The sequence below is a fragment of the Streptomyces sp. NBC_00400 genome (genome assembly GCF_036048035.1).
Lineage (GTDB): Bacteria > Actinomycetota > Actinomycetes > Streptomycetales > Streptomycetaceae > Streptomyces.
Window position 1 is genome coordinate 3,296,696 of record NZ_CP107940.1, and the last position, 228,850, is coordinate 3,525,545.

Sequence of the window (228,850 nt, forward strand, 5' to 3'; positions counted from 1 at the left end):
ACGGAGGTAACCGCCTGATGGCACGGCAACAGTTTGCGCAGCGGCCCTCGGACCCCGGGCGCACCGTTCTGACCGGCGCCCGGATCGCCCGGCCGTCCGGCGTCGTCGAGCGCGGCCGGATCACCGTCGAGGGCGGCCGGATCGGCGATGTCCACAGCCGGGACCTCGACCTGGACGAGGCGGTGGCCGGACGGGTGGTGGACCTGACGGACCACCTCATCGTCCCCGGCTTCGTCGATATGCACGTCCACGGCGGAGGCGGCGGCTCGTTCTCGTCCGCCGATCCCGAGGAGTGCATGACGGTGGCCGAGACCCACCGCCGGCACGGCACCACCTCGATGGTCGCCTCCACCGTCACCGGCGAACTGGCCGACCTCGCCCGGCAGGCCGGGGTGCTCGCCGAGCTGGTCCAGCAGGGCGAGCTGGCCGGTATCCACTTCGAAGGCCCGTTCATCTCCGCGCACCGCTGCGGCGCTCACCAGCCGGAGCTGCTGCGCGATCCGGACCCGGCCGACGTCCGCAAGCTGATCGACGCCGCGCACGGCACCGCGTCGATGATGACCGTCGCGCCCGAACTGCCCGGCGGCCTGGAGTCCGTACGGCTGCTCGCCGACGCCGGGGTGATCGCCGCCCTCGGCCACACCGATTCCGACTACGACGCCACGCGCCGGGCCATCGACGCCGGCGCCACCGTCGCCACCCACCTCTTCAACGCGATGCCCCCGCTGGGCCACCGCGCGCCGGGCCCGGTCGCGGCCCTCCTGGAGGACGAGCGGATCACCGTCGAGCTCATCAACGACGGCACCCACCTGCACCCGGCGATCCTGCAGCTGGCGGTCCGTGAGGCCGGCGCCGGACGGGTCGCGTTCATCACCGACGCCATGGGCGCGGCCGGGATGAACGACGGGATGTATCCGCTCGGCCCGATGCAGGTCGAGGTCAAGGACGGCGTCGCGCGGATCAGCGCGGGCCCCACGGCCGGTTCCATCGCCGGCTCCACCCTCACCCTGGACCGGGCCTTCCGGCGCGCGGTCACCCTCGACGGTCTGACGGTCGACCAGGCCGTACAGGCACTTTCGGCCACCCCGGCCCGCCTCCTGGGCATCGACGACCGGACCGGCTCCCTGCAGACCGGCAAGGACGCCGACCTGGTGGTGCTGGATGCGGCATACGAGCTGGTGGGGGTCATGCGCCGGGGCGAGTGGGTGGTGCGCCCGAAGGGCGTCTGACGCTCGGCAAAAGCGGCGGGCAGGGGTAGGGCGGCGGGCAGGGGCACGGTCGGCCGACCGGCCCTCCGGCGGCCCCGGTCCACCCGGGAGCGGGCCGGGTCTGGGCCAACGACCACCAGCGATGGCATGATCGCTCGCGCACTTGTCCGTATGTCACCGCCGTGCGCGGTGGCCCGACGCCCGGCCGCCCGGCCATGACTGCCCGGAGGGGCGACCATGATCCTCACGGTCACGCTGAACGCCGCCCTGGACATCACCTACCGCGTTCCCCGGCTCCGGCCCCACGCCACGAACCGGATCACCGAGGTGTCCGAACGCCCCGGCGGCAAGGGCCTGAACGTCGCCCGGGTGCTGGCCGCCCTCGGCCACCGCACGGTCGCCACCGGCTTCGCGGGCGGCGGCACCGGCGAGGCGCTGCGCGCGCTGCTCGCCGAGACCGACGTCACCGACGCACTGGTCCCGGTCGGCGGCGCCACCCGCCGCACCGTCGCCGTCGCCGACACGAGCAGCGGGGACACCACCCAGCTCAACGAGCCCGGCCCGACCGTCTCCCCCGCCGAATGGGACGCCTTCCTCGGCACCTACCGCGAACTGCTGGGCGAGGCACGGGCGGTGGCGCTGTGCGGCAGCCTGCCGCCGGGCGTCCCGGTCGACGTCTACGCCCGGCTCACCCGGGCCGCGCGCAGCGCCGGCGTCCCGGTCCTGCTGGACACCAGCGGCGAACCGCTGCGCCGGGGCCTGGCCGCCCGCCCCGACCTCGCCAAGCCCAACGCCGACGAACTCGCCGCCCTCACCGGCAGCACCGAACCGCTGCGTGCCGCCCGCGACGCCCGCCGCCGCGGCGCCCATGCGGTCGCCGCCTCACTGGGCCCGGACGGCATGCTCGCGGTGACCGCCGACGGCGCCTGGCAGGCCGCGCCGCCACAGCGGATCGCCGGCAATCCGACGGGCGCCGGCGACTCGGCGGTGGCCGGTCTGCTGTCGGGGCTGGTGGAGGAGCTGTCCTGGCCGGACCGGCTGACCCGCGCGGTGGCGCTGTCCGCGGCAACCGTACGGGCCCCGGCGGCGGGCGAGTTCGACGCGGCGACGTATGAAGAGCTGTTGCGGACGGTGAGGGTGGCAGCTTCACCGGAGGCACGCGGTATGTGAAGTGACGCCCCTTCAATTGCGCTGGCCGGTATGCACCTTGTTGCGAGCTTCTCGGCCGGTTAGCGTCACCTCGCCTTGATCATTATCTCTGGGAGGCGAAGATGAAGACCACGAGGAAGCTCGCACGCATCGCGGCGACGGGGGTGGCCACACTCGGGATCGTGTCCGCGACGACGGCAGGCGCGGTTGCCGCGGACCGAGCCGGTGTTTGGGCAGTGGACGGGCATTCCTTCACCATCCGAGCCGGCGCAAGCACGTCATCAGCCAAGCTAGCGACCATCAGCAACCCTGGGACGAAGATTGCTTGCACTCACACCCCGTGCGTAAGGAACAGCAGCGGCGGTTCTTACACCTGCTGGCGTGGGGGACCGTCGGACAACGATTGGCTGAAGGTGGTGTGGGGCAACAGGTCGGGGTGGGTCGCCGCCGCCTGCGTGGAGGGTGGCCGCATCTAGTCTGACCGAGCGGACGCCACATTGGACGAGAAGGCGCATCCCCCACGCTTGGGGAGCTCGACCGTCCAAGTGGCCAACGCACCTACCTTGTTGAGCGTCGCGGGGACATCTCTCAGCGGCGCAGCCACCGGCCCGTCACTTTCGGGCCAGCCACACCTTGTCCAGGTTCACGTCGCACTGGTTCCCGCTCTCGCAGGACAGCTTGACGGTGTTGGTGCCCTTGTTGAGCTGCACATACGACCAGGTCCTGGTCCAGCCCTTGTCCCAGGCGCCTTCCGGGGCGTGCGCGAAGTTCTCCATGTTGATCGGCCGGCTGTCCGCAGCGCCGTTCACGTTCAGCGTGAGGTTGGCGTCCTTGCCGGGAACGCCGTAGCCGACCCAGAGCTTGTACTTGCCGGGAGCGTCGACGTCGAGCGTCCACGTGGCCGCCGCGCCGGGGGTGTTCATACCCGCCACGTACGTCCCGCCGGGCGAGCGCGCGCCCGGGACGTCCTTCGACGTCGTCGCCCCGCCGTCCAGCCGCAGGCTTCCCGCGTCCTCCTTGGGCAGCTTGCCCGGAGCCGGCTTCTTGGGCTTGTCGCCGGGGGACACCGTGTCGCCGGCCGTCGGGCCGGGCTTGCCGGCGGTGTCGTCCTTGCTGTTCTTGCCATTGGTGAGCATCGCGACGCCGATGCCTATGCAGACCACCGCGACCACCGCGACGGCACCGATCAGCAGGCCGTTGCGGCCGCGCCGCGGCTCCGCACCGCCCTTGGCCGGGGCCGCGGTGGAACGCGTACGGTCCCCGCCGGGCAGCGTTTCCGGCGCGGCGTAGTGGGCGTTCTGCTGCCCGTACGTCACCTGCTGCGGGGCCTGCTGCCCGTACTGGCGCTGGCCGACCGCCCGCACCTGGTTGTAGGAGGTACGCGGGACGCCCGGCTGCCGCGCCGCCGCACCGTCGCCCGACGGGCCCGATGCGCCGCCCTCGCCGCCTTCCGAGCGGTAGAGGTAGCCGAACGGGTCGTCGTTCTCCGGCGTGTCCGCGCCGTTGTTGCCGGCCGTCATTCCGTGTCACTCCCAAGCGATCTGTGCGCGTCTGTACGCGTCTTCCCGCGTGCGCTGTCATCTGCTGCGCGAACTGTCTGTCGGGCCCCCGGCGGCACCGCGCCGCATCGGCGCAGCCTACCCTCTCCGGGCTCACGCACACCGGCCCCGGAGGGCCACAAGATCGCTACGGATCGGTGAACTGCTGGTGCGGAGGCCGCGGCGCGCCCGGTGTGAGATACGCGGCACCGGGCCCGGCCGCCGCCGCGGCGGCCCGCCCGCGGCTCACCCTGCCGCCCGCCGGTTCGCCTTCGAGCGGGAGCGCTTTTCGACGTACATCCGCTGATCGGCCGACTCCAGCACTTCCTCGGCCGTCATCCCGCAGCTCGCCCAGCCGATGCCGAAGCTGGCGCCCACCCGGACCGCCCGGCCCTCCACCCGGATCGGCGGGATGATCGCGTTCCGCAGCCGGACCGCGAGATCCTGGGCGTCGGCGGTGCCGAGACCGTCGGCGAGCACCACGAACTCGTCGCCGCCGAGCCGGGCGACCGTATCGCCGTCCCGGACGCCGCTGGTCAGCCGGCGGGCGACCTCGATGAGCACCGCATCGCCGGTGTTGTGCCCGAAGCGGTCGTTGATCGACTTGAAGCCGTCGAGATCGCAGAAGAGGACCGCGAGCCCCTTGGAGCCGTCGTCGGCCGGCCCGTCCGCGGGGGCGACGAGATGGACGTGGTGGTCGAACGGGGCCGGAGGCCCGCCCTCGAAGCCGTCGAGTCCGTCGAAGGGCTCCTTGCCGTCCGGCCGGAAGCCGGGCGCCTCGTGGGGATCGGTGTGCAGGACGCGCGAGGAGGCGAAGGCGTCCGCCATCGAGCCGGGCGCGCGGGAGCACAGCCGGGCACCGAGCCGGGCCCGCAGCTCCGCGCTGTTGGGCAGCCCGGTCAGCGAATCGTGGCTGGCGCGGTGTGCGAGCTGCAGCTCGTGGCGCTTGCGCTCCTCGATGTCCTCGACGTGGGTGAGCAGGAAGCGCGGCCCGTCGGCGGTGTCGGCGACGACGGAGTTGCGCAGCGAGACCCACACGTAGGTGCCGTCCCGGCGGGCCAGCCGCAGCTCGGCGCGGCCGCCCTCGGCGGAGGTGCGCAGCAGCGTGCCGATGTCCTCGGGGTGGACCAGGTCGGAGAAGGAGTAGCGGCGCATCCCGGAGGCCGGGCGGCCCAGCAGCCGGCACAGCGCGTCGTTGGTGCGTAGCAGCCGCCCGTGCTGGTCCCCGCCCATTTCGGCCACGGCCATCCCGCTCGGCGCGTACTCGAAGGCCTGCCGGAAGCTCTCCTCGCTGGCGCGCAGCGCCTGCTGCTCGCGCTCCAGCCGGACCAGAGCGCGCTGCATGTTCGCCCGCAGCCGGGCATTGCTGATCGCGATGGCGGACTGGAAGGCGTACATCTGCAGGGCTTCCTGGCCCCAGGGGCCGGGCCGCCGGCCGTTGCGCGGCCGGTCGACGGAGATCACTCCCAGCAGCTCGCCGCCGCCGTTGGACGCGGTGTACATGGGCGCGAACAGGCGGTCCATGGGGTGCCACTCGTCGGGGAAGCGGGGCGCGGGCCCGGCCGTGTGCCACTGCGGTACGTCGTCGTCATCGAGCACCCAGCCCTCGGTGTGCGGGATGAAGACCAGGTCGCCCCAGCGCTCGCCCATGGCCAGCCGGCGCTCCCAGGAGGTGCGGGAGCCGGCCCGCCCGGCCATCAGCGCCTCGGCGCCCGCGCTGCCGGCGACCGCGGCGACCACGAGATCGCCGTCGGGGCGGACGAGATTGACCGCGGCCAGCTCGTAGCCGAGCCCGTTGATCGCGCCGTCGGCGACCGTCTGCAGGGTGTCCGCGAGACTACGTGCGGTATTCAGCTCGGCGACCACTTGGTGCAGCTGCCGCAGGGTCGCAAGACGGACGTATGGCTCCGACTCGGTCTCCATCGCTCGCTCTCCCTGAGACCTCGACAGCAAACTCCACGATTCTTTGTCGTCCGATTCCACGCTCACTGAATCACAGTGAGCTGTTCACTCGGTACACAGGGTCAACAATTAGCGCCTCCTGTGACTCAAGTCACAAAGACTGAGGGATGTTTGGCGATCTTCCATAAACCCGCCACGGGAGCGCGCCTTCACTCTTTCTACACTTGCTGAACGCAAATTTCCGAGTGTTCCGGACTTCCGTCGTCAGACCTAGGACGCGGCTGGTCCCCGGGCCCGATGCGTGGCGGGGGCCGACGAAGTTAGCGTTTATGGCGTGTTCACGAAAAGCCCTGCCGATACGGCGGCCTCCGGGCCCACCACCCCTTCCGCCCCCGTCGTCGCCCTCACTTCCACGCCGGACGGGGCGCCCATCCCGCATTCTGTGGGAGTGAGTGACGACGAATTCCGTGCCGCCCTGTCCCGCCTCGCCGCAGGCGTGGTGCTGATCACCGCCCGCGACCCGGACTACGGGCCGCACGGCGAGGACGTCGGCATGACCGCCACGGCATTCCTGTCGGTCTCCCTCGACCCGCCGCTCGTCATGGTGAGCGTTCGCAACGATTCACGGATGGACGACCTGCTGGCGCTGCAGCCGCTCTGGGCCGTGTCGGTGCTCTCGGGGCATCAGCGGCAGATTGCCGGGCGGTTCGCGATGAAGGGGCGGATCAGCGACCGGCTGCTCTTCGAGGACCTTGGGTTCGTACGGGGCGAGGTGTCCGGTGCCCCGCTCATCGGCGGGGCGCTCGCCACCATGGAGTGCCGTACCGAGCAGCGGGTGGTGGCCGGCGATCACACGCTCGTCATCGCGCGGGTCCTGGCCACGACGCTGCCCAGCGAGGACGACGGGCCGCTGACGTACTTCCGGGGGAAGTACCGGCAGTTGGGGTGAGGGGCGCGGGGCGGCCTGCCGGGGCGGGCGGGGCAGCCGGGGGGGGGCGACGTCCGCGGGGCCAGGCGGGGGCAGCCGGGGACGGCGCCTGCGGGACGGGCCAGGACAGCCGGGGGACAGTGCCTGCGGGCCGGTCAGCCCCAGTCGCGGCCCGAGCGGCCGCGCTTGGTGTCGCCGCGCTGCTTCTTCTCCCGCAGCCGCCGCTCGTTGATGCCCCGTGGGATCCGTGACTTGCGGCGCGGCTTGGGCGGTGGCGCGGTGGCCTCGGCCAGCAGCGCGGCCAGCCGGACGGCGGCGGTTTCGCGGTTGCGCCACTGGGAGCGGTGCTCCGAGGCCCGTACGGACAGCACGCCGTCGGTCAGCCGGCCTGCCAGCCGCTCCAGGGCGCGCTCCTTCCACACCGGCGGCAGCGCCTGCGTCCTGCCGAGGTCGAAGCGCAGCTCGACCTGGCTGTCGCTGGTGTTGACGTGCTGGCCGCCCGGACCCGAGGAGCGCGAGAACCGCCAGACGAGCTCGGCCTCGGGAAGGACGACCGCACCGCGGATGACATGGGGCCCGGACATGCGTCCTATGATCTCGCGCGCCACGGGACCCGTCACCCGCTTTTCCTGGTCCATTGCGGCACATCCGCCATCAGGATTCGGCAAAGAAAGTAAAGAGAGCTGGAACCTCCTGGTCCCCTGATGGCGTTGTGGTGGGTGACGGTAGCTTCGTCCGCAGTACGGAGCCCGACGCTTCGACGAGTCGACAAGGAAAGGGACATCCCATGGCTGTAAGCCTGTCCAAGGGCGGCAACGTCTCCCTCACCAAGGAGGCCCCGGGCCTGACCGCCGTCACGGTGGGCCTCGGCTGGGACGTCCGGACCACCACCGGCACGGACTTCGACCTCGACGCAAGCGCCATCGCGGTCAACGGCAGCGGCAAGGTCTACTCCGACCAGCACTTCGTCTTCTTCAACAACAAGGCGACGCCCGACCAGTCGATCGTGCACACCGGCGACAACGTCACCGGCCAGGGCGAGGGCGACGACGAGCAGATCAACATCAACCTGGCGGCGCTGCCGGCCGACATCGACAAGATCGTCTTCCCGGTCTCCATCTACGACGCCGAGAACCGCAGCCAGAACTTCGGCCAGGTGCGCAACGCGTTCATCCGCATCATCAACCAGGCCGGTGGCACCGAGATCGCCCGCTACGACCTCAGCGAGGACGCGGCCACCGAGACCGCCATGGTCTTCGGTGAGCTGTACCGCAACGGCGCGGAGTGGAAGTTCCGCGCGGTGGGCCAGGGCTACGCCTCGGGCCTCGTCGGCATCGCGCAGGACTTCGGCGTCAACGTCTGAGTCACGCCTGCACCCGGCGCGGCCGGGTCAGGGCAACGGAGGGCCGGTTCCCCATGGGGGGCCGGCCCTCGGCTCGGCTACCAGCCGTCCTTCGCCCCGGCCCCTTTCCCCGCCGTGCTCTGCGTCTCCGTCAACGACGCGATCGTGCACGGCATCCCGAACGCCGCTCGGCTGCGCGACGGCGACCTGGTGAGCATCGACTGCGGCGCCCTCGTGGACGGCTGGGCCGGCGATGCCGCCCTCAGCTTCACGGTCGGCACCGCCCGCGCCGAGGACCAGCGGCTGATGGACACCACCCGGCAGGCGCTGGAGGCGGGCATCGCGGCGGCCGTGGTCGGCGCCCGGATCGGCGACATCTCCCATGCGATCGGCAGCATCGGACGCGCGGCCGGCTACGGCATCCCCCGTGACTTCGGCGGCCACGGCATCGGCCGCCAGATGCACGAGGACCCGTCGGTCCCCAACGACGGCCGCCCGCACCACGGCTTCGTCCTGCGCCACGGCCTGGTCCTCGCCATCGAGCCGATGTTCCTGGCCGGCGGCAAGGACGCCTACGCCGAGGACGGCGACGGCTGGACGCTGCGCACCACCGACGCCTCCCGCGCCGCCCACTTCGAGCACACGGTGGCGGTGACCGAGGAGGGGCCGCGGGTGCTGACCGCGGCGTAGCGGGAGTGGCGGGTGGCGGAGTGGCGGGTGGCGGAGGGCGCACCAGGGGGGCTCCGGCGGGGCACATGCGGGCGGGGCGCCGGGCGGGCGGGGCACGGGCGGGCGGGGCACGGGCGGAGACCGGCGGGGGCGGGCCGGGCGCGGGTGTCTCTCCGTACGACCGGTGCGGGCATCTGCGCGCCGCACCGGCGTGACACCATCAAGGCGTGATCGACCTCGGCTACTCCCTCTCCCGCCGCTTTCCGGACCCGCCACAGATGGACTACCGGACCGCGGACGTGCGCACGCTGCGCCACGACCTCTTCTGCGGCGATGTCTACCTCGCCGACACGAAGACGGACCGCGAGCTGTCCACGGCCTGGGGCTGGGTGCCGGTCCTCGACTTCGCCTGGGCGCTGTGCGACATCGTCGAGCAGCTCGACACCGACCCCCGGGGCAACCGCTCCGCCCGCCCCGTCCACGCCGAGCTGGACTTCACCGAATCCGCGGACCGGATCTTCTTCGAGCGCCGCTTCGGATGGGTGGACGTGGACGCCGACTGGATGCCGGCCGACGAGGACCCGCTCACCTTCAACCACTCCGCGCTGCGCCGCGAGGCCCGCGACTTCCTGCACGACCTGATCGCCGACCTCACCGATATGCACGACGGCCTCGGCGACAACCCGGCCATCTGGGACCTCCAGGCCCGCTTCCCCCGCGTCTGAGCGCCCGGCCGGCCGGGCGGCTCACTCCACCCGCACTCCTATCTGGGCCGCGAACGCCGGGGCCAGATCGAGCAGTTGGGACGCGCTGATCACCGCGCCCGACAGCCGGTCGATCCCCCGGGCGATATCCAGCGCGGCCGCGCCCCGCAGATCGACGTCCTTCATCCGCGCCTCGGAGAAATCCACCCGCGCCAGCGTGCAGTCGTCGAACGTCACCCGCTCCAGCTCCGCCCCCGCGAAGTCCGCCTCGACCAGCACACAGCCCTCGAAGGCGACATCCCGCAGCTTCGCCTTCCGCAGATTCGGGAAATCGATCTTCCCGCCGCGCACCACGACGCGCTGCAGCACCGCACCGTGCAGCTGGGTCCCGCCGAGCCGGGCGTCCGACACCTCCACATCGCGCAGGGACGCCTGGGAAAGGTCCGTGCCGACGCCGCGTACGCCGCTCAGCACGCTGTCGATGATCCGCGCCCGGCTGAGCACGGTGTCGTCGAGCGCGCAGCGCCGCAGCGCGCAGTCCAGGAAGCGCGCGCCGCGTGCCGACTGCCCGGCCCAGTCGGCGTCCGCGAACTCCAGCCCGTCGTAATCCCCCTCGGCCTCCAGCTCCCCGCCGTCGTACGCCGCCAGCTCCGGCAGCCGCACCTCCGGCCGCCGCACCGCCCGCACCGTCTCCTCACCGCGCCCTGCCACCGGGCCACCGCCTTCCTGCCGTCCGAGCCCGTCCGCCGTTCCGGCCCGTGCCCGCCGTTGCGGTCCGCGCCCGGGTTCCGGTCCACGCCTGCACACCCCATCGTGAACCACACCACTGACAACGCACCCTGACCTGCAGAAATAGCCTGGCAGTCCGCGGCGGCAGCCCACAGCGGGAGCCCCTGCGGCAGCACCCCGGCAGCAGAGGCTCCCGGCCGCAGCGCCGCGGCCGCAGCGGCCGGACCCCTACCGCACCACCGCCATCTCCCGGGCCGTCTCGTTCAGCCGCCGCCCGCCCGACTCCGTACACGTCACGATGTCCTCGATTCGGACCCCGAACCGCCCCGGCAGATAGATCCCCGGCTCGATCGAGAAGCACATCCCCGGTACCAGCGGCAGATGCTCGCCCTCCACCAGATACGGCGGTTCGTGCGTGGTGACCCCGATCCCGTGGCCGGTGCGGTGGATGAAGTACTCGCCGTACCCGGCAGCCTTGATGATCTTCCTGGCCACCCGGTCGATGTCCTGGCACGCGACGCCCGGCCGCACCGCCTCGAACGCCGCCTGCTGCGCCTCCCGCACGATGTCGTGCACCTTGCGCTCCTCGGCGCCCGGCTCCCCGACGTGCACGGTCCGCGAGGTGTCCGAGCCGTACCCGTCCTTGAGGCCACCGAAGTCGAGCACGACCATGTCGCCCTCCTCGATGACCCGTTCCCCGGCCTCGTGGTGCGGGTTGGCGCCGTTGGGGCCCGACCCGACGACCGTGAAGTCCACCTGGCTGTGCCCGTGCTCGGTCAGCAGCCGCGCCAGGTCCGCCGCCACCTCCTGCTCCCGGCGGCCGCCGAAGCGCACCCCCAGGATCTCCTCGTACGTCGCGTCCGCGGCGGCGCCGGCCGCGGCCAGCCGCGCCACCTCATGGGCGTCCTTGACCGCGCGCAGCATCGGCAGCGCCTCCGTCAGCGCGGTGTAGGCGGTTCCCGGCAGGCACCGCTGCAGCCCCAGCAGATGCAACGCCCACGTCGCGTCGGACACCCCGTAACGCCCTTGCGGATCCACCCACTTGGCGACCTCCGCATACGGTTGTGAGCCGTCGGTCCACCCCGACACCTCCATCGCCCGAGCCCCGGGCGAGTGCTCCGCGTCCGGATACTCCAATACGGGCACCAGCAGCCGCGGGCGCCGCCCCGGCTCGATCACCAGGGCGGTCAGCCGCTCGGTGGCCGCGGGCGGCCGGTAGCCGCACAGCCACACCAGATCCGGACCCGGCGTCACGATCAGCCCGGCCAGCCCGGCATCGGCGGCGGCCCGGCCCGCCCGGTCCATCCGCCGCTCGTAGTCCTCGTGCGTCATCGAAGTCACCATGCCGGTGAACTTACGCCGGTACGCCCCTTCCGGCCCGTCAAAAAACCTTTCTGGCCGGCCTCTTCCCCTTCCGGTTCACCCGGCCGTCCGCCCCTCATCCCGGCCGTCCGCTCCTGGTAGCCCCGGCGGGCGCCTCGCCGATCCGCCCGCCGGGCCTGCCCCCGTTTACTCCGGCACCCCCTCGCCGATGCGGCCGCGGTAGGCGTGCAGGGCGCGTGCGCTGTTCCAGCCGAGTACGCCCACCACGCGGCCACCCTCCTGGTAGAGCGCGACGAACCTGCCCGTCTGCGGATCGCCCTCGACACAGGTGACCCGGGCATCCGCGGGACACCGGCCGTGGAACTGGATCTTGGCGTCGTACTGGTCGGTCCAGCCGAACGGGACCGGCGCGTAGGGCACCGCGTCCTCAGGCTCGGCGAGGAGGTTTCTGGCGACGGCGATCGCCTGGGTGGTGGCGTTGGTGCGTTGTTCGAGGCGGACGCGGTCGCCGGTGACCGGGTCCGGCCAGTTGGCGACGTCTCCTGCCGCGTAGACCCCGGGGGCGGCGCGGCAGTAGCTGTCGCAGAGCACCCCGTCCCCCAGGGGGATCGTGGAGTGGGCCAGCCAGTCGGTGGCCGGCACCGAGCCGATCGCGACCACGACCACATCGGCGGGGAGCCGGGCGCCGTCGTCGAGCACCACCTCGGTGACCCGGCCGTTCCCGCCGGTCAGGGCGGCGACGCCGCGGCCCATCCGCAGCCGGACTCCGTGGTCCCGGTGCAGGCCGGCCACCAAGTTCCCGACCCAGGGGCCGACTTGCCCGGCCAGCGGGGTGGGCGCGATATCGACGAGGGTGACGTCCAGGCCCAGCCCCCGTGCGGTGGCGGCGATCTCGCTGCCGAGGAATCCGGCGCCGATCACCACGACCCGCGGGCCGCCCAGCAACTGCGCACGCAGCGTCAGGGCGTCGTCGAGCGTGCGCAGTACGTGCACCCCGGCCAGGTCGTGGCCGAAGGGCAGTTCGCGCGGCCGCAGCCCGGTCGCGATGACCAGGCCGTCGTAGCGCAGCCGGTCCCCGTCCGCCAGGGTGACGGTGCGGGCCGTCGTGTCCACGCCGGCCGCCCGGCAGCCCAGGCGCAGCTCGGCCTTCAGGCGCCCGAGGTCCGCGTCCTGGCGCAGCACGGTCGTCTCCGGTTCCCGCTCACCGGCCAGGACCTGCTTGGACAGCGGCGGCCGGTCGTAGGGCACCCGGGGTTCCTCGCCGACCATGGTCAGCGTTCCGGCGAACCCCTCGCGGCGAAGGGCCTCGGCCGTGGTGAGCCCCGCGGCCGAGGCGCCCACCACGACGATCCGTTCCCTCTCGGGCACTACTTCAGCACCTCGATGGCCAGCGCCGGGCAACGGGCCGCGGCGTCCTCCACCGAGGAGTGCAGCTCCTCGGGCGGGAGGGCGTCCAGGAGGACGACGATGCCGTCGTCCTCGCGCTGGTCGAAGACCTCGGCGGCGGCCAGCACGCACTGGCCTGCGCCGACGCACTTGTCCTCGTCGATGATGACCTTCATCGGGATTCCTCTTCTTCCGTTTCTTCCGTGGATGGGGTGCCGGATGGCGGCCGGTGCGCCGGCTACCAGGTCACGGGCAGTGCGTGGACGCCGTAGATGAGCATGTCGTCGCGCATCGGCACCTCCTTTGCCGGTACGGCCAGCCGCAGGGAGGGGAACCGGCCGAAGAGGGCGGACAGCGCGGCCTTCATCTCCACCCGGGCCAGCTGCTGGCCGATGCACTGGTGGGGACCGTGCCCGAACGCCAGGTGCGGGCTGGAGGGCCGCTGCACGTCCAACTGGTCGGGGTCGCCGGTGAACTGGGCGGCGTCACGGTTTCCCGACGTCAGGGAGGCGAGCACCGTGGTGCCGGCCTCGATGCGGTGGCCGTCCAGCTCCAGGTCCTCCCGCACCACCCGGCGCAGACCGAACTGGATGATCGTCAGGTAGCGGAGCAGTTCCTCGACGGCGTTGTCCCAGAGCGAGGCGTCCGCGCGCAGCGCCGCCAGCTGGTCGGGGTGGTGCAGCAGGCACATGGTGCCCAGCGCGATCATGTTCGCCGTCGTCTCGTGCCCGGCGAGCAGCAACAGCGCCCCGACACCGGCCATCTCCTCGTCGGTGAGCCGGCCGTCCTGCACCAGGCCGCTGAGGATGTCGTCGGTGGGGCGGGCACGCTTGGCGAGGACCAGTTCGTGGATGTGCTGGTTCATCGCCAGGTGCGCCTGCTGGACCTGCTCCTGGCTCGCGTCCAGCCGGAGCATGTTGCTCGAATTCCGCTGGAAGTCCGCACGGTCCGCGTACGGCACCCCCAGCAGCTCACAGATCACCAGCGAGGGGATGGGCAGGGCGAAGTCCCGGACGAGGTCGACCGGCTGCTCGGCGGACGCCATGGCGTCCAGGTGCTCGGCGACGATCCGCTCCACCGCGGGCGCCAGCTGCCGCATCCGGCGCACCGTGAACTGGCCGGTGAGCAGCCGGCGGATCCGGGTGTGCTCCGGGCCGTCCATCATGATGAACATCCCCGGCGGGGGCGGCGGCACCGGTGTGCCGGCGGGCGCGAAGGCACCGGTCCGCGCAGGCCGGCGGTTCGCGCCGAACCGCGGGTCGGCCAGCACCGCCCGTACGTCGGCGTGCCGGCTGACCAGCCAGCCGTCCGTACCGTCCGGGAAGGTCACCGGCGTGATCGGGGCCTCTTCGCGCAGCGTCCGGTACCCCTCGGGCGGGCTGAACGGGCAGGTCCGCTCGGTGGGCTGGGTCCGGGCGTCGGGCCGGGGCCGCGTGGTGGGCTGGGTGTCGGTCATCGGACGGTCCTTTCCATGGGGGCCGGGTCGGTGGTGGGGGTGTGGGGTCAGTGGGAACGCGCCGGGTCGGTGGCGTGTGCCGGGTCGGTGGGGCGTACGGGGTGAGCAGGGCGTGCGGGGTCCGCGGGGCGTGCCGGGTCCGCGCTCAGGCCGGCGTCCGCGGGGAGGGCGGCCTCGCAGCGGTGGCCGCCGAGGGCGCGCAGGTAGACCCGCCAGCCCAGCAGGGCGCCGAGCGCGAAGACGAGCGGCCCGAAGACATCGACCGAGCCGAGGGCGACGGCCTGGCCGGACAGGAACAGCGGGAGCTGGACGGTCAGCATTAGGACGTTCCCCGCGAAGAGGACGAGGCTGCCCCTGGCGAAGGCCCGGCGGCGCACCGCGCAGCGGCGCCACGCGGTCCGCTCGCCCGTGAGCAGCCCCACCATCACCCCCAGCGGCGGCCACCCGAGGAGGATCAGCACCGGCGCCGCCACAGCCATCGCGCAGTGCAGCACCAGGTGCGGGAGGAAGAAGCTGGTGGCCTGCCCGCTCCGTGCGGCCAACGCGCCCTGGACACAGACGAAGCCGAGGATCCCCAGCGCACGCCCCACGGGCTCCTTGCGCACCAGCCGGTGGACGAAGGCACCGGCCCCGGCCGCGAGGGCGAGCGTCAGCGCGACGCCGAGCCGGTGGGTGAGGGCGAAGGTCAGGGTGAATCCGAAGACGGGCGCGATATCGATCACGGTGCCGCGCAGCCGGCTCCGCACGGCGGCCCGGACGGCATCCACACCGCCGGCTTCCTCATGTGCGGCAGGGTCCACGGGCTCTCCAGGCTTTTCGGCGGACGGTGCTCTCTCCGGTGTCGTGGCTCAAGAGAAACCGCCCTCGCTGACCCGTCGCGGTCAGCAACCTGACCGTTTCCTGACAGCCTCCGCGGGCCGGGGTAACGTCTGCCGCGCCCGGGGCCGGGGCCAGGGGCCGGGGCCGTGGAACCGACGGCCGCGGAACCGACGGTCAGGCAACCGCCGGCCAGGGAACCGGCAACCGGGGCGACTCGTTGTCGTGACCGCAGACTCCGTGACCGATTGGTGCCCGCCATGCCCTCCGCCTCGCCGACGAGTGACGCACCATTGCCCCGGGGAACGGGGCAACGGCTGCTCGTCGTGGAGGACGACCCGCGGATGGCGGAGCTGCTGGAGACCACCTTGGGCCTCGCGGGCTACACGGTGGCGACCGCGGGCTGCGGTGCGCAGGCCCTGAGCGCGTACCAGGCGCAGCCCCCGGACCTGCTGGTGCTGGACGTCATGCTGCCCGACATGGACGGTTTCCGCTTGTGCCGGCGGCTGGTGGAGAACGGGGCGCGGCTGCCGGTGCTGTTCCTGACCGCGCGGGATTCCGTCGAGGACCGGGTGACGGGCTTCGCCATGGGCGCGGACGACTACCTCACCAAACCCTTCAGCCTTCCCGAGCTGCTGGCCAGGGTGCACGCCTTGTTGCGGCGGGCCGGCCGGTCCGCCGAGGAGAGCCCGATGCTGCGTTTCGCCGACCTGAGCGTGGACGAGCGCAGCCGGCGGGTGCGCCGCGGGGACCGGCTGATCGCGCTGTCACCGACCGAGTACAAGCTGCTGCGTTACCTGCTCATCAATGCCGACCAGGTGATGTCGAAAGAGCAGATCATGGACCACGTCTGGCAGCACCGCTTCGGAGCGGGCGTCGTCGAGAAGCTGGTGTCCCGGCTGAGGGCGAAGGTGGACGACCGGTCCCCTGCCCTGATCCACACGATGCGCGGTTTCGGCTACAGCCTGCGCCTGCCCGGCGGCGGCTGAGGTGGCCGCCGCCTGGCGCGGTTCCTTGCGGGCGCGGCTGATGGTCGGGGTCGTCCTGCTGGCGGCCGGGGGCATGGTGGCCGTCAACGCGGTGTCGCTGATCGGGCTGCGCCTCAACCTCGTCGACGTCGCCGACGCCACGCTCGCCAAGGCCCGCACCACCGTGCAGCAACGGGTGAGCGACCGGGCGGCCCCGGTCAACTCGGCCGGCCTCAACTCCCTCATCCCCGACGGCGCGTACGTCGCGCTGGTCGACGACCGCGGCAAGGTGGTCGCCCAGACCCCGGCGCGTGACCTCAACGGGCAGCTCCGGGCCCGCCCCGACCTGCCGGCGCCGGTCCCGGACAGCTTCGCCGACCAGCCCCTCACCCTGTCGGCGAAGGGTGCGCCCGTACCGCGCTACCGCGTCCTGAGCTTCCCCGTCGGCCCGTCCGCCACGGTCCGGCCCGCGCCCGGCGCACCGCCCCAGCGGTTCAGCACGGTCGTGGTCGCCAAGAGCCTCCAGCCGGCAGAGGACGTCGTCTACTGGCTGATCGGCGCCGATGCCGCCGCCACGCTGGCCGCGCTCGGCGGCATCGTGCTCCTCAGCCGCGGCGTACTCCGCGTGGGCCTGCGGCCGTTGCGCGACATGGCCGCCACCGCGACCGCCGTCGCCGACGGCGACATCGACCAGCGCATCGAGGTCGCCCGGCGCCACTTTGAGGTGGGAGAGGTCGCCACCGCCCTCAACCGGGCGTTCGACGAACGGCAGCGGTCCGAGGAACAGCTACGGCAGTTCGTGGCCAACGCCTCGCACGAACTGCGCACCCCGCTGACCACGATCCGCGGCTGGGCGCAACTGCATCTGCACGGTCTGGCCCAGGATCCCGAACTCATCGAGCGGGCGATGGCGCGCATCGAGGGCGAGGCGGCCCGGATGCATGCCACGGTCGAAGAGCTGCTGCTGCTCGCCCGGCTCGACCAGGGCCGCCCGCTCGCCGACGCACCGGTGAACCTCGGCACGCTCGCCGAGGAAGCCGTCGGCGATGCCCGGGTCCGGGACCCCGGCAAGCCGGTCACCGTCGAGGTGGCGGGCGAGGTCTTCGCCTGCGGCGACGAGGACCGGCTCCGGCAGGTGCTGCAGAACCTCCTGAGCAACGCCCTGCGCTACACCCCGCCGGGCACGCCGATATCGGTGGGCGCCCGTGCGCTGCCCGGCGACACGGTGGAGCTGACGGTCCGCGACCAGGGCCCCGGTATGCCCCCCGAGACCGCGGAGCGCATCTTCGAACGCTTCTACCGCGGCGAGGAGTCCCGCGACCCGGCGGCCGGCGGCACGGGCCTCGGCCTGAGCATCGTCAAGTCGATCGCCGAAGCACACGGCGGCACGGTGACGGTCCGCACCGCACCGGCCAAGGGCAGCACCTTCACCGTCACCCTGCCTGCGGCACGGTGAGCGGCCGGCGCGGTCCGCACCTCAGACGAGATAGCGCTGGTCCAGGCTTTTCGGCGAGAGGGCCGGATAGCCGAGGAAACGCCGGCGGGGTGCGGGCTGGGGCGGTTCGGCGGGAGCGGGGACGAGTTCACGGACGAGGGGGTCGACCGTCATCGCCCTCGGCGCAAAGGAGACGTGGAACTTCTGGGCCGCTGCCTCGAGGTGGTAGACCACGCCCTCGTGGACGACGTTCTCCTCCCGGGTCGCCAGATAGACGAACTGCGGATCGATCTCGCGCAGCAGCGGCTTCGGTATCCGCGCCGGAAGTGTCAGAGCGTAGTAACGAGGCCAGTCCTTCAGCCGGTGGCGTTCCAGCCAGGAGCGGCCGAAGGGGCGGAGGCTGGTGAACATGGCGAAGCTCCATTCGAGCTTCACCCCTGCTACGACCAGCGCGAAGTTCAGGACGAAGGCCAGTGCGACCAGTGCGTGGACGAGTGTGTCCCGACCGCCCGAGGGCGTAGGGCCGAGTGCCTGGGACGACACCGCGACCGCGCACAGCGCCCCGTAGACCGCTCCCTGGTAGAAGTCCTTGTACAGCCAGCTGTGTGACCGGCGGCCGGTGGCCGTGCGCCCGGCCGCCAGCGCGAGCAGGCCGGTGAACAGCGCCGCGAGCCCGACGGCACCGGAGCCACCGGACAGCTCGACCCGGCCGTCCGGGGAGAACGCGGTCACCCACAACGCGATGGCCACCACCGAGAAGGGGAAGTTGCCCGAGACTCCGAAGACCAGGTGCATGAGGATCGCGAGCCACAGACTCCAGCGCACCCCGCCCGGAACGCACAGCAGGAGGCCCGCGGCGAGCTCTGCCACGATCACCCCGGCCGGCACGGCCTTCAGCAGCCGTCGGTGGATCGGCACGCCGAGCAGACGGAAGTAGTGGGCGGTGACGACGCGACCCGCGCTCCGCTCGGTGAACAGGTACTCATCATTGACCTTGAGCAGCGCCGCGGTCAGGTAGACGCCGGCAAGGACGTCTTGCGCAAAAACGGGATGCAGGTGCACCGGAGTGAACGCCATGACCGCTGCCACCACCGCCCCGAGCCAGGAATGGTCGGAAAGGCGCCGGTGCGTCGCGAGCATCCAGTAGAAGGCGAGTACGGCAGCGAGGGCGCGCCCGCCGAGCGACGGGACCGTCAGGACGGCCAGCAGAGCCAGCGGAAGCGCCACCACTTGACCGAATATCGCTGCCGCGCGGGGCAGCCTTATGCCGAACACCGGCGCAAAGTGATGCCCCAGTCCGGAGAATCCATATTCCCAGTGCCTATTGACCTGATGAAAGAGCAGACTGGCCACAACAAGAGCCATGGGCGTGATTTGGAAAGCCATTCCGAGCCCCCCGATGGGTTACCTTTTGCGCCTTCGGGGTGAATGCCATATGGCGGCACACGGGAGCCCTTCGGCTGCACGCGCATGCTCCAAAACCCCGCGTGGCTGATGCTCGACTTCCACGACTTCAAGATCCTGCATGGAGTTGCGCCGGCCGTCAAGAGCCCTCCGAACCGCCCGCGGACTCGCCCGCCCCGCTGCCGGCACACCTTGGCTCAGGCCCGATGGAGACCTACTTGAGGCCTGCCGTGGCCCGCCGAGGACCGGCCGAGACCCGCCGAGCCCCGCCCGAAACCTCACGATGCCGCTGACCTGCAGAGTCATCGAATTCTCCCGCTTACTCCTTCTGTCAATTACCACGGAATGGAAGATTCCCACCAAGAGAAGAGCACCGATCCGCAACTTGGGCAAACAACTCCAAAACTGCGTCACCATTTTTTTTAGACGTGCTATTCGCGCGAAATAGGCGGAACACGAAAACGGAATATTAACGTCCATCAGCGGGCGGGAACAGGTATCCGATAAATCCTCTGGACGAGTGATCAGAGCGCGAGGTAGCGTGCCATCGGCGCTTACGGAAGCGTCGGCACTTCCCTCAATTAATGATTGGGAGAAAGACATGGCTGAGGTAATTCTCGACACCGCCAGTGACGTTGCGGAGCTCTCCGGCGAGGACTTCGAGGGCCTGTTCGCGGACGCCCCGCTGGTGATCACCGACAGCGAGGTTCGTGACTGATCACGTCACGCCAGGCGGTTCGTGCTGATTGAACTGCCCTATTCGGTTCGACCGGCACAGCGCTGAAACAAGGGGGGCAGGGCATGGCGGTTCATGTGTTCGTTGGGCCGTCGTGCCCTGAACCTCTCGTACGGCAGAGCCATCCGGACTTTGTCCTGCACGGGCCGGTCAAACACGGCGACCTCTTCTCGGCCGCGCTCGCCGAGGGGGATGTCGCCGTGATCGTGGACGGCATCTACCACCACCGTCTGGCGCTGCGCCACAAGGAGATCCTCGACGTCCTGGCGCGGGGCATCACCGTGATCGGGGCAGCCAGCATCGGCGCCCTGCGCGCGGCCGAACTCGACGGGTCCGGCATGATCGGCGTCGGCCGTGTCCACCACTGGTACCGCACCGGCGTGTTCGAGGGCGATGACGCGGTGAGCGTGGCCCACAGCGAAACGGGCTCGCCGGCCGGCCTCAACATCCCCCTGGTCAACCTCCACACCGCGATGCTGGCCGGCCGCGACGCCGGAGTCCTGGGACGGGACTCGGCCCAGCGCCTGATGGCGCGGCTGGAGAGCGAGTACTACCCACTGCGCACCCCCGAGCGCGTGCTCTCCCTCATCAAGCAGTGCGAGGAGACCGCGTTTGCCGACTGGTACGCGCAGCGCCTGGGCGCCGAGCCGGACGCCTTCGACCAGAAGCGGGCCGACGCCCTCGAGGCCTTCGCGCTCGCCGAACGGCTCGACTCCCTTGCGCAGCCCTCGCCGCCCGGCGTGGCGAGCGGCGCACGCAACTGGCGCACCGAGTACCACCGGCGCTGGCGCAACCGCTTCGCGACGGCGACCCCCGACCTGCACCACCGCCTCGCCTACCAGCAAATATTCGACCCCGGCTTCCCCGACGTCTGGTGGGACTTCCTGAACGCCTCGTCCGCCGCCGGGTCCCCCGCCGCCTCCGACGGGTTCCGGGGCCATGTGCGGCGCGAGCTGGGCCCGGTGGCCGTCCAGTGGCTCGACGACCCCGCGTTGCGAACCCGGATCACCGCGGTCATCTGCCCGCTTCCCGACCTGGCTGACCCCCGGGAAGCCGAGCTGCTGCTGCGCCGTGAGTCGGCCGACGACCGGGCCCGGGTCGCCGACTGGCTGGAACAGCTGCGGCAGCACCTCGAAACCCATCCCGGCCGCAGCCTCGGCCAGATCCCAGAAGCGGTGTGCGCCCGCCTGCTCGCGCGGATCTGGGGCGTGGACACCGGCGACGAGCTGGCCATGGAGTGCGGCCGGAGGGGGTTCCCCGCGCTGCGCCAAGCGGCCGGTGCCTTCCGTCCTTTCGCCGTCGCCTACTTGTCGGACCAGACGGCCGGGACGGCCGGGACGGCACCAACGACACCAGCGGCCCCAAAGGCATCAACGGCATCAGCGGCATCAGCGGCATCAGCGGTCCGGACGAGCGGAGAGCGCCGCCATGACTAAGGTCAGACTGCCCGGGACGCACCGTGCGGTGGCGCCGGAAACCACCTGGGCCCGGCTCGCACCCCGGCTGCGTCGGTACGGCATCAGCCGGGTCGCCGACGTCACCCGCCTCGACAACATCGGCATCCCCGTCTTCCTCGCCGTACGGCCCGAGTCCGAGACCCTGGCCGTCTCCCAGGGCAAGGGCGCCTCGCCGATGCTCGCGAAGCTCTCCGCCGTGATGGAATCCATTGAGCTGTGGTACGCCGAGCGGCCGACGCTCGACACCTTCACCGCCACGGCCGGGAGCCTCGGTCTCCCGTATTGCCTGACCGATCTGAACCTCCGCACGACGGGCGAGTGGATCCAGCAGCTCGAACTGGACTGGGTCTGGGCCTCTTCACTGGCCGACGACCGGCCGGTGCCGGTTCCCCTGGACCTCGTCCGGCTCTCGTACAGCGGAGAGCACTACTGGCGCCGTCGCCTCTTCGAGACCAGCAGCACCGGGCTCGCCTCCGGCAACACCTTCCCCGAGGCATGTCTCCACGGACTGTACGAAGCGGCCGAACGGGACGTGCTGGCCGCCCACCCGTCCCGTACCGACCCCGGACGCCTCTTCATCGACCCGGCGACCGTCCGCGACGCACATCTGCGCTCCTTGATGCGCCGGCTCACCGACGCCGGAGTCGCGTTCGAGATCACCTGCATTCCGAACCGGTGGGGAATACCCACGTTCGCCGCCTTCGTCTGGTCGCCGCTCTTCCCTCTCGTGTGCGCCGGTTCCGGCAGCCACATGGACCCCGATGTCGCGCTGTCCCGTGCGCTCACCGAGGCCGTGCAGAGCCGGCTGACCGAAATCAGCGCCACCCGCGATGACATTCCGTCGGACCAGGACACGGCGCGGGACGCGAGTGCGGACCCCGGCTTCCGCCCCCGTGCCGAGGGGGTGAGCGTCGACGACGCGCTGAGCGGTCACGGCGGCAGCTACGACGACATGGAGGAGGAGCTGGCGGTGGTCACACAACGGCTGACGGACGCAACCGGCCACGCCCCCCTCGCGGTACGGCTGTCCGGGCCGGCCGATCCGTTCAGTGTCGTACGGGTCGTCTGCCCCGGACTCTCCTATGCGGAAGGGCGCACTCTCTCCCCCTGACCGCCAGGGCCATGACGCGCAGGATCAGTGATGCGAGGTTTCCAGTGAACATTCAGCGGGGCAGCTTCCAGCACTCGGAAGGCTACGTTCTCGAGTACGAGGTGACCGAACCCGAGTGCCCTTCCAGCCCCTATCTGCACATCCTCTTCCACGGCTTCAGCCGCATCGAGAAGCACGTCCCCCCGGTGTTCGCGCGCAAGCAGTGGAAGCAGGCGGACCGGTCCGTGTGCCTCTCCTTCTCCGACCCCATCCACCGCTTCACCCGGGACTCGTGCTGCGGCTGGTTCCTGCTGGGCGAGGAGGAGTTCGTACCGAAGATGTACGAGCTGCGCGCCTCCCTGCTGGAGCGCCACGGGCTCAAGGGCACCGTGTGGCACGGCCTGTCGTCCGGGGGATACGCCGCACTCAAGCACTGCATGCGGGCGGGAGGCGACGACCTCGCGTTCGTCATCTCGCCGCACAACGATCCGACCATCCTTCCCCAGTGGGAACAGGAGGCCGTGCCGTTCCGCCACCTGTCCGGCATGGCCGCGCCGGAGACCATGACCGACATCATCAAGAACTGGGCCGGTCCCGGCAGTTCGCGCGCTCTGCACGCGCTGGTGTCGGAGAAGGACTCCTACTTCGCGCTGGAGCACCTGCGCCCCCTCCTGCGGAGCCTGCACGGTCACGAGAGCGCCCGGGCGGTCATGCTCCGTGACGGCCGGGGTCACGGATTCATCAAGGACGCCGATTACGACTCCCAGCTCAACGAGGCGATCCACCGCTGGGAGACCTACCGGGCGCGTCACTCCGCCGCCGCGGCAGCCACCGCCGAATGACACATCCGCCGGATCGCAGAGAGGAGTACGCAGTGTCTGAGGTAAAGGTCATCCTTTCCACCCCGCTCGCCCGGTTCGCCGACGGCGAGACCAAGTTCCAGGTGCCGGCCGGCACCTTCCAAGAGGTCATCGACAAGGTGTACGAGCGCCACCCGGCGCTGCGCCTGCGCCTGGCGGACGGCGCGGGGGCACTCCTCCCCTTCGTCAGCGTCTACGTCGGTGAGGACAACATCCGCGATCTCGGCACCCCGGACATCGAGGTGCCCCCGCGGACCACCGTGATGATCATGTCGGCGGTGGCCGGTGGATAGCCCCGGAAACCGGCGGGCCATCCGCCAGGCCGCCGCCGGCGACGCCGCAGCCGTCCGCGAGCTCTACGGAGCAGGCGAGGTCGAGGAGTTCACCCTCCGGCTGGCGGACCGGCACACAGCGCCCGGCACCACGCACTACGTCGTCGAGTCGGACGGCCAGATCGTCGCGGCCTTCGCGCTCACCGAGCTCGGCCGGCTGCGGCCCGGTGGCAAGGTCCGGCTGATGCTGCACGAGATCAAACTCCGGCCCAGCTACCGGGGCACCAGCGTCGCCGAGGACATCCTCGGCTGGCTGGCGACCAGCCTCGGGGTGGGCACCGAGCGGGAGCTGCTCGCGCTGGCTCCGCTGGGCCGGCCGCCTTCCAGCTTCCACCGGTTCGGGCTGGCGGAGTCCCATCAGACGTTCAAGTGGCCCGTCCGGGACGGAGGCATCCCCACATGACGGAGGATCGAGAGCTCCTGCACAGCCAGGAGTTCACCCACTGGCTGGCGGGGCTGAGGTCCTGGGCCGGGAAGGCCCCCGAAGAAGCCACCGCGTGGCGCGCGGCGGGCGATCAGGGGCTGCTGTCCCTGGCAGTGCCCGAGGCCGCCGGCGGCGCCGGGGCCGGCTACGCGGCGGCCTGTCTCGCCCTGGAGGCGTTCGCCGAGGAGAGCGGGCTGAGCGGGCTGCCCTTCTCCATGTCGGCACAGATGTGGGCCTGCCAGGAGCCCCTTCTCGAATTCGGCAGCGCGGCCCAGCACGCCAGTTACCTGCAGCCCCTCATGGCGGGCACGGCAGTGGGTGCCTTCGCCGCCACCGAGTACGACGCGGGCTCGGACCTGCTGTCCCTGCAGACCCACGCCGAGCAGGACGCCGAGGGGCGATGGCGGCTCAACGGCGCCAAGACGTTCGTCACCAACGGCCCGACCGCCGATATCTTCGTGATCATCGCCCGCACCGCCGAAGGCAGCTCGCTCTCCGGCCTCACCGCCTTCCTGGTCCCCCGGGACACCCCGGGCCTGCAGATCGGCAAGGTGATCGAGAAGTCCGCGCTGGCGGGCGCCCAGCTGTGTTCGCTGCTCATGGACGACTGCGTGGTCGAGGACACCGACCGGCTGGGCGGCACCGGCGGCGGATTCGCCGTCCTCATGCATGCGATGCGCTACGAGCGCGCCTTCATCCTGGCACCTGCCCTGGGGCTGATGGCCAGGGCGCTGCGCCACGCGGTCGAACACGCCCGCTCCCGCCGCCAGTTCGGCAGCCCGCTCAGCTCGTACGACACGATCCGCCGGCGTCTGGTCCGGATGCACCTGAGCCTGACCAGTGCGCGGGAACTGCTCCACTCCACGGCCCGGGCCGCCGACCGAAACCGGCTCGAACACAGCCGGTCGTCCCTGACGAAGCTGCACGTCAGCACGGAGTTCAACCGGTTCTGCCAGGAGCTGCCGGACCTGTACGGCGGCTACGCACTGCTGCCGGAGACGGGCGCCCTCGCGCTGACGGCCGACGCGGTGGCCAGCCGCTACTACTCCGGCACCTCCGATATGCAGATGAAGATCATTGCTGAAGGGCTGGGTTTGTGATGACAGAAGATTCCGTACTCAAGGCCGTCCTCGCCGCGGTCCGCGAGGTGGCGCCGGGAGCCGAGATCTCCGGCGACACCGCCCTCATCGCCCAACGGGTCATCGATTCGCTGTCCCTGCTCAGCCTGGTCTCTCTCCTGGAGAAGGAATTCTCCGTCACCATCAGGGACTCGGAAATCCTCCCGGCCCACTTCGAGACCCCGCTCGCCGTCCGGGACTTCCTGAAGTCCAAGGGCTGCTGATGGCGGCCGGCCGATCCCTCGCCGACGACCTGCACACGACCGCCGCACGCCACGGCGACCGTACCGCCGTCATCGACGGAACCCGCACACTCAGCTATGCCGCACTGGACGGCATCGCGGAACACCTCGCACAGGCACTGCGCACCCGGGGCGTCACTCCCGGCGATTGCGTCGTATGGCACGGGGCGAAATCCTCGCTGGCGGTCGCGGCCGTCCACGGCATACTCCGCTCCCGGGCGGGCTACGTCCCGATCGATCCCGACGGGCCCATCGCCCGCGCCGAGCTCATCGCCGGCCGCTGCCTCCCCCGGGCCATGGTGGCGGACGCCGCGGCCCGGGACCAGTGGCGCACGGTCGCCCCCGGGCTCGTATGGGAGAAGCTGCCGCTCGGCCCCGAGCCGGTCGGTGAACTGTGGTGCGCAGTCCCCACCGACGCGCCACGCGCCCCTCTGGAAGATCTCGCGTATGTGCTCCATACGTCCGGCAGCACCGGTCATCCCAAGGGCGTGGTCCACACCCACGCCAGCGCCTCGGCGTTCGTCGACTGGTCGGTCCGGGAGCTGGGGCTCACGGAGCGCGATGTCATCATCAACTCCGCACCGCTGCACTTCGACCCGACGACGCTCCACCTCTTCGGTGCCGCCCGCGTAGGTGCCGCGGTCGCCCTGATGCCCGCGTCGGCCGCGCCCTTCCCCGCCGCGCACATCGACTTCTGCCGCCAGGTCGGCGGCACCGTCTGGTACGCGGTGACCTCGACCCTCACCTGGCTCACCCGCAGGGGCACGGAGCTGCTGCCGGAACTGCGCGGGCTGCGTGCGGCCGTGGTCGGCGGCGAGGTGCTGCCGCCGGACCAGGTGAATGTGCTGCTCTCAGCCCTGCCGGGGATCCGGCTGCTCAATGTGTACGGACCGACCGAGAGCAACGTCTGCACGTTCCACGAGATCCGTGGCCGCCAACGGCCCGATGCCGTCATCCCCATCGGGCGGGTGCTGCCGGGCGCGGAGATCACCGTGGTGGACGAGCGGCTGGAAAGGGTGGAGCCCGGTTGCCCGGGGCAGCTCCTGGTCCGCGGCAGCATGCTGATGGAGGGCTATCTGGACCCCGGGCAGACCGCCCGCGCCTTCGTCCGCACCGCTGACGGCGGACGGTGGTACGCCAGCGGCGACCTGGTCCGGGAGAACCCCGCGGGAGAGCTCGAATTCATCGGCCGCGAGGACGCCCAGATCAAGTCGCGTGGCTTCCGGGTCGAGCTGGGGGAGATAGAACGGCACCTCCACTCGCTCGACGGCGTCCACGAGTGTGTCGTGGTGGCGACACCGGACGCCGTCTTCTCCAACGTGATCACCGCCTTCGTGACGGCGGATCACCTCGACGACGTCAAGGCGCTGCCCGAGGTGCTGCGGACCCGGCTGCCGCACTACATGGTGCCGGAGCGCCTTGTCCTGGTCGCGGACGAGCTGCCCAGGAACGCCAACGGGAAGGCCGACCGGAAGGCGCTGTCGGAGCTTGCCGCCCGGCCGCAGCTCGCCGAGATCCCCGGGCTGACGGTCGTCCACTGAAAGAAGACAGAACTGTGACGCTCCCCTCCGCCGACGTCAGCGCCTCCGCCGATGAGACCGTCGAGGTCCTCAAGGTCCCGGACTTCCGGCTGCTGTGGGCCGCGAACGGATTCCGGTACGCGGCCTCCGAGGTCGCCGGGTTCGCGCTGCCCCTCACCGCGCTGCTCCTGCTGCACGCACCGCCGCTGATGATGAGTCTGATCTTCGTCTGCAGCCGGGCCGGGTTTTTGGTGATGGGGCTCCCGGCCGGCGTCTGGATCGACCGCTGGCGCAAGAAGCCGGTGTTGATCTGGGCGGATGTGGTCTACGCCGTGGCGTTCGGCAGCGTGCCGGCCGCCTACTTCCTCCATGTCCTCACCGTGGCCCAACTGCTCGTGGTGGCACTGCTGGTGAGCCTGGCCGGCGTCTTCTTCGACGTGGCGCACAGCAGTGTGCTGCCCTATGTGCTGCCCAGGCGCCGGGTCTCGGACGGCAATGCCCGGCTGCAGACGTCCGAGACCACCCTCCAGGCGGTCTCCCCCAGCGTTGCCGGTGCCTTGACGCAGAGCGTCGCGGCCCCCGTTCTCTACTGCTTCGCCGCTGTCTGTCACCTGACGTCGGTCGTGCTGCTGCGCCGTATCCGGCCGGACGGGGACATCGCCCGCGGCAAGGGCGAGCCCGAGCGGAAGTTCCGGCGTGAGATCGCGGACGGCATCGGCATCCTCTTCCGGCAGCCGCTGCTCCGCCTGCTGCTCCACCAGGCGGCCCTGAACAACATCGGCGCGGGCATCATCCTGGCGATGCTGCCGGTGTTCCTCCTCAAGGAGATCGGGGTCGCCCCCTGGCAGTTCGGGCTGCTGTCGACGCTCGGTGCGCTGGCCGGGCTCGCCGCCTCCCTGGTGGCCCCCCGGTTCCGGCGCCGGTTCGGTGAGATACGGATGACGCTGGTCTTCTCCGCCCTGGCCCCGGTCGCCGTCCTGGCGGCACCGCTGGCCGGCGTCTTCCGGGAGATCGCCGTGCCGCTGATCGCGCTGGCGGAGATCCTGATCGGCTTCGCCATCGTGGGCCGGTCGGTGTCCACGGCCGGACTGCGGGCCCGGGTGACACCGAACGCCTACATGGGCCGGGTCACGGCGGCGTACAGCGTCGTCGTGCAGGGAGCCACCCCCCTCGGCGCGCTGGCCGGCGGCCTGATCGCCAACCAGTGGTCCACGGGTACGGCCCTGTGGGCGGGCGGGCTGGCCATGGGCGTCCCCCTGGTCCTGCTGCTGCTCTCCCCGCTGCGCCGCTACCGCACCCTCCCCGCCGAGTGGGAGGTCTGATCCCCCGCTTCGCCGACCAGCCGCGTCCCCCCACCACCGCATAGTTCACCTGGAGAATCCCGTATGACCGCACTGGATCAGGCCGCTGCCGCATATGAGGAGCACGGCTTCGCCATCATCCGCAATGCCATCCCCGAGGACCTGCTCGACGAGGCACGCGCCCATGTCGAGTGGCTGACGGCCAAATACCCGGAGCTTCGGCCCGAGCACTTCCATCACCCGCTGATCCGCAATGACGCCTTCTGGGTCCGTCTCATATCGGACCCGCGGCTCGTGGACATCGGTGAGCATTTCCTCGGCCCGGACCTGGCCTGCTTCACGGCGCATTACGTCTGCAAGCCGCCCTACGACGGCCACCCCGTGCTGTGGCACCAGGACGGCGCGTACTGGAAGCTGGCGCCGATGAATGCCCTCACGGTGTGGCTGGCCATCGACGAGAGCACCACCCGGAACGGCTGCCTGCGCATGATCCCCGGCAGCCACAAGCTGCCGCTGTACGAACCGAGCCTGCGCACCGACCGGCCCAATATGCTCTTCTCGGAGGCAGACAGCGGGCTGGTGGGCGAATGGGCCGGGAAGCAAGGCATCGTCGACATCGAGCTGAACCCCGGCGATGTCTCGATTCACCATCCACACCTGCTGCACTGCTCGGAGGCGAACACGTCGCCGAAGCGGCGCTGCGGACTCGACATCGGCTATATCTCCACCGCCACCCGCATTGAGAGCGACGGGCTCTACCTGGACCCCGTGCTGGTGCGCGGCACGCCCGTCGAGGGCGTCAACAATTACCGTGACCTGCCGCGTTACTCACCCGGGGAAACCATTCCCTTCGCCGGCCATGAGACGTGGAACGACCGGCCCGGCGTCGCCCCGGCCGGCCCCCCGGCCGGGGAAGCGCCCCTCGCCACCACCGAGCGCATGATCGAGCGGCTGCGGGAAGGCACTGTCGCGCGCTGAACCGGGCGTGCACAGCGGACGTGACGAACGCACAGATGGCTCCGCGGCGGGGCCCGGGAAAGGGCGGACCAGGAAATGCAGAGAGTTGTCTATATGCAGGACCGAGACGACGGCCAGCGGATGAAGGACGTCGTCTATGTCCATCCGCCCAGCTACAAGGGCGAGGAGTTCCCGAACCCCGCCGGACTGCCGCGTCCCGTGGTGGGCGGGCTGCCCTTTCCCTGGGTCACCCCCATGGCGGACGGTAAGCCGCTCTTCCGTGAGATCGAGCGGGTGAAGGCGGAACTCTGCCGCCGGCTGTGGGGCTGCCAGGTCTGCGGGAACGACCTCGACAGCACGGCCTGGGTGGCGCTCAAGGAGCCCGCGGAGGGTTCGGCGGTGGTCTCCTCCGCCGCCATCCATCCCGCGTGTCTTCGTCTGGCGGTGCAGTACTGCCCCGTGCTCGGCGACCCGGCCATGGGCTATGCGTTCACGGAGGTGTACGAGGACGACATCGTCGCCGTGACCGACGAGTCACCGGACCGCAACGACCGGGCACCGGCGGCCCGCTGGCATCTGCGTCCGGCCGCGGAGACCTCCCGGCCCGACCGGGTCCGTACGTTCCATTCGCTCTCCGATGTGCGGGGCTGAATCCTCCGCAGCCTGCGCAGTCTCCGCGGCCCCGGATACCGGAGGAGAGCCCTGATTGCCGGCCCGCGACCGGGTGAATCCGATTCAATTCACTCGCGGAAGCCGCTTGCTCGTCGACCCCACGACGATTCGGGATGAGCATCTGATCTCGCTCCTTGACCGACTGGACCGCGCCGGGGTCGATGTGCAAATCGCCTGCCTCCCGAACCGGTTCGGGGTGCCGACTTTCACCGTGTTGATCTGGTCGCCGCTCTTTCCTGTCGTATGTGCCGGTTCAGGCACACACATGGATGCGAACGTCGCGCTGTCCAGGGCGGTGACCGAGGCCGCTCAAAGTCGTCTCACCGAGATCAGCTCCACAAGAGATGACATACCGTCCGGCTTCGAACTTTCGAGAGATGCCTCTGCGGCCCCTGGCTTTCGTCCCCACCACGAAGGCATCGATTTCGTGGACGCCGTACGTGGCCAGGGCGGGGACTTCGACGACATGGAGTGGGAACTCAAAACGGTTGTGGGGCGAGTCAACGACGCCGTGGGCCACGAACCCTTGGTCGCCGATCTCTCGACACAGCCCGATCCGTTCAGTGTCGTGCGCGTGGTCTGCCCGGGGCTCGCCTATGCGGAGGGGCGCACTCTCACCTAAGGGCTGCCCCCGTGGTTCCCGGAGCCGCGGTGTGGTCGGCGGTGTCGGTCAACGGTCCGCAGGCCACCACCCCGCCACGGTCAGACCCGCCCTGCCCCCGGATCCCGGCCCTCGCCCTCCCCCGGCTGCTGCTGCTGCTGCTGCGCCAGCGTGGTCCAGGAGCGCAGGAGCAGGTCGAAGGCGTCGACGACGACGTCGTCCTGGATGCCGGCAGGGGCCAGCAGGCGCTGGATGAGCAGGCCGTCCTCCAGGGCGTGGACGATCAGGGCGAGGAACGCGGGGTCTGCGGGCGACTCGACCCCGCGGGCGGCGAACGCCTGCTCCAGGCCGGCGGCATGGGCGTCGCGGGCGAGGAGTTCCCGTTCCGCGAGCAGCGGCCGCAGTTCCTCGTTCCGCAGCGCGTGCAGGACGAGCTCCATGCGCAGGGCGAGCCATGCGGGCAGGTGCCGGGCGCGGTCGCGGTTCCAGGCCCGGAGCTTGTCGAGGGCGTCGGCGAAGGAGGTGGCGCCCTGGGTGAGAGCGCCGACTTCGTCCAGTTCGCGGCGGGTGCGGCGCTGCAGCAGCTCGGCGACGAGGGCGTTCTTGTCCTCGAAGTTCCCGTAGAAGGCGCCGCGGGTGTAGCCGGCGCGCTCGGCGATCTGCTCGACGGAGGTGCCGTTGACACCGCGTTCGGTGAACAGCTCGGCGGCGGCGTCCAGCAGGCGGCCGCGGGTCTGCTGCCGGCTCTCTTCGCGGGTCAGGCGCTTGCGTTCGGGTGTCACGACGGCATCCTACGGTGCACCCGGCCCGGATATTCAGTTCTGTATCCAAATACAGACCTGTATCTTCAATCTGAATCATCACTGACAGAGCGAAGGGAGGGCCCGATGGGGACGACCACGGAACTGTGGGCACTGAAGGCGTCGGAGCTGGCGGAGCTGGTGGGTCGGGGAGAGGTGTCGGCGGCGGAGGCCGTTCAGGCGCACCTGGAGCGGATCGCCGCGGTGAACCCGCAGGTGAACGCGGTGACCCGGCTACTGGAGGACAGCGCACGGCAGGCGGCGCGGGAGACCGACCGGCGCCGGGCCGCCGGGGAGCGGCTGGGCCCGCTGGCCGGGGTGCCGTTCACGGTGAAGGAGAACATCCACGTCGCCGGTTCGGCGACCACGCACGGCGTGCCGCACTTCCGCGACTGGGTGGCGCCGTCGGACGCACCCCCGGTGCGGCGGCTGCGCGCGGCCGGGGCGATTCCGGTCGGCCGCACCAACATGCCCGACCTGGCGATCGCCGGAGTGCACACGGTCAGCCAGCTGTTCGGGGACACCGTCAACCCGTGGGACCCACGGCGCACTCCCGGCGGCACCAGCGGCGGCGATGCGGTCGCGGTGGCGACCGGCATGGCGCCCCTGGGCCTGGGCAACGACTCCGGCGGGTCGGTGCGCAACCCGGCGACGTTCAACGGCGTCGCGGGGCTGAAACCGAGCTACGGACGGTTCCCGGCCGACCACCGGATGAGCGATCACGAGCCGGTCCTGGGCCACCAGCTCTTCCCCGCGGACGGGCCGCTGGCCCGGTCGGTGGCGGATCTGCGAGCGGCATACGAGGTGCTGGCGGGCACGGACTGGCAGGACCCGCGGGCGGTCCCGGCGCCGCTGTACGGACCGCGGCCGGACGCGCCGCTGCGGGTCGGCGTGGTGATGGACCCCGGCGGCCACGGTGACGTCCACCCGGACGTGCGCGCGGCGATCGAGGCGGCGGCCGCCGCCCTGGAGGATGCCGGGCACCCGGTCGAGGAGGTCGAGGTGCCACGCCTGCAGGACGCCCTCGACGGCTACGACGCGCTTCTGCGGGCCGAGTTCAGCCTGGCCTGGCCTATGCTCAGGCGGCTGCTCACCGACGACAGCGCCCGCCACATCGAGCTGGACATCCAGCGCCACCCGGCCGTCGGCCTGGAGGAGTACCTGCGGCAGACCGGGGTGCGCCTCGGCGTCCAGCGCGCGTGGGCCCGCTTCTTCGAGCACTGCCCGCTGCTGCTCGGGCCGGTGTCCACGCAGCCGGCACCGGAGCCGGTGATACCGCGGACCCCGGAGGAGCGCGACGCGATGATGTCGCCGATGCGCCTGCTGACCGCCACGACGTACGTGGGGGTGCCGGCCGTGGCCGTGCCCACCGGTCTCGCGGCCGGACTGCCGCAGGGCGTCCAGGTCGTGGCGGGGATGTACCGCGAGGACCGGTGCCTGGACGCGGCACAGCGGATCGAGGAACGCCTGGGCGTGCTCACGCCGCTGGACCCGCGCGCCCACCGGACCGACGGAGACCGCCAGGTCGACTGAGACCACCAGACCGACGGAGAGGAGAACTGGCAGAGAGGAGAACTGGCAGAGAGGAGAGCTGACGGGAGTGGGGAAGGCGCACTCCCGCCGAAGGGCCCGCGGCAGCCGGAGAGGCCCGGCCGCACGGAAGCCCAGGTTCCACTCAGATGGTCAACTACCGCCCCTGCACTGCAATTTGGCCATAAGTGGCTCAGAAGCGCCGCAATGACATCTTTGAGCCACCTGGACCGCCCAAATTCGGATGGCGATCGACGATCAGCTGCCTAGAATCAGCCACATCGGCCGGTCGCCCGCCTGGCCGATGCCGTGCACCGGTTCCGGGGGAGAACCACCGGGGTGCCGCCGTTCCTGGAATGGCGGCACCCAATGACGTGTGCGGAGAACCACTGCGGGCGGGGTGCGCCGTCATCTCGGCACCTGGGTACGGAAGGACCGGGCCGGCGAACGGGCCGGCGCGACCGTCCGAGAACAGCCCCGTACTCCTTGCTTCATGGAACCCACCGGCCCCCACCGGCCTTGATCGGGAGGGACGCCCGTGGCGCGCCGTCGCGATCGCCGACCTGCTGCTTTTCATGATCTGCTGGAGGCCTCTGTGACATCTCGCCCCGTCATCGCCGTTATAGGCGGTGGTGCCGCCGGAACCGCCTTCCTGGCCGCCTGCGCCCGCGAACTCTCCGCCGACAGCCGGGAGTTTGCCGCGGACATCCATGTCTTCGACCCGACCGACCGGTTCGGTCCGGGCGTCGCCTACGCACGGGACACCCACGCCGCCCTGTTAAACCGTCCGCTGTCGGCGATGTCCGTGGACTACAACGATCCTGGCCAGTTCCGCCGATGGCTCAATCGCTCCGCGGAGCAGCTGCGTTCCACCGCCATCCCGCTGGACTGGAAGGCCGCCTCGGCCTTCGCCCCCCGCGCCGCCTTCGGCCACTACCTGGAAGGGGTTTTCGCCGGGGCGTGCGACGACCTCGAACACCTCGGCGCCCGGGTGACGACCGTGCGCAGCTCGGTCACGGAGATCACCGAGGTCACGGAGGCCACCGGGGTTGCCGGAGCCGCCGGGGTTGCCGGAGCCGCCGGGGTTGCCGGTGCCTCCGAAGGTCCGGACGCCTACGCCATCACCACCGCTGACGGCATGACCTTCACCGCCGACAGCGTGATCCTGGCAGTGGGAACGCTGCCTCCCGTCGACGTTTTCGGCCTGGCCGGCGCACCGGGTTTCATCGCCCAGCCCTATCCACTGGCACCGTCACTGGCCTGCGTGGATCCCGCGGACCGGGTACTGGTCCTGGGCACGGGGCTGACGGCCGTCGACAGCGCGCTCGTGCTCACCGAGCAGGGCGTTGGGGTCACCCTGGCCTCCCGCTCCGGCTTCGTACCGGATGTGAGGTCCAGTCCGGTATCGCGCTGGGACGGTCCGGAACACTCCTTCGGCGGCCTGGAACTCGCCTCCCGGGGTGCGGTGACGCTCCGGGACATCTACGCCCTCATCGATTCCTCGCTCCGGGACCACGGCACCAGCCTGCGGGACGCGGTGCGCCCGTACGCGGAGCGGTGGCCCGCGGCGGAGCTGCTGCGGTCGCGGCTGGCGGACCCCGGCCCCGCCGCCCTGCTCCAGCGCTGCGTCACCGCACTCACTCCTGCGTACTCCGCGCTCTGGCGTGCGCTGCCCCCAGGGGAGCAGCGGGCCTTCCTGCGAAGACACCACCGTGCCTTCGCCTGCCTGCGGAACCCCATGCCGCCGGTGAACGCGCGCAAGCTGGTCGCTCTCGCCGAGGCAGGGGACGTCAGCTTCCGGCGCGGCGTCACCGCGGTGCGCAGGGAACCGGGCGGCGGCTTCACGGCCGCGTTCGCCGACGGCTCCACCGAGCGGTACGACCGGATCGTCAACGCCGTCGGCCGCACCAACGACCTCACCGCCGCACCCGAAGGCTCCCTTCTGCGGGACCTCGCGCGCCGGTCCCTGGTGGCCGCGCACCCGGCAGGGGGCATCCAGGTGGAACCGGAGAGCAACCGTGCGCTCCGTCCGGACGGCACCCCCCGGCCGGGCTTCCATGTGGTCGGCGACCTGGCCTCGGGCGTCCACTTCCATTCCAGCTCCATGGAGTACGTCGCCCGGCAGGCGGCGCGGGTCGCCCGGTACAGCGTCGACGAACACGACCGGTACGCCCTGCAGGCGGTCTGATGACCGACATCCGCCTCTCCCGGGGGCTCACCCTGTGCCTGATGTCACTGGTGTGTGTGCCCCAACTCGCCCTCGCCGCCTTCGTTCCGGCCATCCCGCAGATCGGGGCCCACTTCGGCGCGGGCGAGTCGGACCTCAGCCGCTCGATGGTCGGCTACATGGCGGCGTACGCCCTCTCCATGCTGGTCACCGGCCAGCTGGCCGACCGGTACGGAGCGAAGCGGACCCAGCTGGCGGCCCTCGCCCTGTTCGCGGGCGCCTCCGCACTCTGCCTGCTGGCCCCGAACGTCGCCGTCTTCATCGCCGGCCGGGTCCTCCAGGCCCTGGGCGCCGGCGCGGGTACGGTCATCGCCCGGCTCTGGGTGCAAAAGGACCTGCCGCAACGGGAACGGCTCAATGTGCTCACCGCGCTCACGACGGTGATCGCGGTGACCCCCGCCGTCTCGCCGCCGCTCGCGGGCCTTCTGGTGCAGTACGCCTCGTGGCGCGTGCTGTTCGTCTGTATGACGGCGGTCGGTGTCGCCACCCTCGTGGGCGCACTGTTCCTGCTGCCCTCCGACGAGCCGCGCAACAGACCGCAGACGCCCGCCGGACGGCAGACGACGGCACCGGGACCGGCAGCGGGACCAGCACCAGCAACAGCGACGGAACCCCCGCCCCACCCCTCCCCCGAAGGCCCCCTCACCGCGTACCGGCGCATCCTCGGCAACCGGGACTTCACCGTGTTCGCCACCGCCATCAGCCTCGCCTGGTGCGCGTACTTCACCTTCACCACCTACTCCAGCCACGCCATCCAGGTCGGCCTCGGTGCCTCCCCCGTCGAGTACGGGGCCCTGTACACGCTGGTGATCGCCGGTTACGTGACCGGGAGCAGCGTGGCCAAGCGCCTGGGCCGGGTGCGCTCCCTGGAGCTGGTCGCCCGGCTCGCTTCCTCGGTCGCGGCGGCCGCGGCGCTCGTGATGTCCGTCAGCGTGCGGATCTGGCCGGACGAGCCGCTGAGCCTGGTCGTCCCCATGGCGTTCTGCATGGTGGGAGTCGGGGCGATGTTCCCGACCTGCCAGGCCGGAATGATGCGCTACGACGGACCACACGCAGGCGCCGCCTCCGGCTTGTTCTTCGCACTGCAGATGGCCTCCGGCGCCGCCTACACCGGAGTGACCGGACTGGGCGGTGACCCGGAGTTCCCAGGACTCGCGGTGGCCATCGCACTGCCCGCACTCGCCCTGATGCTGGTATGCGCCGCCCTGATGCGCTCTGCCGCGGAACGGTCACCGCAAGGACCGGCGGACGCGCCGCGCCCGGTGCCCGAACGACAGCCGGCCGCGGAACCCGAGCGGACACCCGGACAGCCGGAGGCATCCGCGACGGCGGCAGTCCACCACGAGAAACAGGGCTCCTGACCGGCGGCGCCACACCTCGACGAAGGCCGGCACCGGACACATCCGCGTTGCTCAAAGAGCACCCGACCACGACACGTCGCGTCGTGGTCGGGTGCTCCCGCAACCGCTCCCCCACTCCCGGTCGCCACGCACACAAGCCTGCCGCCCATCGCTGAATCCGGGACCCACCGAAGTCAGCCGGCCCGTAGGGTCGCCTGCATGGGTGCCACGACAGCCGCCATGATCACTGCCATCGTCGGAGTGCTCGGCACACTCCTGGCGCCCTTGGTCGCCCAATGGGCGACGAAGCGCCAGCGCGCGCAGGAGCGCCAAACCGAGGAGAGCAGGCGGCTCTTCGAGGAACGACGTGCCGCGTACACCGCCATGAACCGAGCCTCCCGCCACTTCCACACCATGCTGAAGGACGCCCTGCACCGCTTGCGGGACGGGGTCTACACCGGCGACGACCGTGCCCGGGTCGAGGAGGCACGGCGGGACTACCGGGACCGCTACGCCGAGGCCCAGATGATCGTCCCCGAAACGGTACTCACGGCATCCCGCGAGCTGAACGTCGTCCTGGCCGGAATAGACGCCACTGCCAAGCGGATCGATCGCGGCCTCTCCAGAGAGGGAGAAACCGCCGATCAGGCACTCCTCGACCTGAAAGCCGCCGAACCCGCCCTCACCACCATGCGCCGGATCATGCGCGAAGACCTGGGCGTGGCCGACTGACCTGAATTCGCTCCAGCACACCCAGCACACCCAGCACTCCGAGCACGCCGAGCACGCCGGAGTGGCGGTCCCCTCCTACGTGCCCCGAGCGAGAGTCGGCCACTTGGCCATCGACCGATGAGCCGCTCCAGCAGGTGCTTGTTCGCGCACATGCGCCCCGTGCCAGGGATGACCGCAGGATCGGTTGCTCAGGTGGCGGAGAGTGCCAGGAGTGCGGGCAGGAGCACGCTTATTCCGTTGTTGACGGCGTGGACGCACACGCCGGGCCACACCGATCCGGTCTTGCGCAGCAGGAGTGCGGAGGTGGCGCCCACCACGAAGGCGATGGGCAGGATGACGTTCAAGCCGTGTGCGAGGGCGAAGATCGCGGAACTGGCGATGACGCCGACCCAGGGGCCGTAGCGCCCGAGAGCGTTGGCCAGTACACCGCGGAAGGCGAGCTCTTCGCCGATCGGGGTGGCGATCGAGCCGGAGAGGAGCGTGAGGGCGAACGAGAGTGCTCCCCCGCCGGCGGCGGCACGGTAATCACCCTGGGGGTTGCTGGTATCGCCGGAGAGGTGGACGTAGGCGATCGACACCACGATGTTCAGAAGGTATGCGCCCGCCCCGAGTCCGGCCCCGAGCAGGAGCCATTTCCAGGCCACTTGTCGCAGCCCGAACGCGCTCAGGTCCCGGACGCGGACGATGACGGCGGTCCCGAACGCACCGAGGCCGGCCAGCGCGGACACCGCATAGCCCACGACCCCACGGGCGACGGCCTGCTCGTCAGGCATCGAATCGAGCACGGCGATACCCGCGGCAACGAGTACGACGTACGTCACCGCCGCGACGGCGATCTCGGGCCATCCGGGCCGCTTCCTGGTGCGCGCCGGTGGTGCGACAGGCGGCGCCGCCGCGGGGACAGGGCTCAGGCGTTCGTTCCACATGGTGTTTCCCGTTCGTGGTCGGGCGGTGAGCAGTGAGAAGTGCAGGTGGCAGAGTCAGTGCGCGAGCACGTCCGCTCCGAGGGATGCGAGGGTGGCGACGACCGCTCCCGGACTAGTACGCCGTACCGGCACACCGTACCAGTACATCGTGCCAGTACGCCGTACCTAGTACGGCGTACTACTATGCGCACATGTCGAGACGGGATGAGATCATCGAAGCGGCGCTCCGGCTGGCGAAGGCCGAGGGCATCGGCACCCTGAGCGTGCGGGCGGTCGCGAACGCGACAGGCATCGGGCCGACGACGTTGCGCCACTACTTCCCGTCCCAGGCCGAGTTGCGCCAAGCTGTCGCGGTCGCGATCGTCAGCGGGTCTCTCGACGACCTGGCCATCGCGGACGACACGCGTGAGCCGGTCCAGCGGCTGTACGACTGCCTCCTGCAGTTCCTTCCCCGGTCCGAGCACCAGGAGGCGGAACTGGGCGGCTGGTTCGAGTTGCTCCGGCTCACCCTGGGCCCGGAGCCCCTCCCGGCGGTACGCGGGCTACTGGAGAGCGGGCACCGCTCGTCCGCGCAGGTGCTCCAGCGGTGGCTCGGAACGCTCGCCGACCAGGGGCACGTGGTGCCCGACGATGTCGACACGCACGCCACCCGCGCTCTCGCGCTGATCGACGGGCTCCATCTGAACCTCCTGATCGGCCCCGAGCGCTTCAACCTCACGGCGGCGAGGGAAGCCCTCCGGTGGTTCGCCGAGCGCGTGATCACGTAGCTTCAGGGGCCGACAGACCTGTGGCTTATCGCGGGGTCTGCCGGGATCCGCAGACGCCAGAAGCCCCGGGCCATCACCCACCGGCCCGGGGCTTCCTCCCTGTTCACGCTCAGATTCCGTACGTACGAGGCCGAGAGCTGTCGAGTAGCAGCGAGATCCACTGAGAGTGATCTTGCAGCTCAACGGCCCCATGCTTGACATCCTTGCAGGTCAGCGGCCTGCGAGGGGAATGCGCGTCAAGCGAAGGTCGTCGGTTCGAATCCGACAGGGGGCTCCCCGCAGGGGCATCCCTCAAGGGCGCACGTGCGCGTACAGATCGCACACGCCGTTCACAAAGCCCTCGGCCGACAGGTACTTCTCGGCCAGCAGGCGCACATCACGGCGGTCGGTCCGCAAGGCGTTCCGGACGTCCGCCATGATCTGCGTGGCGTCCTGACCGCAGTACGCGCCGGTGAGGTTGTAGTGCATCAGGGCGTCGACGTTGTCCTCGGTGACGAGGCCGGCATAGCCGTAGCCCGCGCAGATGGTCGGTATTCCCGTCGCCATCGCCTCCATGGCGCCACGGCCGAGTGAGACGACCACGTCCATTTCGCCCAGCAGGTTCGGTATGGAGTGGCAGGGCACGTGGTTGATCAGAATGATCTCGCTGCCGAAGCGGTCGCTGATGTCCCAGAAGCCCGGTCCGTCGCCGGCCGCGTAGACGAGGAGACCGGTCCGGTCGAGGTTCTCGATGACCTGGCCGACCAGTGCCTCACGTCCCGAATCCATACGGCAGTAGACGAGCACCCGGGGCCGTTCCGGAGTGCTCGCGCGGGAGACCTCCGGGAAGCGGTCCAGATCCACGCCCTGACGGACCAGTGCCGCCTTCCCCGCAGGGAGATATGCCTCCTGAAGGGTGCGCGCGTTCTCCGTCATGCAGAGGAAGCGTTCGCAGCGCGAGACGACGTAGTCCGACGAACGGCGCCCCGGATGGTGCACGATCCGGAAGGCGGGGACCGTGACAGGAAACTGACGGAGCATCAACTCGGCGTCCTCGTCGACGAGGATCAGGTCGGTCTCGTCCGACGGCCCGATGTCCTCGGTCACGGAGATCGAGTCCATGTCCCTGAGCATCGGCGCAAGGGGGAAGTTGCGCAGTTCGTCGACCACGAGGCGGACGTCGTGCCCCTCCCGGCCCATGACTCGGAGCAGGTCGAGGATGAAGCTGTGCTGGCCGTAGGTGTGGTACCGCCCGCCTTGCTTGTGCTTCCCGTCGTAGATCGAGTTGGAGCCGGCAGCGAGCAGATAGGTTATGTGCACGGTGTCCTCATGGATTGTCCTGTGCCGGCCGGACTGTGGCAGTGCCGACCAGGGTTGCCGTTGGTCTCGGAAGTACAAGTCGGAATCCCGTGTCGGTGCGCGTGACCGACAGGGCGCGGGCCATCACCAGGGCGATGCCGAGGACCAGCACGGTGACGGCCACGGCGCCCCCGCTGAGGCCGAGGACTACCCGGGGTCCCCAGAGACGTGCCAGCCAACCCGACGTCAGCGTGCCCAGCAGCCAGCCGACTCGGTAGACCGACAGGTAGAGCGCCAGCACACGACCGCGGAGTTCGGGGTCGGTCCACAGTTGCGCCAGAGTGAGGAGGGCGGTTCGCAGGACCACGGATATCACTCCGATCGGGAAGAGGACCGCGATCAGCGTGACGACGGTCGGCATCGCCCCGGCTGCTGATTCCAGGACACCGAGCAGCAGCGTGCCGACCAGCACGGTGCCGAGCGCGGGCTTGGCCCGCCACATGGCGCAGGCTCCGGTGAGCGCACCGACCGAGATGGCGGTCAGCAGCGTGCCGTAGGTGTCCGCCCCCTTCCCGAGCTGGTCCGACAGGAGCAGCAGCAACGGCGGAAGGCTGGTCGCGAAAACGCTCACCACCGCCGTGATGGCCAACAGCAGGAGGAGATCGCGCCGCGGTGCGAGGTAGCCCACGGCGCGCCACAACTGTGCCCGCTCCTTGGGTGCCTTCTGCCGCTCGTGCAGTTCTCCGGGCCGCATGAAGAGCAGTGCCGCGATGACCGCGACGTAGGACACGGCGTTTGCCGAGATCACTCCGGCCGTGCCCAGCCATCCGATCACGGGCCCCACCAGCGCGGCCCCCACGACCACCGAGAGGTCCAGTATCGCGTTGTTGATGGTGATCGCCTGGCGCAGATGACTGTCCGCCGCGATCTCGGACACGAACACCTGCGTGGTGGGCACCCCCACCGCGTTCACGGCACCCACGAGCAGAGCGCTGACGACGAGTTGCCACACGGTGAGCGCGTTGTGCGAGGCCAGCAGGCCGAGCACTGCCGACAGGACCCCCAGGGCCGCGCTGGTCCCGATCAGTACGGGACGCGCGGGCAGGCGGTCGGCGACAAAACCGCCGAACGGCCCTGCGACCAGCATGGCGAAGATGGGCGCGGCGGTGACGACTCCGAGCACAAAACCGTTGTGGCTCAGTCGCAGCGCGATCCAACCCAGCGCCACCACCTGCATGCTGGAGCCGATCTGGGATATCAGTTGGCCGATGAAGAAGAGCCTGCTGTTCCGGAAAGAGAACAGACTGCTCCTCTCCGTTCCCGGCCGCTGCGAACGCATACTCACCACAGTCAGGCGGCGGTTATTTGGAGCAGATCGCGCATTGCCCGGGTGGCTCTCGCTTCGCAAAGACGGGAGGAATCGCGGACGGTGGCGGTGAATGCGGGGCGAGTTGCGTGCATGGTTCCTCAGGCGTCGGGAGACTCCGGTCATCGAGGGCGCGTCGGCAGCCTCGCCTGTTCTCACGGATTCCAGCGCCGGTAGGTTCCATCCAAGCGCGTTAAGTTTTGGCAACAACGCGTTGAAGCACGCGCGTTGGCCACGACCGCCTTGCATCGGGCAATGACCTGACGGTCCGTCATGCGCAAGGTGTCGTCCGCCCAGGCATAGACTGCCCATCGGCGGATGCTTGGCCGTAACCTGTCGCCATGTCGTTCACGCACCATCTCCATCAGACACGCAAAGCGTTTTTCCCACTCGCACTGCCCGATATCGACGCCGAAGTGACCGTCTGCACCGATGCCGCTCACTTCAGGGCAGAGACCGGACGGATATACGACAGCGTCTTCCCGGAATCCGAGCGGTCCTTCGTCGTACCGCCGGAACGTCGCGAGGCGGTCGATCGGATTCGCGCGCAGCGCGGGGACATACACCGGGAGTACCTGCTGCTCCGGGACGGCCAAGGGGCCGTGGCCGGCTGGCTGACCGGGGAGGTGGAGGACCACGAGACGTTCTACGTGCGCACCGTGGGAATCGTTCCCGAGTATCGCCACACCGGAATCACCGAGCGTTTCTACCCTCATTTCCTCGGATACATCAAGGCATTGGGGTACGAACGGCTGACGTCCCAACACCACCCGAACAACAGGGCCATCATCATTCTGCAACTCCGCGCGGGATTCACCATAGAGGGCTACAACGTCGACGAACGGTGGGGCCCGCAGGTCAAGATGGTGCGCTATTTGCACGACGACCGTGAGGCCGAGTTCCACCGGCGGCTTCGGCTTCCGGTGTACGACCGGAGGCGCTGAGTGTTGACGCCGATCTCTCACGACGAGAGCACGCCGGGCTGGTCAGCTCCCGACTCCCTTCCTCCGGTGGTGCGGCACGGCCCTCGCACCAGGCGCGAGGTGGCGCTGACATTCGACGCGGACCTCACGGCGCACATGCGCAAGCGCCTCGCGACCGGCGAGGTCGCCTCGTACGCCAACATGCAGGTGGCCAAAGAACTTCAGCGGGCGAATGTGCCCGCGACGATGTTCCTCACCGGCCTCTGGATGGAGGAATACCCGGCCGAAACCCGCTATCTGGCCGCTGACGAGCGGTTCGAGCTGGGGACGCACTCGCAGACCCACCGTGCTTTCCAGAGGAACTGTTTCACCCTCGGATACGCGCCCCCCGAGGAGATGCTCGAAGAAGTCGTCCGGCCGATCGAACACCTCCGGAATACGACACCGCGGTACACCCGCTACTTCCGTTTTCCCGGTGGCTGTTACGACGAGACGGCACTGCGCGCCATCGCGCCGGCGGCCGTCACGGTCGTGGACTTCGACGTGGTGTCGGGCGACGCGTTCTGCGATTCCGCCGACAAGATCGTCGAACAGACCCTCGGCCGGGCGGCCAACGGCTCCATCATCCTCATGCACCTCGGGGGCCCCAACGCCCCACAGACCGCCCATGCTTTACCACGAGTGCTCGACGGCCTCCGCACCGCGGGGCTGACCCCGGTCACCCTCTCCCGGCTCCTCGACGGGACACCCGCTCACGCATCGGTTCCCCCGGGCGAACGGCCGGCCACGACCGAGCGATGACGTCACCCACCACGCAGTAGGCGGCAGCCCTTCACCACTTCGCCGACCGGCAAGCAGAAGGGCTGCCGCTACGGGCGGAACCGCCGCTGTCCGGCGTCGCCTCCGGCGGCTTTCACCATGCGTGAGCCCTTCATGGCCTGGTGCAGACGCAGACCGCTGGTCAGGGGGGTGGCACCGTCCCATTCGTTCTGGAGGATCAGGGCACTGACGTTGTTGTTCACGGTGGTGGCGGGTTCGCTGCCCTTGCTCCAGCGAGAGCCAACGGAGGTCGTCGCCCGTGAGCATCTTCCCGGCTTCGCAGGGGCGGGTCGCGGGTCCTCTCGTTGCAGGGTTCTCAGCCAGTGCGAATGCTTCTCGGCGCCAGGTCACGGAGCATCCACCCATGCGCCAGTTCCGGGTCATCCTCTGGGCTGACAGGCCCTGACAAGTCCCCTCTACCGGGGCCGGGTCGGCGCTGCCGGCCGCAGCCATGGAAACCGCCGCCGCCACATCCTGGACCGGTCAGGGTTCGGTGGAGATCCGTGTACGACTCGAGGAGGACACCGAAGGGTACGCAGGTGTGATGGTTTCGCACGGCGCGGAGTGCAAGATCGGCGCAGTGTCCCCAAGTACGCAGTGATGCGGGGCACGGTGACCGCCGATTCGCCGGCACGGGCCTCCCAGATCCCCACCACCCACCACCACGGAATCGTCCACCGGCTGAGCCGAACGGCTGAACAGGAAGACACCGATGCTCTCCTTCGTCCCGACCGCTGTCTTCCTCATTCTTTTCGGTATCGGTGTGCGGCAGGACCGTCGGCGTTTCCGCAACGCGGTCCTCTTCGGGCTGACTCTGATCAGCCTTTCTCTCGCCCTGCTCTTCGAGGCCCGCCACCTGCCCGCGGTCCTGGCCGTGATGGTCTACACGCTGGTCCTCCTGCTCCCCGCCCTCGGCGTGGTGGCGCTCGGCGGCTTCCTGATCGCCAACGGGCTCACCATGATCAAAAAGGAGGGTTGCCGACCGGCAAACCTGCTCGCCGGCCTGCTGGGCGTATCGGTCTTCGGCGTGACCTTCCTACTGTGGTCAGTGAACGACGAGGTGCCCGCCTACGCCGCCTTCGCCCGTGCTGTGCTCCTCCTCTCCGTCTACGTCTCCTTCCTCTTCCTTTGTTTCCTCACCTACGCCTTCCTCTACGGGCGGATCACAGTCCGGGGCGATGTGGACTTCGTGGTCATGCTGGGCTCCGGTCTGATCGGCGGCGAGCGAGTGCCGCCGCTGCTGGCTTCCCGGCTGCGTAAGGGCCTGGAGATCCACGACGCGCAGATCGCGCGCGGCGCCCCGGCCCCGGTCCTGCTCGCCTCCGGCGGCCAGGGCCCGGACGAAAAGCTGCCCGAGGCCACGGCGATGTCGCGCTGGCTCATCCAGCAGGGTGCCCCGGCCGGGCACATCCAAGAGGAGTGCCGCTCCCGCACCACCGACGAGAACCTTCACTTCAGCCGCGAGATCATGACAGTCAGCAAGACGGACTACCGTTGCGTGGTCGTGACCAACAACTTCCACGCCTTCCGCGCCGCCATGACCGCCCGCCAGACCGGGGTCAACGGTCAGGTGCTCGGCTCGCCGACAGCGAAGTACTTCTGGCCCAGCGCCACCATCCGCGAGTTCGTCGCCGTGTTCTGGGAACACAAGAAGGTCAATCTGAGCATCTGCGCCGCCTTGACCGTCCTGGCGGTGACGACAGTCGGCGTGTAGTCCGACGTTCCGCCGCTGTCCGGCCATGCGCCAGGGACGGGCATCGAGCCCTGCCGCGGCTTGGCGGCACGGCTGCCGCCGGCACGAGAAGCGGCGGGGGAGGCGAGGTCCCGCAGTTCGTTCAGCGGGAGTTCCAGGTGCAGCTGCCGAGTCCGGCTTCTCCTGCGCGATGGTCCCGTGGGCGGTGGCCACGACGGCCGAACTCCTGTGGGCGGCCGGCCGGTGGACTCTGGTCCGGCGCGCGTGCGTCGATGGCACCCGCCTCCCTCGCCCCTACCGGTCGGTACGACGATCGATTGATGCATGGGTAGCCGAAGTGCTGCATGCTGGTCCAACCGACCTGGCAATTCGTTGAGAACTGAACCACCTATGGGCGACCAGGCGGACGGGGCAGTGCACGGTCCCACTGCCGGTGACGACCCCCTCACACCCATGAAGGATGGAGCCGCCATGCGACTTCGCGATGTCGCACGGGCCGAGCCGCGCATTCCCGGACCGCCTCCCGCGCCGTCACCTCCCCCCGCAAAGGCACAGGGGTGTCGACGGCTCCCGGGGTTCCTTTGGGCACGGCCGCTGTGGTGGGACAGCCGCCGGAGCATGGTCTTCGACATCCTGGTCGCGCTGGCCGCGCTGGGCTATGCCCTGCTCCCCACCCTCCTCTTTGGCGACCCGGTGGACCATCCGCTCGGGCTTTCCGGACCGGTCTTCTTCGCGCTGTCGGCTTTGACCGGGCTGGCGCTGGTGGTGCGGCGGCGCTGGCCGGCGGGGCTGTGTGCCGCGGTGATTCTGCTCATACCTGCCGACATCTGCGACCAGGCGCTCCCCATCTGCCTGTACTCCCTGGCGAAGTACGGCCGCAGCCGGCGCACCCTGGCGGTGTTGTCCGCCGTTGCCACCGTCGCCACGGCCGCCCGCGTACTCCTCACCGGCCAGGGTGAGTTCACCGTCGTGGGCCTGGTGTCCGGCCTTCCGAACGTGGGTTTTCTCACGGTCGTGCCGGTCCTGGCCGGCATGTATGTGGGGGCGCGGCGGACGGTGGTGTTGAACCTGCGGGAGAAGGCCGAACGCCTCGAACGTGAGCAGCACTTGCTGGCGTCGCAGACCCGTATGGAAGAGCGGGCGCGGATCGCCCGGGAGATGCATGATGTGGTCGCCCATCGGGTCAGCTTGATGATCATCCACTCCGGAGCCCTGGAAGTCGGCATGGCGGATGGCGAGCACACCGGCCAGGTCCGGCTCATCGGCGAGATCGGCCGGCAGGCGCTGGACGAGCTGCGCCAGGTACTCGGCGTGCTGCGGGTCGACGAAGGCGAGGAGTCCGCGCCGCGTGCGCCGCAGCCGACCCTGACCGACCTGTCCAGGCTGGTCGACGAGTCGCGCGCGGCCGGTATGCGGATCGAACTGACCACGTCGGGCCCCTCCCGGCTGCTGGACGCGACGGCCGAGCGCACCGCGTACCGGCTGGTCCAAGAGGCGCTGACCAATGTGCACAAGCACGCGGGAGGAGCCGCCACCCACGTCCGGCTGCGGTACGTGCCCGGCGAGTTGCACCTCACCGTGGACAATGAGGTGCCCGGCGCGCCGTCGACCGCGCGTCTGCCCAGTGGGGGCCACGGCCTGGTCGGGCTCCGCGAACGCGTCACTGTCCTGGGCGGAGCCTTCGAGGCGGGCCCGAAGCCGGACGGCGGGTTCCGGGTCTCGGCCGTGATACCCACGAGGGAAGAAACACCATGAGCATTCGCGTCCTGCTGGCCGACGACGAGGTCCTGGTCCGGTCCGGCTTGAGCATGATCCTGCAGGCCGATCCGGGCATCAGCATGGTGGCCGAGGCGGGCAACGGGGTGGAGGCCGTGCATCTGACCCGTGTGCACCGGCCCGATGTGGTGCTGATGGATATCCGGATGCCGGTGATGGACGGGCTGGCCGCGACCGTGGAGATCGCCAAGCTGCCCTGCTCGCCCAAAGTAGTGGTGCTCACCACCTTCGACCTCGATGAGTACGTGCACGCGGCCCTGGAAGCGGGAGCGATGGGCTTCCTGCTCAAGAACATCCCGCCCCACGACCTCACACACGCCGTCCGGACCGTCCACGAGGGGAATGCCATGCTGGCCCCTTCGGTGACCCGCAGACTGATCTCCACCTTCTCCACCCGCGGCACGTTGCGGGGCACCGAGGCGCGCCGCCGCATCTCGGCCCTGACCGAACGCGAGGTCGAGGTGCTGGGGCTGGTCGGCCAGGGCATGTCCAACGCGGAGATAAGCGGCTTGCTGCACATGAGCGAGTCCACGGTGAAGACCCACATGACCCGCCTTCTCGCCAAGCTTGAGTGCACCAACCGCGTCCAGGCCGCGATCCTCGCCTACGATGCCGGGCTTTCTTGAGGCGTCGCGTCAGGCGTCGCGCTCGGCCAGGAGATACACGGCCCCCGCCGCCGCTACCTGGCGTGCGGGCCCGCCCGCCTGCTCCCTGGGAGGGGCAGGCGGGCGGGGAACGGGGAACAGGCCCGGTGAGCGGCGCCTATGCCCGTGGCGCGCTATTCGGCCTTGATGGCCGCGAGCATGTTCAGCTTGGCCGCGCGGCGGGCCGGCCACAGTGCGGCCAGGACGCCGACGAGTGCTGCCAAGGCGAAGAAGAGGCCCATCCGGCCCCAGGGCAGGACCAGTTCGTACTCCTTGAAGTCAACGGTGATCAGTTCACCGGCCGCCCAGCCGAAAAACACGCCCAGGCCGATGCCGAGCACCCCGCCGAAGAGCGAGATCACCAGTGACTCCAGCCGCACCATGCGCTTGACGCCGCTCCGGTCCAGGCCGATGGCGCGCAGCATGCCGATCTCCGGCGCCCGTTCGAAGACCGACATCGCCAGGGTGTTGATGACGCCGAGCACCGCGACGATCACGGCCATGGCCAGCAGCCCGTAGAGCATGTTCAGCATCAGGTTGAGCTTCTGCGAGAGGCTCTCGGAGATGTCCTGCTTGTCCGCGATGGTGATCGCCGGGTTCTTGCCGAGCGCCGTGACCAGCGAGTCCTTGGTGGCCTCGGTGGCACCGTCCCTGGTCTTGAGCAGTACCCGTTCATCGCTGGTCTGCTTCTGGTGCGGGGCCAGGGTGGCGTTGTCCAGGATGATGCCATTGATCATGTCATCGCCCTGGTAGATGCCCGAGACGGTCAGGGTGGCCTTCTTGCCGTCCTCGAACGTCACCGGGATGCGGGAGCCGGGCTGCCATCCCTTCTCCTTGGCGGTGACCTGCGGCACCACGGCCCGGTTGCCGTGCAGTTCGCCGAGCGAGCCCTTGGTGAAGTCGAGCTGGGTGAGCTTCCCGAAGTCCTTGCCGTTGACGCCGGTCAGGTAGTCGGTCTCGGTCCCGATCCGCGCCTGGGAGAGACGCATGGCGCTGGACGCGGTGACCTCGTCGAGGCCGCCGAGCTTCTTCGCCACGTCGGGCGAGAGCGTGCCGGTGGCCATGGAGACGACATAGTCCGCCTTCAGCGCCTCGGTGGCCCGCTTGTCCTGGCCCTTCTGCACGCTGCTCGCGATCACCGTCAGGCCGGTGATCAGGGTCAGCCCGACCATCAGCGCGGAAGCGGTGGTGGCCGTGCGGCGCGGATTGCGGAGCGCGTTCTGCCGGGCGAGGGTGCCCGGGGTGCCGAAGGCGCGCAATACGGGCGAGGCCAACGCGATCAGCGGACGGGACAGCAAAGGCGTCAGGACGAACACACCGATCAGCAGCAGCAGCGCACCGCCGCCCATCATGGCCTCGCCGTCCTTCATGCCGGTGGCGACCAGCACACCGGCCGTACCGGCGCCCGCGAAGAGCGCCCCGATGGTGTTGCGGACGACCAGGGACTTGGTGGTCGCGGTGGCGTGCACGCTGTTCATTGCGGCGACCGGCGGGATCTTCGCGGCGCGTCGGCCCGGCAGCCAGGCGGCCAGCACGGTCACGGCGATGCCGACGATCATCGAGATCAGGACCGTGGACGGCGAGATCACCAGCGGCCCGTCAGGCACCGTCGCGCCGAACGTGCCCATCAGGGCGCGCAGTCCGGCGCCGATGCCGATACCGGTGGCCAGACCCGTGACCGCGGCGACCGCGCCGACCACGAACGCCTCGATCAGCACCGAGCGGGTGACCTGACGGCGGCTGGCGCCGACCGCGCGCAGTAGCGCCAGCTCCTTGGTGCGCTGGGCGACCAGCATGGTGAAGGTGTTGGCGATGAGGAAGACACCGACGAACAGGGCGATACCGGCGAAGGCGAGCAGGCCGGTCTCGATGACCTTCATCCTCTTGGTGGTCATCTCGGCCTGGGTGTCGGCGAGCTGCTTGCCGGTGATGGCTTCGGCGCTGCCCTTGGGCAGAATCGCGTCGATCTCGGTCTTCAGGGCCGTCTGGGAGGTGCCCGGTGCGGCCTTGACGTCGATCTCGCTGAATGTGCCGGGTGCGGCGAACAGCTTCTGTGCGGTCGGGGTGTCGAACAGCGCGAGGCTGCCGCCGGCCACGACCGCGCCGTCGTCGGTGGTGAAGACGCCGGTCAGCTTCTGCTCACGGACCGGGCCGTCGACGGAGAGGCGGACGGTGTCGCCGACCTTGTAGCCGGCCTGGTCCGCGGTGCGGGCGTCGAGCGCGACCTCGTGGGCGCCCTTTGGGGTGATGCCGTCGCGCAGCGGGTAGCGGGCGTCCTTGCCGTCCTTGCCGGGGAAGTAGTTGCCGCCGAGGGTGGAGAGCCCGTCGCCGATCGGCTTGCCCTTCTTGTCGGCGATGGCGATGAAGCCGGTGACGGTGCCGGTGACGGAGGCGGCGCCGGGCACCTGGGCGGCCTTGTCGAGCAGCTTGCGGTCAAGCCGGGAGTCCGCGCCGGGCGCGCCGCTGCCGCTGTCCGAGGACTTCGGCTGGATGGCGACGTCGACGTTCTCATAGCCCTTCTCGGAGCTGGCCCGGTAGGCGTCGGAGAGGGTCGCGGTGAAGACCAGGGTGCCGGAGACGAAGGCCACGCCGAGCATCACGGCGAGGACGGTCATCAGCAGCCGGGCCTTGTGCGCAAGCACATTGCGCAAAGCGGTACGGAACATGGTGGTTCAGTCCTGGAGGAGTGGTCCGAAGTGAGGGTGGCGGCTGCTGGTCAGGTCGTACGGCCGTGGGTGCCGGGGCCGGGGGTCCGGGCGGAACCCCCGGAAAGGTGCCGCATCCGCTCCAGCACCGTGTCGGCGGTCGGGCCGGGCATGTCGTCGACGATCCGGCCGTCGGCGAGGAAGACCACCCGGTCCGCGTAGGAGGCGGCGACCGGGTCGTGGGTCACCATCACCACGGTCTGGCCCAGTTCGCGCACGGAGTCGTGCAGAAAGCCGAGGACCTCGGCGCCGGAGCGCGAGTCGAGGTTTCCGGTCGGCTCGTCGGCGAAGATGATCTCGGGCCGGGAGGCCAGCGCGCGGGCGACCGCGACCCGCTGCTGCTGGCCGCCCGAGAGCTGGCTGGGGCGGTGCTTGAGGCGGTCGGCCAGGCCCACGGTCTGCACCACGCGGTCCAGCCAGGCGCGGTCCGGCTTACGGCCGGCGATGTCCATGGGCAGCGTGATGTTCTCCAGGGCGGTCAGGGTCGGCAGCAGGTTGAACGCCTGGAAGACAAAGCCGATCTTGTCGCGCCGGAGCTGGGTGAGCTTCTTGTCCTTCAGCCCGGTCAGCTCGGTGTCGCCGATCCTGGCAGAACCGCCGGAGATCGCGTCCAGCCCTGCCATGCAGTGCATCAGCGTCGACTTGCCGGACCCGGAGGGGCCCATGATCGCCGTGAACTGGGCCTGCCGGAACTCGACGGAGACCGCGTCCAGGGCGACCACCTGGGTCTCGCCCTGTCCGTAGACCTTGGTGAGGTCCGTGGCGCGGGCGGCCGCCGCGGTGGCGCGGGGGGCGGTGGCGACGCCGGAGTGGTGGGTGGTCACGGGAGGGTGCTCCTGTCGGCAGGTAGGAAGAACCTGATCCGCCGCGGCCACAAAGGTTCCGGCCGCGAACGGGAGGCGGACGCTTGCCATCGTGGGCCAGAGAGCGGAGGGCGGGCGTCCATCCATCTGCCACTCCTCGACCACCCCTTGGTCGTATCCGTGGCCGCGTCCGGTCATCCCTGCGGAGGAGCCGGAGCCGGAGCCGGAGCCGGAGCCTGAGTCGGAGCCGGAGCCTGAGTCGGAGCCGGAGCCTGAGTCGGAGCCGGATGCTGTTGCCGCGCCCGCGGCAGCCGGACGGATGGCACATCGGGGTGACGGGCATGCGGAGGAGGCATCGAGTTCTGTCACTTCGTGTGCGACGCCGCCGAGTCGAGTCGGCCGAGCGCTATGAGGGCGCGGCCGGTGTCAAAGACCAGGCCGATGAGCAGGCGGCCTGGCTCTTTTCGGACGCGTTCCGTTCACGGGTGCACAGCCGCCGGCCATCCCTGACTGTGCGATGAGGGGCACATGAAATGCGCCTCAGGATGCGAGATGACACCGGTTGGATCGCCCCTAGGGGGCTTGCGCCCCTCAACTGAGCGCGTCAATCAGTGCGTTACGGCACGCTCCTGGCACGTGCCCTGGAAATGCTCCAGATAACGAACAAGCCCCGGGTCATTGACCTGGGGCTTTCGCAGGGAGCGGGTGACGGGAATCGAACCCGCGCTCTGAGCTCGGGAATCAGGGGGCTTTCGGGTGCCTGATGACTCCTTGACCAGGGAGAACGTTGTAGTGCGCATGCCGCCCGAGGGCGGGATCGCCACGAACCCGGGCAGCCATGTGGTCGATCCGAACAGTCTGACCATGCCCTTGGTGAAGGGGCCCACGTCGAGCGCAGTGCTGAACGCATCGTGATGCCGGTGGTGGCCTGGGACCGGCCCGCGGACGAGCTGCAGGCATTGGACCATGTGGCTCGGTCCAGCGCCTGGCGGTCCCCGCGCGGCGCCTCTACTGGGGCGCTCCCGCCAACTCCCGCTCCCGCTCCCCCGTTCGGCCCCCATCACCCCGCCCCCGGTCGCCGGAGGCGCGCCGCGGCAGGGCGAAGATCAGCAGGAAGATGCCGACCAGGATGCCCGCGGCCCACAGCAGCACGCTGTGGAAGCCGTCGATGAAGGCGGCGCTGCCCGCGCCCTGCCGCAGGTGTTCCTCGACGACGTTAAAGAAGATCACCGAGACCAGGCTGAAGCCGAGCGCGTTGCCCATCTGCATCACCGTGTTGATGAGCCCGGACGCCGAACCCGCGTGCTCCCTCGGCACCTCGGAGAGGATCGCGTTGGTCAGCGGGGCGATGATCAGTCCCATGCCGAGACCCATCACAACCAGCGGGAGCGTCATCTGCCAGGAGGCGATGGACAGGCCGTAGTGCCCGGACTCATACACGTAGATCAGGACGCCCGCCGCCATCGTGAGCGCGCCCGCCTGGAGGACCTTGCGACCGAAACGCGGCACCAGCCTCTGCACGGAGATACCGGCCGCGAACGAGACCGCGAGGGAGAACGGCACCCCGGTCAGGCCCGCCCGCAGCACGCTCCAGCCGAGGCCGAGTTGCATGTAGAGCGTCCAGGTCAGGAAGAAGATGCCGGTGATGACGCCGAAGACGGTCTGCACGGCGATGCCCGCCGCGAAGCTCTTGACCTTGAACAGGGACAACTCGATGAGCGGGGAGCCGTCGCGCCGGGTCTTCGCCCTCTCGTACGCGATCAGCACGCCGACGATCACGACGGACGCCGCCATCATGGCGTAGCCCCACAGTGGCCAGCCGTTCGCGCGGCCCTCGGTCAGCGAGTAGACGAGTGCCAGCATCGCGAGCGTGACGAGGACGACGCCGACCAGGTCCAGCTTGAGGGCCTTCGGCGCCTTCGACTCGGTGATGATGCGCGAGCCGAGCAGCAGCGCGGCGATGCCGACGGGCAGGTTGATCAGGAAGATCGGGCGCCATTCGAGCCCGGCGATGTTCCACTCGGTCAGCAGCGCGCCGAGCAGCGGCCCCGTGACGCCCCCAGCCCCACGATCGCGCCGTACAGGCCGAAGACCTTGCCGCGTTCGTGTGCCGGGAACGTCGTGTGCACGATCGACAGCACCTGCGGCACCATCAGCGCCGCCATGCCGCCCTGCAGGATCCGCGAGGCGACCAGCATCTCCGGGTTCGCCGCGAAGCCGCACAGCGCAGAGGCGACGGTGAACCCGCCGATGCCGAGGAGGAAGATGCGCTTGCGGCCGAAGATGTCGCCGAGCCGGCCGCCCGTGATGAGCAGGGCCGCGAAGGCGAGGGCGTACCCGGCGGTGTTCCACTGGATCTGCGCGGCCGAGGCGCCGTCGTTGTGCTGGATGGTCGGCAGGGCGACATTGGCGATCGTGATGTCGACGAGGTCCATGAAGGCCGCTGTCATGACGATGGCCAGGGCGAACCAGCGCCGGCGGTCGGGAGGGTCCACGGACGGCCCCGGCATACTGGCACTGGGTGCTGTGGTTGAGGTCATGCGGAGAACGTAAACGGGGTTGAGGTCAGGTCATGTCCTGGATGACCATCCTGGAGAACATGACGATGACCAGCACGGACACCCCGGCCCGCCCGGTTGCTCCAGCTCTTCTCCCTCCTGCAGATCCGCGGGAACGGCCCGGCGGCGGAGCATGTCCCAGAGGCGGCGCGAGTGGATGTCAGCGCGGTCGAGGAGGGGACGCCGCTGGAACTCGATCTCCTTCCCCAGGCCCTCGCCTCCCGTTCGCTTGTCAAAGACGGCCGTCAGCAGACCGGTATACCGCGCCCTGCGCAGCCGTCCTGTCCTGGCTGCCGAGGCAACCGCTGCCATCGTCCCCAGGGGCGCTGCCCGCCAGCCGAAGCAAGAGGCGGGCGAGGAGCCGCAGTCGGTACCGGTCGAGGTCCCGCAGCGGCAACTCGCTTCGGCCGTGGCCACCACAGAACGCGATGGCCTCACTTCGGCCTCACGCGAGGGCGCAAAGATCATCGCCTTCCCGTCCCGCAGGGCGCACGCATAAAGAAAGCCCAGGTCAGCAACTAGCCGACCTGGACTTCTCAGAGCCCCCTGTCGGATTCGAACCGACGACCTTCGCTTTACGGTTCGGCCCCAGCTTCGGGAGTAGTTGGCGGAACTACCTCGGCTTGGCAGCGGTGTAGTCGTCTTCGTGTGCTTGAGGTCGCGGCCGCCCGCTGCTGGTGATGTCAGCTGGTGATGTCAGACCGGTGCCGGCTGGCGTCATGCGCATGTGGTTGGCCTCGCGCGCTCCCGAACCGCAAATGATCCTCAGAGGTAGCCCCCTTCGCGGAGCAGCGTGTGGCCCGGCGGGCACACTTGCGACTGTGACTCCTTCGATGAAGAGACTGTTGTACGGACTTGGCGTCCTGCTGGCCTTAGTGATCTTCTCCGTGCTGTTCTGGCGTCTGCCGTGGTGGATCGACGGATCGCACCTGCATAGCAAAGACCTTCAGCCTGCTGACGGTGTAGTTATAACTGGCGTTCGCACTGGACTTGTTGCCCTTGGTGCAGCTGGCATTGCCGGAGCCGGGTTGGTCTACACGCATCAGACCTTGAAGCACACCCGGGAGAAAGACCGTGAACAGGCCGACTTGGTCCGCGAAGGGCAGGTTACGGATCGCTATGTTGAAGCGATCAAACTATTGGCATCTACCGGGACGACTGAACAGCTCGGCGGCATCTACGCGTTAGAACGCATCATGAAAGATTCAGAGAAGGATCACGAAACGATCGTTGAGGTCATTGCCGGGTTTATACGCGAGCATGCCCGACGTCCCGAGAATACCCCTCCCGACTACGAAGGAGTGAGCCCCAGCAGCATAGTTCAAGCCGCACTCACTGTGCTCGGGCGCCGCCCATCGAGAAGGGAGGCCAATCGTCTAGACCTGCGCAATCTGGACTTGCGCGGGGCCGACCTGTCAGCTCGCTACCTGGCCAAGACGGACTTCACTGGCTCCGATCTGCGAGGAGCTGACCTGTGCGCCTCGCACCTACATAAGGTGAACTTCAGGGAGACACTCCTCGATGGCGCCGCGTTCAACGAGGCCATCATGGATGGCGCTTTCCTCGACAACGCCAAAGGCATGGAGGTGAGCTTCGGTTCTACAGTCCTCAGGCATGCGCACTTCGGGGAGATCGAGCTGAGCGGGGTTGATTTCTCCTGTTGTGACCTGTGGAACTCCGTCTGGTACGGGGCCAAGGTGGTCGGCGCTGACTTCGAATTGGCCGACCTAAGGTACGCACGCCTCGTCAACGCGGAGATCCAGAATTGCACGTTTGATCGTGCGCGCTTCTCGCTCGCGAACATGGCGGGAGTAGATTTGATGGGATGTGAAATGAGTTCGGCAGATCTTGCTGGAGTGATGCTCCTTAGCGGGGATCTGACGGAGGTTGAAGGTCTGTCGGCGTCAAACCTCAAGGATGCCGCCATCGTCGGATCTGAAATCAAGCTACCGCAAGACCTTAAGGACGACGCGCAGGTGGCTGAGCGAATTTCTGCGTCAAGCGAACGAAATTGGCTGCCGATGTTGACAAGTAGATCCGAAACTCCGTCCGGGTGTTGCGTGGAGGGCTTCCGCTTGGACCATGGAACTGCCCTCACAGAGTCAGTCCCCACTGAGGAGGAGCGCGATCGTCTCGTAGACGAGGCTATGAGCGCCTTCCACGTAGAGTGATAGCCGCATCCTCAATGTGCGAGGTCCCCGGACTACTGGGGCCCAGGACGCCGAATGGCTCCGCACCCCACCCCCCTCGCAGCCTTCTGATCCGTAGCTCTGACGAGATCGGTCATTGGAGGTCATAGAGGCTGCGGGGAGGAGCACGGCGACCAGTATTGGGTGCTGGCGATTGCCGGGGTTGCTGTACTTCGTTGCTGTACAGCACCATCGGGGCCAGGGGTGAGAGCGTGCAACGAGAACAACTCGAACGGTTGCTCAGCGGTGACGACGAGACGACTGTGGCTGCTCTGTCTGCCCTCCGCGCCGACGCCTCTTATGTTGTCTGGGATGGCATGACGTCTGCCGTGTCTCTCGCCAGAGTTTATGGGCGCCGGCTCAGACACACCCTCCGGAAGGGCATCGAGACGTCCGGCCTTGAGCCGGCCGTGCAACGCCTCAACCGATACGACGGACCGGTCCGGCTGGGTCAGATCCGGGCTACTGATGGGTCGTGGATCTTCATGCTGTTCCTCGACCAGGACGGCGGCACGCTGGTGGCATGCACCGGGGTCCGGCAAAACCAACCGGGCCCGCCATCATCAGACGCCTGCTGAGGCTCTGCACCGCCAACGCGCTCCACGTCTGTTGGTGGCTTGCTGGATGTCGTTCGAGGCTGCTCACCTGCGTCCATGACTGTGCAGCCAGCGCGGCGATCTCCTTCTGCGCCTAGTCTGAACGATTGTGAACTCGGCTGAATGAGACGGAACCTGAGACGGCTGCCCGAGCCTCAGAGCTGACCTCGCTGCCATGGCATGTCCAGGCTGTCAGCCGGGATGCCTCTGGCTCTAGCCAGAATCTTCTCGTCGAGAGCCAACACGAGGGCGCGCAACTCGCGCGCACTCTTCCTGGGCAGCGCGTGAAGCACGACTTCGAGGTGACTGCGGAAGCCGACGCCGTAACAACCACACTCAAGGATGCCGCAGTCAGAAGCTTCGAGTTGGTCCACAAGTTGCCTGAGAGGGCCCTGGGCAAGTGCCTTCCAGTGCCAGAACGCCTCTTCCGTTGCTTCGGGCCAGAAGCGGGTTCGTTCTAGCTTACGGAGGTCCGCTTGGCAGGCCCCTGAAAGACAATCAATGTACGGGTATCGCCGCGACCTCAGGTAACGGAGCGGGAGGTCGCCTCGCAGGGCTGACGGGCGCCTACGCGGCATTGCCCCTTCGGTTGTCGGTCATGGGGGCAAGGTACAGAACCACATGTCAGGTGGCCAATGGATATCCGATGGACGAGTCCCTGAGCTTGAGAATCACCGGCAGTTTTGTCCTATTTGTGGGTGCTGACCAGGTGGAACGGCTCGTTGGGACACTGCTGCGAACCTTCGGATCGAACCCTTGTTGATCGCGGTTCTCCGCTACCACTGGTACGCGCCTTGCGGCAAAAACATCGGGCCGCGAGCGTCCACTCCACTAACGGCTGATGGGGATCTCGTAGACGATCTCGCACAGAGAGGCGGGGACGACGACGTCCGCTGTCTCCACGGGCCGCCCCTCGTCGCTGTAATACGTCCGCCGAATGTGCGTGACCGAACTGGCCCTCTGGACACCGAGGAGCGATGCCTCCTTGGCGTTCGCCTGCCGCGGCTCCGGTTGCTCCACGGCGTGGCTGACCGTGATGCCGATCGCGGCCATGCGGTTCACCACGCCCGCCCCGGCGTGTGGCCCACCCTCCGAAAGAACGACGAGCGTGCCGCCCGTGAGGTCGTACGGCTCCCAGCTCGTCGACAACTGCACCGGCTTCCCGTCGGCCAGGAACTCGTAGACGGTGCGAACGCACAGGTCGCCTTCGCCGATACCGAGGCGCGACGCGATCTCCGCCGGTGCCGGCACCTTCACCTCGGTCCGGCTTTCCCAATCCCCTTGCTTGCCCAGGGCCTTCATGTCCGCGCGAAACGGGGAGCCGTTGGGCTGCTCGTGTGCTGAGGAACGGACCATGCGTACGCGCTGACGAGGAGAGGCGACGTACGTGCCTGATCCGGCGTGGCCTTCCAGCACTCCCTGAGAGATCAGCAGCTCTTGAGCCCGGCGGATCACGTTCTCACCGACGCCGCTTTCCTGGGCGATCTGGGCGCGTGACGGGAGCCGGTCCCCCGGCGCCCACTCCTGCTCCGCGATGCGTCGCCGGAGCTCGTCAGCGATGCGGAGATACGGCGGCTGCTCAGGCATATGGAAAATCTAGTCCACTAGCTCTAATTTAGTTAACTAGCTTTACTCCAAGTGATCACCCATGACGGAGGCTGCCCTGTGCCTGCTTCGGAATTAAGAGCCGAAGGCATCGCAGCCCGGTTGTCCGCCGCCGGCCTCACCCCACGTGTGGAGCAGCACGCCCGGCTCACATCGATCGAAGCGGAGGTACCGGAACGCTCTCCGCCGACTCGTGGCGGGAGGTCTTGGAAGCAGCAGCGGAGGCCGACCGGTTCGGGCTCGTCGCCAACAGCTTGAACAGCCGCACCTTATGGGCCCCGTACGCACAACGGCCCCCGCGACGGGCGATGTCCGGGGGCCTGGCCATCAGCGATAGGAGCTGATCAGCGTGTTCAACCGTATCTGCCATACCGTCTCGCCCACCGATGAGCGCTGCGTCTTGATGAGCCGACGTCACCGTTCGCCGATGCTCGTCAGGCCGGCCGTCGCGCCTCGCGATCGCCTTGCGCACAACTGGTTCGCGACGGCGGAGGCCCTTTGATGCCTCCTCGCCAGCAGCTTCGCGTGGCCCACACGAAGGCCGTTCCCTACCGGTCGAGTTCCTGCCGGATCGGTACGCACTATGAGTGCGCGCAATCTTCACCCGCTACCGCACCGATCGGCGTCCCCGTGGTCTACGAGGCGTGCACTTGCGCCTGCCACACGGTGGCCGCCAACCGTAACGGCCGGACGGAGGTGCCCCGGTGAAAGGCTGGGCACCGGGCGATGCAATGGCCGGTCCTGTCGACATCACCTCAGCGAGCGTGCAGCGCGGCGACATCATCCAGATCGGCGGTCAGCCGTGTCGCGTGACCGACCTCCTCCAGCTGTCTGGTGGTGGGGCGAAGCGTCTGAGCTTCGAGTCGGGCGAACTGCTCACCATGCACTCGCACACTCGGCTCGTAGCCCTGCGAACGCTGAGAAGGTGGTGATGCAGTCCGTGCCCTCTCGCCGTCACGTCATCGCCGATGACATCCGGAACAAGATCTCGACCGGCCGGATCAAGACCGGCGAACGCCTCCCTTCCGAGGCCCAGCTCGCTTCCCGCTACGCGGTCAGCACGCCGACACTGCGGAGCACCCTCGCAGTCCTCCAGAGTGAAGGACTCGTCGGGAAGATCCACGGCAAGGGCAACTTCGTCCGCTACCCCCACCACAGAATCACGTACGTCGGCGGTGCTTGCACACTCAGGACGGAGCCCTGGCCCGAGTCGGTGTTACGCGTCAGCTTCCGCACCACCAACCTCCAGGCCCACGGTCAACTGATTGGCCTGCTGGGGGTGTCGCCAAGCAGCCCACTCACCGAATTCCTCTGCCTCAGCCACGAGGGGAAGTCACCTCACAGCCTCGCTCGCATCTACGTCCCTCGCGACCTGTCGCCGGCTGACGTTCCCGCCGAATCGCACTGTTGCAAGAGCGTTGAGGCGAAGCTGGCAGCGCTCCGCCCGCCCTTGGCCGAGGTGCGGGAACGAGTCTGCGCCCGTCCTCCGACACCAGAGGAAGCGGCGACCCTTCGCATCAGCTCAGCACTGGCAGTTCTCGCGATCACACGAGTGGCGGCTGGCAGCACGGGACGCGTGGTCAAGGCGGCGCTCCTGGTGCTACCCGACGACCGCACCGAGGCCTTCTTCACCACCCACCGCATGACCGACGAGAGGACAAACGGAGGGTGACAACCCACAACGAACTACGGCTCCTCCCGCGGTCAGGCCCCGAGGGCAACCCCTGCTATCGGAGCACCGAGGGCAGCGGCTTCCTGTCCCGCCTGACTGACAACACCGAAGCGGTGCAGCTGGAGATGGCTGGCGAACTCCTGGAGCACGCGCTCGAAGTGCTCGGTGACGGGGAGGCAGAGCCGAACGAGGTCCGGCTCCTGGCGATGGACATGACTGAAGCCCTGCGTGACGTGCGTCGTGTAGCGATCAGCCACGGCCACCGCCTGCCGCTAGCGGATCCTCCCGCTTGCAAAGGAGGCGACGAGGGTCCTCAGCTGCCGGCGGCGGCCTTCGGCTAGCAGCGAGACATCGAACGGTAGGGGAGCCCATACCCAATCGGGCCTCCCTTACCGTTCGAGTCGGCCCTCTGCGGTCCGCGCCGTCTCGGCAGCGCCTCCAAAGTCCGTAACGCGGAAAACCTGAGTACTGAAGAACCGCCCCGATCAGCTCCTACCAATCAGGCTTCGCGGACCAGTGGCATCAGTAGGTCATTTGGGATAATCTGCAACGTTCACCGTCAGGAGGGGGCGCAGTAGCACCATGCCAGTAGTCACGCCTGCCGATCTACTGTTGCTTCACATTTCAACCAGTAAGAGTGCTGCGATATCCGCCATCCCCTCTGGGAGAGGTAGGTATCCCTTTCCTGTCGCGCAATTGATGCAACAGGTCGTTGTTGACCGGTTACTGCTTGCTGGCGAGCACTTGAGAGCTGGGGATCACCTTCTCTTCAGTGTGCAATATAGATCGGCTATTAGCCGCCATTACTACGCGATGTACCACGCCGCTAGGGCGGTCGTCTTCGCCGAGAATCGTGGTGACGATTACGAACGGCACAACGTTCTTCCCAGGAATCTTCCGCCGAATCTACCCGATCAGGCAGCCCGCGAAAACGAGTTGACAGACGCACGTCTACTGCGCAATCAAGCCGACTACGATGCCTACCCACTCAACGAGATTGAGTGGGAAAATGATGCGCGTACGCTCGCCGTAACCGCCGCAAATTTTCTTCAGTCCTGTGAGTCGTTCGCCTCAACGAATGGGTATATCTGATGTCAAGTGTCAGCTACCAGTCCTTGATCTCCAGCGCCCTCGAAGAGGCCAGCATCTCTATCGTTCGGGTTGACGAGAGGTCTTTCCCTGGCGAGAAGTGGTTCGTGGTCTGGGTTGATGAACAGTCGTTGGTAACCGCTCAAAGTCTGGCAGGCTCAATTGAACAGGCGCTAAATGATGTATCGGATGTTGCAAATCATTCTGTGGCTGTGACTTTTAGGCCTCATAGGACTGAAGAGAAAAAAGCCGCCGATGAAGAATCTCATGGGCCTCTCTCGGGGCCCAAGATGGATCAGCTCATCCAATTGCTCGAGGCAAGATCTCGAACATCGGATGCACTTCCGAGCCTTAAGTACATGGAGGACCCTAGGGCCAGCCTCGCGGCTGTCGGCGCGTCAAGGCACCACCTTGTTTATGGTCGGCGGGGGGTGGGGAAAACTGCACTTCTTCTCGAAGCGAAGCGAAGCGCTGAAAGAGAAGGGCACGTTACGGCTTGGGTAAACGCCCATACGGTGCGGCGGCTTGGCGTAGCAAGCGCTTTTTTGGCGATTGCCGAGGTTGCCCTGAACTCTTTGATTCAGCATGCTGGATCGTCGCAAGGGGAGTCTTATGCTCGGGTCAAGGAATCTAATGCCCGACTAGCGCGGTTGCGTTCAGAGGGGCCCGTGTCCGATGCCGTTCTCGGCGAGATGGTAGCTGAGCTGAATAGGTCCCTTCGCGCCGTTCTGCGAGAAGGCCTTGTCCGTCTCTATCTGTACATCGATGATTTCTACCTCTTCCCGCAAGACGCGCAGCCCCACTTGCTAGACTGCGTAGCGGGAATGCTGCGTGATTGCGATGGATGGATCAAGGTTGCCAGCATCGAGAGGCTGACCCGACCATTCGAGCCGTCATCGAGGATCGGCATTGAGGTCCCTCACGATGCTTCGAAAATCGACCTCGATGTCACGCTGGAATATCCAGGCTCTACGCAGCGATTTCTTGAATCGGTCTTGTCTAATTACACAGCCACTGCGGGGCTGGCGAAGCCATCTAGTATCGCGAAGAGCGCTGCGCTAGGCAGGTTGGTTCTTGCATCAGGCGGCGTACCACGTGACTACCTCAACCTTTTCGCTTCCTCAATCGTGGCTGCGCGCTCCCGGCCGAAGGCGCGTGAAATTGGAAGAGAAGACGTTGCAGATTCGGCTGGCCGTGCCGCTAGGAGCAAGAGGAGAGATTTGGAGCAAGATGTTTCCTCTGATAGTGCAGTCAGCCTGACTGCCGCTTTGGATACTCTTGCTGCGGAAGTGCGTGGGGCGGGATATACTTATTTCAGGGTCGACGTTTCGCAGAAATCTCATAGTTTCTATGAGTTGCTAGGTCAACTTGTCGATCTGCGATTCGCACACTTGATTCAGTCGACACTGTCCGACCAGCACAGGCCGGGAGTTAAGTATGAGGTGTATATCCTTGACTTGAGTCAGTTTGCTGACGTCCGCTTGAAGCGTGGCTTGTCCATTCTCGATTTGAGGGATGGTAAATGGAGTTTCCGGGTGAGCGGAACGGCCGGTACGCAGAAGCCACTACCGGGAACGCTCCTGCGTGACGAACTGCGACGCTCCCCAGTTATCGATCTGGAACAGCTTGCAGTGAAAGCGGCTGAACGAGCCGAGGATTCCTGAGCTCCGGAGGTTGGCGGAGTGGGTTTGGCCGGTGTCCTGCCCGGTTTAGGGTCGAACATGATCAGGGGGCCGTACGCTGGCCGGCAACTCGGGCAGGCTTGTGAGCTGCCCGGAATTTGAACGAGTGGCCCCCTGGTCTTGCTCGGCGCGGGACCCGAACCGGGGAGGTGGGTAAAGCCGTGGAGCCGTCCGCCCCCACCCCGGCCTGGTCTTTCACCCCTTGTGGGCGCGGGCGTCGACGGCGCGCGGCCCCGGCGGCGAAGACGAGGAGGGAGCCGTGCGGCGGTGACGGCCGGCGCCGCCGCGCTGTGCGCGGCACCTCTGATCTGTGATCTGACTGCTTGCAGTTCCAGGAGGCCGGGAACGTCAGCGCTCCTGCGCCAACGAGTGGTGTGCTCCTGAACTGACCCTGCTTCGGGGCCGGGTAGCGAACGGAGCGAGCCTTGATGAAGTAGGGAAAGTTCTATCGCACCGGCGTCAGCCGCTTGCCGTCATGGCTTCGCACGTGAGGCCCCGCCCCGTCCAAAGCATCATCCAGGAACCGGACCGCGTAGAACAGGCCGTGGCCTCCTACGTCGCGAAGTACGCGACCAAGGCCGCCGAGACCACCGGCACTCTCGACCGCCGCATCGGCGAACTCACCGAGCTGGACCACCACCAGGTCCCCGACCACACACGCCGCCTGATCACCGCGTGCAAGACCTTGGATCTACTCTACCCGGACCGTCGCCTCTGGGCCTGGGCCCACATGCTCGGCTTCCGCGGCCACTTCTCCTCCAAGTCCCGCCGCTACTCGACCACCCTCGGGGAGCTCCGGGCGACACGCGCCGACTACCGCGCCGCCCAGGAACGCCAAGCCCTCGGCCTCGAACCCCCGGAGCCGGACACCGTCCTCGTCCTGACCGACTGGCAGTACGCCAGCCACGGCCACACCCCCGGCGAAGCCACCCTTGCCACCACCATCGCCCACGACATCCAGACCAACCGCGAGATCGCACGCCAAGCCTGCGCCGAACTCGAAGCCGAGGAGGACTGGACATGACCACCGACACAAGCCAGTTGCTGACCGTGCCTGAGGTCATGGCGCAGCTCAAGTTCGGCCGCTCCAAGGTCTACGACCTGATCCGTTCCAAGCGCCTCACCTCGATCACCGAGGGCCGCTCTCGCCGCATCCCCGAATACGCGCTGCAGGACTACATCCGCGACCGGATCGAGGAGGCCGCCTGATGTCGCAGCAGCGCAAGCGCAACCCCAACGGCGCCGGCACTATCACCAAGCGCAAGGACGGCCGCTACCAGTGCGCGGTCTACGTCCTCCAGCCCGACGGCACCCGCGCCCGCAAGTTCGCCTACGGCAAGACCTGGGCCGAGTGCGACGCCAAGCGCCGCGAACTCCTCACCAAGGTCGACAGCGGCGTCCCCGTCCCCACCCGCTCGGCCAAGCTATCCGAGTGGCTGCCGTACTGGCTGGACAACGTGATCAAGCCCAACCGGAAGCGCAGCACGTACAGCAAGTACGCGATGCACGTACGCCTCTACCTCGTGCCCCTGCTCGGCACAAAGCGACTGGAGACTCTCGGCCCGCGCCACGTCCGGGTGTTCCTCACCGACGTTGCTCGCAAGTCCTCAGCGGCGACGGCCAAGGAAGCTCACCGCGTGCTCCGTACAGCCCTGACAGCAGCCACCCGAGAGAGTTGGTCACGCGCAACGTTGCCTCGCTCGTGGAGGCTCCCAAGGTCGTCAGCCGCGAGACAACGCCCTGGACGCTGGACGAGACCCTGGCGTTCCTCAAAGAGGCCCGCCGCGATCCGCTCTACGCGGCCTTCGTCCTCGCCATCGCCATGGGTCTCCGCCGCGGTGAAGTTCTCGGACTGCGATGGTCGGACGTGGACCTCGACGGCCGGGTGATCCGGATCAGCAACCAGGTGCAGCGCATCGGTGGCGAGCTGTACCAGGACACCACCAAGACCGGGAAGATCCGCCCCGTACCGCTGCCCCTGATCTGCCTGGCCGCTCTCCGCTGGCACCGACTCCGCCAGGCCCACAAGGCAGATAAGCGGGCCACCAAGCTGGACCCGGCCGGGCTCGTCCTCAGCACGCGCTCCGGTCGCCCCATTGAGCCGCGGAACCTGAACCGCTCCTTCTCCCGGCTCACGGACTCGGCCGGCCTCCGCCCGATCCGCCTCCACGACGCCCGGCACGGCTGCGCCACGCTGCTCACCGCGGCCGGAGTGGCCCCGCGCGTGCTGATGGAAATCCTCGGTCACAGCCAAATCAGCTTGACCATGGATGTCTACACGCACGTGGCGCAGGACACACAACGTGAGGCGATCAGCCACATGGACCGGTTGCTCAAGCGGCGGGTCGCTCGTGAGTGACCGCCGACGCCGTTGATGTCACCCGTAGATGTCAGAAGCCCCAGGCCACTCCGGCCCGGGGCTTCTTCCCTGTTCAAGCTCAGAGCCCCCTGTCGGATTCGAACCGACGACCTTCGCTTTACAAGAGCGGTGCTCTGGCCAGCTGAGCTAAGGAGGCGTGCGTGAAGCAGTGTACCCAGGTGGGGCGGATGCCGGTTCCCGAATTGGTGAGTGCAGGGCTACTGACACCGGGGGCGGCTGCGGGTAGCGTCGCGGAGAGTCCATATCAGTGGACTACACCACTCCTTTTACTCGGATCGTCCGGCACGTTCCTGCCGGTGAAGGGACTTTCACCATGGCTACGGTCACGTATGACCAGGCAACCCGCATCTACCCGGGTTCCGACAAACCCGCCGTCGACAAACTGGACATCGCCATCGAAGACGGCGAATTTCTTGTCCTGGTCGGCCCCTCCGGATGCGGCAAGTCCACCTCGCTGCGGATGCTCGCGGGGCTGGAGGATGTCGACGGAGGCGCCATCCGTATCGGGGACCGCGATGTCACCCACCTTCCGCCGAAGGACCGGGACATCGCCATGGTGTTCCAGAACTACGCGCTCTACCCGCACATGACGGTCGCCGACAACATGGGCTTCGCGCTCAAGATCGCCGGGGTGCCGAAGGCCGAGATCCGGCAGAAGGTCGAGGACGCGGCGAAGATCCTGGACCTCACGGAGTACCTGGGGCGCAAGCCCAAGGCGCTGTCCGGCGGTCAGCGGCAGCGGGTCGCGATGGGGCGGGCGATCGTCCGGGAGCCGCAGGTCTTCCTCATGGACGAGCCGCTGTCCAACCTGGACGCCAAGCTCCGCGTCCAGACCCGTACGCAGATCGCGGGGCTGCAGCGCCGGCTCGGCATCACGACGGTGTACGTCACCCACGACCAGGTCGAGGCCATGACCATGGGCGACCGGGTGGCCGTGCTCAAGGACGGCCTGCTGCAGCAGATCGATTCGCCGCGGAACATGTACGACCGGCCGGCGAATCTCTTCGTGGCGGGGTTCATCGGGTCGCCGGCCATGAATCTGGTCGAGGTGCCGATCACGGACGGCGGCGTGAAGTTCGGCAACAGCGTCGTCCCCGTCAGCCGTGAGGCGCTGACCGCGGCCGCTGACAAGGGCGACACGACGGTGACCGTGGGCGTGCGCCCCGAGCACTTCGAGATCGTCGAGCAGAACGGCGCCGCCGCGAAGTCTCTGTCCAAGGAGGCCGCCGACGCACCGGCCGGTCTGGCCGTCATGGTCAATGTCGTCGAGGAGCTCGGCGCCGACGGCTATGTGTACGGCGCCGCGGAGGTCGGCGGCGAGGTCAAGGACCTCGTCGTACGGGTCAACGGCCGCCAGGTCCCGGACAAGGGCAGCCGGCTGCACGTCGTGCCGCGTCCGGGCGAGACGCATGTCTTCTCGACGTCGTCCGGGGAGCGCCTCACCGACTGACACGGGACTCGGCCGATACGGGATGAGTGACGTGTGAAAGCGGCGGCGGTAGCGGGTAGTACGCAGTACCCGCTACCGCCGCCGTTGCATTGTGCGGCCGCGGCATCGCGGCATCGCGGCATCGCGCCGTCGCGCCACCGCGCCACCGCGCCACCGCGCCACCGCGCCATCGCGGCACCATAGGGACATAACCGTGCTTTTCGTACCCGTGCGTCAACATCGAAACCGCACCGACGAGCCATTACATCCCTCGATAAGGTGACCAAATGTCGCCAAATCATCACTCCTCGCTACCATCTCGACCGTGAACTCCGCAGCCCGCCGCATCGGCAGAACTCTCGCCCTCGTCCTCCCCGTCGTCCTCGTGCTCTCCGGAACCCTCGCGGTCACCCGCGTCCCGTGGGCATCGACGACCACCGACTCCCAGGTGCTGACCGCATCGTCCGGAAGGGCCTCCACCAAGGCCGGCCCGCTCGCCCCCCAGGAGGCCCTGCGCAAGCGCCTCCTGGTCGAGCTCCAGGAGAAGGATCCGGGCGTCGCCCTGACCCACCTCCAGGAAGCGACCACCAAGCGGCCCTCGCTGGCCAAGCACTGCGTCTCCATCGCCCGTGACCTCGGCCGCGCCGCGGTCGCCAAGTACGGCGCCGCACACCGCGCCCAGGCCTTCTCCCGCCCGGTCTGCGACACCTCCTTCGCCACCGGCGTCGCCGCCGCCCAGTGACCCCCGCTCGCACCGCATAGGGTGCGAACCATGACAGGTGACCGGCATCCTCACCCCACGCAGGCCGTGGTCCTGGCCGGCGGCCAGGGCTCACGTCTCCGCCCGTACACCGACGACCGCCCCAAGCCGATGGTCGAGATTCCCGGCACCGGGACCCCGATCATCGGCCACCAGCTGAACTGGCTGGCCGAGGAGGGCGTCACGGACGCCGTCGTCTCCTGCGGGCACCTCGCCGGAGTACTCCAGGAATGGCTGGACCGGGCCCAACTGCCGTTGCGCGTCACGACCGTTGTCGAGTCCGAGCCGCTGGGCCGCGGCGGCGGCCTCAAGTACGCGGCCGGCTCCCTCCCCCGCCCGGACGAGCCCTGGTACGCCACCAACGGCGACATCTGGACCCGCTTCCCGCTCCGGGAGATGGCCGCCTTCCATCACGAGCGCGATGCCGAGGCCACCCTCGCGCTGGCCCGCCCCCGTATCCCCTGGGGTGCCGTGGAGACCGACGCGTTCGGACACGTCCTGGACTTCATCGAGTCGCCGCCCTCGCCGTACCTCATCAACGCCGGCGTCTATGTCTTCTCCGCCGCGTTCACGGAGCTCCTGCCCGACCGCGGCGACCATGAGCGCACCACCTTCCCGCGCCTCGCCCGCGAACGCCGGCTCGCCGGTTTCCCGCTCCCTCAGGGCGCCTACTGGCGTGCCATCGATACCGCCAAGGACCTCGCCGAGGCCGCCAAGGAACTGAGCGCGCACGGAGGTTGAGGGGGAAGGGGAGGGACCGGGGACCCAGGGACCGGGGACCCGGGGCATCAGCTCCCCTCAGGCCCCCAGGGCCCTCTCCAGGGCCCTCTCAAGGCCCTCTCAGGCACTTCTCAAGCCCCCTCAGCCCCCGCACCCCCGCAGCCCCCGCTGGCCCCCGCTGGCCCCCGGGCACGCTCCCGCCCTGCCGCCCTGCCGCCCGCCGCACTCGACGCGCCCGCCCCGCTCCCCACCAGCCCCGCACACACCTGTCCCCGACCGCTCCCCCTCCCCGTCACGGCCGGTGGATCCGAACCGTACGGAAAGCGGGGCGATCGGGGACAGGTGTGTGCGGGGGGCGCGCAATCGGCGTCAGCTGCCGGAACTCCGGTCAGCCCAGAAGCCCGCCGAGGCTCCCTCCCCCGGAGTCGCCGCCGGAGCCGCTGGAGCCGGAGCTGCCGGTGCCGGTGGTACCGCCGCCGGTTCCGCCCGCCGAGGTCGGCACATGGGTCGGTACCGGGTCGCGGGTCGGCACGGTCTGCTGGGGTGCGCTGGTGGTCGCGCCCGGCTGCTGGGAGAGGCCGCTGCTGCTGCCCGCCGACCGTCCCGTGCCGGAGGTCGACGCGGACGGGGTACCGGGCTTACGGGCCTTGTGCGAGGCGTTTGCCGAGGGGGTTCCGGGGCGCGGTGCGGCGCTGCCCTTGTGGCGCTGGCCGGGCCTGGCGGTGTGCTTGCCGGGGCGGGGCAGCGGGGAGCCGGGGAGGTTGTTGATGGCGGGCTCGCCGGGCCGCGGGACGGTCGCGACCGTCGCGGAGCGTACGGCGCCGCCGAGCAGTGAACCGATCAGCAGGGTCAGTCCGGCCACCACGGCGGTCATCACGGCACCGCGGCGCAGCACCCGGCGCCGCAGGTCGGCGACCTCGACGCGGGGCCCGAGACGCCGCCAGGCCTCGCCGGCCAGCCGCCCGTCCATGGAGTAGACGGGCGCACCCGCGATGATCAGCGGGCTCCAGGCGGCGAGGTAGATGATGTCGGGGGCGTCGTAGGCGGGGAGGGTCCGCCAGCTGACGGTCATCAGCAGCACCGCGGAGAGCAGCGCGCCGATGGACGCGGCGACCCGCTGCCACAGTCCGCAGATGGTCAGGACGCCGACGACGACCTGGAGGAAGGCGACGGTCAGACCGGCGCCGACGGGGTGCGAGACGGCGAAGTCGCGGAGCGGCACGGCCAGCGCCCAGGGGTCGAGCGACAGCAGCCACTTGACCATCGAGCCCCGCTCACCGCCGTCGAAGTAGACGGGGTCGCAGAGCTTGCCCATGCCGGCGTAGACGGAGATCAGTCCGAGGAAGATGCGCAGCGGCAGCAGGACGACGCCGAGGTTCATCCGGCGGCCCGGGTAGTACGCGTGCCGCACGCTGTCGGTGCCGCGCCGCTTGGCGCCGGGGTCGTAGCCGTCCGGCGCCTGGAACCGGTCGTCGTCCCAGCCGTCGTCGTAACCGTCGTCGGTGTGGCCGCGGTCGCCGTAGGGGCTGGGGTAGGGGTGGTCCTGGTAGGTGTCGCCGTACGCGCTGCCCACGGGGCGTACGCCGCGCAGCAGCGGGGTGCGGTCGGAGTCGGCGGGGCCGCGCTGGCCGATCACGGTCGTGCCGGGGGCGCCGTCGCCGAGGCGGACCCGGGGCAGGACCTGGGTCGTGCCGACGTCCTCGCCCTGACCGCCGTCGAGGCCGATGCCTGCGTTGCGCACCGCGTGCAGGAGTTGGGTGGTGGCGCCGGCCGTGCCGCCCGGTTCGGTGCGGCCGCTCCACACCACGGGCGCCCGGCGTCTGGCACCGGCGGCCGGGCCGCGGAGGGCGGGGATGTGCGCGGCGTCGGCCAGGGCGCCGCGTGCCGCGGGCGCGGCGAGCTGTACGCGGAAGCTGGCGTGGTTGACGATGACCTGCGCGGGATCGCACGGCACCTTGACCGAGCTCAGGCCCGGCTCGTCATCGAAGCCCGGCGAGCGTCCCCCCGTAGGCGTGCGGGGTGTTCTGGTGTCCACGCTCATCTAACCGAGTGACCCCCGGTTAAGACACTGCCTTGACCGGGTCGATCTGTCCGAGACCCGTCAAAGGATCACGAGAGACGGGACAGGCCCCTCACGGGACACGGGACAGACGCGCCCAACGGGATACGGGACAGACGCCCCACGGGACACGGGAGGACGCACAGAGGGTCAGGTCGTGCCCCGGGGTGTGGCGCAGGTGCGCACCGCCCCGGGGCACCCGGGGACTCAGCCGCGGCGGCGCGCCGCTTCCCACAGGACGACACCGGCCGCGACACCGGCGTTCAGCGACTCCGCGCCGCCCGGCATCGGGATCCGCACCCGTACGTCACAGGTCTCGCCGACCAGCCGCGACAGGCCCTTGCCCTCGCTGCCGACCACGATCACGACCGGGCCGTCCAGCGCCTCGACGTCCTGCAGCTCCAGCTCGCCGTCCGCGGCCAGCCCGACGACCGTCAGACCGGCCTTCTGGTACGACTCCAGGGTCCGGGTCAGGTTGGTGGCGCGCGCGACCGGCGTACGGGCCGCGGTGCCCGCCGAGGTCTTCCACGCGCCGGCCGTCATCCCGGCCGCCCGGCGCTCCGGCACGACCACGCCGTGGCCGCCGAAGGCGCACACGGAGCGGACCACGGCGCCGAGGTTGCGCGGGTCGGTGACGCCGTCGAGCGCGACGATCAGCGGGTCTACGCCGTCGTCGAAGGCGGCCGCGGCCAGGTCCTCGGGGTGGGCGTAGTCGTACGGCGGGACCTGCAGGACCAGGCCCTGGTGGTTGAGGCCGTTGGTCATCCGGTCCAGCTCGGGGCGCGGCGCCTCCATCAGGTTGATGTCGCCGCGCTCCGAGGCGAGCTGCAGTGCGGCGCGCACCCGCTCGTCGGTGTCGATGAACTGCTGGACGTAGAGGGTGGTCGCGGGCACGCCGTCGCGCAGCGCCTCGAAGACCGGGTTACGGCCGACGACCAGCTCGGCGGTGCCCTTGGCACCACCGCGGCGCGGAGCCGGGCGGCGCGATGCGGCCTGCTTCGCCTGGGCGTTGGCGACGCGGTTCTTGACGTGTCCCTTGCGCGCGGAGGCGGGCGGGGTCGGGCCCTTGCCCTCCAGGCCCCGGCGCCGCTTACCGCCGCTGCCGACCTGCGCGCCCTTCTTGTTGGACGTGCGGCGGTTCCTGCGCTGGCTGTTGCCGGCCATGGGTCACCTGTTTCTTCACTGCTCTCGACGTCTCGCGACGTGGAGTGGGTACGTACGTATGGATTGAGTGTCGCCCGCGGCCACCGTGCGAGGCGAATCCGGGTGGCCGGCGGGGCGCGGGGCCGGGGTCAGGACAGCGACCAGCGCGGGCCCGAGGGGGTGTCCTCGATGGCGAGTCCGGACTGCTGGAGCTGGTCGCGGATGGCGTCGGCGGTGGCGTAGTCCTTGCGGGAGCGGGCGGCCTGGCGCTGTTCGAGGACGAGGCGGACCAGGGAGTCCACGACGCCGTGGAGGTCTTCTCCGCGGTCGGTGCCGCCACCGGACCAGCGCTCGTCGAGCGGGTCCAGACCGAGCACCCCGAGCATCGCCCGCAGCTCGGCCAGCCGGGCCACCGCGGCTTCCTTGTCGTCGGCGGTCAGTGCGGAATTTCCCTGGCGGACGGTGGTGTGCACGATCGCCAGCGCCTGCGGGACGCCCAGGTCGTCGTCCATCGCCTCGGCGAAGGCCGGCGGCACCTCGGCCGCGGGCTCGACGACGCCGGCCTTCTCGACGACGCGCTGGATGAACCCTTCGATACGGGCGAACGCCGCCTCCGCCTCGCGCAGCGCTTCCTCGCTGTACTCGATCATCGAGCGGTAGTGCGGGGTGCCCAGGTAGTAGCGCAGCACGATCGGGCGCCAGTGCTTGACCATCTCCGAGACCAGCAGGGAGTTGCCCAGCGACTTGGACATCTTCTCGCCGCTCATGGTCACCCACGCGTTGTGGGTCCAGTACACGGCGAAGTCGTCGCCGAAGGCCTTGGCCTGGGCGATCTCGTTCTCGTGGTGCGGGAAGATCAGGTCGATGCCGCCGCCGTGGATGTCGAACGCAGCCCCCAGGTACTTGTGGGCCATCGCCGAGCACTCCAGGTGCCAGCCGGGCCGGCCGCGGCCCCACGGGGTCTCCCAGCTGGGCTCGCCCTCCTTCGCCGCCTTCCACATGGCGAAGTCGCGCGGGTCCCGCTTGCCGGTCTCGCCCTCGCCGGACGGCTGGAGGAGGTTGTCCAACTCCTGGTTGGACAGCCGGAGATAGTCGGGGAAGGACCTGACGTCGAAGTAGACGTTGCCGTCGGCGGCGTAGGCGTGACCGCGTTCGATCAGGCCGCGCATCATCTCGATCATCTCGGGGATGTGGCCGGTGGCACGCGGCTCGTAGGTCGGGCGCAGGCAGCCGAGGGTGTCGTAGGCCGTGTTGAAGGCGACCTCGTTCTCGTAGCCGATCGACCACCAGGGGCGGCCCTGCTCGTCGGCCTTCTTGATGATCTTGTCGTCGATGTCCGTGACATTGCGCACGAACGTCACGTCGTAGCCGCGGTACTCGAACCAGCGGCGCATGATGTCGAAGTTCAGTCCCGACCTGATGTGCCCGATATGCGGGGCGGCCTGCACGGTTGCACCACACAGGTAGATCGAGACACAGCCCGGCGTGAGCGGGGAGAAGTCGCGAATCTGCCGGGCGCTGGTGTCGTACAGGCGAATCGTCACGGAACCAGGGTAGTCGGAACGAGGCAGTGCCCCGCGACCCATTGGGCCACAGGGTGACGTATCCGTCACCGGCGTCCGATTCGCCGGATCTGTCGCCGCCTTTGATGCGGACGGCGAGCCCGTCAGATGCTGCCGACCACCTTGCGCGGCGTGATCCGGACGACCACCCGCTCGGCATCCTTGCCCGCCTCCGGGTTGAACTCGGCGTACGGCTTGCCGGTGTACTTCCGCGACAGCTCGTCGATCAGCTCCTGCCCGCCCTCGGTGGTGAGGGAGGCGGCGCCGCGGACCTCCGCGTAGGTGTACGGGGCGTCGAAGGGCTGGACGACGACCGTGACCCGCGGGTCACGGCGGAGGTTGGCCTCCTTGCGCCGGCCGACGGTCGTCGAGATCAGCAGGTCGCCGCCGTCCCGCTTCACCCAGACCGGGGAGACCTGGGGGCTGCCGTCGGGCTGGATGGTCGCCACGGTCACGAAGACCGGAGTGTCGAGGAGCTGCTTGAGGTCGTCGGACAGGGTGGCGGTCACGAGCGGTCCTTCCTGCGGGCCTTCCGGGGACACGGATACTCCGATCCTCCCCTCAACACCCGTGCGGCGCCCGGCATTCCCACGCCATACGGGGGATGCCGGGCGCCGCACACAGGCGCCGCACACCAAAGGACGGACGCGCCCGCCGGTTCAGGCCGTACGGAAGACGATCGCCGTGGCCACCGCGGCCAGGCCCTCGGCGCGGCCGGTCAGGCCCAGCCCGTCCGAGGTCGTACCGGAGACCGAGACCGGCGCGCCGACGGCCGCCGACAGCGCCTTCTGCGCCTCGTCCCGCCGCTTGCCGACCTTCGGGCGGACGCCGATGACCTGCACCGCGACATTGCCGATGGTGAAGCCTTCGGCCCGGACGATCCGGGCGGCCTCGGCGAGCAGCGTCACGCCGGAGGCGCCGGACCACTCGGGGCGGCCGGTGCCGAAGTGCGCCCCCAGATCGCCGACGCCGGCCGCCGAGAACAGCGCGTCGCAGGCGGCGTGGGCGGCGACATCGCCGTCACTGTGACCGGCCAGGCCGTAGCCGTCGCTCTCCGCCTCGTCCCAGAGCAGCCCGGCGCACCACAGCTCACGGCCCTGCTCGAAGGCGTGCACATCCGTGCCGATGCCGACGAAGGGGACGGCGACGGGCGCGCCACCGGCCGGGGCGGCCCCGGCGGGCTCGGTTCCGGTCTGCTCAGACATAGCCATCGGTGGCCCTCCTGCGGGCGAGTACGGCCTCGGCCAGGACCAGGTCCAGCGGCCGGGTCACCTTGAACGCTTCCTCGTGCCCCGGGACGACCACGACCGGCGAGCCGAGCCGTTCGACCAGCCCGGCGTCATCGGTGGCGCCCTCGCCCTCGACGACGGTGTCATGGGCCTTGCGCAGGGTCGCCAGGTCGAAGCCCTGCGGCGTCTGCACGGCGCGCAGCAGGGCCCGCTCCGGAGTGCCGACCACCGGCTCCGGGGTGCCCTGCGGCTGCGGGTCGACCTGCTTGACGGTGTCGGCGAGCGGCAGCGCCGGGACGACGGCGGGCGCACCGTCGCGTACGGCGGCGATCACCGCGTCGACGGTCTCGACCGGGACCAGCGGCCGCGCGGCGTCATGCACCAGCACGACGTCGATGGTGTCCGGGAGCGCGGCCAGGCCGAGCTGTACGGACTCCTGGCGGGTCTGGCCGCCGGGGACCACCTGGAGGTCGGTGCGCTCGGCGAGCGGGTGCTCGTGGAGCAGGTGGCTGACCTCGGCGGCGCCGTCGGGCGGGGCGACCACCACGATGAGCGAGACGGCACGTGAGGCGGCCATCGCACGGACGGCGTGCACCAGCATGGGGGTGCCGCCCAGCGCGCGCAGCGCCTTGGGGGTGCCGGGACCGAGCCGGACACCACGGCCGGCGGCGGGGATCACCACGGCGGTGCGGATCGGACGGGAGGAATCTGGCATCGACGGCTCCGGAGTCCGGGGCGAGCCCGGAATTGACGCAGACAGGTTTGTTTCCTCGGGAGAGGTGGGTATGGCCCTGGGGGTAGCCCCGGCCGGAGGCTGGGGACGTGCCGGGCGCGACGCCTTGACCGGCCCCTTCCGTGACACCGGTCGAGGCAACTGCCCGGGCCCGGCACACACCACAGGGGCCGGCAGTTGCCGGTCCCGGCAGGTCACAACCTCATAAGTCAAGGTCGCACAGCTCATGACCCGGTTCATGAGGCTCATGACCCAGCAGCTCGTGACACAACACTCGTGACACAGCAGCAGATATGCCGCAGCGCCCGGCAACAGGCCGTTTCACTGGGAAACGGTCGTCACTCGGGCACCGCGGCATTGCTACGTCGTCGCTGCGCTGGATCTCGCCGGCGCAGACGTCGTCAGGACGCGAGTACCTCGTCGAGCAGGGCCTCGGCCTTGTCCTCGTTGGTGTTCTCCGCGAGAGCGAGCTCGCTCACCAGAATCTGGCGCGCCTTCGCGAGCATCCTCTTCTCACCGGCGGACAGTCCGCGCTCCCGCTCACGCCGCCACAGGTCACGCACCACTTCGGCGACCTTGATGACGTCACCGGAGGCGAGCTTCTCGAGGTTTGCCTTGTAGCGACGGGACCAGTTCGTCGGCTCCTCGGCATACGGTGCGCGAAGCACCTCGAAGACCCGGTCCAGCCCGTCCTGGCCAACCACGTCGCGTACGCCGACGAACTCCGCATTGTCCGCTGGAACACGAACAGTCAAGTCGCCCTGGGCGACCTTCAGCACCAAGTAGGTCTTGTCCACGCCTTTGATCTGGCGAGTTTCGATGGCCTCGATCAGCGCGGCCCCGTGATGGGGATAGACCACGGTGTCGCCAACCTTGAACGTCATGTGACAGGTACCCCTTCCGTGGCTATCCATGCTAACACGGGAACGGGCCGTTCTGAATGGCGTTTTCGCAGGTCAGGGCATATCTCGGGGCTTGACAACCATGACCGGAACGTGCTGCGAAGGGCCCCGGAAGGCGGGTATTCGCAGGTCGGAGGGGCTGCACGGGTGAGCGGAAACCCGCCCGTCACATACCGGGAGTGCAGTGATCGACAGGCGGAATGTCCCGCTTTGTATGGATCCAGATGAGCGAGTTCCGCTACTCCGTTCGGCTGCTCCCGGTCCTTCGAGGACGATTCCTGAATTGATCACGATCCGGCACCCCGAAGAGGGTGATCAATTCCGCGGGGCCTTCACATTCCCTGCGAATACTGCTTTTCCCCGGCGGGAAACGCACGGGCCTCCACCCGAACGGCCGCTTGCCGAATATTCCTTCCCCGTTCCAGAGGGTCGATCTCGGTTCTTGAGAACGACCTCGGTGGGTGATCTCGGTGGGTGATCGCAGCCGGTGATCTCGAAGGGCGTGTTGGCCGGCGGGCCCTCCCGGCCGCTGCTCGGTGGAGCTTGGACCACCGTTCTTGATCCACCGTCAGCTTTCCGTGCGGGCTTCCGCTCCGGGGGCCGGGCAACCGGGTCCGGACGGCGGTGGCGGGCGGCCGATCGCGCTGGGGGCGGGTCGGGTGCGGCGGCGCGAGGACGGCTCGGTAACCTAGCGGCGCTGACACACCCTTAGGGCGGCTTTACGCACCCGTCGTCATGACGCGTACGCAGGGCCGTCCCAGCCGCCCATCCGCGACCGGGCACGAACGTTCGGCCGCCGTAGCTCGTCAAGGAGATGCCGCCGCCGTGAGCCGCAGCCTTCGACGCGGCGTCCTCGCCGCCACCGTCCTTTCGCTCTCGATCGCCACGCTGTCCGCCTGCGGGGCCGGGAACGAAGCCCAGACGCTGCAGGTCAAGCCGGACAACGCCGCGACCTCCGTCGACGGCATCAAGATCCAGAACATCAACGTGATCACCCAGCCCGATGTGAACGCCAAGGGCCCGGCCGTGGTGGCCGCGACGGTGTTCAACAACGGCGACAAGGACCAGAAGCTGACCGGGATCTCCGTCGACGGCACCGGCCAGTCGGCCAAGCTCTCGCCGGCCGCCGGTGGCTCGGGCCCGATCACCGTGCCGGCCGGGGGCTCCGTGGTGATCGGCGGCAAGGACAACGCCTCGGCCGTCCTGGCCAGCGGCCGCGAGGCCGTCAAGGACGGGAACGTGCAGCCCCTGACGTTCACCTTCACCTCGCTCGGCAAGGTGAAGGCCAGCTCCTTCGTCGTCCCCGCGAAGAACTTCTTCCAGGGCTACGGTCCCTCGCAGCTGCCGCAGCCGTCCGGCTCGGCGTCTCCGTCCGGCTCGGCGTCTCCGTCCGGCTCCGCCAAGCCGTCGCAGTCGGGCAAGCCGTCCGGTTCGGCCTCCCCGTCCGGCTCCCCCTCGTCGTCGGCGCACAGCGGTCACTGAGACCGCCCGCGCGACGCGTGACGCAACGCCTCAGGGGCGCCCGTCCGATCCGGAGGGGCGCCCCTGAGGCGTACGTGGGCAGAGCGCACGGGCGGGGCGGCCGGTGAGCGCCCGCTGCGCGCCTGGCCCCTGCTCTGTGCGGCTCGTGCTCGTACAGCTCGTGCGCTGTACGGCCCGGAGTTTTACGGCTCGAACTTGTAGCCCAGGCCGCGGACCGTGACGAGGTAGCGCGGCGCGCCCGGGTCGGGTTCGATCTTGGCGCGCAGTCGCTTGACGTGCACATCCAGGGTTTTGGTGTCGCCCACGTAGTCGGCGCCCCAGACCCGGTCGATGAGCTGCATCCGGGTCAGCACGCGCCCGGCGTTGCGCAGCAGCATCTCCAGGAGATCGAACTCCTTCAGGGGCAGGTCGACCTTGCCGCCGGAGACCGTGACGACATGGCGGTCCACGTCCATCCGGACCGGGCCGGCCTCCAGGGCCTGCGGGGTGACCTCCTCCGGCTCGCCGCGGCGGCGCATCACCGCGCGGATGCGGGCGACCAGTTCGCGGGAGGAGAAGGGCTTGGTGACGTAGTCGTCGGCCCCTATCTCCAGACCGACCACCTTGTCGATCTCGCTGTCCTTGGCGGTCACCATGATGACCGGGACGTTGGAGCGGCCACGCAGCTGGCGGCAGACCTCGGTGCCGGGCAGGCCCGGCAGCATCAGGTCGAGCAGGACGAGGTCGGCGCCGTTGCGCTCGAACTCGTCGAGTCCGTCGGGGCCCGTCGCCGCGATGGCGACCTCGAAGCCCTCCTTGCGGAGCATGTACGACAGTGCGTCGCTGAACGATTCCTCGTCCTCGACGACAAGCACTCGGGTCACGGAAGGACCTCCGGGGCTGGGTGAGCAGGGAGCGGATCGTTGAAGGTCTCGTACGGGCGGTCCTCGTCGTCGAGGCCCTCCGCGGAGGGGTCGGCGGGCCGTTCGCGGTCGCGTACGGCTCCGGCTTCCGGGAGACGCAGGGTGAAGGTGGAGCCCTGTCCCTCAGCGCTCCACACCGTGACCTCCCCGCCGTGCGAGGCGGCCACATGCTTGACGATGGCGAGGCCGAGGCCGGTCCCGCCGGTGGCGCGCGAGCGCGCCGGGTCCACACGGTAGAACCGCTCGAAGACGCGGTCACGGTCCTTTTCGGATATCCCGATGCCCTGGTCGGTCACCGCGATCTCGATCAGGTCGCCGCCGGGCGCGGAGACCCGGCGCCCGGCGATCCCGACGCGGGTGCGCGCCGGGGAGTAGTTGACGGCATTCTCGACGAGATTGCCCAGGGCCGCGGCGAGCTGGCCGCGGTTTCCCCATACGTGCAGTTCAGCGGCGCCGCCCTCCCGTCGCCCGGCACCGCCCCGAGCGGCGGAACCGCTGGGTCCGCTGAGGGAACTGGCCATGGTGATCTGCTTCGCGCCGGCCTGCTGGCGGCAGCGGTCCATCGCCTCGGCGACCAGCTCGTCGACCCGGACCGGCTCGGCGTCCTCCAGCGGGTTGTCGTTCTGCACCCGGGAGAGGTCGATGAGCTCCTGGACGAGGTTGGTCAGGCGGGTGGCCTCGTTCTGCATCCGGCCGGCGAAGCGCTCGACGGCCTCGGGGTCGTCGCTGGCGTCCATCACGGCCTCGGAGAGCAGCGACAGGGCACCGACCGGCGTCTTGAGCTCATGGCTGACGTTGGCCACGAAGTCGCGGCGGACCGCCTCTATCCGGCGGGCCTCCGTGAGGTCCTCGACCAGCAGCAGCACGAGCCGGGAGCCGAGCGGGGCGACTCTGGCGGAGACCGCGAGCGCCTCGCCGCGGCCGGTGCCGCGGCGCGGCAGATCCAGCTCGACCTGGCGTATCTCGCCGTCCCTGCGGGTGTCGCGCGCCATCTGCATCATCGGCTCGACCGCAAGCTTGCCGCCCCGGACCAGCCCGAGGGCGTAGGCGGCCGAGCTGGCCTTGACGACGGCATCGGCCTCGTCGAGGACCACGGCCGAGGAGCGGAGCACCGAGAGCACGGTGTCGACCCCGGGTGGCAGCACGGCCTCCGTGTGCAGGGAGGTACGGGTGGGTTTGGCCTGGTCGCGTTCGCTCCAGCGGAACGCCAGCATGGCGAAGACACCGGTACAGAGCCCGGCGATCGCAGCCACTGCGGCGACGGCCGCGTCCACGTTCATGACTCCAGGTTATGCGCCGGGTCGGACACTTCCCCAGCCTTGCGGGGCTCTGCTCGAACAGCCGTCGCCCAGAGTTCACCGTGCCGTCCGCGCTGGTTCACTCCGGAGGCCGGTGCGGGGCGGGCGGCTGCCCGGCGGATGCCCCTAGGGGGACCGGCGCGAGCGCCCTGCCGCTCCGGCACCCGGCCAGGTGAACCGCACCTCCGCCCCGGGGGCCGTGGATGCGTCGCCCAGAGTTCACCTTCACGTCGGCGCCGGTTCACCCCCGGTGGCACCGCAGGTCGCGCGGTGCCCGCAGGGTGACGGTGCGGGTGCCGGACGGTGTGCACCGGCACGCGGCCGGACACCCTGAGCGACCGCGGGGCCACGGCCCTCCGGAGCACCGGCACCGCGGCGGGCCGGCCCCGTGGAGCACCGTCCCTCCGGGCACGGGTCACGCGGGCACCGGCCGTGAGAGCGTGGGCACAGGTCACCCTGCACCCCGTTCCACCTCCCACCACGCCACACCACCACATCGATGCGAGAGAAGGTCACAGATGCGGGACGCGTACCACGAGGAGCTGGATTCGATCGGCGAGGGCCTGGTCGAGATGGCCCGGCTCGTCGGCTCCGCGATCGGGCGCGCCACCACGGCGATACTCGACGCGGACCTCAAGCTGGCCGAGAACGTCATCGCCGCCGACGAGAAGGTCGACGACCTCCAGCGCGATCTGGAGGCCCGTGCGATCGCCCTGCTGGCGCGGCAGCAGCCGGTCGCCACCGACCTGCGGATCGTCGTCACCTCACTGCGGATGAGCGCCGACCTGGAGCGCTCCGGCGACCTGGCCCAGCATGTGGCCAAGCTGGCCCGGCTGCGCTTCCCGCAGTCGGCCGTTCCGCAGGATCTGCACGCCACCATCCTGGAGATGGGGCAGCTGGCGCAGCGCCTGATGGCCAAGGCCGCCGAGGTCATCATCACCAAGGACGTCGATCTCGCGCTGCAGCTGGAGCAGGACGACGACGCGATGGACATGCTGCACCGCACCCTCTTCCAGCACCTGATGGACGACCGCTGGAAGCACGGCATCGAGACGGCCGTGGACGTCACGCTGCTGGGCCGCTACTACGAGCGCTTCGCGGATCACGCGGTCTCCGTCGCCAAGCGGGTCGTCTACCTCGTGACCGGCGAGCACGCCGACGAGATCGCCCCGCCGACGGCGGTGGAAGGCGCGTAGCCGCGGCGGGGCGGGAGACGTGGTCCCGGCGGCGGGAGGGTGGCCCCGGCTGCTCCCTCCGGCTGTCGTGCAGCTGATCGAGGCAGCGTGCGGAGGGCGCGGGTCCGCCCCGTGAGCCGTCGTGCGCCGTTGACGTGTGCCTCCACGCGCCGTTGACGCGCCTCGGCGCCCGGGCTTGCAATGGGCACCAGGTGACCCCTAGGAGGCAATGCATGGCACCCATGGCGGACTCCCCCAACCCCGCGATTCAGGACGCCCCGACAGCCGTCGGGCGTCCGCTGCTCCCTCTGCTCGGCGCCTGCGGCTGCGGCTCCGGCTGCAGCTGCGGCTGCCAGTCGGGCGGCCCGTGCCAGTGCGGCGGCGGCTGCTAGCCACCGTCACGCACGGCGCCACCACGACGGCACCACGACGGCACCAGGCACAGCGCCCATGCGGCCCCGGCCGGTTCTCTCCGGCCGGGGCCGTTGCCGTTCGGCCGGGACCGTTGCCGTTCGGCCGGGGCCGGGCCGTATGGCCGGGGCCGGTCGGCCGAGGTCGGTCGGCCGAGGTCCGGACCGGTCGGCCGGTGCTTCCACGGCCGGTCAGAGAGAGACCGACAGCGGGTGGATCTCGTCGGCCTTGTGGCCGGCCCGCTCGTGGATGCGCTGCACGGCCCCTGCCGAAGGCGCATCCGACAGGCAGAAGACATCCCCGGAGTCGGTGTCGGCCCAGGCGTGCTCGAACGTCACGCCCTCCTCACTCTGAATGGCGAGATCGGCCTGATGCGCCGCACTGAGCTCGTCGGGCGTCACGCCCTTCATACCGTGATGGATGTCCATGAACTTGGGCATCGAACTCATCCTTCCGGTCGCAGAGGAATACGTTCCCTCTCCCATGCTGCATCCGAACACCGCGGTCCTCGCCCCCAAGGCTCACCGCCCGCGGCGCGGCCCCCCGGCCGGCCCGGCCGGGGAGACGCGTGCAGCCGGGCTCCCCCGCCCGGGAACCCTCATCGGCCCGCCGCCCCGGCCCCGTAAGCTTCCGATGCACCGGGCAACCCGGCCCGCGAGGCGGGACCGAAGCCCTCCCCCGCAGGGTGGTCCCTCCCCGCAGGGTGGTCCCTCCCCGCGTGGTGGGTCTTCTCCACAGGCTGGGGGTTCGGCACCGAGGTTCGAGCGCCGTCTACGTCTAGGTCTAGGTCTACGGGCCGCCTCCCGCCACGATCGCGGAGATCCACATGCCCCTCGAAGGACCGCGCCACCTCCTCGTACAGGCCCGCTCCGAGCCCTCCCCGCTGTCCAGTTCGGCCCGCTGCGCTCCGAAGGATTCGGGGACTTCTTCCCCGATGACCCGGCCGCCGCCCTGAACCTGTCCGACGGCCTCGTCACCGCCCTGTACGGCTGGGCAGACGAAATCGACACCACCCTCAACCTCGACATCCGCGACCGGGTGGAGGGCAAGTACGACGACACCTGGCAGCGCCTGTTCCACGAGGGCAGAAACCTGGCCAGGCAGCTCGCCCACGAACTCGGCCCCACCCGGACGGTGACCTACAAGGGCCTGGCGAACGGCGGCCTCGCCGCGATGACGTGCGTGGCGTGGCGGGGGGACCGGGAATTGCCGGCGTGAGACGGGGCGTGGCGTGGGCCGGAGCACGGGCCGGTCCCGGGTGCTGCCTCTTCGCCAGTCCTGGCTTGTCCCCTGACCAGGGCCACCAGGTCATCGAGTTGCAGCACGGCTGGGAGGCGATCGGTGCTGCGTCGATGGGTGCGCCCCTCAGTGGCGCTGATGCCGCCTGCCGGTGTGCCTGTCCTGGAGTCGGTGCCGGGAAATGCTCCGATGCCGATCGGCTTCTCGCTCGCCCGGCTGCGCTGGATGCTCTGCGAGGCCTACAGCCCCTACGGGCACCACCGTTCGCCGGCGCATGCCGAACAGCTCGTGCGCGATTTCGTTCACGAGTTGCCCGGCCAGGGCGGTTCCGCTTGGTCGTTCGCTTCAGTCCAGCCCGATTTCTTGCGTTCGACCGGCTACTACAACCGCGAAGAGCCGCTGCATCCGGCGTATTTCGACGGCAGCGGCTCCGATACCGCGACGTTCCTCGACCGCGGCCTCGTCTGCTACTTGCTCCTGACCAACGGCTCTCCGTGAGTAAGCCACGCGGCCGGTGCATTCACCAGGGCCGTCACACTCCGCCCGCGGCTCGGGGCCGCAGGTGGTGGTGCATCAGCGCCGCCGCGCACACCACAACGGGGACTGCGACGGCGGGTACGGCCCACCACGGGATGCCGATCCACACGGCCGGGAGCCCCACCCCGAAGCAGACGCCGATGCTGGTGAGGAGCAGGCGTTTGCCGTACGGATTCCAGGTGAGCGGCTCGTGGCCGCGCGGTCTGGCAAGGCGTAGCGCGCCGAACGCGAACGCCTGAGCCGCGAGGAGCGCGGCGAGCGTGCCGACGGCGGCGTTCATCTGAAGCTCGTCACGGGGCGCACCGGCGCTGTTCTGCCGGACCCCGTCCTTGCTGAGCACCACGATGGCACGGCGCCAGACGGTGGCGGTGACCCGGTCGCCCGGCTCCAGCTGGTCGAGGAGCGGTCCCGCGTCACCGAAGCTCACGACTCCCCGCCAGGCGTCCTCATCTTTCAGGGTCGCCTCGAAGGTGGAATTCCTCCCGGTCTTGACGACCGTCTTCACGACGGTGAAAGGCCGGGTGCTCAGGCAGTCATTCGCTACCTGCACTTGCACCGTCGCACGAGCGGGACACGGCTCGGCTGCCTGGTAGTCCCGGTAGAGCTCCCTGTCGGCGGTCAACCACGCAGCGAACGCGACGTAGCAGAGCGCCGCCGGTATCAGAGACAGCAGGATCAGCAGCACGCCCATGAACCGCGCCCGCCCCGGCGGCCGTCGGCCGGCCCCGTCCTTGCCCGGCAGTCCGCCGAGCTGTGAGCCCTCGCCCGTGCCGTGAGCCCTTGCCCGCGCCGTTGTCATCGCCCAGCCCCCTCCGCCGAGCCTCCACCAACCGGAGACCGGAATGACAGGAATACACCCAGGCCGCACGGCATTCTTCGAGAATGCCGGCTTCCGCATTCCGGCAAACCCGGCACGGTGCGGTACTTCGCTGCCGCACGGCACGACGAAGCCCTCGTCCGGGTGCCCCGGCGGGGGCTTGACCTGCTGTGCGCTCGGCAGGATTCGAACCTGCCACCTTTCTGATCCGCAGAACCCTGCGCGGGACCGAACTCCCGCCCCTCGCTGCTGTTTTGGGCACCCTGCGGAAGGCCGTCTTCCGCTGGGCGGGTCCGAAAGATCATGCGAGAGTGGGCCCATGACGGCACCAGAAACCACGGTTGTGGGGGTCGACGAGGCCGAGGGACTCGCGGTGGAGGGCCTGCGGTGGCTTACCGGGGCGGCGCGGGAAACCGCTGGTGGAGGCCTCGCCTGGACGACCAGGCCCTCGGACGACGAGCTCGACCCGATGCTCTACAGCGGTACGGCCGGGATCGTCCCCGTGCTCCTTGAGGCGTGGCGGCACTTCGGCGATGACACCTATGCCGACCGCGCCCTGCGCGCGGCCCGCAGCCTCGCGGACTCCGTCGACGGCATCGACGACGACTCCCTCTACTTCGGCCGCACCGGAATGGCCCTCGTCCTGCGGTCCGTTCACGACGCACTCGGCGACACGGCCGCCGGCGCCGCCGCGGACCGCGCGCTGGAACTCGTGCGGTCACGCTTCGACGGGGCGCGCTGGGGCGAGCTGTACGAGCTGATGGGCGGCAACGCGGGGATCGGCCTCGGCGCGCTCGTGGCCGGAGACGCCGATCTGGCCGTTCTCGCCGTGGAGCCGTATCTCCGGACGGCTGAGCAGACCCCGGCAGGCGTCCACTGGGCCCACCGCACCGGCGTCGACGCCCGTCTGCACCACATCTCGCACGGCACGCTCGGCATCGTCCTGTCACTTGCCAGGGTCGGCCGGGCCACCGGCCGTGAGGACCTGGTCGAGCTGGCGCTGGCCGGTGCCGCAGACGTAGTGGCGCGTGCCGAAGCGGGACCCGAGGGCTTTCTGGTGCTGCACTCCACTCCGCAGCATCTCCCCGATGTGATCGAGCCCATCAGCTACGGCTGGTGCCACGGCCCGGCCGGCGACGCCCAGGTCTTCCGGCTGCTGCGGGACATCACGGCCGACCCCGTCTGGCCCGCCCTGGCCGACCGCTGCTGGCACACGGTCACCCACTCCGGCCTGCCCCAGCGGCTGCGCCCCGGCTTCTGGGACAACAACGGCCGCTGCTGCGGCACCGCGGGCGTTCTGGCCCTGGCCTGCGACCGGCTCGTCGAACAGCAGGACCCGTACGACTTCGCCCACGCCCTCGTCGCGGACCTCACCGCCCGCGCGATCCGGGACACCGACGGCGCCCGCTGGTCCAACTTCGAGCACCGGCCCACCCCGAGAGACCTGGAACCGGGCACCGGCTGGGGAATGGGCAACGCGGGCATCGTGCGCGAACTCCTGCGCTTCGTACGGCTGAGCCGCGGGGGCGATCCCCGCTACGCGTTCGCCTTGCCGGACCAGCCCCCGGTACGCGCTTAGGCCGGGCTCCGGCGCTGTGGTGCCGACGCCGTGTCGTGCTGGACCGGGCCCGTGGGGGCGCCTGTCTGCGAACCGTGTGGGTGTCAGCCGCCGGCCCTGAGGCGGCCCCAGGGCGGCGAAAAGCCCCCTACTCGCGGAAAGCCGCAGGTAGGGGGCCTATTGCGGGGGCCTACTTCTTCTTGCCCTGGTTCTTCACTGCCTCGATGGCGGCCTTGGCGGCCTCCGGGTCGAGGTAGGTGCCGCCGGGCTTGAGCGGGCGGAAGTCGGCGTCCAGGTCGTAGGCGAGCGGGATGCCGGTGGGGATGTTCAGGCCGGCGATGTCCTCGTCGGAGATGCCGTCGAGGTGCTTGACCAGGGCGCGCAGCGAGTTGCCGTGGGCCGCGACCAGGACCGTCTTGCCGGCGCGGAGGTCCGGGACGATGCCGTCGAACCAGTACGGGAGCATGCGGACGACGACGTCCTTGAGGCACTCGGTCTGCGGGCGCAGCTCCGGCGGGAGGCCGGCGTAGCGCGGGTCGGAGAACTGCGAGTACTCGGCGTCGCGGTCGAGGGCGGGCGGCGGGGTGTCGTACGAGCGGCGCCAGAGCATGAACTGCTCCTCGCCGAACTCGGCCAGCGTCTGCGCCTTGTCCTTGCCCTGCAGCGCGCCGTAGTGGCGCTCGTTCAGCCGCCAGCTGCGGTGGACCGGGATCCAGTGCCGGTCGGCGGACTCCAGGGCCAGCTGCGCGGTGCGGATGGCGCGCTTCTGGAGGGAGGTGTGCACTACGTCGGGGAGCAGGCCGGCGTCCTTCAGCAGCTCTCCGCCGCGGACTGCCTCCTTCTCGCCCTTCTCGTTGAGGTTGACGTCCACCCAGCCGGTGAACAGGTTCTTCGCGTTCCACTCGCTCTCGCCGTGGCGGAGGAGGATCAGCTTGTACGGTGCGTCGGCCATGGCGTCGAGCGTAATCCAAGTCGGCGCGGCGCCTTGCGTGGGTCCAGGACCTGGGCTTTCCGGCGTCGTGTGACGCTTCCCGTCAATTCGCTGGTGGCGGGGACCGTCCCCTGTGTAGGTTGCGCATGTCACTAGAGGCACTTACATGAGCCGCTTGCGTGCGCCCCTTACGTGGCGGGGAGCTCGCCTCGCCGCCGCTTCCCGCCCTCCCGCGCCCCTTCCCTGCACCGCATCACCGCCATCACCGCCATCACCGCTTCACGGGGGAACTGTCATGTCCGCATCCGCAGCGAAACCCTCCGGGCCGGCTGCTCGCCTCAAGCACGCCGCCCTTGAGAGCGTGTCCGGTCTCCCCCGGCAGTTCTGGTGGCTGTGGACCAGCACCTTGATCAACCGGCTGGGTGCTTTCGTCGCCACCTTCCTCGCCCTCTACCTGACCGTCGAGCGCGGCTACTCGGCCTCGTACGCGGGCCTGGTCGGTGCGCTCTACGGCCTCGGCGGGGTGATCTCGTCCGTGGGCGCCGGGGTGCTGACCGACCGGCTCGGCCGCCGGCCCACGATGCTGGCCGCCCAGCTGTCGACGGCGGCGTCCGTGGCGCTGCTCGGCTTCATGGAGAACCCGGTCGCGATCGCGGCGGTGGCGGGTGTGGTCGGCATGGCGACCAACGCCTCCCGCCCCGCCGTACAGGCGATGATGGCGGACATCGTCGCCCCGGAAGACCGCGTCCGCGCCTTCTCCCTCAACTACTGGGCGATCAACCTCGGCTTCGCCGTCTCCTCCACCGCCGCCGGACTCATCGCCCAGCACGGCTACCTGTCCCTCTTCCTGGGCGAGTCCGCGCTGGTGCTGGCCTGCGCGCTGGTCGTCTTCTGGAAGCTCCCCGAATCGCGGCCCGCCGCGGGGACACCGGGCCCGGACAACGGCCCGGACCACGGCGGCGGCGCGGCCCCAACTCCCGTCTCCATGCTGACCGTCCTGCGCGACGGCCGCTTCATGACCGTCGTCGGCCTCAACCTGCTGCTCGCCCTGCTCTTCCAGCAGGCGTACGTCTCGATGCCCGTGTCGATGGGCCGGGACGGCTTCTCCAGCGCCGACTTCGGCATGGTCATCGCGGTCAACGGCGTCCTCATCGTGCTGTTGCAGATCCCCGTGACGCGCTTCATCGAACACCGCAGCCCGGCCATGCTCCTCATCGGCTCGGCCCTGCTCGCCGGTTACGGCTTCGGGCTGACCGCGCTGGCGGACTCGGTCGCCGTGTACGCGCTCGCGGTCACCGTCTGGACCCTCGGCGAGATCATCAACTCCCCCACCCAGATGGGCCTGGTGGTGCGCCTCTCGCCGCTGCACGGCCGCGGCCGCTACCAGGGCATGTACGCGCTGTCGTGGTCCATTGCCTCCCTGACGGCCCCTCTCCTCGGCGGCATGGTGATCGACCACTACGGCGCCGATGCGCTGTGGGCCGGCTGCGCGGCCGTCGGCACGGTGGCGGCCATGGGCTACGGGCTGCTGCTGCGGAGCCTGCCGGGGCAGACGGCGGCGGTGGTCCGCTCACCGCAGCCCGCGGAGACGGCATCGTCCACGGAGGTGGAAGCGCCCCTGCACCTGGGAGCCCACGCGGACGCGGAAGCGCCCACGCACCGGTAAGCCCGCACGGACGCGGAAGCACCCACATACCTGTAAGCCCGCACAGATGCGAAAGCGCCCTCGGCCGCGCCCTTCTCGTAGCTGTCGCCGTCCGGTGGCCAGGCATGCGGCCGTGCCGCCACCCGTGTCGCTGTGGGTGTCGCCGCCGTGGGTGCCGTCGTTGGTGACGGTGATGCGCGTGCGGGCGTTGGCGGATGACGGCACGCGCCCCGACGTGTGACGTGGAGGAGTGGTGAGGGTGCGCGGTACAGGGGGGCGGAAGGCGCGGCGGTTCGTGGTGGTCGGGGCGCTGGTGGTTGCGGGGGCGCTGGTCGCCGTGCCGGCGGGGGTCCGGAAGACGGCCGGGGTGGATTGGGTGGCAGGGGTGGATTGGGTCGCCGGGGTGGCCGGGGTGGCCGGGCCCGGGGGCGGGCCTCCTCGGGTATCGGCCGACGGGCCTCCCGCCGCCGCCATGACGCTGCCCGCGCCCACCGGCCGGTACCAGGTCGGTACGGTCGCGCTTCACCTGACCCACTGGACGCGCACCGATCCATGGGCCGGCCGGCAGACGCACCGGGAATTGATGGTGAGCGTCCGGTACCCGGCGCGGGCGGGTGCCGGGCGGTATCCGACCGCGCCGCAGCTGTCGGCGCGCGAGGCGGCGGCGTTCGACGCGCGGAACACCTTCTCGGAGCAGGTGCCGCCGGGGAAGGTGCAGTGGGCGGCAACCCGCACCTCTGCGCACGTGGGGGCGCCCCTGGCCGCGGGCCGGCCTTCCCGGCAGTGGCTGCCGGTGGTGCTCTACTCCCCCGGCGTCGGCGACCCGCGCTCGTTCGGCAGCACGCTCTGCGACGAGTTGGCCTCCCGCGGCTACGCGGTGGTCACCATCGACCACACCTACGAGGCGCCCGCCGTGGAGTTCCCCGACGGACGGCTGGCGCGCAGCGTGCTGGCGACGGAGTTGGCGAAGGCGCAGAAGAGCGGGCGGATCACGGCGCTGCTGAAAAAGGTCAGCGGGGTGCGGGTGGCCGATACCCGTTTCGTCCTCGACGAGTTGGCCGAGCAGGGTGCCGCCTCGCCGTTGCCCCCCGGCCTCCGGCGGGCGCTGGATCTGCGTGCCGTCGGAATGTTCGGGCAGTCGGCCGGCGGGTTCACGGCGGCGCAGACGATGCATGACGACCGGCGGATCAAGGCCGCGGTGAACCTGGACGGGGTGATGGGCTACACCCAGCGGGATGACGACCCCTCGAACCCGTCGACGGTGGGACGTGACGGCGTGGACCGGCCGTTGCTGCTGATGGGGATGGCAGGGAACACCCATCACACGGTGGCGTCCTGGGGCGCGGTGTGGCGGCACAGTACGGGCACCTGGCTACGCGACCTGACGCTGCGCGGCAGCAGGCACGCCAGTTATACGGATGCGGAGGCGTTGGTGCCGCAGATCGCGCGGCGGTTGGGGCTGCCGCGCAAGGATGTGACGGCGCTGATCGGGGCGGTCGACCCGGCGCGGGCGGTCGCGGCGCAGCGGGCGTACGTTTCCGCGTTCTTCGACCGGTGGCTTCGCGGGCGGGACGATGGCGGGCTGCTGGACGGGCCCTCGGGGCGGTTTCCGGAGGTGCAGTTCGTGCGGTAGGCGGGGTGGCGCCGGGGCGAGGCGGGACGGGGTCGAGGCGAGGGGGACGGGGTCGGGGCGAGGCGGGACGGGGTCGAGGCGGGACGGGGCCGGGGACGGGCATGCGGCCGTGGGCGCGGCTCGCCCCCGGCCGGGGCCGGAGGCCGATCGGCATTCCGAACGGCCCCCGGGGCACGGAGGCCGCAACGCTCAGGCGGCCGTGCCGAAGTGCACGGTCTTCGCGGTCAGCAGGAACAGGGCCGTACGGCGGTCGATGCCTGCCGGGTCGGCCGGATCGAGGAGCCGGTCCAGGGTGGACCGGTCCTCGGCGTTCAGCATTTCGGCGAGCGTCTGGCGTGACCGTTCCAGGGCTTGCCGTGCGAACTGCCGGGGCCCGTCGGCCAGCGGCGCGGGGTGGTCCACGAGGAAGGTCCTGCTCCGGGCGTCGGTGAGCCCCGCGGCGCGCAGCATGCCGGGCCAGTCCTCGACCACCGCCACCGAGCCGGGCAGCTCGGCCCGCATCCGGCTGAAGCGGTCCGCCTGCGCCGCGTCGAGCCGTTCCTGCAGTCCGGGGCGTCCGAAACCGAGGTCGCGCGGGAGCCAGCGGGCCGGCAGTCCGCCCTCGACGACGGCCAGCACCCCGCCGGGTTCGAGCAGCCCGGCCAGCTGCTTCACCACGCCCTGCTGGTCGCCTACGTGGTGGAGAGCCTGCCCGGACCACACCAGGTCCGCCGGCCCGAGACCGGCCAGCCCCGCGGGGAAGTCGGCCTGCTGCGTGCGCAGCCGGACGCCGAGCCGTCCGGCCCGTTCCCCTGCGCGGGCGAGCAATTCCGGGGCACCGTCCACCGCGGTGACCTCGGCCTGCGGGAACGTCGCGGCCAGTTGGCAGGCCGCGACGCCCGGGCCGCTGCCGATGTCCAGGATGCGGCGGGGGGGGGTGAGGTGTGTCAGCTCGGCGAGGGCCTGCTGGACGTAGGGGCGGTGCGTCTCGCCCTCCAGCTCCAGCAGGTCGGCCATGGCGGCCCAGTCGAAGTCGGGGTCGGGGGTGTGGCCGTGGGTGTGGGTGTGGCCGTGGGTGTGGGTGTGGGTGTGGCCGTGGGTGTGGTTGCCGCTGTGAGTGGGGTTGCCGTCGTGGGTGTGGTCGTTGTCGGTCATCGCACCTTCTCCCGTGATTCGTGCTCCGCCGGTGCTTCCTCGATCAGGTCCGCGTTCACCGCGGGGACCTCCTGGCGCCGACCATGCGCCAGGGCCGCGGAGTTCGGCAAACATTGTTGCCGTTTCCGCAAAAGGCGGTGCGTACGAAGGGAGAAAAAGGGGGTGCGTGCGAAGGGGGCCGGGGCAGGGCGCAGGGGGCCTCTCCCTACCGGCTTCCCCGAGAGGCGCGCGCCGAAGGCCCGCCTCTCGGCGACCTACAACTCCGCGGCCTACGACTCCGCGGCGCTCCCCCGCGTCAGATGCGTGAACGCGTCCAGGTTGCGGGTGGACTCGCCGCGGGACACCCGCCAGGCGTACTCCTTGCGGATGGCGGTGGCGAAGCCCATCTCCAGCAGGGTGTTGAAGCTGCCGTCGGCGTTCTCCAGGACCGTCCCGAGGATGCGGTCGAGCTCGTCGGGGGTGACGGCGGCCAGCGGGAGCTTGCCGACGAGGTAGATGTCGCCGAGCTTGTCGATCGCGTAACTGACGCCGTAGAGGCGGGTGTTGCGTTCGAGGAGCCAGCGGTGCACGGCCTCGTGGTTCTCGTCGGGGTGGCGGACGACGAAGGCGTTGATGGAGAGGGAGTGCCTGCCGACGATGAGCGAGCAGGTCGTGGAGAGCTTGCGGGTGCCGGGGAGCTTGATGACGTAGGTGCCGTCGGAGGGCGATTCCCATTCGAGCTCGGCGTCGGTCAGGGTCCGCTCGATCACGGCCTGCGCCGTCGGAACCGTCCCGGCCTGTGCCGTCGGAACCGTACTGGCCGTGGTGCTGCCGTTGCCCACTGCACCGCACGTCTCTCGCTCGTCGCCCGTGGAGGGGTCGCGCTCGTCACCCATGGAGGGATCGTAGGTGACGGCGGTGTTCCTGCATGGCGGCGGTGTAGACGTCGCCCGTGGCCGCGGCGGCGGTGCCCCAGCCGAAGGACTGGGCGTGCCGGGCGGCGTCGGTGCCCATCCGGGCGGGCAGGGCCGGGTCCGCGACGAAGCGGCCGAGCGCGCGGGCGTAGTCGGCCGGGTCGTGGCCACTGACGAGGAAGCCGCTGACGCCGTCGCGCACGGCCACCGGCAGACCGCCGACCGCGGCCGCGATGACCGGGGTCCCACAGGCCTGGGCCTCGATGGCGACCAGTCCGAAGGATTCGCTGTACGAGGGCATGACCAGCACGGATGCGGCGCGGTACCAGTCGGCGAGCTGTTCCTGGCCGACCGGTGGGCGGAACTGCACCAGGTCGGCGATGCCGAGCCGGGCGGCCAGCTTCTGCAGCCCCTCGGGCTTGGCCAGGCCGCTGCCGCTGGGCCCGCCGACCACGGGCACGACCATCCGGGAGCGCAGCGAGGGGTCCTCGTCCAGCAGGGCGGCGGCGGCCCGCAGCAGGATGTCGGGCGCCTTCAGCGGCTGTATTCGGCCGGCGAACAGCGGGATGACCGCGTCCTGCGGCAGGCCGAGGCGGGCGCGGGCGGCGGCCCGGCTCTCGGCGACCTCGCCGCCGGTGGGCCGGAAGCGGTCGAGGTTGACCCCGGGGTGCACCACGGCGACCTTGCCGGGCTCGGCCTCGTAATGCCGGGCGAGTTCGTCCGCCTCCTCGGCGGTGTTGGCTATCAGGCGGTCAGCGGCCCGGACGATCTGTGTCTCGCCGATCACCCGGGCGGCCGGCTCGGGGGCGTCGCCGGCGGCCAGCGCGGCATTCTTGACCTTGGCCATGGTGTGCATGGCGTGCACCAACGGAACGCCCCAGCGCTCGGCGGCCAGCCAGCCGACATGGCCGGAGAGCCAGTAGTGGGAGTGCACCAGGTCGTAGTAACCGGGGCGGTGGCCGGCCCAGGCCTGCATCACGCCATGGGTGAAGGCGCACAACTGGGCGGGCAGCTCTTCCTTGGCCAGGCCCTCGTACGGGCCGGCGTCCACATGCCGTACGAGGACGCCCGGGGCGAGCTCGACGGCGGGCGGGAGGGTGCCGGTGGTGGCGCGGGTGAAGATCTCCACCTCGATGTTGATCGAGGCGAGCTTCCTGGCCAGCTCGACGATGTAGACGTTCATACCGCCTGCGTCGCCCGTACCGGGCTGGTGCAGCGGGGAGGTGTGGACGCTGAGCATCGCCACCCGGCGCGGGCGGCGCGCGCTACCGGGCAGGCGCAGGCGGGCCTGACCCGGGAACTGGCCGTGCGGCCGACTGCGGAGCCGGGACACGTGTGGGCTCACGTCGAGCTACCTCCTAGGCGGGGCGGGCGGCACGCCTCCGACCCCCTGCAACAATGCACCGCGGCCATCCATTTCCGTCCGGCATGCTCTGGCCGCACTTTGCCAAAGCGTGACCAAGCGAGGGCCATAGGTGCCTCAGGTGCCTCAGGTGCCTCAGGTGCCTCGGCAGGCGGCTTTCCCGCGGCCACCCCATACCCTCGAGGACATGGCCCGCCGCCCCAGCGTCTCCCACGTCCCCCAGGTCTCCCCCCGCTCCCCTGTCTCTCTCGTTTCCCCCGGCTCCGCCGCCGCTCTGATTCCCGCGCAGTCCCGGGCCGTCCCCGGGCAGTCCCGGTCCGCACCCGGACAGTCCCGGCCCGTCGGAAACGCCACCCGCGGGACCACCAACCCCAACCGGCTGCGCCGCATGGACCGCTGGATAGCCGCCGAGCACGGCGCCGCGCTGCGCCGCGCCGCCGACCCCGTGGCGGTCGATCTCGGCTACGGCGCCGCGCCCTGGACCGCGGTGGAGCTGCTGGGCCGGCTGCGGACGGTGCGCCCGGACGCCCGGGTCGTCGGCATAGAGATAGATCCGGCGCGGGTCGAGGCCGCCCGGCCGTACGAGCGGGCGGGGCTGGACTTCCTCCACGGCGGCTTCGAGGTGCCGCTACCGGGGCAGCGCAAGCGGGCGCCGGTCCTCATCCGGGCCGCGAATGTGCTGCGGCAGTACGACGAGGACGACGTGGCCGCCGTGTGGCAGCAGCTCTGCGCACGGCTGGCGCCCGGCGGGCTGCTGGTCGAGGGCACCTGCGACGAGATAGGGCGCCGGCACGTCTGGGTGGCGCTGGGCCCCGAAGGCCCGCGCACGGTCACCTTCGCCGCCCGCCTCAGCTCCCTCCACACACCCTCTGACCTGGCGGAACGCCTCCCCAAGGCGCTGATCCACCGCAATGTGCCGGGCGAGCCGGTGCACGCCTTCCTCCGGGACTTCGACCGTGCCTGGGCCACCGCCGCCCCGCTCGGCGCGCTCGGCGCCCGCCAGCGGTGGCGCGCCGCCGTACAGGCCCTGGCCACGGACTGGCCGCTGACCGGTGACCCGCGGCGCCGGCGACAGGGGGAGGTCACGGTGCGGTGGGAGGCGCTTGCGCCCAGGGGGAGCGCGGCGGGAAGCGCGGTGAGAAGCGCCGTCCGCTGAGGCGGGAACGCACGGTCCCGTCGGCTCGCGGCACGCCCCCAGCCCCCGGCCCCGCCCCCCGCCCCTGGCCGGCACCGCGGCCCTCCCTACGCGGTCAGCACCGGGTCCCCGAGTGCCGCCAGCTCCCGCAGCCGCCCCTCCGTCTTTGACCCCCGCGCGGCCGTATAGGTCACCAGCGCCTGGTCCGGGTCGCAGCTGAGCCGGAAGCTCTCGAAGGTGAGGACCAGCTCGCCGACGTGCGGATGCAGGAGGGTCTTGGTGCCGCGCAGGCACTCGAATACCGACTGGGTCTCCCAGATCCGCCGGAAGTCCCGGCTTTGCGCGAGGAGTTCATTGACCACCTCGCAGGTCCGCGGGTCCTCGGGGTGCCGCCCGCTCTCGGCGCGCAGATTGCCGACCACCTCCACGGCCTTCGCCTCCCAGTCCGCGTGCAGGGCACGCGCCGCCGGGTCGAGGAAGACCAGCAGCGCGGTGTTGCGCCGGTCCGGGGCGAGCGCCGGGAGGTCGAAGGAGATCCGGCCGCCGAGCGCGTTCCAGGCCAGGATGTCCAGGCCGCGGCCGAGGACCATCGCCGGGACGGTGGTCTCCATCGCGTCCAGGAGCCGCTGGATCTCGGGGCGCACGGTCTGCCGGGGAGCGGCGCACGCGCCGCCGTCCGGGCCCGGGGCGGCGAGGCAGTCCGCCGGGCGCCGCCGGGGTGCCGCGACATTGTGCAGGTACGTCATTTCACCGTCGGACAACCGCAGCGCCCGTGCGATCGCGTCCAGAACGGAGTCGGAGATGGCGGGCGCGCGGCCCTGTTCGATCCGGGTGTAGTAGTCGACGCTGATGCCGGCGAGCTGGGCGACCTCCTCGCGCCGCAGGCCGCGCACCCGGCGGCGGTTGACCCCGTCGGGCAGGCCGAGCTCCGCCGGGTCGAGCGCCGCCCGGCGCACCTTGAGGAACGAGCCGATCTCGATTTCCGCGTGCAGCATCGGTCCAGTATGCGACGCACCGCCGGTCGGGTGGTTCCGCCGGACCCAGGCTGCGACGGGCCTGGTCCGCGCCCCCTACGGGCACCAAGGTGGTGCAGGCACACCTCTGGGGCGCCCCCAGGCCGCGCCGGGCACGCCCCGGGGCGGCCCAGGAGAACTCGCATGCGACCCCTGAGAACACTCATGGCGACCCCGTAAGAACTCACCCGGCGTCCCCCTGAGAACTCACCTGGCGCCACCCACCGAACCCGCATCTCGACCCCTCTCGCACAAGGAGCAGCTAATGCAGCGCAGGATCCTCGGCGGTACCGGCATCTCGGTCAGCGAGTACGCGCTCGGCGCGATGATGCTCGGCGCCTGGGGCAACACCGATCACGACGACTGCGTACGGATCGTGCACCGTGCGCTGGACGCCGGTATCAACTTCGTGGACACCGCGGACGTGTACGCCGCGGGCGAGTCCGAGGAGATCGTCGGCAAGGCGCTCAAGGGACGCCGCGAGGACGTCGTCCTGGCCACGAAGTTCTTCCATTCGATGGGTCCTGACGCCAACCACGGCGGCAACTCCCGGCGCTGGATCATGCGTGCGGTGGAGGACAGCCTGCGCCGGCTGGGCACCGACCACCTCGACCTCTACCAGGTGCACCGGCCCGACCCCGCCACCGATATCGACGAAACGCTCGCCGCGCTCTCGGACCTCGTACGCTCCGGCAAGGTGCGGGCGATCGGCACCTCGACCTTCCCCGCCGAGCACATCGTCGAAGCGCAGTGGACCGCCGAACGCCGCGGCCATGTCCGCTTCCGCACCGAGCAGCCGCCCTACTCGATGCTGGCGCGCGGCGTGGAGAGCGCGGTGCTGCCGACCGCGCAGCGCTACGGGATGGGCGTGCTGACCTGGGGCCCGCTCAGCGCCGGCTGGCTCTCCGGCCGCGATCTCTCCGCCAGTTCGCGGGCCGGCCTGGAGAGCCGGAAGTTCGACCTGTCGGTCCCGGAGAACGCCCGGAAGGCGGAGGCGGTCGCCGCGCTGTCCAAGGTCGCGGCCGAGGCGGGCCTCGCGCTGCCGCACCTGGCGACCGCCTTCGTACGGTCCCACCCCGCGGTGACCTCCGTGATCATCGGCCCGCGCACCCTCGACCAGCTCGACAGCATGCTGGAGGGCGCCGAGGTCACGCTCGGCGCGGACGTCCTGGACCGGATCGACGCGATCGTGCCGCCCGGCACCGACCTCAACCCGGCCGACAGCTACTACGTACCGCCGGCCATCGCGGACCCGTCCTTGCGACGCCGCTGACCCGGGGCGGGGCCGGGAACGAAGCGGCCCGGCCCTATCTACCGCTGCCCCCTCCCCCTCCCACTGCCCCTCTCCTTCTGCCCCACAATGCACCGCAGCGGTGGCGACGTTCGGATTGTCCCCGGAAAAGAACGGCTTCTTGATTGTTCCTTTCCATTCCCACGACGCCGGGCAGCCGCCACCCACTACGGGCGGGCAGCAGCCTTGCCGGAACCGGACACAAAGAAGCCCCTCACTCGCGGTGAGGGGCTTCCGGTTTATCCAAAAAATTCACTTGGCCTTTTGGTACGCCTCACGAATCTCAGCGGGCACCCGCCCGCGGTCGCTCACGTTGTAGCCGCTCGACTTGGCCCAGGCCCGGATCGCGGCGGTGTCCTCATTGCCGGCCGCCGCCTTACGCGGCTTACGGCCCTTCCCGGTCTTGCGACCGGCCTTCAAGAACGGCCCGACAGCTTCCAGCAGCTGGTCGTAGCTGTCCGGACTCAAATCGATCTCGTAAGTCACACCGTCAAGAGAAAGCGTGTGCGTGGCGGCCTCGGTGGACTCTTCGCCCGTGAGGTCGTCCGTGAAGATGGTGATTACTTTCTGTGCCATGCAGGCAGTGTAAACCCATGAAATAGGCCCACCAGCCGTTTCCCCCGCCTGCTGGTGCGACTAACGGGTTGACGGGAAAAAACCCTCCGTGCCGGCCCACGTTGCAGCCGGCGCCCGCACCGGCACGAGAGCCGGCGCGGGCCGGGCACAAGGACCGTTCATCGCAGATACGTCTGCTGCCACTCGATCGACGGCATATTCAACGCGGCCTCCGCGAGGGCCTGCGCCGACGCCGTCTTGAGGCTCGCCAAGCTGGTGTCGATCCAGTTCTGAACGATGCTGCATCCCTGCTCGCGGTACTCGACGGCCTGTACGAGACATTCGAGTTTGTCGGCATCGTGGGCGACGACGACCTCGATGGCGTCACCGTTCTCGTACTCGTCGACGATGCGCTGAACTCCGGAGGCAACGGCGGGGTGAGCGGCAGACACCTGGTCCGCGGTGACCTTCTCGTTCGAAGCTGCTTTCAGGTAGCGCCGACCGATGTGCGGGATATCGCCGACGCGGGTTTCCTGGGTGTCGTGGAACAGGCACATCAGGGCAACCTTCGCCGGGTCGGCGCCTTCCATCATGGCCAGTACCGCGCCGATGATGCCCACCCGGAACGAGTGCTCGGCGATACTTTCGGGGTCTTTGACTCCGGCGATCCACCAGCCGGTCCGTTTGGCCCGCTTGAGCATCCCCATCTCCAGGAGGTACCCCGCCGTGCCCCGTGCGTTGATGGTCTCGTCCGCCATGGTGACCTCCGGTGTCAGTGCTGGTGATCGCGTAGAACGTAATGCACGACGCTCAGTTCGCGCCGGGATCGTGAGGAGATCAAGCCGTCGTCGAGTATCCGGGCGACGCGGTTGGCGAGCGCGCGAGCTAGTGCGGGCGATGCGTGCTGCAGCCACGGGTGAGCCGTCAGCAGCGCCCACAGAGAGTGGGCGTACAGGTCGACATAGCCCGGCGACTCATGGAAGCCCTGAGCCAGCCCTCGAAGGAGGGTTGCCGGGTCCCAGCCGGTCAGATCACGGTCAGACATGAAAGCGTCGTCGGCCTGGGGCTCCCTGAGGACACCCATCCAGTAAGCCCAGTAGTTCAGGTTCGCAGCCTCTGCGGCGTCGTCGTCGGCAATCGACCGGTCGATAAAGTCCCGCAAAGGCACCGGGTCGCCGCGGCGTGCAAGGGCGGTAGCGGTGGAACGGGCCTCCGCCCAACGCGGCGATCCTCCCTGTGCAGTGGCGAGTCCCCGGCGGGCATGGAGGGCGTGCGCAGTCCAGGAGTTGGCCTCTGGGCTGCGGTCGTAGCTGGTGAGATACAACGCCTGTCGATGAAGGAGCGCGCGACCGTCACCTGCTCCGGCAGCGGCTTCGACAGCGTTCCGCAGATTCGCGAAAAAGGCGCGCCGCTCTTGCGTGCCCATGAGCGGGGCCGTCGCTACTGGGCCGCGCCGGGAAGGAGACGGGCGGCGTAGCGCTGGGGGCGGAGCCCCGTCCACGGCCCAGGCGATCATGTGAGCGGTGTCGCGGGTGTGCACCCACCCGGCGAGGGGGTGAAGTTCGAGCCGCACCGAGGGATCGAGTGCGGCGCCGATGATCCGGTCAGCGTCCATCGCGGCGTCCAGAAGGCCCAGGGGTGTCCGGTCGGCACCGAGTGTCAGTAACCGACGCTTCAGGTCGAGGAACGCCCCGGCTTTCATGTTGGCGAGTGGGCGGCGCCCGGATTCCCTCCCTTGGACGGTGCCGAGATCAATGCCAAGCGCTTCGGCCATTCCCGTCTGCGTGAGCGGGATGGACTCCCTGGTCAGGCGCAGGACAAAGCCCGCAACGGTGCCTGTGACCGCGCGATTTCGCGCGGACGGCCTGGAAGTCATACAGCCCCCAATGCGCTCCGCCACCAAACGCGTACCCACAGTCAGTCCTACCGCACCGGGCATCACCGTAAGTTCGAGATGCGCCAACTCCAAGCCCCGTCTTGGGTTCGGGAGTTGGCCTTCACCGGGTCGGCTGTACAAGCACGCGCCCGGCGTAAGGCCCCGTCCTCACCCCCGCAAGGGGTGCGGGCAGGGCTCTCCCTCACCCCTCGATGAGGAGGAACACCGTGATCTCACACATCACCATCGATCAACGAGACGCCGCATACGACCCACGCGCCCAGCAGGCCGCCCTGTCGGTCACCGTCCACCACCGCGATGGCGACACCGAGCCGTCCGTCCTCGTCATGGACCCGGGGCAGGTGGAGCTCTACGCCATCCAGCTGGAACAGGCGATGGCGAAGCGGAAAGCCGCACAGGAAGCCGTGTCCCTGTGAATGCCCTCCCCAAGGAGGGGCGCGCACGTGCTACGGACACGATCAAACCGACCGAAAGGAACGACTGTGTTCAGTCCGATCATGATTGCCGACGGCGGCGACGAGGGTGACGGGCACCCGGGAACGCCCTGGACACCACCGCAGGAACCGCCATCTCCCGACGGCGACACGCCGCCTGGCGACGGGACACACCGGAAGTGACCGCGCACTCTGACCGACAGGGACGCCCCACTCGGGAGGAGTTGGGGCGCTCCCTTATCGCGTCTGGCGCCCTGTCCTCGGACTGGCTGCCGACATTCAGTGTCGTGGACCGCTCCCTGTTTTTGCCCGAGCTGATGTGGCCGTTCGACATGGATACCGGCAGGAGCGTCCCGGTCGACCGTGCCGAGGACCCCGACGCCTGGTACGGCTACGCCGACAGCGACATCCCCATCGTGACCCAGTGGGACGACGGCAAGCACCGGGGTACCGCCTCCGGCCACGTCTCGACAAGCTCCAGCTCGAAGCCTTCTGTCGTTTACCGGCTTCTGAGCGATCTCGATGTTCATCCGGATATGCGGGTGCTGGACGCCGGCAGCGGTACCGGCGAGACGTCCGGGGCTCTCACACACCGGCAAGGCGCCCGCTGCGTGACAACGGTCGAGGTCGATCGCGCGGTGTCCCGGCGTGCCCGAGAGCGGCTATGTGCGGCCGGACTGCATCCAGACGTCATCGAAGGGGATGCGACCCAGGGCTACCGGGACAACGCACCCTACGACCGGATCCTGGCAACGTTCGGGCTCCGGGAGATCCCCTACGCATGGATTCCTCAGACCCGCGCTGGTGGCCTGATTGTGGCACCGTGGGGCACGCACTACAGCAACGCGGACGCAGTGGTTCGCCTGCGCGTCGGCGACGGCATCGCGACCGGCATGTTCGGGCATCCGGTCGAATTCATGAAAGCCAGGGCGCAGCGCCGTCGGCCGATCAACCACAGCGACTACATCCCCGAGCGGGGAGTCGAGGCAGCCGACAAGTCCACCACGCCCCTCACGGAGGAGGAATTCGTCACGGGCCGCTTCTCGGCTGTGCCGTTCGCGCTGGGGCTCCGCGTCCCGCAGTGCGCGCAATCCGTCGCCGACAAGCGACAGCGCGCGCGGCCGGTGTGGTTCTACGGCCTCACCGACAGGTCATGGGCGTGCGTCATGTTCCGGGATGGCGCCGAAGCGACAGTGTGGCAGTCGGGACCGCGCCGACTGTGGGAGGAGGTGGAGACTGCGTACCACTGGTGGGTCGACAGCGGCCGCCCTGGACATGACCGGTTCGGCCTCACTGTGACCCCCGACGGCCAGCACGTCTGGCTCGACGAGCCGGACAACGCCTGGCCTCTGTGAGCGGTACTCGCTCTGCGGCCCGCGTCTTCCCGGCGCCGGCCGTCCACGCCCCGCAGCCCGCCCCGCGCCTCACGCCAGATGCAGCGCCGCGAGCAAGGCATCCACCAGGGGACGGTCCCGTTCCTGGGTGAGGCGGTGGCGGGCGTCGGTGGGCGAGAGCCAGACCATGCGGTCGACCTCGCTGTTCGGGGTGAAGGCTCCGGCGACCGCTTCTGCCGCCCAGTAGCGGACCTGCTTGGGGCGGCCGCCGGCCACGTAGTAGGAGGTGGGCAGCGGCGCGCCGGGGCGGCAGTCCATGCCGGTCTCCTCCGCGACCTCGCGCACCGCGCCGGCCAGGGCGTCCTCACCGCGCTTCAGCTTGCCTTTGGGGTGGGACCAGTCGTCGTACTTGGGGCGGTGGACGAGCGCGATCTCCAGCCCGTCCTCGGAGGCCGCGCGACGCCACAGGACGCAGCCCGCGGCTCGAATTGTCTTCTGAGGCACTGTCACATGATCACCCCTCTGCGTCTGCGTCTCCTCTGCGTCTGCGTCTCCTCTGCCCTTCCCTCTGTTCTCAGTTCGCCCGCTCCGGTGTCCTGGGCAGCCACACGCGGCCGAAGGCGAAGCGGGCCGCCTCCACTTCGTGTCGCTGGTCGGCGTGCAGCACCCCGAGGGCGTATGCCGTGGCCGGGGCGATCCGGGGGGTGCGGGCCGCGGCGGCGGCAGCGGCGGCGGCCTCCGCGGCGTCGCGGTGCCACTCCAGCGCCCGGCCGGCCTCCGCCAGCCGGAAGTCGGCGTACTCCGGCGCCAGTACCTCCCGGGCGTAGCGGCTCAGTCGCACCAGCAGCCGGACCTGGTGCCAGGGCGCGTCCTGGCGCTGGTCGGCGGCGAGCGCGGCGGCGTTGTACGGGTATCCGGCGCGGGACAGCGGCAGTGCGGCGACCGCCTCAGCGAGCCGGCGCTGGGCCTGCTCGGCGAGTGGCGGCAGCGCCTCGGCGGCGGGCAGCTCGGTGGTCGTACGGGCGAGTGGCGCCTCGGAGGCGAGTACCGCCACGGAGTCGGCGACGGCGTGGAAGCGGGAGGAGCCCAGGGCCTGCAGCGCGGCGGTGTGGGCGCGGGTGCGGGCGAGGGTGAGCTGGCGGTCCAGCAGCGCTCCGGCCCGCGCCGCACCGGCCGCCAGGGCGCCGTCGGGATCCGGGTCGGTGGCGGACGTCGCGGCGGAAGCGGTGGCCGAAGTTCCGGCGGAAGTTGCGGACGACGCGGTGGTCAGGGCGGCGGGGCCGGTGGCGGAGCCCGTGGCAGCGCCCCTTGCGGGACCCGTGGCAGTGGCCCTGGCGGAGCCCGAGGTGGAGCCCGTAGTGGAGCCCGTGGGCGTGCGGTCTCCCCGTTTGCTGCGGTCCGGCCGGCCCTGGCGGTCGCCTCGGTCGTTCCGGTCGGTGCCGCCCTTCCGGTCGGCTCGGTCGTTCCGGTCGGTGCGGCCGGTCAGTCGCTGCAGCGCCGTCATCAGCCGTTCGCGGCGTGCGGAGCAAGCCTGTTCGCGGGCCAGTGCGCCGGACAGCCAGCCCAGTTCGGCGGTGAGCTGGTCGGCCCAGACCTCCTCGGTCAGCGGGCGGAAGGTGTGCAGGGTGGCGCTGATCCGGCGGGCGGCGCGGCGCAGCTGACGGGCGGCCTCGCCGGCGCCCTCCGCGTCCGAACCGCTCTCCCGGTGCAGGCGCAGGCTGCGCAGGAATTCCGCCGACTGCTGGTGCAGATAGCCGGCCAGGACCTCCTCGGCCGTACGCCCGGCGAGGGCGGTGCCGATGTCGGAGAAGTCGTCAGTCATAAGCGGCCGGCCCCCGGCGCCGTCCCGGGCGCGGCTCGCGTCGTCCGGCCGTGGTGTGCCGTCGGCTCCTGGGTACGGGCCGTCCACCACTGCCGCACGGGCTCCGGGCGCTGGGCCGGGCTCGTATCCGGTGCCGATGAGACCCGCGGGTCCTCCGGTCGGCTGGTCATGTCGCTGGGCCACGCCGGCGCCTCCGGGCGTCGATGAGCATTTCCTGAATGTTGCGCAGCGGCGCGCCGTCCGCGTCCGCCGCATGCCGGGTCCAGTCGCCGTCCTGGCCGAGGTGCCAGGAGGACGTGGTGTCCGACATCCCCGTCTCCAGCATCCGGTTGAGGGAGGCGCGGTGCGCCGGGTCGGTGACCCGCACCAGCGCCTCGATCCGGCGGTCGAGGTTGCGGTGCATCATGTCGGCGCTGCCCAGCCATACTTCGGGCTCGCCGCCGTTGCCGAAGATGAAGACCCGGGAGTGCTCCAGGAAGCGGCCGAGGATGCTGCGGACGCGGATGTTCTCGCTCAGTCCTGCGACCCCCGGGCGCAGCGCGCAGATGCCGCGTACCCAGACGTCGACCGGGACGCCGGCCTGGGAGGCACGGTAGAGCGCGTCGATGACGGCCTCGTCGACCATCGAGTTGACCTTGATGCGGACGTAGGCCGGACCGCCCGCCCGCTGGTGCGCGATCTCCTTGTTGATGCGCTGTATCAGGCCGTCCCGCAGGGACTTGGGAGCGACCAGGAGACGGCGGTAGGTCTCGCGGCGTGAGTAGCCGGAGAGCCGGTTGAAGAGGTCGGAGAGGTCGGCGCCGACCTGCGGGTCGGCGGTCAGCAGCCCCAGGTCCTCGTAGAGCCGCGCCGTCTTGGGGTGGTAGTTGCCGGTCCCCACATGGGAGTAGCGGCGCAGCATCTCGCCTTCCTGGCGGACGACGAGCGAGAGCTTGGAGTGCGTCTTGAGGCCGACCAGCCCGTAGACGACATGGCAGCCGGACTCCTCCAGCTTGCGGGCCCACTTGATGTTGGCCTGTTCGTCGAAGCGGGCCTTGATCTCGACGAGGACGAGGACCTGCTTGCCGGATTCCGCGGCGTCTATCAGGGCGTCCACGATCGGCGAGTCGCCGGAGGTGCGGTAGAGCGTCTGCTTGATGGCGAGGACGTCCGGGTCGGCGGCGGCCTGCTCCAGGAACGCCTGCACGGAGGTGGAGAAGGAGTCGTAGGGGTGGTGGAGGAGCACATCGCGGGCGCGCAGGGCGGCGAAGATGTCCGGCGCGGACGCCGATTCCACCTCGGCGAGGTCACGGTGGGTGCCGGCGACGAACTTGGGGTACTTGAGCTCGGGACGGTCCAGCGCACCGATCCCGAAGAGGCCGGTCAGGTCCAGCGGGCCGGGCAGCGGGTAGACCTCGGCGTCGGAGATCTTCAGCTCCTGGACGAGCAGGTCGAGCACGGCCGGGTCGATGGACTCCTCGACCTCCAGGCGGACCGGCGGCCCGAAGCGGCGCCGCATCAGCTCCTTCTCCAGGGCCTGGAGAAGGTTCTCCGCGTCGTCCTCCTCGACCTCCAGGTCTTCGTTGCGGGTCACCCGGAACATGTGGTGCGCCCGCACCTCCATGCCCGGGAACAGCTCCTCCAGATGGGCGGCGATGACGTCCTCGATGGGGACGTAGCGCTGCGGGGAGGCCTCCAGGAAGCGGGAGAGCAGCGGTGGCACCTTGACCCGGGCGAAGTGGTCGTGGCCGCTGACCGGGTTGCGTACGACGACGGCCAGGTTCAGCGAGAGGCCGGAGATGTACGGGAAGGGGTGCGCCGGGTCCACCGCCAGGGGCGTGAGCACCGGGAAGATCTGCTGGCGGAAGAGGGTGAACAGGCGGGCCTGCTCCTTCTCGGTCAGCTCGGGCCAGCGGATCAGATGAATGCCCTGGTCGGCGAGCTCGGGGGCGATGTCCTGCTGGAAGCAGGCGGCGTGCCGGGCCATGAGTTCGCGCGAGCGGGTCCAGATCAGGTCCAGCACCTCGCGGGGCTGGAGTCCGGACGCGGAGCGGGTGGCGACGCCGGTGGCTATCCGTCGCTTGAGTCCGGCCACCCGGACCATGAAGAACTCGTCCAGGTTGCTGGCGAAAATCGCCAGGAAGTTAGCCCGTTCGAGGAGGGGGGTGGCCGGGTCCTCGGCCAGTTCGAGCACCCGCTCGTTGAAGGCCAGCCAGCTGCGCTCACGGTCCAGGAACCGTCCGCTGGGCAGTTCCTCGCCGTCCGCGCCGACCACGCCCTCGTCCTCGTACGCGTCGGGATCGGCGTCCAGGTCGGGCTCCAGGCCGGGCACCGTGCCCCGGACCGCCTGCGGGCGGTGCGCGGCGATGGAACCCACGGAAGGCTGGGCCGAGGGCGCCGCGGCCCGCGGGGGCTGCGGGGTGGGCACCTCGGGCTGAGCCTGTGCCTGAGCGCTGGGCTGCTGGTTCATGAACCTATTCTTCCGCGTCCGGGGGGTTCCAGGCGCGTCAGACGGAGGCGGCGGCGCGAGATGGAGCCTCGGGTGGGGGCCGTTCGGCACAGCGGGCTGCATTCACCGATGCTCGCAAGCGATATTGAATCGCCGGTAACGCGGATATGGCGGCCAGGCAAGCGGGGTGCTACTGCCCGGCGTTGGGCGTGAGGCATGAGGCGTTGTCCGGGGCGGCCGGGGGCCGGCGTCACGGGTGGGCGGCTCCTGGGGCGGTACGGCCCAGAGGCCGGGCCCGGGGGCCGCCGCCGGGGCGCGCCCCCCTGTGCCTCCCCCGGGGCAGCCTTTGTCACACGCATGGTGCCGCCCGGGTTGCGGGCCGCTGCGAAAGGCGCCTGTGCACCCGTGGGCCCGTGCGCCCGGTTCAGCCGTGCCGGCGCCGCATCACCCGGAAGGCGGTCACCGTCAGCACCGCCGCCACCGCCAGCACGATCCCGGCCTCGATCCAGGCCAGCGGCCAGTGGTGCGACGCCGGGTGGTGATCCATGTACTGGCCGGCCACATCGTGCTGCCGCAGACAGGTCTCGTAGGTGGGAGCGGGATTGCACGGGGCGTCGGCCAGCCGGGCGCCGGAGCGGGTGTAGTTGCCCTGGCCGACAACCCAGGCGTCGTCCGGCAGCTGGGGCGAGCGGCGGTTCGGGAACTCGGTCGTCACGACCGGCAGCAGATAGGGCCTGAGCTGGGCCAGCACCACCTGCAGCGCCACCACGGCGGCGAGCGTGACGCCCATCGACAGCACCGTACGGCGCAGCAGCAGACCGGCCAGTGCGCCGACCGCCAGGGCCAGCAGGGAGTAGGCGACCGGCACCGGGCCGAGCGAGTAGAAGCCGAAGGTCGAGTACCAGTAGAAACCGGAGACCTCGTCGCCGGCGACCTGCCAGAGCCAGCTGAAGGCCAGCGAGAGCCCCGTGGTGGCGGTCAGGACGACCAGCGCGGGCAGGCAGGTCTTCGCCGCCAGCCAGCGCAGCGGGCCGACCGACTGGGTCAGGACGAGCTTGTGGGTGCCGGCCTCCAGCTCGCGGGCGATCAGCGGGGCGCCGAGGAACAGCCCGACCAGGGCGGGCAGCAGCACCAGGCCCATTTCGACGAGCCGCAGGGGCGAGCGGTAGGTGTCGCGGAAGGTGGTGACCGCCTCCTGGGTGTGGGCGCAGCGCGGATCGAGGGAGATCTGCGAGCAGCCGGCGATGTGGTGGGCGTCGATGAATCCGGCCATCTGGCCGCGCAGCACCGCGCACCAGACCGCGCCGCCGGCCGCCGCGGCCAGCAGCACGCCGAAGACCAGCCGGTGCTGGCGCCACACCAGCCAGGCGAGGCCGCCCAGCGGTGCCAGGCCCGCCTCCCGGGTCCCGCCCGGATCGCCCGCTGTGCCGCGCCCGTTCGTGCCGGGGTGTGCCGTGGTGGTCATGCTGCCGCTCCCTTGCCGCTGTGGTGGTCGTGCCGTGTGCCCGCCGCGCCGCCCGGCGGGCTGTTCCATCCGCTCCATCCGCTCCATCCGCCCGTACTGCCGGCCGGGCCGGGCGGCCCGTTGCGCGGCATCCCGGGGATCCCCGGGTTGTTGCCGGGCCGGCGGCGCCACCGCGCCGGGACCGGCTCCGCGCTCGGCGCGATCAGCGCGGGCGCGTCGGGCGCGCGCAGATAGGCCAGCAGAAGTTCCTCCAGGGACGGGTCCGCGGTCTCCCAGGGCCCGGCGGCGACCGTGCCCTTCCGCCGTACGACGGTGGTGAAATGACGCCCTGACGTCTGGGTCTCGACGACCGTGTGCGCCGCGATCGCGGGCGGCAGCGCGCCGTCCCGGTGCGCCCCCATCACCAGGGCGTGCGCTCCGATGACGTCATCGACCTCGCCCGCGAGCCGCACCCGGCCGCCGCCCAGTACCAGCAGGTAGTCACAGACCCCGTCGAGCTCGGCGAGCAGGTCCGACGACAGCACGACGGTGGTGCCGTGCTCGGCGGCCTGGGCCAGCAGCAGTGCGGTGAACCGGTACCGGGCGATCGGGTCGAGCCCGGCCAACGGCTCGTCGAGGAGGAGGAGTTCGGGGCTCCTGGCGAAGGCCAGGGCGAGCCCGAGGCGGGCGCGCTGCCCGCCGGAGAGGGTGCCGGCCCGGGCGTCGAGGGGCAGCCGGCCCTCCCGGACGATCCGTTCGGCGCACGCCCCGTTCCAGCGGCCGGGGTTGAGCGCGCGGCCCATCCGCAGCGTCTCGGCGACCGTCAGCCGCGGGTAGAGGGGCTTGCCCTGGGCGACATGGGCGGTCCGGGCGCGGACCGCGGCGCCGGCCGGGCCCTCGCCGCCGATCCGTACGGCTCCCTCACTGGGGCGGGTCAGGCCGGAGACGAGCGAGAGCAGGGTGCTCTTTCCGGCGCCGCCGGGTCCGACCAGTGCGCAGATACGGCCGGCCGGCAGCCGGAAGGTGCAGTCGCGCAGGGCCCAGCGGCGGCGGTGGCGCCTGCCGAGGCCGATCGCCTCGACGGCGGTGCGCCCCGAGGCCCGGCCGGCCACCTCGTCCGTACCCACTGGCCGCATCACTCGTCCCCCTGAGCCATTCCACTAATTAAGTAGTGAAAGGGTGGGGGAAATGGGCTGCGCCTGTCAACCTCCGCTGTCTACGCTGCCGGCGTGCCCCCGCTTCCCGCGCCCGCGACGCCGCCGCTGCCGTACACCCCCGACTACCCGATACGCACCGAACGCCTGGATCTGCGCCCGGTCATCCACGACGATTTCGCTGCGGTCCACGCCTACCAGCGCCGCCCCGAGGTCTGCCGCTACCTCTACTGGGGCCCCCTCGACGAGGCCGGGTCCCGGGCCTCCGTCACCGCCAAGACCACCCGCACCACGCTGCGCGAGTCCGGCGACGTCCTCCAGCTCGCCGTCGTCGTCCGCGAGAGCGGCATCCTGGTCGGCGACGTCACCTTCTTCTGGAAGAGCCGCACCCACCGCCAGGGCGGCATCGGCTATGTCCTCCACCCGGACCACGCCGGCCACGGCTACGCCACCGAGGCGAGCCGGGCGCTGCTGAAGCTGGGCTTCGAGGAACTGCACCTGCACCGCATCCAGGCCGAGTTGGACGGGCGCAACACCGCCTCGGCCCGGCTGCTGGAACGGCTGGGCATGCGCCGGGAAGGCCATCTGCGGGAGAACGAATTCCTCGACGGGGAATGGACCGACGAGGTCGTCTACGCGATGCTGGCGCGCGAGTGGCGGGCGCAGCAGGAAGAGCGCGCACGGCAGCAATGACACAGCGGGGCGGACGAACGCGCCGGCAATGACACAGCGGGGCGGGCCCCGGTGGGCCCGCCCCGCTGCATGCTCGTCCGTCGCGCGTTCGTAGGCCGCGCGCTCACCCGCCGTCCGGTCTCGTGCCTCCGTCCGGGCCCACGTCTCCGGGCGGTCTCGCCTCTCCGCCCGGGCCCACGTCTCCGTCCGGGCTCACGTCTCCGAGCGGTACATCAGATCCGTCTCGTGCGTGGCGAACCCCATCCGCTCGTACACGCTCACCGCCGCCGCGTTGTCCGCGTCCACGTACAGCATCGCCGTCGGCAGGCCCTGGCCGGCCAGATGCCGCAGCCCCACCGAGGTCAGCGCCTTGCCCAGGCCGCCGCCCTGGGCGCCCGGCCGCACTCCGAGCACATAGACCTCGCCCAGGCCCTCGTCGGCGTGCACCTTGGTCCAGTGGAAGCCGACCAGCCGGCCGTCCTTCTCCGCCAGGAAGAAGCCCTTGGGGTCGAACCAGGCCTCGCCCTTGCGGTCGTCCAGATCGCGCTGGATCAGCGCACCCTGCTCCGGGTGGTGGGCGAAGGCCTCCGCGTTCACCTCCAGCCAGGCCTCGTCATCGGTGCCCGGCTGGAAGGTCCTCAGGGACACCCCCTCGGGGAGAACCGGCTCCGGCAGCTCCAGGTCCGTCAGCGAGCGCCGCATCTGGCGCAGCTCCCGGAACATCGTCAGCCCCAGGGTCTGGGCGAGATGCCGGGCGGCCGGATGCCCGCCGTGGGCCCAGACCCGCAGCCGGCGCCCGGACTGCTCCAGCAGCTCGCTGCCCAGCGCCCGGCCGTGCCCGCGGCCGCGGTAGCCCGGGTGCACCACCAGCTCGGCGGCCGGCGCCTCCACCGGGTCGGTGTCCTCCAGCTGCCCGTACGCGACCAGCTCCTCGTCCTCGTCGCCACGCAGGTACAGCAGCACATGGCGTACGCCGGGGCGCGGGCCCCCGCGCAGCTGCAGCCGCCCCTGCTCGGACACGGCGGGCTGCCCGTCCGTACGAGCCGCCCGCTCGATCAGCTCGGCGACGGCCGTGGCCTCTTCCGGCGCGAGCTCGTCGACCACCTGGATCCGGCGGCCGGCCCGGCCCATCTCCTGTGCAGCGTCAGTCATGTGTGAAGCGTACGACCCAGTCGGGTTTCCGGAGGGGCACCACCCACGTTCCCGGAGGGGCATCCCCCCCGTTCCCGGAGGAGCGCCGCCGCGTTCCCGGAGGGGCATCCCCCACATTCCCCCGCCCTTCCCGGCACCAGCCCGTCACCCGCCCGGCAATCAGCCCTTCACCCGCCCGGCGACCAGCTCGTCACCCGGCAACCCCTGTTGCACTACGCGCGTCGACAATAAGCTGCCGTCCGCTCAGGACCATCCAGGAGGGGAACACATGCCAGCGACACCGCAACGGGGCCGCGCCCTGCGAAGATTGACGATCGGCGCCGCCGTACTGGCCGCCGCCGGGCTCACCGCCGCCGCCCTGCCGGCCGGGGCCGACACCGGACACGCCGCCCGCGCCGGCCGCACCGTCGATGTGCAGCTGCTCTCCTTCAACGACTTCCACGGCAATCTCGAACCGCCGCAGGGCTCCTCCGGCACGGTCGAGGAGGCCCAGCCGGACGGCAGCAAGAAGAGCATCCCGGCGGGCGGCGCGGAGTACCTGGCGCAGTCCCTGCGGACGGCCCGTAAGGGCCACCCCTACTCGGTCACCGCCGCGGCCGGCGACCTGGTCGGGGCCAGCCCGCTGCTGTCCGGGCTCTTCCACGACGAGCCGACCATCGAGGCGATGAACAAGCTGGGCCTCGACGTCACCTCGGTCGGCAACCACGAATTCGACGAGGGCCGGACCGAGTTGACCCGCCTCCAGAAGGGCGGGTGCCACCCCAAGGACGGCTGCTACGAGAAGGGCAAGAAGTTCCGGGGCGCGGACTTCCCGTACCTCGCCGCCAATGTCACGGACGAGAAGACCGGCAAGCCGCTGCTCAAGCCGTACACCGTCTGGAAGCACAAGGGCGTCAGGATCGGCTTCATCGGGGTGACACTGGAGGGCACCCCGGACATCGTCAGCGCCAACGGCGTCAAGGGCCTGAAGTTCCACGACGAGGTCGAGACGATCAACAAGTACGCCAAGGTGCTGAACAAGCAGGGCGTGAAGTCGATCGTCGCGCTCATCCACGAGGGCGGTCTGCCCGCCTCCACCTCGTACAACTACCAGTGCGACAGCCCGGGCCCCGGCGACGGCATCTCCGGGCCGATCACCGACATCGCCAAGCACGTCACTCCGGCGGTGGACGCCCTGGTCACCGGCCACACCCACCAGGCCTACGCCTGCACCATCCCGGACCCGTCCGGCCGGCCGCGCACCGTCACCTCCGCCGCGTCCTACGGCAAGCTCTACACCGACACCACGCTGACCTACGACCGCCGCACCCGCGACATCGTGCGGACCAGCGTCAAGGCGCCCGGCGCGGTCAACCACGTCGTCGACCGCACCCAGCCCAAGGCCGCGGACATGACGTCGCTGATCACCCGCTGGAACAAGCTGGCCGCACCGGTCGCGGCCCGCCCCGTCGGCCACATCTCCGCCGATATCGCGGGCCGCGGCGCCGCCGCCCCCGAGTCACCGCTCGGCGATGTCATCGCCGACGCCCAGCTGGAGGCCACCAAGGCGGACGGCAAGGGCGGCGCCCAGCTCGCCCTGATGAACCCCGGCGGGGTGCGCTCCGACCTCGCCTTCAAGGCGTCCGGCTCGGAGGGCGACGGGGTGGTCACCTACGGGGAGGCCTTCACCGTCCAGCCCTTCACCAACATGATGAACGTCGTCGACCTCACCGGCGCCCAGCTCCTCACCGCACTGCAGCAGCAGGTCAGCGGCCCCAACGAGGCTTCCCCGAAGATCCTTCAGATCTCCAGGGGCCTCACCTACACCCTCGACATGACCAAGTCGGGCGCCGCCCGCATCGTCAAGGACTCGGTGAAGCTCGACGGCACCGCCCTCGACCCTGCCAAGACCTACCGCGTCGCGATGAACGAATTCCTGGCCGGCGGCGGTGACGGCTTCGCCGCCTTCAAGGACGGCAAGAACAAGTACGTCGGCCCCTCCGACCTGGACGCCTTCACCGGCTACCTGACCGCCCACTCCACGGCCGACAGCCCCCTCACCCCGCCGAAGGCGGACCGGATCACGGTCGTGAAGTAGACCGCGGCGGCGGATCGGTACCTCTCGACGACTTCGGGCACCGACTCGACTCCCTCGAACACCGCGTCCCCGCTCCGGACACGTGCCGGAGCGGGGACGCCCTCATCGGCGCGCGGGCCCTCACCGAGTGCAGAGGAGCATCCCGCCAAGACACCCGATCTCGAACGCACCGTTCCTCTCGATGTGCTCAGTCACGATCTCCCGGGCCCGCTCGACCGTTGCCTCGAACGGGACTGCATGGTGATCGGCCCACGCGCGGTACGACTTCATGTGAGCGATTACCGGCTCGGGACTGCGCACGGTGATGGTCCCCGGTAGCTCGATCAACTCGACCTTGTCGAACGCCGCGCCGAGCAGGCCTGGCGCCTGCTCCAGGGAGAAGCGGGCGCTAAGGGAAATCCTGGCCGGCCCCTTGTCCACACCGAGCACATCGCCCGCAGAGCGCTCCCACAGACGGTCAAGTTCTGCTTTGTCGCGGTCGCTGTTGGTGGACACCATCACGGCTCCGCCCGGCTTGACGACCCGGGCAAGTTCCTTGATCGCCGTCGGAATGTCCTCAACGTGGTAGAGCATGTGAAGGGCGAGTGCACCGTCGACGCTTGTCGACGCCAAGGGGAGCTGCGCGGCGTCTGCAACAGCCACTGGACGCGGCACTCCGGCGAGAATCCCGAGTGAGACGTCGAGGCCGAGCAGCCGCAGTTCGGGCCGGTCCCGACGCAGGCGCTCGATAAACTTGCCGTTGCCACATCCCACGTCGACGACCGTGCCTCGTGTCTCCTGCAACTGCTTGACGACGATGCCCGGCAGGTCATAGCGCGGCGTTTGCCACTGATAGATCGACTGCCGAGCGGAGAGGTCCCGCCCGGTGTTGTAGGCACTACCCGTAAGGATTGCGCGATCGGTCACGGCGGCGTCGTGCTCGGCGGAGGGGTCAGTCACGTCAGCGGCTCCGATGAGTCAGCGGCGGACACTGCTGCGGGCATAGCGGCGTTCACGATGCGTTCGCGTAGATGGGCGATCTGTGGTGAACCACGGTACTGCGGGGCTCCCAGCTCGCCAGCCAAAGCTCCCAGCCGGTTAAGGATGCTGGCGGAAAGCTGCCCCGGCCCGGAGTCCAGGACGACGCCGAGCAGCACCTCGGCTGCGTCGGTTTCGCCCGCGAGCATGTGCGCCCGAGCGAGGTCGAGCTTCGCAACAAGTAGGTCGAACGTCGAGCGGTCGTCGGCCGCGGTCACGCGGTACAGATCGACTGCCGTCTCAGCGCAGTCGATCGCTCGTTGCACATGACTGGTCCCACCAATGGCTAAGTGTGTGGTCCCGGCGTAGGTAAGTTGCTTGGCAGTCGGGAAGCTGAAGACACCGGGCATCACGTCTGGACTCTGCATCGCGTCCCTGGCCTGCTCCGCTGTCACCAGCGCCGCGACGGCGCCTTGAGCGTCACCGGCGACGGCGAGAGCTCTCGCCTCAAGGCTCGCGAGCCGAACACCCACGCTCCCTGAAGCCGAGTAGCACTGACCGTGCTGGGCGAGGAGCGCGGCTCGCTGCGGGTTGCCGTTCCAAAAAGCAATGAGCGATTCAACCGACCTGACCCACGCTTGCATCTCGTGGTGTCCGGCAGCCTCCGCGCAGGACCAGGCAGTACGCGCATGACTGCCGGCTGACTCGTAGTCGCCGGCGTCGAGACAGACGTGCGCCGACAGGCCGCACAGTCTGCTTGCGGCCACCAACAGGTCGGACGTCTGCCGTGGCCGTTGCCGCCCCCGCAGCAGTTCGAACGTCTCATCACGCAGCTCGTGAATCTCGGCGTACAGCTCTTTCAGCGGACGGCTGACGAAGTACCACCCGAAGGGTTCCCCTCGATTTCGACAAAGTGCGGTACACGATCAGGCGCGCACGAGGTCAGAGCAGTGTGCCGCTGCACTATGACGAGCTGACCGAGCTAGAAGCCGAACTCTGCAGCTTTATCGATCGGTTGCTGCCGACGGCCAAGGAAACTACCGACAAGCTGTGGCACGGCGGCACCGCATGGCACCAGCAGATTAGCCGTCTGGATGGCATCGAGCGCCAGGTCGGGCAGGGCCTGGGCACAGGTGCGCTCTCGGCGCACGTTCAAGTGCAGCAGCTCGCAAAAGACTGCCAATGGCTCATCGACCACCAAGGGCAGCAGCAATGACAGACCGGCCGAAGACGGACCTGCCAAAGGTCACCCCCGCTGGGCAGCGGGGAACGTCACACGGACCATGGTGCCCGCCCACGGGGACGCAGGTGGTCTCCATGCGAATCGGCAAGATCCTGGACGTGGTCGAGGCCCCCGACGTCATCGGCAAGGCGATGCACGCCCTGGGGACCACTCCTGTTCCACACATCGTCGTCCCGGATGGCGACACGGTGCATTGGCTGCTCCCGCGCGGCGCCGCCAACCGTCGCCCGTGGCCCTGGGCTCGCATCTCCCGTTACGTCAAGGTGCTGCCCAACGTCGCGGAGTTCGGCGTACCTGGAGCCGGCCTCACCGACGGGTTCGGCCCGCACTGGGCGTACCCGGACGGATGGGACGGCGGCCACATCGCTGATGAATGGCTCACGGAAGACCTCGCCGTCTGCACCCTCGCGCACCTCGGGCCGCCCGCGCAGCGCTGCGAGCTGTGCCCCAAGCCCCTGTGGCCCGAGGACGGGGTTCGAGTCGTTCGCCCGCGCGGCCCCTTTCGGAATCCCTCCAGTAACACCATCCGCGTGCACACGCAGTGCGCCCGAACGCAGGGCCTGACGTGACCGACGCTAAGCCCAACTCCCACCGCATCAACACCTGATCGCCTCGGCGGGCACAGGCCGAGAGCAGCAACCCCCGTGCTGCCACCGAGGCAGAACCCAAACTCCCGCCCTAACCGCCGTAAGAGGACAGCCGGCATCCGGGGCGGGTCAGCAACAGCACAACGGATCGGGGAAAGTCCCCGAACCGGACAGCTTGAGGAGGCGACAGTCTTGACTCTCAAGGAAGCGCTGAAGCGCGCAATCACCGTTCGTGGCGGTGGCGAGGACGACGACGGCGGGGGTGGCAACCCGCCTACGGGCGACTCTGACGACGGGCGCGACTACATGCACTGACCGGCAGTAGTCTCCCCTGACCTGTGGGCCGATCCTCTGACGCAGGGGGTCGGCCCCAGCCACCGAGAGGACGCAACTATGCCCGGCCAAGGACCATTCGAACTCCCCGGCCACGTGCAAAGCGTGGTCACACCCGTGAGCAAGCGACTCGTCGTCAACCGACGAGGCTCCACCGTCTGGGACGTACGAACTCCCGTTGGCCGCTTCGCAGTCAAGTTGGGCTACCCAAGCCAGACACACGCGTGGACGGCGTGGGCCCCCGCCCGAGAAGCCGCAATCCTTCGCCAACTCATTTCTGAGGAGGTGCTGTTTGGAGAATGGGAGGAAGGCACATGGAGCGCGCAGCCATGGCGTGATGGCAAGTCTCTCTACACATTGTGGGAGCCCCACCGACACGCTACGGAGCCCGCAGCCCCCCATCTCGATGAATCGCTGTCATGTGCCGCCGCACTGGCCAAGCTGCATCGAGACGGCTGGGCCCACGGCGACGTCCAGCCCAACCACTTCGTCATCGGACCTACCGAAACCTTCCTCATCGATCTGGCTCTCGCGCATGGCGGCGAGGTACCCGCGATCTACGACTTCCGCTACCGCGGCTGCCTGGTCCATTACGAAGCGCCGGAGATCTCGCGGAGCATCTTGGAGAGTGGCACCGCCATGCCGACGAAGGAAGCCGACGTATACGCGCTGGGCGCATCCTTGTTCATCTCCACCACCGGCTGGAGGCACGTCTCCTACCCGGATGACGCCAGCCGGAAAGACCAGCGACAAGCCATCGTGGACAAGCCACACCGGCAAATCAACGTGCCGGGCACGCAGGGCAAGCTCATTGAGCAGATGATGAGCCGCAACCCGGCCGACCGACCGAGCAGCTCCGAAGTCTGCCAAGAACTGCGTAAGGCACGCTCAGCTCTCTGAGTGCTGATTTCGGCCTCCGCTCTGCACCGCTGCCGCCCCTCCCAAATCACCGGGCGGCCAGCGGGGCTCCCCCAGGGCGAGTTGGGGCTCCGCCCTACGGGGGAAGCGGGCAAGCCCCGAGAAGGACGCCCGCCCGCCGCGGCGTTCGTGGCGTTCGGAGCATGACTTCTGTGCGGAGTACGGCTTCGGCGGGACCGGCGGTCGCGGTGTGGTCCCTGCGCCGGCGGACGGCGTTCTGGGCGTATGCCGGCTTTGGCTGGCTGGCGGTCTCGTTCGTCTGGCATCTGTGGATGGGCATCGACTACCGGTCGGCGATGGGCCGGCAGGTCGCCGCCCCCGTGTGGGTACTCCTCGCGTACGACGGGCTGATCACCGCGATGTCGGCGGCGGGTGCCGTGCTCGCCCTGGCGGCCGTACGGCCGTGGGGCCGCCGCCTTCCCCCGTGGACGGTGTGGCTGCCGCTGCAGTTCGGGGCGGTGCTGCTGGTCGTACGGGGCGTGCCGGGGCTCGTCGAGGACCTCACCACGGTCACCGGGCTCACCCCCTACGGCCTGCTGGGGCTCGCGGAGCGGCCGGCCGACCCGGCGTCCGGGACGTTCTGGACGGACATGGCGATCAATGGGTACTTCTTCGCGGGCGCGGTGGTGATGGTGCCGCTGACCGTGCTCCACAACTCCGGGCACCGACTCGCCTCCCCCGAACACCGCGTCCCCGCTCCGGCCCCACTGCCGCAGCGGGGACGCCCTCGTCGGGGCGCGGGCCATGAGAGCAGCAGCTGCCCCGAGTGCGGACACTCCGGCCCGTTCACACCGCAGGGCCGCCGCCGCAGACCGTTCCCGTGGCGGCCCGGTTCCCTCAGCTCAGCCGGGCCGTGGCGTACGCCTCGATGGCGTCCCGCTGGTAGGCGGCCAGGCCCGGCGCGATCGCCTCGTACGCCGCGCGCCACGGCTCGTTCTCCACGCAGGAACGCCCCATCGCGCGGTACTCCTCGGCGGATACGGCGCGGAGCCCGGCGAGCGCCTGGTACTGGGCGTCGGTCTCGGCCTGCACGGGTTCGCCGTCGGCCGGGGTACCTGCGGCCATCAGCTCGGCCAGCCGGATCATCCGGGCCGTGCGCTCGCGGTGTCCGGCCTCGATCTGGGCGTCGCTCATCGTCGCGGTGTGCCGGTCAATCGCCTCGGCCAGCTCCGGGAAGTCTCGCAGGCTCTCCTGGTACTGGGCGGGCTGGATCCCCTCGAAGAGGTTCTCCGGTCGGTTGATGGTCATGGGTCTGCCGTCCCTCCTGGAATGCTCCAGTTCAGCGATCGTGCGGGCGACGGTGCCGGCCAGGGCGTCGAGCCGGTCGCGCTCGGCGAGCAGGCGACAGTGGTGGCCCCGCAGGGCCTCCACCTCGTCGACCTGCGAGGACAGCACCTTGCCGATCTCGGGCAGCCCCAGGCCCAGCGCCCGCAAGACAAGGATCTGCTGCAATCGCAGCAACTCGCCTTCCTCGTAGTAGCGGTAGCCGTTGGTACCGATCCAGGCGGGCGGCAGCAGACCGATCTCGTCGTAGTGCCGCAGCGTCCGAGCCGTCACGCCCGACATCCGGGCGACCTCCGCAGTCGGCCAGGCCATCGCCGCCTCCCCTCACGAGTGCTTCACCGGGCCGGTGTTTCCGGCCCTGGTCAGGACGGTAGGAGCTTCCGCTGCGGCAGCTTCAACCCCCGCACCCAGGATCCCGGCGCATCGCCGTCGCCGCGGCCGTCCCGACGCCGGCCCGATCGGCCCCGCCGGGAACTCCCGGTGCTGTGCTCCGGCGGCAGGCCGTGCCGCCAAGGCGGCAGGGGCTCGGTCATCGAGACTCCTTCCAGGGCGAGTTGGGGGCTCCGCCCTACGGGGGAAGCGGGCAAGCCCCGAGAAGGACGCCCGCCCACCGCGGCGTTCGTAGCGTCCGGGGTATGACTTCTGTGCGGAGTACGGCTTCGGCGGGACCGGCGGTCGCGGTACGGTCCCTGCGCCGGCGGACGGCGTTCTGGGCGTATGCCGGCTTTGGCTGGCTGACGGTCTCGTTCGTCTGGCATCTGTGGATGGGCATCGACTACCGGTCGGCGATGGGCCGGCAGGTCACCGCCCCCGTGTGGGTATTCCTCGCGTACGACGGGCTGATCACCGCGATGTCGGCGGCGGGGGCGGTACTCGCCCTGGCGGCCGTACGGCCGTGGGGCCGCCGCCTTCCCCCGTGGACGGTGTGGCTGCCGCTGCGGTTCGGGGCGGTGCTGCTGGTCGTACGGGGCGTGCCGGGGCTCGTCGAGGACCTCACCACGGTCACCGGGCTCACCCCCTACGGCCTGCTGGGGCTCGCGGAGCGGCCGGCCGACCCGGCGTCCGGGACGTTCTGGACGGACATGGCGATCAATGGGTACTTCTTCGCGGGCGCAGTGGTGATGGTGCCGCTGACCGTGCTCCACCGAAGGCTCCTGAAAGTCGCCGAAAGCCCTTAGGGGAAGACTCCACCTGGGGCCGCCGAGGATACCGGCGGCCCTCCCCTCTTGCCGGTTGCCCGGGTAATGACGATCATGGAACGGCCTCCGTGCGACGTCATGGGATGGCTGCGCTCTTCGGATTGCGGGTCGAATGACTCGGACGGATCCCGGCAAGGCGCACGCTGTCGGTCAGGTCACCAAGAGGTGTGACGGTCGTTCAGGTCACCCCACAAGCGCGGCAAATTTTCATCAAGACCGGCGGGACAACCCACGCGTATCCGACGTACCGCCAGTACAACTTGCATTCAAGGGTCCCGACCGTGGTCAGATGTACGAATGCGAACCCCCACACGCATATCTTCACCCTCGCCCACGCCCGTCAGCCGGCCACACTCCGACACCGCCGCGACGGGCGCCCCGGACGGCCCCACGGGCGACACCAGAAAGCTCGACATGGTCAACCCGTACGCGGATCTGGCGGCCCTCGCCGACCCAGAGCCGGAGCTTGAACCGGAGTGGGGATCCGGCTCGTTGGACGCCGCCGACGCCCCCCACCGCCGCACCTACCTCAACGAACGCGACGACAGCGACGACCCGTTGGGCCTCGGCCTGCGCTCGGACGACGAGACGGACGGCGAGGCCTGGAAGCCGCCGAACCACCGCCGCAAGAAGCGCGGCCTCAGCCGGTTCGCCGCCATACCGCTCGCCCTGAAGCTGCTGGTCGCCGTCCTCGTCGGCACCTCCTTCCTCGGGCTCTTCGACCGGTTCGCGGTGCTGTACGCACAGAATGCCGCCGCGAAAAAGGTGAAGGATGCCCTGCATCTGAACGCCACTCCCGAGGTCGATATCAAGGGATTCCCGTTCCTCACCCAGGTCATGGACAAGCACGTCGACCAGGTGAAGGTCACCATTCCCGACCTGGCCGCCGACCGGGTTTCGCTGGCGAAATTCGAGGCCACCGCCAACGACGTACGTCTCGACGGCGATCTGCCCAGCTCCATCAAGGGCGCCACGATCGGCACCATGCACGGCAGTGTGCTGCTGGCCTTCGACGACATGAACCGCGAACTGGGCGCCTCGCAGGTGAAATTCAGCGAAATGGGCCCGAATTCCGTTCGCGCGGTCGGTCAACTGCCGGTCGCCGGACATGATTTGCGGGTGCAGGCCGAGGCACGCATTCAGCGGGCCGGCGACCGCGGCATCTCCACCGACATCAGCCGGATGCGCCTGGACATCGGTGACATCGCCGTCTACCGCCCCGGCACCGGCAAGGAAGAGGGCCTGCGGCTGACCCGCAAGACCGCCGCCGAGCTCAGCCGGCAGGCCGCCAAGGTCAAGGCGATGCTCGGCATCCCGGCGATCGTGGACCGGATCGGCATCCCCAAGGGGTACATCCAGGAGGCGCTGCACAACGAGGAGAAGCTGCACGAGCTGACCGGGTCGCCGCGCTTCGTCCAGAACCTGATGAAGGTCAACCTCGTCGATGTGGTCGCCGACCACCCCTGGCTGCTGCAGAAGGTGGGCATCGACCCGAAGATCCTCGGCACGCTGACCGGGCTCACCAAGCCGCAGCTCGCGGACCGGCTGTCGCTGTCCTTCCAGCTCCCCAAGACGCCCGGGAACGTCCGGCTGCGCCATATCTCCGTCGAGCGGGACGGCATCCGCGCCGACCTTTCGGGGTCGAACCTGCCGTTCGGGGACGCGGCGAAGAAGCCGGCGGAGAAGAAGTAGAGAAGCAGAGAAGTAAGGGCTCGCCGCCCCGGCAGGGGCGGCAGTAGGGGCGGCGTCTTGGGGGACGCCGCCCCTACTGCGCTCCCGGGACCGCCCCTACTGGGTTCCGCTCCCGGGACTCCGGCCCTACCGCGCCCCCGGCGGCGGGCCCTGGGGCCTCGGCGGCTCCGGTATCCCCGGCGGCGGCGTCGCCGCGCCCGGCAGCGTCAGTACCGCCTCCGTGCCGCCGAGGTCCGCGGACCGCAGCCGTACGGCGCCGCCCGCCTGTTCCGCCGTACGCGCCACGATCGACAGCCCCAGGCCGCTGCCCGGCAGGCTGCGGGCGGACGGCGAGCGCCAGAACCGCTCGAAGACATGCGGCAGTTCGTCCTGCGGAATGCCCGGACCGTGATCGCGCACGGTCAGCTCGCCACCCGCCAGCCGGACCTCGACGGTGCCGCCGGGCGGGCTGAACTTCACCGCGTTGTCCAGCAGGTTCACCACCGCCCGCTCCAGCGCGGCCGGCTCGGCCCGTACGTACCAGGGGGCGAGGTCCGCCGCGATGGTCAGGGACGGGCCGCGCAGCCGGGCCCGCTGCAGCCCGGAGCCGACGATCTCGTGCAGCGCCACGACCTCGATGGCGCTCTGCCCCGGCGCCGGGGGCCGCGACAGCTCCTGCAGGTCGCCGATCAGCGCCGCCAGCTCCCCCATCTGCGCCTTCACCGAGGCCAGCAGCGCCGCCTTGTCGGCTGCCGGGATCGGCCGTCCTGCCTGCTCACTGCGCACCAGCAGGTCGATATTGGTGCGCAGCGAGGTCAGCGGCGTACGCAGCTCATGGCCGGCATCCGCGATCAGCTGCTGCTGGAGATCGCGGGAAGCGGCCAGCGCGGCGGTCATGGCATTGAAGGAGCGGGAGAGCCGGGCGATCTCGTCCTCGCCGTCGGCCGGGATGCGGATGGTCAGGTCCTGGGTACGGGCGACATGTTCGACGGCGCCGGTGAGCCGGTCCACCGGCTTGAGGCCGGAGCGCGCGATGACCAGCCCCGCCGTGCCCGCGCCGATGACGCCCAGCCCCGCGACGGCCGCCAGCAGCAGCGCCAGGCGGTTCAGCGCGCTGTCGACCTCGGCCAGCGGGCGGGAGATGGACACCGCGAACTGCACGCCCTGGACGCCGATGTGCTTGGTCAGCACCCGGACGTCCGCGCCGTCGGTGGTGACGGCGTCGTGCAGGGTGTCGCGCTGCACACCCCGCGCCACGGCGACGTCCGAGCGCTGCACCTGCACGGGCTGGGAGTTGGGCCCGATGCAGCGTGAGCCGTCGACCTGGACGATCTGGACGTTGAAGTACGAGGGCGGAGCGTTCTTGTTCTCGGTCGGGTCGGTGGGCTGGCATTCGGTGTAGGTCTCCTGCAGATATCCCGCGGCGATGCCGACGTTCTGCAGCGAGTTGTCCACCTCGTCGCGCAGCTGGGCCCGGGTGAGCAGCCAGCAGGCCAGCGCGGAGACGGCCACCGCCACCGCCACCGCGGCCGCGGTGAGCAGGGTCAGCCGCGAGCGCAACGGCAGTCGCGCGATCCGGGCGCCGAGCCGGCTGTGGGCAAAGCCCGTGCCCTGTGCTCCGTGCGCGGGGACCGGCCCGGTCATTCCGCGCCGCCGTCCGCCCGCAGGACGTAGCCGACCCCCCGCACGGTGTGCACCAGCCGCGGCTCACCGCCCGCTTCCGTCTTGCGGCGCAGATACATCACGTACACATCAAGGGAGTTGGAGGTGGGCTCGAAGTCGAAGCCCCATACGGCCTTCAGGATCTGCTCACGGGTGAGGACCTGCCGTGGGTGCGCGAGGAACATCTCCAGCAGGGTGAATTCGGTACGGGTCAGCTCGACCTGCCGGCTGCCCCGGGTCACCTCGCGGGTCGCCAGGTCCATCCGCAGATCGCCCAGGCTCAGCGTCTCGCCCTCCTCGGGCGGAGCACCGGCCGCCGCCGCGTACGAGCTGCGGCGCAGCAGTGCGCGGATCCGGGCCAGCAGCTCGTCCAGCTCGAAGGGCTTGACCAGGTAGTCGTCGGCGCCGGCGTCCAGCCCCGTGACGCGGTCGCCGACCGTGTCACGGGCGGTCAGCATCAGGATCGGCACCCGCACCCCGCTCGCCCGCAGCCTGCGGGCGGCGGTCAGCCCGTCCATCCGGGGCATCAGGACGTCCAGCACGATCAGTTCGGGGTCAAAGGCCGCGACCTTCTCGACCGCGTCCAGACCGTCGACGGCCTGCTCGGTGATGTACCCCTCGAAGACCAGTGAGCGCTGCAGGGCCTCCCGGACCGCGGGCTCGTCGTCGACGATCAGGATGCGGGCAGGATGATCACCGTGCTCGGCGGGGCTCATGCGTGACTACCTCGGGTGGGAAACGGAACGGCTGGTGCTCAGCCTTGCACGGCGCGGGCCGTCTGACAGGGGGAGACGCGAGAGGGGCGTCCCGGACGGCATCCGGGGAGTCCCGTGCAGGGGTCGGGGCGGGGCCGGGGCGAGCCGGTGGCACGCGCCGGCGGCCGCCGGGGCACTTCCCGGCGACCGCTGGGGGAAAGGAAGGGGGGCGGTCAGACGCCGCTGTTGCTGCCACCGCTCCCGCCGTCACGCAGTGCGTCCAGATCGTCCTTGACGGTGTTGATCGGGATGGCGAAGCCGAGGCCGATACTGCCGGCCGTGCTGCTGCTCGCCGAACTCGGCGAGTACATCGCGGAGTTGATGCCGATGATCTGCCCCTGCATATTGATCAGGGCGCCGCCGGAGTTGCCGGGGTTGAGCGAGGCGTCGGTCTGTATGGCCTTGTACGAGGTCTTCGACGAGCCGGTGTCGCCGTTGTAGTGGTTGCCGCCGAACTCGAACGGCCAGCCACCGCCGTCGTCCGGCCCGCCCTGGCCCTGCCCCTGGCCCTCCTCCTTGGGGACGGTGACGTCCCGGTTGAGGGCGGAGACGATGCCGCTGGTCACGGACCCGGTCAGGCCCTCGGGCGAGCCGATCGCCACCACCTGGTCGCCGACCGTGATCTTGTCGGAGTCGCCGAGCGAGGCCGCGGTCAGCCCCTTGCCACCGCGCACCTTGATCAGCGCCAGGTCCTTGCCGGGGTCGGTGCCGACGACCTCGGCCGTCTTCCGGCTGCCGTCACTGAAGGTGACCGCGACCGTGCGCGCCCCCGCCACCACGTGGTTATTGGTGACGATCTCGCCGCCGCTGGTGACGACCACACCGGAGCCGGTGGACTCACCGCTGCCGGTCCGCGCCTTGATCTCCACGATGGCCGGGCTGACCGCCTTGGCCACCCCCGAGACGCCGCTGCCACTGGTCTTGCCCGCGTTGACGAGCGGGGTGGAGGGACCGCTCTGTGCCGCCTGGGTGGTGGCACCGGCGAACAGTGCCGCACTGCCACCCCCGATGAGACCGGAGACGAGGGCCACCGCCGCGATCAGCGCGACCGGCCGGCGGGCCCGCCGCCGCGGCTCGGGCGCGTACGGAGGCGGCGGCGGAAACGCCCGCTCCCCGGCACCCCCGGCGCCGGTCACACCCTGGCCCGCCCCGTGGCCGTACGGACGGCCGTAGTCGTTGCCGTAGTCGTTGCCGCGACCGTTGCCGTGGTCGTTGCCATGGTCGTTACCGGCATCGTTGCCGTACGCGTACGGCCGGTCCTGTGGCACCTCATCGCCGCTTCGGCGGTAGCTCTCGGTCATGGTGATCACTCTGCCGCCGGTCCATGAGAACGACCTGAGAATGCCCTGAGAGACCCGACAGAAGAGGGTATGACCGATATAAAGACGCCCGGATCAGCGGTACGCCGGCGGTGGCGGGGTCAGGCGCCGTCGCGCCCCGGCTCGGTCAGCCGCCACAGCCACAGGACCGCCGCACCACCAGCCGCGACGGGAACTGCCGCAGCCGCTCCCGCCGGGAGCCGACGATCCGCAGCCCGTCGTCCAGCACCAGATCCACCGCCGCGCGCGCCATCGCCTGGCGGTCCGAGGCGACCGTGGTCAGCGGCGGATCGGTCAGCCCGGCTTCCTTCACATCGTCGAAGCCCGCGACCGCCAGCTCGCCGGGCACATCGATCCGCAGCTCGCGGGCGGCCCGCAGCACCCCGATCGCCTGGTCGTCCGTCGCGCACATGATGGCCGGCGGCCGGTCCGGCCCCGCCAGCAGCTTCAGCGCGACCTGGTAGGCGTCGTAGCGGTTGTACGGCGCCTGGAAGTAGCGCCCGTCCGTCGGCTTCCCGGACTCCAGCATGGCCCGCCGCCAGCCCTCGACGTGGTCGGTGACCGGGTCGCCGGACTTCGGGGTCTGCTCCGTGCCGCCGAGGAAGGCGACGTAGGGATGGCCGTGCTCCAGCAGATGCCGGGTCGCCAGCTGCGCGCCCCAGATGTCGTCGGTCATCACCGCGACGTCGTCGATGGCGTCCGGCCGGCGGTGCAGCAGCACCACCCGGGCGTCCCAGGCGTCGATCTCGGCGGCGGCGTGCTCGCTGGGCCCCTGGCTGATCAGGATCAGCCCGGACACCCGCATCCCGAGGAAGGCGCGCAGATAGTGCACCTCGCGCTCGTCGAGATAGTTGGCGTTGCCGACCAGGACCATCTTTCCGCGCTCGGCGGCGGCCTGTTCGACGGCGTGCGCCATCTCCGCGAAGAACGGCTGCCGGGTGTCCGGCACGATCAGGCCTATGAGGTCGGTACGGCGGGACGCCATCGCCTGCGCGACACGGTCCGGCCGGTAGCCGAGCTCCTGGATGGCGGCGAGCACCCGCTCGCGCGTGGCCGGAGCGACCGGCCGTGGTCCGTTGTTGATGACGTAACTGACAACGGCGGTCGAGGTACCCGCCAGTCTTGCCACATCATCCCGCGTCACCTTGGCCACGCGCGGCAGTCTACGCGGGTGGTGCAAGGGCGTGTGCGGCAGTTCTCCGCGGGTTCACGGGCCTGCCGCACCACTCCGCTACCTGCGTCCGGCCCGTACGCCGTGGGAGTCCGCGCCGGCGGCGACCGCCTTCCCGGAGCCGTCACCGCTCTCCGGCGCACGGCGCTCGGCCGGCGCCGCGTCCGGGGCGGGCTTCGCCACCTTCGCCGCGTCGTCCTTGGCCTTGGCCTCCTTGGCCTTGGCCTCCGCCGCCCGCTCCACCTTCTCCGGCGTCACGAAGCGGTAGCCGACGTTGCGGACCGTGCCGATGAGCGATTCGTGTTCGGGGCCGAGCTTGGCGCGCAGCCGCCGGACATGGACGTCGACCGTCCGCGTACCGCCGAAGTAGTCGTAGCCCCACACCTCCTGCAGGAGCTGGGCACGGGTGAACACCCGGCCCGGGTGCTGCGCCAGGTACTTCAGCAGCTCGAACTCCTTGAAGGTCAGGTCCAGGACCCGCCCCTTCAGCTTCGCGCTGTAGGTCGCCTCGTCCACCGAGAGATCGCCGTTACGGATCTCCATCGGGCTGTCGCCGGTCGTGCTCTGCTGGCGGCCCATCGCCAGCCGCAGCCGCGCCTCGACCTCGGCGGGCCCCGCGGTGTCCAGCAGTACGTCGTCGATCCCCCAGTCCGCGGTGACGGCGGCGAGCCCGCCCTCCGTCACGACCAGGACCAGCGGGCAGCCGGGCCCCGTGGACCGCAGCAGCTGGCACAGCGACCGCACGTGCGGGAGGTCGCGGCGGCCGTCGATCAGTATGACGTCGGCGCCTGGGGTGTCGATGAGAGCCGGGCCTTCGGCGGGAGCCACCCGGACGCTGTGCAGCAACAGGCCGAGCGCAGGAAGCACCTCCGTCGACGGCTGGAGTGCGTTGGTCAGCAGCAGAAGTGAACTCACCTCCGACCACCTACCCGCATCTCGGGGTGTTCCATCCTCTGCGTGCGGTCCTGCCTGCTTCGCTCGCCCATGACGTCTGGTTCCTCCTCGGTCCCTGCGACGGGGCTCCCGGCCTCGGCCGGGGGAGTCTGCGGCACTGCTTCGTACGGTCCTGCCGGCCACGCCTCACGTGGCTGAAAGCACAAAAGGACCCGGGGGCAACGCTGCCCGGATCCTTCTTGCCCAGCAGAATAGCTCACGTGGCCTCCTGACCGGAGGCGGAGTTTGCAGCTTTTTGTGTTTCGCCGGTCACTTCGTGTGGTCGGCGGGTGCCGCCGTTGACCGCCGGCGGAGGTCGGAACCAGGGGCGCCGGCACCCCTCGGAAGCCCCCATCTGCAGCGGATCCGGCCTCCTCGGCCGGTGCTCCACCGACCGCCCTCGCCCCGGGCTTCGCGGGCGCGGCGAAAGGCCGGGCAATTCTTCTGGGCGTGTCCCACGATGTGGACGGCCGCCCGATCCCTGCACACTCCACGAGCCACCGGCGCACGCACCCGATGGTGATACACAGCCCGGTAACCCCCAGTCCCAGTTGAGCGAAGGCTTTGAGGATGCCGCCGCCATGGGGCACGGTCAGCGCTGCACCGGCGACACCACCCGACTTGTTCGGATTGCGCTACGCCCCTTCGCGCTGAGTGGCCGCGGCCGGCGCAACCTCGGACTCCATCCACTCAGCTAGCTAGCGCACAGCTCCGGCCGCGCGTACTTCGGCGAGCGCTTGCCGTGCCAGCGGACCGAAGCCCTCGCTGTTGTCGGTGTCGATCCACTGATCAAAGGCGATCTCCCAGACGAGCGCGCCCAGTTTCGCGGCCACGCGCGCGGTCAGGCCCGGGACTCCGCGGCGGTTGAGGGCCTCGATCATCGAGGCGGTGAGGTCGATCCTTTTCAGGGCTTCGCGTTCACGCAGTTCCGTATTGGCGTTCAGCACGGCCTGGCGCCGGCGGCTGAACTCGCGGCGGTCGGCGGTGAAGAACGTCCGGCCGAGCGCATCGAGGGCGTCCGCCACCGCGTCGAGCGGGCCGGCCACCGGCGGCGCCGAGGCGATCCCTTCGACGAGCAGACCGGTCACCGTGCCCCTGCCGAAGAGCACCTCGCGCTTGTCCGGGAAGTACCGGAAGAACGTGCTCTTGGTGAGCCCCGCGCGCTCCGCGATCTCGATCACGGTCGTGTTCTCGTAGCCGTGCTCCTCGAAGAGGTCGAGGGCGGCGGCGGCGAGTCGTCCTGGTGCGTCGGGTTGCCAGCGAGCCATGGGAGCAGTGTACGGGACTTCGTCCCATCACTGTTGTAGGGTCGATGAGACCAAGTCCCATCACTGGCCAAGAGAGGTCACCGATGAGTAAAGCTGTCCGTTACCGGCGATTCGGCGGTCCCGAAGTACTCGAACTGCAGGAGATACCCGAGCCGCACGCCGCACCGGACGAGGTTCGCGTCCGGGTCACGGCCGCCGGGCTGAATCCGATGGATTGGCAAATCACCACACAGCCCGACATGGCGGCGCGGTTCGGCATCACCTTGCCGGCCGGGTTCGGCAGCGACTTCGCTGGAGTGGTGGACGAGGTGGGCGCCGAAGCCACGGGATTCGCGACCGGCGACCGGGTGTACGGGGCTGCGATTGGCCGGTCCGTCGCCGATTTCGTGCTGGTCAAGACACCCGCGGCAGACCTATGGCCCACCCCGGAGGGCATCGGCGACGAGGTGGCGGGCACGCTTCCGGTGTCCGGCCTGACGGCCTCCGCCGCGCTCGCCGCGATCGGGCTCCGCACCGGGGACACCGTCCTGATCGGTGGGGCGGCGGGTGGCGTGGGCATCTTCGCCGTGCAGCTGGCGAAGCGTGCGGGTGCCCGGGTGCTCGGCACCGCCTCCGAGCGCACGTTCGGATTCCTGCGCGGGCTCGGCGCCGAACCCGTGGCGTACGGCCCCGGCCTGGCGGACCGGGTGCGGGCCCTGGCGCCCGAGGGGATCACCGCCGCAACCGACCTGTTCGGTAGGGAGGCGGCCGAGACCGCGCTCAAGCTCGGCGTGGCACCCGAGCGGATCTCCGTCGTAGCCGACGGCCCCGCCCCGCCGCCCGGTGTGCGCAAGACGGGCGCCCTCGACGCGGATCCGGGCGCCCTGGAACGGATCGCCGACGCGATCCATTCCGGCGAGATCACGGTGCCGATCGCGGCGACCTTCCCGGTCGAGCAGATTCGCGAAGCCGTGACGACGCAGGCCGAGAGGCATGTTCACGGCAAAATCGTGATCGCACTGTGAACCGGCACACGGTGGACTCAGCGACCAGGATTAACAGTCAAGCTGAATGCGCAAGCCGTGGACGCCGGGACCAAACGAGACCAGGCCACAACCCAAAAGCTGAAACCCCGTCACGGTAAACACCGTTGCAGTATGTGCCCCGCCCCCACCCACGTTCACTTACTCCCCCACGGGAGGGGACGGGCCGGAGGGGCCTGGTGTGTGGACGTAAAGCGAAGCAGTCCACACACCAGGCCCCGCAGGCCCGTCCCCGCACCCACAGCCCCGCGCAGCGGACCCGCCCGCCGCAGGCGAAACGGCGGGAAAGCCGAAAACGGGCCGAGGCAAAGCGCAGCGCAACGGCGAGCAACAACCACGGCGGGAAAGCCAAAAACGTGGGATTCAGCCCGTCATCGCCTCGGCGAACTGCGCCGCATACAAGCGCGCATACGCGCCGTTCGCCGCCAACAACGCATCGTGCGGCCCCTGTTCGACGATCGCGCCGTTCTCCATCACCAGGATGACGTCCGCGTCGCGGATCGTGGAGAGGCGGTGGGCGATGACGAAGCTGGTGCGGCCGGTGCGGAGCTGGGCCATGGCGTGCTGGATGAGGACTTCGGTGCGGGTGTCGACCGAGCTGGTGGCCTCGTCGAGAACGAGGATCGCGGGTTCGGCGAGGAAGGCGCGGGCGATGGTGATCAGCTGCTTCTCGCCGACGGAGACATTGCTGCCCTCGTCGTCGAGCACCGTGTCGTAGCCGTCCGGCAGGGTGCGTACGAAGCGGTCGACGTGGGTGGCGCGGGCGGCCGCCACGATCTTGTCCATCGGGGTGCCCGCGGGGGCTCCGTAGGCGATGTTCTCGGCGATCGTGCCGCCGAAGAGCCAGGTGTCCTGGAGGACCATGCCGATGTGCGCGCGCAGTTCCTCGCGCGACATCGCGGCGATGTCGGTGCCGTCGAGGGTGATCCGGCCGCCGCGTACCTCGTAGAAGCGCATCAGGAGGTTGACGAGGGTGGTCTTGCCGGCGCCCGTCGGGCCGACGATCGCCACCGTCTGGCCGGGGTGGACGGCCAGCGACAGGTCCTCGATGAGCGGCTTGTCCTCCGCGTAACGGAAGGAGACGTCCTCGAAGGCGACCCGGCCCTCGATGCGGTCGGGCCGGGCCGGCCGCTCGGGGTCGGGGGCCTGCTCCTCGGCGTCGAGGAGTTCGAAGACCCGCTCGGCGGAGGCGACACCGGACTGGACGAGGTTGGCCATCGAGGCGACCTGGGTGAGCGGCTGGCTGAACTGCCGGGAGTACTGGATGAAGGCCTGGACATCGCCGATGGACAGGGCCCCGGAGGCGACGCGGAGGCCGCCGACCACGGCCACCAGGACGTAGTTGAGGTTGCCGATGAACATCATCGCGGGCTGGATGATCCCGGAGATGAACTGGGCCTTGAACCCGGCGGCGTACAGGGCCTCGTTCTGTTCGCGGAACAGCTCGGCGGACTCCCGCTGGCGGCCGAAGACCTTCACCAGGCTGTGGCCGGTGTACATCTCCTCGATGTGCGCATTGAGCTTGCCGGTGGTCTTCCACTGCTGGACGAACTGCGGCTGGGCGCGCTTGCCGACCTTGGTGGCGACGACGACCGAGACCGGGACCGTGACCAGGGCGACCAGCGCCAGCAGCCACGAGATCCAGAACATCACGACCAGCACCCCGACGATGGTCAGCAGCGAGGCCACGATCTGGCTGAGGGTCTGCTGCAGCGTCTGCTGGATGTTGTCGATGTCGTTGGTCGCCCGGGAGAGCACTTCACCGCGCTGCTGCCGGTCGAAGTAGCTCAGCGGCAGCCGCGCCAGCTTCTCCTCGACCTGTTCGCGCAGGCGGAAGACCGTGCGCTGGACGACGCGGGTGGCGATCCTGGCCTGGACGAAGCCGAACAGCGAGGCACCCACGTAGATCAGGGTGACCCAGAGCAGGATCCGGCCGACGGTGCCGAAGTCGATGCCGTGGCCGGGGACGACCGGCATCGCGGCGATCATGTCGGCGAGACCGCCCTGGCCGTGGGCGCGCAGCTGGTCCGCCGCCTGGGCCTTGGTGAGGCCGTCGGGCAGCTGGCGGCCGATGATGCCGGACATGATCAGGTCGGTGGCGTGGCCGAGGACCTTGGGGCCCACGACCGTGAGCGCCACGCTCAGTACGCCCAGCGCCAGCGCGACGGAGATGACGGCGCGCTCGGGCCGCATCTGGGCCAGCAGCCGTTTGCCGGAGCCCTTGAAGTCCATCGACTTCTCGGCGGGCTGGCCGCCCATCATCCGGGCGGGCCCGACCGCGGGGGCCGGGCCTCGTCTCGGGGCCGCCTGGGGTGTCTCCCCGGTGGCCGCCGGGGTCTCGGCCCGGGGGGCCGCTCCCTTGTCCGCGGTGGTCACGCCGCCTCCTGCTCGGTGAGCTGGGAGAGCACGATCTCCCGGTAGGTCTCGTTGCCGGCCATCAGCTCGGTGTGGGTGCCGGTGCCGACGACCCGGCCTTCGTCGAGGACGACGATCCGGTCGGCGCCGCGGATCGTGGCGACCCGCTGGGCGACGATCACCACCGTCGCGCGGTCGGTCTCGCGGGAGAGCGCGGCCCGCAGCGCGGCGTCCGTCGCGTAGTCCAGCGCGGAGAAGGAGTCGTCGAAGAGGTAGATCTCGGGGCGTCGCACCAGGGCGCGGGCGATCGCCAGCCGCTGGCGCTGGCCGCCGGAGACATTGCCGCCGCCCTGCGCGATGGGCGCGTCCAGGCTGCCTTCCATCCGCTCGACGAAGTCCCGCGCCTGGGCGGTCTCCAGGGCGTGCCACAGCTCGTCGTCGGTGGCGTCCGGGTTGCCGTAGCGCAGGTTGGTGGCGACGGTGCCGGAGAAGAGGTACGGCTTCTGCGGGACCAGGCCGATGGCCCTGGCCAGCGTTTCCTGGTCGAGGGTGCGGACGTCCTCGCCGTCGACCAGGACCGTGCCGCCGGTCGCGTCGAACAGCCGCGGGACGAGCCCGAGGAGGGTCGACTTGCCGGAGCCCGTGGAGCCGATGACGGCGGTGGTCTCGCCGGGGCGGGCGATCAGCGAGATGTCCTTGAGGACCGGCTGCTCGGCGCCGGGGAAGCGGAACTCGACGCCGCGCAGTTCCAGTTCGCCGTGGCGGCGGAGTTCGGTGACGGGGTGCGGGGGCGGGGTGACGCTGGAGTCGGTCGCCAGCACCTCCTGGATGCGCTCGGCGCAGACCTCGGCGCGCGGCAGCATCATCACCATGAACGTTGCCATCATGATCGACATCAGGATGTACATCAGGTAGCTGAGGAACGCCGTCAGCGCGCCGATCTGCATGGCACCGCTGTCGATGCGCAGCCCGCCGAACCAGACGACGGCCACGCTGGAGAGGTTCACGATCAGCATGACCAGCGGGAACATCATCGACATCAGCCGGCCGGCGCGCAGCGACACGTCGTAGAGGTCGGTGCTGGCCCCGGCGAACCGCTCGCGCTCATGCCGGTCGCGGACGAAGGCGCGGATGACGCGGATGCCGGTGATCTGCTCGCGCAGCACGCGGTTGACGGTGTCGATGCGCTCCTGCACCCCGCGGAACAGCGGCCGCATCCGGCGCACGATCAGTGAGACGAGAATCCCGAGGACCGGGACGATGACCAGGAGGAGGCCGGACAGCGGCACGTCCTGGTTGAGCGCCATGATGACGCCGCCGACGCACATGATCGGCGCCGAGACCATCATCGTGAACGTCATCAGCACCAGCATCTGGACCTGCTGGACGTCATTGGTGGTGCGGGTGATCAGCGACGGCGCGCCGAAGGTGCCCATCTCGCGGGCGGAGAAGGACTGCACCCGGTCGAAGACCGCGGCACGGATGTCCCGGCCGAGCGCCATGGCCGTACGGGCACCGAAGTAGACGGCGCCGATCGCGCAGACGATCTGCAGCAGGGTGACGGCGACCATGAATCCGCCGACGCCGAGGATGTAGCCCGTGTCCCCCTTCACGACACCGTTGTCGATGATGTCGGCGTTGAGGGTGGGCAGATAGAGGGTTGCCAGGGTCTGGATCAGCTGAAGCAGCACGATCACGGATATCGAGCGCCGGTGGGGCCGCAAATGCGCCCGTGCGAGTCGGACCAACACGACATGAGCCTAGGCGAACACTTGCCCACGGCAATCGAATTTCCGGTGTACGTCCAGCACGGGCGCAGAGCCTTTGCCAGAACTTGCCCGGAGCCGGATCACCCGCCGCGTAGGCCATCATGGAGGCGGCAACGACGGGGCCCCGCCACCACGGGGGCGTCCCCCGACCGACACGACGAAGAGGCCGCCGTGACAACAACTGGCACCGTGCGCTACTGGGCCGCGGCCAAGGCCGCCGCCGGCACGGCAGAGGAGCCGTATGCGGCCGCGACGCTCGCCGAAGCGCTCGACGCGGCGCGCACGGCGCATGCCGCGAACCCCGAGTTCGCGCGCGTCCTGCTGCGCTGCTCATTCCTGGTGGACGGCGATCCGGTCGGCACCCGCGACCACCAGGCGGTGCCGCTTGCCCAGGGCGGCACCGTCGAGGTCCTGCCGCCGTTCGCGGGAGGGTGAACACACGACCATGAGCGACAACCAGCCGCAGCACCGCCATCCGTACGAGCCGCACGACCCCTACGCCCAGCAGGCCCCCTACGGGCAGCAGACTCCCTACGGGCAGCAGGCACCGCAGTCCGCGCAGGCCCCTTACGGGCAGCAGGCACCGTACGAGCCGCAGGCTTCGTACGGACAGCAGCAGCCCCACGGACAGCAGCAGCCGCACGGACAGCAGCAGCCGCACGGGCAGCAGGCAGCGCACGGACAGCCGTCGTCCTACGGGCAGGGTCAGCAGGCCTACGACCCCTATGCGCAGCAGCAGCCGAGGACCGAGCAGTACGGGTCCGGAGCGCACGGACACGGCCGGCCCGGGCCCGACCCGTACGGACGTGACCCGTACGGGCGCGGCCAGTACGGGTACGACGCCTACGGACAGCAGCAGCCGCAGCAGCACCGGCAGCCGCAGCAACCACACCAGCCGCAACCGCAGCCGCAGCCGCAGCAGCCGCAACGGCCGGCTCACGGCCAGGACGGCTACGGCGCCCCGCACCCGGCGGAGACCGCGCCGCTGCCCCTCCAGCACCAGACCGCCCGCCCGGGCGACGAACCGTACGCCCGCCGGCACCCCCAACACCCCCAGCAGGCCCGGCCGGCGGCCGCCGCACCCGCACCGGCCGCCCCCGCACCGGCCGCGAGCGCGCCGGTCTCCACCGCGTCGGTCTCCTCCGCGCCGCTCGCCCCCAACCAGCGCGCCCGCGCCGAGGGCCGCTCGCCGATCATCCCGCCCGGGATCCAGCCGGCCGCGCTGACCGCCGGGCTCGCCCTGCTGCTGGCGCTGACCGCGTCGCTGGGCCGCCCGGTGCTCGCCGTACCGGTGGCGCTGCTGCAGGCCGTCACCGCCGCCGGCTGGTTCCGGCTCAACGGCATGTGGCCGGCCCGCCAGGGCATCGCGCTCGCCTTCCTGGGCGGTCTGACCACCGATGTCGCGCTGCTCGCCACCGACCGCGCGAGCGCGCCGCTGGTCGGCATCGGCACGCTCGGGGTGTGGTGTCTGCTCGTCCTCGTCCTGCAACTGCGCAATCGCAGCAGCGCCGACGAGCGGATGTACGCGCTGACCGCGGGCCTGACCTCGTCCGCGCTCGCGGTGCTGGCCGCCGGCCACCTCGCGGCGAGCCCGCAGGCGGTGGTGGCAGGCGCCTGTGCGGTCGCGGTGGCCGCCCTCGCCCGTGCGCTGCCGCTGCCCTCCGCCGCCTCGATCGGCATCTGCCTGGTGGCCGCCGCGGGCGCCGGTGTCGCGGCCGGGCAGCTGACCGGCCTCGGCGCGTCCGGTGCGCTGCTGGGCCTGGCGGCCGGCGGCTGTGCCCTGATCGGTCTGCGGGTGGCCAGCTACGACTACCCGTCCCGCTTCGTCCACCTGACGGCAGGGGTGGCCCTGCCGCTGGCGCTGGCCGCGCCCGCGGTGTACGTCCTGGGGCGGGCGCTGGGGTAACTCCCGGGGTCCCTCAAGGCCGTGAGCGGCACCGGGCGGCGGCCGCCGGAAGCGTCCCTGGCGCGTTCCGGCGGCCGCCGCTGCCGTTTCCCGGACCACGTCGTCTAGGCTCCCCGGAGCGCAGGCAGGGGGCCTGCACGGACACGGCCGGGATCCGGCCCAGGTGGGGGAAGTGGTTCGATGCGTGCACTTCGTGTGCTGTTGGTCGTCCTCGTCATATTCGGCGGGCTGTTCGTCGCCGCCGACCGGGTGGCGGTGAACCTGGTCGAGGACAAGGCCGCGGACAAGATCCGCAGCAGCCAGGGGCTCGACAAGACCCCGGAGGTCTCGATCAAGGGCTTCCCGTTCCTGACCCAGGTCGCCGGTCGCAGCCTCGACGAGGTGGACGCCGAGCTCGGGGGGATCGAGGCCCGCGCCCAGGGCCATGCGCTGCGTATCGACCGGCTCTCGGCGCAGTTCCACGAGGTCGGGCTGACCAGCGACTACACCTCCATCGAGAGCGCCGCCACGGCCACCGGCAACGCCCGGATCAACTACGCCGACCTGACCAAGGCGGCGGGCGGCGACGTCACGATCGGCTACGGCGGGCAGAAGGCCGGCCGCGGCCAGGTCAAGATCTCGCCGAAGATCCCGGTCCTCAGCTCGCTGGACGTGACCGGCTCCATCACGATCGTGGGCGGCAACACCGTCCGGCTGCGCGCCGACGGGCTCCCGGCGGTGTGCCGGGCCCTGCCGGGCTGCGAGAGCAAGGTGCGCGCCCAGACCGACCACGACTGGAAGCTGGACCAGCTGCCCGGCAACCTGAAGCTGGAGAAGGTCGTGACCACGCCCGAGGGGCTTTCGATCTCCGCCGCCGGCAAGGACGTCAAGCTTCCCGGCTGACGGCCGTACCGGACTGACCGGTCGTCCGAGACTGACCGGTCGTCCGAGACTGACCGGACCTCCCCGGCTGACCGGACGTCCGCGGCGGGCCGCCCCACCGGCCCGTCGCCCGGTTCACCGCCCCACCGGCCCGTCGCCCGATTCACCGGCCGACCGCCGGCCGATCCAGCCCTCGTCCACTTCCTGAGACGACCGAGTCCGTACGCCAGACCCCCCACCGGTGTACGGACGCCCGGGGCCCGTGGGCCGCCACGTGCCGACACCACCGATCCCACATCGCGGACAAACGCGTCTCGCCATTCGACACGCCGGTGACACGCCCCGCTCCGCGTCCCTACGATCGGTCCCATGCAGAGCTCATTGAGCGGTCTCCGTCCACGGGGACGTGCGGTACTGACGAAGCGGCGGGCAGTAGACCTGTGCCGCGTCGCCGCCATGCTCTGTCGCCCTGTCTGACGGGCTCTTCGCACCCTCCCCCAGCTCCGCTGGGAGGGGTCACCGGCCCGGCCGGCCACTGCGGCCGCACCCTCACGCGTCCCGGCGCAGCGCCGCCCCGGAACCCCGTCCGGAAGTCACCGGCGCGCACCCGGCGTACCCGCGTGCCACTCTGCCACCGCCCCCCGTAACTGCCCCGGAGGAGAACACCATGAGCCGTAGCGACGTCCTCGTAGACGCCGACTGGGCCGAGGCCCACCTGGAGGACCCGAAGGTCGTCCTCGTCGAGGTTGACGAGGACACCTCGGCCTACGACAAGAACCACATCAAGAACGCCGTCCGGATCGACTGGAAGCAGGACCTCCAGGACCCGGTCCGCCGCGACTTCGTCGACCAGGAGGGCTTCGAGAAGCTGCTCTCCGCCAAGGGCATCGCCAACGACGACACCGTGGTCCTCTACGGCGGCAACAACAACTGGTTCGCCTCCTACGCCTACTGGTACTTCAAGCTCTACGGCCACAGCAGCGTCAAGCTGCTCGACGGCGGCCGCAAGAAGTGGGAGCTGGACTCCCGCGACCTGGTCGACGGCTCCGAGGTTCCCCAGCGCCCGGCCACCGAGTACAAGGCCAAGGCCCAGAACACCGCCATCCGTGCCTTCCGGGACGACGTCGTCGCCGCGATCGACAACCTCAACCTGGTCGACGTGCGCTCCCCCGACGAGTTCAGCGGCAAGCTGCTCGCCCCGGCGCACCTCCCGCAGGAGCAGTCGCAGCGCCCCGGCCACGTGCCCAGCGCCCGCAACATCCCGTGGTCGAAGAACGCCAACGACGACGGCACCTTCAAGTCGGACGACGAGCTCAAGGCCCTCTACGAGGGTGAGTCGGTGGACCTCGCCAAGGACACCATCGCCTACTGCCGCATCGGTGAGCGCTCCGCGCTGACCTGGTTCGTCCTGCACGAGCTGCTGGGCCAGAGCAACGTCAAGAACTACGACGGCTCCTGGACCGAGTACGGCTCGCTGGTCGGCGTGCCGATCGAGCTCGGCGCAGCCAAGTAAGCAAGCAAGCTTCTCCCTCACCCCTCAAGGAAGTACCCCTATGTGTGGAGCACAGGCAGGCGGCCCGGACGCCTCGACCATCAAGCCCGGTGAGACCACGATCCAGGGCAGCGTGACCCGCGACGGCGAGCCCGTCACCGGTTACGTCCGCCTCCTGGACAGCACCGGTGAGTTCACGGCCGAGGTTCCCACCTCCGCGACCGGACAGTTCCGCTTCTACGCGGCCGAGGGCACCTGGACGCTGCGTGCGCTCGTCCCGGGCGGCACCGCCGACCGCACCGTCGTCGCCCAGCAGGGCGGCCTGGCGGAGGTCGCCATCGCTGTCTGACGGCGGCGGGAGTGGCCGCGCTCCGCAGCAGGGGCCCTCGCCACGATCCGTACGGCCAAAGGGCCGCACCCCAGAGGTTTGGACGCCTTTGACTGGGGGTGCGGCCCTTTGCGCCGTCCGGGCGCGCACGGCGTTTCCCCCGCCGACTTCTGTCCTGCCCCGCGCGGACTTACCGTGGATTTATGGACGCGCACCACCGGTCGCCCGTACAGCGCCGCCATCGCAGGTACTTCGTCCTGATGGGCGTGTGCCTGGTGCTGTTCGTGCTGGCCTGGGGCGTGGTGCGGCTGTGGTCGGTGCCGGCCGCGGTGGGCATGTGTGTGGTCGCCATGGTCATTCCGCCGGTCGCGGCGATCATCGGCAACCGCCGGGAGCCCGGTGAGCGCTGGTGGGACGAGTCCGGCGACCCGGAATCCGACCGCTGGTGGCGCGAGCTGGACGACCGGGGCGACGACAAGCACAAGCAGTAGCCGCCCCGGGCGCCGCGGGCCTCAGTACACCAGCGCCTGGACGTCGTCCGGCATGATCTCGCTGACGAACAGCTGGGAACCGGCGATCCCGGCCCCCTCGATCAGGTCCTTCTGCTCGATGTCCCGCCGGGCCGCGCACTGGGTGCAGACGGTGATCGCGCCGCCACCGGCGCGGATCCCGTCGATCAGCTCCGGCAGGGGGGCCGCATGCGGCAGCTCGAAGTCCGCCGCCCGCCCCGGGAGCGCGAACCACACGGACTCCCCGGTCAGCCACAGCGACACCTCGACACCGCTGGCCACCGCCACCGCCGCCACCGTGAACGCCTGCGAACACCGCTCGGGCGCATCCGCACCCGCCGTCACCTTGATCACGAGCTTCTTCGCCATGAGGCAAGAGTAGGGGCGGTGGACCTCACAGCGCCGTTGTCACCGCCGCCGACTAGACTCTCAGGCGGTCCGTTACACCCTCACTCCGTTCAGGGAGCGCGCTCGTGCTTGAGGCATTCTTCACCACCCTGCTGGTTCTGGTCGCCATCGGCGTGATCGCGTTCGCCGGTCTGACCTGGAAGAAGCTGTACCAGGGCCAGCGCTGAGCCTTCGCTCCCCCAGCCACCGGCGGGTGGCAGCCCCACCCACCAGCCTCCACGGAGCGCCGTGCGCGCCCCTGTCGGTTCCCCTCCACATAGATCGCCTGAGCTCTCATGATCGAGATCCCGTCCGACCTGAACCCGGCCCTGGTGCCGCTCGCCTTCCTCCTCGGCAACTGGGAGGGCGCCGGCGTCGCCGAATTCCCGGGCACCGAGAAGTGCAACTTCGGGCAGGAGGTCAGCTTCACCCACGACGGCCGTGACTTCCTGGAGTACACCTCGCACAGCTGGGTGCTCGACGCCGAGGGCAAGAAGGTGCGCCCGCTGGAGAGCGAGAGCGGCTACTGGCGCATCGACGCGGACCGCAAGGTCGAGATCGTGATGTGCCGCGACCAGGGCGTGGTGGAGGTCTGGTACGGCGAGCTGGCCGACCAGAAGCCGCAGATCGACCTGGCCACCGACGCCATCGCCCGCACCGCCGCCTCCGGCCCGTACAGCGGTGGCAAGCGGCTCTACGGCTACGTCAACAGCGACCTGATGTGGGTCGGCGAGAAGTCCACCCCGGACGTCCCGCTGCGGCCGTACATGTCGGCGCACCTGAAGAAGGTCGCCGACCTCAAGGAGTGGGCGGAAAGCCTGCCCGAGGACACGCCGGACGGTGTCTCCTTCTTCCGGCCTGACGGCACGCCCTACAACCCGTAAGCACGACGGGAGAGCCCCGCTCTCCCTGCCAGCGCCCCGCGGGGGAAGCCGGTCGAAGTCCGGCGCTGACCCGCAACGGTAGGCGGAAGGCATCCTTCCGCAAGCCCGATTGCCCGTGGTGCGCGCAGCTTCCCGCACAACTCGCCGTGGACTGCGAGGGGACGCCACCGGACCGGCGCGGCCCGGGGCCGGCCCTTGGTACGTACGGACGCGGCCCGACCCCGAGGCGGCCGACCGACCGTGGCGACCCCCACCGCACACCCGACGACGGACCCGGCCGGCGCACCGCCGCCGCCCCGGCGGCTGCCCGTACCGCCCCTGCTCGCCGTCCTCACCGCCGTCCTGCTCGGCTCCCTGCTGTGCGGGACCGGCCTCGGCGCCGCCGGTCTGAGCTGGTCCGAGGCGCTGCGCTATCTGGGTGCCGGGCTGACCGGCGGGACGATCTCGGCGGACGAGGTCTCCGGCTACACCATCGTGTGGGAGCTGCGCTTCCCCCGGGCCGTCCTGGCGGCCGTGGTCGGCGCCGGGCTCTCCGCCATCGGGGTCGCCGTACAGGCCCTGGTCCGCAACGCGCTCGCCGACCCGTTCGTCCTCGGGATCTCCTCCGGCGCCGCCGTCGGTGCCAACGCCGTCCTGCTCTTCGGGGCGCTCGGCGGCCTGGGCGTCTGGGCGCTGTCGGCGTCGGCGTTCGCCTCCGCGCTGCTCGCCATGGTCCTGGTCTACGCGGCCGCCCGCACCGCCCACGGCCTCACCCCGCTGCGCCTGGTGCTGACCGGCACCGCGATGTACTACGGCTTCTCCGCCGTCACCACCCTCATGGTCTTCACCGCCGACCGCGGTGAGGCGGCCCGCTCGGCGATGATGTGGCTGCTCGGGAGCCTGAGCGGGGCCGGCTGGAACTCGGTGCCGATCGCCGCCGCCGCGGTGGCCGCGGCCCTGGCCCATCTGCTGCTCTCCGCCGGCCGGCTGAACGCCCTGGCGATGGGCGACGAGACCGCCGCCGCCCTGGGCGTGGACGCGCACCGGCTGCGCCGTGAGCTGTTCGTCGTCGCGGCCGCCGTCACCGGTGCGGTGGTCGCGGTCAGTGGCGCGATCGGCTTCGTCGGGCTGATGGTGCCGCATGTGACCCGGATGCTGGTCGGCGCCGACCACCGCCGGGTGCTGGCCGTCGCACCGCTGCTCGGCGCGGTGCTGCTGGTGTGGGTGGATCTGCTCTCGCGGGTGCTGCTGGCGCCCGTCGAGCTGCCGGTCGGGGTGCTCACCGCCGTCATCGGCGTGCCCTGCTTCGTGCTGCTGATGCGGCGGCGCGGCTACACCTTCGGAGGCGGCGCCTGATGCGGATCGAGCTCACGGACCTGTCCGTGGAGGTGGCCGGGCGGCGGCTGGTCCACGACATCACGCTCCGGGCCGGCAGCGGCCGGATGGTCGGCCTGGTCGGCCCCAACGGCAGTGGAAAATCAACCCTGTTGCGCTGTGTCTACCGCGCGCTGCGGCCGGCCGCCGGCACGGTGCGGCTGGACGGCGCCGACCTGCACGCCATGGACGCGCGCGAGGGCGCCCGGCTGCTGGCCGCGCTGCCCCAGGAGTCCGGTACGGAGTTCGACTTCACGGTGGCCGAGGTCGTGGCGATGGGGCGGCTGCCGCATCAGCGCGGCGCGGGCCGGGCGAGCGCCGAGGACACCGCGCGGTGCGCGCGGGCGCTGGCCCGGGTCGGCGCGGACCACCTGGCCGGGCGCGGCTTCCTCAGCCTGTCCGGCGGCGAGAAACAGCGGGTGCTGATCGCCCGGGCGCTGGCCCAGGACCCGCAGGTGCTGGTCCTCGACGAGCCGACCAACCACCTGGACATCGCCCAGCAGTTGGAGGTGCTGGCGCTGGTACGGGCCGGGGGCACCGCCCGGCCGGAGTCCGGGGGAAGGCTGACGGTGCTGACCGCGCTGCACGACCTCAACCTGGCCGCCCTGCACTGCGACGAGCTGTACGTCCTCGACGGCGGCCGGATCGTCGCCTCGGGCCCGCCCCACGACGTGCTCACCCCCGAACTGCTCGCCGGGGTCTTCGGTGTCCGCGCCCACCGCGTACGGCACCCCGAATCGGGCGCCGTCCAGCTGCTGTTCGACCGTCTCGCCGGCCCCGCCACCGCCCCCGCGCCTGCCCCTGCCCCTGCCGCCGACTCCTGAGGACCCCCGCCATGCGCCGCCCCACCGCCCCGCTCACCGTCCTCGCCCTCGCGCTCGCCCTGACCGGCTGCGGCGCAAAGATCTCCGGCGACGGCAGCAACGACGCACACGACACATCCGGCCGGCACCCCGCCGGAGCCGCCGGCCACTACCCCGTCACCGTCGAGAACTGCGGCACCCGCACGACCTACGACAAGGCGCCCCGCCGGGTGGTCACCAACGACGTCGGCATCACCGAGATCATGTTCGCGCTGGGCCTGGAGGACCGGATGGCCGGCTATGCCATGCCGGACGACAAGGGCGATCTCGACGGCCTGCCCTGGAAGGCCGCGTACGACAAGGTCCCCCGGCTCTCGAAGAAGCCGCTCACCAAGGAGATGGTCCTCGACGCCCGTGCCGATCTGGTCTTCGCCGGCTGGAACTACGGCTTCGGCGAGGACACCGGCCTGACCCCCGCCGCCCTCGGCAAGCTCGGCATCGGCAGCTATGTCCTGACCGAGTCCTGCCACCACGGCACGGACGGCACGGCCCGCGGCGTGATGCCGCCCCTGAAGGCGCTCTACACCGACCTGACGACGCTCGGGAAGGTCTTCGGCGTCGAGGACCGCGCCGCCGCCCTGGTGAAGAAGTACAAGAAGCAGGTGGCCGACGCCGCGGACCGCGCCCCCGCGTCCGGCGAACGCCCCACCGTCTTCCTCTACGACGACGGCCGCGACAAGCCGTTGACCTCGGGCAAGTACGCCGGACCGCACGACATCATCACCAAAGCGGGCGGCGAGAACATCATGAAGGACCTCAAGGACTCCTGGACGACCGTCGGCTGGGAGACCGTCGTCGCCCGCAGCCCCGACGTCATCGTGATCAACAACTACGGCGACACCTCCGCCGCGCAGAAGAAGGCGTTCCTGGAGTCCTACGCCCCGCTCGCCGACGTCCCGGCGGTCAAGCACCACCGGATTTACGTCATGGATTACGCCGAACTCGTCGAAAGCCCCCGCAACCCCGCCGCGGTCAGCGACCTGGCCCGCTACCTGCGCGGCGTACGGACGGGCGGCTGACGCGGTGTACGGCGGGGCGGCCGACGTGGCGTACGGGAGGCGGCCGGACGCGACAGCCCACGGCCGCCCGCCGTCCGTCCTCCTACACTGGTTGTGTGGTGACCACCGACTGGCAGAGCGACCTCCGCAGGCGCGGATACCGCCTGACCCCACAGCGTCAGCTCGTACTGGAGGCTGTGGACAGGCTGGAGCACGCCACCCCTGACGACATCCTCACCGAGGTGCGCAAGACCGCGGGCGGGGTGAACATCTCCACGGTCTACCGGACCCTGGAACTCCTCGAAGAGCTGGGCCTGGTCAGCCATGCCCACCTCGGACACGGCGCCCCCACCTACCACCTCGCCGACCGCCACCACCACATCCACCTGGTCTGCCGGGACTGCTCGGACGTCATCGAGGCGGATCTGTCGGTGGCCGAGCCATTCACGGCCCAGCTGCGCGGCCAGTTCGGCTTCGAGACGGACATGAAGCACTTCGCGATCTTCGGACGCTGTGCGGCCTGCCGTGAGAAGGCCGCCGAGGGCGACGGCTGAGACTGTCGCGGGCGGGTCGTAGGCTGGCCCCATGCTGCGACCATCACCCGCCAGCCCCCTGCTGTCGCTGCCCGGCGCCGTCCCCGCCGAGGCGCCGGACGAAGGCGTCGCCGCGCACTACGGAGACCTCTTCCGTGAGCAGCGCGCCCTCGCCGACGGCTCCGGCTTCGTGGACCTCTCCCACCGCGGCGTGGTCACCGTCTCCGGCGCCGAACGGCTGAGCTGGCTGCATCTGCTGCTCACCCAGCACGTCAGCGACCTCGCGCCCGGCCATGCCACCGAGGCGCTGATCCTCTCCGCGCACGGCCACATCGAGCATGCGGTGTACCTCGTCGACGACGGCGAGACGACCTGGATGCACACCGAACCCGGCAACCAAGAGGCGCTGATCGCCTACCTGGAGAGCATGAAGTTCTTCTACCGGGTCGAGGTCGCCGACCGCACGGACGAGATCGCCGTCGTCCACCTGCCGGCCGGCTCCATCGCCGAGGCGCCCGGCAGCGCCGCCGTCCGCGAGACCGCGCACGGCCGCGATCTGTTCCTGCCCCGTACCGAGCTGGAGCCGTTCGCCGCTGATCACGGTCCTGCGGCCGGCGTCCTGGCGCTGGAGGCGCTGCGCGTCGAGGCCCACCGCCCCCGGCTCGGCCTGGAGACCGACCACCGCACCATCCCGCACGAGCTGGGCTGGATCGGCACCGCCGTACACCTCCAGAAGGGCTGCTACCGCGGCCAGGAGACCGTCGCCCGGGTCCACAACCTGGGGAAGCCGCCGCGCCGGCTGGTCTTCTTGCACCTGGACGGCAGCGAGGTCCATCTGCCGCCGCACGGTGCCCCCGTCCGTCTCGCCTCGGACGGCGAGGAGGGCCGGCAGCTCGGCTTCGTCACCACCTCGGCCCGCCATCACGAGCTCGGCCCGATCGCGCTCGCGCTGGTCAAGCGGAATGTGCCGCTGGACGCGCAGCTGACGGCGGGGGGCACGGCGGCGGCGCAGGAGACCGTGGTCGAGCCGTAGGACGCCCCGCCCGGCGCGGTCAGCCCGCGCCGGGCTCCTCCGGGAGGCTGCCTACACCTCCACCAGCACCGTGAACGGCCCGTCGTTCGTCAGCGACACCTTCATGTCCGCGCCGAAGCGGCCGGTCTCCACCTGGGCGCCCAGCGCCCGCAGCTGCGCCACGACCTCGTCGACCAGCGGCTCGGCGACCGGCCCCGGGGCCGCGGCGTTCCAGGTGGGGCGGCGCCCCTTGCGGGCGTCACCGTAGAGAGTGAACTGGCTGATCACCAACAGCGGCGCGGCGGTGTCCGAGCAGGACTTCTCGCCCTGCAGAATCCGCACCGACCACAGCTTGCGGGCCAGCTGCGCCGCCTTCTCGGGGGTGTCCTCGTGCGTGACCCCCACCAGCACGCACAGCCCCTCACCGACGATCTCCCCGACCGTCTCGCCCGCCACCTCGACGCGTGCGCCGTCAACCCTTTGCACCACAGCTCGCATACCCGCCATCATGCCGGGCGGCCCACCGCCTTCGGACAGCCGTGCCCCTCCGGGGGCCGTTCGGGTGCCATGGCCCTGCAGAAGGACCGCCCAGAGTGGCACGATGCGTGCACGTGGTGCGTTTCATGGACAACATGCCCAGGAAGCGGCACCGGACGAGGGGACGGAACGACCCATGAGCACTCTCGGCGCCGGACAGACACCCGGTCCCGTACCAACCGCCCGTACGACACCGACCGGCCGGACGACCTCCACCGCCCCCACGCCGGACACCGCACGTCCGCCCGGCACCCCACCACCCCCCACCGCCCTGACGACGACCACGGCAGCGGCTCGCGTCGAGCCCCCCGGCACCGAGGACGGTCCCATGCTCCAGGCAGGCCAGGCGCAGCACCCCCGCCCCCCGCAGCAGCGCGACCGCTGCCGTCCGGCCACGGCGCCCGAGCTGTCCGGCCTGGGGCTGCCCGAGCTGCGGGTGGTGCGGCGCGACTCACAGCAGGAAGAGGCCGATCTCAGCTATCTGCGACGGCTGTTGCAGGGCCGGATCGACATTCTGCGCGCCGAGATCGCCCGCCGGTCCGCGCAGCACTCCCCGCTGCTCGACCGGCTGCCGGAGATCCTGACGGACCTGCCGTCCCGGCACCGCTCCTCGGCACGGCACGTGACGGTCGGCACGCCGCACAGCGAGGAGAACCGCAGGCTCGCCGAGGAAATCCTCGGTGAGGTGGAGCTGTCCGACCTCACCGCGCGCACCGACCAGGAACTGCAGGACGCCATGGGCCGGCTGATCCGCTACGAACAGCAGGTGTCGCGTCGCCGTCAGTCACTGCAGCGCACGGCCGACGATTGCAGCGCCGAAATTGCCCGCAGGTACCGTGAAGGCGAAGCGCAAGTAGACGACCTGCTGTCCTGACCGGGCCACAAGCCTTCGGGGGCGACGGGTCACTCCCCGGAAGGCCGCCGATGACCTCGCCCACTCCGATATCCGCACCGACCCCGGAAGCCGGCGCAGCAGCCGGTGCAGCAGCCGGCACCTCTTCGCCGGTGTCCCCCGTGCTCGCCGAGGTCGTCCGCTCCGGCTTCGTCGAGGGCCGGCACCGCGGGTCCCTGGTGGTGCTCGCGGCGGACGGCAGCGTGGAATGGTCGCTGGGCGAGGTGACCGCTCCCGTCTTCCCCCGCTCCACGAACAAGCCGATGCAGGCCGCGGCGGTGCTGCGGGCGGGGCTGGATCTGTCCGGCGAGCGGCTGGCGCTGGCCGCCGCGAGCCATTCCGGCGAGCCCTTCCACCTGGACCTCGTGCGGACCATGCTGGCCGAGCACGGGCTGACCGCCGAGCAGCTGCAGACGCCGGCGGACCTGCCGCTGGACCCGGAGGAGGCGGAGGCGTACCTCGCCGCCGGACGGGTCCGCGACCGCCTCACGATGAACTGCTCGGGCAAGCACACCGCGATGCTGGCCGCCTGTGCGCGCAACGGCTGGCCGCTGGGCTCGTACCTCGACCAGGCGCACCCGCTGCAGCAGCTGGTGGCCGCGGGGGTACGTGACGCGAGCGGCGAGGACGTCGCGCACATCGGCACGGACGGCTGCGGCGCACCGCTGCTCTCGCTCTCGCTGACCGGGCTGGCCCGCGCCTTCCGGTACTTCGTCATGGCCGGGCCCGGCAGTCCGGAGCGACGGGTCGCGGACGCGATGCGCGCCCACCCGGAGTACGTTGCGGGCACTCGGCGGCCGGACACCTGGCTGATGCAAGCCCTGCCGGGCACGCTGGCCAAGATGGGGGCCGAGGCGGTTCAGGCTCTGGCCCTCCCTGACGGCCGCGCCCTCGCCTTCAAGATCGACGACGGGGCGGGGCGCACTCTGGGCCCGGTTCTCGCCCGGACCCTGCGCCTCATGGGGGTCGACGCCGCGGTGCTGTCCCGGCTGGAGGATGCGCCGCTCTTGGGCGGAGCGGTACGGGTGGGGGAGATACGGGCTGCGTTTTGAGGGGTGGGTCTTTGCGGGGCTCGTGGTTGCCGCTGGGCCCCCGCCGCCATCCCGCCCTCGCGCCCGCTGCCCCCACGGCGCCGGCCTGCATAAGGTGGCGATGACACAGTGCAGGCACGCACCACCCACCACAGCAGGAGGCCGGCGACCATGAGCGACGCGAATTCCGAGCCGCAGGGGCCCGAGGCGATCGAGCACGCGCACGACCCCGAGGTGCTGCAGCTCGCGGCGAAGGTGTTCGACCTGGCACGGCACGGCGACACCGACACCGTCGCCGCATACGTGGACGCGGGTGTCCCCGCCAACCTGACGAACGACAAGGGCGACTCGCTGGTGATGCTGGCGGCGTACCACGGTCACCCCGCCACCGTGGAGGCCCTGTTGCAGCGCGGCGCCGACGCCGACCGCCCCAACGACCGTGGCCAGACCCCGCTCGCCGGCGCGGTCTTCAAGGCCGAGGACGAGGTCATCAAGGTCCTGACGGCACACGGTGCGGACCCGTCGGCGGGCACCCCCTCGGCCATCGAGACGGCGCGGATGTTCGAGAAGCCGGAGCTGCTGAAGCTGTTCGGGGCGGAGTGAGACAAGGGCTGCTCGCCCGTGGGCAAGGCCCAGGCATGACCTGCGCGCTTGACCTCAAGCTCACTTGAGGTCCTAGCGTCGGTGGTCGGCGGCGCTCCCGCCGCTCAGGTGTCACGCCACGAAGGGCCCCGCATGTCCGAGCACCCCTACCGCCTAGCAGTGATCATCGCCAGCACCCGGGAGGGCCGGTTCGCCCCCGTCATCGCGAACTGGTTCTCCCGGCACGCCGAAACCCACGCGCATATCGACCTGGACGTCATCGACCTCGACACCGTCCGCCCGTACGAACTCCGCCACGGCAGCGAGGAGTTCGAGTCGTTCGCCAAGCGCGTCGACGAGGCCGACGCATTCGTCGTGATCACCCCGGAGTACAACCACTCGTTCCCGGCCCCGCTCAAGCACGCCATCGACCTGCTGCACCGCCAGTGGCAGGCCAAGCCGGTCGGCTTCGTCTCGTACGGCGGGATCTCCGGCGGTCTGCGCGCCGTCGAGCAACTGCGGTTGGTTTTCGCCGAGTTGCACGCCACCACGGTCCGCGAATCGGTGAGCTTCGCGCTCTCCGGCAACCTCTTCGACGAGACGGGCAGCCTGCACGACCCGGCCCCCGCCGCACAGGCCGCCGACACCCTGCTCAACCAGCTGACCTGGTGGGCGGTGACCCTCCGCGAGGCCCGCGCGACCCGCCCGTACGGCGGCTGAGGCCCGCAGCCACCGAGCCGCTGCCGGACTACCGCCGCACCGCCGTCGCGAGATGCACGTTCATCGCGCACGGAATGCTGCCGTCCGGCAGCGCTGCCACCGCCGACTCCGCCTCGAAGCGGGCCCGTAGATCCGCGGTGACCGCGGCGTCGAGCGGTCCGAGGTCGTAGAAGGAGCCGACGGTGCGCCAGATCCGTTCGGGCGGCCCGGACAGGTCGATCCGTACGGTCTCCCACTCCACGCGGCCGAATCCGGCCGCCCCGAACACCTCGCCGAAGCCCTCGTGGCTGCGCAGCCGCCGGTCCCCCAGCGGCGGGGTCCGCCGCTCCGGCGGCGCCGCCTTGAACAGCGGCTTCGCCAGCCGCACAAACCTCTCGTACGCCTCACCGCCGGCCGGCCCGCCGCCCACGACGACGGCCAGCGTCCCGCCCGGCTCCAGCACCCGCGCCAGCTCCGCCGCAACCTGCTCCGCCTCGCTCATCAGCATCAGCGCCATATGGGAGACGCATCCGTCGAAGTGCGAGGCGCGAAAGGGCAGTTGCTGCGCCCTGCCGACGCGGAGGTCCGCCCGCTCGACGCCGGGGCGGCGGCGGGCCAGCGCCAATTCCTCGGCGGACAGGTCGATCCCGGCGAGCCGGCGACGGGCGCCCGCCTCTCCGGCGGCAAGGAGTTCCAGCAACAGCCCGTCGCCACAGCCGAGATCCAGCACCCGGCCGCACGCCGCCACCCGGTCCCGCAGGATGTCGTAACTGGAACGGCCGTCCCCGGCCCGCCCGTGAGCCATCGCCCGCGCGGTCACCGCGGGATGCGCGGCATGAAAGGCACGCAGAAAGTCTTCCCGGTCCATCGCCATGACGCCGACCCTAGAAGCCCAGCCGGCTCCGTGACCTGCCAGACCTGCCAGACCTGGCAGATCCGTCACACCTGTCACACCTGTCAGCCCGCGGACGGCCGCTCCTGCAGCGCCCATCCGTTGCCGTCCGGGTCGCTGAAGTAGACGAACGAATTCCACGCACCGCCGGGGCCGTCGACCATCGCCCCGTCCTCCACATGCTGCACGGGACCGGCCGCCACGCCCCGTTCGACCAGTTGCGCACGGGCCGCGGCGATATCGGAGACCACCAGCTGGAGCCCCCGCACGGAACCGGGCTCTCCCTCCATGACCCCGTCGCCCGCGCCGATCACGATCGAGCAGCCCGACCCCGGCGGTGTCAGCTGCACGATGCGCACCTCGTCGCCGACGCACATGTCGTGATCGACGGCAAAGCCCATCTGCTCGCCGTAGAAGTGCTTGGCCCGCTCCACATCGGCAACCGGAACCGGCACCAGTTCGAGCTTCCAGTCCATGGCGCGCCGCCCTTCCGTACGGCCAACGGCCCGGAACGGCGACCGTCGGCACCGGCCCCCTCACGCTGCAAAAAGTCTAAAGCCGCCTCATGAGGCAGTGCTCGCGGCGGGGCTACTCGGGCAGCGGGCGGTCGTCGACGACGTGCTTCATGACGAGGGTGGAGGTCAGGCGCTGGACGCCCGGCAGTCTGGCCAGGCGCTGGTCGTAGAGCTGCTGGAAGGCGGCCAGGTCGGTGGTGGCGATGCGCAGGAGGTAGTCGGGCTCGCCGAACAGGCGCTGGGCCTGGAGCACGTGCGGGACGGCGGCCACTGCCTCCTCGAAAGCGGTGACGGTGTCGCGGTCCTCCCAGCGCAGCGTGGCGAAGACGAGGGCTTCGAAGTCGAGGCCGACGGCGGCCGGGTCCACGACGGCGCGGTAGCCGCGGATCGCGCCTGCTCGTTCGAGGTCGCGCAGGCGGCGGTGGCAGGGCGACACGCTCAGCTGCACGCGGGCGGCGAGCTCGGTGACCGTGAGACGGCCGTCCAACTGCAGCTCGGTAAGAATCTTCCGATCCAAGGCGTCCATGGAGAAGATTCTCCCTCAACAAGCGCGATCATGAGGTAAATGCGGAAACATTTTCGGGCAGATCGGACCTAACCTTCCCCTCGTAGCGCAGAACGCGGAACGCGAGAGAAGGACCGGTCCATGGACACGACGACGCTGGCGGCTTTCCTGGCGGTGGATCTCCTGCTGGTGTTCACCCCTGGCGCGGACTGGGCCTATGCGATCGGGGCGGGACTGCGGGACCGGTCGGTCGTTCCGGCGGTCGCGGGACTGATAGCCGGGTACGCGGGATACACACTGCTCGCCGTCGCGGGTCTGGTGGTGATCGTGGCGAGCTCGACGACCCTGCTCACCGCGCTGACCGTCGCGGGGGCGGGCTACCTGGTGTGGCTCGGCTGCAGCGTGCTGAGGCAGCCGGCCACGCTGACGGCCTCCGGTGCGGCCATGGGCTCCTCCCGCTTGCAGATCATGCTCAAGGGGGCCGGGACCAGCGGCCTCAACCCGAAGGCGCTGCTGCTGTACTTCTCGCTGTTCCCGCAGTTCATCGACCCGGCGACGGGCTGGCCCGTCGCCGCGCAGACGGGGTTGCTCGGCACGCTCCACATGACCGCATGCGCCGTCGTCTACCTCGGCGTCGCCGTGCTCGCCCGGACCGTGTTGAAGACCCGGCCGTCGGCAGCCCGGGCGGTCACTCGATGCTCCGGTGCCATGATGATCGTCATCGGCGGGCTCCTGCTGGTGGAAAGCCTGGCAGGCTGACGGACCCGCTCGTTGCGAACGGCGCAGACGCCCATCTGCCTGATCAGCCCCGCTGTGACGCTCTGACGACGGCTGCGTCCGGGCCGGTTTACCGGTTGACGAAGGTCATGCTGGCCTCGTCGTACCGCGTACCGGCGATCCGGGCGGCCGGCGCCGCGGCGTCGATCGCGGCGAGTTCTTCGGCGGTCAGCTCGACGGCGAGCGCCCCGAGGTTTTCCTCCAGGTACTTCTCCCGGCGGGTTCCGGGGATCGGCACGACGTCATCCCCACGGTGCTGCACCCAGGCCAGCGCGAGCTGTCCGGCGCTGACGCCCTTCTGTGCGGCGAGCGCGTCCAACTGCTCGACGATGGCCAGGTTCTGTTCCAGGTTGCCGTCGGCGAAGCGCGGCTGGCTGCGGCGCAGGTCGGACTCCGGCAGGCCCTCGACCGAGGTGTAGCGGCCGGTCAGGAAGCCGCGTCCGAGCGGCGAGAACGGCACCAGACCGATACCGAGTTCACGGCACACCGGGGCGATCTCCTGCTCCAGATCGCGGGTCCACAGCGACCACTCGCTCTGCAGCGCGGCGATCGGATGCACCGCATGCGCCCGCCGCAGGGTCGCCGCGCTCGCCTCGGACAGCCCGAGGTGCCGCACCTTGCCCGCCGCGACGAGTTCGGCCATCGCACCGACGGTCTCCTCGATCGGTACGTCGGGGTCGACGCGGTGCTGGTAGTAGAGGTCGATGTGATCGACCCCGAGCCGGCGCAGCGATGCGTCGCAGGCCTCCCGTACATAGGCGGCATCGCCGCGGATCGCGGTCGGCTCACCGAGCCGGTTGGCGAACCCGAACTTCGTCGCCAGCACCGCCTCGTCCCGCCGGCCGGCGATGGCCCGGCCTATCAGCTCCTCGTTGTGCCCCGCTCCGTAGAAGTCGGAGGTGTCCAGGAGGCTGACACCGAGGTCGAGCGCCCGGTTGATGGTCGCGATCGACTGCGTGTCGTCCGACGCCCCGTACCCATGACTCATCCCCATGCAGCCGAGCCCCTGCGCGGAAACCACCAGCTCGCCGAGGCGACGCGACGGGATGTTCATCGTGGTCATGTTGCAGCTACCTCCTGGACGTACGGCGGACGGATCCGGGGCTCTGAGTCTCTGCCTCTGACTCTCTGACTCTGAGTCTCGGATTCTGAGTCTCTGCCTCTGATCCTGTCCTGATTGCTGAACTCCGGGCCCGGGTGGCGGGCTTGTACCGGAGTCACGTCCCGGACGGTATGAGTTGGAGCGCACTTCAAGTCAACACGGCATCGCTCTGGCGCTGCCTGAGCTGACGAGCCCCCGTGCTCCGAGAAGCCCGTCTGTTCCGGCGGGGCCGTCCTCCCTGAGCCATCGGCCGCCGTCAGCCGCCGTCCGTCGTCAGCCGCTGTCGCCCGCTATCGCCCGCAGGGCCTGACAGTGCGCCGCGAAAGCGGTGCGGCCGGCGGGCGTCAGGGCGAGCCAGGTGCGTGGGCGCTTGCCGACATACCCCTTTTTGACGGCGACATAGCCGGCCTTCTCCAGGGTGGCCACCTGCCGCGACAGGACCGAATCGCTCACCTCGACGGCGTCGCGGACAAAGGCGAACTCGGCCTTCTCGGCAGCCGCGAGGGTCGCCACGATGGAGAAGCGGACCGGCGCGTGTATCACGTCGTCGAGCGCGTGTCGCGGATGTGCCCCGTGATGCGGGTCGGTCACCGGCGGGCCTCCAAGTAAGCGCCTATCAGCCCGGGAAGGGCAACCACCACTGCGCCGGGAACCCACCACGCCAGGGCCCCCGGGAACCACATGGTGCCAGGGAACAGCACCGCGCCGTAGAGCAGCCCCCAGGACGCGATCATGATGCCGTGCCTCCCTCCGAACCCGCGCCGGGCCACGCGCTGCCGGGCCGCATAGACCGACAACCCGGTGATCGTGGCGCACCACGAGCCGATGCCGATCGCCATGCCGTAAGGCCAGCTCAGCAGTCCGATGCAGAGCACCAGGACCGCGGAAGCGCAGCCGTAGATCAGTTGGTATCCGACGTACCACCTCGTGCCGTCCCGCACCGTCGAGCTCAGTTTCTGCGCACGGTCCAGTGCGGCCGCTGCTTCCTGCGAGGCGTACTCCGCCATATCGTCCCCCCGACAACTGGTACTGCTCCGAATCTCTGCATTCAGCGTGACAAGTACTTTCCGATATGACAAGTACTTTCCAGCCATTCGCTGCCGACGCGAAGTCCCCTCCGCCCGGGAGCAGTTGCCCGGCTGCTCCGACGCTCCGTTGCTCTGCTGCTCCGCCTCGGCGCTCCCTCGCCCTGCCGCGCTGCCCACCTGTGCGCCGCGATCCAGGTCAGGTAATGTGGCGCCCTCAGAAGTGGACCGACCCAGGAGGTGAGACCGATTCCCCGCCAGACCAGGCAGGCGCTCCCGGCTCACGTCCCTGTGGTCCCCTCGATGCAGGTGACCGCCCGACACACGTGAACCCGGGAAGCGCCGTCGGCGCCCCGAAAGGCTCACATGTCGTCGTTTCAGATGTCGTCCCATCCGTCACCTCTTTCCTCTCCCTCCTCCCCCTCTTCCTCCTCTCCCTCCCCGGCTCCCGTTTGCACGCCGCTCTCCCGTTCCGCCGTCGTCGCCACGCTGCGCGCCGCCGGCTGTGTCTTCGCCGAGGACGAGGCGGAACTGCTCCTGTCCACCGCGCATACCGCGGACGAGCTCGCCGCCATGGTGGAGCGGCGCGCCTTCGGCCTGCCGCTGGAACACGTCGTCGGCTGGGCTGAGTTCCACGGGCGACGGATCGCCGTCGATCCCGGGGTCTTCGTACCGCGCCGCCGCACCGAGTTCCTGGTGGACCAGGCCATCGGCCTCGGTCTGCGGACCGCCGACCGCACCGGGCGGCCCACGGTCGTCGTCGATCTGTGCTGCGGATCGGGCGCGGTGGGCGCGGTGCTGGCCGCAGCCCTTCACCGGGTCGAGCTGTACGCCGCCGATATCGAGCCCGCCGCGGTGCGCTGCGCCCGCCGCAACATCACCGACGCCGGGGGCCGGGTCTACGAGGGCGACCTCTTCGATGCGCTCCCCGCGGGCCTCCGGGGCCGTATCGACATCCTGGTGGCCAACGTTCCCTACGTACCGACCGAGGAGGTCGGGCTGTTGCCGCCCGAGGCCCGCGAGTTCGAGCCGCTGGTGGCGCTCGACGGCGGCGCGGACGGGCTCGACGTCCTGCGACGGGTGACCGCGGCGGCCCCGCTGTGGCTGGCGCCGGGGGGCCATCTGCTGGTCGAGACAAGCGAACACCAGGCACCGCAGGCCGTCGAGGCCTTCACCCGCAACGGGCTGCTCCCCCGGGTGGCCGAGTCCGACGAGCTCTACGCCACGGTCGTCATAGGGGCCCGCGCGCGTCCAGCGCACCCGGAACCGCGTACTGACCGTCGCTCGTGAACTACTGCCCCAGGTAGGACCGACCGGGCTGACGTACGCGCTGCCGGCCGAGCACGCCGACGTCACCCGCCAGACCCTCTACCACCACTGGCCCAACCGGGCCGCGCTGCTCTTCGGCCTGATCCTGGAAACACCGAGCACACCCTGCTCTACGGGCCGGTGCTCGCCCGGCTCTTCCTCGACCGCGGCCAGGCAACCGCCGAGTTCATCGACGTCGTCGTCACCCAGTGGCTCCGCAGTCCCTGCAGTCCCTCAATCCCCCTAATCCACGGCGGCGGGTTCCGGCAAGGCACCCGGACGCGTGCGCGTGCCGGGGACAGCCGACCGTCGCTCCTCATGCCGCCCCAGCGCCGCGAGGGTCAGTGTCACGGTGACCGATCCGGCCGCCAGCATCGTCATCGCCGTGGCCGGGGAGGTCAGTTGGGCCAGCGTGCCCGCCAGGGCCGCGCCGACGCCCTGCAGGGTGGACATACCGACGAAGTGCAGGCCGAGGGCCTGGCCCGCGAGGTGGTCGGGCGTCAGGGACATCAGGCGTTCCTGCAGGACCAGGCTCGCGGCGAAGCCGACGGCGGCGACGGCAGCGGCCACGGCCGACAGCGCCACTCCCGGCCGCAGGACGAAGAACAGGTACGGCGCCGCCAGCAGCAGGCGCAGCGGGACCGCGAGGCGGGGGCGCCACGCGGGCGGCACCAGGCGGCCCACCGTCACATCGCCCACGAACATGCCCAGCGCCCCGCACGCGAACAGCGTCCCGGCCGCTCCGGGGGCGTAGGAGACGAAGAGCGAATCGCAGCCGACCACCAGGCCGTTGGGGATCCACAGGCCCAGGTACGTCAGGCGGCGGGGGCGCGAGGACCACAGGAGGGCGTTGGTGCGCCAGGTCGCCGAGACGGACGGGCGGCCGGAGAAGCGTGGCGGGCGGGCCGTGAGGCCGAGGCGGGTGCCGAGGGCCGACAGCACGTACAGCGCCGCCGCCAGGAGCAGGCACGTCCTCGGCGTCAGGAGCGCCAGCAGCGCGCCGCCCGTCGCGAAACCGGCCACCTGCATCAGGCCCCAGAGCATGTTGAACACGGAACGGCCCAGGACATAGCCGTCCTTCGGCAGGATGTCGTTGAGCAGTCCCGCGCGCACGCCCCCGCCCAGGGAGGCGATCAGGCCCTGCGCCAGTACGACGGCGAAGACCGCCCCGACCGGCAGGCCGGGCAGCGCGAGCACCGCCGTACCGGCCGCGAAGGCGAGGGCGAGGCCGGTGAGTGCCGCGCGCGGAGGCAGGCGGTCGGCCCCCGAGAGCAGGAACGCGGCTCCCAGCACCTGCGCCAGCTGTGGGCCGAACATGCTCACCGCCGACAGGAGCGGGGAGCCGGTGGCCCGGAAGACCAGCGTGCCGAGGGCCAGGCCGCCGATCGTCTGGGCCGCGCCGTGGGCGGCGAAGGAGAGCAGGAACGGGGTGAACTCCGGGGTGCGGAACAGGGTGCGGTAGCTGCGCATGCGTCGGAGTCTCGAAGCGGCCCGGAGGCTGTGGTTAATGTTTCGCCGACACGCCCACCCGGGCGAGGAGGCATGGCTGCGCGCACACCTGCCCGGATACCGCGCGCGCCTCGCGGCCGACCCGGTGACCGCGCTGCTGGTACGGGCGGCCCTCGGCACGTCCTGGATCGCCGACTTCATCTGCCCCACCTCGTGCGCCGGGGAGAGTTTCGAGGCGAGCGTGGCCCGGGTGCGGGCGGCCGGGGCCGAGGTGGCGCACGCCGACCTCCGGGTGTCCCTCCGGGGCCCGCTCCCCGCCGCCCTGGAGCGGGACGACCTGCCAGAACGGGCGACCGCGCTCTTGACGTACGTCTGGGAGGAGACCGTACGGCCGTACTGGGAGCGTCGGCGGCGCGTCCTGGAGGCCGACATGGTCGCGCGGACCACACGGGTGAGCCAGGGCGGCTGGGCGGCCGTGCTGGACGAGCTGCGGCCGGGGACGCGGTGGCTCGGGGAGAGCCGGTTCCAGGTCAACCTGCACGCGTATCCGCCGCGGGAGATCGCCGCGGGGGCCGAGCTGCTGTTCATGCCGGTGACGCCGAAGACCGGGTGGGTGTCGTGGGAGGGCAGGGAGCGGTACGCCGTCGTCTACCCATGCCTCGGGGTGCTCGCCGAGGACCACGACCACCGGCCCGTCCCGGCCGGCCTCGGGGCGCTCATCGGGCCCGCCCGGGCCCGCTTGCTGGTCCTGCTCGGGACTCCCCTGAGCACGACCCAGCTGGTCGCCGTCACCGGACAGGGACTGGGGTCGGTGGGGCGGCATCTGCGGGTGCTGCTGGACGCGGGGCTGGTGGGGCGGCGGAGAGCCGGGCGGTCGGTGCTGTACGAGCGGACGACGGCCGGGGAAGTGCTCGTGGAGGCGTCGGGGGCCGGGACGGGCCACCAGGAGCAGGAACCGGGGAGCCGTCCGGAACCGGCGAGTCACCGGCCAGGTGCGTCGTCCGGCCGTCGAAAGGGCACACGCTGAGAGGCGCCTGAACGGCGGCCGGTGGCCGGTGGCCGGTGGCCGGTGGCACCTCTCGTGCCCGGTCCCCTCGGCCACACCCACCCGCACCACTCCTGCTAGCACTCCGCTTGCAATAGTTAGCACTTCCGGGCACCATCGAGGTATGGCATCACTCAACGTCGGCAATCTCGGCGAGTTCCTGCGGGAGCAGCGGCGCACGGCGCAGCTGAGTCTGCGGCAGCTCGCGGATGCCGCCGGGGTGTCCAACCCGTACCTCAGCCAGATCGAGCGCGGCCTGCGCAAGCCGAGCGCGGAGATTCTGCAGCAGCTCGCCAAGGCACTGCGGATATCCGCCGAGACGCTGTACGTCCAGGCCGGGATTCTGGACGAACGGCAGGGTCTGGACGGGGTCGAGGTACAGACCGCGATACTCACCGACCCGGCGCTGAACGAGAGACAGAAGCAGGTCCTGCTGCAGATCTACGAGTCCTTCCGCAAGGAGAACGGGCTCGGGAGCGGCGGCAAGGACACCGCTGTGAGCGGACCTGAGGACGGGCGCGACACGGACTCCCTTGAGACAGAGGCCGACGGCGGCCCGCACGCCACCTGAGCAACCGATTACGTTTCCAGGAGGAATAACGTCATGGCCATCAACACCGATGACCTCCGCAAGGCCCTGACCGACGCGACCCCGCTGTACGCCCTGGCCGGCACCGTCGACCTGGCTGCCGAGAAGCTCGGCGAGGTGCCGCAGTTCGTCGAGAAGATCCGGATCGAGGCGCCCAAGCGCTTCGAGTCCGTCCGCAGCACCGACCCCAAGGACGTCCAGGCTCTGGTCACCAAGCAGGCCAAGGACGCCAAGGAGAAGCTGACCGAGCTGCTGGGCTCGCTGGACGGCGACATCAAGAAGGTCCGTGACCAGGCGCAGGAGCTGGCGCTGCAGGGCGTGGGCCGCGCGGCCGAGGCCGTCGTGAAGACCCGTGAGGGTTACGAGGAGCTGGCCGAGCGCGGTCGCGGCGCGGTGGCGACCTGGCGCGGCGAGGCCGCCGACCAGGTCGAGGACCTTGCGGTGGCGATCGAGCCGGAGCCGGCGCCGAAGCAGGCGGGCAAGAGCGGGGCGAAGCCCCAGACCGCCACGGGGACGAAGAACCAGACCACGAACGGCACCAAGGCGGAGACCAAGGCCACCCCCTCGGCGCAGCCCAGGCCGGCCGCGGCGAAGAAGCCCGTCGCGCAGCGCAAGCCGACCCCCGCGCCGCCGCAGCGCAAGCCGGCCCCGGCGCCGGCGAAGAAGAGCACCCCGCCGTCCGCCAAGTGAGGACACCGGGCGCACACGACGAGGCGAAGTGAGCTCGCTCACTTTTCCCCGAGGTCCCCGTTTCACGGGCCGGGCCGGGCACACTTCGGGTGCCCGGCCCGTTGTCCGGGTACGGTGGGGCCGCATGGGCGGCAGTCGGGCCGCCGCAGACCGAGACGACACGACTGGCGAACGGGCGGTGTAAGGCGTGCTGATTTACGGGTTCCAGAGCATTCTGAGCTGGGTGCAGCTCGCCCTGGGCGTCTATGCCGCCGTGATGCTGATCGACGCCGCCGTGCGCCGTGAGGACGCCTATCGCGCCGCGAGCAAGCAGACCAAGGGCATGTGGCTGATCTTCCTCGCCCTGGCCACGGCGCTGCTGTTCATTCTCCCGATCATGTCGTTCCTGCCGGTCATCGGCGTGATCGCAGTGATCGTCTACACCGTCGACGTACGCCCGGCGCTCCGGGAGGTCACCGGCGGCGGCCGCGCACCCCGGCGCGGGGGCTCCAGCTCGGACGGGCCGTACGGGCCTTACAACGGCGGGCGCTGAGCGGGACGACCGGGCGCTGAGCCGGACGACGACGGCGACCGGCTACCGCCGGTCCAGCAGCAGTACCGCCACGTCGTCCGTCAGCTCGCCGCCGTTCAGATCGCGCACCTCTCTGACCGAGGCTTCCAGCAGCTCCTCGCCCGTGAGGCCGGCGGCCATCTGCCGGCTCACCAGCTCAGTCATGCCGTCCTGGCCGAGGCGCTGGTTCCCCTCGCCGATCCGGCCCTCGATCAGGCCGTCGGTGTACATCATCAGGCTCCACGAGCCGCCCAGCTCCACCTGCCGGCGCGGCCAGCGGGCGTGCGGCAGCAGGCCGAGCGCCGGGCCGCCGAACTCGTACGGCAGCAGCTGCGGAGGCTGGCCGGCCTGGGCCAGCAGCGGTGCGGGGTGGCCGGCCAGGCACAGACCGGCGCGGCGGCCGTCCGCGGAGATGTCGACGGTGCACAGCGTCGCGAAGATCTCGTCGTCCGCCCGCTCGTGCTCCAGGACCTTCTGGAGCGTGGCGAGCAGTTCGTCGCCGGAGAGCCCGGCGAAGGTCAGCGCGCGCCAGGCGATGCGCAGTTCGACGCCGAGCGCGGCCTCGTCGGGGCCGTGGCCGCAGACGTCGCCGATCATCGCGTGGACGGTGCCGTCCGGGGTGCGGACGGTGTCGTAGAAGTCGCCGCCGAGCAGCGCACGGCTGCGGCCGGGGCGGTAGCAGGCGGCGAACCGCAGATTGGAGCCGTCGAGCAGGGGCGTCGGCAGCAGGCCGCGCTCCAGGCGGGCGTTCTCCTGGGCGAGCATCCGCGACTCGGTGAGCTGGCGCTGCGCAAGGTCGGCGCGTTTGCGCTCGACGGCGTAGCGGACCGCGCGGCTGAGCACCGCGCCGTCCAGCTCGTCGCGGAAGAGGTAGTCCTGGGCGCCGACGCGTACGGCGTCGGCGGCGCGCTCGGCGTCCGTCTCGTAGGTGAGGACGAGGACGGCGTGCGAGGTGGCCATCCGCAGGACGTCGCGCAGCATGCCCAGCTCGTCGTCGGGGGTGCCGCCGCGGTCCGGGTCACGTTCCGTGCGGTCGCCGGGCGCCCGCGGGGGAAGGTCGAGCAGGATGCAGTGCACATCGTCGGTGAGCAGCCGCCCGGCCTCGGTGAGGTTACGGGCGGTCCGCAGACGCACCTTGCGGCCCGCCCAGTCCCACATATCGGGGACATGACTGTTGGGGTCCTCGCCGATGAGGAGCAGGGTCAGACCCTGCTGGGCGGGCGCGTGGTCGGCCGGAACCGGCTGTGCGGCCGGCTGCGGCTGCTCGGGCTTCTGGAAGCCGTGGGATCCCAAAGGGGCCGACGGCCGGCCCACGGCGGTCGCCGGGGCGCTCACGCCCTGGGCCGTCGTGTCCCCCGCGCCCGGCGCGTCGGCGACCCGCGCGGTGTCCGCGCAGGCGTCGTCCACCGGTCCTGCCTGGTGCGGCAGCACGACCGCCCGCTGGTGCGGTACGGGTACGGGCATTGGTCTGCTTCCTTCCCTCCCCCCGAGGGGTGCGGCGGAGCGCCGACCGGCGCACCACCGTGCCCGGCTTCCCGCCGCTCGTCGGTCAGTGGAGCGGGGGCACACCGGGCACTGCCAGGCGACCATAGCGCCAGTACGGAGTGGGATGGAATGCCCGGTGGCAATCGGCCATCGTCATATGCCGCACCCGATAAGCCATTTGACCTGGGGAGGGCGGAATGCGGAATGACGAACATCACCCCGCCCGGGTGCTTTCCGCTACCCGACGACAACTCTCGGACAGGAAACAATCCGGTCATTTATCGCGCGTGTGATCCGCGCCATCGCGTCAGCCGTCACCATCCGGGCGGACGACACCGAGGATCGGCATCGAGCCGGCGCCGGTGATCGTGACCTGCCGGCCCGGCCGCGGCGCATGGACAATCGCACCGTCACCGAGATACATCCCGACATGGCTGGCATCGGAGAAATAAATGATCAGATCGCCCGGCCGCATGTCCTTGAGCGCGACCCGGGGCAGCTGGTGCCACTGCTCCTGCGAGGTCCGCGGAATGGTCCGGCCGCCGGCCTGCCACGCCCGCAGGGTCAGCCCGGAGCAGTCGAAGGTGTCCGGCCCTTCCGCACCCCACACATAGTCCTTGCCGATCTGTGCGGTGGCGTACGAAATCGCCTTCTTACCGAGCGCCGAGGCTTTGTTGCCGATGTCTTTCAGTACGCCCGAGTCCAGCCACTTCTGCTGCTGCTTGAAGGCCAGCTCGTCCTCCAGCTTCTTCAGCCGGTCCTTTTCCTTGGCGGCCAGCCGGGATTCGAGCTTCTTTGCCTCGTCGATCTTTTTCTTGATGTCCCGCTGGGCGCTTTCCTTCTTCTTGCGGTTCGCCTCCAGCTTCTCCCAGCGGTCCGTGGCCGCGTCCGAATAGCCCTCCAAGTCGCCTTCCAGGTGCGACAGTTGGCTGATCATTCGCTTGGCCGCCAGCTGACCCTTGCGCGCCAGGGTGGCATTGTCGAGAAAGCCCTCGGGGTCGACGTTGAGCATCAGCTTCGCCTCGGCGGGCATTCCGCCGCCGCGGTACTGGGCGCTGGCCAGCGCGCCCGCCCGCCGCTTGAGGGTGGCCAGCCGGCGCTGGGTGCTGTCGATGCTCCGCGCCAGCTTGACGATCTCCTTCTGCTGGAGCCCGACCTGTTCCTTGGCGGCGTTATAGGCGTCGGTGGCCTGCTCGGCCTTGCGATAGAGGGCGTCGATCTTCTTGCGTACCTCGTCGAGGCGCCGGGCGTCGGCGTCGGTGTCCGCGGCCTTCCCCGCGCCGGCGGCCCGTCCCGCGTCTGCGGACGGGTTCTTCGGGTCATCCGCGTAGGCGGCCGTCGCCGTACCGCCGAGCAGCCCCACCGCGCACAGGACGACGGCGGTGCACGCCACGAGCCGGCTGCCCCGTGGGCCCCAGGGCCCCTGTGCACCCCATGACCCCCGCCCGCCCTGCCCACCCCGTACGTCCCGAACGCCCTGCCGTGCCCCCTGGCTCCCCACCAGCCACCTCCGGTCGTTCCGCACCGATTCGCGTATTCCTACAGGCGCGGATGCTGCCATACCGGCCGGTAATTCAACAGGGCGACGGGCCGTTTCGCACGAGCAAGCGAGCACTTCTGCCCCGCACCCATCCGATGGCCGAGGTTCACCGTGCGTTCACTCCCCTCCATCGGCCGCTTCACCTGATCTGCCTAATTTCAGCCGTACCGAGTGCGCGTCTCGCCTGATGTGCAAGCGCGACACGGCTCTCCGGCATCGCAGACCGCGATAGCCCTCAGATCACTCTTCGCCTCGCACGCCGACGATGCGGCGCGCCCCAGGAAGGAACTTTCGACAGTGAAGCTTCAGCGCAAGAACCGGGTTCGCGCCCTCGCCGTTGGCGCTCTCGCCGTCTCGGGTGCCCTGGCCCTGACGGCGTGCGGCTCCGATGACACCTCCGGCGCCGGCGCCGGTGCCGCCAAGCCGTCGAACATCAAGTGCGAGGGCAAGGGCAAGCTGCTCGCGTCCGGCTCCTCCGCGCAGAAGAACGCCATGGACGTCTGGGTGCAGGCCTACTCGGGCGCCTGCAAGGGCACCGAGATCAACTACCAGCCGACCGGCTCCGGCGCGGGTGTCACCACCTTCCTGCAGGGCCAGACCGCCTTCGCGGGCTCCGACTCCCCCCTCAAGCCCGACGAGATCACCAAGTCGAAGCAGGTCTGCAAGGGCGGCCAGGCCATCGACCTGCCGATGGTCGGCGGCCCGGTCGCGATCGGCTACAACGTGCCCGGCGTGGACAACCTCGTGCTGGACGCCCCGACCCTGGCGAAGATCTTCGACTCGAAGATCACCAAGTGGAACGACCCCGCGATCAAGAAGCTGAACCCGGGCGCGAAGCTCCCGGCCCTCAAGATCCAGGCGTTCCACCGCTCCGACGACTCGGGCACCACCGACAACTTCACCAAGTACCTCAAGGGCGCGGCCCCCGGTGACTGGAAGCACGAGCCGGCGAAGAAGTGGGAGGGCACGGGCGGCCAGGCGGCCTCCGGCTCGGCCGGCGTCTCCTCGCAGGTCAAGCAGACCAGCGGCGCGATCTCGTACTTCGAGCTGTCGTACGCCACGGCCGGCAAGATCCCGACGGTCAAGCTGAACACCGGCGCCAAGGCCCCGGTCGACGCCACCGTCGACAACGCCTCCAAGGCGATCTCCGAGGCCACGCAGGCCGGCAAGGGCAACGACCTGGCCCTGAAGCTCAACTACACCACCAAGGCCGAGGGCGCCTACCCGATCACCCTGGTGACCAACGAGATCGCCTGCGACAAGGGCAACAAGCCCGAGACGCTGGCCGCCACCAAGTCCTTCCTGACCTACATCGCCAGCAAGGACGGCCAGAGCGCGCTCAAGCAGCTCGGCTACGCCCCGCTGCCCCCCGAGATCGCCGACAAGGTCCGCAAGACCGTCACCACGCTCTCCTGACCCACCGGGCGGCGGCCCGCAGACCGCCAGGCCAAAGGGGCCCCTTCACCAGGGCCCCTTTCGGGCCGCCGCCCGTCCGGTGCACCGCCGCGCCAGGAGCCCCCGCCGGGCTCCGCAGACCGGAGAATCCATGAATTCAGCTACCTCGCCAACCGATACCCCGCCCCTGCCAGGGAACGACGGCCGCTCCGCCGTCTCCGGCAAGGCGGTCCGCCCCGGTGACCGGATCTTCCTCGGGCTCTCCCGGGGCTCCGGGATCGCCCTCCTGGTGATCATGGCCGCCATCGCGGTCTTCCTCACCTACCGCTCCGTGCTCGCCATCTCCGGCGACAAGGCCAACTTCTTCACCACCCTGGACTGGAACGCCACCGGGTCGGACCCGAAGTTCGGCATCGCGGTCCTCGCCTTCGGCACCGTCGTCAGCTCGGTGGTAGCGATGGCCATCGCGGTCCCGGTCGCGGTCGGCATCGCGCTGTTCATCTCGCACTACGCCCCGCGCAAGCTGTCCTCGCCGCTCGGCTACGTCATCGACCTGCTCGCCGCGGTGCCCAGCATCATCTACGGCCTGTGGGGCGCGCTCTTCCTCGTCCCGCAGCTGACCGGCCTCTACACCTGGCTGGACGGCTACCTCGGCTGGACCGGCACCTTCTCCTACGAAGGCGGGGCGGCCCGTTCGCTGTTCACCGTCGGCATCCTGCTCGCGATCATGGTCCTGCCGATCGTGACCAGCGTCAGCCGCGAGGTGTTCCTGCAGGTCCCGAAGATGCACGAGGAGGCCGCGCTGGCGCTCGGCGCCACCCGCTGGGAGGTCATCCGGATGTCGGTGCTCCCCTTCGGCCGCTCCGGCATCATCAGCGCCTCCATGCTGGGACTGGGCCGTGCGCTCGGCGAGACGATGGCCGTCGCCACGGTCCTCTCGCCCAGCTTCCTCATCAACACCAGCCTGCTGGACCCGGGCGGCGGCACCTTCGCCCAGAACATCGCCAGCAAGTTCAGCGAGGCCGACACCTTCGGCCAGGACGCCCTGATCGCCTCCGGCCTCGTCCTCTTCGTGATCACGCTGCTCGTCAACGGCGCGGCCCGCCTGATCATCGCCCGCCGCAAGGAGTACTCGGGAGCCGCCGCATGAGTATCACCACCGACCGCCCTGCGGTCTCTCACGGCGACGCCCCGCTGCCCGTCTCGCTCCGGCAGGCCCGGCTCCCCCGCTGGACCCCGCCGGTTCTCGCGCTGGTCGCGGCCGGTGCGGGCTGCGGCATCGGGCTGGGCGCCGGCCTGGACAGCACCGTCCAGTGGGGCCTGATCGCCGCCCTGCTCTTCGTCCTCGGCACCTTCGCGCTGTCCGCGGCCGTCGAGGGCGGCCGGCAGGCCAAGGACCGGCTGGCCACCTGCCTGGTCTGGATGGCCTTCCTGATCGCCGTCGTACCGCTGGCCTCCCTCCTGTGGGAGACCGTCGCCCGCGGCACCAAGGTCCTCAACGGCTACTTCCTGTCCCACTCCATGGGCACCACGCCGGACGCGCTGCCCGGCGGCGGCATCAACCACGCGATCATCGGCACCCTGGAGCAGGTCGGCCTGGCCACCCTGATCGCCGCGCCGATCGGTCTGCTCACCGCGATCTACCTCGTCGAATACGGCCGCGGCCGGCTCGCCCGCGCCGTCACCTTCTTCGTCGACGTCATGACCGGTATCCCGTCGATCGTGGCCGGCCTGTTCATCCTCTCCGTGTGGATCCTGATCCTCGGCTTCGGCCCGTCCGGCTTCGCCGGCGCGATGTCCCTGGCGATCCTGATGATGCCGGTCGTGGTCCGCTCCACCGAGGAGATGCTCAAGCTCGTCCCGAACGAGCTGCGCGAGGCCTCGCTGGCCCTCGGCGTGCCCAAGTGGCGCACCATCCTCAAGGTCGTCCTGCCGACGTCGATCGGCGGCATCACCACCGGCGTGATGCTCTCCATCGCCCGGATCACCGGTGAGACGGCGCCCGTGCTGCTCCTGGTGTGGGGCGCGAAGACGATCAACAACAACCCCTTCGAAGACGCCCAGCAGTCGCTGCCGCTCTACGTTTTCCAGCAGTGGCAGCAGGGTTCCGAGGCCTCGTACGACCGCGCATGGGCCGCGGCACTGGTCCTCATCGCCTTCGTCATGATCCTCAACCTGGTGGCCCGCGGCATCGCCCGCTGGAAGGCCCCCAAAACCGGCCGCTGACCCAGCCCGGCGACAGAAAGAAGCAGTGATTTCCATGGCCAAGCGAATCGACGTCAGCGGCCTCTCCGCGTACTACGGCAGCCACAAGGCCATCGACGACATCTCGATGACCGTCGAGCCGCGCTCCGTGACGGCCTTCATCGGCCCCTCCGGCTGCGGCAAGTCGACCTTCCTGCGCACCCTGAACCGGATGCACGAGGTCACCCCCGGCGGCCGCGTCGAGGGCAAGGTGATGCTGGACGACGAGAACCTCTACGGCTCCGGGGTCGACCCGGTCGCCGTCCGCCGCACCGTCGGCATGGTCTTCCAGCGCCCCAACCCGTTCCCCACTATGTCGATCTTCGACAATGTCGCGGCCGGTCTGCGGCTGAACGGCTCGTACAAGAAGAGCGAGCTCAAGGACATCGTCGAGAAGTCCCTCAAGGGCGCCAACCTCTGGAACGAGGTCAAGGACCGCCTCAACAAGCCCGGCTCGGGCCTGTCCGGCGGCCAGCAGCAGCGGCTGTGCATCGCCCGCGCCATCGCCGTCGAGCCGCAGGTGCTGCTGATGGACGAGCCCTGCTCGGCGCTCGACCCGATCTCCACCCTCGCCATCGAGGACCTGATCGGCGAGCTCAAGGAGCGCTTCACGATCGTCATCGTGACGCACAACATGCAGCAGGCCGCACGTGTCTCGGACCGTACGGCGTTCTTCAACCTCGCCGCCGTCGGGCAGCCCGGCAAGCTGGTCGAGATCGACGAGACCGAGCGGATCTTCTCCAACCCGTCGGTCCAGGCCACGGAGGACTACATCTCCGGCCGCTTCGGCTGAGCGCCGAGTGCGGCCCGGCCGTCCCGGCCGGGCCGCCCCCACCACGTCCTGCGGTGCTGCATGGCGGTGCCACCGCAAGGCGAAGGGCCCGCCCCTCTTCCCGGGGGCGGGCCCATTCTGTGTGCTCTGTGTCCGTGCGCTCTGTTGCGGTGCGCCCGGTGGCCGGGTCGGTCAGCCGAAGGCCAGCCGGATCAGCCAGAACGCGAGCGCAGCGACCAGCGCCGCCGCCGGCATGGTGATGAACCAGCCCATCACGATGTTCTTGGCGACGCCCCAGCGCACCGCGCGCGGGCCCTTGGTCGAGCCGACGCCCATGATCGCGGAGGTGATGACATGGGTCGTGGAGATCGGCGCCTGGAACATGAACGACGCGGTGTACATGACCGAGGCCGCGGTGGTCTCCGCGGCGAAGCCCTGCGGCGGGTCCAGCTCGATGATGCGGCGGCCCAGGGTGCGCATGATGCGCCAGCCACCCGCGTACGTACCCAGCGAGAGGGTGAGCGCACAGGCCAGCTTGACCCAGATCGGGATGGCGTCGTTCGCGTCCTCGACATCGGCGATGACCAGGGCCATCACCACGACACCCATGGTCTTCTGGGCGTCCTGCAGACCGTGTCCGAGCGCCATACCGGCGGCCGAGACGGTCTGGGCTATGCGGAAGCCGCGCTTGGCCTTGTGCGGGTTGGACTTACGGAACATCCAGAGGATGACGACCATCACCAGATAGCCGAGCACCAGGCCGATGACCGGCGAGATGAACATCGGCAGGACGACCTTCTCGATCACGCCGCCCCAGATGACCTTGGTGCCACCGGCGAGCGCCGCACCGACCATGCCGCCGAACAAGGCGTGCGAGGACGAGGACGGCAGGCCGAAGTACCAGGTGACGAGGTTCCAGACCACCGCGCCGAGCAGCGCGGCAAAGAGAATGCCCATCCCCTGGTTGCCCTGGGGAGTGGCGATCAGCCCTTCGCTGACCGTCTTGGCGACCCCGCTGCCGAGGAACGCACCGGCGAGGTTCATCACGGCAGCCATCGCCAGCGCCGCGCGCGGGGTCAGTGCCCGCGTCGAGACCGAGGTCGCGATGGCGTTCGCAGAGTCGTGGAAGCCGTTGGTATAGGTGAATCCGAGCGCGACCGCAATGGTCACGACGAGCGCGAAGGTCTCCATGGGCGGCGCTCAGGACTCCTTGACCGCGATGGTCTCGACCGTGTTGGCGACATGCTCGAACGCGTCCGCCGCCTCTTCCAGGATGTCCACGATCTGCTTGAGCTTGAGGACCTCGATGGCGTCGTACTTGCCGTTGAAGAGGTGCGCAAGCAGCTTGCGGTGGATCTGGTCGGCCTGGTTCTCCAGGCGGTTGACCTCGATCCAGTACTCGGTGAGGTTGGTCATGGTCCGCAGATGCGGCATGGCCTCGGCGGTCAGCTCGGCCGCCCGCGCCAGCACCTCGATCTGCTGGTCGATGCCCTTGGGCAGCTCCTCGACCTTGTAGAGGACGACCAGGTCGACCGCCTCTTCCATGAAGTCCATGATGTCGTCGAGCGACGAGGCGAGGTTGTAGATGTCCTCGCGGTCGAACGGCGTGATGAACGAGGAGTTCAGCTGGTGGAAGATCGCGTGGGTCGCGTCGTCTCCCGCGTGCTCCGCCGCCCGCATCCGTTCGGCGATCTCTGCACGAGCGGAGGCGTCCGCCCCGAGCAGTTCCATCAGGAGCTTGGAGCCCGTGACGATGTTGTCCGCGGAGGCGGCGAACATGTCGTAGAAGCTCGTCTCCCTGGGGGTCAGACGAAAGCGCACGTGAAATCCTCGGGGTGCATCGGATTCGGTCGAGTTGATGCTAGGCGCATCATCCAGCCACAGCTAACCGGCATTCCTTCAGTGTCGCCCATCGTGCAGCATGCTCTGCACGGGGTACCACAGGTGCCCGCAAAGTTCGGTACCATATACCCACCAGGGGTATATAGATCGCCTAGATACCACGGGAGACGGCCATGACGACCACGGACGCCGACACCGCCGGCAGCGCCGCAGCCGCCGCGGCCTGCCACCCCCGGCAGCCGGACACCGACCCCCGGGACGCAGCTCAAACCGTGACCGATAACGCAGAGACTTCGGCGACATCCGGCCCCCACGGCTACGCACAGCAGAAAGACGCACACATCAAGCGACTGCGCCGGATCGAAGGCCAGATCCGCGGACTGCAGCGGATGCTCGAAGAAGACGTCTACTGCATCGACATACTCACCCAGGTCTCGGCGAGCACGAAGGGCCTGCAGTCCTTCGGCCTCCAGCTCCTGGAGGAACATCTGCGGCACTGCGTCGCCGCTGCGGTCCTCGAGAGCTCCGCTCCGGGGGCCGCCCAGGGCCCCGAGGCCATCGACGCCAAGGTCCGGGAGGCCACCAAGGCCATCGAGCGGATGCTGCGCACCTGAGCCGAGCTGCCCGGCGCACCCCGCGCTAGCCGGGAGGGCATCCCGCGGTCCCGGGCCGGTGGCACGCCCGGTCCGTGCCGTCGCCGCCCTCCCCGTCGACCTCCAGCACCTCGTCGATGCGGTCCGGGCTGAGCCGGTCCTCGCTCGCGGCCGCCGCCGCGATCATCAACTCACCGGTCAGGTCGATCTCGACGAGGGCTACGGGGTCCTGGACCGTCGTAGGGCGGTGTCCGGCCACGTACAACACCTCCTCCGTCGAGCGCCTTCCCAGGCCTTGGGTGGTTACCGTCAGCGTAAGGACGGGCGCACGCTCCGCGCATGGCACGGATGGACCATTTCCGCCATCCGGCAAGCGCCCCCGTCACATGCCTGCCGCCCCGCCGCACCCGGCCCTACGGCGCGGGCGAAGCGATCTTCCCCGTGTAGATGTCGCGTTCGTCCGGCAGGTGAACCACGACCCTTGTCCCGAAATCCGAAAGCTCCGTGGTGGACGTCACCGCGGCCCCCCTCGGCGCACCGTTGGCGTAGCGGAACCACTGGCGCACCTTGCGCAGCCGCCCGTCCTCGTCCAGATACACCTCGAACGGCACCGCGTCGGTGGTGAACCCCTGCTCCGCGGCGACCAGCGCGGGCCGCGCACGCGGTGACGCCTCCCGGGCGGCGGTCCCGATGTCCGTCGTCCCGCGGTAGTGCCGCACCCGCACGCCGTCCAGCCGCTCCTCGCCCTGGTACGTCACCTCCCGCGCGCCGCGCAGCAGTTCCGCTGCGGCCAGCGGATCGGTCGCCCCGCCGGTGACCAGATTCCCGTCGCTCAAGGAGGCGGTGGCCACCCGCACCCACTTGTCGGCGGGCACCCCGGCCCCGCGGTTCTTCATGAACAGCGCACCGGGCGCAAGGATCTCGGTGACCGGCTGATGGCCGCCGCCGGTCCGGCCCGCGGGATCGGGCAGGACGACCCGCAGCCGCCCGGTGCTCGTGGCGAAGTCGTAGCCGCCGGTACCCCGGATGGCGACCCGGGTGCCGCCGCTGACCGTCTCCATGGACGTACGGACCCTGGCGGAGCCGGCCCGCAGCAGGGCGGTGGCGCTGCCTCGGACCTCCGCGGCGGCAGCGGCCCGGCCGGACGGCTCCTGGTCGTCGGCCGCGGCCCCGTCCGGCGAACAGCCCGTCGTCAGCAGCCCGACCGCCAGACCCGTCCCGCACGCCACGGCCACGACGACCGCGCCGCCGCCTCGCCTGTCCTGCACCACCATCGCGTACGAGCCCCCTCGGCCGCTGTCTTCGGGAACGGCCTGGGCCGGCCGGTCCGCTCGGGAGGGTCACACGGTCCGCCACCGCCGTATCTGACGTTCCGTCGACCGCCCGGTTCAACGACCGTCGAAGGGGCTCGTCACGCAAGGGCACCTGGGACGCGTAGCGTGGCGGGGTGCCCCACCGAGCCCCCCATACGACCTCCACCACCGAGAGCGGTTCCTTCTGCACGGCCCGCTGCACCTGTGGCTGGCGGGGTCCGGCCCGCCGTGCCCGCTCCCAGGCGCGTACGGACGCCGAGCGCCATCTGGCCGAGGTGGCCGGCGGACCGGGTACGGGCACCACCCCCGAGCGCCCCGTGGAATGAGCGAGTCCGTTCCGGGAACCCTCAACGCCCTTACGGCATCTGCCTAGTGAGGGGAGTACGCGCACCGCACCGGTAACGGACGGCACGGACGACACCGGACAGTGCGGAGCAATCCCGGGCACAGCGGAACGCGAGGGCAGCACGCCGCCGCGGCCGCCCGGTGCGGCCTTCCCTGCACGCGCCCCGTGACCTGCGGCCGGGCCCGACGGCAGGCGGGGCAGGACCGTATCCACAACATCGAGGGGGACTCATCCCAGTGAAGCGGCGCACACTCCTGCAGGCGGGCGGCGGACTGGCGGCGGCCTCGGCGGCCTTGGCCACCGGCTGCGACAACAAGACCGGCAAGGCGGGTGCGGCGTCCTCCGCCTCGGACACCGGCGCCGCGACCGGCACCGCTGCGGCACAGACCAATGCGGCCTCCTCCGCGGGGGCCGCCGTCCACAGCCGGGCCTCCCAGGCCTCCTGGACCGCGCTGGGCAAGAGCCTGGACGGCAAGCTGGTGCGGGCCTCCGACGCCGCCTACGCGACCGCCCGCCGCCTGTACAACACCCGTTACGACACGCTGAAGCCGTCGGCCATCGCCTATGTCGAGCACCCGTCGGACATCGCCGAATGCCTCGCCTTCGCCCGGCGCAACGACACCCCGGTCGCCATCCGCAGCGGCGGCCACTCCTACGCCGGCTGGTCCAGCGGCAACGGAAAGCTCGTCATCGACGTCTCCGCGCTCTCCAAGGTCGGCGCGCCGTCCGGCGGTACCACCGCCATCGGCGCCGGCGCCAAGCTCATCGACGTCTACGAAGGCCTCGGGGCGCACGGCGTGACGATACCCGGGGGCTCCTGCCCCACCGTCGGCATATCCGGCCTCACCCTCGGCGGCGGCCATGGCGTGGTCTCCCGTGCGTACGGGCTGACCTGCGACAGCCTCGTCGGCGCCACCCTGGTCACGGCCGACGGCAAGACCGTCGACTGCGACAAGAGCCGCCATTCCGACCTGTTCTGGGCGCTGCGCGGCGCCGGCAACGGCAACTTCGGCGTGGTGACCGAACTCCGCTTCCGTACGCATCCGGCGCCCCGCGCGGTGATGGCGTACCTCACCTGGCCGTGGTCCAAGGCGGCGAAGGTCGTGGCGTCCTGGCAGAAGTGGGGGCCGGTGCAGGCCGACGAGATCTGGTCCGCCTGCCATCTCGACGCCCGCCCCGGCAACACCCCGTCCGTCTCCGTCGCGGCCTTCTCCCTGGGCAGCTACGGCGACCTGAAGAACGCCCTCGACAAGCTCGCCGACCAGCCGGGCGGCCCCGGCCCCGCCAAGAGCGTCCACCTCACGCCGACCGGCTACCTGGACGCCATGGAGTCGTACGCGGGCTGCTCCTCCAAGTCCACCGCCCAGTGCCATATGCCGGGTTCGCTGCCCGGCCACACCGGCGCCGGGCAACTGGGCCGCGAGACCTACGCCGCCCGCTCGCACTTCTTCGACCGCTCGCTGTCCACGGCCGGTATCCGCACGCTGATGGACCAGATCGAGGCGGGCGGCCGCAAGGGCGTCAACGGCAACGTGGCGCTGACGGCGCTGGGCGGCGCGGTCAACCGCGTCGGGCGCACCGACACCGCCTTCGTGCACCGCGGCTCGCGGTTCCTCGCCCAGTACTTGACGTCCTGGCCGGCGACCGGCTCGTCCGGCACCCGCACAGCGTGGCTGAATTCGTTCCATGACGCGATGCGCCGTTATTCCTCGGGCGCCGCCTACCAGAACTACACCGACCCCGGCCTGACCGACTGGAAGTCCGCCTACTACGGCGCCGCCGCCACCCGGCTCGCCCAGGTCAAGCGGACCTACGACCCGCAGCGGCTGTTCAGCACCTTCCCGCAGGCGCTCTGACACCGCCCGGCACACCGGCGGACACACGGACGGCCCGGCCCCGCGAGGGGTCCGGGCCGTCCGCATCCGCCAGGTCATCGCCCCCGGGGGCCGCCGGACCGGTGCGTCCCACCCGGTCCGGCAATCCCTCAGGCCGCCAGATCCTTGTCCCGCTCCTTCTGTCCCCGCCCCATCGCCGAGCCGGTGGCCACCACCCGGCCGCCCTCGGCGTCCGGCCCCGCGGAGCCGTCCGCGCCCGGTGCCCGCACCAGCCAGGCCAGCTTCGACCGGGCGATCGCCGTCGTCAGCGGCACCAGCAGCGCCTGCGCGAGCGGCGCGAGCAGCAGCGCGACGGCGGTGCCCAGCGCGAAGCCGCCGATCACGTCGGTCGGGTAGTGCACGCCCATGTAGACGCGGCAGAAGCCCTCCGCGAGCGCCAGCGCGATCCCGACCAGGCCGTACTTGCGGTGGGCGATGAACAGGCCGACGCCGACCGCCATGGTGAGCGTGGCGTGATCGCTCACGAACGAGAAGTCGCTCTTGCCGGGGATCAGGACTTCCAGCCCGGCATGGTCCTTGAACGGCCGGGGCCGCTCGACGAAGTTCCGGATCGGGATGTTGGCCAGCAGCGCGAGGCCCGCGGCCAGCGGCGCCCACACCAGGCCCGCGACGGCGGACGGCGCGCCCGGCCGGCGGCGCGCGGACCACCAGGCGATCAGACACAGCACCCCGAGGCCGGCGATGATGCCGTACTCGCCGATGTACTCCATGGCCTTGTTGGCCCAGTGGGGGGCGTCCTTCGCGAGACCGTTGATGCCGTCGAGCACGTCGACATCGGGGTTCGGCCCCTCGAGTGCGAGTCCAGCCATCTGCCGCGGCCCCTTATCTTTCGCGCGCGCGAGCGCCGTCGTGTGCTGCCTGCCCCCGTGGTCGTCGAGCGTGTGCTGCGTCGAGCTGCTCCGCTACGTCCCCACGCCAAGGAAACGCGATGTCCACCCCAGCCGTTCCACTCTCTACCGGATGATCACCAGGACGTTATCGAAGCTTGATTCATCACTGCAGTTCAGGGCCCTATGTTCACGCAGCGTTCGTACCGGGCAGCGCTTTTGCGCCATCGGACGTGACGCGGGTGGCACCGATGTAGTCCGGCGTATCGATCTTGTCGAACCGGATCACGGCCCCGGTGTACGGCGCATTGATCATGTACCCACCACCCACATAGAGCCCCACATGGTGGATCGACCGCGGGTCCTTCAGGTCGTAGGCGAAGAACACCAGGTCACCCGGCAGCAGCTCGTCCCGCTTCGGATGCGCCCCGGCGTTCCACTGGTCGTTCGCCACCCGGGGCAGCTCGATGCCCACGGAGCGGTACGCCGCCTGGGTCAGCCCCGAACAGTCGAACCGACCGCCCTGCGCCGCCGTTCCCGTACCACCCCACAGATAGCGCGTGCCGAGCTTTTCCTGCGCGAAATAGATCGCCCCCGCGGCCTGCTTCGACGGCGCCACCGGACCCGACGGCGCCTCGAAGCTCTTCGCGAGCGTCGTGATCGTCTTCACGTAGTTCCGGGTCTCGCGGTACGGCGGCACCCCGTTGTACTGGATCACGCGGTACGCCCCCGCGTTGTACGCCGCGAGCATGTTGTGCGTGGCGTTGCCCGGCGCACTCTTCACATAGCCGGCCAGCTCGCAGTCGTACGAGGCCGCCGACGCGATCGCGTCCTGCGGGTCCCACACGTCCTTCTTGCCGTCGCCGTTCCCGTCGACGCCGTGCGTCTGCCACGTCCCCGGGATGAACTGCGCCATGCCCTGGGCGGCCGCCGGGCTCTGCGCCCTCGGGTTCCACCCGCTCTCCTGGTAGAGCTGCGCCGCCAGCAGCGCGGGGCTTATCGCCGGACAGAGCGTCCCCCACTTCTGCACCAGGGGCTGGTACTCGGCCGGCACCGCGCCCTTCGCCAGCCCGAGCGCCCGTCCGCCGGCCCCGGCCAGCCGGGCCGCCACCGTGTACGTACCGATCACAAGCAGCCCGAGCAAGCAGAGCACCAGCCCTGTCCCGAGCCCTCCGGCCACCCAGAATTTCCGCACCCCCCAACCCTCCCCCATTCAGCCCCGGTTCACTGCCTTTTTCCGGTCGCTCCGCGCGCGCCGTGCCGCTCCGGCGCGGCACGGCGGCGCATGACGCGGCGCAGGGGGCGCTTCGCCCCGGGGACGGACGCTGCCCATGACAGCCCCCGGAACACCGCCGGATGAGCGACACTGCATCAAGAGCCCCGCGACGGAACGAGGTCCGCCGACCGGCACGACGACAGCAGATGACCGGCACCCGAACGGCCCCGGCCGCAACGGCACGCCGGACCGGCCACCACTATTTCCGATGATCATTGCCCAGGGGTGACCCCCGTGATACACACGGTGATACCGGTCGGTTCAATGGACGGCGTGCGCCCACACGTCCACGCCACCCCCACGGGATCCGTCAAAGAAAGCCGCCAAGACGACAGCTGACGGCCCGTTCGTCAGCGAAGATAGAGAGCGACCCGCGCCGCGTCGGCACGGGCATACAACTACCCATCAAGGGGCGGTGAGTTCACACATGTTCATTGCGGCCGAAAAAGGCGACATCACCACCATCATCGGCGGAATCGCCCCGGACTGGGGACCGTTCGGGAGCCTGGGCAACGAGGCCCGCGTGATGATCGAAGTGGTCATGGCGGTGGCGATCCTGCTCTGCCTCGGCATCGCGATCTGGGGCGCCGCCAAACAGCGCATCGGCGCCACCGCGCTGCGCGACACCTTCAGCGCCGAGCAGGGCAAGGGCCTGATCGTGGCCGGTCTGACCGGCGTCTTCATCATCGGCTCCCTGGGAACGCTGTTCACCATCGTCTACGGCATGGCGGTCTAGCGCGGCCACACCCGAGGGCCTGCCGGGGCCGGCCGAGCGGTGCACACCCGGCCCGCACCCGTCCCCGGGCCGCTCCCCCTGCGCCCCCGCCCGCCATCTCTCCGCCGTCCCGTGCCCCCACTCGCTCCCACCGGCCCCACCTCCCTGCCGAGGCCCCATGCTGACGCCCCCTCACGCCCGGCCCGACGGCCCCGCCTCCCGCGCCCCGGCCACCCCCGCCACCAGCGGACCGATTGGGCGGGCCGCCGCGCGGGGACAGGTGGACCCGGAAGCAACAAGGCGCAAGAAGGCGACGGCAACCGGGAAGCGGGCGATGAGCACAAATGACCCAGAGTCCCCCATTCGCCGCTGCCGTACCGCATCTGAGGACCCGTCACGGTGAGATGTACTCGTACCGCTGCACCCGAGCCGCCGCCCGCGCGGCTACGGTCATATGAGGGCGGCACAACTACGGCACGCACGGCGACGGCGGCAGAGGGGGCACAGGCGCGATGAGTCTCAGTGACGACGGCGGCTACGGCGGCGACGGCCACCGCGGTTCCGAGACGGGCCAGACACGGACCAGACTTCCCGACAACGACGGTGACATCTACGGCTCGGGACGACGGCCTCGCGCCGGCATGTCCAGCCGCAACCTCGTCACCATCGTCGGCGTGATCGTCCTGCTGCTCGCGGCCATCGCCTTCGCCAACCGCGGCGGAAGCGGCAACAGCGAAACCCCCTCCGGCGACTCCCCCAAGGACACCGACCAGGCCCAGCCCACCGCCCCCACCGGCACCAAGCCGGTGACGGGCAAGAACGGGGGGATCGCGTCGGGCTTCGCCAAGACGGAGCAGGGGGCGCAGTCGGCGGCGGCGAATTATGCGGCAGCGTTGGTCTCCGCCAACATCCTGAAGCCCAACGAACGCCAGGCGATCGTCAAACAGGCCTTCGCCCCCGCCAAGGTCAACGAGATGCAGGGCAAACTCGACGCCGCGTACTCGACCGCCTTCCTCAAGAAGCTCGGTCTCGACGCGAACGGCAACGCAGCTCAGGGCATGACCTACATCTCACGCACGGTTCCCGTCGGCACCAAGCTCGTGAAACTCACGGGCGACACCGCGAACCTCGAAGTGTGGTGCACAGGCCTGTTCGGTACGGCCGGCGCGAAGTCGACCACTCCGGTGACAAGTGACTGGTTCACCATGCGACTCCAGCTGACGTGGGCAAGTGGCGACTGGAAGGTCGAGGGCTTCTCCCAGCAGGACGGCCCCGCCCCGGTCAACGGGGACAACAAGACGTCCGGTGCCGACCAGATCGCCAAGGCAGTCGAGCAGTACGGAGGGTTCACCTATGCGCGGTAACCGAAGGCGTGCCCTCACCGTCACCGCGGCTTTGGCGTCCCTACAGACCACCGTGTTCCTGCTGGCCACACGCGTTTTGGCGGCGCCCAACCCCAGCCCGTCCCCCAAGGACAACTGCGACCTGATCGTCGGCCCCGCCAAGAACTACTGCCAATCCGGCGACAAAGCCGGCTCCGGCGCCCCCAAGCCCCCCGGCGGCCTCACCGACAACAACCCCCTCGACCCCCTCGACTCCCTCGCCAAGGGCTGCGCCAAAGCCGCCGCCTGGATCGTCACCAAGCTCTCCGACGCGGTGAAGGCCACCTCCCAGGTGGACTTCACCAACACCGCCTTCCTGCGGCAGTACGCGGTCGTCTTCGCCGCCTCCACCATCCTCACCCTCGTCCTGTGGCTCCTGGCGGTCGCCAAGCGCGCGGTGCGCGGGGTCCGGCTCACGGAGGCGATCAGTGAGGCGGTCGGGTTCCTCTGGCTGACCGTGCTCGCCTCCGCGTTCACCCCGCTGATCCTCTACACCATCGTCTCGGCGACCGACGGGGTCACCGAGATCATCGCGAAGGGGACCGGGGCACAGACCGACACCTTCTTCGGAGCGTTCTCGCAGGCGCTCACGAAGGGCACGGACATCGGCGGCGGCCCGATCATGCTGATCGTGGTGTCGCTGGTCTCCGTGCTCGCCGCCGGTGTGCTGTGGCTGGAGCTGGTGATCCGGGCCGCGCTGCTGTACGTCGGGGCGCTGCTCGGCACCGTCGTCTACGCCGGGCTGGTCGACAAGAACATGTGGGGGCATGTGCGCCGCTGGGCGGGCATCATGATCGCGGTGATCATGGTGAAGCCGGTCATCGTGATCGTGCTGGGCATCGCCGGTGCGCTCTCCCATGACAAGGGCCCGAACGCCTTCTCCGCCGTCGTCTCCGGCCTCGCGATCATCGTCCTCGCCATCTTCGCCAGCGCGGTGATCTACCGCTTCGTCCCCGGCTTCGGCGACGAGATGGTCTCGGCCCGTACGAACAAGGGCCGGGCCACCGACGGCAGCCAGGCCGCCGCGATGATCTCCTCGCCCGCCGCGCTGGTGTCCCAGGGCATCAAGACCCACAGTTCCCGCCGGTCGGGCGGGGACGGCGGCGGGCAGCCGCAGGGCGCGCAGGGCGGCCAGTCCCGGCCGGCCGACGCGGTGGCCGGCGGTGTCGCCGCGCACAGCTCCCGCACCGGCGGCGGCCGCTCCTCGGCCCCCGCCACCCCCGCCCCCCGTACGAACCCCGGCCCGGGCAGCAGCTCCCGCACCGGCAAATCAGCAGGAGGTGAGGGGCGTTGAGCGCGCAGTCCCACCCGATCGCCCCACGTCGCACATACCTGATCGGCCGCGCCCGGCCCAACGCGATCGTCGGCAAGAACCGCGAGACCGGTGAGATCGCGCTGATCATCGCGGGGGCGTTCCTCGGCATGATGTGCGGGCTGCTGGTGCCCATGCTGCCGCTGCGGATCGTGTCCCTCACCGGCTTCCCGGTGCTGGCGCTCGCCCTCGTCTACGTGCCGTACAAGGGCCGTACGTTCTACAAGTGGTTCGAGATCCGGCGCAGCTTCCGCCGTACGGTCCGCCGCGGCGCCACCTACCGCTCCGGCGCCGCCGAGGCGGGCGTCCGGCTGGACGGCCGGGAGATCGAGATCGGCCCGCCGCCCGGCATCGGCCGGATCAACTGGCTCTCCGCCCCGTTCGGCCCGGACGAGATCGCGGTGCTGCTGCACGCCGACCGCAAGACGGTGACGGCGGCCATCGAGATCGAGGGGCCGGGCGTCGGCCTGCGCGACAGCGAGGACCAGGAGGCGCTGGTCGACCGCTTCGGGACGCTGCTCAAGCATGTGGCCAACGGCGACGGCTTCGTGACCCGGCTGCAGATGCTGGCCCGGACCCTGCCGGCCGACCCGGACGCCCACGCCAAGGACGTCGCCCAGCGCGGCGACAAGAACTCCCCCGACTGGCTGCAGGACTCCTACGACCAGCTCCAGTCGATGGTCTCCACCTCCTCCGAGCAGCACCGCGCCTACCTCGTCGCCTGTATGCACTACACCCGCGAGCTGGCCGCCGAGGCGCACACCATGGCGCGCGCCGCCCATATGCACCGGGGCGGGCTGCTGCGCAAGAAGCTGGACCGCGACGCCGGTCTCGCCGTCGTCATGGCCCGTGAGCTGACCGATATCTGCGCCCGGCTCGCCGAGGCCGACATCCGCGTCCGCCAGCCCCTCGGGCAGGCCCGCCTCGCCTCCCTCGTGCACTCGATGTACGACCCGGACCACCCCATCGACCACATCCAGGCGATGAGCAAGCGCAACACCTGGCCGGCCGAGCTGGACGCGATGGAGCCGACGTATCTGCAGGCCAAGACGCGGGAGTCGACGACGCGCGCACCGTGGTGCCACGCCACCGCCTGGGTCAAGGAGTGGCCGCTGACCCCGGTGGGCGTCAACTTCCTCGCGCCCCTCCTGGTGCACACCCCGGACGTGATCCGTACGGTCGCGGTCTGCATGGACCTGGAGCCCACCGAGATCGCCATCGAGCGGATGCTCACGGAGAAGACGAACGACGACGCCGAGGCCAGCCGCGCCGCGAAGATGAACCGGGTGGTGGACCCGCGGGACGTCGCCCACCACGGCCGCGTCGACCAGCGGGGCGAGGACCTGGCCTCCGGTGCCGCCGGCGTCAACCTCGTCGGCTACCTCACGGTCTCCTCCCGCTCGCCCGAGGCGCTGGCCCGCGACAAGCGCACCATCCGCGCCTCGGCCGGCAAGTCCTACCTCAAGCTGGAGTGGTGCGACCGCGAGCACCACCGGGCGTTCGTCAACACCCTGCCGTTCGCGACCGGAATCCGCCGCTAAAGCCGCTGGGAGGCGCGTACGTCATGGCCATGCTCGATCCGCTCGGAGCGCTCACCGACGCGTTCACCAGCTTCCTGTTCGGGAAGGTGGAGACGACCCGGCTGCCCGTACGCACCTCCACCGGCCAGGCACAGGCCGTCTACCTGCCCACCGCGGCCCCCGGTCTCGGCGACTCCGGCGTGATCATCGGCCGTGAGGTCTACAGCGGCAAGGGATACATCTACGACCCCTTCCAGCTGTACGGGCAGCAGCTGCCGGCCCCGCACTGGCTGGTCCTCGGCGAGTCCGGCAACGGCAAGTCGGCGCTGGAGAAGACCTATGTCCTGCGGCAGTTGAGGTTCCGTGACCGTCAGGTCGTGGTGCTCGACGCCCAGGGCGAGGACGGCGTCGGCGAGTGGAACCTCATCGCCCAGGAGCTGGGGATAACCCCCATCCGCCTGGACCCGACCGCCGCCCTCAACGGCGGCATCCGCCTCAACCCCCTCGATCCGTCGATCACCACCACCGGCCAGCTGGCCCTGCTGCGTACGATCATCGAGGTCGCGATGGGCCACGGCCTGGACGAACGCTCCGGCTTCGCCCTCAAGGTCGCGCACGCCTATGTGAACGACACCATCACCAACCGGCAGCCCGTCCTGACCGACATCGTCGAGCAGCTGCGGCACCCGGAGGCCGAGTCGGCCGAGGCGATGAATGTCGACATAGACGACGTCCGGGCCTGGGGCCTGGACGTGGCGCTGGTCCTCGACCGGCTCGTCGACGGTGACCTGCGCGGGATGTTCGACGGTCCGACCTCGGCGGGCATCGACCTCGACGCACCGCTGATCGTCTTCGACCTCTCGCACATCGACCGCAACTCCATCGCGATGCCGATCCTGATGGCGATCGTCGGCGTCTGGCTGGAACACACCTGGATCCGCCCCGACCGCAAGAAGCGCATCTTCCTGGTCGAAGAGGCCTGGCACATCATCAACTCGCCCTTCGTCGCCCAGCTCTTCCAGCGGCTGCTGAAGTTCGGCCGGCGGCTCGGCCTGTCGTTCGTGGCCGTCGTCCACCACCTCAGCGATGTGGTCGACGGCGCCGCCGCACGGGAGGCAGCGGCGATCCTCAAAATGGCCTCGACCCGCACCATCTACGCCCAGAAGGCCGACGAGGCACGGGCCACGGGACGGGTGCTCGGCCTGCCGCGCTGGGCCGTCGAGATCATCCCGACCCTCACCCCCGGCATCGCGGTCTGGGACGTCAACGGCAATGTCCAGGTGGTCAAACACCTCATCACCGAGGCCGAACGCCCACTGGTCTACACCGACCGGGCGATGACCGAGGCTTCCGCGATCTCCGAGGCGTCCGCCATGCCGACGGATGAGGCGCGCGCCCTCCAGGCGGCGGCGGACGCCGAGGCCGAGGCACGCGCCGAAGCCATGGCGATGGAGCGGCAGTGGAGAGACGAGTCGAGCGAGACGGTGGCGTGACGCGCGGATACGACGACGAACGAGGCGCCGACCGGGGCTACCACCGCGACGCCGCCCCCCGCGGCCGGGGACGCGGCATCCCCGACTCCCTGCTGGTCGGACTGCTCGCCTTCCTGCTGGGCCTGACCCTGCTGGTGTGGACCGCAACCGGCCTGGCCGGCCTCTTCACCCACGGCGCCTGGCCCGACGGCGTCACCTACCCCGGTACGCCGATGGCGCTGCGGCATCTCGTCTCGGCGCCCCACGACATGGCCGCCGCCTGGCCCGACACCCCCAAGGACCAACTCTCCGGCTACGGCCTGTTCTGGGGCATCCTCATCGGCGAACTGATGGTGCTGCTGGTCCTGACGATCTTCACCTTGGGGACCGTCACCCGCTATCGCGCCGTACGGGCGGCACGACGGGCGAAGGCCAGGGAGATCCGGGAGACGGCGATCGGCGCCGGCGAGACGGGACGGAACCCGCGGCGGGCCGGGAAAGCACAGCAGGCCGGGGCGACACCGCGGGCCGACGAGGCACCGGCCCCCCACGGCACGGTCCGGGAAACGGCCTCCACCGCTCCGGGGCCCCCGGAGCCCCCGTCGCACAGCGAGCACGCACCGACCGGTCCGGCCGTACCGTTCACACCCGCCGCACCCGTCACACCGCCCCCTTCCCCCCTCGACCCCGCGGCCATGGCCACCGCCACCGGCCCCGTCCCCGAACAACGCACCGCTCCCCCGGCCGCCCCGGCGCTCCCTGGCACCGGTACCACCGACGCGCGCACCGAACCCGCCCTCCCCCGCCTCCAGTTCGCCACCGACCGCGCCGTCGCCCTCGCGGCGTCCCTCACCACCGCGGCCGCCGCCCCGGGCCCCCTGATCGTCGCCACGACGGACCCCACCCTCTGGTCCGAGACCAAGGACACCCGCGCCAAGCTCGGCCCACTGCTGACCTACGACCCCACGCACCGCCTCGACACCCCGGCCCGGCTGCGCTGGTCACCGGCCTCCGGCTGTACGGACCTCGCCACCGCCGCCGCCCGTGCCACGGCCCTGCTGGCCCCCGTACGCCCGGCCGGGGCGCTGGACTCGGCCGTCGCGGACGCCGCCCAGACCCTGCTGCGCTGCTGGCTGCACGCCGCCGCGGTGGACGGCCGCCCGTTCCGCCAGCTCCACCGCTGGGCGCACACCACCGGCGCCGCCCAGGAACCCGTACGCATCCTGCGCACCAGCGCCAAGGCCTCCGGAGGCCAGGCCGGAGAGCTGGAATCGGTGCTCACCGCCCACCCCGAACGCCGCGAAGCGGCCCAGCAGTTGGTGGGACGCGCACTGGCCTCCCTCTCCTCCATCCATATCCGGGACGCCTGCAATCCGCTTCGAACAGATTCGGCCATCCTCGAATCATTTATCGATGAGGGGGGAACGCTTTACGTGGTAGGCGACCCCATCGAGGATCCGCGTACCGACCCGGGTGCGATGCCCTTGCTCACCGCACTCCTCTCGCACGTGGTCGAGCACGGCCGCCGCATGGCCGAACGGTCATCTGACGGTCGGCTCGACCCACCACTCACCCTCGTCCTGGACGACATCGCGGCCCTCGCCCCGCTGCCCGCACTCCCCGGTCTGCTCTCCACGGGCGCCAAGAGCGGCCTGCTGACGCTGGCGACGATGCGCTCCCAGGAACAGGCCCGCGCCCGCTGGCCCCACCACTCCCTGCCGGCCTGACACCCGCCGCCACGGGGCCACCGCACCGCGCTACCCCCTCTTCAGCACCATCTCCCGCTCCAACGCGGCCGGATCCTTCGGATCGGCGTCGGTCCGCCCCGTCTCCACGAACCCCAGCGCCCGGTAGAACGCCTCGGCCCGCCCGTTCTCCTCGTGCACCCACAGCCGCACCCGCTCGACCACCGGATCGGCCAGCTCCCACGACCATGCGATCGCCGCCCGGAACAACTCCCGCGCCAGCCCGGTCCCCCGGTGCTCGCGCCGCACAAACACCCCCACCAGATGCGTCTGCGGCACCTCCTCGTCCGTCTCGACCAGGACCACCACCATGCCGCCCCACCGGCCGTCCGCGGCTTCCCCGATGAACGTCAGCGGCACGGCGCCCGCTTCGCTGCATGCCGCCCGGCCTTGCCAGAGCTCGTCGGACCGGCCGGCAGCCTCCTCCAGCGTCTCGTTGAACGCCACCCGGGCAACCGGATCCGCCAGGGCCGCCAGCCGCAGTTCCTTGAGCCGCTGCCACTCCTCCGCCTTCACAGGCCTGATCACATACGCCATACGGCACAGGATCCCAACGCCCGTCCCACCGGCCAGAGAATTCAGCCCCGGGAAAGAGAAACGGTCCCAAAACGCAGAAAAGCCCCGCACCATAAGGTGCGGGGCTTTCCCACAATGATTGTTCGGCGGCGTCCTACTCTCCCACAGGGTCCCCCCTGCAGTACCATCGGCGCTGAAAGGCTTAGCTTCCGGGTTCGAAATGTAACCGGGCGTTTCCCTAACGCAATGACCACCGAAACACTATGAAGTTGACCAACCCGGCACAATCACAGGTCGTTACTTCAGAACCTACACAGTGGACGCGAGCAACTGAGGACAAGCCCTCGGCCTATTAGTACCAGTCAACTCCACCCGTTACCAGGCTTCCATATCTGGCCTATCAACCCAGTCGTCTACTGGGAGCCTTAACCCCTCAAAGGGGGTGGGAGTACTCATCTCGAAGCAGGCTTCCCGCTTAGATGCTTTCAGCGGTTATCCTTTCCGAACGTAGCCAACCAGCCATGCCCTTGGCAGGACAACTGGCACACCAGAGGTTCGTCCGTCCCGGTCCTCTCGTACTAGGGACAGCCCTTCTCAATACTCCTACGCGCACAGCGGATAGGGACCGAACTGTCTCACGACGTTCTAAACCCAGCTCGCGTACCGCTTTAATGGGCGAACAGCCCAACCCTTGGGACCGACTCCAGCCCCAGGATGCGACGAGCCGACATCGAGGTGCCAAACCATCCCGTCGATATGGACTCTTGGGGAAGATCAGCCTGTTATCCCCGGGGTACCTTTTATCCGTTGAGCGACGGCGCTTCCACAAGCCACCGCCGGATCACTAGTCCCTACTTTCGTACCTGCTCGACCCGTCAGTCTCACAGTCAAGCTCCCTTGTGCACTTACACTCAACACCTGATTGCCAACCAGGCTGAGGGAACCTTTGGGCGCCTCCGTTACTCTTTAGGAGGCAACCGCCCCAGTTAAACTACCCACCAGACACTGTCCCTGATCCGGATCACGGACCCAGGTTAGACATCCAGCACGACCAGAGTGGTATTTCAACAATGACTCCACCATGACTGGCGTCACGGCTTCAAAGTCTCCCACCTATCCTACACAAGCCGAACCGAACACCAATATCAAGCTATAGTAAAGGTCCCGGGGTCTTTCCGTCCTGCTGCGCGAAACGAGCATCTTTACTCGTAATGCAATTTCACCGGGCCTATGGTTGAGACAGTCGAGAAGTCGTTACGCCATTCGTGCAGGTCGGAACTTACCCGACAAGGAATTTCGCTACCTTAGGATGGTTATAGTTACCACCGCCGTTTACTGGCGCTTAAGTTCTCAGCTTCGCCACACCGAAATGTGACTAACCGGTCCCCTTAACGTTCCAGCACCGGGCAGGCGTCAGTCCGTATACATCGCCTTACGGCTTCGCACGGACCTGTGTTTTTAGTAAACAGTCGCTTCTCGCTGGTCTCTGCGGCCACCACCAGCTCAGGAAGTAAATTCCATCACCAGCAATGGCCCCCCTTCTCCCGAAGTTACGGGGGCATTTTGCCGAGTTCCTTAACCATAGTTCACCCGAACGCCTCGGTATTCTCTACCTGACCACCTGAGTCGGTTTAGGGTACGGGCCGCCATGAAACTCGCTAGAGGCTTTTCTCGACAGCATAGGATCATCCACTTCACCACAATCGGCTCGGCATCAGGTCTCACCCTCATGTCATCCGGATTTGCCTGGATGACGGGCTACACCCTTACCCCGGGACAACCACCGCCCGGGCTGGACTACCTTCCTGCGTCACCCCATCACTTACCTACTACCACCTTGGATCAGCGGCTCCACCACTCCCCTTTGTCCGAAGACTCCAGGGCGGCTTCACGGCCTTAGCATTAATGGATTCGATATTGGGCGCTTCAAAGCGGGTACCGGAATATCAACCGGTTGTCCATCGACTACGCCTGTCGGCCTCGCCTTAGGTCCCGACTTACCCTGGGCAGATCAGCTTGACCCAGGAACCCTTAGTCAATCGGCGCACACGTTTCCCACGTGTGTATCGCTACTCATGCCTGCATTCTCACTCGTGAACCGTCCACAACTCGTTTCCACGGCTGCTTCACCCGGCACACGACGCTCCCCTACCCATCACAGCCTCCGTTGGGAGTATTGCTGCAATGACACGACTTCGGCGGTGTGCTTGAGCCCCGCTACATTGTCGGCGCGGAATCACTTGACCAGTGAGCTATTACGCACTCTTTCAAGGGTGGCTGCTTCTAAGCCAACCTCCTGGTTGTCTCTGCGACTCCACATCCTTTCCCACTTAGCACACGCTTAGGGGCCTTAGTCGATGCTCTGGGCTGTTTCCCTCTCGACCATGGAGCTTATCCCCCACAGTCTCACTGCCGCGCTCTCACTTACCGGCATTCGGAGTTTGGCTAAGGTCAGTAACCCGGTAGGGCCCATCGCCTATCCAGTGCTCTACCTCCGGCAAGAAACACACGACGCTGCACCTAAATGCATTTCGGGGAGAACCAGCTATCACGGAGTTTGATTGGCCTTTCACCCCTAACCACAGGTCATCCCCCAGGTTTTCAACCCTGGTGGGTTCGGTCCTCCACGAAGTCTTACCTCCGCTTCAACCTGCCCATGGCTAGATCACTCCGCTTCGGGTCTTGGGCACGCTACTCAACGCCCTATTCGGACTCGCTTTCGCTACGGCTTCCCCACACGGGTTAACCTCGCAACATACCGCAAACTCGCAGGCTCATTCTTCAAAAGGCACGCAGTCACGACGCACCGAGCAAGCTCGATGCGCGACGCTCCCACGGCTTGTAGGCACACGGTTTCAGGTACTATTTCACTCCGCTCCCGCGGTACTTTTCACCATTCCCTCACGGTACTATCCGCTATCGGTCACCAGGGAATATTTAGGCTTAACGGGTGGTCCCGCCAGATTCACACGGGATTTCTCGGGCCCCGTGCTACTTGGGTGGTTCTCAAACGAGCCGCTAATGTTTCAGCTACGGGGGTCTTACCCTCTACGCCGGACCTTTCGCATGTCCTTCGCCTACATCAACGGTTTCTGACTCGTCGACCGGCCGGCAGACCGATCAAGAGAACTCCCACAACCCCAACCACGCAACCCCTGCCGGGTATCACACGTGACTGGTTTGGCCTCATCCGGTTTCGCTCGCCACTACTCCCGGAATCACGGTTGTTTTCTCTTCCTGCGGGTACTGAGATGTTTCACTTCCCCGCGTTCCCTCCACACTGCCTATGTGTTCAGCAGCGGGTGACAGCCCATGACGACTGCCGGGTTTCCCCATTCGGACACCCCCGGATCAAAGCTCGGTTGACAGCTCCCCGGGGCCTATCGCGGCCTCCCACGTCCTTCATCGGTTCCTGGTGCCAAGGCATCCACCGTGCGCCCTTAAAAACTTGGCCACAGATGCTCGCGTCCACTGTGCAGTTCTCAAGCAACGACCAGCCACCCACCACCCCAACCCGAAGGCTGAGTTCACTGGGGCCGGCATCGCGAAGGTCCAGACTCACAGTCCGTACCCTCAGATACCCAACAACGTGCCCGGCCCACTCCATCAATCCCCACGTTCCACGCCGAAGCAGTACTAGTGACAACCAACCGAGTGTGCCGAATAGTCAACGTTCCACCCATGAGCTAACCACCGTCGAACGTTTGCCGACGTAGTGGCTCTGGACAACCTTGCGGCTGCCTAGATGCTCCTTAGAAAGGAGGTGATCCAGCCGCACCTTCCGGTACGGCTACCTTGTTACGACTTCGTCCCAATCGCCAGTCCCACCTTCGACGATTCCCTCCCACAAGGGGTTGGGCCACCGGCTTCGGGTGTTACCGACTTTCGTGACGTGACGGGCGGTGTGTACAAGGCCCGGGAACGTATTCACCGCAGCAATGCTGATCTGCGATTACTAGCAACTCCGACTTCATGGGGTCGAGTTGCAGACCCCAATCCGAACTGAGACCGGCTTTTTGAGATTCGCTCCACCTCGCGGTATCGCAGCTCATTGTACCGGCCATTGTAGCACGTGTGCAGCCCAAGACATAAGGGGCATGATGACTTGACGTCGTCCCCACCTTCCTCCGAGTTGACCCCGGCAGTCTCCTGTGAGTCCCCATCACCCCGAAGGGCATGCTGGCAACACAGAACAAGGGTTGCGCTCGTTGCGGGACTTAACCCAACATCTCACGACACGAGCTGACGACAGCCATGCACCACCTGTACACCGACCACAAGGGGGACCCTGTCTCCAGGGTTTTCCGGTGTATGTCAAGCCTTGGTAAGGTTCTTCGCGTTGCGTCGAATTAAGCCACATGCTCCGCTGCTTGTGCGGGCCCCCGTCAATTCCTTTGAGTTTTAGCCTTGCGGCCGTACTCCCCAGGCGGGGAACTTAATGCGTTAGCTGCGGCACGGACGACGTGGAATGTCGCCCACACCTAGTTCCCAACGTTTACGGCGTGGACTACCAGGGTATCTAATCCTGTTCGCTCCCCACGCTTTCGCTCCTCAGCGTCAGTATCGGCCCAGAGATCCGCCTTCGCCACCGGTGTTCCTCCTGATATCTGCGCATTTCACCGCTACACCAGGAATTCCGATCTCCCCTACCGAACTCTAGCCTGCCCGTATCGAATGCAGACCCGGGGTTAAGCCCCGGGCTTTCACATCCGACGTGACAAGCCGCCTACGAGCTCTTTACGCCCAATAATTCCGGACAACGCTTGCGCCCTACGTATTACCGCGGCTGCTGGCACGTAGTTAGCCGGCGCTTCTTCTGCAGGTACCGTCACTCTCGCTTCTTCCCTGCTGAAAGAGGTTTACAACCCGAAGGCCGTCATCCCTCACGCGGCGTCGCTGCATCAGGCTTTCGCCCATTGTGCAATATTCCCCACTGCTGCCTCCCGTAGGAGTCTGGGCCGTGTCTCAGTCCCAGTGTGGCCGGTCGCCCTCTCAGGCCGGCTACCCGTCGTCGCCTTGGTAGGCCATCACCCCACCAACAAGCTGATAGGCCGCGGGCTCATCCTTCACCGCCGGAGCTTTCCACCACCAGACCATGCGGTCGGTAGTCGTATCCGGTATTAGACCCCGTTTCCAGGGCTTGTCCCAGAGTGAAGGGCAGATTGCCCACGTGTTACTCACCCGTTCGCCACTAATCCCCTCCCGAAGGAGGTTCATCGTTCGACTTGCATGTGTTAAGCACGCCGCCAGCGTTCGTCCTGAGCCAGGATCAAACTCTCCGTGAATGTTTACCCGTAATCGGGTGAAACACACACGAGAGCGGAACAACCAGACGGAATAGGTCCGGTCGTTCACAGCGTCCTCGCTGTGTGTGCCACCCCGACCGCATGGGCCGTGGTGGACTTTCAAAGGAACCTCATCCCCCGGATGTTTCCGGTGGACGGGGTATCAACATATCTGGCGTTGACTTTTGGCACGCTGTTGAGTTCTCAAGGAACGGACGCTTCCTTTGTGCCTGTTTCACCAGGCTCTCCGGGCGCTTCCCTTCGGTCTTGCGTTTCCGACTCTATCAGATCCTTGCGGGCCCGATTTTCGCCGGTGCGTTTCCGCCTTTCGGCTTCTTCGCGTTTCCAACCTTACCAGATCCGTTTCCGTGTCTGGCTCCCTGTTGGAGCGGGTCGGCCGTTCCGCTTTCGCTTTCCGGCCTTTCCGACTCTAGCAGACCCGATTTCGTTCCGTTGCCGGTCCGAATTCGTTTCCGATTCCCCGTCGGAGGGGGTCCGCCTGGGGTGCGACTTCTTGCGTTGTCGCGCCTTTCGGCGTGATCACTACTTTAGCGGAATTCCTCGTTGACGCATAATCACGTCACGGTCGAATTTCGGCATGCCGAAATTGGTCCCGGTGAGGGGCCGTGCAGTAGTGGTGTGCCGCTGTTGCGGCGGGATGGCTGCCCGGCGCCTGTCGGCTCCGTGGCAACTCGGAGGACACTACACGAGGGGTCGGGCTTGTTCAAACCCGTGCCTGGGGAGGGTTTGCCGGGTACTTTGGGTGCATGACTACGCATGCGCTCGTACAGCTGTGGTGGCTCGCCTGACGGCGGCCGACCAGCAGCGCATGCATGACCACGGCCGCCGCTTCGGCGGCCGTTTGCGTTTCTCTCTCGTAGCCGGCCGGCGAGGTCGGCGGTCTCGGCACGCACTTTGCGGAGTGCGGGAGCTCGGGAGACGAAGGATGAACGAGAGGGCGATGGCCGCGGCGATGGCGACCGGTGCGCGTACGCGGATCTTCAGTGGGGTGCAGCCGACGGGACATCTGACGCTGGGGAACTACCTCGGGGCGATGCGGCGGTGGGCCGAGGTGGACCAGCACCGTGCGGAGGCGCTGTTCTGCGTGGTGGATCTGCATGCGCTGACCGTGGAGCACGATCCGGCGCGGGTGCGGCGGCTCAGCCGGCAGGCCGCGACGTTGCTGCTGGCCTCGGGGCTGGATCCGGAGATCTGCACGGTGTTTGTGCAGAGTCAGGTGGATGAGCATCTGCGGCTGTCGTATCTGATGGAGTGCACGGCCTCCGACGGGGAGATGCGGCGCATGATCCAGTACAAGGAGAAGTCCGCGCGGGAGCAGGCGCGGGGCGGAAGTGTGCGGCTGTCGTTGCTGACGTATCCGGCGCTGATGGCGGCGGACATCCTGGCGTACGGGACGGATGAGGTGCCGGTCGGGGAGGACCAGGCGCAGCATGTGGAGCTGACGCGGGATCTCGCGGTGCGGTTCAACCAGCGGTACGGGGCGACGTTCGTGGTGCCGAGGACCGTGCATCCGCCCGTGGCGGCGCGGGTGAAGGATCTGCAGGAGCCGACGTCGAAGATGGGGAAGTCGCAGGCCCGGACCGCGGGGGTCGTCTATGTGCTGGACGAGCCGGAGGCGGTGCGGAAGAAGGTGACGCGGGCGGTGACGGATTCGGAGCGGGACGTCTCGTACGAGCCGGAGCGGCGGCCCGGGGTCGCGAACCTGCTGGAGGTGCTGGCCGCGTCTGCGGGGGGTGATCCGGAGCGGTTGGCCGAGGAGTACGACTCGTGTGGCGCGTTGAAGAAGGATGTCGCCGAGGCCGTGGTGGAGATGCTCCGGCCGGTGCGGGCGCGGCATGCGGAGCTGGCGGCGGACCCGGGGCAGGTCGATGCGGTTCTGCTGGCCGGGGCCGAGCGGGCGCGGGGGCTGGCCAGGCCGCGGGTGGACGCCGCGTTCGAGGCGGTGGGGTTGCTGCCCAGGAGGTGAGGGGCGTGGGGCGGGGGGGGCGGGCGTCCCGTCGGGTCGTCCGCCCCCTCCCCCCGTTCCCGGCCTTGTGAGGGGAGGGGGCCGCCGCGTGGGCGGGTTCCTTCTCCCGTGGGGATCTCCCGTCGGTTCTTCCCGTCGGCGTCTCCTGTCGGGTTTCCCCCGCCGGCTTCTCCCGTCGGTTCCGCCGCGGGTCCTTCCGTCGGGTTCTCCCGCTGGTCCCGGTGCCCGCGTCGGCGTCAGCCGTTGCCGGAGGCGAGTTCGCGGCTGCGGTCGCGGGCGGCTTCCAGGGCGGCGATCAGGGCGGCGCGTACGCCGTGGTTTTCGAGTTCGCGGATGGCGTTGATGGTGGTGCCGGCCGGGGAGGTGACGTTCTCGCGGAGCTTGACGGGGTGTTCGCCGCTGTCGCGGAGCATCACCGCGGCGCCGATGGCGGCCTGGACGATGAGGTCGTGGGCCTTGTCGCGGGGAAGGCCCAGGAGGATGCCGGCGTCGGTCATGGCCTCGACGAGGAAGTAGAAGTACGCCGGGCCCGAGCCGGAGAGCGCGGTGCAGGCGTCCTGCTGGGACTCCGGGACGCGGAGGGTCTTGCCGACGCCGGAGAAGATTTCCTCGGCGCGGGTGAGGTGGGCGCCGGTGGCGTGGGTGCCGGCGGAGATGACGGACATCGCCTCGTCGACGAGGGCGGGGGTGTTCGTCATGACCCGTACGACCGGGGTGCCGGCGGCCAGGCGTTCCTCGAAGTAGGAGGTGGGGATGCCGGCGGCGCCGCTGATGACCAGGCGGTTGGTGGGGACGTGCGGGGCCAGCTCGGTCAGCAGGGTGCCCATGTCCTGGGGCTTGACGGTGAGGATGAGGGTGTCGGCGGACTTGGCGGCCTCGGCGTTGCTGACCGCTTCGACGCCGTAACGGGCGTGCAGCTGCTCGGCGCGTTCCCGGCGTCGGGCGGTGACCAGGAGGTCGGAGGGCGCCCAGCCACCTCGGATCATTCCGCTGAGCAGGGCTTCGCCGATTTTTCCGGTGCCGAGTACTGCGACCTTCTGGGTCATCGTGCGGGTTCACCTTTCCGCTGCGCTGGGCGTTTCCCGGCCATCCTCGCACCGTGGGGGTTCCGCTTCGGGCTCCGCACCGGGTTCGGCTGCCCGCCGTGAGGTGCCGTTGTGCCCACCCTCCAGGCGGGGTCATGTCGTCCGGCGGCGGAGGGTGGCGGCGCCGAGGGCGAGGACGAGGAGGGCGCAGCCGCTGACGACGATGACGTCGCGGAGGAAGTCGCCGGTGAGGTCGGGGTGGGTGAGGACCTGGTTCATCCCGTCGACGGCGTAGGACATCGGGAGGAGGTCGGAGAGCGTTTCCAGGGCCGGCTGCATGGTGTCGCGCGGGGTGAACAGGCCGCAGAGCAGCAGTTGGGGCATCAGGACGGCGGGCATGAACTGGACGGCCTGGAATTCGGAGGCGGCGAAGGCCGAGACGAACAGGCCGAGTGCGGTGCCGAGGAGGGCGTCCAGGACGGCGACGAGCAGGAGCAGCCAGGCGGAGCCGGTGATGTCGAGGCCGAGGACCCAGACGGACAGGGCCGTGGCGAGGGCCGACTGGACGATCGCCAGCAGGCCGAAGGCCAGGGCGTAGCCGCAGATCAGGTCGGCCTTGCCGAGGGGCAGGGCGAGCAGGCGTTCCAGGGTTCCCGAGGTGCGTTCGCGGAGGGTGGCGATGGAGGTCACCAGGAACATCGTGATCATCGGGAAGATGCCGAGGAGCGAGGCGCCGATGCTGTCGAACGTCTCGGGGCGGGTGTCGAAGACGTAGCGGAGCAGGGCGATCATCACGCACGGGACGACGAGCATCAGTGCGATGGTGCGGGGGTCGTGGCGGAGCTGGCGCAGGACCCGGGCGGCGGTGGCCAGGGTGCGGGACGGGGAGAAGGGGGCGGGGGCGGAGCGCGGCGCGGTGGCCGATCGCGGCGTGTCGGCGGGGAGGGTCCCGGTGGCGGGGAGAGGTTCGGGGCGCGGTTCGGGCAGAGGTGCGGTGGTCATCGTGCTGATTCCTTGGGGGTGGCGGGGCCGGGCGCCGTGGGGGCGGCCGCGGCCCCGGCCTCGTCGACCAGGTGGAGGAAGGCGGCCTCGACGGTCGGGGAGCCGGTGCGGTCGCGGAGTGCGTCGGGTGCGCCGTCGGCGAGGATGCGGCCCTCGCGCATCAGGAGCAGCCGGTGGCAGCGCTCGGCCTCGTCCATGACGTGCGAGGAAACGAGGAGGGTGGCGCCGCGGTCGGTGGCGAGGGTGTGGAACAGGTGCCACAGGTCGCGGCGGAGGACGGGGTCCAGGCCGACGGTGGGTTCGTCGAGGACGAGGAGTTCGGGGGCGCCGAGCAGGGCCACCGCGAGGGAGACCCGGCTGCGCTGGCCGCCGGAGAGGTTGCCGGCGAGGGCGTCGGCACGGCGGGTGAGGTCGACGTCCTCGATGGCGCGGGTGACGCTCTCGCGGCGCCGGGCGCGGGACGCCCGGCCGGGGTGCAGGACGGCGGCGAAGTAGTCGAGGTTCTGGCGGACGGTGAGGTCGTCGTAGACGGACGGGTCCTGGGTGACATAGCCGATGCGGGGGCGCAGCCGGGGGTCGCCGGCGGGCCGGCCGAGGACGTCGAGGGTGCCGGTGACTTTGGCCTGGGTGCCGACGATGGCCCGCATCAGGGTGGATTTGCCGCATCCGGAGGGGCCGAGGAGGCCGGTGATCCGGCCGCGGGGTACGTCGAAGGCGAGGGCGTCGAGGACGGTGCGGCCGCCTCGGACGACGGTGAGGTCGTGGGCGTGGACGGCGGGGACGGCGAAGACCGCGTGGTCGGCAGGGTCGGCGGTGCTGTTGAGGACGGTGGTGCCGTCGGGGTCGGCGGGGTCGGCGGTGCCGTTGAGGACGGTGGTGCCGGCGGGGTCGGCGGGGTCGGCGGGGTCGCGACCGTAATTCATCATGCGATGAATAATGCTCCGGGCGGGATGGAGCGTCAAGGGCTCGGACAGGGTGGTGGATGGGGCGGGGATGAGGGGTGTGCGGGGCGTGCTGAGGGGCGGGTGGAGCGGGGAGAGCGGCGTGCTCAGGAGGGAGGCGAGGGGTGGCCGAGACGTGGGGGTGGTGATGCGGCCGGGTGTGGTGCAGGGACGGCGCATGAGGAGGCACTGTGCACACCGGCGGGCGCCGTAGTGAAGAGAACCGGCCGTTCGTGGTCGATAACTCCGCGTTTACAGGGTGGTTACAAACCGACTCGTGGTCCTGCGCGTTGGCTTGGACACAATGGGGGTGACCTGTCCAGCCACGCCGGGAGGGGCGACGATGGCGAAGATCCGGGTCCGCGGCCTCGGCCGGCTCCTGTTGATCGTCGTGACCGTTGTGCTGGCCCTGTCCCTCGGCGCGGAAGCCGTGTACGGAGAACACCCGCCGGTCGCACCGGCCACGAACGGCGCCGGCCGTACCGCGCCCTCGGGCACCGACCCCCGGGCGTCCGACACCTCGACCTCGGAGAATCCGGAGTCCGGCGGTGACCGCTGCCCGCCGCGCCGCGACGGGCGTTCCACGGCCTCGGTGAGCGCGCCGACGCCACCGGCCACCACCGTCTCGACCGCCGGACGGGGACGGGGACGGGGACGGACCGAGGGCGGGCTGCGCCTGACCGCCCCGTTGACCGGACGGCAGGCCGTACCCCTGACGAGATCCGGCGAACTGCCGCTCCAACACGCCGTCTTCCGCTGCTGAGAGTGGAGAGCGGAGAGCTAGGAGCCGAGAGCCACCTCTAAGGGTCTCCTCGGCCCGCGTGTCCGAAGGGCGTTCCCGGCCCTCGTATCCGACGGATCCGGCCGTCGCCTCCTTTCCCCTCCTTTCGCCTCCTTTCACCTCACCGCCCTTCACCTCCCTTCACGTCCCGTCATGGCGCGCGGGCAACAGGCCGTCGGGCGCCGGGCGCTGGGCGCATCTCGCCATCGTCATCGCCATCGCCATCGCCATCGCCCGGCGTCTGCTCGTGCGCGTCAGTTCGTGTCCGCTTGCATCCGTGCGCGGCCGTGCGCGGCCGTGTGTATCCGTGCGTCACCTCATCTCGCACTCGTTGGAGGCATCCCCATGCGTAGGTTCCGTGTTGCCCGTCAACGTCCGTTCCGGCCGTCCATACCGTCACGGCAGGCGCTGTCGGTCTGGCGCGCCGATGTCACCGCCTCGCTCGTCGTCTTTCTCGTCGCCGTCCCGTTGTGTGTCGGGGTGGCCGTGGCGTCCGGGGTGCCGGCCGAACTGGGGCTGCTCACCGGGATCGTCGGCGGACTGCTGACCGGGTTACTGCCCGGCAGCAGTCTGCAGGTCAGCGGCCCGGCCGCGGGGCTGACCGTGCTGGTCTACGAGGCCGTGCAGGAGTACGGGCTCGGCACCCTGGGCGCGCTGGTGCTGATCGCCGGAGTGCTGCAGCTGGCCATGGGGGCGCTGCGGCTCGGGCGCTGGTTCCGGGCCATCTCCGTGGCGGTCGTCCAGGGGATGCTCGCGGGCATCGGGCTGGTGCTGATCGCCGGGCAGTTGTATGCCCTGGTGGACGCCAAGGCGCCGGGCGGCGGGCCGGCGAATCTGGGCGGGCTGCCGAAACTGGCGGCGGACACCGCCGGGTCCGGCGCCTCGCTCGTGGCGCTGGCGGTGGGCGCGGGGACCATTGTGCTGCTGGTGCTGTGGCCGAAGTGGCGGCGTGCGGCGCGGGTGGTCCCGGCGCCGCTGGTGGCCGTGGCGCTGGCGACGGTCGTGGTGTGGATGCTGGATCTGCCGGTGGCCCGGGTCGAGGTGGCGGGCCTGCTGGAAGTCGTCCAGCCGCCGGGCGGCGCGGACTTCCTGCGGCTGACGGAGGCGGGGGCGGTGGCCGGTGCGCTGGGCACCGTGCTGGCGTTCACGCTGATCGCGTCGGCGGAGTCGCTGTTCTCCGCGGCCGCGGTGGACCGGCTGCACGACGGGCCGAAGACCGATTACGACAAGGAGCTGATGGCCCAGGGGGCGGGCAATACGGTGTGCGGCCTGCTGGGGGCGCTGCCGATGACCGCGGTGATCGTCCGCAGCGCCGCGAATGTGCAGGCCGGGGCCCGCACCAAGGCCTCGCGGGTGCTGCACGGGGCGTGGCTGCTGCTCTTCGCGGTGGCTCTCCCGGCGGCACTGGGCGTGGTGCCGCTCGCGGCGCTGGCCGGTGTACTGGTGCATGCGGGCGGCAAGTTGCTGCCGGTGAAGCAGTGGCGTCCGCTGTGGCGTGAGCACCGGGGTGAGGCCGTGGTGCTCGCCGCGACGGCGGTGGCGATCGTGGCCACCAACATGTTCGAGGGGGTGCTGCTGGGGCTGCTGATGGCGGTGGCCAAGTCGGCGTGGGAGACCTCGCACGTCCACCTGGAGATCGTGGGGCTGGACGAGCCGGCGGCACCGGCCACCGGAGGCTCCACGGCCGGCGATGCCACCGCCGGTCTCGGTACGGACGGCTCCGGCCCCCGGCGCCCCATCCTCGTACGGGCCCTGGGCCATGCCACCTTCCTGCGGCTGCCGAAGTTGCTCGACCAGTTGGAGGCGCTGCCCAAGGACCGGGAGATCCAGCTCGATCTGTCGGGGCTGCGGCATCTCGACCATGCGTGTGCGGCGGCGCTCGGCAACTGGGAGGAGCAGCAGCGGCGCGGACCGGACGGGACCACCCGGCAGAAGACACCGTCCATCGCCCCGTAGGGCATCCCGGGCCCCGTAGGGCAGCTCAGGCCCGTAAGGCAGCTCAGGCCCGTAAGGCAGCTCAGGCCCGTAAGGCAGCTCAGGCCCGTAAGGCGGCTCAGGCCCGTAAGGCAACGCGGGCCCCCTGACGCAACCCGGGCCCGTGACGCAACCCAACCCGAGGGGAATGGCCCGGCGTTGCGGCGGAAATGACCGTAGGGTCGGCATGCCTGTGACCGCCGACCCTTGGAGCGCTGTGATTCGCCGGCCTTTCCGCTACTGCGGTGCGACCGCCGCCCTGTCCGTCGCCCTGCTGCTCTCCTCGTGCACGAACAGCGCCGAGGGTGTCAGCGGGGCGGCGGGCAGCGGCGGGGTGGGCGATCCGCTCTTCCCGGCGCTCGGCAACGGCGGCTATCAGGTGCGCCATTACGGGCTCGATCTCGACTACGACGTGAAGAAGAAACGGCTGGACGCGACCGCCGAGATCAGCTCCGAGGCCACCGAGAACCTGCGGTCCTTCCAGCTCGATCTGCAGGGGCTGCGGGTGTCGGACGTACGGGTCGACGGCAAGGACGCCGCGTTCTCCCGTAAGGGGCACAAGCTGATCGTCCGGCCGGCCGACGGCCTCAGGAAGGGCGCGCCGTTCCGTACGACCGTCGACTACGACGGCACGCCGCAGGAGCTGAAGGATCCGGACGGTACGACGGAGGGGTGGGTCAAGACCGCCGACGGGGCGTTCGTCTCGGGCGAGCCCGCCGGGTCGATGACCTGGTTCCCCGGCAACAACCACCCCGAGGACAAGGCGGCCTACGACTTCACGATCACCGTGCCGAAGGGCTATACCGCCGTCGCCAACGGGGACCTGCGGTCGGAGCGAACAGCCGGCGGCCGGACCACCTTCCGGTGGCACAACGGGCAGCCCATGGCCAGTTACCTCGCCACCGCCACCATCGGCCGCTTCGACGTCCACCGGTCCCGTACGCCCGACGGGCTGCCGCTGTACGTCGCGGTGGACCCGGCGGAGGCCAAGGCGAGCAAGGGGCCGCTGGAGCAGCTGCCGGAGATCCTGAAGTGGGAGAGCGGGCTGTTCGGCCGCTACCCCTTCTCCTCCGCGGGCGCGATCGTCGATGACACCCCGGCCCGGATCACGTGGATGGCGCTGGAGTCCCAGACCAAGCCGGTCTACGCCGGGGCGCCGGACACCGTGACCGTGGTGCACGAGATGGCCCACCAGTGGTTCGGCGACTCGGTGACCCCGAAGACCTGGAAGGACGCCTGGCTCAACGAGGCCTTTGCGACCTACGCCGAGTGGCTGTGGGAGGAGCACAAGGGCGGCAAGACCCCGCAGCAGCAGTTCGATGCGCTCTACAAGGACAAGACGGACCCGCAACGCTGGGCCTTCCCGCCGGGCAATCCGGGCAAGGCGAAGAATGTGACCGGGGTCCCCGTCTACGAGCGGGGCGCGATGCTGCTCCAGGAACTGCGGAACGCGGTCGGTGACAAGACCTTCTTCCGGATCCTCAAGGAGTGGCCCGCCAAGTACCGCTACCGCACCGCCGACGCGAAGGAGTTCATCGCCTTCTGCCAGGAACGCACGGATGTGGATCTGACCGGGCTGTTCGACAAGTGGCTGTACGGCAAGGGGAAGCCGGAACGGGAGTAGCGGGTGGGGCAGGTGGGGCGGGAAAGCGAGAGAGGCCGGGTGCGCCACGGCCGGGTGCCACCGGCCACCTGGCCACCGGCCGGGTGACACCGGCCAGGTGGCACCCGGCGCCCGGGAATGCCGATCACGCCGCCGGTCAGCAGCCGGACCTGCCACCCGGGGTGGGATTCGGCGACCTCGGCGGCCCTCTCGATGCCGGTCAGGCCGCCGCCGAGCACGGCCAGCGTGCCCGGGCCGTCCCGCAGCCGCTTGTGCAGGGCAGCGGCGCTCTCGGCGGTGAAGGCCCGCTCCCACGGCCCTCGGGCGGGGGCGCCCGAGGGCCCGGTGCCCCGCACCCGCGTAGCCACCCCCGAGAACCACGACCCGCAGCCGCTGCCGCGCCACGCTGCTCTTCATGCTGCCTCCTGCTCGTGCTCGTGCCTTGCTCGTGCTCGTGCCCTGCTCGTGCTGCTCCTGGGGACGGGGCGCCGCGCCGGGGTGTGCGGCGTCGGAAGGGGGCGACACAGGGCAGCGCGGTGTGACACCCCTAGAACCCGTCGGGGCCGGAGTCGGGGCCGGAGTCGGGGCCGGAGTCGGGGCCGAGGTCGAGAGGGAGGTCGAGAGGGAGGTGGAGGCCGAGGTCGAGGTGACCGAGCTTGTCGGGGTTGATGACGGCGTCCACCTCCGTGATCTGCCCGGCGTGGACGGTGAAGGCGAACACCCCGGACTGCTTGCCCGCCGGGTCGACGAAGACCAGCCCGGTGGCTCCGTTGACCTCCGCCAACGCGACCCGCAGCCCGGCCCGTTGGGCCCCTCGGGTGACCAGGCCCCGCACATAGCGGGCGACCTTCTCGCGGCCCAGTACCGGCCGGCGGGCGGTACTCACCTTGCCGCCGCCGTCCGAACGCCAGACGATCTCCGGGTCGAGGACGGACAGCAGCGCATCGAAATCGCCGCCCATGACGGCGGACAGGAAGGCCTCGACGGTGCGGCGGTGCTCCGCGCGGTCGACGGTGCGGCGCGGCGCCTCGGCCCGTACCCGCTTGCGGGCGCGGGAGGCCAACTGCCGTACGGACTCCGGAGTGCGGCCGACCGCCTCGGCGACCTCCGGGAAGGGGACCGCGAAGACGTCATGGAGGATGAAGGCGGTGCGCTCGGCCGGGGTCAGCCGCTCCAGGACGGTGAGCAGCGCCATCCCCACGGATTCGTCGAGCGTCACCCGGTCCTCGGGGCCGCCAGGGCCGCCGGCGCTCCCGGGGCTCACGGCGCCCGCCGCACCGAGGGGCAGCCGGCCGCCGCTGCCGTCGAGCAGCGGCTCCGGCAGCCAGGGCCCGACATAGGTCTCGCGGCGGGCGCGGGCCGAGCCCAGCAGGTCGTAACAGATGCGGCTCACCACGGTGGTGAGGAAGCCGCGCGGGCTGGCCACCGGCTGCTCGTCGGGCAGCGCCTGCCAGCGCAGCCACGCCTCCTGCACGGCGTCGTCGGCATCGGTGACCGTGCCCATGATCCGGTAGGCGATGGCCCACAGCCGCCCTCGCTGCTCCTCGAACTGCGCGAGCCGGCTGGCGTCGCGCGCGGGCCGGCCGGCGTCGCGCGCGGGCCGGCCGGTGTCCTGCGCGGGCCGGCCGGTGTCCTGCGCGCCCCTCGCTCCGGCCGTCCCGGTCTCCGGGTCCGGCTGCGTTTCCCGCTCCGGCTGCGTCATCGTCCGCTCCTCCGCTTCCGTTCCGGCCGTTTGGCCCTTCGCTCCTTGGCCCCGACGGCGCCCCGACGACCAGAGCCGATGGTCCGTGCGGCACGACGGCCGCCCGTCCGAGGGGGCATCCGCCCCTTACGACGAGGCAGGCGGCCGGAGTGTGACAGTCAGGTCGAGCGCGTAGGCCTACTCGACGATGCCGTCCGGGAAGACGGCCGGCAGCGCGGTCCGCTCGTCCTCCAGGACGCATCCGGCCAACGGCACCGGCGTGCAGGGGGCCGACGAAAATCCGGAGTGGGTTTCTTCAGCGGCACTCCCCTTCAGCTCTTCAGCGGCGCTTCTTGGGCCGGGACTGCTTGGCGGCCGGATTGCCGGTACGGGTGCCACGGCGACGCTCGTAGCGCTCACGGGCCGCGGTGTACTCGGCGCGGTGCAGCCTCTCCCCCGGGGCCTCGACGAGACTGCGGCAGAAATAGGCGAGCAGCGAGCCGATGAAGCCGATCAGCATCAGGCCCTGGGACGACGTGTCGGCCGCGCTCCGGGCGGCCGGATCGGGGCGGCGGACGAAGCCGTCCCAGGTGCGGCGGAAGGCCAGGGCACTGCAGATGGCGAAGCCTGCGACGACGAGGATGCCGACGAACGGGCCGACGGCGGCGATCTCCAGGCCCTGGAACGCAAAGCGCAGCACGACCGCCCCGGCGGCGGCGAGCGCGAGCGAGCCCACCGAGACACCGGCCCGGCGCAGGCCGTAGCCGCCGTCGTGGTGGACCCAGGTGGTGCCGAAGAACCGGATCTCCGCCGGCTCGGGGCCGCCCCGCTCGGGCGCCCCGGGCCCGGGCGTCCCGGGCCCGGAACCGCCGGGCTCCGGGCTTCCGGCGGGCGTCTGCTCATCGCTCATGACAGCGATTATCTCCGGCGGGTCCGGTGTCCGGCGGTGTGGTGGCGGCGGGTCCGGTGTCCGGCGGTGTGGTGGCGGCGGGTCCGGTGTCCGGCGGTGTGGTGATGGCGGTGTGCTGATGGTGCCGCGGCGTGCGCGGCCGCGGGCCTGTGTGCGCCCGCGGCCGCGCGGCGCTCCGGTCCCGCGCCTCAGCTCGTGCAGCGCGGCGCGACCATGCCGCTGCTGCCCGTCCGGACGTACGCATCGGAGACGTACTGACCGGCCCCGATGCTGTCCCAGATGTCCGAGGTGCCGTATGGGCCGCTGACCGACTGCCCGTGGCGCTGGCAGCGGATCTGGATCCGGGCCCCCTCCGCCAGCTGGCGGACGACCGGGTAGTTGGTGCCCGGTCCCTGGCGGACCTTGACGCGGTAGCCGGGTGCGACGGGATAGGTGGGGCTGCCGGCCGCGGCGGCGAGCACCTGCTCCCCGGCCGGTTCCGCGGAGCCGAGATCGTCCTGAGTCGTCATGCTGTTCTCCCCCGTTGCCGAAGCGCGTGACGGCGCTCCTGATGATGCCCGCGGCCAAGCGGCGGCGCGGTTCTGCCACGGCACGCTAGCAAGCCTCACTCCTTTCGTACGCGCCATCGACTAGGCTCCGCGCGTCGCGTCTGCGACCGAATGGCAAGGGAACAACACGGGGGTGGAACCATGCCATCGCTGCGCAGTTCCGGGGTCGGCCCGGAAGCGGAACATCCGGAATACGCCGGTCAGTACCGCCTGGAGGCGAGGCTCGGCTCCGGCGGTATGGGCGTGGTCCACCTTGCGCGCTCGGCGTCCGGACTGCTGCTCGCGGTCAAGGTCATCCATGCCGAATTCGCCCAGGACCCCGAATTCCGCGGGCGGTTCCGGCAGGAGGTGGCCGCCGCCCGGCGGGTCAGCGGGGCCTTCACGGCACCCGTCGTGGACGCCGATCCGGACGCCGGGCGCCCCTGGATGGCGACCCTCCACATTCCCGGTCCGACCCTCTCCGATCATGTGAAGCGGAAGGGCCCGCTGGCGGTCGACGAGGTGCGGCGGCTGGCCGCGGGGCTCGCCGAGGCGCTGCGCGACATCCATCGCGCGGGGGTGGTGCACCGCGATCTCAAGCCGGGAAACGTGCTGCTGGCCGCGGACGGGCCGAAAGTCATCGACTTCGGTATCTCCCGGCCGTCCGACAGCGAAATGCACACCGAGACCGGCAAGTTGATCGGTACGCCGCCCTTCATGGCGCCCGAACAGTTCCAGCGGCCGCGTGAGGTGGGGCCGGCGGCGGATGTCTTCGCGCTGGGTTCGGTACTGGTCCATGCCGCCACCGGCCGTGGCCCGTTCGACTCGGAGAGCCCGTATCTCGTCGCGTATCAGGTGGTGCACGACGAGGCCGATCTGGCGGGCGTACCGGCGGAGTTGGTGCCGCTGATCGAGAGCTGTCTGGCGAAGGACCCGGCGGACCGGCCGACGCCCGGCACGCTGATGGAGCTGCTGCGGACGGATGCGCCGCACGGTGCACCGCTGGGCGCGCCGCAAGGTGCACCGCTGGGCGCCGCGCTGCCGACGGGCACGCTGTCCGGCGGATCGGTGCCGGACGCGGCGGCGACCGGTGCGGCGGCGACCGGTGCGGCAGGCACGGACGGCGCGGACGGCGCGGACCACGCGGTGCCGGCGGTCCGGATACCGGAACAGCGCCAGCCGGAGCAGAGCCAGCCGGCACATCCCGGCGCCGAGCGGCCCGCGCCCGCACCTGCGCCCGACCCCGCGCCTATTCCTTCCTCGCCCGCGCCCCCGCCCGTCGGGAGCCTGGCCGCTGCCGGCCCCCCGGCCGCACAGGGACACCACCCCACCACCGACCGCCCCACCGACCCCCGCCACCCCACCCGTTCCCATTCCCGTTCCCAATCCCATTCCCATTCCCGGCGCTGGCCCCTCTGGGCCGCACTCGCCCTGGTCGTGACCGGCGCCGGAGCGTTCGCGGGCGTCCGCGCACTGGCAACGGGCGAGCACGGGGCGGACCCTGCCCTGCAGACCCGTCCGTCGCACCCCGACCGCACTGCCTTCCACCCGTGGCGGACCACGCTCGTCGAGCGCGCCACGGGCCACGACTCCGAAATGCCGTTCTGCACCACCGGATCCGGTGCCCTCTTCTGCGGCCAGTCCGGCATCCAGGCCGCCCGGCTCGATCCGGACACCGGCCGGCGGGCCTGGCAGCGCACGGACCGCCGCTCCCAGGGCAAGAACGCCGCGCAGTTCGCCGCGTCGCCGACCCCACCGGTGCTCTCCGGCGGTCTGCTGTACGTCTTCTCCGCCGACGCCAAGCAGCTCAGCGCCCTCGACCCGTCGGCCGACGGCAAGGGCGCCACCCGCTGGACGAAGGACGTCTCCGGATACGAGGGCCAGACCCGGATCGTCGGGAACCGCATCCTGCTGACCGCGGCGGACGGCACGGTCACCGCGCTGGACAGCACGACCCACCACCAGCGCTGGCGCAAACGCTTCTCCGGCCACCACCTGCCGCTCTTCTCCTCCTTCGGCGACGCGCACACCGCTTACGCGGCCGAGGGCACCCCCGACGGGACCGGCACCCAGGTCACCGCCATCGACCCGGCGGACGGCAAGGTCCACTGGACGCGGCGGCTGCCCGGGACAATCACGCCGGCCGGTACCGGAACGTCCGGGGCGCTCTATCTGACCGCCACCGACCCGACGTTCACCAACCGCACCACCGCCGTCGTCCGCTACGACCCGGCCACCGGGCACACCCGGCGCCTCCCGCTGACCGCGCCGCTCGACCAGGTGGCCGCCGTGGTGCACGGCGAGTCGGTGTATCTGCTCGCCGAGGGCGGCGCGCTGCAGGCCGTCGGCGAGCGGAAGTGGGACACCGAGACCTCGGTCAGCCGGGGCTCGGCGCCGGTGGTGAGCGGCGACCGGCTGTATTTCACCGCGGCGGACGGCCGGCTGCTGGCGGTCGACACCCGCAACGGCGGCCTGCTCGGCCAGACCCCGCCACGGCTCGACGGCCGCCGCCACAACGGCTACCTGCAGATGCTGCCCGCCCCGCAGGTGGACGCGCCCCACGACCGGATCTACGCGGCCGCCCCGAACGGCACGATCTTCGCCGCCGCGTCCGGGGACCCGGCCGCCTGGTGACCGCCGGGCCGCGCACCGCCCGGGGCGTGGCAACCACAGGTACAGGCTTCCCGCCGGACTCCCGGCACGGCGGCGGCCTCGGCCGTCCCCTTGTTGCACCTCGCGTGCCTGCCGACATGGCAGGCAGGGGACACGTACGGGACGCGCCCGGTCACCGGGCCGCCCGGTCGAGCACGGCGATGAGCCGGTGCGTCGTCTCCAGGTTGCAGCGCCCCAGCTCGATCAGCGGACGTGGCTGCGCGTAGCCGTACGACACGGGGTCGACGCCGAGTGACGGCAGCACGATCCCGTTCCGCTTGAGCGCGGCCGCCAGCTCGGCGCAGGCCGTTTCGGCCTCTTCCCTCTTGCCGCCCGCCGCCCGTCGTTCCGTCGTTCCGTCGTCATCCTTGCCGCTCCCGTCTGCCGTTTTCCTGCCCGGAGGACCGGAGCGCAACTACTGTGTGTGTTCCGGCCCTTACGAGAATGGGCCAGGAAAAGGGCGCGAATGCCGCTTGCGGGCCGTATTTCGCGACCACGCACCGTTAGTTCCACACCTTCCACGGAGGAGGTCGCGATGCCGCCGAGGCGAGCGGTCACCGGTCGGAGCCAGGAGCCACGCCAACGATTCATCGAAGAGCTGCGATTACTGCGCGCGCAGAAGGGTGTCAGCCTGCGGCAGGTCGGCGAGGCCCTGGGCTGGGACTGGTCACTGTTCGGCAAGATGGAAGGCGGACAGACGATCGGCAGCCCGGAGGTCGCGCAGGCGCTGGACCAGTACTACGGGACGAAGGATCTACTGCTGACGTTGTGGGAGTTGGCGGCGGCAGATCCCACGCAGTTCCGTGAGCGGTACCGGCGGTACATGACGCTCGAAGCGGAAGCATTGAGCGTGTGGCACTACGGAGTCAGCACCATTCATGGGCTGCTCCAGACGGCGAGTTACGCACACGAACTGCTTTCGGCCGGTGGCCTCAGCGGTGAACAACTGACGCGGCAGGTCGAAGCGCGCAAAGGACGCCGGGCACTGCTGGAAAGTAATGACACGCCACGGTTCCGAACGATCCTTTCCGAGGCTGTACTACGTACACCGTTGGAAGATTCAGTGGAGTGGCAGAAGCAGCTTGAACTCCTCCTCGACATGGGCGAGCGACCGAACGTCATGGTTCAGGTCGTTCGCCACACAGTCGGACTCCATGCTCTATCGAACACCGACACCACGTTCCTGCGGCTCTCGAACGGCCGTACCGTGGCATGGGTGGAGACCGGATATTCCGGCGAACTCGTCCAGGAAACGGCAGCAACCGAACGACTTCAGCTCAGCTACGATCTGGTTCGTGACCTAGCCCTATCCCCGGCTGAGTCAAGGAAGTTCATCAGGCAGATGTTGGAGGAAGCCTCGTGCGAGCCATCGACCTGAGCACCATCACCTGGCGCAAGAGTTCGTACAGCAACCAGGACGGCGGTGCCTGCATCGAGGTCTCCGATGACCTCCTGACCACTGCTACCTGGCGCAAGTCCAGCTACAGCAATTCTGACGGCGGTGCGTGCCTCGAAGTCTCCGACGACTTCCCCGCCCTCGTCCCCGTCCGCGACAGCAAGCACCCCCACGGCCCCGCGCTCCTCTTCCACGCCTCCACCTGGTCATCCTTCGTCACCGCCGTGAAATGCGGGCAGCTCCCAAGCGACTGACACCGCCCTCCCCAAGCGAGACCGGCCCCCGTCGGTCACCGTCACCCGCTACCAGCCGATCTCTCCCGTGGAGTCGAAGAGCCGCCCGCTCGGCCCCCTCACCGAGAGGGCGAGCCGCACGATCGTTGTGGCGCTCCGCTCGGGAGTGCTGGTGCCTGTGTGTCCGTTCAGCGCGGTCGCGGTGAAGCCCGGGTCGACGGCGTTGACCAGGAACTCCGGCAACGCGCGGGCGTATTGGTACGTCAGCATGTTGAGGGCCGTCTTCGAGACGGGGTAGACCAGCCCCTCCAAGCGCGATTCCATGCGCTCCGGGTCCGCGTTGACCGTGAACGATCCCCGTCCGCTGGACACGTTGACGACGCGCGGGTGCTCCGCTTTGCGCAGCAGGGGCAGGAGGGCGTGGGTCATGCGGACCGCGCCCAGCAGGTTCACGTCCATGACGGCGGCGAAATCGTCGGCCGTGGTCTCCTCCACCGCTGGACGGCTGCCGCCGATCCCCGCGTTGTTGATCAGCACATCGACGCGGCCGTGCTCCTCCCCGACCTGCCGTGCCACTGCGTCGACCTGCGACTGGTCCGTCACATCGAGGGGAACGAACCGCACATCGGCTCCGTCGGCCGACAGATCACGCGCGGCGGCGCGGCCCCGTTCCCGGTCGCGCGCACCGAGGTGGACGATCATCCCCTCGGCAGCCAGCAGCCGGGCGACTTCCCGGCCGATCCCCTGGTTGGCTCCTGTCACCACGGCTATTCCCGAACTGGTCATAGCTCAGCATGATCTCTCCGCTTCCGGCTTCGCGTCCATGCGTCAGGCCATACGAAAGCAGTGCCTGCCCCCAAGACCGGCCCCCGGTCTCTCGCCCGCACCGCCGGCTCCTCGCCGACGTGATCGCCATCGGCACGCCCTACCCCCTCGTCGTCAGCGGCGGATACGCCGTCCAGGCCCTACGACGACTGAGCGTCAGGGTGGGAACGGAAGGATGGCCCGACCGCACGCCTCGTCTCTCCCCTCGGGGCAGTCACCCAGCAGAAGACCCCCGACACACGACGGGGGTCTTCTCGCTCAGCCGCAGGCGGATGCGGCCTCAGCCCAGCTTGCTCACGTCACGCACCGCGCCCTTGTCCGCGCTGGTCGCCATCGCGGCGTACGCGCGCAGGGCCTGGGAGACCTTGCGCTCGCGGTTCTTCGGCGCGTAGACGCCTTCGAGGGCCAGCCTGCGGGACTCCAGCTCCACCTCGCCGACGAGGAGTTCGATGGTGCGGTTCGGGATGTCGATCTTGATGCGGTCGCCGTCCTCGACGAGGGCGATGGTGCCGCCGGAGGCCGCCTCGGGGGAGGCGTGGCCGATGGAGAGGCCGGAGGTGCCGCCGGAGAAGCGGCCGTCGGTGACCAGCGCACAGGTCTTGCCCAGGCCGCGGCCCTTGAGGAAGGACGTCGGGTAGAGCATTTCCTGCATGCCGGGGCCGCCCTTGGGGCCCTCGTAGCGGATGACGACGACGTCGCCCTCCTTGACCTGCTTCTTGAGGATCTTGTCGACGGCCTCTTCCTGCGATTCGCAGACCACGGCCGGGCCCTCGAAGGTCCAGATGGACTCGTCGACGCCGGCGGTCTTCACGACGCAGCCGTCCTCGGCGAGGTTGCCCTTGAGGACCGCCAGGCCGCCGTCGGCGGAGTAGGCGTGCGCCAGGTCGCGGATGCAGCCGCCCTCGGCGTCGACGTCGAGGCTGTCCCAGCGCTCGGACTGGGAGAAGGCGGTCGCCGAGCGCTTGCAGCCGGGGGCCGCGTGCCACAGCTCGACGGCCACGTCGGACGGGGAACCGCCGCGCACGTCCCAGGTCTTGAGCCACTCCTCGATCGAGGCGCTGTGCACGGTGTGCACGTCCTCGTTGAGGAGTCCGGCGCGGTAGAGCTCGCCGAGGATGGCGGGGATGCCGCCGGCCCGGTGCACGTCCTCCATGTAGTACGTGCCGCCCGGGGCGACGTTCGGGGCGACCTTGGCCAGGCAGGGCACCCGGCGGGAGACCGCGTTGATGTCGTCCAGGTCGAAGTCGAGACCGGCTTCCTGGGCGGCGGCGAGCAGGTGCAGGATCGTGTTCGTCGAGCCGCCCATGGCGATGTCCAGGGCCATGGCGTTCTCGAAGGAGGCGCGGGTGCCGATGTTGCGCGGCAGGACGGTGTGGTCGTCCTCGTCGTAGTGCCGCTTGGTGATCTCGACGACCGTGCGGCCGGCGTTCTCGTACAGCGCCCTGCGGGCGGTGTGGGTGGCCAGCACGGAGCCGTTGCCGGGCAGCGAGAGGCCGATCGCCTCGGTCAGGCAGTTCATGGAGTTGGCGGTGAACATGCCGGAACAGGAGCCGCAGGTCGGACAGGCGTTCTCCTCGATACGGAGGATGTCCTCGTCCGAGATCTTGTCGTTGACGGCGTCCGAGATCGCGTCGACCAGGTCGAGGGTGCGGACCGTGCCGTCGACGAGGGTCGCCTTGCCGGACTCCATCGGGCCGCCGGAGACGAAGACCGTCGGGATGTTGAGCCGCATCGCGGCCATCAGCATGCCCGGGGTGATCTTGTCGCAGTTGGAGATGCAGATCAGCGCGTCGGCGCAGTGCGCCTCGACCATGTACTCGACGGAGTCGGCGATCAGGTCGCGGGAGGGCAGGCTGTAGAGCATGCCGCCGTGGCCCATGGCGATGCCGTCGTCGACCGCGATGGTGTTGAACTCGCGGGCGATGCCGCCGGCCGCGTGGATCGCCTCGGAGACGATCCGGCCGACCGGCTGGAGGTGGGTGTGTCCTGGCACGAACTCGGTGAAGCTGTTGGCGACGGCGATGATCGGCTTGCCGAAGTCCTCCCGCGCTACGCCGGAGGCCTGCATAAGGGCTCGGGCGCCGGCCATGTTGCGGCCATGGGTAACGGTGCGGGACCTCAGCTCGGGCACGATGGTCACTCCCTCGGGATTACGTCCGTACGACCGCCGGTGCCGGTACCCGGGCTCTGCCGCATGGCTCTGCCCCGTACCGGGTGGCGTCATATATCAGCTCCCGTCGAGATTACGCCTCTGATCCAAGATCTGGACAGTCTCTCCGGGATGTGAGACGGGTGACCGTAGTACGGACAGTGGGGGTGCGCGCCGTTCTTCCAGGTGAGGGTGGTGATCGGGCGTCGGCCGGGCTCCTGGAGCGACACTGAAGCCGATTGTCAGGGCCACGTCGGGACCGAATCGGGTCCGGTCGTCACGCCAGGCCGCCGGAGCCGCCTCGGACCTCGCCTGTCAGGGCTGCGTCAGATACCGCTGGAGGGTCGGTGCGACCATGGCGATGATCTCCTCGGGGTCCGCCGAGGCGACCGGGTCCATCTTGATCACATAGCGCAGCATGGCGATCCCGATGAGGTGCCCGGCAGCCAGCTGGACCCGGAACTGCGGGTCGGGGACGTGCAGTTCGCCCGCCACCCGCTGCAGCATCCGCCGCTCGATGAGCCCGCGCAGCACCCCCGCGGCCTTGTCGTTGGTCAGCGCCGAACGCATGATCGCCAGCAGGGCCGGCCGGCTGACCGGGTTCTCCCAGACGCCGAACATGAAGCGGGCCATCCGCTCGCCCACCCCTTCGCCGCCGCCCGCGAGGGCTTCCGGCATGGTCAGCGCGGGCGCGAAGGTCAGCTCGATGGCGGCCTCGAAGACCTGTTCCTTGGTGCCGAAGTAGTGATGCACCAGCGCCGCGTCCACTCCGGCCGCCTTGGCGATGCCCCGGACCGAGGTCTTGTCGTAGCCGCGCTCGGCGAACTCCGTACGGGCCGCGGCCAGAATCCGTTCCCGGGCGCCGGGACCGGCCCCGTCGGCGGCGCGGGCCGGGCGGCCCCGGCGGCGGGCCGGTGCGGGCGGCGTACCGGGCGCGCGGGCGTCGTCCGGGCCGGGCCCGCTGCCGCTCACGAGCCCGGGACCCAGGTCGGCGAGGCGAGATGCAGCCGGGTGAAGGCCAGCGCCTCGGCCAGGTCGGCCTCGCGTTCGGCCGCGGACATCGCCCGCCGGGTGTTGACCTCGACGACCACATGGCCCTCGAAGCCGGTGGCCGCCAGCCGCTCCAGCATCGCGGCGCAGGGCTGGCTGCCGCGCCCCGGCACCAGGTGCTCGTCCTTGGCGGAGCCGTTGCCGTCGGCGAGATGGACGTGCGCCAGCCGGTCGCCCATCCGCTCCACCATCTCCAGGGCGTCACTGCGGGCGGTGGCGGTGTGCGACAGATCGACCGTGAAGTGCCGGTAGTCGTCGTTGGTGGGGTCCCAGTCCGGGGCGTACGCGAGCATTTCGCGGTCCCGGTAGCGCCACGGGTACATGTTCTCGACGGCGAACTTCACATCCGTCTCGTGCTCCATCCGCCACACCCCGCGGACGAACTCCCGCGCATAGCTGCGCTGCCAGCGGAACGGCGGGTGCACGACCACCGTCGAGGCGCCCAGCTTCTCCGCGGCGGTGCGGGCGCGCTGGAGCTTGACCCAGGGATCGGTGGACCAGACCCGCTGGGTGATCAGCAGACACGGGGCGTGGACGGCCAGCACCGGCACGCCGTGGTAGTCCGAGAGCCGGCGCAGGGCCTCGATGTCCTGGCTGACCGGGTCGGTCCACACCATGACCTCGACGCCGTCGTAGCCGAGGCGCGCGGCGATCTCGAAGGCCGTCGCCGTCGACTCCGGATACACCGAGGCCGTGGACAGCGCGACCTTCGCATCCGGGATGCGCACCACTGGCTCTGTCACGAAGGACAGCGTACGGGCCGGGGCCGGGCGCGGGGCAGGAGGTCCGGCGACCGCGGCCCCCTGTCGGAGGAGGCGGGGGACGGTGCGACAGGGGGCGACGGGTGGGGCGGGCCCCGCCGGGGCGTGACGAGTCTCACGAAGGCCGGCGCGGCCCTCCTTACGGCCAGGGGCCCTGTGGCAGCCCCTACGGCAAGTGGTCCAGCCGCCGCAGGATGACGCCCTCGCGCAGCGCCCACGGGCAGATCTCCAGCGTCTCGACCCCGAACAGGTCCATCGCCGCCTCGGCGACCAGCGCCCCGGCGAGCAGCTGCCGCGAGCGCCCTTCGGAGACGCCGGGCAGCGTGCCCCGCTCCGCCGCGGACATCCCGGCCAGCCGCGGCACCCACTCCTCCAGCTTCTTCCGGGTCAGCTCCCGCTGGACGTACAGCCCCTCCGCCGAGCGCGCGGCGCCCGCGATCCGGGCCAGCTGCCGGAAGGTCTTGGACGTGCCGACGACCCGGTCGGGAGTGCCGTGGCGGCTGAATTCGCTCACCACCTTGGCGATCTCGGCGCGCACCCGGCGGCGCAGCGTCCGGACGTCATCGGCCTCCGGCGGGTCGCCGGGCAGGTCGCCCGCGGTCAGCCGGCCGGCGCCCAGCGGCAGCGACACCGCCACGTCCGGGTCCTCGTCCAGGCCGTAGGCGACCTCCAGCGAGCCGCCGCCGATGTCCAGCACCAGCAGCCGGCCGGCCGACCAGCCCAGCCACCGGCGGGCGGCGAGGAAGGTCAGCCGCGCCTCGTCCTCACCGGACAGCACCTGCAGCTCGACCTCGGTCTCCAGGGCGACCCGGCGCAGCACGTCCTCACCGTTGGTGGCCTCGCGGACCGCCGAGGTGGCGAACGGCAGCACGCTCTCGACGCCCTTGTCCTCGGCCACCTGGAGCGCTTCGTGGACCGTGGCCACCAGCCGCTCCACCCCCGCATCGCTTATCGCGCCCGCCTCGTCGAGGAGTTCGGCGAGGCGCAGCTCCGCCTTGTGCGAATAGGCGGGCAGCGGGCGCGCGCCCGGGTGTGCGTCCACCACGAGCAGATGGACCGTATTCGAACCCACATCGAGGACACCGAGTCTCATACGGGGAAACCTACTGCGCGCACCCCTCACTCCTGTCGGCACGGTGCGCACCGCAACGCGCCTTAGGCTGGAGTCGTGGCAAAGACGAAAAAGGCGAAGCACGAAAAAGCGCGCACCAAGGAAGAAAAGCGGCGCTCTCAGGCGACTGAGGGGGCGCGGTCCCCGGAGCAGGCCCCGGCCGACGAGGTCGGCCTCGACTTCGCCCGCGCCTGGGTCACCTTCCCGGACCCGGCCGACGACGAACAAATCTTCCGCTGCGACCTGACCTGGCTGACCTCCCGCTGGACCTGCATCTTCGGCAGCGGCTGCCAGGGCATCCAGGCCGGCCGGGCGGACGACGGCTGCTGCACGCTCGGCGCGCACTTCTCGGACGAGGAAGACGAGGAGCGGGTGGCCGGGCACGTGGCACGGCTCACGCCCGATGTGTGGCAGCACCACGACGTCGGCACCCAGACCGGCTGGGTCCAGGAGGACGAGGACGGCGAGCGGCAGACCCGGCGCTGGGAGGGCTCCTGCATCTTCCAGAACCGCCCCGGCTTCCCGGCCGGCGCGGGCTGCTCCCTGCACATCCTCGCGCTGCGCGAGGGCCGCGAGCCCCTGGAGACCAAGCCGGACGTCTGCTGGCAGCTGCCGGTCCGGCGCACCTACGACTGGATCGACCGGCCGGACGACACCCGCGTCCTGCAGGTGACGATCGGCGAGTACGACCGGCGCGGCTGGGGCCCCGGCGGCCACGACCTGCACTGGTGGTGCACCTCCGCGACCTCGGCGCACGGCGCGGGCGACCCGGTGTACGTCTCGTACAAGCCGGAGCTGACCGAGCTGATGGGCAAGAAGGGCTACGCCAAGCTCGCCGCGCTGTGCGAGGAGCGGCTGGCGGCGACGCTGCCGATGGCGCCGCACCCGGCGGACCCGAAGCCTCCGAAGCCCCCCAAGCAGTCGCAGAAGCCGGAGAAGTCGGAGAAGTACGAGAAGAAGTAGAGGGAGAAGCAGGCGCGTGTCGGGGCCGTCCGGGCCGACGCGGCCCCGGTGCGCTCAGGCGACGCGGCCCCGGTGCGCTCAGCGCCCAGGGGCCCCACGGGCGGGGCGGGTCGTGTTCGACGGGGTCGAGGACGGGTCGGGGCCGGTCGGCCCGGTGGTCGGCGACGGAGGCGTGGGGGTGGGCGCCGGGGACGTCGGGGTCGGCGTGGGTGTCGGCGCCGGGTGCGACGGGCGCGGCGTCGGCTTCGGCTTCGGCTTCGCCGGCGTCGGACGCTGCGGGCCGGGGACGGGACCGGTCACGCCGCGGCCCCTCATCGTCACGGCGGTGCCGCCCGGCTCGATGGCGATCCTGGCGCGCCAGTGGCCCGCGGGCTCCCGGTCGTGGTCGATATCGACCGTGATCGTGGTCGACTCGCCCGGCCGCAGCGAGCCCGCCGTATGACTGAGCTGGAGCCAGGCCGCGCCCGCCGAAGCCCGCCAGCGCACCGGAGCCCTGCTCGCGGCAGTGAGTGTGATCACCGTGGTCCGGCCGCTGGGCTGCGCGGCGACCGCCAGCCGGCCGGGGCCCGACTCCGCGCGGCTGCCCGGCTCGCCCGGCCGCTGCGGGGTGCCGTCCGCGCTGGTCACCTCGACGGACACATCGGGTGCCCCGTCGCCGGCCCGGAAGGTGGGATCGGGCGTCGTCCGGGCATTGCCGGCGTTCTCGTACGGGCGGCCGCCCAGCCGTTCCCCGGTCTGCGTGTCGCTGGCCGTCACCGAGGGCGAGACGTCCGCCGTCTCATCGGTGGCGGGGCTGCCGTGGTAGGCCGCCCAGAGGGCCAGCACCGGCGCGGCGACCACCGTGGCGACCACGGTGGTGGTCAGCGCGCGGCCGCGGAGCCTGCGCCGGCGGGCCACCCGGTCGGTCGGGGGACCGACGGGAAATCCGTTGCGGTCATAGCGAGGAGAACCGTTTGCCCCACCGGTCCGGCTGCCGTGTGCCGCACCGGCCACGCCCTCCGCGCGGCCCGACTTGGCGCGCCGGGCCGCCCCCAGCGCGCCGAGCACGGCCTCGCGGGGCGCGGCGACCAGCGGCAGCGCCCCCCGGGGCACCGGCGCGGTGCCCGGCCAGGTCCCCGGGGCGGTGGCCCGCTCGGCGGTCCGCCGGCACTCGGCGCAGTCGTCGACATGGCGCACCAGCTCCCGGCTCAGGGCCGCGCCCAGCAGCATCTGGGTGTCCCCGGCCAGCTGTGCCACCTCGCGGCAGCGGCCGGACTCGACGACGGCCAGTGCCGCCCGGGTCCGCTCCACCTCGCAGGAGGCGGTGGCCAGCAGCGCGCGGGTGGCGATCGGGTCGGTGCCGAGCACCGCGGCGACCTCGTCGGCGGACAGCTGATGGCGCACCGAGAGCTCCAGCGCCTCGCGCTGCTCGGGGGTGGTGCCGGCGGCCTCCGGCCAGGCCAGCGCGGCGAGTTCATGCTGCCGGCGCTCGGCTTCGGCGGCGGCCGGGCCGGTGGCTTCGGCCGGGGCTGCGGCCGGACCGGTGGCTGCAGCCGTCGGGTCCGGTGCCTTGGCGGCCGGGCCGGTCCGTTCGGCGAGCCGGCGCAGACAGGCCCAACGGGCCAGCGCATAGAGCCAGGAGCGGTACCGGCCCCGGTCGGCGGGCCGCCTGCCGTGGTGCCGCTCGGCGAGCGCAAGCATCTCGCCGAGCACCGCGGTCGCCGCGTCGTGTTCGCACAGCACCGACAGGCAGTAGGTGAACAGCCCGTCCAGATAAGGCTCGTAGCCGTCGGGACGCTTGTCCGGGGGACGCGCGGCGTCCGGTCCCGGCCGCTCGGACGGCTGCGGCCGGCTCCGGCGCCGGCCGTCGCCGCGCGACCGGTGTGCGCCGGTGGAGTGCGTGGGGTGCTCGGGCCTGCTGCTCATCACCCCGGCGACGGTAGGCGGATGATGCAGCCGGTCTTGCTCGCGTTGGACACTTTTAACCCTTACGGGTGACCTTCTCCCTCAAAAGAGGACACGAATGGCCCTTTACACCGCGGGCGCGCTCCGTCTGCGCCACTCGGGCGGCGCAACCGCCGGCGAGGGAGCCACCCCCGCCGCCCCGCCGCAACCGGCATTTCCGGTCCGAGGGCCCCGCTCCTGAAGGGCTCGGGCGGGCGTTGTCAGACCCCGCCGCTACGGTGACCCCATGGCAACGCGTAAATCCTCGGGCAAGGAGCGCCCCTCCTACCGCTGTACGGAGTGCGGCTGGACCACCGCGAAGTGGCTCGGCCGCTGCCCCGAATGCCAGGCATGGGGCACGGTCGAGGAGTTCGGCGGCGCCCCCGCGGTGCGCACGACCGCACCAGGCCGGGTCACCACTGCGGCCGTGCCCATCGGTCAGGTCGACGGCAAGCAGGCCATCGCCCGCTCGACGGGCGTGCCCGAGCTGGACCGCGTCCTGGGCGGCGGGCTGGTCCCCGGCGCGGTCGCGCTGCTGGCCGGCGAGCCCGGCGTCGGCAAGTCCACCCTCCTCCTGGACGTCGCCGCCAAGGCCGCCTCCGACGCCCACCGCACCCTGTATGTGACGGGCGAGGAGTCCGCCAGCCAGGTCCGGCTGCGCGCCGACCGCATCGGCGCCCTCGACGACCATCTGTATCTGGCCGCGGAAACCGACCTCTCCGCCGTCCTCGGCCACCTCGACACGGTCAAGCCCTCGCTGCTGGTCCTCGACTCCGTGCAGACCGTCGCCTCCCCCGAGATCGAGGGCGCCCCCGGCGGTATGGCCCAGGTCCGCGAGGTGGCCGGCGCACTGATCCGGGCCTCCAAGGAACGCGGGATGTCCACCCTCCTGGTCGGCCACGTCACCAAGGACGGCGCCATCGCCGGGCCGCGCCTGCTGGAACATCTCGTCGATGTCGTCCTGCACTTCGAGGGCGACCGGCATGCCCGGCTGCGCCTGGTCCGCGGCGTCAAGAACCGCTACGGCACCACCGACGAGGTCGGCTGCTTCGAGCTCCACGACGAGGGCATCACCGGTCTCACCGACCCCTCCGGCCTCTTCCTCACCCGCCGCGCCGAACCCGTGCCCGGTACGTGCCTGACCGTGACCCTGGAGGGCCGCCGCCCCCTGGTCGCCGAGGTCCAGGCGCTCACCGTCGACTCCCAGATCCCCTCCCCCCGGCGCACCACCTCCGGCCTGGAGACCTCCCGGGTCTCGATGATGCTCGCCGTACTGGAACAGCGCGGCCGGATCAGCGCCCTGGGCAAGCGCGACATCTACAGCGCGACGGTCGGCGGGGTGAAGCTGACCGAGCCCGCCGCCGACCTCGCCGTCGCCCTCGCCCTCGCCAGCGCCGCCAGCGACACCCCCCTCCCCAAGAACCTCGTCGCCATCGGCGAGGTGGGCCTCGCGGGCGAGGTCAGGCGGGTCACCGGCGTCCAGCGGCGGCTGTCCGAAGCGGCCCGCCTCGGCTTCACCCACGCCCTGGTCCCCTCCGACCCGGGCAAGATCCCTGACGGAATGCGGGTGCTGGAGGTCGCCGACGTCGGAGCGGCCCTCAGCGTCCTGCCCAAGCGAGTGCGCCGGGAGGCCCCACAGGAAGAGGGCGCACGCCGGTAGACTTTGCCCTGGTCTCGCCCGTCACCGCAGAATTGCCTGTCGGCCACGTACGCTCCGCTGGTACGTCAACACAGCATGGGCCGGGCGGCCTGCGGACCGACAGACCTTGCGACGGAGGAGTGCAGTGGCAGCCAACGACCGGGCATCGACTTCCGGCAGGTCCGGTGGAAGCTCCGGCACCGAGAGCCTGATGCGCGCCACGCTGAGCGCCGTCGCGCCCGGTACCGCCCTGCGCGACGGCCTGGAGCGCATCCTCCGCGGCAATACGGGAGGGCTGATCGTGCTGGGCTTCGACAAGACCGTCGAATCCATGTGTACCGGCGGATTCGTCCTGGATGTCGAGTTCACCGCCACGCGGCTGCGCGAACTGTGCAAGCTCGACGGGGCGCTGGTCCTCGACAAGGACATCACCAAAATCCTGCGGGCCGGCGTCCAGCTGGTCCCGGACGCCTCCATCCCCACGGAGGAGACCGGCACCCGCCACCGCACCGCCCAGCGCGTCTCGATCCAGGCCGGCTTCCCGGTCGTCTCCGTCAGCCAGTCGATGCGCCTGATCGCCCTCTACGTGGACGGCGAGCGCCGCGTCCTGGAGGAGTCGGCCGCGATCCTCTCCCGCGCCAACCAGGCACTGGCGACCCTGGAGCGCTACAAGCTCCGCCTGGACGAGGTCGCCGGCACGCTCTCCGCCCTGGAGATCGAGGACTTGGTGACGGTCCGCGATGTCACCGCGGTCGCCCAGCGCCTGGAGATGGTCCGCCGGATCGCCACGGAAATCGCCGAGTACGTCGTCGAGCTCGGCACGGACGGCCGGCTGCTCGCCCTCCAGTTGGAGGAGCTGATCGCCGGTGTGGAGCCGGAGCGGGAGCTGGTCGTCCGCGACTACGTCCCCCAGCCGACCGCCAAGCGCTCCCGCACGGTCGTCGAAGCGCTCGCCGAGCTGGACGCCCTCAGCCACACCGAACTGCTCGAACTCCCCACGGTGGCCCGCGCGTTGGGCTACAGCGGAGCCCCCGAGACGCTGGACTCCGCGGTCTCCCCGCGCGGCTTCCGCCTGCTGGCGAAGGTCCCCCGGCTGCCCGGCACGGTCATCGACCGCCTCGTCGACCACTTCGGCGGCCTGCAGAAGCTGCTCGCCGCCAGCGTCGACGACCTGCAGACGGTCGACGGCGTCGGCGAGGCCCGCGCCCGCTCGGTCCGCGAGGGCCTGTCGCGGCTGGCGGAGTCGTCGATCCTGGAGCGGTACGTCTAAGGGCGGTACGTCTAAGAGCGGTACGGCTACCTGGAGCGGTACGTCCAAGGGCGGTACGTCGTAGGACTGTCCCGTACCGGGGCCGGTCTCCGCCGTCCTTCACGGGCCAGGGGTCAGCCGGCCCGTCGCAGCGCCACCGCCTCCTTCGCCGGGTCCAGGCCGAGTACGGGCCGGTCCGGGCGCTGCGGTGCCACCCCGCCGACGGCCTGCAGCCAGGCCCAGGTATCGGCGACGGTTTCCGCGACGGGACGACAACGCAGCCCGGACGCCAGGGCCTTGGACACGTCGGCGCCGAAGACCGCGTCCCTCATCTCACCGGGCGCCGGCCAGACCGGGAGCTCGGTCCAGGGTTCGATACCGGCGGCGAGGACGTCTTCCGGAGCGGTCCAGCGCAGCCCGGCGTCCGAGCCGACGGCGTTCGCGCAACTCTCCAGCAGCTCGCCCATGGTGGCGTGCCCGGGCTCGCTCACCAGGTTGTACGGCCCGCCGAGCCCGGCCTGCAGCGCGTCGGCCGTCCACTCGGCCAGGTCACGGACATCGATGTACTGCAGCGCCATCCCCCGCGGCCCCGGCGCCAGGACCGTGCCGCCGCGGGCGATCCGCCCCAGCCACCACGGCAGCCGCCCCACGTTCTCGTACGGCCCGAGAATCAGCCCCGCACGCACCAGCAGCGCCCGCTCCCCGAACGCCTCGACCACGGCCAGCTCACCGCCCCGCTTGGCCTGTGCGTAGTCCCCGGCATCGGTGGCACCGGCGGAGCCCGTCACCAGCGGCGCCCGCTCATCGAGCCGGGCCGTGGGCGGGAAGGCGTACACCGAGCCACTGGAGATATAGGCATACGCCCCCGCCCGCCCGGCCAGCAGCCGCGCGCTGTCCCGTACCGCCGACGGCGCACCGCTCCAGGTATCGACGACGGCGTCCCACTCACCCTTTTCCAGGGCCGCGAGCCCTGCCGCGTCCGCACGGTCACCGTGCAGCGCCGTCACGCCCTGTGGCGGCGCGTGCGTGCCACGGTGGAACACCGTGACCTCCCAGCCGCGCGCCAGCGCCACCTCGGCGACCGCCCGCCCCACGAATTCCGTTCCGCCCAGCATCAGTAGCTTCATGGCGGCGACTATCCCGGACGGCACCGCCCGCCGCACCGATGCTCGCTCCCGGCGAAATCACTACGGACAAAATGCGCGGGGGCCACCCTCCGCGGCCTCAGTCCTCGGCCAGCACGAACGACGTATGGACCGCGTCCAGCCCCGGCACCTTGGCCTCGATCAGGTACTTGCCGGCCGGCACCGTGGCCGGGCTCAGCGTTTCGCACTGCGGACCGCTGGCCCGGCGGTCCCACACGATGGTGCGCTTCACCGAACCCTCGGCCGGAACCTTCAGCAGCGCGGGCCGGGTGCCCGACGGGCAGTCGTTCGAGGCCCACACCCGGTCGTCACCCGCGGTGTCGGTGATGGTGAGCACCGCGGCCTTCTGCCCGAGATCCACCTTGCAGGCGGCACCGGCCGCGTTCCTGATCGTCAGCTCGAACTTCGGCTTGGCGCCTGGCGCATAGGACTTCTTGACGCTGTGCAGCACCAACTCGGCCTTGCCGGAGACACAGTTGGGGAGCGAGGAGCCGGCCTCGACGGCGTTCTTGCCGGAGCCCTGGCCGATCGGCCCATTGGGAACGGAGCCCGAACCGCCGGAGCCGGCACCGGAGTCACCGTTGGACGCGTCGCCGTCGCCGCCCGCGGAGCCCGAGCCACCGCCGGAACCCGAGCCCGAGCCACCGCCGCCGCCGCCCGACTCATCGCGCCCGCCCGGCTTTTGGCCGTTCACCGGTCCGCTGGGGGAAGGTCCCGGCGTGATGGACGTCGCGGGCCCGTTTCCGTGGGGCCCCTTGCCCTCGTCGTCGCTTTTGCCGCCGATGCCGCCCCAGTTGAGGGCCCACACGACAAGCAAGGCGAGCAGTACGACGATGGCCAGCGCAACGGCCCTCCGCCGCCAGTAGATGGAGGACGGAAGCGGCCCGATCGGATTGCGCAGTGATCCCACGCGGAAACTCTACGAGAGATCGGCCGCCGCACAGGCCAGTACCCGCCGCTTCCCGCTGCAACTTTTCGCATGATCGGCCCGGAGGCGGCTCGGACCGGCCCGGAAACGCCTCCGGGCGGCGGAGCGGAGGTGGCACGGGGAGGGCCGGCACCCCCGGCCTCAGGAACCCGGCCGCCACTCCTCCTTGTGCCCGAAGCCCTGCCCGTTGTCGATCAGTCGCAGCCAGTCGGGGCGCAGCTCCCACAGGGTGGTCCGCTCCAGGGCGTCGCGCAGCCGCTCGCTCTCGGCGACGAAGGGGAAGCGGGCCAGGTAGACCCGCCAGCCCGTGGCCCGCGCAGCGCCGGTCAGGGGGCGGCAGCCGCCCCGGCCCTGAAGCCCCGTCAGTCCGCTCCACTCCTGGCCGTCCCGCTGCGCCGTGAAGGCGGCACGGGCGCCGGGCGCCGCCAGCGCCCGGCCGTGCCGCGTCGTGGTCGCGGTGACGAAATACAGCACGGGCCCGGCGCCGCCCGCCCCGCCGCCGCCTTCCGGGTCCGTCGCGTAGAGCACCGCGCAGGCGCCCGGCCCGTCCTCGTCCGCGTACGCCAGCGTCATCGTCGTGTGCGCGGCGAGCGCCCGCCGGATCGTCTCCGGGCAGGGCGACCCGCCCGTGCCGCCGCTGTCCTGTGCACCGCTCGTCTCCGCCATGACCGCATCCTCGCCCGCCCCGGCCGGCCGGCGCGCGCCGGGCCCCCGCTCCGGTCGCCGCCGGGCTGTTGCCCTACCGCCGGTAACCGCCACCTGTGCGCCCCCGGCCGTCCTGCGTGCGGGTGGGCGCGCGGCGGGGCGGGCCCGGTGCGTTTCCCGGGCGACCCCGGACGTGCCAGGATCGGCAGTGCCATGACTTCGACGCCTGTCACCACCACTGCCACGACCGCCGCCACCGAGAACGCTTCCGCCGCCGACGCGGCCGCGGGAGCCGCCGACGGGACCGCGCTGCACGGCCCGGTCACCGACTGGTTCGACGAGCACGCCCGCGATCTGCCCTGGCGCCGCCCCGAGGCGGGCGCCTGGGGTGTGATGGTGAGCGAGTTCATGCTGCAGCAGACCCCGGTCAGCAGAGTGCTGCCGGTCTACGAGCAGTGGCTGGCCCGCTGGCCGCGCCCCGCCGACCTGGCCGCCGAGGCGCCGGGCGAGGCGGTCCGGGCCTGGGGCCGGCTCGGTTATCCGCGCCGCGCCCTGCGGCTGCACGCCGCCGCCTCCGCCATACAGGAGCGGCACGGCGGCGACGTACCGCGCGAGCACAGCCAGTTGCTGGCGCTGCCCGGCGTCGGCGAGTACACCGCCGCCGCGGTCGCCTCGTTCGCGTACGGGCAGCGGCACGCCGTGCTGGACACCAATGTGCGCCGGGTGTTCGCCCGCGCGGTGGCCGGCCGCCAGTTCCCGCCGAACGCCACCACCGCGGCGGAGCGCAAACTCGCCCGCCAGCTGCTGCCCGAGGACGAGAACCTGGCGGCGCGCTGGGCGGCGGCCACGATGGAGCTGGGTGCACTGCTGTGCACGGCGCGTGCTCCGGAGTGCGGGCGCTGCCCGATCGCCGCCCGGTGCGCCTGGCGGCTGGCCGGGTCCCCGGCGCACGACGGCCCGGCGCGTCGCACCCAGACGTACGCCGGTACCGACCGCCAGGTGCGCGGCAAGCTGCTCGCCGTCCTGCGCGAGGCGGTCACGCCGGTGCCGCAGCAGGCGCTGGACGCCGTGTGGGACGAGCCGGTGCAGCGGGCCCGGGCACTGGACGGCCTGGTCTCGGACGGTCTGGTGGAGCCGCTGGGCGGTGGCCGCTATCGGTTGCCGCTCACGTAGCGCTGCCGTCATCCGTACGGGAGAACCTGTAAGAGAGAAGAAGGGCGCGGTCACTTCGGCGGCCGCGCCCTTCCACGTCCCCGGCGGTGCCGCCTGACCCCGTGTCACCTTTCGGGCCGGATGACCGGAAAGTGCCCCTGATACGACCGGAAGGAGACCCACCGCAGTCTCGATTGCCGCCGTGTCACGGCCGATAGCCCTTCCGGCGGGGGTGCTTCTCCCCCCGGAGTATGACGCGCAGCGGGCCGCCGTCCGTCCGAGGTATGACCCCCGGCGGGCTGTTACACAACCGAGTGTTTTCCGTGCACTCCTTGTGGGGCCCACGCACATTACGCCGCAACACCCTCTCCGTAGCGTCTTCCTCGTGCTGGAGATGACCGCCAGCACGGTCAACGGTGGGAAACGCAAGCGGATCGGAGGCGTCGGAATGGCGACCAGCGGCGGCAAGGTACTGGACTTCGAAGAGTACGTTCGTACGCGGCAGGAGGCCCTGCTGCGGAGCGCCCGGCGCCTGGTGCCCGACCCGGTCGACGCACAGGACCTGCTGCAGACCGCACTGGTGCGCACCTACGGCCGCTGGGACGGCATCGCGGACAAGTCGCTGGCCGACGCCTACCTCCGCCGCGTCATGATCAACACGCGGACCGAGTGGTGGCGGGCCCGCAAGCTCGAAGAGGTGCCCACCGAGCAGCTTCCGGACGCGAGCGTGGACGACGGCACCGAGCAGCGCGCCGACCGCGCCCTGCTGATGGACATCCTCGGGGTGCTGGCTCCCAAGCAGCGCAGCGTCGTCGTGCTGCGGCACTGGGAGCAGATGAGCACGGAGGAGACCGCGGCGGCGCTCGGCATGTCCACGGGAACGGTCAAGAGCACGCTGCACCGTGCGCTGGCCCGGCTGCGCCAGGAGCTGCAGATGCGTGACATCGACGCGCGGATGCTGGAGCGTGGCGAGCGGGGGCGGGAGCGGTGCGCGGCCTGAACGGCGGCACACGGCACACCGCGGGAACCCGAGCAGCGGACCCGGCATCACCTCGCGCCCAAGACGAAGCGTGTCTTTACCGATGAATACGGACACAGCACCGGCCGCCTTACGGCTCACGGCTCGACGCGCGACAATCACCTCAGGAACAGCAGCGGCATCGGCAGCTGTGCGAGCAGCACGGTGAGCGGGAGCGGATTGACCAGGAACAGGTTGACCAGAGTCGGGTTGACCAAAGGCGGCGCGGCCACGGCGGGAGTGGCCGCCGTCGGCCTTTTGCTGGCCGGATGCAATCCGGGGGGCGAAGGCGTGCGCAGCGAGGGGTCGGCCGGCGCCACCCCCGCGCCCAAGGGCGCCGTGCACACCACTCCCACCTCGTCCCCGACCGCCCGCTACAAGAAGGTCGACGCCGTCAAGCTGCTCAAGGACGCCCCGAAGGTCGGCCCGGACGTGAAGAGGTCGCTGGCCAAGCCGTGTGCCGGGGACGAGTACCCGGTCGAGGTGACCTATGCGACGCTCACCGGCGGCGCCTCCCCCGATGTCATCGTCAATGTCATGACCTGCGCGGATTCCGTCGGCATCGGCGCGTATGTTTTCCACAAGCGCGACGGCGCGCCGGACGGGTATGACACCGTGTACAGCAACGAACAGCCGTCGGTCTACGCCGGGGTGAACAAGGGCGACCTGGAGGTCTCCAAGCAGACCTACGCCACGGACGACAAGGTGTGCTGCCCCTCCGGTGAGGATGTGATGACCTACCACTGGAAGGACGGGCGCTTCCGCGAGCGCGGTCGTCCGTATCACACCGACTACAGCAAGGCCACCGCCGACGGCGCCACGCCGGACGACGGCACGGGAACGGAGGGTTGAGACAACCGCATGGCCGAGACCCATGTGCTCTTCGTCGAGGACGACGACGTGATCCGCGAGGCCACCCAGCTCGCCCTGGAACGGGACGGGTTCGTGGTCACCGCGATGCCCGACGGGCTGGCGGGCCTGGAGGCGTTCCGCGCCGACCGCCCCGATATCGCCCTGCTCGATGTGATGGTGCCGGGACTCGACGGCGTCAGCCTGTGCCGGCGGATCCGCGATGAGTCGACGGTCCCCGTGATCATGCTGTCGGCGCGCGCCGACTCGATCGACGTGGTGCTCGGCCTGGAGGCCGGTGCGGACGACTACGTCACCAAGCCGTTCGACGGTGCGGTGCTGGTCGCCCGGATCCGCGCCGTCCTGCGCCGCTTCGGCCACGCCAGCGGCCCGGACCGGGCCGGCGCCGCGGCGGCGGATCCGGCCGACGCCGCCGAGGCGGTGCTCCGCTTCGGTGATCTGGAGGTCGACACCGAGGGCATGGAGGTGCGCAAGGGCGGCGAGAACGTCGCACTGACGCCGACCGAGATGCGGCTGCTGCTGGAGTTCTCCAACGCGCCCGGTACGGTCCTCTCGCGCGACCGGCTGCTGGAGCGGGTCTGGGACTACGGCTGGGGTGGTGACACCCGGGTGGTGGACGTCCATGTCCAGCGGTTGCGCGGCAAGATCGGTCAGGACCGGATCGAGACGGTCCGCGGCTTCGGATACAAGCTGAGAGGCTGACACCGCCGGTGGTCAGGCTGGCCCTGCGGACGGGGCTGAGATGGAAGCTCAGCGCCGCGATCGCGCTCGTCGGAGCGCTGGTCGCGATCGCGCTGAGCCTTGTCGTGCACAACGCCGCCCGCCACTCCATGCTCGACAACAGCCGGGATGTGCAGATCGAGCGGCTCAACTTCACGCAGAAGATCTTCCTCTCCACCAACCGGCTGCAGTTCGGCGCGAAGATCGACGACCCGGAGCTGCCGGAGGCGCTGCGCGACGAGGTCGCCAAGAACAAGCGCGCCACCTACCTCCAGGACACCGGGCAGACCGCCCCCGATGTGTGGGCGGCCTCGCCGCTCAGCAACAACCGCGTGCTGTCCATGCACGACCGTTTCCCCGACCGCTTCGCCGTCCTCGACGACCTCGACCAGGCCTTGGTCATCGGATCGACCGCGGTGGTGGTCGGCGGCTGTGCGCTGGGCGTGCTGGTCGGCGGGCGGCTTTCCAAGCGGCTGCGCAAGGCGGCCGCGGCGGCCGGCAAACTCGCCGACGGCGACACCGCGGTCCGGATCCGCGACGAGGTCGGCAGCGGACGGGTACGCGACGAGACCGACGATCTGGCCTTCGCCGTGGATGCCATGTCGGACGCCCTCCAGGAGCGCATCGAGGCCGAGCGGCGGGTCACCGCCGATATCGCCCACGAGCTGCGCACCCCGGTCACCGGCCTGCTGACCGCCGCCGAACTGCTGCCGCCCGGCCGTCCCTCGGAACTCGTCCGCGACCGGGCGCAGGCGCTGCGCACCCTCGTCGAGGACGTCCTGGAAGTGGCCCGGCTCGACGGCCATGCGGAGCGCGCCGAGCTGCAGGACGTCGTGCTCGGCGAATTCGTCTCCCGGCGGGTGCGGGCCCTCGACCCGGGGATCACCGTCGAGGTCGTACGGGAGGCCGAGGTCACCACCGACCCGCGCCGGCTGGAGCGGATCCTCGGCAATCTGATCGCGAACGCCGCCCGGCACGGCAAGCCGCCGGTCGAGGTCACCGTCGAGGGCCGGGTCCTGCGGGTCCGCGACCACGGCACGGGCTTCCCCGAGGCCCTGCTGCGCGAGGGCCCCAGCCGCTTCCGCACCGGCAGCAGCGACCGGGCCGGCCGCGGCCACGGCCTGGGCCTGACCATCGCGGCCGGCCAGGCCCGCGTCCTGGGCGCCCGCCTCACCTTCCGCAACGCCGACGAACTCACCGACGGCTCGACGGGCGCCGTCTCCGTCCTCTGGCTGCCGGAGAACGCGCCTACGAATACGGGGAGCTTTCCGGTGCTGCATCTGCCGGAGCGGTAATCGGGTTTCGGCTTTCCCGGCGTGGGGGTTGCTGTTTCGCTGCGCTTTGCCCGTGGCCCACGTTTTTGGCTTTCCCGCCGTTGCGTCTGCGTCTGGCGGCGGGCCGGTTCGCTGCGCTTTGCCTCCGCCCCGTTTTCGGCTTTCCCGCCGTGGCGCCTGGCGGCGGGCGGGTCCGCTGCGCGGGGCGGACCCGCTGCGCGGGGCTGTCGGGGGGCGCGGGGCGGACCCGCTGCGCGGGGCGGACCCGCTGCGCGGGGCGGACCCGCTGCGCGGGGCGGACCCGCTGCGCGGGGCGGACCCGCTGCGCGGGGCGGACCCGCTGCGCGGGGCTGTCGGGGTGCGGGGCGGACCCGCTGCGCGGGGCGGACCCGCTGCGCGGGGCTGTCGGGGTGCGGGGCGGGTCCGCTGCGCGGGGCTGTCGGGGTGCGGTGACGGGCCTGCGCGGGTGGGTGTCCGGACTGCTTCGCTTTACGTCCGGACACCCACCCGCTCCGGCCCGTCCCCTCCCGTTGGGGGTGGGAAGAAGGCCGGTGGGGGTGAACCTGGCTGGGCCGGTGCTTCTTGTGGATCACATGGAAGCGGCCATGTGCGAGTGGCCCGCCCCCACCCACATTCACTTCCCCACCCACGGGAGGGGACGGGCCGGAGGGGCAGGGGTGTGGGACGTAAAGCGAAGCAGTCCCACACCCCTGCCCCGCAGGCCCGTCACCGCACCCACAGCCCCGCGCAGCGGACCCCGCCCGCCGCAGGCGCAAAGGCGAGAAACCCCCACGGCGGGACGGCCGAAAACGTGGGAATCAGACGGGCTCCGCCACAGGGACGCGGTCCACCGCAACCTCACTCGCGACTGGCGCGGCCGGCCCGCCGCGCAGTGGCACCTCCTTGAGGAACCATGCCGCCGCAAAGCCGACAACGCTGATCGCCGCGCCCCAGAGGAAAACGTGATGCGTGCCGGAGGCCACCGCGTGCGCGTAGGCGTCCTTGATCACCGGAGGGAGCTTGGCCAGCCCCTTCGGGTCCATCTGGGCGCCGCCGCTGGTCATCTTCTGGCCGGCCTTGCCGATCCGCTCGACCATCGTCGTCTGCACCTGGTGGGTGAAGATCGCACCGAAGATCGCGACGCCGAAGGAGCCGCCGATCGTGCGGAAGAGGGTGGCCGAGGACGAGCCGACGCCCATGTCCTTCATCTCGACGCTGTTCTGCGCGATGAGCATCGTGGTCTGCATCAGGAAGCCCATACCGGCGCCGAGCACGACCATGTAGAGGCTGGAGGTGAAACGGGTCGTTCCGACGCCCATCAGGGACAGCAGCACCAGGCCCACGATCAGCAGCCCGCTGCCGCCGACCACGAAGATCTTGTACTTGCCGGTCTGGGTGGTGACCCGGCCCGCGATCAGCGAGACGACCAGCAGCCCGCCCATCAGCGGCAGCAGCAGAAGACCGGAGTTGGTGGCCGAGGCGCCCTGCACGGTCTGCTGGAACAGCGGCAGGAAGGTCATCGACCCGAACATCACAAAGCCGACCAGGAAGCCGATGAGCGTGATCAGCGAGAAGTTGCCGTTGCGGAAGATGTGCAGCGGCAGCACCGGCTCGTTGACCCTGCGCTCCACCACCAGGAAGAGGGCGAGCGCGACCACACCGAGGATGCCGAGGCCGATGATCTGGCCGGACAGCCAGTCGTACTCGGTGCCGCCCCAGGTGGTGATCAGCACCAGCGAGGTGATGCCGAGGGTGAGCAGCGCGGCGCCGACGTAGTCGATCCGGGTCTGCGACCGCTTCTTCGGCAGATGCAGCACCGCGGTCACCATGACCAGCGCGATCGCACCGAGCGGCAGGTTGATGTAGAAGCTCCAGCGCCAGCCGAGGTGGTCGGTGATGCTGCCGCCGACCAGCGGTCCGCCGACCATGGCGACGGCCATGACACCGGCCATCATGCCCTGGTACTTGCCGCGCTCCCGCGGCGGAATCAGATCGCCGATGATCGCCATGACGCCGACCATCAGACCGCCCGCGCCCAGGCCCTGCACGGCGCGGAAGCCGATCAGCTGCCCCATGTCCTGTGCCATGCCGGACAGCGCGGAGCCGATCAGGAAGAGCACGATGGACGACAGGAAGACGCCCTTGCGTCCGTACATGTCGCCGAGCTTGCCCCAGATCGGCGTCGAGGCCGCGGTGGCGAGGGTGTAGGCGGTGACGACCCAGGACAGGTGGTCCATCCCGCCCAGTTCACCGACGATGGTCGGCATCGCGGTGCCGACGATCATGTTGTCCAGCATCGCGAGCAGCATCGCGATCATCAGTGCGAAGAGCACCGTCCGTACACCGGCGGGCTGCTTGCCCGAGCCGGTCGCCGGCACCGCGTCCGGTCTCCCCGACCGGTCCGCCATCCGTCCGTCCCCCGTCGGGGTCGCATGTTGCGACTTCCCCATCACTCACTCCTACTTACTTGCCGCCCGGCTAGTTCAGTACAGTGAGGAAGGTAGGCGGCCAACTAGCCGGGCGTCAAGTAAGTTTCTTTGGCGCCCCCTGGGGCAGCCCTCTGACCAGTACCGACTACGCAGGAGAGCACCATGAGCACACAGGCGCGCAGGGGAAACACCCGCCAGCGCATCCAGAAGGTCGCTCTGGAGCTGTTCTCCGAGCAGGGCTACGACAAGACCTCACTGCGCGAGATCGCCGAAAAGCTGGAGGTCACGAAGGCGGCGCTGTACTACCACTTCAAGACCAAGGAAGACATCGTCATCAGCCTGTTCCAGGACCTGGACAGGCCCATCGACGAGCTGATCGCCTGGGCCGAGGAGCAGCCGCGCACCCTGGAGACCAAGCAGGAGCTGATCCGCCGCTACAGCGAGTCGCTGCGCTCGGGCGAGCCCCTTTTCCGGTTCATGCAGGAGAACCAGGCGGCGGTGCGTGATCTGAGCATCGGCGAGACGTTCAAATCGCGCATGCTGACCCTCTTCGGCCTCCTCAAGGAGCCCGAATCGGAGCTAACGGATCAGGTGCGCTGCATCACGGCGCTGTTCTCCATGCACGCGGGCATGTTCGCGATGCAGCACGTGGAGGGCGACCCCGAGGAGAAGCGCAAGGCCATCCTCGAGGTCGCCACAGAACTGGTCACGGCGGCAAACCCGCCGAACCGCCGGCCAGCCCGGCCGGACTCAGCTCAGACGGCATCGCCGTGAGCCCGCAGGAATCCGGTCGGCTCGATGCCCGTCCCGTAGTTGGGGCCGGTGCGGACCTCGAAGTGCAGGTGGGGACCGGTGGAGTTACCCGTGCTGCCGGACAGGCCGATCTGCTGGCCGGCGCCGACCTGCTGGCCGACCTGGACCTGTATCTGTGACAGGTGCGCGTACTGGGTGTACGTGCCGTTGTCGTGCTGGATCACGATGGCGTTGCCGTAGGCCGGGCCGTCGCCGCCACCCCAGGGGCCGGCCTTGACGACGGTGCCCTTGTGGACGGCCTTGACCGCGGTACCGGTCGGCACGACGAAGTCCTGACCACTGTGCTTGTGCGCCCAGTGGCTGCCGGCAATGCCGAAGGGCTCGCCCAGGGTGTAGTTGTCGACCGGCTTGACCCAGGCGTCGACCGCCTTGGCTGCGTCCTGCTTGGCCTTGACGGCGGCGGCCTTCGCGGCGGCCGCGGACTTCGCCTGCGCATCGGCCTGCGCGGTCACGGCCGAACCGACACCCGAGGTGAGGTTCTGCAGACCCGCGTCGGCGGCGGTCGCAATACCGGCACCCAGTGCGGCGGTCACACCGACACCGGCGGCGACAACGGCGACGCGATTGCGCACGGCGAACTTCTTCGAATTGCGGAGAGCAGCAAACTTGGACATGCGGGTTTTCCTCCAGTGAATTGATTGGTTACCCGGCTGCGGACCGGGATCGCCATTCCTTGGTAACCCGCCTTCGCCGCCCCGCCAAGGGGCCTTTCTACTAACCCGGCCCGTACCAGGAGCCGAGTGAACGAGGCCCTTGCGTGCCCTCCCGAGCTCCGCACGAAACCCCCAAATTTGGACATATTGCAGCGTCTGATGGGCCCGTCACTCACCCCTTGAACAGGCATTTTCGCCATATGTCGCACGGGTGGCGCACGCCCCGCCCCACCCACCCCTCTCGCCCCGCACCTCCCGGGACCTCCACCCTCACATCTCCGCCACACGCTTCCCCTAATTCTTTTAGTAGGCCTCAAATCGGCTGTGTGCCATGTCACCGATAATCAAGATCCAACCCCTTTCCTCGCCCCCGTCGGGCCCCTGATTCACCCCCTGGAACCTTTACGAACCGCACCACCCAGCCCTTTGTGACGCCGGCTACCAGGAATGTGTGACCCGGATTACCCGGCCTTTGTGACCCGGGTTACGCGGCATTGGTGACCCGAGTTACTCACGCCCGCCAAATGTCCGAATTGGAGGGAAATGGAGCGCCGATTTCCGTGACCGCCGCCACACCGCTCCCCCTCCGTGTGAACCTGGCCGATCCCCGCCCGCCGCCCCTCCGGCCGCTCTAGCCTGACCCGACGGCAGCACCGGCCACGGGGGAGGGCGGACCACGATGGACCCGTCAGCAGTGGGCATCCGACTCGCCTCCGGCGTGGTCGCCCCGCTCGTCAAGAAGCTCTTCGTCAAGGAGGGGCCCGGCGCCGGCCTGGTGGACGGGCCGGTACGGATATCCCGGCTGGTCACCTTCACCGGCGAGAAGCGGACCCTCACCGACCAGGACCTGCACAAACTCGCGAGCGAGCTGGTGGACCGGGCCGTACGCGCCGCCGGCCCCGGCGAGCGCCCGCTGCCCGCGGACGAGGAGCCGGCCGTGGCCGACGCCCTGGCCGCCACCCTGCGCGGCCTCGGCGCCCTAGACATGGACGACGTACAGGCCGTCCATCTGGGAGCCGACGGCCTCGCCGCACGCCTGAAGGCGGCCCGCCCCGGTGCCGTCCGCGGCCTGTCCCGGGACGCCGAGCTGCTGCACGGCACCCTGCTCGGCATCGCCTGCCTGCACATCGTGCACTTCTTCACCCAGCGGTCCGCCTTTGTGGCCCGCACCCTCGTCCAGCAGAGCCGGAACCTCGACAGCCTGATCACCGCCATGGACACCGTCCTCGCGCGCCACCCCTCCCCGCAGGCCGCCGACACCGCCTTCGAGCGCGGCTACCTCGCCTATCTGGCCCGCAAGCACGGCCGGCTGACCATCTACGGCATCGATCTCGCCCATTCCCCGGACCGCTGGCCCCTGGACGCGGCGTATCTGAGCCTGGCGGCGACCGGCCCGGCCGCCCCTGGCCCGGCCGCTGCCGGCCCCTTCAGCGACGAGGCCGGCCCGCAGTCCGGGCCGCCCGCCCCCGTTCCCGTCCCCGCCGACCAGGCCCTGGCCGGCCGTGACCGGGTGCTGCTGCGCGGCGTCGCCGGCTCCGGCAAGAGCACCCTCGTCCAGTGGCTCGCCGTCTCCTGCACCAAGCCCCCCGGCGAGACGACCCTCCCCCACCTCTACGGCCGGATTCCCTTCGTCCTCCCGCTGCGCACCCTCACCCGCGACGGGGCGCCCCTGCCCACCCCCGACCGCTTCCTCGCCGCCGTCGGCTGCCCCGTCTCCGGCTCGCAGCCCCGCGGCTGGGCCGACCGCGTACTGGCCGGCGGGCGGGCGCTCCTCCTGGTCGACGGCCTGGACGAGATCCCCGAGCGGGAACGCGAGCTGACCCGCCGCTGGCTGCGCGATCTGTCCGACGCCTTCCCGGACAACCTGTGGCTGGTCACCTCCCGCCCCTCCGCCGTACGCGACGACTGGCTCGCGGCCGACGGCTTCGGCGAGCTCACACTCTCCGCCATGAGCCGCACCGAGGTCGCCGCCTTCATCGGCCGCTGGCACGCCGCCGCCCGCTGTGACGCCGAGGACCCCGAACGCCTCGACGCCTACGAGCGGTCCCTCCTCGTCGCCGTCCACACCAAACAGGACCTCGCCCGGCTCGCCACCAACCCCCTCATGTGCGGCCTGATCTGCGCCCTGCACCGGGACCGCCGCGGCTATCTGCCCACCGGACGCAAGGAGCTCTACGACGCCGCCCTGGGCATGCTGCTCTCCCGCCGCGACCGCGAACGCGATATGGCCGCCCCCACGGGCATCGAGCTGAGCGACGAGCCGCAGATCCAGCTCCTCCAGCGGCTCGCGTACTGGCTCATCCGCAACGGCCGCAACGAACTCGCCCGCGAACGGGCCGAGCGCATCGTCGGCGAGGCCCTGCCGGCCGTGCCCTCGGCCGCGCAGCAGGGCGGCGCGACGGCCATTTTCCGCCATCTCCTGCTGCGCAGCGGCGTACTCCGCGAACCGGCCCCCGGCTCGGTCGACTTCGTCCACCGGACCTTCCAGGACTACCTCGGCGCCAAGGCCGCCGTGGAGGACGGGGATTTCGGGCTGCTGGTGGCGCATGCGGAGGACTCCCAGTGGGAGGACGTGATCCGGATGGCGGTGGCCCATGCGCGACCGCGCGAACGGTCCGAGATTCTGCGGGGGTTGCTCGCGCGCGGGGACGGCATCGGGGACGACGCCGCCCGCCTGCGTGTCCACCTCCTCGCCATGGCATGCCTGGAACACGCCACGGAGCTCGATCCTCGGGTGCGCGAGGAGGTGAATGAGCGGGCACGGGCGATCCTGCCGCCCCGGTCCCGTGAGGAGGCCACGCTCCTGGCCGGGGTGGGGCACCTCGTTCTGGAGCTGCTGCCGGGGCCGGAGGGCCTGGAGGACGACGAGGCGCAGGAGGTGATCGCCACCGCCGCGCTCATCGGATCGGACGCGGCGATGGAGGTGATCAGGCGGTTCCGCCATCACCCCGCTACGGGCGCCAGGTATCAACTAGCCCGTTCCTGGCACGCGTTCGACACCGAACGCTATAGGGAGGAGATCATCCGGCAGCTCGACCCCGCGACGTCCCTCCCGGTCGTCGATGCCGCCGAACTCCGTGCCCTGAAGGCCCTGGGGGGACGGCCGTGCATCGAGGTGGTCGGCCCGTTCACCTCTCGTGAACTCCTCGACTCTCTGCACCCCCGCCAGATCACCCACCTGACACTGACCGACAACGACGAGATCGGCAGCCTGGACTTCCTCACGGAGTTCCCCGCCCTGCGCTCACTGGCACTG

General features: G+C 70.2%; 204 protein-coding genes, 1 tRNA gene, 3 rRNA genes and 6 pseudogenes (2 of these 214 cut by a window edge). 117 read left to right on the forward strand and 97 right to left on the reverse strand.

Going from position 1 to position 228,850, the window contains the following annotated elements:
• From OHS81_RS14410 to pfkB, 3 genes are all read left to right on the forward strand, one after another.
• A protein-coding gene (locus OHS81_RS14410) for an ROK family protein (RefSeq protein WP_443058851.1) crosses the window boundary here: on the forward strand, window positions 1–18 show its 3' portion. It extends 909 nt beyond the left edge of the window; 18 of the gene's 927 nt are visible here — the last part of the coding sequence; its start codon lies beyond the left edge, outside the window; its stop codon occupies window positions 16–18.
• The gene (nagA, locus tag OHS81_RS14415; RefSeq protein ID WP_328385182.1) at window positions 18–1,229 is read left to right on the forward strand and encodes an N-acetylglucosamine-6-phosphate deacetylase; all 1,212 of its coding nucleotides are present in this window, start codon (window positions 18–20) and stop codon (window positions 1,227–1,229) included. Before OHS81_RS14410 ends, nagA begins: the two co-directional genes overlap by 1 nt.
• A 216-nt stretch (window positions 1,230–1,445) precedes the next feature.
• Window positions 1,446–2,378, forward strand: coding sequence for a 1-phosphofructokinase (gene pfkB, locus OHS81_RS14420; RefSeq protein WP_328385183.1), 933 nt, complete (start codon window positions 1,446–1,448; stop codon window positions 2,376–2,378).
• Window positions 2,379–2,968: 590 nt separating this feature from the next.
• Here the strand turns inward: pfkB and OHS81_RS14425 are convergent.
• Window positions 2,969–3,877 (reverse strand): carbohydrate-binding protein, encoded by a 909-nt coding sequence (locus OHS81_RS14425; protein ID WP_328385184.1) that lies wholly within the window; start codon window positions 3,875–3,877, stop codon window positions 2,969–2,971.
• A gap of 264 nt (window positions 3,878–4,141) precedes the next feature.
• Window positions 4,142–5,818: a diguanylate cyclase CdgB gene (cdgB, locus tag OHS81_RS14430; protein ID WP_328385185.1), complete on the reverse strand. Its 1,677-nt coding sequence runs from the start codon at window positions 5,816–5,818 to the stop codon at window positions 4,142–4,144.
• 313 nt (window positions 5,819–6,131) lie between these two features.
• Here cdgB and OHS81_RS14435 point away from each other — a divergent pair, with 313 nt between their 5' ends.
• Window positions 6,132–6,746 carry a flavin reductase family protein gene (locus tag OHS81_RS14435; RefSeq protein ID WP_443058704.1) on the forward strand — a complete coding sequence of 205 codons (615 nt, stop codon included), beginning with the start codon at window positions 6,132–6,134 and terminating at the stop codon, window positions 6,744–6,746.
• A gap of 134 nt (window positions 6,747–6,880) precedes the next feature.
• On the opposite strand, the gene arfB is transcribed toward OHS81_RS14435, so the two are convergent.
• Window positions 6,881–7,309 (reverse strand): alternative ribosome rescue aminoacyl-tRNA hydrolase ArfB, encoded by a 429-nt coding sequence (gene arfB, locus OHS81_RS14440; protein ID WP_088802263.1) that lies wholly within the window; start codon window positions 7,307–7,309, stop codon window positions 6,881–6,883.
• Window positions 7,310–7,512: 203 nt separating this feature from the next.
• On the opposite strand from arfB, the gene OHS81_RS14445 reads away from it, so the two are divergent.
• The 3 genes and pseudogenes from OHS81_RS14445 (at window position 7,513) to OHS81_RS14455 (ending at window position 9,461) form a co-directional block, all read left to right on the forward strand.
• Window positions 7,513–8,088: a TerD family protein gene (locus OHS81_RS14445; protein WP_328385186.1), complete on the forward strand. Its 576-nt coding sequence runs from the start codon at window positions 7,513–7,515 to the stop codon at window positions 8,086–8,088.
• A gap of 57 nt (window positions 8,089–8,145) precedes the next feature.
• Window positions 8,146–8,757 (forward strand): annotated as a pseudogene (map, locus tag OHS81_RS14450) (type I methionyl aminopeptidase); the annotation flags it as partial.
• 206 nt (window positions 8,758–8,963) lie between these two features.
• Complete coding sequence (locus tag OHS81_RS14455) at window positions 8,964–9,461, forward strand: hypothetical protein (RefSeq protein ID WP_328385187.1); 498 nt, start codon at window positions 8,964–8,966, stop codon at window positions 9,459–9,461.
• 21 nt (window positions 9,462–9,482) lie between these two features.
• Here the strand turns inward: OHS81_RS14455 and OHS81_RS14460 are convergent, their stop codons facing one another.
• The 6 genes from OHS81_RS14460 to OHS81_RS14485 form a co-directional block, all read right to left on the reverse strand.
• A complete protein-coding gene (locus OHS81_RS14460) occupies window positions 9,483–10,127 on the reverse strand; it encodes a pentapeptide repeat-containing protein (RefSeq protein WP_328391157.1) in 645 nt (214 codons plus the stop codon).
• A gap of 270 nt (window positions 10,128–10,397) precedes the next feature.
• On the reverse strand, window positions 10,398–11,501 hold the full coding sequence (locus OHS81_RS14465; RefSeq protein WP_328391159.1) for an aminopeptidase P family protein: 1,104 nt from the start codon (window positions 11,499–11,501) through the stop codon (window positions 10,398–10,400).
• A 177-nt stretch (window positions 11,502–11,678) separates the two neighbouring features.
• Entirely contained in the window at window positions 11,679–12,860 is a 1,182-nt protein-coding gene (locus OHS81_RS14470) for an NAD(P)/FAD-dependent oxidoreductase (RefSeq protein ID WP_328385188.1), read from the reverse strand.
• On the reverse strand, window positions 12,860–13,054 hold the full coding sequence (locus OHS81_RS14475) for a ferredoxin (protein ID WP_328385189.1): 195 nt from the start codon (window positions 13,052–13,054) through the stop codon (window positions 12,860–12,862). Before OHS81_RS14475 ends, OHS81_RS14470 begins: the two co-directional genes overlap by 1 nt.
• A gap of 62 nt (window positions 13,055–13,116) precedes the next feature.
• Window positions 13,117–14,334, reverse strand: coding sequence for a cytochrome P450 (locus tag OHS81_RS14480; RefSeq protein WP_328385190.1), 1,218 nt, complete (start codon window positions 14,332–14,334; stop codon window positions 13,117–13,119).
• A gap of 47 nt (window positions 14,335–14,381) precedes the next feature.
• Window positions 14,382–15,134 (reverse strand): DUF3159 domain-containing protein, encoded by a 753-nt coding sequence (locus OHS81_RS14485; RefSeq protein WP_328385191.1) that lies wholly within the window; start codon window positions 15,132–15,134, stop codon window positions 14,382–14,384.
• A 276-nt stretch (window positions 15,135–15,410) separates the two neighbouring features.
• Here OHS81_RS14485 and OHS81_RS14490 point away from each other — a divergent pair, with 276 nt between their 5' ends.
• Both OHS81_RS14490 and OHS81_RS14495 read left to right on the forward strand, forming a co-directional pair.
• Window positions 15,411–16,139 carry a response regulator transcription factor gene (locus OHS81_RS14490; protein ID WP_328385192.1) on the forward strand — a complete coding sequence of 243 codons (729 nt, stop codon included), beginning with the start codon at window positions 15,411–15,413 and terminating at the stop codon, window positions 16,137–16,139.
• A 1-nt stretch (window position 16,140) separates the two neighbouring features.
• Entirely contained in the window at window positions 16,141–17,574 is a 1,434-nt protein-coding gene (locus tag OHS81_RS14495; RefSeq protein WP_328385193.1) for a sensor histidine kinase, read from the forward strand.
• Between the two features lie 21 nt (window positions 17,575–17,595).
• Here the strand turns inward: OHS81_RS14495 and OHS81_RS14500 are convergent, their stop codons facing one another.
• A complete protein-coding gene (locus OHS81_RS14500; RefSeq protein WP_328385194.1) occupies window positions 17,596–18,783 on the reverse strand; it encodes a hypothetical protein in 1,188 nt (395 codons plus the stop codon).
• A gap of 975 nt (window positions 18,784–19,758) precedes the next feature.
• Between OHS81_RS14500 and OHS81_RS14505 the strand changes: the two genes are divergently transcribed.
• From OHS81_RS14505 to OHS81_RS14560, 12 genes are all read left to right on the forward strand, one after another.
• The gene (locus OHS81_RS14505) at window positions 19,759–21,129 is read left to right on the forward strand and encodes a TfuA-like protein (protein WP_328385195.1); all 1,371 of its coding nucleotides are present in this window, start codon (window positions 19,759–19,761) and stop codon (window positions 21,127–21,129) included.
• On the forward strand, window positions 21,122–22,261 hold the full coding sequence (locus tag OHS81_RS14510; RefSeq protein WP_328385196.1) for a YcaO-like family protein: 1,140 nt from the start codon (window positions 21,122–21,124) through the stop codon (window positions 22,259–22,261). Before OHS81_RS14505 ends, OHS81_RS14510 begins: the two co-directional genes overlap by 8 nt.
• Window positions 22,262–22,305: 44 nt before the next feature.
• The gene (locus OHS81_RS14515; RefSeq protein ID WP_328385197.1) at window positions 22,306–23,082 is read left to right on the forward strand and encodes a hypothetical protein; all 777 of its coding nucleotides are present in this window, start codon (window positions 22,306–22,308) and stop codon (window positions 23,080–23,082) included.
• A 32-nt stretch (window positions 23,083–23,114) separates the two neighbouring features.
• Window positions 23,115–23,393, forward strand: coding sequence for a hypothetical protein (locus OHS81_RS14520; protein WP_328385198.1), 279 nt, complete (start codon window positions 23,115–23,117; stop codon window positions 23,391–23,393).
• A complete protein-coding gene (locus tag OHS81_RS14525; protein ID WP_328385199.1) occupies window positions 23,386–23,835 on the forward strand; it encodes a hypothetical protein in 450 nt (149 codons plus the stop codon). Before OHS81_RS14520 ends, OHS81_RS14525 begins: the two co-directional genes overlap by 8 nt.
• Window positions 23,832–24,956 (forward strand): acyl-CoA dehydrogenase family protein, encoded by a 1,125-nt coding sequence (locus OHS81_RS14530; RefSeq protein WP_328385200.1) that lies wholly within the window; start codon window positions 23,832–23,834, stop codon window positions 24,954–24,956. The genes OHS81_RS14525 and OHS81_RS14530 overlap by 4 nt, the downstream gene beginning before the upstream one ends.
• A complete protein-coding gene (locus OHS81_RS14535; RefSeq protein ID WP_328385201.1) occupies window positions 24,956–25,198 on the forward strand; it encodes a phosphopantetheine-binding protein in 243 nt (80 codons plus the stop codon). The genes OHS81_RS14530 and OHS81_RS14535 overlap by 1 nt, the downstream gene beginning before the upstream one ends.
• Entirely contained in the window at window positions 25,198–26,757 is a 1,560-nt protein-coding gene (locus tag OHS81_RS14540; RefSeq protein WP_328385202.1) for an amino acid adenylation domain-containing protein, read from the forward strand. Before OHS81_RS14535 ends, OHS81_RS14540 begins: the two co-directional genes overlap by 1 nt.
• Before the next feature lie 14 nt (window positions 26,758–26,771).
• The gene (locus tag OHS81_RS14545) at window positions 26,772–28,058 is read left to right on the forward strand and encodes an MFS transporter (protein WP_328385203.1); all 1,287 of its coding nucleotides are present in this window, start codon (window positions 26,772–26,774) and stop codon (window positions 28,056–28,058) included.
• 63 nt (window positions 28,059–28,121) lie between these two features.
• Window positions 28,122–29,015, forward strand: a complete 894-nt coding sequence (locus OHS81_RS14550; protein WP_328385204.1) for a phytanoyl-CoA dioxygenase family protein — start codon at window positions 28,122–28,124, stop codon at window positions 29,013–29,015.
• Window positions 29,016–29,108: 93 nt separating this feature from the next.
• Complete coding sequence (locus tag OHS81_RS14555; RefSeq protein ID WP_328385205.1) at window positions 29,109–29,645, forward strand: hypothetical protein; 537 nt, start codon at window positions 29,109–29,111, stop codon at window positions 29,643–29,645.
• Between the two features lie 73 nt (window positions 29,646–29,718).
• Entirely contained in the window at window positions 29,719–30,288 is a 570-nt protein-coding gene (locus OHS81_RS14560; protein WP_328391161.1) for a YcaO-like family protein, read from the forward strand.
• Between the two features lie 80 nt (window positions 30,289–30,368).
• Here the strand turns inward: OHS81_RS14560 and OHS81_RS14565 are convergent, their stop codons facing one another.
• The gene (locus tag OHS81_RS14565) at window positions 30,369–31,049 is read right to left on the reverse strand and encodes a TetR/AcrR family transcriptional regulator (protein ID WP_328385206.1); all 681 of its coding nucleotides are present in this window, start codon (window positions 31,047–31,049) and stop codon (window positions 30,369–30,371) included.
• A 105-nt stretch (window positions 31,050–31,154) separates the two neighbouring features.
• Between OHS81_RS14565 and OHS81_RS14570 the strand changes: the two genes are divergently transcribed.
• The 4 genes from OHS81_RS14570 (at window position 31,155) to OHS81_RS14585 (ending at window position 36,896) form a co-directional block, all read left to right on the forward strand.
• The gene (locus OHS81_RS14570) at window positions 31,155–32,600 is read left to right on the forward strand and encodes an amidase (RefSeq protein ID WP_328385207.1); all 1,446 of its coding nucleotides are present in this window, start codon (window positions 31,155–31,157) and stop codon (window positions 32,598–32,600) included.
• A gap of 592 nt (window positions 32,601–33,192) precedes the next feature.
• Window positions 33,193–34,785, forward strand: coding sequence for an FAD/NAD(P)-binding protein (locus OHS81_RS14575; protein WP_328385208.1), 1,593 nt, complete (start codon window positions 33,193–33,195; stop codon window positions 34,783–34,785).
• On the forward strand, window positions 34,785–36,185 hold the full coding sequence (locus OHS81_RS14580; protein WP_328385209.1) for an MFS transporter: 1,401 nt from the start codon (window positions 34,785–34,787) through the stop codon (window positions 36,183–36,185). The genes OHS81_RS14575 and OHS81_RS14580 overlap by 1 nt, the downstream gene beginning before the upstream one ends.
• A 198-nt stretch (window positions 36,186–36,383) precedes the next feature.
• Window positions 36,384–36,896 carry a hypothetical protein gene (locus tag OHS81_RS14585; RefSeq protein ID WP_328385210.1) on the forward strand — a complete coding sequence of 171 codons (513 nt, stop codon included), beginning with the start codon at window positions 36,384–36,386 and terminating at the stop codon, window positions 36,894–36,896.
• A 188-nt stretch (window positions 36,897–37,084) separates the two neighbouring features.
• On the opposite strand, the gene OHS81_RS14590 is transcribed toward OHS81_RS14585, so the two are convergent.
• Window positions 37,085–37,822, reverse strand: coding sequence for a CPBP family intramembrane glutamic endopeptidase (locus OHS81_RS14590; protein WP_328385211.1), 738 nt, complete (start codon window positions 37,820–37,822; stop codon window positions 37,085–37,087).
• Between the two features lie 191 nt (window positions 37,823–38,013).
• Between OHS81_RS14590 and OHS81_RS14595 the strand changes: the two genes are divergently transcribed.
• Window positions 38,014–38,589: a TetR/AcrR family transcriptional regulator gene (locus OHS81_RS14595; RefSeq protein WP_328385212.1), complete on the forward strand. Its 576-nt coding sequence runs from the start codon at window positions 38,014–38,016 to the stop codon at window positions 38,587–38,589.
• 291 nt (window positions 38,590–38,880) lie between these two features.
• Here OHS81_RS14595 and OHS81_RS14600 read toward each other — a convergent pair whose 3' ends face one another.
• Together OHS81_RS14600 and OHS81_RS14605 are read right to left on the reverse strand one after the other, a co-directional pair.
• Window positions 38,881–39,888, reverse strand: a complete 1,008-nt coding sequence (locus OHS81_RS14600) for a hypothetical protein (RefSeq protein ID WP_328385213.1) — start codon at window positions 39,886–39,888, stop codon at window positions 38,881–38,883.
• 7 nt (window positions 39,889–39,895) lie between these two features.
• On the reverse strand, window positions 39,896–41,206 hold the full coding sequence (locus OHS81_RS14605; RefSeq protein ID WP_328385214.1) for an MFS transporter: 1,311 nt from the start codon (window positions 41,204–41,206) through the stop codon (window positions 39,896–39,898).
• Between the two features lie 368 nt (window positions 41,207–41,574).
• Between OHS81_RS14605 and OHS81_RS14610 the strand changes: the two genes are divergently transcribed.
• Entirely contained in the window at window positions 41,575–42,177 is a 603-nt protein-coding gene (locus OHS81_RS14610; protein WP_328385215.1) for a GNAT family N-acetyltransferase, read from the forward strand.
• A 69-nt stretch (window positions 42,178–42,246) separates the two neighbouring features.
• A complete protein-coding gene (locus tag OHS81_RS14615; protein WP_328391163.1) occupies window positions 42,247–42,957 on the forward strand; it encodes a polysaccharide deacetylase family protein in 711 nt (236 codons plus the stop codon).
• A 68-nt stretch (window positions 42,958–43,025) separates the two neighbouring features.
• Here the strand turns inward: OHS81_RS14615 and OHS81_RS14620 are convergent, their stop codons facing one another.
• The gene (locus tag OHS81_RS14620; RefSeq protein WP_328391165.1) at window positions 43,026–43,295 is read right to left on the reverse strand and encodes an alpha/beta hydrolase; all 270 of its coding nucleotides are present in this window, start codon (window positions 43,293–43,295) and stop codon (window positions 43,026–43,028) included.
• 392 nt (window positions 43,296–43,687) lie between these two features.
• On the opposite strand from OHS81_RS14620, the gene OHS81_RS14625 reads away from it, so the two are divergent.
• The 3 genes from OHS81_RS14625 (at window position 43,688) to OHS81_RS14635 (ending at window position 47,070) form a co-directional block, all read left to right on the forward strand.
• On the forward strand, window positions 43,688–44,689 hold the full coding sequence (locus OHS81_RS14625; protein ID WP_328385216.1) for a YdcF family protein: 1,002 nt from the start codon (window positions 43,688–43,690) through the stop codon (window positions 44,687–44,689).
• A gap of 450 nt (window positions 44,690–45,139) precedes the next feature.
• Window positions 45,140–46,423, forward strand: a complete 1,284-nt coding sequence (locus OHS81_RS14630; RefSeq protein ID WP_443058705.1) for a sensor histidine kinase — start codon at window positions 45,140–45,142, stop codon at window positions 46,421–46,423.
• Window positions 46,420–47,070 (forward strand): response regulator transcription factor, encoded by a 651-nt coding sequence (locus tag OHS81_RS14635; RefSeq protein WP_328385218.1) that lies wholly within the window; start codon window positions 46,420–46,422, stop codon window positions 47,068–47,070. Before OHS81_RS14630 ends, OHS81_RS14635 begins: the two co-directional genes overlap by 4 nt.
• A gap of 152 nt (window positions 47,071–47,222) precedes the next feature.
• Here OHS81_RS14635 and OHS81_RS14640 read toward each other — a convergent pair whose 3' ends face one another.
• From OHS81_RS14640 to OHS81_RS14650, 3 genes and pseudogenes are all read right to left on the reverse strand, one after another.
• The gene (locus tag OHS81_RS14640) at window positions 47,223–49,754 is read right to left on the reverse strand and encodes an ABC transporter permease (RefSeq protein WP_328385219.1); all 2,532 of its coding nucleotides are present in this window, start codon (window positions 49,752–49,754) and stop codon (window positions 47,223–47,225) included.
• A gap of 50 nt (window positions 49,755–49,804) precedes the next feature.
• Window positions 49,805–50,617 carry an ABC transporter ATP-binding protein gene (locus OHS81_RS14645; RefSeq protein ID WP_328385220.1) on the reverse strand — a complete coding sequence of 271 codons (813 nt, stop codon included), beginning with the start codon at window positions 50,615–50,617 and terminating at the stop codon, window positions 49,805–49,807.
• A 987-nt stretch (window positions 50,618–51,604) separates the two neighbouring features.
• Window positions 51,605–53,136 (reverse strand): annotated as a pseudogene (locus tag OHS81_RS14650) (MFS transporter).
• An 839-nt stretch (window positions 53,137–53,975) separates the two neighbouring features.
• Here OHS81_RS14650 and OHS81_RS14655 point away from each other — a divergent pair.
• Window positions 53,976–55,325, forward strand: a complete 1,350-nt coding sequence (locus OHS81_RS14655) for a pentapeptide repeat-containing protein (RefSeq protein ID WP_328385221.1) — start codon at window positions 53,976–53,978, stop codon at window positions 55,323–55,325.
• 1,445 nt (window positions 55,326–56,770) lie between these two features.
• Here the strand turns inward: OHS81_RS14655 and OHS81_RS14660 are convergent.
• Window positions 56,771–57,526, reverse strand: a complete 756-nt coding sequence (locus tag OHS81_RS14660) for a GntR family transcriptional regulator (RefSeq protein WP_328385222.1) — start codon at window positions 57,524–57,526, stop codon at window positions 56,771–56,773.
• Between the two features lie 78 nt (window positions 57,527–57,604).
• Here OHS81_RS14660 and OHS81_RS14665 point away from each other — a divergent pair.
• The 5 genes and pseudogenes from OHS81_RS14665 (at window position 57,605) to OHS81_RS14680 (ending at window position 61,969) form a co-directional block, all read left to right on the forward strand.
• A pseudogene (locus OHS81_RS14665) lies at window positions 57,605–57,881 on the forward strand (hypothetical protein).
• 594 nt (window positions 57,882–58,475) lie between these two features.
• Window positions 58,476–59,216, forward strand: coding sequence for a GntR family transcriptional regulator (locus tag OHS81_RS14670; RefSeq protein ID WP_328391167.1), 741 nt, complete (start codon window positions 58,476–58,478; stop codon window positions 59,214–59,216).
• Entirely contained in the window at window positions 59,213–59,557 is a 345-nt protein-coding gene (locus OHS81_RS14675; protein ID WP_328385223.1) for a hypothetical protein, read from the forward strand. Before OHS81_RS14670 ends, OHS81_RS14675 begins: the two co-directional genes overlap by 4 nt.
• Before the next feature lie 358 nt (window positions 59,558–59,915).
• Window positions 59,916–60,308, forward strand: coding sequence for a HEPN domain-containing protein (locus OHS81_RS37430; protein ID WP_443058706.1), 393 nt, complete (start codon window positions 59,916–59,918; stop codon window positions 60,306–60,308).
• Complete coding sequence (locus OHS81_RS14680) at window positions 60,308–61,969, forward strand: ATP-binding protein (RefSeq protein WP_328385224.1); 1,662 nt, start codon at window positions 60,308–60,310, stop codon at window positions 61,967–61,969. The genes OHS81_RS37430 and OHS81_RS14680 overlap by 1 nt, the downstream gene beginning before the upstream one ends.
• Window positions 61,970–62,432: 463 nt before the next feature.
• Here the strand turns inward: OHS81_RS14680 and OHS81_RS14685 are convergent.
• Window positions 62,433–62,522 (reverse strand): annotated as a pseudogene (locus OHS81_RS14685) (NUDIX hydrolase); the annotation flags it as partial.
• On the opposite strand from OHS81_RS14685, the pseudogene OHS81_RS14690 reads away from it, so the two are divergent.
• From OHS81_RS14690 to OHS81_RS14700, 3 genes and pseudogenes are all read left to right on the forward strand, one after another.
• Window positions 62,514–63,011: pseudogene (locus OHS81_RS14690) on the forward strand (replication initiator); the annotation flags it as partial. The pseudogenes OHS81_RS14685 and OHS81_RS14690 overlap by 9 nt on opposite strands.
• Window positions 63,008–63,196, forward strand: a complete 189-nt coding sequence (locus OHS81_RS14695) for a helix-turn-helix domain-containing protein (RefSeq protein WP_328385225.1) — start codon at window positions 63,008–63,010, stop codon at window positions 63,194–63,196. The pseudogene OHS81_RS14690 and the gene OHS81_RS14695, both read left to right, overlap by 4 nt.
• A pseudogene (locus OHS81_RS14700) lies at window positions 63,196–64,346 on the forward strand (tyrosine-type recombinase/integrase). The gene OHS81_RS14695 and the pseudogene OHS81_RS14700 overlap by 1 nt, the downstream one beginning before the upstream one ends.
• An 83-nt stretch (window positions 64,347–64,429) precedes the next feature.
• Here OHS81_RS14700 and OHS81_RS14705 read toward each other — a convergent pair.
• Window positions 64,430–64,503, reverse strand: a tRNA-Thr gene (locus OHS81_RS14705).
• A gap of 177 nt (window positions 64,504–64,680) precedes the next feature.
• Here OHS81_RS14705 and OHS81_RS14710 point away from each other — a divergent pair.
• The 3 genes from OHS81_RS14710 (at window position 64,681) to OHS81_RS14720 (ending at window position 67,297) form a co-directional block, all read left to right on the forward strand.
• Window positions 64,681–65,817: an ABC transporter ATP-binding protein gene (locus OHS81_RS14710; protein WP_328385226.1), complete on the forward strand. Its 1,137-nt coding sequence runs from the start codon at window positions 64,681–64,683 to the stop codon at window positions 65,815–65,817.
• 304 nt (window positions 65,818–66,121) lie between these two features.
• Window positions 66,122–66,538 (forward strand): hypothetical protein, encoded by a 417-nt coding sequence (locus OHS81_RS14715; RefSeq protein ID WP_328385227.1) that lies wholly within the window; start codon window positions 66,122–66,124, stop codon window positions 66,536–66,538.
• 30 nt (window positions 66,539–66,568) lie between these two features.
• Window positions 66,569–67,297 (forward strand): nucleotidyltransferase family protein, encoded by a 729-nt coding sequence (locus OHS81_RS14720; protein WP_328385228.1) that lies wholly within the window; start codon window positions 66,569–66,571, stop codon window positions 67,295–67,297.
• 367 nt (window positions 67,298–67,664) lie between these two features.
• Here the strand turns inward: OHS81_RS14720 and OHS81_RS14725 are convergent, their stop codons facing one another.
• The 7 genes from OHS81_RS14725 to OHS81_RS14755 form a co-directional block, all read right to left on the reverse strand.
• Window positions 67,665–69,317 (reverse strand): DoxX family protein, encoded by a 1,653-nt coding sequence (locus OHS81_RS14725; RefSeq protein WP_328385229.1) that lies wholly within the window; start codon window positions 69,315–69,317, stop codon window positions 67,665–67,667.
• Window positions 69,318–69,542: 225 nt separating this feature from the next.
• Complete coding sequence (rlmB, locus tag OHS81_RS14730) at window positions 69,543–70,499, reverse strand: 23S rRNA (guanosine(2251)-2'-O)-methyltransferase RlmB (protein WP_328385230.1); 957 nt, start codon at window positions 70,497–70,499, stop codon at window positions 69,543–69,545.
• Between the two features lie 128 nt (window positions 70,500–70,627).
• Window positions 70,628–72,022 (reverse strand): cysteine--tRNA ligase, encoded by a 1,395-nt coding sequence (gene cysS / locus OHS81_RS14735; protein ID WP_328385231.1) that lies wholly within the window; start codon window positions 72,020–72,022, stop codon window positions 70,628–70,630.
• Window positions 72,023–72,144: 122 nt separating this feature from the next.
• Window positions 72,145–72,549: a PPOX class F420-dependent oxidoreductase gene (locus OHS81_RS14740; protein ID WP_088799319.1), complete on the reverse strand. Its 405-nt coding sequence runs from the start codon at window positions 72,547–72,549 to the stop codon at window positions 72,145–72,147.
• 150 nt (window positions 72,550–72,699) lie between these two features.
• Window positions 72,700–73,251, reverse strand: coding sequence for a 2-C-methyl-D-erythritol 2,4-cyclodiphosphate synthase (gene ispF / locus OHS81_RS14745; protein ID WP_443058707.1), 552 nt, complete (start codon window positions 73,249–73,251; stop codon window positions 72,700–72,702).
• On the reverse strand, window positions 73,238–73,984 hold the full coding sequence (gene ispD, locus OHS81_RS14750) for a 2-C-methyl-D-erythritol 4-phosphate cytidylyltransferase (RefSeq protein ID WP_328385232.1): 747 nt from the start codon (window positions 73,982–73,984) through the stop codon (window positions 73,238–73,240). Before ispD ends, ispF begins: the two co-directional genes overlap by 14 nt.
• Before the next feature lie 419 nt (window positions 73,985–74,403).
• Window positions 74,404–74,886, reverse strand: coding sequence for a CarD family transcriptional regulator (locus OHS81_RS14755; protein ID WP_003953493.1), 483 nt, complete (start codon window positions 74,884–74,886; stop codon window positions 74,404–74,406).
• A gap of 843 nt (window positions 74,887–75,729) precedes the next feature.
• Between OHS81_RS14755 and OHS81_RS14760 the strand changes: the two genes are divergently transcribed.
• Window positions 75,730–76,386 carry a DUF461 domain-containing protein gene (locus OHS81_RS14760; protein WP_328385233.1) on the forward strand — a complete coding sequence of 219 codons (657 nt, stop codon included), beginning with the start codon at window positions 75,730–75,732 and terminating at the stop codon, window positions 76,384–76,386.
• A 182-nt stretch (window positions 76,387–76,568) separates the two neighbouring features.
• On the opposite strand, the gene OHS81_RS14765 is transcribed toward OHS81_RS14760, so the two are convergent.
• Together OHS81_RS14765 and OHS81_RS14770 are read right to left on the reverse strand one after the other, a co-directional pair.
• Window positions 76,569–77,249 carry a response regulator transcription factor gene (locus tag OHS81_RS14765; protein ID WP_086721180.1) on the reverse strand — a complete coding sequence of 227 codons (681 nt, stop codon included), beginning with the start codon at window positions 77,247–77,249 and terminating at the stop codon, window positions 76,569–76,571.
• Window positions 77,246–78,568 (reverse strand): sensor histidine kinase, encoded by a 1,323-nt coding sequence (locus OHS81_RS14770; protein WP_328385234.1) that lies wholly within the window; start codon window positions 78,566–78,568, stop codon window positions 77,246–77,248. Before OHS81_RS14770 ends, OHS81_RS14765 begins: the two co-directional genes overlap by 4 nt.
• Before the next feature lie 536 nt (window positions 78,569–79,104).
• Between OHS81_RS14770 and phoU the strand changes: the two genes are divergently transcribed.
• Window positions 79,105–79,782 (forward strand): phosphate signaling complex protein PhoU, encoded by a 678-nt coding sequence (gene phoU, locus OHS81_RS14775; protein WP_129294800.1) that lies wholly within the window; start codon window positions 79,105–79,107, stop codon window positions 79,780–79,782.
• Window positions 79,783–80,363: 581 nt separating this feature from the next.
• Here phoU and OHS81_RS14780 read toward each other — a convergent pair.
• Entirely contained in the window at window positions 80,364–80,612 is a 249-nt protein-coding gene (locus tag OHS81_RS14780) for an SCO4226 family nickel-binding protein (protein ID WP_328385235.1), read from the reverse strand.
• A gap of 598 nt (window positions 80,613–81,210) precedes the next feature.
• Between OHS81_RS14780 and OHS81_RS14785 the strand changes: the two genes are divergently transcribed.
• A complete protein-coding gene (locus OHS81_RS14785; protein WP_328385236.1) occupies window positions 81,211–81,390 on the forward strand; it encodes a hypothetical protein in 180 nt (59 codons plus the stop codon).
• 210 nt (window positions 81,391–81,600) lie between these two features.
• Complete coding sequence (locus tag OHS81_RS14790; protein WP_328385237.1) at window positions 81,601–81,909, forward strand: hypothetical protein; 309 nt, start codon at window positions 81,601–81,603, stop codon at window positions 81,907–81,909.
• A gap of 34 nt (window positions 81,910–81,943) precedes the next feature.
• On the opposite strand, the gene OHS81_RS14795 is transcribed toward OHS81_RS14790, so the two are convergent.
• Window positions 81,944–82,747 carry a hypothetical protein gene (locus tag OHS81_RS14795; RefSeq protein ID WP_328385238.1) on the reverse strand — a complete coding sequence of 268 codons (804 nt, stop codon included), beginning with the start codon at window positions 82,745–82,747 and terminating at the stop codon, window positions 81,944–81,946.
• A gap of 337 nt (window positions 82,748–83,084) precedes the next feature.
• Between OHS81_RS14795 and OHS81_RS14800 the strand changes: the two genes are divergently transcribed.
• Window positions 83,085–84,344 (forward strand): lanthionine synthetase LanC family protein, encoded by a 1,260-nt coding sequence (locus OHS81_RS14800; protein WP_328385239.1) that lies wholly within the window; start codon window positions 83,085–83,087, stop codon window positions 84,342–84,344.
• A 169-nt stretch (window positions 84,345–84,513) separates the two neighbouring features.
• On the opposite strand, the gene OHS81_RS14805 is transcribed toward OHS81_RS14800, so the two are convergent.
• A complete protein-coding gene (locus tag OHS81_RS14805) occupies window positions 84,514–85,275 on the reverse strand; it encodes a phosphoglyceromutase (RefSeq protein WP_088799309.1) in 762 nt (253 codons plus the stop codon).
• A 274-nt stretch (window positions 85,276–85,549) separates the two neighbouring features.
• Here OHS81_RS14805 and OHS81_RS14810 point away from each other — a divergent pair, with 274 nt between their 5' ends.
• Entirely contained in the window at window positions 85,550–86,920 is a 1,371-nt protein-coding gene (locus OHS81_RS14810) for an MDR family MFS transporter (RefSeq protein ID WP_328385240.1), read from the forward strand.
• Window positions 86,921–87,158: 238 nt separating this feature from the next.
• Window positions 87,159–88,532: an alpha/beta hydrolase family protein gene (locus OHS81_RS14815; protein ID WP_328385241.1), complete on the forward strand. Its 1,374-nt coding sequence runs from the start codon at window positions 87,159–87,161 to the stop codon at window positions 88,530–88,532.
• A gap of 189 nt (window positions 88,533–88,721) precedes the next feature.
• On the opposite strand, the gene OHS81_RS14820 is transcribed toward OHS81_RS14815, so the two are convergent.
• The 3 genes from OHS81_RS14820 to mshA all read right to left on the reverse strand — a co-directional run bounded on the left by OHS81_RS14820 (window position 88,722) and on the right by mshA (window position 91,904).
• Complete coding sequence (locus OHS81_RS14820; RefSeq protein ID WP_328385242.1) at window positions 88,722–89,666, reverse strand: class I SAM-dependent methyltransferase; 945 nt, start codon at window positions 89,664–89,666, stop codon at window positions 88,722–88,724.
• Window positions 89,667–89,935: 269 nt separating this feature from the next.
• Entirely contained in the window at window positions 89,936–90,541 is a 606-nt protein-coding gene (locus OHS81_RS14825; RefSeq protein WP_328385243.1) for a YbjN domain-containing protein, read from the reverse strand.
• Window positions 90,534–91,904, reverse strand: a complete 1,371-nt coding sequence (gene mshA, locus OHS81_RS14830) for a D-inositol-3-phosphate glycosyltransferase (protein WP_328385244.1) — start codon at window positions 91,902–91,904, stop codon at window positions 90,534–90,536. The genes OHS81_RS14825 and mshA overlap by 8 nt, the downstream gene beginning before the upstream one ends.
• Window positions 91,905–92,109: 205 nt before the next feature.
• Between mshA and OHS81_RS14835 the strand changes: the two genes are divergently transcribed.
• On the forward strand, window positions 92,110–93,078 hold the full coding sequence (locus tag OHS81_RS14835; protein WP_328385245.1) for a class I SAM-dependent methyltransferase: 969 nt from the start codon (window positions 92,110–92,112) through the stop codon (window positions 93,076–93,078).
• 86 nt (window positions 93,079–93,164) lie between these two features.
• On the opposite strand, the gene OHS81_RS14840 is transcribed toward OHS81_RS14835, so the two are convergent.
• Window positions 93,165–94,052 carry a helix-turn-helix domain-containing protein gene (locus OHS81_RS14840; protein WP_328385246.1) on the reverse strand — a complete coding sequence of 296 codons (888 nt, stop codon included), beginning with the start codon at window positions 94,050–94,052 and terminating at the stop codon, window positions 93,165–93,167.
• A 283-nt stretch (window positions 94,053–94,335) separates the two neighbouring features.
• On the opposite strand from OHS81_RS14840, the gene OHS81_RS14845 reads away from it, so the two are divergent.
• Window positions 94,336–95,343 (forward strand): aldo/keto reductase, encoded by a 1,008-nt coding sequence (locus OHS81_RS14845; protein ID WP_328385247.1) that lies wholly within the window; start codon window positions 94,336–94,338, stop codon window positions 95,341–95,343.
• Window positions 95,344–95,613: 270 nt separating this feature from the next.
• On the opposite strand, the gene OHS81_RS14850 is transcribed toward OHS81_RS14845, so the two are convergent.
• The 3 genes from OHS81_RS14850 to OHS81_RS14860 all read right to left on the reverse strand — a co-directional run bounded on the left by OHS81_RS14850 (window position 95,614) and on the right by OHS81_RS14860 (window position 97,690).
• Window positions 95,614–95,937, reverse strand: a complete 324-nt coding sequence (locus tag OHS81_RS14850; protein WP_328385248.1) for a histone-like nucleoid-structuring protein Lsr2 — start codon at window positions 95,935–95,937, stop codon at window positions 95,614–95,616.
• Window positions 95,938–96,095: 158 nt separating this feature from the next.
• The gene (locus OHS81_RS14855) at window positions 96,096–96,674 is read right to left on the reverse strand and encodes an HD domain-containing protein (protein ID WP_328385249.1); all 579 of its coding nucleotides are present in this window, start codon (window positions 96,672–96,674) and stop codon (window positions 96,096–96,098) included.
• A 14-nt stretch (window positions 96,675–96,688) separates the two neighbouring features.
• Window positions 96,689–97,690, reverse strand: a complete 1,002-nt coding sequence (locus OHS81_RS14860; RefSeq protein ID WP_328385250.1) for an XRE family transcriptional regulator — start codon at window positions 97,688–97,690, stop codon at window positions 96,689–96,691.
• Between the two features lie 329 nt (window positions 97,691–98,019).
• On the opposite strand from OHS81_RS14860, the gene OHS81_RS14865 reads away from it, so the two are divergent.
• Together OHS81_RS14865 and OHS81_RS14870 are read left to right on the forward strand one after the other, a co-directional pair.
• Complete coding sequence (locus OHS81_RS14865; protein WP_328385251.1) at window positions 98,020–98,229, forward strand: hypothetical protein; 210 nt, start codon at window positions 98,020–98,022, stop codon at window positions 98,227–98,229.
• Between the two features lie 197 nt (window positions 98,230–98,426).
• Window positions 98,427–99,602, forward strand: a complete 1,176-nt coding sequence (locus tag OHS81_RS14870) for a protein-L-isoaspartate O-methyltransferase family protein (protein WP_328385252.1) — start codon at window positions 98,427–98,429, stop codon at window positions 99,600–99,602.
• Window positions 99,603–99,671: 69 nt separating this feature from the next.
• On the opposite strand, the gene OHS81_RS14875 is transcribed toward OHS81_RS14870, so the two are convergent.
• The 5 genes from OHS81_RS14875 to OHS81_RS14895 form a co-directional block, all read right to left on the reverse strand.
• Window positions 99,672–100,091: an NUDIX hydrolase gene (locus OHS81_RS14875; RefSeq protein WP_328385253.1), complete on the reverse strand. Its 420-nt coding sequence runs from the start codon at window positions 100,089–100,091 to the stop codon at window positions 99,672–99,674.
• 64 nt (window positions 100,092–100,155) lie between these two features.
• Complete coding sequence (locus OHS81_RS14880) at window positions 100,156–101,403, reverse strand: CHAD domain-containing protein (protein WP_328385254.1); 1,248 nt, start codon at window positions 101,401–101,403, stop codon at window positions 100,156–100,158.
• Between the two features lie 166 nt (window positions 101,404–101,569).
• Window positions 101,570–103,852: an RNA degradosome polyphosphate kinase gene (locus tag OHS81_RS14885; RefSeq protein WP_328385255.1), complete on the reverse strand. Its 2,283-nt coding sequence runs from the start codon at window positions 103,850–103,852 to the stop codon at window positions 101,570–101,572.
• A 403-nt stretch (window positions 103,853–104,255) separates the two neighbouring features.
• Complete coding sequence (locus tag OHS81_RS14890; protein WP_328385256.1) at window positions 104,256–105,296, reverse strand: ABC transporter permease; 1,041 nt, start codon at window positions 105,294–105,296, stop codon at window positions 104,256–104,258.
• Entirely contained in the window at window positions 105,293–106,411 is a 1,119-nt protein-coding gene (locus OHS81_RS14895; RefSeq protein WP_328391171.1) for an ABC transporter ATP-binding protein, read from the reverse strand. The genes OHS81_RS14890 and OHS81_RS14895 overlap by 4 nt, the downstream gene beginning before the upstream one ends.
• A gap of 93 nt (window positions 106,412–106,504) precedes the next feature.
• On the opposite strand from OHS81_RS14895, the gene OHS81_RS14900 reads away from it, so the two are divergent.
• On the forward strand, window positions 106,505–107,122 hold the full coding sequence (locus OHS81_RS14900) for a GNAT family N-acetyltransferase (protein WP_328385257.1): 618 nt from the start codon (window positions 106,505–106,507) through the stop codon (window positions 107,120–107,122).
• 192 nt (window positions 107,123–107,314) lie between these two features.
• Here the strand turns inward: OHS81_RS14900 and mshD are convergent, their stop codons facing one another.
• On the reverse strand, window positions 107,315–108,253 hold the full coding sequence (gene mshD, locus OHS81_RS14905; protein WP_328385258.1) for a mycothiol synthase: 939 nt from the start codon (window positions 108,251–108,253) through the stop codon (window positions 107,315–107,317).
• A gap of 268 nt (window positions 108,254–108,521) precedes the next feature.
• Between mshD and OHS81_RS14910 the strand changes: the two genes are divergently transcribed.
• Complete coding sequence (locus OHS81_RS14910; protein ID WP_328385259.1) at window positions 108,522–110,330, forward strand: bifunctional metallophosphatase/5'-nucleotidase; 1,809 nt, start codon at window positions 108,522–108,524, stop codon at window positions 110,328–110,330.
• 120 nt (window positions 110,331–110,450) lie between these two features.
• Here OHS81_RS14910 and OHS81_RS14915 read toward each other — a convergent pair whose 3' ends face one another.
• Window positions 110,451–111,269, reverse strand: a complete 819-nt coding sequence (locus OHS81_RS14915; protein WP_328385260.1) for a class I SAM-dependent methyltransferase — start codon at window positions 111,267–111,269, stop codon at window positions 110,451–110,453.
• Window positions 111,266–112,054, reverse strand: a complete 789-nt coding sequence (locus tag OHS81_RS14920) for a hypothetical protein (RefSeq protein WP_328385261.1) — start codon at window positions 112,052–112,054, stop codon at window positions 111,266–111,268. Before OHS81_RS14920 ends, OHS81_RS14915 begins: the two co-directional genes overlap by 4 nt.
• 146 nt (window positions 112,055–112,200) lie before the next feature.
• Here OHS81_RS14920 and OHS81_RS14925 point away from each other — a divergent pair, with 146 nt between their 5' ends.
• From OHS81_RS14925 to OHS81_RS14940, 4 genes are all read left to right on the forward strand, one after another.
• Complete coding sequence (locus OHS81_RS14925) at window positions 112,201–112,503, forward strand: DUF6415 family natural product biosynthesis protein (RefSeq protein ID WP_328385262.1); 303 nt, start codon at window positions 112,201–112,203, stop codon at window positions 112,501–112,503.
• Between the two features lie 101 nt (window positions 112,504–112,604).
• Window positions 112,605–113,099: a hypothetical protein gene (locus OHS81_RS14930; RefSeq protein ID WP_328385263.1), complete on the forward strand. Its 495-nt coding sequence runs from the start codon at window positions 112,605–112,607 to the stop codon at window positions 113,097–113,099.
• Between the two features lie 210 nt (window positions 113,100–113,309).
• Window positions 113,310–113,432 (forward strand): hypothetical protein, encoded by a 123-nt coding sequence (locus OHS81_RS14935; protein WP_328385264.1) that lies wholly within the window; start codon window positions 113,310–113,312, stop codon window positions 113,430–113,432.
• A gap of 303 nt (window positions 113,433–113,735) precedes the next feature.
• The gene (locus tag OHS81_RS14940) at window positions 113,736–114,350 is read left to right on the forward strand and encodes a protein kinase domain-containing protein (protein ID WP_328385265.1); all 615 of its coding nucleotides are present in this window, start codon (window positions 113,736–113,738) and stop codon (window positions 114,348–114,350) included.
• Between the two features lie 301 nt (window positions 114,351–114,651).
• Here OHS81_RS14940 and OHS81_RS14945 read toward each other — a convergent pair whose 3' ends face one another.
• Together OHS81_RS14945 and OHS81_RS14950 are read right to left on the reverse strand one after the other, a co-directional pair.
• The gene (locus OHS81_RS14945; RefSeq protein ID WP_328385266.1) at window positions 114,652–114,882 is read right to left on the reverse strand and encodes a hypothetical protein; all 231 of its coding nucleotides are present in this window, start codon (window positions 114,880–114,882) and stop codon (window positions 114,652–114,654) included.
• A 323-nt stretch (window positions 114,883–115,205) separates the two neighbouring features.
• A complete protein-coding gene (locus tag OHS81_RS14950; protein WP_328385267.1) occupies window positions 115,206–115,964 on the reverse strand; it encodes a MerR family transcriptional regulator in 759 nt (252 codons plus the stop codon).
• Between the two features lie 323 nt (window positions 115,965–116,287).
• On the opposite strand from OHS81_RS14950, the gene OHS81_RS14955 reads away from it, so the two are divergent.
• Window positions 116,288–116,830 carry a hypothetical protein gene (locus OHS81_RS14955; RefSeq protein ID WP_328385268.1) on the forward strand — a complete coding sequence of 181 codons (543 nt, stop codon included), beginning with the start codon at window positions 116,288–116,290 and terminating at the stop codon, window positions 116,828–116,830.
• Window positions 116,831–117,148: 318 nt separating this feature from the next.
• Window positions 117,149–118,543, forward strand: coding sequence for an LmeA family phospholipid-binding protein (locus OHS81_RS14960; protein WP_328385269.1), 1,395 nt, complete (start codon window positions 117,149–117,151; stop codon window positions 118,541–118,543).
• Between the two features lie 126 nt (window positions 118,544–118,669).
• On the opposite strand, the gene OHS81_RS14965 is transcribed toward OHS81_RS14960, so the two are convergent.
• From OHS81_RS14965 to OHS81_RS14990, 6 genes are all read right to left on the reverse strand, one after another.
• Window positions 118,670–120,166 carry a HAMP domain-containing sensor histidine kinase gene (locus tag OHS81_RS14965; protein ID WP_328385270.1) on the reverse strand — a complete coding sequence of 499 codons (1,497 nt, stop codon included), beginning with the start codon at window positions 120,164–120,166 and terminating at the stop codon, window positions 118,670–118,672.
• On the reverse strand, window positions 120,163–120,900 hold the full coding sequence (locus OHS81_RS14970; RefSeq protein WP_328385271.1) for a response regulator transcription factor: 738 nt from the start codon (window positions 120,898–120,900) through the stop codon (window positions 120,163–120,165). Before OHS81_RS14970 ends, OHS81_RS14965 begins: the two co-directional genes overlap by 4 nt.
• A 212-nt stretch (window positions 120,901–121,112) precedes the next feature.
• Window positions 121,113–122,240, reverse strand: a complete 1,128-nt coding sequence (locus OHS81_RS14975; protein WP_328385272.1) for a S1C family serine protease — start codon at window positions 122,238–122,240, stop codon at window positions 121,113–121,115.
• Between the two features lie 145 nt (window positions 122,241–122,385).
• Entirely contained in the window at window positions 122,386–123,411 is a 1,026-nt protein-coding gene (locus tag OHS81_RS14980; RefSeq protein ID WP_328385273.1) for a LacI family DNA-binding transcriptional regulator, read from the reverse strand.
• Between the two features lie 78 nt (window positions 123,412–123,489).
• Window positions 123,490–124,344 (reverse strand): response regulator transcription factor, encoded by an 855-nt coding sequence (locus tag OHS81_RS14985; RefSeq protein ID WP_328385274.1) that lies wholly within the window; start codon window positions 124,342–124,344, stop codon window positions 123,490–123,492.
• 716 nt (window positions 124,345–125,060) lie between these two features.
• Window positions 125,061–125,630, reverse strand: coding sequence for a TetR/AcrR family transcriptional regulator (locus OHS81_RS14990; RefSeq protein WP_328385275.1), 570 nt, complete (start codon window positions 125,628–125,630; stop codon window positions 125,061–125,063).
• 83 nt (window positions 125,631–125,713) lie between these two features.
• On the opposite strand from OHS81_RS14990, the gene OHS81_RS14995 reads away from it, so the two are divergent.
• Window positions 125,714–126,634, forward strand: a complete 921-nt coding sequence (locus OHS81_RS14995; RefSeq protein ID WP_328385276.1) for an NADP-dependent oxidoreductase — start codon at window positions 125,714–125,716, stop codon at window positions 126,632–126,634.
• 381 nt (window positions 126,635–127,015) lie between these two features.
• Here OHS81_RS14995 and OHS81_RS15000 read toward each other — a convergent pair whose 3' ends face one another.
• Together OHS81_RS15000 and OHS81_RS15005 are read right to left on the reverse strand one after the other, a co-directional pair.
• The gene (locus OHS81_RS15000; protein ID WP_328391173.1) at window positions 127,016–128,911 is read right to left on the reverse strand and encodes an ABC transporter ATP-binding protein; all 1,896 of its coding nucleotides are present in this window, start codon (window positions 128,909–128,911) and stop codon (window positions 127,016–127,018) included.
• A 113-nt stretch (window positions 128,912–129,024) separates the two neighbouring features.
• The gene (locus tag OHS81_RS15005) at window positions 129,025–130,758 is read right to left on the reverse strand and encodes an ABC transporter ATP-binding protein (protein WP_328385277.1); all 1,734 of its coding nucleotides are present in this window, start codon (window positions 130,756–130,758) and stop codon (window positions 129,025–129,027) included.
• Window positions 130,759–130,965: 207 nt separating this feature from the next.
• Here OHS81_RS15005 and OHS81_RS15010 point away from each other — a divergent pair, with 207 nt between their 5' ends.
• The 7 genes from OHS81_RS15010 to OHS81_RS15035 all read left to right on the forward strand — a co-directional run bounded on the left by OHS81_RS15010 (window position 130,966) and on the right by OHS81_RS15035 (window position 135,854).
• Complete coding sequence (locus OHS81_RS15010) at window positions 130,966–131,211, forward strand: MoaD/ThiS family protein (protein ID WP_328391175.1); 246 nt, start codon at window positions 130,966–130,968, stop codon at window positions 131,209–131,211.
• A gap of 10 nt (window positions 131,212–131,221) precedes the next feature.
• Complete coding sequence (locus tag OHS81_RS15015; protein WP_328385278.1) at window positions 131,222–132,682, forward strand: hypothetical protein; 1,461 nt, start codon at window positions 131,222–131,224, stop codon at window positions 132,680–132,682.
• Window positions 132,683–132,862: 180 nt separating this feature from the next.
• A complete protein-coding gene (locus tag OHS81_RS15020) occupies window positions 132,863–133,564 on the forward strand; it encodes an LmeA family phospholipid-binding protein (protein ID WP_328385279.1) in 702 nt (233 codons plus the stop codon).
• Window positions 133,565–133,912: 348 nt separating this feature from the next.
• A complete protein-coding gene (locus OHS81_RS37435; protein ID WP_350252853.1) occupies window positions 133,913–134,020 on the forward strand; it encodes a putative leader peptide in 108 nt (35 codons plus the stop codon).
• A gap of 190 nt (window positions 134,021–134,210) precedes the next feature.
• Complete coding sequence (locus OHS81_RS15025) at window positions 134,211–135,056, forward strand: sulfurtransferase (RefSeq protein ID WP_328385280.1); 846 nt, start codon at window positions 134,211–134,213, stop codon at window positions 135,054–135,056.
• Window positions 135,057–135,096: 40 nt separating this feature from the next.
• The gene (locus OHS81_RS15030) at window positions 135,097–135,384 is read left to right on the forward strand and encodes a DUF1416 domain-containing protein (protein WP_030085405.1); all 288 of its coding nucleotides are present in this window, start codon (window positions 135,097–135,099) and stop codon (window positions 135,382–135,384) included.
• Between the two features lie 182 nt (window positions 135,385–135,566).
• The gene (locus OHS81_RS15035; RefSeq protein WP_328385281.1) at window positions 135,567–135,854 is read left to right on the forward strand and encodes a DUF3099 domain-containing protein; all 288 of its coding nucleotides are present in this window, start codon (window positions 135,567–135,569) and stop codon (window positions 135,852–135,854) included.
• Window positions 135,855–135,875: 21 nt separating this feature from the next.
• Here the strand turns inward: OHS81_RS15035 and OHS81_RS15040 are convergent, their stop codons facing one another.
• Window positions 135,876–136,241, reverse strand: coding sequence for a DsrE family protein (locus OHS81_RS15040; RefSeq protein WP_030085401.1), 366 nt, complete (start codon window positions 136,239–136,241; stop codon window positions 135,876–135,878).
• A 314-nt stretch (window positions 136,242–136,555) separates the two neighbouring features.
• On the opposite strand from OHS81_RS15040, the gene OHS81_RS15045 reads away from it, so the two are divergent.
• The 6 genes from OHS81_RS15045 (at window position 136,556) to ygfZ (ending at window position 141,923) form a co-directional block, all read left to right on the forward strand.
• Window positions 136,556–137,143 (forward strand): FABP family protein, encoded by a 588-nt coding sequence (locus OHS81_RS15045; RefSeq protein ID WP_328385282.1) that lies wholly within the window; start codon window positions 136,556–136,558, stop codon window positions 137,141–137,143.
• A gap of 240 nt (window positions 137,144–137,383) precedes the next feature.
• Window positions 137,384–138,478, forward strand: coding sequence for a FecCD family ABC transporter permease (locus OHS81_RS15050; protein ID WP_328385283.1), 1,095 nt, complete (start codon window positions 137,384–137,386; stop codon window positions 138,476–138,478).
• Window positions 138,478–139,320, forward strand: coding sequence for an ABC transporter ATP-binding protein (locus OHS81_RS15055; RefSeq protein ID WP_328385284.1), 843 nt, complete (start codon window positions 138,478–138,480; stop codon window positions 139,318–139,320). Before OHS81_RS15050 ends, OHS81_RS15055 begins: the two co-directional genes overlap by 1 nt.
• Before the next feature lie 11 nt (window positions 139,321–139,331).
• Window positions 139,332–140,378, forward strand: coding sequence for an ABC transporter substrate-binding protein (locus OHS81_RS15060; protein ID WP_328385285.1), 1,047 nt, complete (start codon window positions 139,332–139,334; stop codon window positions 140,376–140,378).
• A gap of 95 nt (window positions 140,379–140,473) precedes the next feature.
• Window positions 140,474–140,911, forward strand: a complete 438-nt coding sequence (locus OHS81_RS15065) for a Fur family transcriptional regulator (protein ID WP_088799277.1) — start codon at window positions 140,474–140,476, stop codon at window positions 140,909–140,911.
• A 31-nt stretch (window positions 140,912–140,942) separates the two neighbouring features.
• Window positions 140,943–141,923 carry a CAF17-like 4Fe-4S cluster assembly/insertion protein YgfZ gene (gene ygfZ / locus OHS81_RS15070; RefSeq protein ID WP_328385286.1) on the forward strand — a complete coding sequence of 327 codons (981 nt, stop codon included), beginning with the start codon at window positions 140,943–140,945 and terminating at the stop codon, window positions 141,921–141,923.
• A 51-nt stretch (window positions 141,924–141,974) separates the two neighbouring features.
• Here ygfZ and dtd read toward each other — a convergent pair whose 3' ends face one another.
• Complete coding sequence (dtd, locus tag OHS81_RS15075) at window positions 141,975–142,400, reverse strand: D-aminoacyl-tRNA deacylase (RefSeq protein WP_088799275.1); 426 nt, start codon at window positions 142,398–142,400, stop codon at window positions 141,975–141,977.
• Window positions 142,401–142,575: 175 nt separating this feature from the next.
• Here dtd and OHS81_RS15080 point away from each other — a divergent pair, with 175 nt between their 5' ends.
• The 4 genes from OHS81_RS15080 to OHS81_RS15095 all read left to right on the forward strand — a co-directional run bounded on the left by OHS81_RS15080 (window position 142,576) and on the right by OHS81_RS15095 (window position 145,664).
• Window positions 142,576–143,313 (forward strand): RsiG family protein, encoded by a 738-nt coding sequence (locus OHS81_RS15080; protein ID WP_328385287.1) that lies wholly within the window; start codon window positions 142,576–142,578, stop codon window positions 143,311–143,313.
• Window positions 143,314–143,363: 50 nt separating this feature from the next.
• Window positions 143,364–144,383 (forward strand): asparaginase, encoded by a 1,020-nt coding sequence (locus OHS81_RS15085; RefSeq protein ID WP_328385288.1) that lies wholly within the window; start codon window positions 143,364–143,366, stop codon window positions 144,381–144,383.
• Window positions 144,384–144,533: 150 nt separating this feature from the next.
• Window positions 144,534–144,965: an ankyrin repeat domain-containing protein gene (locus tag OHS81_RS15090; protein WP_328385289.1), complete on the forward strand. Its 432-nt coding sequence runs from the start codon at window positions 144,534–144,536 to the stop codon at window positions 144,963–144,965.
• A gap of 132 nt (window positions 144,966–145,097) precedes the next feature.
• Window positions 145,098–145,664 (forward strand): NADPH-dependent FMN reductase, encoded by a 567-nt coding sequence (locus OHS81_RS15095; RefSeq protein WP_328385290.1) that lies wholly within the window; start codon window positions 145,098–145,100, stop codon window positions 145,662–145,664.
• Window positions 145,665–145,692: 28 nt separating this feature from the next.
• On the opposite strand, the gene OHS81_RS15100 is transcribed toward OHS81_RS15095, so the two are convergent.
• The 3 genes from OHS81_RS15100 to OHS81_RS15110 all read right to left on the reverse strand — a co-directional run bounded on the left by OHS81_RS15100 (window position 145,693) and on the right by OHS81_RS15110 (window position 147,576).
• Entirely contained in the window at window positions 145,693–146,517 is an 825-nt protein-coding gene (locus OHS81_RS15100) for a class I SAM-dependent methyltransferase (RefSeq protein ID WP_328385291.1), read from the reverse strand.
• Between the two features lie 83 nt (window positions 146,518–146,600).
• Window positions 146,601–147,011 carry a VOC family protein gene (locus OHS81_RS15105; RefSeq protein ID WP_328385292.1) on the reverse strand — a complete coding sequence of 137 codons (411 nt, stop codon included), beginning with the start codon at window positions 147,009–147,011 and terminating at the stop codon, window positions 146,601–146,603.
• Between the two features lie 112 nt (window positions 147,012–147,123).
• A complete protein-coding gene (locus OHS81_RS15110) occupies window positions 147,124–147,576 on the reverse strand; it encodes an Lrp/AsnC family transcriptional regulator (RefSeq protein WP_328385293.1) in 453 nt (150 codons plus the stop codon).
• 120 nt (window positions 147,577–147,696) lie between these two features.
• Here OHS81_RS15110 and OHS81_RS15115 point away from each other — a divergent pair, with 120 nt between their 5' ends.
• Window positions 147,697–148,314 (forward strand): LysE family translocator, encoded by a 618-nt coding sequence (locus OHS81_RS15115; protein WP_328385294.1) that lies wholly within the window; start codon window positions 147,697–147,699, stop codon window positions 148,312–148,314.
• Window positions 148,315–148,402: 88 nt separating this feature from the next.
• On the opposite strand, the gene OHS81_RS15120 is transcribed toward OHS81_RS15115, so the two are convergent.
• The 3 genes from OHS81_RS15120 to OHS81_RS15130 all read right to left on the reverse strand — a co-directional run bounded on the left by OHS81_RS15120 (window position 148,403) and on the right by OHS81_RS15130 (window position 150,441).
• The gene (locus tag OHS81_RS15120; RefSeq protein ID WP_328385295.1) at window positions 148,403–149,395 is read right to left on the reverse strand and encodes an aldo/keto reductase; all 993 of its coding nucleotides are present in this window, start codon (window positions 149,393–149,395) and stop codon (window positions 148,403–148,405) included.
• Between the two features lie 312 nt (window positions 149,396–149,707).
• Complete coding sequence (locus tag OHS81_RS15125) at window positions 149,708–150,025, reverse strand: winged helix-turn-helix domain-containing protein (RefSeq protein ID WP_328385296.1); 318 nt, start codon at window positions 150,023–150,025, stop codon at window positions 149,708–149,710.
• Complete coding sequence (locus OHS81_RS15130) at window positions 150,022–150,441, reverse strand: hypothetical protein (protein ID WP_328385297.1); 420 nt, start codon at window positions 150,439–150,441, stop codon at window positions 150,022–150,024. The genes OHS81_RS15125 and OHS81_RS15130 overlap by 4 nt, the downstream gene beginning before the upstream one ends.
• A gap of 384 nt (window positions 150,442–150,825) precedes the next feature.
• Here OHS81_RS15130 and OHS81_RS15135 point away from each other — a divergent pair, with 384 nt between their 5' ends.
• Together OHS81_RS15135 and OHS81_RS15140 are read left to right on the forward strand one after the other, a co-directional pair.
• A complete protein-coding gene (locus OHS81_RS15135) occupies window positions 150,826–151,749 on the forward strand; it encodes a putative protein N(5)-glutamine methyltransferase (RefSeq protein ID WP_328385298.1) in 924 nt (307 codons plus the stop codon).
• Between the two features lie 40 nt (window positions 151,750–151,789).
• On the forward strand, window positions 151,790–152,014 hold the full coding sequence (locus tag OHS81_RS15140; protein ID WP_328391177.1) for a TetR/AcrR family transcriptional regulator: 225 nt from the start codon (window positions 151,790–151,792) through the stop codon (window positions 152,012–152,014).
• Here OHS81_RS15140 and OHS81_RS15145 read toward each other — a convergent pair.
• Window positions 152,011–153,237 carry an MFS transporter gene (locus OHS81_RS15145; RefSeq protein ID WP_328385299.1) on the reverse strand — a complete coding sequence of 409 codons (1,227 nt, stop codon included), beginning with the start codon at window positions 153,235–153,237 and terminating at the stop codon, window positions 152,011–152,013. The genes OHS81_RS15140 and OHS81_RS15145 overlap by 4 nt on opposite strands.
• A 37-nt stretch (window positions 153,238–153,274) precedes the next feature.
• On the opposite strand from OHS81_RS15145, the gene OHS81_RS15150 reads away from it, so the two are divergent.
• The 4 genes from OHS81_RS15150 to OHS81_RS15165 all read left to right on the forward strand — a co-directional run bounded on the left by OHS81_RS15150 (window position 153,275) and on the right by OHS81_RS15165 (window position 156,072).
• A complete protein-coding gene (locus OHS81_RS15150; RefSeq protein ID WP_328385300.1) occupies window positions 153,275–154,243 on the forward strand; it encodes an ArsR/SmtB family transcription factor in 969 nt (322 codons plus the stop codon).
• A gap of 142 nt (window positions 154,244–154,385) precedes the next feature.
• Window positions 154,386–154,832: a helix-turn-helix domain-containing protein gene (locus tag OHS81_RS15155; protein WP_088799259.1), complete on the forward strand. Its 447-nt coding sequence runs from the start codon at window positions 154,386–154,388 to the stop codon at window positions 154,830–154,832.
• A gap of 33 nt (window positions 154,833–154,865) precedes the next feature.
• A complete protein-coding gene (locus tag OHS81_RS15160; RefSeq protein WP_328385301.1) occupies window positions 154,866–155,540 on the forward strand; it encodes a hypothetical protein in 675 nt (224 codons plus the stop codon).
• Window positions 155,541–155,727: 187 nt separating this feature from the next.
• Window positions 155,728–156,072, forward strand: coding sequence for a DUF2516 family protein (locus OHS81_RS15165; RefSeq protein WP_328385302.1), 345 nt, complete (start codon window positions 155,728–155,730; stop codon window positions 156,070–156,072).
• A gap of 42 nt (window positions 156,073–156,114) precedes the next feature.
• Here OHS81_RS15165 and OHS81_RS15170 read toward each other — a convergent pair whose 3' ends face one another.
• Together OHS81_RS15170 and OHS81_RS15175 are read right to left on the reverse strand one after the other, a co-directional pair.
• Complete coding sequence (locus OHS81_RS15170; protein ID WP_328385303.1) at window positions 156,115–157,554, reverse strand: PP2C family protein-serine/threonine phosphatase; 1,440 nt, start codon at window positions 157,552–157,554, stop codon at window positions 156,115–156,117.
• 328 nt (window positions 157,555–157,882) lie between these two features.
• Entirely contained in the window at window positions 157,883–158,968 is a 1,086-nt protein-coding gene (locus OHS81_RS15175) for a C40 family peptidase (RefSeq protein WP_328385304.1), read from the reverse strand.
• Window positions 158,969–159,412: 444 nt separating this feature from the next.
• Here OHS81_RS15175 and pstS point away from each other — a divergent pair, with 444 nt between their 5' ends.
• From pstS to pstB, 4 genes are all read left to right on the forward strand, one after another.
• A complete protein-coding gene (gene pstS, locus OHS81_RS15180) occupies window positions 159,413–160,531 on the forward strand; it encodes a phosphate ABC transporter substrate-binding protein PstS (protein ID WP_328385305.1) in 1,119 nt (372 codons plus the stop codon).
• 130 nt (window positions 160,532–160,661) lie between these two features.
• The gene (gene pstC, locus OHS81_RS15185; protein WP_328385306.1) at window positions 160,662–161,660 is read left to right on the forward strand and encodes a phosphate ABC transporter permease subunit PstC; all 999 of its coding nucleotides are present in this window, start codon (window positions 160,662–160,664) and stop codon (window positions 161,658–161,660) included.
• On the forward strand, window positions 161,657–162,736 hold the full coding sequence (pstA, locus tag OHS81_RS15190) for a phosphate ABC transporter permease PstA (protein ID WP_328385307.1): 1,080 nt from the start codon (window positions 161,657–161,659) through the stop codon (window positions 162,734–162,736). The genes pstC and pstA overlap by 4 nt, the downstream gene beginning before the upstream one ends.
• Window positions 162,737–162,770: 34 nt before the next feature.
• On the forward strand, window positions 162,771–163,547 hold the full coding sequence (gene pstB, locus OHS81_RS15195; RefSeq protein ID WP_328385308.1) for a phosphate ABC transporter ATP-binding protein PstB: 777 nt from the start codon (window positions 162,771–162,773) through the stop codon (window positions 163,545–163,547).
• 171 nt (window positions 163,548–163,718) lie between these two features.
• Here pstB and OHS81_RS15200 read toward each other — a convergent pair whose 3' ends face one another.
• On the reverse strand, window positions 163,719–164,717 hold the full coding sequence (locus OHS81_RS15200) for an inorganic phosphate transporter (RefSeq protein ID WP_260636392.1): 999 nt from the start codon (window positions 164,715–164,717) through the stop codon (window positions 163,719–163,721).
• A gap of 9 nt (window positions 164,718–164,726) precedes the next feature.
• Entirely contained in the window at window positions 164,727–165,347 is a 621-nt protein-coding gene (locus OHS81_RS15205; protein WP_042162406.1) for a DUF47 domain-containing protein, read from the reverse strand.
• A 194-nt stretch (window positions 165,348–165,541) separates the two neighbouring features.
• On the opposite strand from OHS81_RS15205, the gene OHS81_RS15210 reads away from it, so the two are divergent.
• Window positions 165,542–165,982, forward strand: coding sequence for a metal-sensitive transcriptional regulator (locus tag OHS81_RS15210; RefSeq protein ID WP_328385309.1), 441 nt, complete (start codon window positions 165,542–165,544; stop codon window positions 165,980–165,982).
• A gap of 25 nt (window positions 165,983–166,007) precedes the next feature.
• On the opposite strand, the gene OHS81_RS15215 is transcribed toward OHS81_RS15210, so the two are convergent.
• Together OHS81_RS15215 and OHS81_RS15220 are read right to left on the reverse strand one after the other, a co-directional pair.
• Window positions 166,008–166,229 (reverse strand): hypothetical protein, encoded by a 222-nt coding sequence (locus OHS81_RS15215; RefSeq protein ID WP_443058708.1) that lies wholly within the window; start codon window positions 166,227–166,229, stop codon window positions 166,008–166,010.
• Between the two features lie 145 nt (window positions 166,230–166,374).
• Complete coding sequence (locus tag OHS81_RS15220) at window positions 166,375–167,235, reverse strand: hypothetical protein (RefSeq protein ID WP_328385311.1); 861 nt, start codon at window positions 167,233–167,235, stop codon at window positions 166,375–166,377.
• 173 nt (window positions 167,236–167,408) lie between these two features.
• On the opposite strand from OHS81_RS15220, the gene OHS81_RS15225 reads away from it, so the two are divergent.
• Together OHS81_RS15225 and OHS81_RS15230 are read left to right on the forward strand one after the other, a co-directional pair.
• The gene (locus OHS81_RS15225; protein WP_328385312.1) at window positions 167,409–167,600 is read left to right on the forward strand and encodes a hypothetical protein; all 192 of its coding nucleotides are present in this window, start codon (window positions 167,409–167,411) and stop codon (window positions 167,598–167,600) included.
• Between the two features lie 256 nt (window positions 167,601–167,856).
• Entirely contained in the window at window positions 167,857–169,476 is a 1,620-nt protein-coding gene (locus OHS81_RS15230) for an FAD-binding oxidoreductase (protein ID WP_328385313.1), read from the forward strand.
• Window positions 169,477–169,604: 128 nt separating this feature from the next.
• On the opposite strand, the gene OHS81_RS15235 is transcribed toward OHS81_RS15230, so the two are convergent.
• Both OHS81_RS15235 and OHS81_RS15240 read right to left on the reverse strand, forming a co-directional pair.
• Complete coding sequence (locus OHS81_RS15235; RefSeq protein WP_328385314.1) at window positions 169,605–170,324, reverse strand: phosphatase PAP2 family protein; 720 nt, start codon at window positions 170,322–170,324, stop codon at window positions 169,605–169,607.
• A gap of 208 nt (window positions 170,325–170,532) precedes the next feature.
• Window positions 170,533–171,555 (reverse strand): bifunctional lytic transglycosylase/C40 family peptidase, encoded by a 1,023-nt coding sequence (locus tag OHS81_RS15240; protein WP_328385315.1) that lies wholly within the window; start codon window positions 171,553–171,555, stop codon window positions 170,533–170,535.
• A 490-nt stretch (window positions 171,556–172,045) separates the two neighbouring features.
• On the opposite strand from OHS81_RS15240, the gene OHS81_RS15245 reads away from it, so the two are divergent.
• From OHS81_RS15245 to OHS81_RS15270, 6 genes are all read left to right on the forward strand, one after another.
• The gene (locus OHS81_RS15245) at window positions 172,046–172,354 is read left to right on the forward strand and encodes a hypothetical protein (protein ID WP_006603970.1); all 309 of its coding nucleotides are present in this window, start codon (window positions 172,046–172,048) and stop codon (window positions 172,352–172,354) included.
• Window positions 172,355–172,845: 491 nt separating this feature from the next.
• Window positions 172,846–173,697 (forward strand): hypothetical protein, encoded by an 852-nt coding sequence (locus OHS81_RS15250; protein ID WP_328385316.1) that lies wholly within the window; start codon window positions 172,846–172,848, stop codon window positions 173,695–173,697.
• Window positions 173,687–175,009 carry a hypothetical protein gene (locus OHS81_RS15255; RefSeq protein ID WP_328385317.1) on the forward strand — a complete coding sequence of 441 codons (1,323 nt, stop codon included), beginning with the start codon at window positions 173,687–173,689 and terminating at the stop codon, window positions 175,007–175,009. Before OHS81_RS15250 ends, OHS81_RS15255 begins: the two co-directional genes overlap by 11 nt.
• Window positions 175,006–176,568 (forward strand): SCO6880 family protein, encoded by a 1,563-nt coding sequence (locus OHS81_RS15260; protein WP_328385318.1) that lies wholly within the window; start codon window positions 175,006–175,008, stop codon window positions 176,566–176,568. Before OHS81_RS15255 ends, OHS81_RS15260 begins: the two co-directional genes overlap by 4 nt.
• A gap of 29 nt (window positions 176,569–176,597) precedes the next feature.
• Complete coding sequence (locus tag OHS81_RS15265; protein WP_328391179.1) at window positions 176,598–178,040, forward strand: ATP-binding protein; 1,443 nt, start codon at window positions 176,598–176,600, stop codon at window positions 178,038–178,040.
• Window positions 178,037–179,746: a type VI secretion protein gene (locus tag OHS81_RS15270; protein WP_328385319.1), complete on the forward strand. Its 1,710-nt coding sequence runs from the start codon at window positions 178,037–178,039 to the stop codon at window positions 179,744–179,746. The genes OHS81_RS15265 and OHS81_RS15270 overlap by 4 nt, the downstream gene beginning before the upstream one ends.
• A 30-nt stretch (window positions 179,747–179,776) precedes the next feature.
• On the opposite strand, the gene OHS81_RS15275 is transcribed toward OHS81_RS15270, so the two are convergent.
• The 4 genes from OHS81_RS15275 to OHS81_RS15290 form a co-directional block, all read right to left on the reverse strand.
• Window positions 179,777–180,301 (reverse strand): GNAT family N-acetyltransferase, encoded by a 525-nt coding sequence (locus OHS81_RS15275; RefSeq protein ID WP_328385320.1) that lies wholly within the window; start codon window positions 180,299–180,301, stop codon window positions 179,777–179,779.
• A 120-nt stretch (window positions 180,302–180,421) separates the two neighbouring features.
• Window positions 180,422–180,538, reverse strand: a 5S ribosomal RNA gene (rrf, locus tag OHS81_RS15280).
• Between the two features lie 74 nt (window positions 180,539–180,612).
• A 23S ribosomal RNA gene (locus OHS81_RS15285) occupies window positions 180,613–183,734 on the reverse strand.
• A gap of 302 nt (window positions 183,735–184,036) precedes the next feature.
• Window positions 184,037–185,565, reverse strand: a 16S ribosomal RNA gene (locus OHS81_RS15290).
• The 16S, 23S and 5S rRNA genes sit together here, the layout of an rRNA operon.
• 946 nt (window positions 185,566–186,511) lie before the next feature.
• Here OHS81_RS15290 and trpS point away from each other — a divergent pair.
• The gene (gene trpS / locus OHS81_RS15295) at window positions 186,512–187,552 is read left to right on the forward strand and encodes a tryptophan--tRNA ligase (protein WP_328385321.1); all 1,041 of its coding nucleotides are present in this window, start codon (window positions 186,512–186,514) and stop codon (window positions 187,550–187,552) included.
• 236 nt (window positions 187,553–187,788) lie between these two features.
• Here trpS and proC read toward each other — a convergent pair whose 3' ends face one another.
• From proC to OHS81_RS15310, 3 genes are all read right to left on the reverse strand, one after another.
• A complete protein-coding gene (gene proC, locus OHS81_RS15300) occupies window positions 187,789–188,598 on the reverse strand; it encodes a pyrroline-5-carboxylate reductase (RefSeq protein WP_328385322.1) in 810 nt (269 codons plus the stop codon).
• Window positions 188,599–188,730: 132 nt separating this feature from the next.
• Window positions 188,731–189,579 (reverse strand): ABC transporter permease, encoded by an 849-nt coding sequence (locus OHS81_RS15305; protein WP_328385323.1) that lies wholly within the window; start codon window positions 189,577–189,579, stop codon window positions 188,731–188,733.
• On the reverse strand, window positions 189,576–190,505 hold the full coding sequence (locus OHS81_RS15310) for an ABC transporter ATP-binding protein (protein WP_328385324.1): 930 nt from the start codon (window positions 190,503–190,505) through the stop codon (window positions 189,576–189,578). Before OHS81_RS15310 ends, OHS81_RS15305 begins: the two co-directional genes overlap by 4 nt.
• 358 nt (window positions 190,506–190,863) lie before the next feature.
• On the opposite strand from OHS81_RS15310, the gene OHS81_RS15315 reads away from it, so the two are divergent.
• The 3 genes from OHS81_RS15315 (at window position 190,864) to OHS81_RS15325 (ending at window position 194,899) form a co-directional block, all read left to right on the forward strand.
• The gene (locus tag OHS81_RS15315) at window positions 190,864–191,283 is read left to right on the forward strand and encodes a hypothetical protein (protein ID WP_328385325.1); all 420 of its coding nucleotides are present in this window, start codon (window positions 190,864–190,866) and stop codon (window positions 191,281–191,283) included.
• 363 nt (window positions 191,284–191,646) lie between these two features.
• Window positions 191,647–193,257: a SulP family inorganic anion transporter gene (locus OHS81_RS15320; protein WP_328385326.1), complete on the forward strand. Its 1,611-nt coding sequence runs from the start codon at window positions 191,647–191,649 to the stop codon at window positions 193,255–193,257.
• Window positions 193,258–193,492: 235 nt separating this feature from the next.
• Entirely contained in the window at window positions 193,493–194,899 is a 1,407-nt protein-coding gene (locus OHS81_RS15325; protein ID WP_328385327.1) for a M1 family metallopeptidase, read from the forward strand.
• Between the two features lie 526 nt (window positions 194,900–195,425).
• On the opposite strand, the gene sigJ is transcribed toward OHS81_RS15325, so the two are convergent.
• From sigJ to OHS81_RS15345, 3 genes are all read right to left on the reverse strand, one after another.
• The gene (sigJ, locus tag OHS81_RS15335) at window positions 195,426–196,580 is read right to left on the reverse strand and encodes an RNA polymerase sigma factor SigJ (RefSeq protein ID WP_328385328.1); all 1,155 of its coding nucleotides are present in this window, start codon (window positions 196,578–196,580) and stop codon (window positions 195,426–195,428) included.
• Window positions 196,581–196,899: 319 nt separating this feature from the next.
• The gene (locus OHS81_RS15340) at window positions 196,900–197,469 is read right to left on the reverse strand and encodes a hypothetical protein (protein ID WP_328385329.1); all 570 of its coding nucleotides are present in this window, start codon (window positions 197,467–197,469) and stop codon (window positions 196,900–196,902) included.
• A 188-nt stretch (window positions 197,470–197,657) separates the two neighbouring features.
• On the reverse strand, window positions 197,658–197,978 hold the full coding sequence (locus tag OHS81_RS15345; protein WP_328385330.1) for a peptidase: 321 nt from the start codon (window positions 197,976–197,978) through the stop codon (window positions 197,658–197,660).
• A 180-nt stretch (window positions 197,979–198,158) separates the two neighbouring features.
• Between OHS81_RS15345 and OHS81_RS15350 the strand changes: the two genes are divergently transcribed.
• Window positions 198,159–200,630 carry a serine/threonine-protein kinase gene (locus tag OHS81_RS15350; protein ID WP_328385331.1) on the forward strand — a complete coding sequence of 824 codons (2,472 nt, stop codon included), beginning with the start codon at window positions 198,159–198,161 and terminating at the stop codon, window positions 200,628–200,630.
• Window positions 200,631–200,781: 151 nt separating this feature from the next.
• Here the strand turns inward: OHS81_RS15350 and OHS81_RS15355 are convergent, their stop codons facing one another.
• Window positions 200,782–201,063, reverse strand: a complete 282-nt coding sequence (locus OHS81_RS15355) for a hypothetical protein (RefSeq protein WP_328391710.1) — start codon at window positions 201,061–201,063, stop codon at window positions 200,782–200,784.
• Window positions 201,064–201,183: 120 nt separating this feature from the next.
• Between OHS81_RS15355 and OHS81_RS15360 the strand changes: the two genes are divergently transcribed.
• Window positions 201,184–202,026 carry a helix-turn-helix domain-containing protein gene (locus OHS81_RS15360; RefSeq protein WP_328385332.1) on the forward strand — a complete coding sequence of 281 codons (843 nt, stop codon included), beginning with the start codon at window positions 201,184–201,186 and terminating at the stop codon, window positions 202,024–202,026.
• Window positions 202,008–202,298, forward strand: coding sequence for a DUF397 domain-containing protein (locus tag OHS81_RS15365; RefSeq protein WP_328385333.1), 291 nt, complete (start codon window positions 202,008–202,010; stop codon window positions 202,296–202,298). The genes OHS81_RS15360 and OHS81_RS15365 overlap by 19 nt, the downstream gene beginning before the upstream one ends.
• 48 nt (window positions 202,299–202,346) lie before the next feature.
• Here OHS81_RS15365 and OHS81_RS15370 read toward each other — a convergent pair whose 3' ends face one another.
• The 5 genes from OHS81_RS15370 to OHS81_RS15390 all read right to left on the reverse strand — a co-directional run bounded on the left by OHS81_RS15370 (window position 202,347) and on the right by OHS81_RS15390 (window position 208,155).
• Window positions 202,347–203,063 carry an SDR family NAD(P)-dependent oxidoreductase gene (locus OHS81_RS15370; RefSeq protein WP_328385334.1) on the reverse strand — a complete coding sequence of 239 codons (717 nt, stop codon included), beginning with the start codon at window positions 203,061–203,063 and terminating at the stop codon, window positions 202,347–202,349.
• A gap of 319 nt (window positions 203,064–203,382) precedes the next feature.
• On the reverse strand, window positions 203,383–205,233 hold the full coding sequence (ilvD, locus tag OHS81_RS15375) for a dihydroxy-acid dehydratase (RefSeq protein WP_328385335.1): 1,851 nt from the start codon (window positions 205,231–205,233) through the stop codon (window positions 203,383–203,385).
• Between the two features lie 333 nt (window positions 205,234–205,566).
• Window positions 205,567–206,223 carry a TetR/AcrR family transcriptional regulator gene (locus OHS81_RS15380; protein ID WP_328385336.1) on the reverse strand — a complete coding sequence of 219 codons (657 nt, stop codon included), beginning with the start codon at window positions 206,221–206,223 and terminating at the stop codon, window positions 205,567–205,569.
• Window positions 206,220–207,044, reverse strand: a complete 825-nt coding sequence (locus OHS81_RS15385) for a sugar phosphate isomerase/epimerase family protein (RefSeq protein ID WP_206739698.1) — start codon at window positions 207,042–207,044, stop codon at window positions 206,220–206,222. Before OHS81_RS15385 ends, OHS81_RS15380 begins: the two co-directional genes overlap by 4 nt.
• Before the next feature lie 184 nt (window positions 207,045–207,228).
• Window positions 207,229–208,155 (reverse strand): Ppx/GppA phosphatase family protein, encoded by a 927-nt coding sequence (locus OHS81_RS15390; RefSeq protein WP_328385337.1) that lies wholly within the window; start codon window positions 208,153–208,155, stop codon window positions 207,229–207,231.
• A 75-nt stretch (window positions 208,156–208,230) separates the two neighbouring features.
• On the opposite strand from OHS81_RS15390, the gene OHS81_RS15395 reads away from it, so the two are divergent.
• On the forward strand, window positions 208,231–209,136 hold the full coding sequence (locus OHS81_RS15395; RefSeq protein WP_328385338.1) for a hypothetical protein: 906 nt from the start codon (window positions 208,231–208,233) through the stop codon (window positions 209,134–209,136).
• 78 nt (window positions 209,137–209,214) lie between these two features.
• Here the strand turns inward: OHS81_RS15395 and OHS81_RS15400 are convergent, their stop codons facing one another.
• Window positions 209,215–211,041: a sigma-70 family RNA polymerase sigma factor gene (locus OHS81_RS15400; protein ID WP_328385339.1), complete on the reverse strand. Its 1,827-nt coding sequence runs from the start codon at window positions 211,039–211,041 to the stop codon at window positions 209,215–209,217.
• Between the two features lie 265 nt (window positions 211,042–211,306).
• Between OHS81_RS15400 and radA the strand changes: the two genes are divergently transcribed.
• Both radA and disA read left to right on the forward strand, forming a co-directional pair.
• Entirely contained in the window at window positions 211,307–212,719 is a 1,413-nt protein-coding gene (radA, locus tag OHS81_RS15405) for a DNA repair protein RadA (RefSeq protein WP_328385340.1), read from the forward strand.
• 124 nt (window positions 212,720–212,843) lie between these two features.
• Window positions 212,844–213,968, forward strand: a complete 1,125-nt coding sequence (disA, locus tag OHS81_RS15410; RefSeq protein WP_328385341.1) for a DNA integrity scanning diadenylate cyclase DisA — start codon at window positions 212,844–212,846, stop codon at window positions 213,966–213,968.
• A 113-nt stretch (window positions 213,969–214,081) separates the two neighbouring features.
• On the opposite strand, the gene OHS81_RS15415 is transcribed toward disA, so the two are convergent.
• From OHS81_RS15415 to OHS81_RS15425, 3 genes are all read right to left on the reverse strand, one after another.
• A complete protein-coding gene (locus OHS81_RS15415) occupies window positions 214,082–215,074 on the reverse strand; it encodes an NAD-dependent epimerase/dehydratase family protein (RefSeq protein ID WP_328385342.1) in 993 nt (330 codons plus the stop codon).
• A gap of 97 nt (window positions 215,075–215,171) precedes the next feature.
• Window positions 215,172–216,002, reverse strand: coding sequence for a hypothetical protein (locus tag OHS81_RS15420; protein ID WP_328385343.1), 831 nt, complete (start codon window positions 216,000–216,002; stop codon window positions 215,172–215,174).
• Between the two features lie 159 nt (window positions 216,003–216,161).
• The gene (locus OHS81_RS15425; RefSeq protein ID WP_328385344.1) at window positions 216,162–216,686 is read right to left on the reverse strand and encodes a pyridoxamine 5'-phosphate oxidase; all 525 of its coding nucleotides are present in this window, start codon (window positions 216,684–216,686) and stop codon (window positions 216,162–216,164) included.
• A gap of 192 nt (window positions 216,687–216,878) precedes the next feature.
• Between OHS81_RS15425 and OHS81_RS15430 the strand changes: the two genes are divergently transcribed.
• From OHS81_RS15430 to cseC, 5 genes are all read left to right on the forward strand, one after another.
• Entirely contained in the window at window positions 216,879–217,838 is a 960-nt protein-coding gene (locus OHS81_RS15430) for an A/G-specific adenine glycosylase (protein ID WP_328385345.1), read from the forward strand.
• 373 nt (window positions 217,839–218,211) lie between these two features.
• Window positions 218,212–218,817, forward strand: a complete 606-nt coding sequence (locus OHS81_RS15435) for a SigE family RNA polymerase sigma factor (RefSeq protein WP_443058852.1) — start codon at window positions 218,212–218,214, stop codon at window positions 218,815–218,817.
• Between the two features lie 228 nt (window positions 218,818–219,045).
• Window positions 219,046–219,687, forward strand: coding sequence for a hypothetical protein (locus OHS81_RS15440; RefSeq protein WP_328385346.1), 642 nt, complete (start codon window positions 219,046–219,048; stop codon window positions 219,685–219,687).
• Window positions 219,688–219,696: 9 nt separating this feature from the next.
• Window positions 219,697–220,407, forward strand: a complete 711-nt coding sequence (cseB, locus tag OHS81_RS15445) for a two-component system response regulator CseB (RefSeq protein ID WP_328385347.1) — start codon at window positions 219,697–219,699, stop codon at window positions 220,405–220,407.
• A gap of 8 nt (window positions 220,408–220,415) precedes the next feature.
• On the forward strand, window positions 220,416–221,720 hold the full coding sequence (gene cseC / locus OHS81_RS15450) for a two-component system sensor histidine kinase CseC (protein ID WP_328385348.1): 1,305 nt from the start codon (window positions 220,416–220,418) through the stop codon (window positions 221,718–221,720).
• A 797-nt stretch (window positions 221,721–222,517) separates the two neighbouring features.
• Here the strand turns inward: cseC and OHS81_RS15455 are convergent.
• Window positions 222,518–224,107, reverse strand: a complete 1,590-nt coding sequence (locus tag OHS81_RS15455) for an MDR family MFS transporter (RefSeq protein WP_443058853.1) — start codon at window positions 224,105–224,107, stop codon at window positions 222,518–222,520.
• A 183-nt stretch (window positions 224,108–224,290) separates the two neighbouring features.
• Between OHS81_RS15455 and OHS81_RS15460 the strand changes: the two genes are divergently transcribed.
• Window positions 224,291–224,902 (forward strand): TetR/AcrR family transcriptional regulator, encoded by a 612-nt coding sequence (locus OHS81_RS15460; RefSeq protein WP_328385350.1) that lies wholly within the window; start codon window positions 224,291–224,293, stop codon window positions 224,900–224,902.
• Here the strand turns inward: OHS81_RS15460 and OHS81_RS15465 are convergent.
• On the reverse strand, window positions 224,884–225,555 hold the full coding sequence (locus tag OHS81_RS15465) for a M23 family metallopeptidase (RefSeq protein ID WP_328385351.1): 672 nt from the start codon (window positions 225,553–225,555) through the stop codon (window positions 224,884–224,886). The genes OHS81_RS15460 and OHS81_RS15465 overlap by 19 nt on opposite strands.
• 718 nt (window positions 225,556–226,273) lie before the next feature.
• On the opposite strand from OHS81_RS15465, the gene OHS81_RS15470 reads away from it, so the two are divergent.
• A protein-coding gene (locus tag OHS81_RS15470; RefSeq protein WP_328385352.1) for an NACHT domain-containing protein crosses the window boundary here: on the forward strand, window positions 226,274–228,850 show its 5' portion. It continues 669 nt past the right edge of the window; 2,577 of the gene's 3,246 nt are visible here — the first part of the coding sequence; it begins with the start codon at window positions 226,274–226,276; its stop codon lies beyond the right edge, outside the window.

Coding starts and splice junctions, on each gene's coding strand:
- OHS81_RS15390 (WP_328385337.1), bottom strand. CDS start 208,155: ATGAGACTCGGTGTCCTCGATGTGGGTTCGAATACGGTCCATCTGCTC.
- OHS81_RS15220 (WP_328385311.1), bottom strand. CDS start 167,235: ATGGTGGTGCAGGACAGGCGAGGCGGCGGCGCGGTCGTCGTGGCCGTG.
- OHS81_RS15145 (WP_328385299.1), bottom strand. CDS start 153,237: ATGCGCAGCTACCGCACCCTGTTCCGCACCCCGGAGTTCACCCCGTTC.
- OHS81_RS14670 (WP_328391167.1), top strand. CDS start 58,476: ATGCAGTCCGTGCCCTCTCGCCGTCACGTCATCGCCGATGACATCCGG.
- OHS81_RS14425 (WP_328385184.1), bottom strand. CDS start 3,877: ATGACGGCCGGCAACAACGGCGCGGACACGCCGGAGAACGACGACCCG.
- OHS81_RS15100 (WP_328385291.1), bottom strand. CDS start 146,517: ATGGCGATGGACCGGGAAGACTTTCTGCGTGCCTTTCATGCCGCGCAT.
- OHS81_RS14990 (WP_328385275.1), bottom strand. CDS start 125,630: ATGGCTCGCTGGCAACCCGACGCACCAGGACGACTCGCCGCCGCCGCC.
- OHS81_RS15430 (WP_328385345.1), top strand. CDS start 216,879: ATGACTTCGACGCCTGTCACCACCACTGCCACGACCGCCGCCACCGAG.
- OHS81_RS14995 (WP_328385276.1), top strand. CDS start 125,714: ATGAGTAAAGCTGTCCGTTACCGGCGATTCGGCGGTCCCGAAGTACTC.
- pstC (WP_328385306.1), top strand. CDS start 160,662: ATGAATTCAGCTACCTCGCCAACCGATACCCCGCCCCTGCCAGGGAAC.
- OHS81_RS15435 (WP_443058852.1), top strand. CDS start 218,212: ATGACCGCCAGCACGGTCAACGGTGGGAAACGCAAGCGGATCGGAGGC.
- OHS81_RS15015 (WP_328385278.1), top strand. CDS start 131,222: ATGAGCGACAACCAGCCGCAGCACCGCCATCCGTACGAGCCGCACGAC.
- OHS81_RS15240 (WP_328385315.1), bottom strand. CDS start 171,555: ATGGGGGAGGGTTGGGGGGTGCGGAAATTCTGGGTGGCCGGAGGGCTC.
- OHS81_RS14850 (WP_328385248.1), bottom strand. CDS start 95,937: ATGGCACAGAAAGTAATCACCATCTTCACGGACGACCTCACGGGCGAA.
- OHS81_RS15035 (WP_328385281.1), top strand. CDS start 135,567: ATGGACGCGCACCACCGGTCGCCCGTACAGCGCCGCCATCGCAGGTAC.
- OHS81_RS14895 (WP_328391171.1), bottom strand. CDS start 106,411: ATGCGGCCAGTGGGTACGGACGAGGTGGCCGGCCGGGCCTCGGGGCGC.
- pstB (WP_328385308.1), top strand. CDS start 162,771: ATGGCCAAGCGAATCGACGTCAGCGGCCTCTCCGCGTACTACGGCAGC.
- OHS81_RS14720 (WP_328385228.1), top strand. CDS start 66,569: ATGACAGGTGACCGGCATCCTCACCCCACGCAGGCCGTGGTCCTGGCC.
- OHS81_RS15315 (WP_328385325.1), top strand. CDS start 190,864: ATGGCGAAGATCCGGGTCCGCGGCCTCGGCCGGCTCCTGTTGATCGTC.
- OHS81_RS14725 (WP_328385229.1), bottom strand. CDS start 69,317: ATGAGCGTGGACACCAGAACACCCCGCACGCCTACGGGGGGACGCTCG.
- OHS81_RS14855 (WP_328385249.1), bottom strand. CDS start 96,674: ATGGCGGACGAGACCATCAACGCACGGGGCACGGCGGGGTACCTCCTG.
- OHS81_RS14825 (WP_328385243.1), bottom strand. CDS start 90,541: ATGGGTGACGAGCGCGACCCCTCCACGGGCGACGAGCGAGAGACGTGC.
- OHS81_RS15080 (WP_328385287.1), top strand. CDS start 142,576: ATGAGCACTCTCGGCGCCGGACAGACACCCGGTCCCGTACCAACCGCC.
- OHS81_RS15275 (WP_328385320.1), bottom strand. CDS start 180,301: ATGGCGTATGTGATCAGGCCTGTGAAGGCGGAGGAGTGGCAGCGGCTC.
- OHS81_RS14965 (WP_328385270.1), bottom strand. CDS start 120,166: ATGACCGGGCCGGTCCCCGCGCACGGAGCACAGGGCACGGGCTTTGCC.
- OHS81_RS15040 (WP_030085401.1), bottom strand. CDS start 136,241: ATGGCGAAGAAGCTCGTGATCAAGGTGACGGCGGGTGCGGATGCGCCC.
- OHS81_RS14555 (WP_328385205.1), top strand. CDS start 29,109: ATGCAGGACCGAGACGACGGCCAGCGGATGAAGGACGTCGTCTATGTC.
- OHS81_RS14795 (WP_328385238.1), bottom strand. CDS start 82,747: ATGACAACGGCGCGGGCAAGGGCTCACGGCACGGGCGAGGGCTCACAG.
- OHS81_RS14950 (WP_328385267.1), bottom strand. CDS start 115,964: ATGGCCTGGCCGACTGCGGAGGTCGCCCGGATGTCGGGCGTGACGGCT.
- radA (WP_328385340.1), top strand. CDS start 211,307: ATGGCAACGCGTAAATCCTCGGGCAAGGAGCGCCCCTCCTACCGCTGT.
- OHS81_RS14820 (WP_328385242.1), bottom strand. CDS start 89,666: ATGACCGACAACGACCACACCCACGACGGCAACCCCACTCACAGCGGC.
- OHS81_RS14890 (WP_328385256.1), bottom strand. CDS start 105,296: ATGACCACCACGGCACACCCCGGCACGAACGGGCGCGGCACAGCGGGC.
- ispF (WP_443058707.1), bottom strand. CDS start 73,251: ATGGCTATGTCTGAGCAGACCGGAACCGAGCCCGCCGGGGCCGCCCCG.
- OHS81_RS14810 (WP_328385240.1), top strand. CDS start 85,550: ATGTCCGCATCCGCAGCGAAACCCTCCGGGCCGGCTGCTCGCCTCAAG.
- OHS81_RS15345 (WP_328385330.1), bottom strand. CDS start 197,978: ATGACGACTCAGGACGATCTCGGCTCCGCGGAACCGGCCGGGGAGCAG.
- OHS81_RS15085 (WP_328385288.1), top strand. CDS start 143,364: ATGACCTCGCCCACTCCGATATCCGCACCGACCCCGGAAGCCGGCGCA.
- OHS81_RS15060 (WP_328385285.1), top strand. CDS start 139,332: ATGCGCCGCCCCACCGCCCCGCTCACCGTCCTCGCCCTCGCGCTCGCC.
- OHS81_RS14840 (WP_328385246.1), bottom strand. CDS start 94,052: ATGCTGCACGCGGAAATCGAGATCGGCTCGTTCCTCAAGGTGCGCCGG.
- OHS81_RS14955 (WP_328385268.1), top strand. CDS start 116,288: ATGACTTCTGTGCGGAGTACGGCTTCGGCGGGACCGGCGGTCGCGGTA.
- OHS81_RS14535 (WP_328385201.1), top strand. CDS start 24,956: ATGACAGAAGATTCCGTACTCAAGGCCGTCCTCGCCGCGGTCCGCGAG.
- OHS81_RS15320 (WP_328385326.1), top strand. CDS start 191,647: ATGCGTAGGTTCCGTGTTGCCCGTCAACGTCCGTTCCGGCCGTCCATA.
- OHS81_RS15095 (WP_328385290.1), top strand. CDS start 145,098: ATGTCCGAGCACCCCTACCGCCTAGCAGTGATCATCGCCAGCACCCGG.
- OHS81_RS14780 (WP_328385235.1), bottom strand. CDS start 80,612: ATGCCCAAGTTCATGGACATCCATCACGGTATGAAGGGCGTGACGCCC.
- OHS81_RS15370 (WP_328385334.1), bottom strand. CDS start 203,063: ATGACCAGTTCGGGAATAGCCGTGGTGACAGGAGCCAACCAGGGGATC.
- OHS81_RS14805 (WP_088799309.1), bottom strand. CDS start 85,275: ATGGCCGACGCACCGTACAAGCTGATCCTCCTCCGCCACGGCGAGAGC.
- OHS81_RS14975 (WP_328385272.1), bottom strand. CDS start 122,240: ATGACCGAGAGCTACCGCCGAAGCGGCGATGAGGTGCCACAGGACCGG.
- OHS81_RS14880 (WP_328385254.1), bottom strand. CDS start 101,403: ATGACTGACGACTTCTCCGACATCGGCACCGCCCTCGCCGGGCGTACG.
- OHS81_RS14625 (WP_328385216.1), top strand. CDS start 43,688: ATGCTCTCCTTCGTCCCGACCGCTGTCTTCCTCATTCTTTTCGGTATC.
- OHS81_RS14640 (WP_328385219.1), bottom strand. CDS start 49,754: ATGTTCCGTACCGCTTTGCGCAATGTGCTTGCGCACAAGGCCCGGCTG.
- OHS81_RS15210 (WP_328385309.1), top strand. CDS start 165,542: ATGACGACCACGGACGCCGACACCGCCGGCAGCGCCGCAGCCGCCGCG.
- OHS81_RS14630 (WP_443058705.1), top strand. CDS start 45,140: ATGCGACTTCGCGATGTCGCACGGGCCGAGCCGCGCATTCCCGGACCG.
- OHS81_RS14570 (WP_328385207.1), top strand. CDS start 31,155: ATGGGGACGACCACGGAACTGTGGGCACTGAAGGCGTCGGAGCTGGCG.
- OHS81_RS15155 (WP_088799259.1), top strand. CDS start 154,386: ATGGCATCACTCAACGTCGGCAATCTCGGCGAGTTCCTGCGGGAGCAG.
- OHS81_RS14960 (WP_328385269.1), top strand. CDS start 117,149: ATGCGAACCCCCACACGCATATCTTCACCCTCGCCCACGCCCGTCAGC.
- OHS81_RS14540 (WP_328385202.1), top strand. CDS start 25,198: ATGGCGGCCGGCCGATCCCTCGCCGACGACCTGCACACGACCGCCGCA.
- OHS81_RS14550 (WP_328385204.1), top strand. CDS start 28,122: ATGACCGCACTGGATCAGGCCGCTGCCGCATATGAGGAGCACGGCTTC.
- OHS81_RS15130 (WP_328385297.1), bottom strand. CDS start 150,441: ATGGCGGAGTACGCCTCGCAGGAAGCAGCGGCCGCACTGGACCGTGCG.
- OHS81_RS15000 (WP_328391173.1), bottom strand. CDS start 128,911: ATGGGCGGCCAGCCCGCCGAGAAGTCGATGGACTTCAAGGGCTCCGGC.
- OHS81_RS14595 (WP_328385212.1), top strand. CDS start 38,014: ATGTCGAGACGGGATGAGATCATCGAAGCGGCGCTCCGGCTGGCGAAG.
- OHS81_RS15400 (WP_328385339.1), bottom strand. CDS start 211,041: ATGAGCAGCAGGCCCGAGCACCCCACGCACTCCACCGGCGCACACCGG.
- OHS81_RS14910 (WP_328385259.1), top strand. CDS start 108,522: ATGCCAGCGACACCGCAACGGGGCCGCGCCCTGCGAAGATTGACGATC.
- cdgB (WP_328385185.1), bottom strand. CDS start 5,818: ATGGAGACCGAGTCGGAGCCATACGTCCGTCTTGCGACCCTGCGGCAG.
- nagA (WP_328385182.1), top strand. CDS start 18: ATGGCACGGCAACAGTTTGCGCAGCGGCCCTCGGACCCCGGGCGCACC.
- rlmB (WP_328385230.1), bottom strand. CDS start 70,499: ATGGCCGGCAACAGCCAGCGCAGGAACCGCCGCACGTCCAACAAGAAG.
- OHS81_RS14660 (WP_328385222.1), bottom strand. CDS start 57,526: ATGCCTGAGCAGCCGCCGTATCTCCGCATCGCTGACGAGCTCCGGCGA.
- OHS81_RS15235 (WP_328385314.1), bottom strand. CDS start 170,324: ATGGCTGGACTCGCACTCGAGGGGCCGAACCCCGATGTCGACGTGCTC.
- OHS81_RS15115 (WP_328385294.1), top strand. CDS start 147,697: ATGGACACGACGACGCTGGCGGCTTTCCTGGCGGTGGATCTCCTGCTG.
- OHS81_RS14790 (WP_328385237.1), top strand. CDS start 81,601: ATGCCGATCGGCTTCTCGCTCGCCCGGCTGCGCTGGATGCTCTGCGAG.
- OHS81_RS14710 (WP_328385226.1), top strand. CDS start 64,681: ATGGCTACGGTCACGTATGACCAGGCAACCCGCATCTACCCGGGTTCC.
- OHS81_RS15310 (WP_328385324.1), bottom strand. CDS start 190,505: ATGATGAATTACGGTCGCGACCCCGCCGACCCCGCCGACCCCGCCGGC.
- OHS81_RS15360 (WP_328385332.1), top strand. CDS start 201,184: ATGCCGCCGAGGCGAGCGGTCACCGGTCGGAGCCAGGAGCCACGCCAA.
- OHS81_RS14835 (WP_328385245.1), top strand. CDS start 92,110: ATGGCCCGCCGCCCCAGCGTCTCCCACGTCCCCCAGGTCTCCCCCCGC.
- OHS81_RS15425 (WP_328385344.1), bottom strand. CDS start 216,686: ATGGCGGAGACGAGCGGTGCACAGGACAGCGGCGGCACGGGCGGGTCG.
- OHS81_RS14800 (WP_328385239.1), top strand. CDS start 83,085: ATGACGGCACCAGAAACCACGGTTGTGGGGGTCGACGAGGCCGAGGGA.
- OHS81_RS14755 (WP_003953493.1), bottom strand. CDS start 74,886: ATGACGTTCAAGGTTGGCGACACCGTGGTCTATCCCCATCACGGGGCC.
- OHS81_RS15030 (WP_030085405.1), top strand. CDS start 135,097: ATGTGTGGAGCACAGGCAGGCGGCCCGGACGCCTCGACCATCAAGCCC.
- OHS81_RS15200 (WP_260636392.1), bottom strand. CDS start 164,717: ATGGAGACCTTCGCGCTCGTCGTGACCATTGCGGTCGCGCTCGGATTC.
- sigJ (WP_328385328.1), bottom strand. CDS start 196,580: ATGACGCAGCCGGAGCGGGAAACGCAGCCGGACCCGGAGACCGGGACG.
- OHS81_RS15055 (WP_328385284.1), top strand. CDS start 138,478: ATGCGGATCGAGCTCACGGACCTGTCCGTGGAGGTGGCCGGGCGGCGG.
- OHS81_RS14445 (WP_328385186.1), top strand. CDS start 7,513: ATGGCTGTAAGCCTGTCCAAGGGCGGCAACGTCTCCCTCACCAAGGAG.
- cseB (WP_328385347.1), top strand. CDS start 219,697: ATGGCCGAGACCCATGTGCTCTTCGTCGAGGACGACGACGTGATCCGC.
- OHS81_RS15250 (WP_328385316.1), top strand. CDS start 172,846: ATGAGTCTCAGTGACGACGGCGGCTACGGCGGCGACGGCCACCGCGGT.
- OHS81_RS14970 (WP_328385271.1), bottom strand. CDS start 120,900: ATGAGCCCCGCCGAGCACGGTGATCATCCTGCCCGCATCCTGATCGTC.
- OHS81_RS15090 (WP_328385289.1), top strand. CDS start 144,534: ATGAGCGACGCGAATTCCGAGCCGCAGGGGCCCGAGGCGATCGAGCAC.
- proC (WP_328385322.1), bottom strand. CDS start 188,598: ATGACCCAGAAGGTCGCAGTACTCGGCACCGGAAAAATCGGCGAAGCC.
- OHS81_RS14770 (WP_328385234.1), bottom strand. CDS start 78,568: ATGAACGTGGACGCGGCCGTCGCCGCAGTGGCTGCGATCGCCGGGCTC.
- dtd (WP_088799275.1), bottom strand. CDS start 142,400: ATGCGAGCTGTGGTGCAAAGGGTTGACGGCGCACGCGTCGAGGTGGCG.
- OHS81_RS15265 (WP_328391179.1), top strand. CDS start 176,598: ATGCTCGATCCGCTCGGAGCGCTCACCGACGCGTTCACCAGCTTCCTG.
- mshD (WP_328385258.1), bottom strand. CDS start 108,253: ATGACTGACGCTGCACAGGAGATGGGCCGGGCCGGCCGCCGGATCCAG.
- OHS81_RS14885 (WP_328385255.1), bottom strand. CDS start 103,852: ATGAACCAGCAGCCCAGCGCTCAGGCACAGGCTCAGCCCGAGGTGCCC.
- OHS81_RS15120 (WP_328385295.1), bottom strand. CDS start 149,395: ATGACCACGATGAACATCCCGTCGCGTCGCCTCGGCGAGCTGGTGGTT.
- OHS81_RS15465 (WP_328385351.1), bottom strand. CDS start 225,555: ATGTCCAAGTTTGCTGCTCTCCGCAATTCGAAGAAGTTCGCCGTGCGC.
- OHS81_RS14490 (WP_328385192.1), top strand. CDS start 15,411: ATGCCCTCCGCCTCGCCGACGAGTGACGCACCATTGCCCCGGGGAACG.
- OHS81_RS14475 (WP_328385189.1), bottom strand. CDS start 13,054: ATGAAGGTCATCATCGACGAGGACAAGTGCGTCGGCGCAGGCCAGTGC.
- OHS81_RS14610 (WP_328385215.1), top strand. CDS start 41,575: ATGTCGTTCACGCACCATCTCCATCAGACACGCAAAGCGTTTTTCCCA.
- OHS81_RS14585 (WP_328385210.1), top strand. CDS start 36,384: ATGGGTGCCACGACAGCCGCCATGATCACTGCCATCGTCGGAGTGCTC.
- OHS81_RS14465 (WP_328391159.1), bottom strand. CDS start 11,501: ATGACGCACGAGGACTACGAGCGGCGGATGGACCGGGCGGGCCGGGCC.
- OHS81_RS15105 (WP_328385292.1), bottom strand. CDS start 147,011: ATGGACTGGAAGCTCGAACTGGTGCCGGTTCCGGTTGCCGATGTGGAG.
- OHS81_RS15245 (WP_006603970.1), top strand. CDS start 172,046: ATGTTCATTGCGGCCGAAAAAGGCGACATCACCACCATCATCGGCGGA.
- OHS81_RS15135 (WP_328385298.1), top strand. CDS start 150,826: ATGTCGTCGTTTCAGATGTCGTCCCATCCGTCACCTCTTTCCTCTCCC.
- OHS81_RS15340 (WP_328385329.1), bottom strand. CDS start 197,469: ATGAGCGATGAGCAGACGCCCGCCGGAAGCCCGGAGCCCGGCGGTTCC.
- OHS81_RS14635 (WP_328385218.1), top strand. CDS start 46,420: ATGAGCATTCGCGTCCTGCTGGCCGACGACGAGGTCCTGGTCCGGTCC.
- OHS81_RS15350 (WP_328385331.1), top strand. CDS start 198,159: ATGCCATCGCTGCGCAGTTCCGGGGTCGGCCCGGAAGCGGAACATCCG.
- phoU (WP_129294800.1), top strand. CDS start 79,105: ATGCGGGACGCGTACCACGAGGAGCTGGATTCGATCGGCGAGGGCCTG.
- OHS81_RS14480 (WP_328385190.1), bottom strand. CDS start 14,334: ATGACCGACACCCAGCCCACCACGCGGCCCCGGCCCGACGCCCGGACC.
- OHS81_RS14510 (WP_328385196.1), top strand. CDS start 21,122: ATGACTAAGGTCAGACTGCCCGGGACGCACCGTGCGGTGGCGCCGGAA.
- OHS81_RS14605 (WP_328385214.1), bottom strand. CDS start 41,206: ATGCGTTCGCAGCGGCCGGGAACGGAGAGGAGCAGTCTGTTCTCTTTC.
- OHS81_RS14860 (WP_328385250.1), bottom strand. CDS start 97,690: ATGGCCGAAGCGCTTGGCATTGATCTCGGCACCGTCCAAGGGAGGGAA.
- OHS81_RS15110 (WP_328385293.1), bottom strand. CDS start 147,576: ATGGACGCCTTGGATCGGAAGATTCTTACCGAGCTGCAGTTGGACGGC.
- OHS81_RS37435 (WP_350252853.1), top strand. CDS start 133,913: ATGCAGAGCTCATTGAGCGGTCTCCGTCCACGGGGACGTGCGGTACTG.
- OHS81_RS15460 (WP_328385350.1), top strand. CDS start 224,291: ATGAGCACACAGGCGCGCAGGGGAAACACCCGCCAGCGCATCCAGAAG.
- ispD (WP_328385232.1), bottom strand. CDS start 73,984: ATGCCAGATTCCTCCCGTCCGATCCGCACCGCCGTGGTGATCCCCGCC.
- OHS81_RS15045 (WP_328385282.1), top strand. CDS start 136,556: ATGATCGAGATCCCGTCCGACCTGAACCCGGCCCTGGTGCCGCTCGCC.
- OHS81_RS14680 (WP_328385224.1), top strand. CDS start 60,308: ATGTCAAGTGTCAGCTACCAGTCCTTGATCTCCAGCGCCCTCGAAGAG.
- pfkB (WP_328385183.1), top strand. CDS start 1,446: ATGATCCTCACGGTCACGCTGAACGCCGCCCTGGACATCACCTACCGC.
- arfB (WP_088802263.1), bottom strand. CDS start 7,309: ATGTCCGGGCCCCATGTCATCCGCGGTGCGGTCGTCCTTCCCGAGGCC.
- OHS81_RS14580 (WP_328385209.1), top strand. CDS start 34,785: ATGACCGACATCCGCCTCTCCCGGGGGCTCACCCTGTGCCTGATGTCA.
- OHS81_RS14590 (WP_328385211.1), bottom strand. CDS start 37,822: ATGTGGAACGAACGCCTGAGCCCTGTCCCCGCGGCGGCGCCGCCTGTC.
- OHS81_RS15020 (WP_328385279.1), top strand. CDS start 132,863: ATGCGTGCACTTCGTGTGCTGTTGGTCGTCCTCGTCATATTCGGCGGG.
- OHS81_RS14695 (WP_328385225.1), top strand. CDS start 63,008: ATGACCACCGACACAAGCCAGTTGCTGACCGTGCCTGAGGTCATGGCG.
- OHS81_RS15305 (WP_328385323.1), bottom strand. CDS start 189,579: ATGACCACCGCACCTCTGCCCGAACCGCGCCCCGAACCTCTCCCCGCC.
- OHS81_RS15025 (WP_328385280.1), top strand. CDS start 134,211: ATGAGCCGTAGCGACGTCCTCGTAGACGCCGACTGGGCCGAGGCCCAC.
- OHS81_RS15255 (WP_328385317.1), top strand. CDS start 173,687: ATGCGCGGTAACCGAAGGCGTGCCCTCACCGTCACCGCGGCTTTGGCG.
- OHS81_RS15160 (WP_328385301.1), top strand. CDS start 154,866: ATGGCCATCAACACCGATGACCTCCGCAAGGCCCTGACCGACGCGACC.
- OHS81_RS15415 (WP_328385342.1), bottom strand. CDS start 215,074: ATGAAGCTACTGATGCTGGGCGGAACGGAATTCGTGGGGCGGGCGGTC.
- OHS81_RS15455 (WP_443058853.1), bottom strand. CDS start 224,107: ATGGCGGACCGGTCGGGGAGACCGGACGCGGTGCCGGCGACCGGCTCG.
- OHS81_RS15150 (WP_328385300.1), top strand. CDS start 153,275: ATGTTTCGCCGACACGCCCACCCGGGCGAGGAGGCATGGCTGCGCGCA.
- OHS81_RS14530 (WP_328385200.1), top strand. CDS start 23,832: ATGACGGAGGATCGAGAGCTCCTGCACAGCCAGGAGTTCACCCACTGG.
- OHS81_RS15170 (WP_328385303.1), bottom strand. CDS start 157,554: ATGCCCGTACCCGTACCGCACCAGCGGGCGGTCGTGCTGCCGCACCAG.
- trpS (WP_328385321.1), top strand. CDS start 186,512: ATGAACGAGAGGGCGATGGCCGCGGCGATGGCGACCGGTGCGCGTACG.
- ygfZ (WP_328385286.1), top strand. CDS start 140,943: ATGCTGCGACCATCACCCGCCAGCCCCCTGCTGTCGCTGCCCGGCGCC.
- OHS81_RS14845 (WP_328385247.1), top strand. CDS start 94,336: ATGCAGCGCAGGATCCTCGGCGGTACCGGCATCTCGGTCAGCGAGTAC.
- OHS81_RS14930 (WP_328385263.1), top strand. CDS start 112,605: ATGCGAATCGGCAAGATCCTGGACGTGGTCGAGGCCCCCGACGTCATC.
- OHS81_RS37430 (WP_443058706.1), top strand. CDS start 59,916: ATGCAACAGGTCGTTGTTGACCGGTTACTGCTTGCTGGCGAGCACTTG.
- OHS81_RS14505 (WP_328385195.1), top strand. CDS start 19,759: ATGGCGGTTCATGTGTTCGTTGGGCCGTCGTGCCCTGAACCTCTCGTA.
- pstA (WP_328385307.1), top strand. CDS start 161,657: ATGAGTATCACCACCGACCGCCCTGCGGTCTCTCACGGCGACGCCCCG.